Here is a 230686-nt window from a genome sequence, read left to right as displayed (position 1 = left end):
CCAGCGTGGGGCTGTCGCAGCCGTGGGACTTCGTCCTCGTGCGCGACGAGTCGACGCGCCGCGCCTTCCGCGAGCACGTGCTCGCCGAGCGCAGCGTCTTCGCGGCCCAGCTCAGGGGTGAGCGGGCGCAGACCTTCTCCAAGATCAAGGTGGAGGGCATCGTCGAGTCGTCGATGGGCGTGGTCGTCACCTACGATCCCGACCGCGGCTCACCCGAGGTGCTCGGCAGGCACGCCATCGCCGACGCCGGGCTGTACTCGGTGTGCCTGGCGATCCAGAACCTGTGGCTGTCCGCGACCGCCGAGGGCCTCGGCGTGGGCTGGGTCAGCTTCTACCGCGAGGAGTTCCTGCGCAGGCTGCTCGACATTCCCACGGGCGTGCGCCCGGTGGCATGGTTGTGCGTGGGGCCTGTTCGTGCCCTGGCCGACACGCCGGACCTCGAACGCCACGGCTGGCGCCGCCGGCTACCGCTGGAGAAGGTAGTGCACTACGAGAAGTACCGGCACGGGCTGGCGAGGTAGCCTGGCCGATCGGCCAGCTGACGACAGGTAGGCAGACGACTACCCGAGGAGTGACTGCGGGGGACGCAGTGCGGCAGGACTTTCCACTGATGGCGGGCCAGCTGCCCGCGCAGGACCGCGAGATCCGGTCCCTGCTGGACTCCGGGCGCTTCGACGAGGCCGACATCGCCTTCGACGAGCTCACCGCCATCCGCCCCAACCTCGTCGGCGACCAGTGGAACCGGGCGACCGTGCTGGTGCACCGGGCCTCGCTGGCCTGGCGGCTGGACCGCATCCCGCTCGCGCTGGAGCTGGCCGCCGAGGGCTGGACCGAGCTCGACGTCGACCACCCCAGCGGCGTGTCGGCGGCCCACACCATCAGCATGCTCGGCTACCTGCTGGAGACGATCGGGCACCGCGCTCCGGCGCTTGAGCTGATGGCGCTCTCGGTGCAGGTCGCGCGCAAGTCCGGGGAGAAGTCGACGCTCGCGCACTGCCTGACCAGGGAGGCCAACTCGCTGGTGTTCCGGGCGGTCGGCAGGCGCAACGAGTCGGCGGCCGAGCAGTTCGAGCAGGCCCGCGCCCTGTTCGAGGAGGCGCGCACGCTGGCGAGTCCGGGGCAGGTGCAGCGCTCGGCGCTGGCCGGCGGCTCGCGCGCGCACGCCGGGGTCGGCGACCTCGAAGCCGCCGAGCGGCTGGCCCACGAGGCTCTGCGGCTGAGCGGACCGGTGCGCGACCTGTTCAGCTCCTCGGTCGCGAACTGGACGCTGGCCGTGGTGCGGCGCGATCAGGACAGCCTCACCGACGCCAGGACGTTCGCCAGCCGGGCACTCGACGGCGCCGAGTCGATCCGCGACACGATGCTGATGATGCGGTTCTCGCTCGACCTGGCGTCGATCTGCGGACAGCTCTCCGACCCCGTCGGCGAGTCGGAGGCCCTGCGTCGCACGGTCGACGCCTCCAGCCTGGCCGTCGAGACGCTGCAGGAAGGACTCGGCCAGGCCCTCGAGCAGCGCCGGGTCGCCGTCCAGGCGCAGCGGATGGCCATGGCCGCCCAGGAGGCGGCGCTGCGCGACCCGCTGACCGGCCTGACCAACCGTCTCGGCCTGGAGCGGCGCGCGCCCGTGCTGCTGGAGCAGACGGCGGCGAAGGGGCGCGTCCCCTGGCTGATGCTGGTCGACGTCGACTGGTTCAAGGACGTCAACGACGACGCGGGGCACGCGGCGGGCGACGCCGCGCTCCAGGAGGTCGCGCACCTGCTGCGCCGCGAGTGCCGGGTGGACGACCTGATCTGCCGCTGGGCGGGCGACGAGTTCGTGGTGCTGCTCGTCGACGCGTCCGAGGAGACCGGCCCGGCGGTGGCCGAGCGGATCCGGGCGGCCGTCGACGCCCACGACTGGCGGCTGGTCGTGGGGCGGATGAAGCAGCCCCCGACCGTCAGCATCGGCGTGGCGGCGGGCCCCGCGGAGCTCGAACACCTCTTCGCCGCGGCCGACATCGCCCTGTACCGCGCCAAGCGCGCCGGCCGCAACCGCGTGGAGATCGACGACGAGAGCAGCACCCAGGACGAATCCGAGATGCCGACCATCAGCCCGACGGACTCGCGGTGACCCAAAGCCGTCCCAGGCCGCTTTCGGCAGCGGTGCCGTTGCGCGTCTCGATCGACCCGTCTGCGGCAGCGCGTTGGGCTGAGATCCACCGTTCCCCGGGAACCGGGAACCGGGAACCGGGAACCGGGAACCGGGAACCGGGAACCGGGAACCGGGAACCGGGAACCGCTGGCGCGCTGCTCCGCGGCTTCCCGCCCGGGCCGCCGGGCCGCCCCATCCGCTGAAGCCGTAGGCGACCGCCAGCTCCGCCCCACCGACCACACCGAGACCGCCGTCCCCGCTGGTCACACAAGCCCCTGGGACACCGTCTCCGTCCAGCGCCGCATCCTCGCCGTCGTGCGGACCTTCACCGCCCTGGACCGCCTGCACGACGTGTTCCCGGTGCTGGCCGACGACCTCCGGCTCGAGATCCGCTTCGCCGTCGCCGCCGGTTCGCGGTTCGCCGGCGAGCTCGCCGACCACCTGCGCCGCTCGCACATGCGCGTCGTCGACTGGTCCGCGATCTCCGCCGGCGCCTTCGACCTCGCGATCTCCCCGAGCAGCAACGGCGCCCTGCACGAGTTGCCGATGCCCGTCATGACGCTGCCGCACGGCGCGGGCTACCACAAGAAGCGCGCCACGGACGCCGGCTTCACCGACGACGTCTCGGGTCTCTCGCGGGAGCAGCTCGTCCACGACGACCGGGTCGTCCCGTCGGTCATCGGCCTCTCGCACCACAAGCAGCTCACCGAGCTCGCGGCGAGTTGCCCGGAGGCGCTGGAGCGCGCCAGGGTCATCGGCGACCCGTGCTTCGACCATCTGCGCGCCAGCCTGCCCATGCGCGAGCACTACCGCACCGCTCTCGGCACCGGCGAGCGCAAACTCGTCGTCGTCTGCTCGACGTGGGGAACGCGGTCGGCGTTCGGCCGCCAGGGCGAGCTGGCCGGTCGGCTGGCGGCCGTCCTCCCGCCGGAGGAATACCAGGTCGCGCTGGTCCTGCACCCCAACATCGCGGCGCACCACAGCGGCTTCATGGTCGACCTGTGGACGCGTGGCGCCCGTGCCCAGGGAGTCGTCCGCGTGCCCCCGGACCGGGGCTGGCGCGCCACGCTGGTCGCCGCCGACGTGGTGATCTCCGACCACGGCTCGCTCGCCCTCTACGCGGCAGCGCTGGGGATTCCGCTACTGCTCGCCGAGTTCGGCGAGAGCGAGCTCGTCCCCGGCACCCCGATCACGGCGCTCGGCGACCTGGCGCCCCGGCTGTCCCGCGACGGCGACCTCCGAGCGCAGATCGACAACGCCAGGCCCCTGCCGTCGCAGGAGGTTCCCGACGCCTTCGACTTCGTCGGCCGATCACCCGGGAAGCTGCGGGAGGTCATCTACGACGCCCTCGACCTCGCGCTGCCGCCCTGGCCGGTCCACCCGGAACCGGCCGACGTCTTCACTCCCTGACCAGCCGCTCCCGTACGCGTTCGGCCGCCGGGTGGTGGGATCGCTCGTAGATGGCCAGTGCCTCCCGGCGGTGCCCCTCGGCCGCCTCCGCGTCACCGTGCGATTCCTCGGAGTCGGCGAGCAGTTCGAGCGGCTGGGCGAGATCGAACGAGACCTCCCGGGCGCGCATGTCTTCGATCACCGCCCGCAGCAGTCCTCTGGCCGCCTCTTGACGGCCGAGGGCCCGCTGAACCTTGGCGATACTGACGCGAATCCGCGTGGGAGTGCGGCGGTCGTCGGGGAAGTCGGCGAAGCGCTCCAAGGCCGTGTGCAGGTACCGCAACGCCTGCTCGTGGTCACCGAGACCGGCGTACGCCTGCCCGATGAAGTGCTCCTGGAGCGCCATTCCGCGTGCCTTGCCGAGTTCCTCGTTGATCAACCGAGCCCGTTCGCACAGCTCAATAGCCTCGCGCCACTCCTGCTGCTCCAGGAAGATCCGCCCGCGGAACTCCAACGCAGAGGCCAGAATCCGGCGGTGCCCCGACCGCTCCGCGAGCGCGATGGCGGTCACCGCATCCGCATGGGCGTCGTCGAACTCCGCCAGCTCCATCCGCAACCGGGCGCGAATGCTGCGCATCCTGGCTTCGGCAACCGCGTCACCCAGCACGTTCGCCGCCCGCACCGCGTGCTCCAGCGAGTCGAGCATGTCGGCGTAGTTCTTGTGCTGGTTGTGCAGTGCCCACAGTGGACCATCACAGAGCGCGATAGCCGCCTGGTGCCAGTCCCTTTCGACGCAGAGCCCGACCAGCGCCACGATGTTGGGCCGCTCCCGCTCCAGCCACTCCAGTGCGTCGCGGCCGTCGAACGGGTTGCGACCCTCAACGAGGTGCTCGTCGCCGCCGACCCGGAGCCGGCTCGGCTCCATCACCTTCCGGTCCGCGAATGCGCCCATCGTCCGGTACCACTCGACGAACCGCAGCAGGGCCGCTTCTTCGTCCGGGACGTCCAGCGTGCGGGCGTGGGCGCGCACAAGGTCGTGGAAGCGGAAATGGCCGTGGTCGTCGACCTCGAGCAGGTTGCTCGATTGCAGCTCCTGCAACAGCTCCTCGGCCTCGTAGTCGTCGACACCGGCCAACGCCGCCACAGCCTCTACCGAGAACGACGGTCCGGGGATGCGGCCAAGCAGCCCGTAGAGGCTCGCCTCCGAGCTCGGCAACTCGCCGACTGCGAATGCCAACACCTTGTCCGCCAGCCGATCGACCCGCACATCGTCGTTTGCGAGTCGCCCGACCAACCGTGATGGCCGCATACCGCGCCCCTTCGCGAGCAGTGCCCCGGCGACGCGAAGCGCGGCGGGGAGGCGCCCGCACAGCTCGACCAATTTGTCCGCAGCCTCCGGCTCCGACTCGATCCGCGCGGCACCGCACGCCTTGGCCAGCAACTCCAGCGCATGCCCGTGCTCCAGCGCCGACAGCGCGACCGGCGCGACGCCGTCGAACTCCAGGTGGCTCACGTCGCGGTGGGTGGTGAACAACATCAGCATGCCCGGCGCGGCGAGCCGCAGCCGGACCAGCTCGTCCGGGTCGGCGACGTTGTCGATCAGCACGGCCAGCCGCCGACCGTGCGCCTTGGTGCGCAACATGGAGATCGCAGAGCCCTCGTCCGCGGGGATCCGCTCCTCCGGCACCCCCAGCGCGCGCAGGCAGTGCCGGACCACGTCCACGACCGTCACCCGCCGCCCCTGCGCGTGGAGGTCGTAGTAGATCTGCCCGTCGGCGAACCGCGAGGACACCCCGCGCACCCAGTAGATCGCCAGCGCGCTCTTACCCACCCCGCTGAGCCCGCTGATCCCCACGCACAGCGCCCGCTCGTCCTCGCCCCAGCCGCCCAGCAGGCGGTCCAGCAACGCCTTCTCGATCAACCGATCGACCAGCTCATCCGGGTGGGCCGGCACCTCCCTCGGCCGCGACCACCCGTCCGACCCGCCGTCACCGTGGTAGTGCACCTCGTGAACCACCCCGGCCTGCACCAGGTTCCGCACCTCACCGCGGTTCTCGTTGCGGTGACCCTCGTTGCCCATGCCGCCCCCAGGACGCGGTCCGTAACGATCACCCGACCCTACGCGAGCCCACCCGGCCGCCGCCGCCCATCGGCCCCGGACCACGTCTCGGCACCACGTGTCGGCCCAGCCGCCGGCACCCGGTACCCTCCAGGATGGGTCGCACACGACCCAAGCCCTCGTAGCTCAGGGGATAGAGCACCGCTCTCCTAAAGCGGGTGTCGCAGGTTCGAATCCTGCCGGGGGCGCACAGGCTGAACTGGCCCGATCACCCCCTGACCTGCATGAAGAGACCGGGAAGGGATCGGGCCAGTGTCCGAGTCAGTCCGGCTGGAATCCCCGTTGTCCGGGTGTCCGTGCCAAATACGTGCCCAAGTTTTTCGGGCACTGCCCCCGCGTCGGCGGCTGTCTCCGAGTGCGCGCTGCACTCTCCCCGCCGCCCGGCCGTCGTCATCAAGCACCGGCCGTAGAGCTGGAGCAGCACCGCGAGCGACGGCAGCCCCGGCGCCGTGAACGTGCTGCAACTCTGGCAGCGCTGCGCAAGCAGCCTCCCTGGCATTCGGCCGTCGGTGCCGGCCGCGGCTGCAATCCGCCGAGCGCAGAGTCGCCACCAGGTCTTGTTACGTCCGGCCACCACACGCCGATAATGATCAGGCGAAGACAGCTTTGGGCGGCGCGAGACAGCGCCCCCTGCACAGAAGCGGTGGTCGAATGTCCCAGCCGGAAGACACGATCTGTTTTGTAACGTACAGCGCAGCGAACCGCACCGTGAGTTACACATATCGCGTATGGGCGCGCGGCACGTCGTTCTACTTGAAGGTCCGCAACCTTCCCGGAGGACTCAAGATCAGCGCACACGGGCCAGATCTGCGCTATGCGAGGCCAGGTTTCAAGCTCGGAATCGACGGCTCCACGCTCGACCAAGCCCATGAGAACACCCTGTGGCGTTTCGAAGGAGAGACACTCGGATGGTTCTCTGGGGCCCCTGCGGGACGACACTCGCGCCACTTGGTGAGAGTACGCGTACCGTGGAGTGTTATGCAGCGCGGCGCTAAGAGCGGCCCTTTGCCCACGCTTGCAAAGAAGGCTCGACACGCCAAGCTCGAAGCTCCCAGAATTATGTCCGCGTGCGACGTGGACATTTACCTTTCCGACAATGGCCAGCCGTACTGGCCCGACCAGCATGCGGTTGAACGGGACAACTCTGGCATGGGCCCACTCTTTAACACGGCAGGCCAGGCACTAACGGCAGTTTGTACTCACCGCAGCATGTGGCGAGACCCTATGACGGCAGAGCTAGAAGAGCGCACGAAGGGCTATACCGGCAGTCTCGGTAGGACTCTTGCCGTGCAAAAAGATCCGACCGGATTCATCTGGATCTGCGAGCGACTTTTGCCGCAGTCATTCCTGCGCCTGCATAGCGCCGAAGAGATCCGCGCACTCAACAACGGGGGCGCCACGTCCGCGCAATAAGTACCGCGACGGACGCCCCCCAGAACGGGCGGACTCATAAGCCCGCTGCGGCTTTGCAGATGAATCAGAAATCCTCCATCCCATCGCCAGGGCGATGGGATGGAGGCAGGCAGATACGTGATCGAATTCTGGCACTACCGCGTTGGCGGCTTGTGGCCGAGTGCTCGCTGCACCTTTTCCCGCGCGCCCTGATCGTGCCCGTCGAGGCACCTGGCGTACACCTGGAGCAGCACCTCGACCGAGTGGGCGGCCCACTCAGCGACCTGAGTCGCCTCAACGCCGCCGTTAAGCCACGTTGACACTGCGGCGTGCCGCAGGTCGTATGGTCGCTTGGCAAGCGGGGTGCCGAGAACTTCGTTCGTGAACGTCGCCTCGCGAGACCGGGTCCACACGCGGTGCCAGGTGATGGAGGGGACCTCGCGTTCGTCCTCACCGCGGAACAGCCGGCCGTCGCTCGCCGTACCGCCGCTCTAGGGCATACAACCCGGCCAGGCGCACTGCGGAATTATGAGAACCCAGCTGCTCGGCGGCGGCAGCTCGTCAGGCCGCCGTCGCCAGGGTGGCTACTCCCGGCCCGTCGAGTTCGTCCAGCGCCACCCGTCGCCCGGAAGCGGCCAGGAGCAGTGAAAGTGCGGTGCCGCTCACTTCCGGACCCTCTCCGATCGACAGGTCGACGTCCGATGCCGTTAGTTTGATACAAGCCACCCGTTCCTTCGCCGAACGACGCTCGGGTACGAGCCTGCAAGCGGAGCGATCTGACTACGGACTCCTGCGGGTAGGGGTGGGTGACCCCAAGGGCCGACGGATGTCCTCGCCGTGGACCACCTCCTCGACGAGCCGACTGTCGAGGGGCGCCGGAGGGGTTGACCTCCGCGACGCCACCTGACGAAGCCGCTTCAACGTCGGAGAGGTACCACGCTCGCGCTCCACACCGCGTGCGTTCTGCCGGTCGAAGTCGAACCACGCCCGGATGAGACCAGCCACGAAACCGAGGCGTGTCGTCCGAGCTGTATCGACCAGATGGGCAGCCACGTCGTGCACGGTCCATCCTTCACAAAGTGACGGCTTCCCCCATTGCTCGTCATCCAGGTGCGCGAGGTCATCGATCAGCGCTGCACGCTCCAGATGCACCATCGACCAGACATCATCCGTCACGGCTTCTCCTCCGCTCGACCGATAGCCCTGACCACGAACGATGGTGACAGCCGGCACAGACAAGCACCCATCAACGGCGCCCGTCAGCAAGACCTCTGCGAGCGAAAAGCCCCGCACGACTCGGAGGGTGCGAGGCTTTCCGGGTAGGGCAACTGGTTAGAAGCCGCTGTTGCCGAAGCAATTCACCACTGCGTACGGTCCAGTGGACTGGTTTTCCGCGAGCACCTCGCCCCCCACAGTGATGCGGCAGCTGATCGGCTCGTTGCTGTTCCCGTTCTGCGCCACCAGCGAGTAGAACGCGACACCGCCGGCGGCAGGAACCTCACGCGCCCAAGGCAGTGTGGGATTGGTGTCCTGCGAGGTCGATGCCGATTCACCGAAGGTGACGTTCAACGCTGACTTGGCCGTCACCTCATACCGCACGATTGCTGGAGCCTGCGGTGTGGGTTCGGTCGCCTGCGAAGCCGGAGGCTCGCCTGGCATGATCGGCTGATTGCCGTTTGGCTTGTTGACCTGCTGCGAATAGCTCATCGCACCGTTGGCGATCGCAGCCACGTAGATGATGCAGAACACCAACCCGAGTACCGCCAACACGGTCCCGGTCACGGCTTGCCCCTTATTCGTAGCCTGGCCTTTGGAAGCGCGGACGATACCCAGCACGCCAAAAATCAGTCCGAGGATCGACAGCGGCCACGCCACAATGCCGATCAGGGGTATCCATCCCGTGGCCGCGGCGCAGATGCCGAGGATCAGTGCCGTAGTGCCGAACCCGTTGCGCGGGGCCGCAGGGCTCGGGGTCTGCATAGGGGTCGGGTACACAGTGCTCCTTCCGTGCTGATCGTAGCGAGCGGAAGAGTAGCGAGCTCCGCCTTCCTGTAAGGGTTTTTCGCGCAACGGCCATCCTGTTGGATCAAGAGAGCGCGACGCTCTTCACGCGCCGAGAACGCCTCTGCGCCGTAAGAGCCTGTTCCTGAACTTAGGTCAGGCGTCGGCTGATGGTGTGGATCATGGCCCAGCGGACGATGGCTTCGTGGTGAGATCCTCGCGGGCCGCCAGGCGCCGGTAGGCCGAGAAGTAACCGGCCTGCCAGTTGGAACAGGAGACAACGCCCATTCTCAGCCGCGTCACCGACGTGCCCGCCGCAGCCGTGGTGCGCGTCCTCCCCGCAGGCGAGGTCGAACCAAGCGACTTGAACCGGTACCAGTACCAGGTGGAGGGAGCCAGGCCCTGGACGTCCGCTTTCGCCGTGTGATCTCGCCAGGCTCCGGTTGTGACGGTCCCTCGGGCCACCACCTGCTGGAACAGCTCGTCGCTGGCGACCTCCCATTGCACCGAGCAGTCCGGCCCCTTCGCCGAGCGGGGGAACCGCCTCCGGTGCCGGGGTCACCCGGGTTCAGAGCAGCACACTCCCCTCGGTTGGGTCGCCGGAGGCGACGCCGTGGGAGAAGACCTCCCCGGTCCCCAGGGGAGAGGCATCAACGGCCTGAGCACCACCGACCACCACAGCGAGCGCCCCACCGGCTTTGAACAGCGTTCGACGGCTTACGAAGTTCATGGGACGCACCGTCCCGGACACACGAGTTCGTACACGGGTACAAGGAGGCGTTGCCCCAGAGTTCACCAGGCCGATGCCCCGTAAAACCAGCTGTTCGCGTCCCGCTGGAGGTTCGACACGGTGGCGAGCAGCTAACGATCATTCAGAACGATCTCAGCTCGGCGGACACCGAACCCTCTACAGCACGGATCAAACCGCCGCTTTGAGAGTCGCGATGACGTGGTCGGCGGCGCCCCGGGAGAGGTGGGGGCCGATGGGGAGGCTGAGGACCTCTCCCGCCAGGGACTCCGCGCGGGGGAAGGTGCCCGGGGGCAGGCCGAGGTCGGTATAGGCGGGTGAGAGGTGGACCGGCGTCGGGTAGTGGATGAGGGTCTGGACGCCCGCGTCGCTGAGCTGGCCTTGGAGGCGGTCGCGGTTCTGGCAGCGCAGGACGAAGAGGTGCCAGGCTGAGTCGGCCCAGGGGTGGGCTTCCGGGAGCGTGATGCCGGGGAGGTCCTTCAGTTCCGTCTGGTAGTGCTGTGCCAGCGTTGTGCGGCGGGCGTTCCAGTCGTCGAGGTGGCGGAGCTTGACGCGCAGGACCGCCGCCTGGAGTTCGTCCAGGCGGGCGTTGGTGCCGCGGACCTCGTGCACGTACTTCTGCTTCGAGCCGTAGTTGCGCAGCAGGCGGATGCGCTCCGCCAGGGTCGGGTCCGTGGTGACGACCGCTCCGCCGTCGCCCAGTGCTCCGAGGTTCTTGCCCGGGTAGAAGCTGAAGGCCGCGGCCGTCGAGCCGGCGCCGATGCGGTGGCCGCGTTGGCGGGCGCCGACCGCTTGGGCGACGTCCTCCACCAGGGCGAGGCCGTGGCGGTCGGCGATCGCGCGCAGCGCGTCGAGGTCTGCCGGGTGGCCGTACAGGTGCACCGGCAGAATGGCGGCGGTCCGCGGTGTGATTGCCTGTTCCACCAGCTCGGGGTCGAGCGTGTGGCTCACGCCTTCCGGTTCGACGGGGACCGGCACCGCACCCACGCGGGACACCGCGAGCCAGGTCGCGATGAAGGTGTGGGACGGCACGATCACCTCGTCGCCCTGACCGACGCCCAGCGCCAGCAGGCTCAGCTCCAGCGCGTCGCAGCCGCTGCCGACCGTCACGCAGTGCGCGTTCTCGCAGTAGGCGGCGAACTCCGCCTCGAACGCCTCGTTCTCGGGCCCGTGCAGGTACCAGCCCGAGCCGAGCACGCGCCGGCACGCCTGGTCGATGTCGGACCGGAGTTCGAGGTACGCGGCTTGCAGGTCCAGGAAGGGGACGTCCATGCGAGTGTCCGTTCGAGTGGCGGCTTGCACCCGATGCTAGTCGCGGTTGATCACCGGCCGCAGGTGCACGCGGGCGATCTTGACGACGGGCGAGCCGTGCGGGGATGATCTGCTCGACGCGGTCCACACGTGGCACCGCGATGCTGTCGTGGGCTGCGCAACGGCGCCGGTTGGTAGGATCCAGCGGTGAGCAGTTCGGACGAGCAGCCGCGCCCGCGTCGCCGCAACCAGGATCACCAGCACCCCAACCAGAACCGGCCGGTGCTGGGCCGTACCGAGCGGGACCGCAACCGGCGCCAGTTCGGGCAGAACTTCCTCCGCGACCGCAAGACCCTCGCGCGCATCGCCGAGACCGCCGAGCTGCGGCCCGACCTGCCGGTGCTGGAAGCCGGGCCCGGCGAAGGGCTGCTCACCAGGGAACTCGCCGACCGCGCGCGTCAGGTGACGTCGTACGAGATCGACCCGCGGCTGGCGAAGTCGTTGCGGGAGAAGCTTTCCGGCCACCCGAACATCGAGATCGTCAACGCCGACTTCCTCACCGCCGAACCGCCTGCCGAGCCGTTCGCCTTCGTCGGCGCGATCCCCTACGGCATCACCTCGGCGATCGTGGACTGGTGCCTGGAGGCGCCGACGATCGAGACGGCGACGATGGTCACGCAGCTTGAGTTCGCCCGGAAGCGGACCGGCGATTACGGCCGCTGGAGCCGCCTTACGGTGATGACCTGGCCCCTGTTCGAGTGGGAGTTCGTCGAGAAGGTCGACCGCAGGCTGTTCAAGCCGGTGCCCAAGGTCGACTCGGCGATCATGCGGCTGCGCAGGCGGAGCGAGCCGCTGCTGGACCGCGCGGCGCTCGAACGCTACGAGGCGATGGTCGAGCTGTGCTTCACCGGCGTCGGCGGCAACATCCAGGCGTCGCTGCTGCGCAAGTACCCGAGGCGCCGCGTCGAGGCGGCGCTCGACCACGCGGGAGTCGGAGGCGGCGCGGTGGTCGCCTACGTCCGGCCCGAGCAGTGGCTTCGGCTGTTCGAGCGGCTGGATCGGAAGAACGAGGGAACTCGTTCCGGGCGCGGGAGCGGACCTTCCGGCGGACGGAGCCGTCGGGACGGGTCCACGGGTGGCCGGGACCGTCACGGCGGACGAAGCGGCGGCCGAGACAGCGGGGACCCGCGCGGCAGCGGACGCGACCGGCACGACGGACGAAGCGGCGGACGCGACCGGCACAACGGGCGAACCGACGGCCGAGACCGCCAAGACCGGCGCAGCAGCGACCGGAACCAGAACGCGGAGCGCAGCGGCGGCCGGAACGAGAATGCAGGGCGCGGCGGAGGAAGCAAGCCGCGAGCCGGCGGACGCGACCGCGGGGAACAGCGGTCCGGCGGGCGGGACCAACGGGAACGGCGCGGGCAGTCCGGGGGTGGCCGTCCCCGTCGGCGCGATGGGCCTGCTGACCGGTAGCGCGGGCCGCTGAGGCCGTCCGACACGCAAGAAACGGGGCAGGCCCACCGAAGGGCCTGCCCCGTTCTGTCGAGAAGAATCAGAGGGTGATGTCGGTCCGGAGATCGATGTCGCGGGACGACGGGCCGATCTCCACCGCTCGCTCGCCGCCGCCGAGCTTCCAGCCGCCCGCGGCGTCGTCCCAGTGCTGGAGCGCCCGCTCCGCGACGTGCACCCGGACGCGCTTGGTCTCGCCCGGTGCGAGTTCGACCTTCTGGTATCCGGCGAGCTGCCGCGGTGCCTGTTCCAGGGGCACCTGCGGGCTGGGCCCGAGGTAGACCTGCACGACGTCGCTGCCGCGCCGCTCGCCGGTGTTGCGCACGGTCACCGTCACGTCGAGCCCGTCGCGGGTGCGCTCGACGACCGGGTCGGCGCGCTCGAACGTGGTGTAGGAAAGCCCGTGCCCGAACGGGAAAAGCGGGTCCACGCCCTCCCGGTCGTACCAGCGGTAGCCCGAGAAGATGCCCTCCGAGTAGTGCACTTTCCCGTCCACGCCGGGGAAACGCGCCGGGTCGCCGCCGACCGGCGTCCGCTCCTGCGACACCGGGAAGGTCTGGGTCAACCGTCCGCCGGGCTCTGCGTCGCCGAACAGCAGCGCCGTGGTGGCTTCCGCTCCCGCCTGTCCCGGGTACCACATGTCGAGCACCGCGCGGGTCTTGTCCAGCCACGGCATCGTGACCGACGAGCCGGTGTTGAGCACCACGACGGTGTTCGGGTTGACCGATGCCACGGCGTCGATGAGCTTGTCCTGGGTGCCGGGCAGGCTCAGCGACGTCCGGTCGGCCGTCTCCGCTCCGTCGTCGTAGGCGAACACCACCGCGACGTCGGAGTCGCGCGCCCGCTCCACCGCCGCGTCGAACTCGCGCTGGGCGTGCTCGGGCGTGACCCAGGTCAGGTCGACGTCGAGCGAACCGCCGCCCACCGGCGTCGCACCGGTCATCTGGATGGTGTGCTCGCCCTTGGTGAGCCAGACCGGCACGCTGGTGAGCGGGCCGAAGACGTCGCCGACGCCGATCGGGGGGCCGCCGTCGATCTGCAGGCTGCCGTTGCCGCCGTCGATCCTGGCCGCGATGCGGTAGAGCCCGTCGGCGTCCACCTTCAGCCTGCCGTCGTAGATCACGCCGCCGGACGAGGGCGGGGTGACCTCGCCGGGCACGAACGCCGGTTGCAGCGCGGTTTCCGGGATCGGCGCGCCCCTCAGCTCCTCGCCGACGGAGTACCCGACGCGCCCGCCGCTGCCGACGCGCTGCGTGATGGTGTCCAGCGGCGCGTTGGCGAAGTCCGGCTCGACGTAGGAGCTGCCCAGCCCGGTGACCTTCGGCTGCTCGGCCGACGGCCCGATGACCGCGATGTCCTGGCCCGCCGCGGGATCCAGCGGCAGCACGCCGCCCTCGTTGCGCAGCAGCACCGCGCCCGACTCGGCGACCTCCTGGGCGATCCGGGTGCCTCCCGCGACGTCGCGTTCCGGCCGGGGCGGCTTGGTCTCGTCGAGCAGCCCGAACCGCTCGAACTGGGTGAGGATGCGGCGCACCGACTCGTCGAGCGCGGACTCGGGGATGCGGCCCTCCTGGATGGCCTTCTTCAGCGCCTCGCCCAGGTACTTGCCCTTGAACAGGCTGCCGTCCTCGCGGACCTCGACGCCCATCTCCTGGTCCAGCCCGGCGACGAGGTCCTCGGTGGCGTGGGTGGCGGTCCAGTCCGACATCACCCAGCCCTGGAAACCCCACTGCTCCTTGAGGATCTCGGTGAGCAGCTGCCGGTGGCCGCAGGCGTGCGTGCCGTTGACCTTGGGGTAGGCGCACATCACCGATGTCGCGCCGGCTGCGACCGCGGCCTCGAAGCCGGGCAGCTCCAGCTCCCGCAGGGTGCGCTGGTCCACGCCGACGTCGATGGTGAACCTGTCGGTCTCCTGGGTGTTGGCCGCGTAGTGCTTGGCGCTGGTCATCAGTCCCTGGCTGTGGATGCCGCGGATCTCCGCGGCCGCGGTGCGGGCTGTGACCAGCGGGTCCTCGCTGAAGGTCTCGAAGTTGCGTCCCGCCTGCGGGACGCGGATGTTGTTGACCATCGGGCCCAGGATGATGTCCTGGTCGAACGCGCGGCCTTCCCTGCCGAGCACCGTGCCGAACTCGTGCGCCAGCCGGTCGTCGAAAGCCGACGCCAGCGCGACCGGCGCGGGCATCGCGATCGCCGGCTGGTGGATGGTGACGCCGGCCGGGCCGTCGGTGCCGCGGATCTGCGGGATGCCCAGCCTCGGCACGCCAGGCAGCCAGAGCTTCGCCAGCGGGTCCTTCTCGTTGTAGTCCCAGTAGACGAAGGAGAGCTTCTCGTCCAGGGTCAGCTGTCCGATCAGCTCATCGACCCGCTGCGAATGGCGTACCGGTGATGCGGCCGCGACGAGCAGCGGAACGATCAGAATCAACGGCGCGATGCGGATGACCAGCCGTTTCACGCGCCCACCCCCTGACAGGCAAATGATTTTCAGCTTGATCAACGTAGCACCGGCGAGCATCGCCGACACGGACTTTTCGGACTTCGCTCCCGCACCGGACCATGCGGCGAAAGTAGATGTCCACAATGGACGAAATATCTCGGATGTGTGATCCAGGACACAAAGCTCGACGGGTTGGACACGGCGCCGCGCTCGTTATGATCTTCCTTGTGGGACTAGGCAAATGCCGCATATGCGGAAACCATGACCTCGAGTCCGTGCTTCACCTGGGAGATCAGGCCCTCACCGGAGTTTTCCCCCGGAACCGCGACGAAATCGTGCCCTCGGTCCCGCTCGAACTGGTCAAGTGCGCGCCGCCCGGCTGCGGACTGGTCCAGCTGCGCGAGAGCGCCGACTTCGGGCTGATGTACAACGAGGGATACGGCTACCGGTCCGGCATCCGCCCGTTCATGATCAACCACCTGCACGGCAAGGTGGCCAAGCTGCGGGGCATGATGCCGGTGGGCCAGGACGACCTGGTGGTCGACATCGGCAGCAACGACTCCACGCTGCTGCGCGGATACCTGCCCGACGCCCCGAAGCTGGTCGGCTTCGACCTGGTGGGCGAGAAGTTCCGCGACCTCTACCCGCCGGAGGCCGACCTGGTCACCGGGTTCTTCTCCGCCGACGCCTTCGAGGAGCGCTACGGCGAGCGCCGCGCCAAGGTCGTCACCTCCATCGCGATGTTCTACGACCTGCCCGAGCCGATGCGGTTCATGCGGGACGTGCACGACATCCTGGCCGACGACGGGCTCTGGCTGATGGAGCAGAGCTACCTGCCCTCCATGCTCGACGCGGGCGCCTACGACGTCGTGTGCCACGAGCACCTCGAGTACTACGCGCTCGCGCAGATCGAGTGGATGGCACAGCGCACCGGGCTGAAGGTCGTCGATGCCGAGATCACCGACGTCTACGGCGGCAGCCTGTGCGCCGTGCTGGCCAAGGAAGGCAGCGGCCATCCGGTCGACGAGGCGGGCCTGGAGCGCATCCGCGCCCGCGAGTCCGCCGCGAAGCTCGACACCATGGCCCCCTACGAGGCGTTCGCGCGCGACACCGAGCGCCAGCGCGACCAGCTGCTCGAGTTCCTGGCCAAGTCGCGCGCCGAGGGCAGGCTGACGCTCGGCTACGGTGCCTCGACCAAGGGCAACGTCATCCTCCAGTACTGCGGGCTCACCGAGGAGGACCTGCCCTGCATCGGCGAGGTCAGCCCGGAGAAGTCCGGGTGCTACACCCCGGGCACCGGTATCCCGATCGTGTCGGAGGAAGAGGCCAGGTCGCGCCGCCCCGACCAGCTGCTCGTGCTGCCCTGGATCTACCGCGACGGATTCGTCGAACGCGAGCAGGAGTTCCTCGCGGGCGGCGGAAAGCTGATCTTTCCCCTACCCCGACTGGAAGTCGTATGACGACCGTTCCCGACCTCGAAAGCGACGCGTTCCACGTCGACTGGTACCGCACCTACGCCGAGCTGCGCGAGACCGCGCCGGTGACGCCGGTGCGCTTCCTCGGCCAGGACGCGTGGCTGATCACCGGCTACGACGAGGCGAAAGCCGCGCTGAGCGACCTGCGCCTGAGCAGCGACCCGAAGAAGAAGTACCCGGGCGTGGAGGTCGAGTTCCCGGCCTACATCGGTTTTCCCGAGGACGTGCGGGACTACTTCGCCAACAACATGGGCACCAGCGACCCGCCGACGCACACCCGGCTGCGCAAGATGGTGTCGCAGGCGTTCACCGTCCGCCGCGTGGAGGCCATGCGGCCCCGCGTCGAGCAGATCACCGCGGAGCTGCTCGACGAGCTGGGCGACTCCGGCGTGGTGGACGTCGTCGACCGCTTCGCCCACCCGCTGCCCATCAAGGTCATCTGCGAGCTGCTCGGCGTCGACGAGAAGTACCGCGGGGAGTTCGGCCGGTGGAGCTCGGAGATCCTGGTCATGGACCCGCAGCGGGCCGAACAGCGCGGGCAGGCGGCCAGCGAGGTCGTCAACTTCATCCTCGAGCTGGTCGAGCGGCGCCGCACCGAGCCCGGGGACGACCTGCTCTCGGCGCTGATCCGGGTCCAGGACGACGATGACGGCCGGCTCAGCGCCCACGAGCTGACCTCCATCGCGCTGGTGCTGCTGCTGGCCGGTTTCGAGGCGTCGGTGAGCCTCATCGGGATCGGCACCTACCTGCTGCTCACCCACCCGGACCAGCTCGCGCTGGTGCGGCGGGACCCGTCGGCGCTGCCCAACGCCGTCGAGGAGATCCTGCGCCACATCGCTCCGCCGGAGACCACCACGCGCTTCGCCGTGGAGGAGGTCGAGATCGGCGGTGTCGCGATTCCCCAGTACAGCACGGTGCTCGTCGCGAACGGCGCGGCCAACCGCGACCCCAGGCAGTTCCCGGACCCCGACAGCTTCGACGTCACCCGCGACACCCGCGGTCACCTGACGTTCGGGCAGGGCATCCACTACTGCATGGGCAGACCGCTGGCCAAGCTGGAGGGCGAGGTGGCGCTGCGGGCGCTGTTCGACCGCTTCCCGGACCTGTCGCTGGGAATCGACGCGGACGACGTGGTGTGGCGGCGGTCGTTGCTGCTGCGGGGCATCGACCACCTGCCCTTGCGGCTGGACGGATGAGGCGCCGATGAGCACCTGGCTGCGGCGGTTCGGTCCTCCCGTCGAGCACCGGGCGCGGCTGGTGTGCTTCCCGCACGCGGGAGCCGCCGCCGACTCCTACCTCGACCTCGCGCGCGTCCTGGCGCCCGAGATCGACGTGCACGCCGTGCAGTACCCGGGGCGCCAGGACCGCCGCGACGAGGAGCCCCTGGGCACCGCCGGTGAGATCGCCGACGAGGTGGCCGCCGTGTTGCGCTCGTCCGGTGACGACGGCCCGTTCGCGCTGTTCGGGCACAGCATGGGCGCGTTGATCGCCTACGAGACGGCGCGCAGGCTCGAACGCGAGCCCGGCGTCGGGCCGGTGCGGCTGTTCGTGTCGGGGCAGACCGCGCCCCGCGTGCACGAGCGCCGCACCGACCTGCCCGACGACGACGGCCTGGTCGACGAGCTGCGCAGGCTCGGCACCAGCGAGGCGGCGCTGGCCGACGAGGCTCTGCTCGCCATGTCGTTGCCGGTGCTGCGCGCCGACTACCGCGTGCTGCGCTCGTACGCGTGGGCGGACGGACCGCCGCTGCGGGCCGGAATCACCGCGCTGTGCGGCGACGCCGACCCGCTGACCGCGACCGGGGACGCCGAGCGCTGGTTGCAGCACTCGGTCATCCCCGGCCGGACCAGGACCTTCCCCGGCGGGCACTTCTACCTCGGCGAACAGGTCGCCGAGGTGGCCGGTGCCGTGCGCCGCGACCTGCTACGCGCCGGGCTTGCGGGCTGAGGCGATCACGAAGTCCAGCGCGGGCAGCTCGCCCTTCATGCCGGAGTCGCTGGTCAGCGACCGCTTGACCTGGCTGTAGAAGAGCCTGCTCACGCTCTTGCGGAACGAGTCGTCCTGGAGCTTGCGCAGCCAGTAGTCCAGCCAGGGGTCCATCACGTTGTCGCGGACCGACTTCACCTCGACATCGACGAAGCCCGCTTCGGAGAGCTGTTTGGCGTAGGTCTCGCGCGGCACCCAGTTCTCCACGGGCATGCCGCCGGACAGCGATCCCGACCGCTGCGGCGCCAGCTTCGGCGGTCCGTCGGAACCGGGCTCGCGCAGGTCGAGCGGGATGATGTCGCCGATGGCCAGCACGCCGCCGGGCTTGAGCACCTCGAACGCGCCCTTGAAGAAGTCGGTCCTCGGCTCGTAGTGCAGGGCCGACTCCAGGGAGGTGACGCGGTCGAAGGTCTCCGCGCCGAAGGGCAGGTCGGTCGCGGAGCCCTCCTTGAACTGCAGGCGGTCCTGCACGTTCTCGCTCTCCGCGCGCTCGGAGGCGATGCGGACGTGGCTCGGGGTCAGGTCGATGCCGACGATCCGGGCCGGCTTGCGCGTCTCGAGCCAGCGGAAGTCCTGCGCGCCGAGGCCGAACCCGACATCGAGCACCTCGTCGCCCTCGCTGATCCCCGCAGCTTCGGCGAGCTGGTCGGCCAGCTCCTGGTTGGCCTCCTCCAGGCTGGCGCAGCCGGGCTTCCAGTAGCCGAGGTTGATGTAGGCGCCCTCGGTCGTGGCCTCGTGGTCGTCGGCGAACAGCTCGTAGGCCAGACGCGCACGGCTGGACGGCCGCACCCTGGTCCACACGTGCCACTTGGCGAAGTCGACCAGGTCCTGAAACGCTGACTTCTGCTTCACGCTCACCAGCCGTATCCTTTCTCGGTTCCTGTTGTGCTCACTGCAACCAGGCTTCCGGCGCCGCGCCGCCGGAGGCCACCGCGGGGAAGATCTCGTCCAGTTCGGACAGCGCCTGCTCGTCCAGGGTGATCGCGGACGCCTTCAGCGCGGAGTCGAGCTGCTCGGGGGTGCGCGGGCCGATGACGGCGCCCGCGACGCCGGGCCGGGACAGCACCCACGCGAGCCCCACCTCGGCGGGGTCCTCGCCGAGGTTGCGGCAGAACTTCTCGTAGGCCTCGATCGCCGGGCGCATGGCGGGCAGCAGCACCTGCGCACGGCCCTGCGCCGACTTCACCGCGGTGCCGGCGGCCAGCTTGCCCAGCGCGCCGCTGAGCAGGCCGCCGTGCAGCGGCGACCAGGCGAAGACGCCGAGCCCGTATGCCTGTGCGGCGGGCAGCACCTCCAGCTCGGCGTGCCGGACCGCCAGGTTGTAGAGGCACTGGTGGGAGACCATGCCCAGGGAGTGGCGGCGGGCGGCGTTCTCCTGCGCGGCGGCGATGTGCCAGCCCGCGAAGTTCGACGAGCCGACGTAGGAGACCTTGCCGCCGGCGACGAGGCTGTCCATCGCCTGCCACACCTCGTCCCACGGCGCGGACCGGTCGATGTGGTGCATCTGGTAGACGTCGATGTGGTCGACGCCCAGCCTGCGCAGCGATCCCTCGCAGGAGGCGATGATGTGCCGCGCGGACAGCCCGCTGTCGTTGACGCGCTCGCTCATCTCACCGCCGACCTTGGTCGCCAGCACGGTGTCCTCGCGCCGTCCGCCGCCCTGGGCCAGCCACCTGCCCACCAGCTCCTCGGTGTGGCCCTTGTAGAGCCGCCAGCCGTACATGTCGGCGGTGTCGAGGCAGTTGATGCCGCGGTCGCGGGCGTGGTCCATCAGGCGCAGCGCGTCGTCGTCCTCGACGCGTCCGCTGAAGTTCACCGTGCCGAGCCAGAGCCTGCTGGTGAGCAGCGCGGAACGCCCGAGCCGCACGTGCGTCGCGGCGTCGGTGGTCATCGTGGATCTCTCCTTCCTGCGGCCAGTTCCTCGCAGATGCCGACGACCTCGGCCGGTGACGGCTCGGCGAGCATGTCCTCGCGCATCCGCGCCGCGGCGGCGCGGTGGGCGGGGTCGTCGAGGACCCGCTTCACCGACTCCCGGAGCTGGTCGGGAGTCAGTTCGGGCACGGGCAGCGCGATCCCCGCCCCGAAGTCCTGCGTGCGCTGCGCGCGCACGCCGGTGTCCCAGCCGTCGGGCAGGATCACCTGCGGCACGCCGTGGATCGCCGCGGTGTGCCAGCTCCCGGGACCGCCGTGGTGCACCGTCGCCGAGCAGGTCGGCAGCAGCGCGTGCATCGGGACGAAGCCGACGGTGCGGACGTTGTCCGGGATGCTCGCGACGCCTTCGAGCTGCTGCGCGTCGAAGGTCGCGATGATCTCGGCGTCGATGTCGCCGACGGCGCCCAGCAGCTCGTCGATGGAGACCTGCCCGATGCTGTTCTCGCGGCTGGAGATCCCGAGCGTGAGGCACACGCGGCGGCGCTCGGGCTCGTCGTGCAGCCATTCCGGCACCACGGACGGCCCGTTGTAGTCGACGTAGCGCATCCCGACGGTCTTCAGGCCGGTGTCGAGCCTGATCCCGGCCGGGGCGGGGTCGATCGTCCACTGCCCGACGACCACCTCCTCGTCGAAGGCCGGTCCGCCGAACTTCTCCAGGGTCCAGGTGAGCCACTCGGCGAGCGGGTCCTCCCGGTGCTCCTCCGGCTGTTCGGACAGCAGGCCGAGGAAGTTCTGCCGCGCCCGGGTGGTGATGTCGGGTCCCCACAGCAGCCGCGCGTGCGGCGTGCCGGTCACCGCCGCCGCGATGGGCGCGGCGAAGGTGAGCGGTTCCCAGATGACCAGGTCGGGCTGCCACTTGCGGCAGAACGAGACCATGCCTTCGACCAGCGTGTCCGGGCTCATCAGGGCGTAGAAGGTCGGAGTGAGCACGGTCTGCATGCCCAGCAGGTGTTCCCAGGTCAGCGTGGCGGGGTCCCGCTCGCTGAAGTCCAGGCTCCGGACGTAGTCGATGATGTCGTGGCCGGCGTGGGTCATGAAGTCGACGAGGTCGACGTCGGTGCCGACCGGGACGGCGGTCAGCCCGGCGGCGGTGATGTCCTCGGTGAGCGCCGGGGAGGCGACGACGCGGACCTCGTGGCCAGCAGCGCGGAACGCCCAGGCAAGGGGGACGAGGCCGAAGAGGTGGCTCTTGCTGGCCATGGAGGAGAAGACGACGCGCATCGCGGTTACCTCAGAGCTCGACGGGGCAGCGGTTGGCTCCCCGCAGGACGGGTGAGCGGCGGCGCCGGACGACCGGGCCGCTGGGCGTGAGTCCGGGCAGCGCCTTGGCGGCGGCCCGCAGTGCGGCGGTGGCGAGCGCGGTGACCAGTTCGTCGAGCATGCCGGGGTGGCCGCGATGCGCCGACAGCGCGTGGTCGGCGTCAGGGCGGTCGACGTCGAGGCGGTCGGGCTCGGCGAAGGCCTCCGGGTCGCGGTTGGCCGCCCCGACGACGACCACGACCTCGTCGCCTTCGCCGATCTCATGCTCGCCCAGCCGCAGTTCGGTGGTGGCCGTGCGCCGCTCCAGGTGCAGCGCCGGGTGCAGGCGCAGCACCTCGGCGACGGTGCGCTGCGCGACGGCGGGGTCGTCGGCGATCCGTTCGGCCAGCCGCGGTTCGGCGGCGACCGCCAGTACCACGTTGACCACGGTGTTGGCGGTCATCTCGGCCCCGGCGAACAGGGCGCGCAGCGCGGGGTCGGCGGGCAGTGCCGCGACCGCTGCTTCGGTCACCGCGAGCTGCTGCGGGCTGAGCTGGGCGTCCAGGCTGACGCGCGCGTCCCACGCGGCGCCGCGCAGCGCATCGGCTGCGCCGAGCACCCCGTTCATGCCCTGCACCGGTACCTGCCAGGCGAAGTCGCGGACCAGGTCCAGCCGCGCACCCGCGCCGGGGAGCAGACCGGCGAAGCTCTCCGCCAGCTCGTCGGCGTCGGGAACCTCGCCCTCCCAGGACGCGGCGTGCACGTCCCGGAACGGCTGGGCCCATTCGGCGGGCGGAGCACCCGCCGCTCGCAGCCATTCCGGTGTGCGTCCGGTGGCGCGGGTGAAGGCGGGGTCGTCGAGCACCTGCCGCGCGGTGGCGTGGTCGGCCACCACCCACGTCTCGGTGCGGCTTCGCCGCACGCCGGACTCGCGCATCGAGCGGTACCAGCGCTGCGGGTCGTCGTCGTGTCCGCACAGCAGCATCGGGTACGGGTCGCCGTTGCTGCCGTAGCCCCAGTGCAGGCCGCGAACCATCTGGAGCTTCCTGCCCAGCGCGGCGCGATCGGTCGTGGTCATGTGTTTCCTCCGCCCAGCCAGGCGTCGATGTGCCGCGCGATCGCGTCGGCGTGCTCCTGGACCATCGTGAAGTGGTCGCCGGGGACGGCGACGGTGTCGTGCTCGAAGGGCCACGCCGGCTTCCAGCCGTCGTCGGGCCACGGACCCATCGGCTCGCTGGCGCTGACCAGCAGCGTCGGCAGCCCGGTTTCCCGGGGTCGCCACTGGCCGGTGAGGCGGTCGTAGGCGCCCAGCGCGGTGAGCCTGGTGTCGTCCATCCGCACCGTCTCGCGGTCGAACAGCGTGGCGGTCAGCTCCTCCAGCCAGGCGTTCATCGCGTCCTGGTGCCCTGGCGGGTAGACGTCGATCAGCACGACACCGCGCGGCGGGTGCCCGCGATCGAGCAGTTCGGTCGCGAGCGCGTAGGCCATCAGCGCCCCCGCGGAGTGACCGGCCACCACGAACGGTTTGCCCTCCTGGGCCCTGATGACCGCATCGGCCTGCACGGCCGCCACCGCCGCCATCGACGACGGCAGTGGCTGGCCCTCCTCATAGCCGGGTTGGGGCACGGCCCGAACCGGAGCGATTCCGCGCAGGGCCCCGGCGAGCCTGGTGAACTCGTGCGGACCGGAGATCGCCGCCGTTCCCGCGCAGCAGATCACCGTGACCTCTCCTGGACCGTCGGCCATGTCGACGAGATCGAGGGAGAACCCGTCGGAGCCGTCGAAGTGCTCGCGGAAGTCCGACAGCCCGGCCAGCAGGTCGAGGTAGGGCCGGACCCTCCCCGACACGCCCGCCTGCCGGTAGCCGTCGCGGAGAGCGCTGCTCGTTTCCCGCGCGGTAGTCCCACTGGCGAGCTGCTGTCCTATGTGGTCGGCAAGTCTGCGGACGGTGGGGTGCTCGAACACCAGCGTCGCGGGCAGCGCGAGCCCGGTGGCCCGCTGGAGCTGGTTGCGCAGCCCGACCGCGGTCAGCGAGTCGAATCCGAGCTCGGTGAACGGCTGGTCCTGCCCGACCGCGTCCGGGCTGGAGTGGCCGAGGATCGCCGCGACGTGCGAGTGCGTGAACTCCAGCAGCTCCTCGGTGGTCATCTCCCGCGCCGGGGCCGCCTGCACCGCCGGGACGGCCGCCACCGCGGACGTGACCAGCTCGTCGAGCAGCGGCCTGGGCCGGGCGGCGGTGAAGCCGACCGCGAAGCGCTCCCAGTCGATGTCGGCGATCGACACGCACGTGTCGCCGTTGTCCAGGGCCTGGTGCAGCGCGCGGATCGCGCGCTCGGGCGCCATCGGGCGCAGGCCGCGCCGGAGGAGCCCGTCGAGGTCGCCGGTGGCCATGCCCTCGCCCGCCCAGGCGCCCCACGCGACGGACGTCGCCGCGCGCCCTTCGGCGCGGCGGCGGTGGGCCAGCGCGTCGAGGTAGGCGTTGGCCGCGGAGTAGGCGCCGAGGTTCGCGCTGCCCCAGACCCCCGCTCCGGAGGAGAACAGGACGAAGGTGCCGGCGTCCGGGCACAGCTCGTCGAGCAGCCCGGCCCCGGTCACCTTCGCCGCGCAGACCGACTCCAGCTCGTCGATCTCGTGCAGCGGACGCGACTCGGGCACCCCGGCGGTGTGCACGACGGTCCGCACCGGACGTCCCTGCCCGCGCAGGTCTTCCAGCAGCTCGGCGAGCTGCTCGCGGTCGGCCACGTCGCAGGCGGTGATGGTCGTCTTCGCACCGAGGGCGACCAGTTCGGCTTCCAGCTCGGCCGCGCCGGGAGCGTCGACGCCGCGCCTGCTGACCAGAACCAGGTCCTCCACCCCGCACCTGGCGAGGTGGCGGGCGACGTGGCCGCCGAGAGCACCGGTGCCGCCGGTGACCAGCGCCGTGCCCGCCGGTTCCCAGCTCGACTCGCGGGTGCCGAGCGGAGCGCGGACGAGGCGGCGGCCGTAGCGGGCGTGGTCGCGGACCGCGACCTGGTCCTCGTGGCCGTCCGCGCCGAGGCAGGCGACGAACGCCTCGACGTCCTCCCGCGCGGGTTCGGCAGGCAGGTCCACCAGCCCGCCCCACCGCTCCGGCGTCTCCAGGCCCATGACGCGCCCGAGACCCCACACCATCGCCTGCTCGGGATCGACCGGCTCGTGCTCTCCGAACGCGACCGCTCCGCTGGTGACCAGCCAGAGCGGGGCCCGTACGCCGGCTTCACCCAGCGACTGGTGCAGGGCGAGGTGCGTTGCGGCGTCGGTGTCGACCGAGAGCACTCCGGCGACCTCGCCCGGCGCCTCCCGCAGGGCCGCCGCGAGCGCTTCGCGGTCGGCCGAGGCTACCGGCACGACGCGGCCTCCGGCCTTCTCGACGGCGCTGGTCAGCGACTCCGGGGCGGGACCGTGGACGAGGTAGTCCCCGTCCAGGTTCACCGGCGTGGTGGCCAGCGGTCGCCAGTCGACGCGGTAGCGGGCGTCGGCGAGCTGGTCGGACACCTCGGGCGCGAGCCAGTACCGCTGGGGCTCGAACGGGTAGTTCGGCAGCGCCACCGGGGGTGCCGCCGGGAAGACGACCCGCCAGTCCACGGCCACGCCGTGCACGTGGGCGCGGGCGAGCTCGGCGATCAGGTGCTCCTCCGCGGTGTCGCGGTGCAGCGACCCGATGGCCACGGCGTCCGCGGCGATCTCCTGCACCGCCGCGGTGAGCACCGGGTGCGGGCTCATCTCCACGAAGGTGGCGTGGCCGTCGGCGACGGCGGCCGAGACCGCCTCGTCGAAGCGCACCTGGGAGCGCAGGTTGTCGTACCAGTACCGCGAACCCAGGTCGGTGCCGTCGCGGCGTTCGCCGTGCAGCGTGGAGTAGAGCGGGATTCCGGCGCGCCGCCCGGCGATGCCGTCGAGGTCGGCGAGGATCGTCTCGCGGATGCCCTCGACGTGGCGGGAGTGCGAGGCGTAGTCCACCGGGAGTGTCTTGGCGCGCACGCCTTCGTCGTCGCAACGGGCAACGAGTTCGGCCAGGGCCTCCGGGTCGCCGGAGACCACGACCGAGGACGGGGAGTTGACCGCCGCGACGGAGATCCGGTCCTCCCAGGGTGCGATCAGCGCGCGGGCACGTTCGCCGGGAGCCGCCAGCGAGACCATGCCGCCCTTGCCCGCCAGCGCGCGCAACGCCTTCGCACGCAGGGCCACGACGCGCACGCCGTCCTCCAGCGACAACGCTCCGGCCACCACCGCGGCCGCGATCTCGCCCTGGGAGTGGCCGATGACGGCCGAAGGGCTGACGCCGCAGGCGCCCCACAACCGCGCCAGCGACACCATCACCGCGAACAGCACCGGCTGCACGACATCCACGCGGTCGAGCGACGGCGCGTCCGCACGCTGCTCCAGCACCTCGGACGCGGAGAACCCGGCGACCTCGGTCAGCACCGCATCGCACTCGGCTACCGACTCGGCGAAGACGGGGACCGAGAGCAGCCCCCGCGCCATGCCCTGCCACTGGGCGCCCTGACCGGGGAAGACGAACACCACGCCACCACCGGAAGCGGCGCCGGTGGTGACTCCGGGGGCCGCCAAGCCCTCGGCCACGGCCCGCAGCTGTTCCCGGAGCTGTTCGTGGTCGCGTGCCAGCAACGCCGCGCGACGCGGCAGGTGCGCGCGTCCGGTCGCCAACGCGGAAGCCAATGCCTCCAACGGAACCGATTCGTCCACTGCGGACTCCAGGAGCCGCGCCTGGGCCGCGAGCGCCGTCTCGGTCCTGGCCGACAGCACCACCGGCACCGAGCTCGCAGCGGCCAGCACGCCCACCGGTTCGGGTTCCGGCAGCGGCTCGGGCTCCGGCGGCTCGGCGATGATCACGTGCGCGTTCGTCCCGCTCACCCCGAACGCCGACACGCCGGCACGGCGCACCCCGTCGGCGGCGCGCGGCCACGGGCTCACCGAATCTGCCAGTTCCACACCGCCCGAGGACCATTCGATCAGTGGCGACCGCTCACCGCGGCACAGCATCGGCGGCACCAGGCCGCGGTTCAACCCGAGAACCACCTTGATCACGCCCGCGACACCCGCGGCCGCCTGCGCGTGACCGATGTTCGACTTCACCGAACCCAGCAGGAGAGGTGCCGACGACCCGCGCGACTTGCCGTAGGTCGCCAGCAACGCCGACGCCTCCACCGGATCACCCAGCCGCGTACCGGTCCCATGCGCTTCCACCACGGCCACGTCCGCACCCGTGATCCCCGCACGCGCCCACGCCTTGCGGATCACCCGCTGCTGGGCGACGCCGCTCGGCGCCGCGAGACCGTTGCTCGCGCCGTCCTGGTTGATCGCCGAGCCTGCTACCACGCCCAGCACCTGGCGACCTGCCCTGCGGGCGTCGGACAACCGCTGGAGCAGGACCACCGCGACGCCCTCCGCGAAGCCGAAGCCGTCGGCCTCGGCGGAGAACGCCTTGCAGCGCCCGTCCACGGCCAGGCCGCCCTGGCGGGAGAACTCGGTGAACACCTCCGGGCCCGCCATCACCGACACACCACCGGCAACCGCAAGACCGCAGTCCCCGTCACGCAACGAACCACACGCCGAATGCAACGCCACCAGCGACGACGAACACGCCGTGTCCACCGTGACCGCGGGACCTTCCAGCCCCAGCACGTAGGCGACGCGGCCGGACACCACGGCGGAGGAGTTGCCGGTGAGCAGGTAGCCCTCGCTGTCCTCGGGCACCACCGCGTCCTGGCCGTAGCCCTGGTACGCGGCGCCGAGGAAGATGCCGGTGTCGCTGCCCCGCAGCGAGTGCGGGTCGATGCCGGCGTTCTCGAACAGCTCCCACGTCGTCTCGAGCACCTGGCGCTGCTGCGGGTCCATCGCCAGCGCCTCGCGCGGCGAGATCCCGAAGAACGCCGCGTCGAAGTCACCGGCCCGGTCGAGGAACGCGCCGTGGCGGGAGTAGCTGGTGCCGTGGCGCTGCGGGTCCGGGTCGAACAGCGCGTCGAGGTCCCAGCCCCGGTCGGTGGGCATCTCGGTCACGGCGTCTCCGCCGCCGACGATGAACTCCCACAGCTCGCCGGGGTTGTGCACGCCCCCGGCGAAGCGGCAGGCCATTCCGACGATCGCGATCGGGTCGTCGGCATCCTGCGGCGCCTCGCGCACGAGCGCCGGGGCGTGCTCCGCCTCGGCTTCGCCGACGAGCCGCTCCAGGTAGTGCTCGGCGAGCCGGGTGATGGTCGGGTGGTCGAATACCACCGTCGCGGCTTCCCGCACTCCGGTCACCGCGGTGAGCCGGTTGCGCAGGTCGACGGCGGTCATGGAATCGAACCCGAGGTCGCGGAAGGCGCGGTCGCGGTCGATCGCCGCGTCCTCGCCGTGGCCGAGCACCGCGGTGACCTCGGCGTGGACCAGGCGCGCGAGGTGCTCACGCCGTTCGGCCGCCGACAGCGGCGCGAGCCGCTGCGCCAGCGCCGGGCCTTCCTCGCTCTGCCGGGCTTCCGCCCCGGTACCGGCGATCTCGTCGAACAGCGGCCGGTGCCGGGCCGCGGTGAACAGCTCGACGAAGCGCCTGCGGTCCATGTCCACGACGGACACGCACGTCTGGCCGTGGTCGAGGGTGATGTGCAGTTCCTCGACGGCCCGCTCCGAATCCATGGCCCGCAGTCCCTGGCCGCGCAGGTACTCGCCGCCCTCGTCCCCGGCCATGTTCTGCCCGGCCCAGAGGCCCCAGGCGATGGACGTCACCGGCGCGCCCTCGCTCCGGCGCCGCCGCGCGAAGCCGTCGAGGAAGGCGTTGGCCGCCGCGTAGGAGGCGAGCCCGGGGCTGCCCCACACGCCCGCGTTCGAGGAGAACAGCACGAAGGCGTCGAGGTCCGGGCAGAGTTCGTCCAGGTTGGCGGTGCCGCGCACCTTCGCGTCGGTGATCTCGGTGAACTCGGCCTCGGTGAGGTCCTCGACGGGGGTGGACCGGGAGATCCCCGCCGCGTGCAGCACGGCGCTGACCGTGCGCCCCTCGGCACGCTCCGCGGCGAGCACCGCCTCCAGCCTGGCCCGATCGGCGACGTCGCAGGCAGCGATGGTCACGCCCGCGCCGAGCGCGGCCAGCTCCTCCCGCAGCTCGGCCGCACCGGGCGCGTCGGCGCCGCGCCTGCCCAGCAGCACCAGGTGCTCGGCGCCCGAGCGGGCCAGCCAGCGGGCGACGTGCGCGCCGATCCCTCCGGTGCCACCGGTGACCAGCACGGTGCCGCGCGGGCTCCAGCGGGTGCGAGCGGCGCGGGCGGGGGCCGGCACGAACCGCGCCACCTTGATCCCGTCCGGCCGGATCGCGACCTGCTCCTCACCGCGCGGGTCCGCCAGCACCGCGGCCAGCGCCCGGATCGACGCGGCGTCGGCGTCGACCAGGTCCACCAGGCCGCCCCAGCGGCCCGGCTGCTCGATGCCGACCACGCGGCCGAGACCGCCCACCATCGCCTGCGCCGGATCGACCGGATCGCCGTCGGCCACCTGCACGGCGTTGCGCGTCAGCACCCACAGCGGCGCTTCGACCCCGGCCGCGCCGAGCGCCTGGACCAGGGCGAGCGCGTCCAGCGACGGATCGACGGCCTCGCCGCGGGCCGTCAACGACACCACCGTGGACAGAGCGTCGGTGTCGGCGGCCTCCAGGGCGGTGCCGATGGCCGAGCGGGATTCCACGTCGCAGGTCAGGACCGTCGCACCACTCTGCTCCAGTCCACTTCGGACGTCGTCCGACAACTCGGGCGGCACGCCCGGTCCGGACACCAGCAGCACGCGCCCGGCCGGCGAAGCGCTCTCCCACTCGGCGTCCCGCCATACGACCTGGTAGCGCCAGTCGTCCTCGTCCCGCGCGCGCCCGCCGGTGGGGATCGGCAGCCAGTACCGCTGCCGCTGGAAGGGGTAGACGGGCAGCTCGACCGGCCGCGCGTCGGGGAAGGCGGTGCTCCAGTCGACCTCCACGCCCTGCGCGTACGCCTCTCCGAGCGCGGTGTGGAAGTCGGCCAGGCCGCCGCGGTCCCGCCGCAGCGTGCCCACGACGCAGGAACCGGAGGCGGCCGGGAGCGCGGAGTCCAGCGTGGCCTCGATGCCGACCGTCAGCACCGGGTGCGGGCTGACCTCGACGAACGCGTCGAACCCCGCCTCGGCGAGCTGCCGCGTCGCGTCCTGGAAGCGGACCTGCTCGCGCAGGTTCGCGTACCAGTAGGCCGTGTCCATCGTGGCGGTGTCGATGGGCTGGCCGGTCGTGGTCGAGTAGAGCGCTACGTCGGCCGACACCGGGGAGATGCCCGCCAGCTCGGTCAGCAGCTCCTCGCGCAGCGACTCCACCTGCGGTGAGTGGGAGGCGTAGTCGACGGGGATGCGGCGCGCCGTGATGCCTTCGGCCTCGCACTCGGCGATCAGCTCGTCCAGCGGCCCGCTCTCCCCGGCGACGACGACCGACCGGGGGCCGTTGACCGAGGCGATGGAGAGCGCGCCCGCGAAGCGCCCGATCCGTTCGGCCGCCTGCTCGGTGCCCAGCCCGAACGACGCCATACCGCCCTGGCCGCCGAGGCGGCGCAGGACCCGGCTCCGGACCGCGACGAGCTTGGCGGCGTCCTCCAGCGTGAGCGCGCCGGCGACGTGCGCGGCGGCGATCTCGCCCTGCGAGTGGCCGACGACCGCCGCGGGCTCGACACCGTACGAGCGCCACAGCGCCGCCAACGACACCATCACCGCGAAAAGCGCGGGCTGGACGACGTCGACCCGGTCCAGCGGGCGCGCTCCGCCGAGCAGTTCGGTCAAAGACCAGTCGACGTGCGGGGCCAGCGCCCGCTCGCAGTCGCGGATCGAGTCGGCGAACACCTGGGACTCCCGCAGCAGGTCGCGGGCCATTCCCTGCCACTGCGCTCCCTGGCCGGGGAACACCATCACGACGCCGCGGCGAGTTCGGGCCTGGCCGGTGGCCGTCCGGTCGGCGATGCGGCCGTCGGCCACCGCGCGCAGCCCGTCGAGCGCGTCGTCGCGGTCGCCGACCACCACCGCGCGGTGCTCCCACGCGCTGCGGCGGGTGGCCAGCGTGAAACCGATGTCGCGCAACGAGTTCCGCGGCTCGCGGGCGAGGTGGCCGGCCAGCCGTCCCGCCTGCGCCCGCATCGCCTGCTCGTCGCGGCCGGACAGCACCAGCGGGACCGGCCCCGAGTCCAGTGCCGGCTCGGCCTCGTCGGCCTTCGGGGCCTCCTCGACGATGACGTGCGCGTTGGTGCCGCTGATGCCGAACGACGAGACGCCCGCCCTGCGCGGTCGCTCGCCGGCGGGCCACGACCGTGGCTCCGACACCACCGACACCGCGCCCAGGTCCCACTCGATCTGCGGCGAGGGCTCGTCGAAGTGCAGCGTGCGCGGCATCTCGCCGTGCCGCAGCGCCAGCACCGCCTTCATCACCCCGGCCACGCCGGCGGCGGCCTGGGTGTGGCCGATGTTGGACTTGACCGAACCGATCCACAGTGGATCGTCCGACTCGCGTTCCGCGCCGTAGGTCGAAAGCAGCGCGTGCGCCTCGATGGGATCGCCCAGCCGGGTGCCGGTGCCGTGGGCCTCCACGTAGTCCACGTCGCCCGCCCGGACACCGGCGTTTTCCAGCGCCCTGCGGATGACCCGCTGCTGGGCGGGCCCGCTCGGCGCGGTCAGCCCGTTGCTGGCGCCGTCCTGGTTGACCGCCGATCCGCGCAGCACGGCCAGCACCGGCCTGCCCTCCCTCTGCGCGGCCGAAAGCCGTTGCAACACCAGGACTCCGGCGCCCTCGGCCAGCCCGAACCCGTCGGCGGACTTCGAGAACGGCTTGCACCGGCCGTCGGCGGCGAGCCCGCCCTGGCTGCGGAACTCGGTGAACGCCCCGGGACTGCTCATCACGGTCACGCCGCCGGCCAGCGCCAGGCCGCATTCGTCCCGGCGCAGCGACTCCATCGCCAGGTGCAGGGCGGTGAGCCCGGAGGAGCAGGCGGTGTCGACCGTGATAGCCGGGCCCTCCAGGCCCAGGCAGTAGGCGACCCGGCCGGAGGCGACGCTGGAGGCGGTGCCGGTGCCGACGTAGCCGAGGACCTCGTCCGGCGCCTCGTCGGGTCGCGGGCCGTAGTCCACGGCCCCGACACCGGTGAACACCCCGGTCGCGCTGCCGCGCAAGGACACCGGGTCGTGGCCCGCGCGCTCCAGTGCCTCCCACGAGATCTCCAGCATGATGCGCTGCTGCGGGTCCATCGCCAGCGCCTCGCGCGGCGAGATCCCGAAGAAGCCCGCGTCGAAGTCGCCCGCGGCCGCGAGCATCCCGCCCAGCCGGGCGTCGGGGTCCGGCTCCCAGCCGCGGTCGGCGGGGGCCTCCGCGATGGCGTCCCCGCCGCCGGACACGAACTCCCAGAACGACTCCGGCGAGTCCACGTCTCCGGGGAACCGGCAGGCCATGCCGACGATCGCGATCGGCTCACCGGCCCGCTGCTCGACCTCGCGCAGTCGCGCGGTCACCGAGTCGAGCTCGGTGACGGTGCGCTTGAGGTAGCGCCGGAGCTTTTCCTCGGTCATGCCGTTGTCACCGCTCATCTAGAAGTCCTCTTCCCCGCCGAACCGCTGGTCGAGCATCGAGAACAGCTCGTCGTCAGTGGCGTCCTCGCTGATCGCGGACGTGCTCGGGGCGTCCGCCCGCCTGCTGTTCCACCGGCGCAGCAGCGACTCGAGGCGGTTGCCGACGTCGTCGTGCCCGTCCTCCGCGGACAGGGCTTCTAGCGCCTTCTCCAGCTCGTCCAGCCGGTCGCCGATGTCCACCGCTGGCGATGAGCCCGCGAACAGCCTGTCCCGCAGGTGTTCGGCCACCGCCAGTGGAGTCGGGTGGTCGAACACCAGCGTGCTGGGCAGCCGCACGCCGGTCGCGGTGCCGAGGCGGTTGCGCAGCTCCACCGCGGCCAGCGAGTCGAAACCGAGGTCCTTGAACGCCTTGCGCTCGGGAAGCTGGTCGACCGAGCCGTACCCGGAGACCGCCGCCGCGTGCGAGCGCACCAGCTCGGCCAGCCCCGCGACCTGGTCGGGCTCGGACCGACCGGCGAGCCGGTCGACCAGGTCCGGGCCCGCCGCCTCCGCCTGCCCGGCGGCGCGCAGCCTCGCCCTGACCATCCCGCGCAGGACCTCCGGCACGAACTCGGCCCTGCGCAGGGCGGAGCGGTTGACGGAGAGCGGGAACACGACCTCACCGCCGCGGCGCAGGGCGCTGTCGAACAGCGCGAGCGCCCTTTCGGTCGGCAGCGCTGCGACCCCGGTCCGGGCGATGCGGTCGCCGAGTCCGCTGGTCAGCTCGCTGGCCTGCGCCCACAGGCCCCATCCGAGCGCCTTCGCGGGCAGGCCGCGCGTTCTCCGCAGCGCGGCCAGCGCGTTGAGCGCCTCGTTCGCCGCCGCGTACACGCCCTGCCCCGGCCCGGCTAGCACCGAAGCCGCGGATGAGAACAGCGCGAAGAAGGCCAGATCCGTGTTCGCGGTCAGCTCGTGCAGGTTCCACGCCGCGTCGACCTTGGCGCGCAGCACCTGCTCCACCGCCGGCTCGTCGATGGAGGTGACCAGCCCGTCGGCCAGCACACCCGCCGCGTGCACGACACCGGTCAGCGGCCGGGGCAACTCCTCCAGCAGCGCCGAAAGCGCGTCGCGGTCGGCGGTGTCGCAGGCCGCGATCTCCGCGGACGCGCCGAGGCCCTCGATCTCCTCGCGCAGCTCGGCGGCGCCCGGTGCGTCCGCACCGCGCCTGCTGACCAGCAGCAGGTGCCGCACGCCGTGCTCGGTGACGAGGTGGCGCGCGAGCAGACGTCCGAGCGTGCCGGTGCCACCCGTGATCAGCACCGTGCCGTCCGGGTCCACCGGCGCGGGCTGGGTCAGCACGAGCTTGCCGACGTGCTTGCCCCGGCTCATGTGCTGCAACGCCGCGGGCGCGGCTTCCAGCTCCCACGCCGAAACCGGGAGCCGGTCGAGCTCCCCGGTGCCCAGCAGGCCGACGACCTCGCGCAGGATCGCCCCGAGCCGGTCGTCACCCGCCTCGCCCAGGTCGAACGGGGCGTAGCGGCCCCGGAAGTCGCCGGCGTCCCGCAGGTCGGTCTTGCCCATCTCGACGAAGACGCCGTCTTCGGCGAGCAGCGCCGCGGACTCGTCGAGCAGTTCGCCGGTGAGCGAGTTCAGCACCACGTCCACACCGCGGCCCCCGGTGCGCTCCCGGAACTTCCCGGCGAAACCGGTCTCCCGCGAGGAGGCGATGTGCTCGTCGTCGAGACCGAGCCCGCGCAGCGTCCCGTGCTTGGCCGGGCTGGCGGTGGCGAACACCTCCGCCCCCGCCCGGCGGGCCAGCGCGACGGCAGCCATGCCGACACCGCCCGCCGCGGCGTGGATGAGCACCGACTGACCCGCGCGCAGCCCCGCGAGATCGTGCAGCGCGTAATGGGCCGTGGTGTAGGCGATCGGCACGGCGGCGGCGTCGGCGTTGCTCCAGCCGTCCGGGACGCGCGCGAGGAGCCGGTGGTCGGTGACCGCGACCGGCGCGAAGGCGCCCTGGAACAGGCCGAGCACCCGGTCTCCCGGCGCGAAGGCGGCCACGTCCGGCCCGACCGCCGTGACGACACCGGCGGCCTCGGTGCCCATGTCCGCCTTCTGCGGGTACATGCCGAGCGCGAGGAGGACGTCGCGGAAGTTGACGCCGGTGGCGCGCACCGCCACCCGGACCTCTCCCGCCTGGAGCGGCTTTCCGGCGTCGGATGCGGGCTCGAACGCCACGGAGTCGATCGAGCCGTCGCCCGGTACGAGCCGGTGCGCGCCTTCCGGAAGCGTCAGCGCGGAGGTCGCGAGCGGCGCGAGGCGCGGCACGAAGACGTCGTCGGAGCGCAACGCGAGCTGGGGGTTGTCCGGGACCGCGGGCACCGTCCCGGGTTCCGCGTCGGTGTCGAGGAGCACGAACCGATCCGGCGACTCGGCCTGCGCGCAGCGGATGACGCCCCACACGGCGGCGGCGCCGGGATCGGGGACGGCGTCGTCGTCGGACACCGCGACCGCGCCGGACGTGGCGATCACCAGCGCCGCGCCCGGAAGCTCCTCCTGTTCGAGCCAGCGGCGCACGACCGCGGCGGCCCAGAGGACGCCGTGGCGGGCCATGGCCCGGGGGTCGTCGCCTTCGGATTCGTAGCGGATCAGGACCGCGTCGGGTTCGGGTTCACCGGACCGCAGGACGGCGTCGAGGTCCGAAGCGCCGGCCGCGACCACGCGACCGGCCGCGCCGGGCTCGGCGAGCCGCACCCAGTCCAGACCGTGCAGCTCACCATCGCCGCCGCGCGGTTCGGGCTGCTCCCACTCGTCCCCGGTGCTGCGGATGACCAGCGAGTCGACCGTGGCGACCAGGTGGCCTGCCGGGTCGGTGACCCGCAGGGCCATCGCGTCCGGCCCGGCGGGTGTCGCCACGACCCGCACCGACGTCGCCCCGGCGGCGTGCAGGGTCACGCCGTTCCACGCGAACGGCAGCTTCCCGCCGCCCGACTCGCCGAGGGTGCCCAGGCTGAGCGTCTGGGCGACGGCGTCCAGCAGCACCGGGTGGAACGCGTAACCGTCCTCGTCCGTCTCGATGGACACCTCGGCGTGGACCGCGTCGTCCTTGCGCCACGCGGCCCGCAGGGCCTGGAACGACGGTCCGTACTCGTAGCCCTGCTCGGCGAGGCCGTCGTAGTGGTCGTCGAGCGGGATGCGGACGGCGTCGTCCGGCGGCCACTGCCCGGTCTCCCGCGCGCCCGCTGCGACGCCCTGTGCGAGTGTCCCGGTGGCGTGCTGCGACCAGTGCGCGTCGGCGAGGTCGGCCACGTCGTCGGCGGCGTGGACGTCGATCGTGCGCCGCCCCGACTCGTCGGCCGCGCCGACCGACAGGCGCAGCAGCGCCCCCGCCCCGGCCAGCACCAGCGGCCGTTGCAGCACCAGTTCCTCCAGAACCGGCAGCCCGACGTCCTCACCCGCGGCAAGCGCGAGGTCGACCAGGACGCTGCCCGGCACCAGCGTCCGGCCGCCCACGACGTGTTCGGCCAGCCACGGCTGCTCGTCGGTGGAAAGCCGCCCGGTGAACACCGCACCGCCGTGGCCCGGCACGTCGACCGCGGCGAGCAGCAGCGGGTGCTCCGCGCCGCGCACGCCCAGCGCGGAGACGTCGGCGGGCCGGTGCGGCCGCGGCCAGAAGCGCTGGTGCTCGAACGGGTAGGTGGGCAGCTCGGCCGGCCGTCCCCCGGCCACCGCCGGACGCAGGTCGGCCCCGACGCCGTGCACGTGCGCCCGCAGCAGGTTGCGCAGGAACTCGTGCGGCCCGCTCTGCTCGCGGCGCAGCGTCGGCACGCAGGTGACTTCGGCTCCCGCGTCCTCGGCGGTCTCCTCGACCGCCATCAGCAGCACCGGATGCGGGCTCACCTCGACGAAGGTGTCGAAGCCCCGCTCGACCAGACCGCGGACCGCCTGCTCGAAGAGCACGGGCCGGCGCAGGTTGCGGTACCAGTAGGAGGCGTCCATCGCGGAGGTGTCGATGACCTCGCCGGTCACCGTGGAGTGCAGCGGCACCGAGCCCCGCACGGCGGTGATGGTGCCCAGCTCGGCGGCGAGCCGGTCCTCGATGCGCGCCACCTCCGGGGAGTGGGAGGCGTAGCGCACGGCGATCCGGCGCGGCTTCATCTCCCGCGCCTCGGCCTCGGCGAAGAACTCGTCCAGCTCCGCGGTCGGCCCGGCCACGACGCTGGTGCCCGGCCCGTTCACGGCGGCAACCGAGACCCGGCCGTCCCAGCGCACGAGCACGGCTTCCAGCTCGTCGCGGGACGCGCCGACCGACACCATGCCGCCCTGGTCGTCGAGTTCGCGCAAAACCTGGCTGCGCAGCGCCACCACCTTCGCGGCGGCCTCCAGCGACAGCGCGCCCGCCACGTGCGCCGCGGCGATCTCGCCCTGCGAGTGGCCGACGACGGCGGCCGGGGTGACGCCGTGCGCGCGCCACAGCTCGGCGAGCGAGACCATGATCGAGAACAGCACCGGCTGGAGCACGTCGACGCGCTGGTGCGGGTCGGGACCGCCGTCGCCGCGGACGACGTCGAGCAGCTTCCAGTGGGTGTGCGGGGAGAGCGCCTCGGCGCAGCGGCTCATCGACTCTGCGAACACCTCGGAGGATTCCAGCAGGTCGCGGGCCATGCCGACCCACTGCGCACCCTGGCCGGGGAAGACCAGGACCGGCTTGCGCGGTGCCGAGGTCACCGGGGCGACGGCGTCCGCCGACGGGCGGCCCTCGGCCAGCGCGTCCAGCTCCGCGCACACGCCCGCGCGGTCGTCGCCGAGCACGGCGGCTCGCACGTCGAACCGCGCCCTGCCGGTCGCGAGCGTCCACGCCGTGTCGGCCAGGCCGAGCTCCGGTGTGGCGCGCAGGTGCTCGGCGAGCGCGCGGGCCTGGGCCGCGACCACGGCTTCGCTGCGGCCGGACAGCACGAACGGTAGCGGCCTCCGCTCGAGGCCAGTGGTTTCCTGCTCGGCTGGTGCCTCTTCGACGATCACGTGCGCGTTGGTGCCGCTGACGCCGAACGACGACACCCCGGCCCGCCGGAGCCGCTCGCCCGCAGGCCACGGCACCTCCTCGCGCAGCACCTCCACGGCCCCCGACTCCCAGTCGATGTGCGGGGACAGCTCGTCGGCGTGCAGCGACCGGGGCAGCATCCCGTGCCGCAGCGCCAGCACGACCTTGATCACGCCCGCGGCGCCCGCCGCTGCCTGGGTGTGGCCGATGTTGGTCTTCACCGATCCCAGCCGCAGCGGCCGGTCGCGGTCCTGGCCGTAGGTCGCGATGAGCGCGCCGGCCTCGATCGGGTCGCCGAGCTCGGTGCCCGTCCCGTGCGCTTCCACGACGTCGACGTCCGCGGCCGGCACGCCCGAAGCGGCGAGCGCCTGCCGGATCACCCGCTCCTGCGACGGGCCGTTGGGGGCGGCCAGGCCGTTGCTGGCACCGTCCTGGTTGACCGCGCTGCCGCGCAGCACGGCCAGCACCTGGTGCCCGTTGGCGCGCGCCTGGGAAAGCGGTTCCAGCACCAGCGCGGCGACGCCTTCCGACAGCGCGAAGCCGTCCGCCTGAGCGGAGAACGCCTTGCAGCGCCCGTCGAAGGCGAGCCCTCGCTGCGTGCTGAAGTCGACGAAGGTGTACGGGTCGGACATGACGGTGACACCGCCCGCCAGCGCCAGGGAGCACTCCCCGCGCCGCAGTGCCTGCATCGCGAGGTGGATGCCGACCAGCGAGGACGAGCACGCGGTGTCCACCGTCAGCGCCGGGCCCTCCCAGCCGAAGGTGTAGGCGATGCGCCCGGAGAGCACGCTCGCGGAGTTGCCGAGGCCCTGGTAGCCGTCGACGCGTTCGGCCTCGCCGGCCAGCAGTTGCATGTAGGACTGGCCGTTCATGCCGACGAAGACACCCGTGTCGCTTCCACGCAGGGCGTCGGGGTCGATGCCCGCGCGTTCCACCGCCTCCCACGCCGTCTCCAGCATGAGCCGCTGCTGCGGGTCCATCGCCAGCGCCTCGCGGGGCGTGATGCCGAAGAAACCGGGGTCGAAATCCGCCGCGTCGTCCAGGAAACCGCCCTTGTCGACGTAGCTCGTGCCGGGGTTGTCCGGGTCCGGGTGGTAGAGCCGCCCGATGTCCCAGCCCCGGTCGGCCGGGAAGCCGGTGGTGAGGTTCGCGCCCTCGGCCAGCACCCGCCACAGCTCCTCGGGCGAGCCGATGCCGCCGGGGAACCGGCAGCCGATGCCGACGATGGCGATGGGCTCGGACTCGCCGGCCGCGGCGGCCACGCGCACCGCTGCCCGGTCGGTGTCACCGACGAGCCGGCCGCGCAGGTGCTGCGCGAGCGCGGTGACGGTGGGGTGGTCGAACACCAGGGACGCGGGCAGCCGCAGGCCGCAGATCGCCGACAGGCGCTTGCGCAGGGCCATCGCGTTGAGCGAGTCGAGTCCGAGCTCGCTGAACGCGCGGCGCACGTTGATCTCGGCGGCGGACTCGTGGCCCAGCACCTCGGCGACCGTGTGCGCGACGAGTTCCAGCAGGGTTTCCTGCTGCTCGTCCGGGGAGAGCGCCGCGATCCGTCGCGCCAGCTCGCCGTCCGGTCCGCCGTCCGCCTCGGCCTCCGCCCGCCCGCCGCGGTCGGCGAGTTCGGAGAACAGCGCGGTCGGCCGGGTGGCGGCGAAGCCTTCGCTGAGCACCGGCCAGTCCACGTCGGCCACCGCGACCGACACCGGCCCGGCGGCGAGCACCCGCTCCCAGGTGCGCATCGCCCTGTCGGCGGAGAGGCTGCGCAGTCCGCGTTCCCGCAGGTAGCCGTCGTCCACCGCCCCGCCCGGCAGCGCCCACGGGGTCCAGGCGACCGACGTGCACGAGCGGCCCCGCGCGCGGCGGTGCTCGGCGAGCGCGTCGAGGTAGGCGCTGCCGGCCGCGTAGGCGGCCATCCCGGCGCCGCCCCAGATCCCGGCGACCGACGAGCAGTAGACCTCGCGCTCGACGGCCCGGTCGCCGAGGACCTCGTCCAGCACGGCGAGCAACGCGGTCTTGGCCGCGACCGTCTCGGCGAACTCCTCGGGTGCGACTTCGGTGATGCGGCCGAAGTTCGTCAGGGTCTCGGCGTGCACGACCGCAGTCACCGGCGCGTCGCCGAGGGCCTCGTGCAGCGCCGCCGCGTCCTGGGCGCACACGACCGCCGCCGCACCGGCTTCCTCGACCGCCACAAGCAGGTCGTCGCCCGGCTGCGCGCCGGCCAGCACCAGCCGCTCGGCTCCCCGGTCGGCGAGCCACCGCGCCAACTGGTCGCCGACCGGACTCGCCGCGCCGGTGACCAGCACGGTCCCGTGCGGGGTCCAGGTCTGCGAACCCGACTGCGGCAGGCTCGCGCGGACGACGCGGCGGCCGTGGAGACGGCCGTCCCGGACCGCGAGGTGGTCCTCGGCGCGGTCGCCGCCGCGCAGGACGGCCACGAGCAGGCGCAGCGCGGCGTCGTCGACCGATTCGGGCAGGTCGACCACACCGCCCCAGCGGCCCGGCAGCTCCAGCCTTGCGACCTGCGCGAAGCCGTGCGCGGTGTTCTGCGCCGGCCGGGCGAGGCCGTCGTCGGCGGGAGTGCGGACAGCACCCTGGGTCAGGCACCACACCGGGGCGTCGATCCCGGCATCGCCCAGCGCCTGGACCAGGGTGAGCAGGCCGACCGCACCGGCGGGAACCCCGGGACGGCAGGCGGATTCGTCGGACGACAGCAACGAGAGGACGCCGCGGAATCCCCTTCCGGCATGTGCGACGGCCTGGGCCATCTCCGAGCGGGAAACCGAGGTGTCCACCTCGCGGCACACCGCCCTGCCGCCGTTGGCGTTGATGGCCTGGCACAGCACATCCGTCCACTGCGGACATTTCGTTGGCGCGACCACCAACCAGTCGCCGTCCAGGTTTCCCGGCTCCGGCTCGTCGATCGGAGTCCAGGAGACGCGGTAGGCCAGGTCGTCGGTCGGGGCGGCGACAGCAGGCTGGAGCCAGTACCGCTTGCGCTGGAACGGATACGTCGGCAGCGCTACGGTCTCGACGCCCCGAAGACCGACATCCCACCTGATGTCCACACCGGACACGTGCGCGGTGGCCATCGACCGCAGGAAGGCCGAGAGGTCGCCGCCGTCGCGTTGCAGCGAGCCGACCACGACGGCGTCTTCGGCACCGTCAGCCTCCTCGACCGCCTCCTCGACGGCCTGGACCACCACGGGATGCGGGCTGACCTCGATGAACGCGTCGTACCCCGACTCCGCCAGCCGCGTCACCGCGTCGGCGAAGCGGACCGTCTCGCGCAGGTTCCGGTACCAGTACCGGGCGTCCAGCTCGGTGCCGTCCATCGCCCGCGAATCCACAGTGGAGTGAAACGTCACCTGCGCCGGGCGCGGCGCGATGTCCCCGGTCCTCTCCAGGAGTTCATCGCGGACTCGCTCGATCTGCGGCGAGTGCGAGGCATAGTCCACGTCGATCTCGCGGACGCGGATGTCCTCGGCCGCGCACGCCTCGGAAAACTCCCGCAGCGCGCCGGGCTCGCCGGAGACCACGACCGACCGGGGCCCGTTGACCGCCGCCACCGAGATCCGGTCCCGCCACGGCCGCAGGCGCTCACGCACCGCGGCCTCGCCCAGCGCGACGGCGGCCATTCCGCCCTCCCCGGACAGCGACCGAATCAGGCGGCTGCGGCCCACGACGAGCTTCGCCGCGTCCTCCAGCGTGAGCGCGCCGGCGACGTGCGCGGCGGCGATCTCGCCCTGCGAGTGGCCGACGACCGCCGCGGGCTCGACACCGTACGAGCGCCACAGCGCCGCCAGCGACACCATCACGGCGAACAGCACCGGCTGGACCACGTCGACCCGGTCCAGGCCCGGAGCCCCCGGCGCCTGCCGCAGCACGTCGGAGACCTTCCAGTCCTGCATCGGGGCCATCGCCTCGTCGCAGGCCCGGATCTTCTCGGCGAACACCGGGGACGACGACAGCAGCTCGGCACCCATGCCGACCCACTGCGAACCCTGCCCCGGGAACAGGAAGACGACGTTGCGCCCGTCCACCTCGGTGACGCCCTCGACCACGGCGTCGGCCGTCGCGGTACCCGCGGCGATCTCCCGCAGTCCGCGCACCGCTTGCTCGCGGGTCGATGCCACCACGGCGGCGCGGTGCTCGTGGCGGGCGCGGGTCGTGGCCAGGCCCAGCCCGACCCCGGCGAGATCGGCGTCCGGCCGTTCGAGCAGCTCGGCGATCTGGGCGGCCTGCGCCCGCAACGCCGCCGCGCCGCGCGCGGACACCACCAGCGGAACCGGCCGACCGTCGTGCGCGGCGGTCTCCCGGGGTTCGCGCTCGGGGGCTTCCTCGACGATGACGTGCGCGTTGGTCCCGCTGATGCCGAACGCCGACACAGCGGCCCGCCGGGTCCGCTCACCGCGCCGCCACGGCTGGTTGCCCGCCAGCAGCGCGACGCCGCCGGACGACCAGTCGACGTGCGGCGTGGGCTCGTCGACGTGCAGGGTCGCGGGCAGTTCCTCGTTGCGCAGCGACAGGACGACCTTCAGCAGCCCGGTGACGCCCGCCGCCGCCTGGGTGTGGCCGATGTTGGACTTCACCGATCCCAGCCAGAGCGGCCGGCCGGCGTCGCGGTCGCGGCCGTAGGTGTCCAGCAGCGCGTTCGCCTCGATCGGGTCGCCGAGCGCGGTACCGGTGCCGTGCGCCTCTACCGCGTCGACGTCACCGGGTTCCAGGCCGCAGCTCTCGAGGGCCCGCCGGATGACCCTGCGCTGGGCGGGCCCGCTCGGCGCGGAGAGTCCGTTGCTGGCCCCGTCCTGGTTGAGCGCCGACCCGCGGACCACCGCCAGCACCTCGTGCCCGTTGCGCTGCGCCTCCGACAGCCGCTCGAGCAGGACCAGGGTGACGCCTTCGGAGAAGCCGAACCCGTCGGCGCCGGCACCGAACGCCTTGGACCGCCCGTCGGCGGCGAGCGCCCGCTGCCTGCTGAAGTCGACGAACACGCCCGGGGTCGCCATCACCGCGGCACCGCCGACGACCGCCATGGCCGACTCGCCCTTGCGCAGCGACTCGACCGCAAGGTGCAGCGCCACCAGCGACGACGAGCACGCGGTGTCGACGCTGATCGACGGCCCCTCCAGGCCCATGGTGTAGGAGATCCGCCCGGAGGCGACCGCGGGCGCCACACCGGTGACCGAGTAGCCCTCGACGTCCTCCGCCGCGGCGGTGTCCTCGCCGTAGCCGAACTTCGCCACCCCGAGGAAGACACCCGTCGCGGTACCGCGCAGCGAGTGCGGGTCGATGCCGGCGTTCTCCACCAGCTCCCAGCTCGTCTCCAGCAGCAACCGCTGCTGCGGGTCCATGGCCGCGGCCTCGCGCGGCGCGACGCCGAAGAACTCCGCGTCGAAACCCGCCGCGTCGTCGAGGAACCCGCCCTTGTCGACGTAGCTGGTGCCGGGGTTGTCCGGGTCGGGGTGGTGCAACCCCGCCAGGTCCCAGCCCCGGTCGGCGGGGAAGCCCGACAGCGTCTCACCACCGTCGCGCAGCAGCTCCCACAGCCGCTGCGGGGTGTTCACACCGCCCGGCAGGCGGCAGGCCATGCTGACGATGGCGATCGGGTCGGACTCCAGCTCGCGGATGCGCTGCCGGGCGGCACGCAGGTCGAGCGTCGCCCGACGGAGGTATTCCGCCACCTTCTCGTTGTCAGTCACAATTCCTCGGTCTCTTCGGCGGCTGCGGGGTAGGCCGTACTCAATCGCCGTCGAGCTCCCGGCCGAGTGCTTCGAGCAGTTCGTCCACGCCCGCCTCGCCCAGGTCGTCGCCGGACGAGTGGACGCCGGTTCCGGAGGAGGCGGCGGGCTGGGCGACCGGGCGCAGCGCGGCCAGCATGCGTTCCAAGCGCTGCGCCAGCTCTTGCCGTTCGGTTGCGGGCACCTCGGGCAGGGCCGCCTCCACCGCGTCCAGTCCGGCGAGAGCCGACGGCGCCTCCCGGACTTCGGTGCCGAGCTCGGCATCGAGGAAACCGGCGACCGCGGAGGCGTTCGGGTGGTCGAAGACCAGCGTCGACGGCAGGCGGAGTCCGGTGGCCGCGTTGAGCAGGTTGCGCAGCCGGACGGCCGCCAGCGAGTCGAACCCGAGCTCCTTGAACGGCGTGGTCGCTCGCACCGCCTTCGGGTCGTCGTGGCCCAGCACGGTCGCGGTGTTGGTGCGAACCAGGCGCACCAGTTCCGCTGTCCGCTCGGCACGCGGCAGACCTGCCAGCCGGTCGCGCAGGCTCTCGGTCTCCGGTTCTCCGGCCCGCTCGCTCGGCGCGGTCGTGACGATGCGGTCGAGCAGCGGCCGGGGCCGGGCGGCGGTGTAGGACTCGGCGAAGACGGGCCAGTCCACGTCCGTCACGACCACCGCCGTCTCACCGGCCGCCAGCACCCGGTCCAGCGCGGCGAGAGCGCGCGGCACGGGCATCGCCCGCACACCGCGCTCGCGCAGGAACGACACGGCCTCCTCGTCGCCGGTCATGCCGCCCGCCGCCCACAGCCCCCACGCCACCGACGTGGCGGGCAGGCCCCGGCCGCGGCGGTGCTGGGCGAAGGCGTCCAGGAACGCGTTGCCCGCGGCGTAGGCGCCCTGGCGGGTGCTGCCCCACACCCCGGCCCCGGAGGAGAACAGCAGGAACAGCTCGGCGTCCGGGCACAGCTCGTCCAGGTGCACCGCGCCCCCGGCCTTGACCGCGACCACGTCGTTGAAGGCGGCCTCGTCCATGTCGTTGAGCGCGACCTGCTGCGGCAGGCCCGCCGCGTGCACCACACCGCGCACGACGTCGCCCTGCTCGATCAGGCCGTGCACGAGCTCCCGCACCGGCTCGCGGCTGCTGACGTCACACGAATGCACCGACACCCGCGCGCCGAGCCGGGTCAGCTCGGCGGTCAGGGCGTCGACGCCCTCGGTGTCGGGGCCTCGCCTGCTGACCAGCGCGAGGTGTTCGGCGCCGCGACCGGCGAGCCAACGGGCCACCTCGGCGCCGAGACCGGCGGTGCCACCGGTGACCAGAATCGTGCCGCCCGGCACCGCGTACTCCGAGGTGGCGGTCACGTGGGCGGGGGAAAGCCGCCGGGCGCGCACGGCGTCGGCCCGCACCGCGACCTGGTCCTCCGAGCCGGCCAGCACCGCGGTCAGCCTGCCCCGCAGTGCCGGGTCCGGCGTCTGCGGCAGGTCGACGACGCCTGTCCAGCGCGGCCCGCGTTCCAGGGACGCGACCTGGCCCAGCCCCCACAGCTTCGCCTGGTCCGGCCGGTTCACCGGCCCGCCCGCGTCGACCGCGTCGAAGGTGACCGTCCACAGTGGTGCTTCGATTCCCGCCGCGTCGAGCGCCTGCACCAGCGCGAGGGTTCGCGCCGCACCATCGTCTTCGAGGGCGAGCAACGACACCACACCGGCGCAGTCACCGACCAGCCCGGCAACGCCGCGCGTGACCTCCGGTTCGGCGCCGGCCTCGGCGAGCGCCGCCCGCACCTCGGCGGTCCAGCCGTTCTCCTCGTACCCCTCGGGCACCACCACGAGCCAACGGTCGCCCAGCGCGGCGGACTCGGAGCGCGGCACCTCGGTCCAGTCGACCCGGTAGAACCAGTCGTCGAGCTCGTCGCGCGGGGCGGTGCGGTCCGGCAGCAGCCAGAACCGCTTGCCCTGGAAGGGATAGCCCGGCAGGTCGACCAGTCCGGCCCGGCCCAGCACCGCTTCCCAGTCGACCGCGACGCCGCGCGTGTGCGCGTCGGCGAGCGCCGCGAGGAAGCGGTCGGCGTCGCCCGCGTCGCGTTCCAGCGTCCCGAGCACCGCCGCGTCCGACTCGGCGTCGTCGAGGGTCTCCTGGATGCTCGCCGCCAGCACCGGGTGCGGGCTGACCTCGATGAAGGTCGCGTACCCCTGGTCGGTCAGCGCTTGCACGGCGGAGTGGAACTCCACCGGGTGCCGCAGGTTGCGGTACCAGTAGCCGGCGTCCAGCTCGGTACCGTCCACGAAGTCGCCGGTCAGCGTCGAGAAGAACGGCACCTCGGCCGGTCGCGGGGTGATCCCGGCCAGCGCCTGGACCAGTTCGTCGCGCACGGGTTCGACGTGCGCGGTGTGCGAGGCGTAGTCCACCGGGATCGCGCGGGCGCGGATGCCCACGCCCTCGCAGTACTCCAGGAACTCGCGCGCCGCCGGGGCGTCACCGGCCACCACCACGGCGTCGGGTCCGTTGACCGCGGCGACCTCCAGCCTGCCGGTCCAGCTGTCGTCGGCGAGGAGCTTCTCGACGTCGGAGCGGCCGCCGCGCACCGAGAGCATGCTCCCCCGGCCCGCGACCGCGCGCACCGCCTTCGACCGGAGGGCGACGACGCGCACGCCGTCCTCCAGCGACAACGCCCCAGCCACCACCGCGGCGGCGATCTCACCCTGCGAGTGCCCGATGACGGCCGACGGAACGGCGCCGCAGGCACGCCACAACCGCGCCAGCGACACCATCACCGCGAACAGCACCGGCTGGACGACGTCGACCCGCTCCAGCGACGGCGCGTCCGGACGCTGCTCCAGCACCTCGGACACCGAGAACCCGGCCACCTCCGACAACACCGCATCGCACTCGGCGATCGACTCCGCGAAAACGGGCACCGGGAGCAAGCCCCGCGCCATGCCCTCCCACTGAGCACCCTGACCCGGAAAGACGAACACCGAACCACCGTCGGAGGCACTGCCGGTGACAACGCCGGGGACCACGGCACCGTCGGCCACCGCCCGCAACCGGTGCACGGCCTCGGCGGTGTCGGCGGCGAGCACCGCGGCCCGCTCCTCGAAGTGCTGGCGGGCCCGCGCCATCGTCCAGCTCACGTCCGCCGGTGCGATCCCGGGATGCGCGGCGAGGTGGTCGGCGAGCCTGCGGGCCTGTGCCCGCACCGCCGTTCCGGTCCTGGCCGACAGCACCACCGGCACCACTCCGGTCCCGGGCAGGATGCGGCGCGGTTGCGGCACGGACTCCGGTTCCGGCGGCTCGGCGATGATCACGTGCGCGTTCGTCCCGCTCACCCCGAACGCCGACACGCCGGCACGGCGCACCCCGTCCGCGGCGGGCGCCCACTCCCGCACGCCGTCGGCGAGCTCGATCTCGCCGGAGGACCAGTCGATGAGGCCCGAGCGCTCACCCCGGCACAGCATCGGCGGCACCACGCCGCGTTCCAGGCCGAGCAGCACCTTGATCACGCCCGCGACACCCGCGGCCGCCTGCGCGTGACCGATGTTCGACTTCACCGAACCCAGCAGCACCGGACCCGCCGAACAGCGCGACCGGCCGTAGGTCGCCAGCAACGCCGACGCCTCCACCGGATCACCCAGCCGCGTACCGGTTCCATGCGCCTCGACAACACCGATGTCGGCGCCCGTGATGCCCGCACGCGCCCACGCCCGGCGGATGACCCGCTGCTGCGCGACTCCGCTCGGCGCCGACAGCCCGTTGCTCGCGCCGTCCTGGTTCACCGCCGAACCGGCCACCACGCCCAGCACGCGGCGCCCCTCCCGCCGGGCTTCGGACAACCGCTGGAGCACGACGAACGCCGAACCCTCCCCCAGCCCGAAACCGTCGGCCTGGTCCGAGAAGGGCTTGCACCGGCCGTCCGGCGACAGCGCGCCTTGGCGCGAAAACTCGGTGAACACCTCCGGGCCCGCCATCACCGACACACCACCAGCGACCGCGAGACCGCAGTCCCCGTCCCGCAACGAACCACACGCCGTGTGCACCGCCACCAGCGACGACGAACACGCCGTATCAACCGTCAGCGCCGGGCCCTCCAGTCCCAGCACGTATGCGATGCGCCCAGAAGCGACGCTCGCGGTGTTGCCGGTGAGCAGGTATCCGTCGACACCGTCCTCCGGGCGCGGACGCCCGGTCGCGTAGCCCTGGTGGGACATGCCGACGAACACGCCGGTGTCGCTGCCGCGCAACGTCTCCGGCGGGATGCCCGCGCTTTCCAGCGCCTCCCACGTCGTCTCCAGCGCCTGGCGCTGCTGCGGGTCCATCGCCAGTGCCTCGCGCGGCGAGATCCCGAAGAACGCCGCGTCGAAGTCACCGGCGTCCGCCATGAAGTTGCCGTGGGCGCGGCGGGTTCCCGCGGCGTCGGAGGCCATCAGCTCGTCGGGGACCCAGCCCCGGTCACCGGGGACCTCGGCGGCGGAGTCGCGCCCCGAGGTGATCAGCTCCCACAGCCGCTCCGGGGAGTCGACTTCGCCGGGAAGCCGGCAGGCCATGCCGACGATCGCGATCGGCTCGTCGACAGGGGCCGTGGTCGCCGGTGCGGCCTGCTCTTCCCCTGCTCCACCACCGAGTTCGGCGGTCAGGTGCGCCGCCAAAGTCCGCACGTCCGGGTAGTCGAACACGGTCGTCGTAGGCAGGCGGACACCGGTCGCGGCGCCGAGCCGGTTGCGCAGCTCCAGCGCCGACAGCGAGTCCACGCCGAGCTCCGCGAACGCCTGGTCGGCGGGCACCCGCTCGGCCGATGCGTGGCCGAGGACCGCGGCCGCGTGCGAGCGCACGAGCTCGAACACCGCCTTCTCGCGCTCCGGCGCTGGCAGCGCCGCCAAAGCGCCCACCTCCGGTTCGGCGGCGGTCTGCGGCGTCGCCCGGCGCGCGTCCTCGATCTCGTCGAACAGCCTGGTCGGCCGCTGCGCGGTGTAGGCGAGCAGGAACCGGTCCCACCTGACGTCGATGACGATCGGGCAGATCTCGGCGCGGTCCAGCGCGCTCTGCAAAGCCCGGCAGGCCGTCTCGGGAGGCATCTCGATGACGCCGTGCCTGCGGAAGCGGTCGGCCACGGGGCCTTCGGCCATCCCGCTGCCCGCCCACGTCCCCCACGCCACGGCGGTCGCGGGCAGTCCGTCGCTGCGCCGCTGCTGGGCGAGGCCGTCGAGGTAGGCGTTGCCCGGCGCGTAGCCGCCGAGCCCGGGGGCGCCGAAGGCCGAGGCGAAGGACGAGAACAGGACGAAGGCTGTCAGGTCCAGCTCGCGCGTCAGCTCGTGCAGGTTGCGCGCGCCGAGCACCTTGGCGCGGTTGGCCCGCTCGATGCGCTCGCCGGTGAGGGTGTCCACGGTGCCGTCGTCGAGCGTGGCGGCGGCGTGGAACACCGCAGAGAGGGGGACGTCGCCGCCGATGCCGCCCAGCAGCTCGCGGACCGACTCGCGGTCGGTCACGTCGCAGGCCGCGACGGTCGTCCGGGCGCCCAGCTCTTCCAGCTCGGCGACCAGTTCGCCGACGCCGTCCGTGTCCGGCCCGCTGCGGCTCACCAGCAGCAGGTGCGGCGCGCCCCGCCGGGCGAGCCAGCGCGCGACCTGCCTGCCGACGCCGCCCGTACCACCGGTGACCAGCACGGTTCCGGTCGGCTTCCACTCGCCGTCGGCCGCCGTGGCCGCCCCCCGCACCCACCGGCGTCCGTACACGCCGTCGGCGCGCAGCGCGAGCTGGTCCTCACCGGTGCTGCCGGACACGACCGCCGCGATGTGCCGGGACAGCTCGGCGACGGACCCCGCGGGCACGTCGACCAAGCCACCCCACACGGCGGGATTCTCCAGCGCGATGACCCGCCCTACGCCCCACAGGGCGCCGTGCGCGGCGTTGCGGACGCGCTCGAACGGCCCGGTCGCGACGGCGCTTTCCGTCACCGTCCACAACGGACACTCAAGTTCCACGGACGCCATCGCCTGCACAAGGCTGAGCGTGTCCGCGAGCGAAGCCAACGCCAGCGGCGCTTCCTCCAGCTCCGGTTCGTCCACCGCCAGCAGCGACACCACCCCGGCCACCTCGCCGGCCGAACGCAACCGCTCCGCGAGTTCGTCGCGCCCGCAGCGGGCGTCCACGACCAGTTCGCGGACCCGTGCCCCGGCCGACTCCAGGGCCTCCCGTGCCGCAGCGCTCACCTCGTCCGCGGTTCCGGCGTACTTCGCCACCAGCCACGTGCCGTCGAGCCGGGCGGATTCGCCCGCACCGGTGGGCCGCCACTCGATGCGGTAGCGCAGCGTGGAAACCTCGTCGGCCTCGGCGCATCGGCGCGCCACCGGATTCGGTTCCAGCCAGACGCGCTCGCGCTGGAATGGGTAGGTCGGCAACGGCACCCGGCGCGCTCCGGTGCCCAGGTGCACCGACTCCCAGTCCACCGCGACACCGGCGGCGAACGCGCGGGAGAGCGCTTCGCCGAAGTCGGCGAGGGTGCCGTCACCGCGGCGCAGCGAGTGGACGGCGGTGATGCCTGCGCCCGGTCCGTCGCCGATCTCCTCGATCGCGGCGGTGAGGATCGGGTGCGCGCTGACCTCCAGGAACGTCCGGTACCCCTGCTCGGCGAGGGCGCGGACGGCGTCCTCGAACCGCACGGTCCGGCGCAGGTTGCGGTACCAGTACCCGGCGTCGAGCTCGTCCGGCAGCGTCCAGCGCCCGGTGACGGTGGAGAAGAACGGCACGAAACCCGGCAGCGGGCGGAAGTCCTCACCCAACTCGGCGTGCAACGCGTCGCGGATCGCCTCGACGTGCGAGGAGTGCGACGCGTAGTCCACGGCCAGGCGCTTGGCACGGATGCCCTCGGCGGTGCAGGAAGCGACCAACCGGTCCAGCTCGTCGCTGTCACCGGCGACCACCACCGAGCGCGGACCGTTGACAGCCGCGATCTCGACGCCTTCGCCGATCCGCGCGCTGACCTCGTCGGCCGGGGCGCCGATCGAAGCCATGCCCCCGTTTCCGGGCATGGTGGCGATGACCCGGCTGCGCAGTGCGACCACACGCGCGGCGTCGTCCAGGGAGAGCGCGCCCGCGACGCACGCGGCGGCGATCTCGCCCTGGGAGTGCCCGATGACCGCGGCCGGCTCGACGCCGTGGGCGCGCCACATCGACGCCAGCGAGACCATGACCGCGAACATCACCGGCTGCACCACGTCCACGCGGTCGGTCGACAGCGCGGCGTCCTGCTCCCGCCGCGCGGCTTCCGCGCGCAGGAACGGGATCACCTCGAAGTCCAGGTGCGGTTCGAGCGCGTCGGCGCACTCGCGCAGCGCCGCGGCGAAGACCGGGGCGGTGTCGAGCAGGTCGACGGCCATGCCCGCCCACTGCCAGCCCTGACCGGGGAAGACGAAGACGGCGCGCTGCTGCGACCGGCCCGTGCCCACGGCGGCACCGTCGGCATTTCCTGTCGCGAGACCGTCGAGCACGCGCAGCGCCGCGGACTCGTCGACAGGAGCGAAGGCGGCGCGGTGGGGCAGCGCGGCCCTGCCCGTCGCGAGCGAGTACGCGATGTCGCGCGTGTCCTGACCTGGGTGCTCGCGCACGTGCGCGGCCAGCCGCGCCGCCTGTGCGCGCAGACCGTCCGCGCTGCTCGCCGAAAGCACCCAGGGCGCCACGACGTCGCCGACCGCCACCCGCTCGCCTTCGACGACCTGCGGGGCTTCCTCGATGATCGCGTGCGCGTTGGTGCCGCTGATCCCGAACGACGAGACCCCCGCCCGCCGCGGCCGCCCACCCGCGGGCCACGACTCCGGCTCGTCCAGCAGGCTGATCGCACCGGAGGACCAGTCGATCTCCTCGGACCGCTCCGATGCGTGCAGGGTGCGGGGAAGGGTGCCCGCGCGCATCGCCAGCACCATCTTGATCACGCCTGCCACCCCGGCGGCTGCCTGGGTGTGGCCGAGGTTCGACTTGACCGAGCCCAGGCGCAGCGGCCGCTCCCGGTCACGGCCATACGCCTCGAACAGCGCCCGCGCCTCGACCGGGTCGCCGAGCCGGGTTCCCGTGCCGTGCGCCTCGACGGCGTCGACGTCGCCGGGTCCGAGACCGGACTCGGCCAGCGCCTGCTGGATCACCCGCACCTGCGCCCGCCCGTTGGGCGCCGACAGCCCGTTGCTCGCGCCGTCGGAGTTGACCGCAGTCCCCCTGAGCACGGCGAGCACCGGGTGGCCGTTGCGGCGGGCGTCCGACAGCCGCTCCAGCAGTAGCATCCCGGCGCCCTCGGCCATGCCGAAACCGTTGGCGCCCGCGGAGAACGCCTTGCACCGGCCGTCCGGCGCCAGCGAGTTCATCCGGCTGAAGTCCACCAGCATGCCCGGCGTCGGCATCACCGTGACCCCGCCCGCCATCGCCAGCGACGACTCGCCGCGCCGCAGCGACTGGCACGCCAGGTGCACCGCGACCAGCGAGGACGAGCACGCGGTGTCCACGCTGATCGCCGGGCCCTCCAGGCCGAGCGTGTAGGCGATGCGGCCGGAGGCGACGCTCGTGGTCGTACCGGTCATCAGGTAGCCCTCGACGCCTTCGCCGCCCTCGGCCAGCCGCGGGCCGTACTCCTGCGGGATCAGGCCGACGAACACGCCCGTGGGCGACGCCTGCAACGAGGACGGCGGGATTCCCGCCCGTTCCAGCACTTCCCAGGAGAGCTCGAGCATGAGCCGCTGCTGCGGGTCGACGGCCAGCGCCTCGCGCGGGGACATGCCGAAGAAGGCCGGGTCGAACGCGGTCGCCTCGGTCAGGAAACCGCCGCCGCGCTGATGCGCGGTGCCCGACCGGGAGGGGTCGGGGTGGAACAGCGAGTCCAGGTCCCAGCCGCGGTCGGTCGGCAGTCCTCCCACCGCGTCGCGGCCCTGCGACAGCAGCTCCCAGAACTCCTCGGGGGTGCTCACACCACCGGGCAGCCGGCAGGCCATCGCGACCACCGCGACCGGTTCGTCCGGCGCCGCATCATTCGTCCGCGCGGGAATTTCCCGTTGTGCGACCTCGGTTCCCGCCGCGAGCGCCTCGGCGAGCGCACGCGGAGTCGGGTGGTCGTAGAGGAGCGCGATGTTGACCTCGCGCCCGATCGCGGCGCTCACCCTGGCGCGCAACTGCGCGGCCAGCACCGAGTCCAGACCCAGCTCGCGGAAGGTGGCCTCGGCGTCGGCCTCACGGCCCGCCAACGCGGCGGTCTCGCCGTTCACGACCGCGAGCAGCCGTTCGCGCAGCACGTGCGGGGGCGCGTTCCAGTCGACGCCGACCTCGGCCGGTTCGTCGTCCTCCTCGGCTGGCGCGAACTCCGGTAGTACCCCAGGTTCGGCCGCCACGTCGCCGTAGGCGGCGGTCCAGTCGACCGACACGCCGCCGGTGAACGCCTGGGCCGCGGCCAGCAGGAACCGCCGCATGCCGCCCTGACCGCGTTGCAGCGTCGGGACCACCGCGGCCGAGGAGCCCTCGGCGTCGAGCGTCTGCTGGAGCGCGGCGGCCAGCACCGGGTGCGGGCTCGCTTCGACGAACGTGCCGGGACCGGCCTCGAGGGCGGACCGGATCGCCTCGTCGAAGCGCACCGGCAACCGGAAGCTGCGGCGCCAGTAGTCGGCCACCAGCTCCCGGGTGTCCAGCGCGCCTCCGGTGAGGCTGGCGTAGAAGGGCACCTCCGAGGCACCGGGCGCGAACCACGCCAGGGCCGAGCGCATGCCCTCGGCGATGTCGTCGACCTGCGCCGAGTGCGCCGCCATCGACACGTTGATGACCTGGGCGCGAACCCCTTCGGCCGAAAGCTCCTGGACCCGGCGCGCGATCGGTTCCGGCGACCCGGTCAGCAGCACCGAGCGCGGACCGTTGACCCCGGCGAGCACCACGTCGTCGTCCCACCGCGCGATGCGCGGCGCGATCTCGTCGGCGGAGAGCGCGACGGCGGCCATGTCTCCGTTGCCCACCAACGGAATCATCTCGCGGCTCCACAGCGCGGCTGCCCGCGCGGCGTCGGCGGCGCCCGCGGCACCGCACACGTGCGCGGCGGCCAGTTCGCCGATGCTGTGGCCCACCACGGCGTCGGGCGTCACGCCGAAGGAACGCCAGAGCGCGGCAAGCGAGGTCTGCACCGCGAACAGGGCGGGCTGGACGACCTCGACGCGGCGCAACTGCTCGGGAGAATCCAGGACCTGTGCCAGCGACCAGTCGGTGACGGGCTCGAACGCCCGCGCGCACGCGTCCATCGCGTCGGCGAAAACCGTTGACTCGCCGAGGAGTTCGCCCGCCATCCCGGCCCATTGCGCGCCCTGGCCGGGGAAAACCAGCACCACCGGAGCGGACGGCCGGGCCACGCCGCGGACCACCGAGGCGTGCGGCCTGCCGTCGGCGACGGCGGCCAGGCCGTCGAGCAGCTCGGAGGTCGAGGAGGCGACGACGACCGCGCGGTGCGGACCGGTGTCCGCCCGCTCGTCGCGGGCGAGCGCGGCCCCGGCACCTTCGACACCCGCGCCGGAAAATTGATCGAGATGTGCACGCAATTGGCGCGCACGGGTCCGCAAGGCGGATTCATTGCGCCCCGACAGGGGCCACGGACGAACGGTCCTCCCAGGCTGTGCAGTCCGGCTGTCGGAGAGCTTTGACAGGTCCGCCACGCGTCCCCCTACTCGACGACCACGCAATGGGCGAACAATATAGGAAGGATCAAGAGGTTGACATCGTCTAGTCGCGCCAACGAACCTGTGAACATCTGCATGTTGACAAGATCAACGGCGGCTACCTACTGTGGTGGCCCAGTGAGGGGTTGCCGCACATCGCGCTGGGGAGAATCTTTGAATTCCACCCGTAGCACCGACCTGGAAAGCGAGCAAATGCTCCGGTGAATGGGATCAGTGATTCCCCGCGTCAATTGATCACCCTTCTGGGCGCTTCCGGCTTCGTCGGGAGCGCGGTTCTGCGGGAGCTGCGCGACCACCCGGTCCGGCTGCGCGCCGTGTCCCGCGGCGGAGCGCCCGCGGTGCCGGCCGGCGCGGCCGAGGTCGAGGAACTGCGGGCCGACCTGCTCGAACCGGGCCACGCCGCCGCCGCGATCGAGGGCGCCGACGTGATCGTGCACCTGGTGGCGCACGCAGCGGGCGGCTCCACCTGGCGCAGCGCCACCTCCGACCCCGAAGCCGAGCGGGTCAACGTCGGCCTGATGCACGACCTCGTCGCCGCGCTGCACGATCACCGCAGGTCGGCGCCCCCCGTGCTGATCTACGCGAGCACCGCGCAGGCCGCGAACCCGTCGGCGGCCAGCAGGTACGCGCAGCAGAAGACCGAGGCCGAGCGCATCCTGCGCAAGGCCACCGACGAGGGCCTGGTGCGCGGCGTGATCCTGCGGCTGCCGGCCATCTACGGCCAGAGCGGCCCGTCCGGTCCCATGGGGCGGGGTGTGGTCGCCGCGATGATCCGGCGTGCCATCGCAGGCGAGCCGCTCACCATGTGGCACGACGGCAGCGTGCGCCGCGACCTGCTGCACGTCGAGGACGTGGCCACCGCGTTCGCCGCCGCGCTGGAGCACCAGGACGCGCTGGCAGGCGGCACGTGGGCGCTGGGCGCCGACCGCTCCGAACCGCTCGGCGACATCTTCCGGGCCGTCTCCGGCAGCGTCGCCCGGCACACCGGCGGCCCCGCCGTCGACGTGGTCTCCGTGCCCGCGCCCGAGCACGCCGAGGCCAACGACTTCCGCAGCGACGACATCGACTCCACCGAGTTCCGCGCACGGACCGGCTGGCACCCCCGGGTGTCCCTGGCCGACGGCATCGACCGGACGGTGGCAGCCCTGATCCCTGCCGAGGAGCACTAGTGCGAGTACTGCTGACGTCCTTCGCGCACCGGACGCACTTCCAGGGACTGGTCCCGCTGGCATGGGCCCTGCGCACCGCGGGTCACGACGTGCGCGTGGCCAGCCAGCCCGCGCTCACCGACGCGATCGTCGGCGCCGGCCTCACCGCGGTGCCCGTGGGTTCCGACCACAAGCTCTACGAGCTCGTCCCGGAAATGGCCGCTCAGGTCCACCGCTACTCCACCTACCTGGACTTCTACCACCGCGAGCGGGAACTGCATTCCTGGGACTTCCTGCTCGGCATGGAGCAGGCCACCGCCGAGCACGTCTACCCGGTGCTCAACAACGAGTCCTTCGTCGACGAGCTGGTCGACTTCGCCCGGGACTGGCGCCCTGACCTGGTGCTCTGGGAGCCGTTCACCTTCGCGGGCGCCGTCGCGGCCCGGGCCTGCGGCGCCGCGCACGCCCGGCTGCTGTGGGGCAGCGACCTCAACGGCTACTTCCGCGGCCGGTTCCAGGCCCAGCGCCTGCAACGGCCGCCGGAGGACCGGCCGGACCCGCTGGGCTCGTGGCTCACCGAGGTCGCGGGGCGGTTCGGCGTCGAGTTCGGCGAGGACCTCGCGGTCGGGCAGTGGTCGGTCGACCAGTTGCCGCCGAGCTTCCGGCTGGACACCAAATTGGAAACCGTTGTCACGCGGCACCTGCCCTACAACGGCGCGTCGGTGGTTCCGGACTGGCTCAGGAGGAACGACGCGACTCGACGGATTTGCTTTACCGGAGGTTTCTCCGGGCTCGGACTCGCGGCCGACGCCGATCAGTTCGCGTCGACGCTCGCGAAGCTCGCGCGATTCGATGGTGAAATCGTCGTTACAGGTTCCGGTCTGGATACCTCCGCGGTACCGGAGAACATTCGTTTGGTGGATTTCGTTCCGATGAACGTTCTGCTCCAGAACTGCGCGGCGATCATCCACCACGGCGGGGCCGGAACCTGGGCGACGGCACTGCACCACGGAATTCCGCAAATATCAGTTGCACATGAATGGGATTGCATGCTACGCGGCCAGCAGACCGCGGAACTGGGCGCTGGAATATACCTCCGGCCGGACGAGGTCGACGCCGACGCGCTGGCGAGCGCCCTCACCCAGGTGGTCGAGGACCCCGCCTACGCCGAGAACGCGGTGAAGCTGCGCGAGGAGGCGCTGTCCGACCCGGTGCCGCAGGAGATCGTCCCGCGGCTGGAGGAACTCACCCGCCGCCACGCCGGCTAGCGGTTCCCACCGACACGTCCGTCCAACAGCACACCGCCAGAGGGAGCAGGGATGTACGAGGGCGGGTTCGCCGAGCTCTACGATCGGTTCTACCGCGGCCGGGGCAAGGACTACGCGGCCGAGGCCGCGCAGGTCGCGCGGCTGGTCAGGGACCGCCTGCCCGCGGCTACCTCGCTCCTCGACGTGGCCTGCGGGACCGGCACCCACCTGCGCCGGTTCGCCGACCTCTTCGACGACGTGACCGGCCTGGAGCTGTCGGCGGCGATGATCGAGGTCGCCCGGCCGCAGCTCGGCGGCATCCCGGTGCTGCAGGGCGACATGCGCGACTTCGCGCTGGATCGCGAGTTCGACGCCGTCACCTGCATGTTCAGCTCCATCGGCCACATGCGCGACAGCGCCGAGCTGGACCAGGCGCTGGCGTCCTTCGCCCGCCACCTCGCCCCCGGCGGCGTCGTGGTGGTGGAACCGTGGTGGTTCCCGGAGGACTTCCTCGACGGCTACGTGGCGGGCGACGTGGTCCGCGACGGCGACCTGACGATCTCGCGCGTGTCGCACTCCGTGCGCGCCGACGGCGCGACCCGGATGGAGATCCACTGGGTCGTCGCCGACGCCGTGAACGGGCCGCGGCACCACGTGGAGCACTACGAGATCACGCTCTTCGAGCGGCAGCAGTACGAGAAGGCGTTCACCGCGGCCGGTTGCGCCGTGGAGTACCTGGAGGGCGGCCCCTCCGGGCGCGGGCTGTTCGTCGGTGTGCGCCGATGACCCGTGCGGTGGAGTTTTCCGTTCCTGGCACTGGTGATCCGCGCCGTGGCCCCTTTCCCCGCCGTGACCGGACCCCTACAGTGAGTGCGGGTCTTGATCGACAACACCCGGCGGCAGCAAGCGGAGCCGTCGACGACACCGCAGGGAGAGTCGATGGGTGATCGGGCCGACCGGATGACTCCGGAATCCTCGCATACCGCAACGCGTTTCCTGCTCGGCGACGGCGGAGTCCCCACCGCCACGGCGGAAACTCACGACTGGCTCACCCGCAACGGCGCCGAGCAGCGGCTCGAGGTGACGCGCGTGCCGTTCAGCGCCATGGACCGCTGGTCGTTCCAGCCCGAGGACGGCAGGCTGGCCCACGAGTCCGGGCGGTTCTTCTCCATCGAGGGCCTGCACGTGCGGACGAACTTCGGGTGGCGGCGGGACTGGATCCAGCCCATCATCGTGCAGCCCGAGATCGGTTTCCTCGGCCTCGTCGTCAAGGAGTTCGACGGCGTGCTGCACGTGCTGGTGCAGGCCAAGGCCGAGCCGGGCAACATCAACGCCGTCCAGCTCTCCCCGACCCTGCAGGCGACGCGCAGCAACTACACCGGCGTCCACCGCGGCTCGAAGGTCCGGTTCATCGAGTACTTCAACGGCACCCGCCCGAGCCGGATCCTCGTCGACGTGCTGCAGTCCGAGCAGGGCGCGTGGTTCCTGCGCAAGCGCAACCGGAACATGGTCGTCGAGGTGTTCGACGACCTGCCCGAGCACCCGAACTTCCGGTGGCTGACCGTCGCGCAGCTGCGGGCGATGCTGCACCACGACAACGTGGTGAACATGGACCTGCGCACCGTGCTGGCCTGCGTCCCGACCGCCGTGGAGCGGGGCAGGGCCGACGACGTGCTCGCACGCCTGCCCGAGGGATCGTTCGAGGCCCGGCTGCTGCACTCGTTCATCGGCGCGGGCACCCCGGCCCACAACATGAACAGCCTGCTGAGCTGGGTCTCCGACGTGCGCACCCGGCGCGAGTTCGTGCAGCGCAGCCGTCCGCTGCCCGACATCGAGCGCAGCGGGTGGATCCGCCGCGACGACGGCATCGAGCACGAGGAGAAGAAGTACTTCGACGTCTTCGGCGTCACGGTGGCGACCAGCGACCGCGAGGTCAACTCGTGGATGCAGCCGCTGCTCTCCCCCGCCAACAACGGGCTGCTCGCACTGCTGGTCAAGGACATCGGCGGCACCTTGCACGCGCTCGTGCAGCTGCGCACCGAGGCGGGCGGGATGGATGTCGCGGAGCTGGCGCCGACGGTGCACTGCCAGCCCGACAACTACGCCGACGCACCCGAGGAGTTCCGTCCGTCCTATGTGGACTACGTGCTCAACGTGCCGCGCTCGCAGGTCCGCTACGACGCCTGGCACTCCGAGGAGGGCGGCCGGTTCTACCGCAACGAGAACCGGTACATGCTGATCGAGGTGCCCGGCGACTTCGACGCCAGTGCCGCTCCCGACCACCGGTGGATGACCTTCGACCAGATCACCTACCTGCTCGGGCACAGCCACTACGTCAACATCCAGCTGCGCAGCATCATCGCGTGCGCGTCGGCCGTGTACACCAGGACCGCCGGATGAAGCGCGCGCTGACCGACCTGGCGATCTTCGGCGGCCCCGAGGCGTTCCTCAACACGCTCTACGTGGGCAGGCCGACCGTCGGGGACCGGGAGCGGTTCTTCGCCCGCCTGGAGTGGGCGCTGAACAACAACTGGCTGACCAACGGCGGACCGCTGGTGCGCGAGTTCGAGGACCGGGTCGCCGACCTGGCGGGCGTGCGCCACTGCGTAGCCACCTGCAACGCGACGGTCGCGCTGCAGCTCGTGCTGCGCGCGAGCGACGTGTCCGGCGAGGTCGTCATGCCTTCGATGACGTTCGCGGCCACCGCGCACGCGGCGAGCTGGCTGGGGCTGGAACCGGTCTTCTGCGACGTGGACCCCGAGACCGGCCTGGCCGATCCCGAGCACCTCGCATCGCTGGTGACGCCGCGGACGGGCGCGATCATCGGCGTGCACCTGTGGGGCAGGCCCGCTCCGGTCGAGGCGCTGGAGAAGATCGCCGCCGAAAACCAGGTCAAGCTGTTCTTCGACGCCGCGCACGCGCTGGGCTGCACGGCGGGCGGACGGCCGGTCGGCGGCTTCGGCAACGCCGAGGTGTTCAGCTTCCACGCCACGAAGGCGGTCACCTCGTTCGAGGGCGGCGCCATCGTCACCGACGACGGGCTGCTCGCCGACCGCGTCCGCGCGATGCACAACTTCGGGATCGCACCGGACAAGCTGGTGTCGGATGTCGGGACCAACGGCAAGATGAGCGAGTGCGCCGCGGCGATGGGCCTCACCTCGCTCGACGCGTTCGCCGAGACCAGGGTGCACAACCGCCTCAACCACGCGCTCTACTCCGACGAGCTCCGCGACGTGCGCGGCGTGTCCGTGCACGCGTTCGATCCGGGCGAGCAGAACAACTACCAGTACGTGATCATCTCGGTGGACTCCGCGGCCACCGGCATCGACCGCGACCAGTTGCAGGCGGTGCTGCGAGCGGAGAAGGTTGTCGCACAGCCCTACTTCTCCCCAGGGTGCCACCAGATGCAGCCGTACCGGACCGAGCCGCCGCTGCGGCTGGAGAACACCGAACAGCTTTCCGACCGGGTGCTCGCGCTGCCCACCGGGCCCGCGGTGTCCAGCGAGGACATCCGGCGGGTGTGCGACATCATCCGGCTCGCCGCCACCAGCGGCGAGCTGATCAACGCGCAATGGGACCAGAGGACGCGCAACGGTTCGTGACGACCTGCGCCACAAGTGCCAGGAGGTTCGCTCCCCAATGAACACCACTCGTACGGCAACCGCCCAGGAAGCGGGGGTCGCCGACGCGGCGCGCCCGGACGTCGACCGGCGGGCGGTCGTGCGGGCGCTGAGCTCGGAGGTCTCCCGCGTCACCGGCGCCGGCGCCGACACCGCCGACGTGCAGGCCGCCCGGCTCGCCGACCTCGCAGCGCACTACGGGGCGCACCCGTTCACGCCTCTGGAGCAGAGCCGTGCGCGGCTGGGTCTGGACCGCGCGGAGTTCGCCCACCTGCTCGACATGTTCGGCCGCATCCCGGATCTGGGCACCGCGGTGGAGCACGGCCCGGCGGGCAAGTACTGGTCCAACACGATCAAGCCGCTGGACGCCGCCGGCGCCCTGGACGCGGCGGTCTACCGCAAGCCGGCCTTCCCCTACAGCGTGGGCCTGTACCCCGGTCCGACGTGCATGTTCCGCTGCCACTTCTGCGTTCGGGTGACCGGTGCCCGCTACGAGGCGGCCTCGGTGCCGACGGGCAACGAGACGCTGGCCGCGATCATCGACGAGGTGCCGACGGACAACCCGAAGGCGATGTACATGTCCGGCGGGCTCGAACCGCTGACCAACCCCGGCCTCGGCGAGCTGGTGTCGCACGCCGCCGGGCGCGGATTCGACCTCACCGTCTACACCAACGCCTTCGCCCTCACCGAGCAGACGCTGAACCGCCAGCCCGGGCTGTGGGAGCTGGGCGCGATCCGCACGTCCCTCTACGGGCTGAACAACGACGAGTACGAGACGACCACCGGCAAGCGCGGCGCGTTCGAACGCGTCAAGAAGAACCTGCAGGGCTTCCTGCGGATGCGCGCCGAGCGGCAGGCGCCGATCCGGCTCGGCTTCAACCACATCATCCTGCCGGGCCGCGCCGACCGGCTCACCGACCTCGTGGACTTCATCGCCGAGCTCAACGAGTCCAGCCCGCAACGGCCGCTGGACTTCGTGACGGTGCGCGAGGACTACAGCGGCCGCGACGACGGCCGGCTGTCGGAGTCCGAGCGCACCGAGCTGCGCGAGGGCCTGGTGCGGTTCGTCGACTACGCCGCCGAGCGGACCCCGGGCATGCACATCGACCTGGGCTACGCCCTGGAGAGCCTGCGGCGGGGCGTGGACGCCGAGCTGCTGCGCATCCGGCCGGAGACGATGAGACCCACCGCGCACCCCCAGGTCGCGGTGCAGATCGACCTGCTCGGCGACGTCTACCTCTACCGCGAGGCGGGCTTCCCCGAGCTGGAGGGCGCCACCCGCTACATCGCGGGCCGGGTCACCCCGTCGACCAGTCTGCGCGAGGTGGTGGAGAACTTCGTGCTGGAGAACGAGGGCGTGCAGCCCCGTCCGGGCGACGAGTACTTCCTCGACGGCTTCGACCAGTCGGTGACCGCACGGCTCAACCAGCTCGAACGAGACATCGCCGACGGGTGGGAGGACCACCGCGGCTTCCTGCGCGGAAGGTGAACCGGAGTTGCGAGTACGTGAGCTGGCGGTGTCGGGCGGTTTCGAGTTCACCCCCGACCCGAAGCAGGACCGGCGGGGGCTGTTCGTGTCACCGCTGCAGGACGAGGCGTTCGTGGGAGCGGTTGGCCACCGGTTCCCCGTCGCCCAGATGAACCACATCATCTCCGCCCGGGGCGTGCTGCGCGGGCTGCACTTCACGACCACGCCGCCGGGGCAGTGCAAGTACGTCTACTGCGCGCGCGGCCGGGCGCTCGACGTCATCGTCGACATCCGGGTGGGCTCGCCGACGTTCGGGAAGTGGGACGCGGTGGAGATGAACACCGAGCACTACCGGGCGGTCTACTTCCCCAGGGGCACCGCGCACGCCTTCCTCGCGCTGGAGGACGACACCCTGATGTCGTACCTGGTCAGCACGCCGTACGTGGCCGAGTACGAGCAGGCGCTCGACCCGTTCGACCCCGCGCTGGGGCTGCCGTGGCCGAAGGACCTGGAAGTCGTGCTCTCCGACCGCGACACCGTGGCCGTGGACCTGGAGACCGCCCGGCAGCGCGGGATGCTGCCCGACTACGCCGACTGCCTCGACGAGGAGGCCGCCAGCACCGGCAGGTGACGGGTCCCGAGCACGATCTGGTCGAAGTGGCGCAGGCGCTCGTCGTCGAGGTCGACCGCGAGCCTGCCGAACCGGGCGATGATCTCCTCCAGCGCCACGCGGTTCTCCAGCCGGGCCAGGGGTGCGCCGAGGCAGAAGTGCACGCCGTGGCCGAAGGAGAGCTGTGCGGCGCCGCCGGACTTGCGCGACGGGTCGAACCGGTCGGGGTCGGCGTGGGCGTCGGAGTCGCGGTTGGCCGAGAGCACCCAGGTGTTGACCATGACGTCGGCCGGGATGGGCACGCCCGCGACCTCGGTGGCCTTGGTCGTCGTGCGCTGCATCTGCGGGAACGGCGGCCGGTAGCGCAGGACCTCCTCGACGATCGCCGGGATCCGGCCGGGGTCCTCGGCGGCGGCGTCCCAGTGGGCCGGGTGCTCGTCGAGGGTGCGCACGATGTTGCCGAGTAGGACGGTCGTGGTGATGTGGCCGGCCAGCAGCAGCGCGGTGGAGAAGTTGGCCGCCTCCTCGTCGTCGAGCGCGCGCCCGTCGACCTCGGCCAGCACCAGGCGGGAGATCAGGTCGTCGCCGGGATCGGCGCGGCGCTCGGCGCAGCGGTCCTTCAGGTACGCGGTGAGCGGGTTGAGGACGTCCGCGATCCGCTCGGCCAGCGCCGGGTCCGTCGGGTCGTCCATCTGGATGTCCACCAGGGCGCCCGACCAGTCACCGAACTGCTCGTGGTCCATCTGCGGCAGCCCCAGCAACTCCGCGACGATCGTGACCGGCAGCGGGAACGCGAGCACGTCGACGAGGTCGAAGCTCTCGCCGGCATCGGCCAGCAGCGAGCGGGTGACCTCGCGGATGCGGGGTTCGAGGTCGGAGATGGTGCGCGGGGTGAAGGCGCTGCTGACGACCTTGCGCAGGGCGCGGTGCTCCGGCGGGTCGATCTCGTGGATCATGCCCGGCGTCGGGCTCGCGCCCTCGATGACGCGGTTCGGGTCGGAGGAGAACGTGGCGGTGTCGCGCAGCACCGTCTGGACGTCGGCGTGGCGGAAGACGTGCCACACGCCGTACTGGTCCTGCCACACCGGCTGCTTCTCGCGCATCGCGCCCAGCCAGTCGAGGAGTGCGGTTTCGTCGGCCATGCCGGGAACTTCGTCGATGGTGGTCAACGTTCTCCTCGCGCAGCAGGTCGTTTCCACGTCGGCGAACACGCGTCGCGATCTTGAGCTTAGTCGCGCGCCGGACGGGGTGTCGAGACTTCCGCGGTGGCGGTGGGAACGGTGAGCACGGCGTCGAAGGCGTCGCGCAGCGGCGTCCGCATCCAGGTGCTCTGGGAGCGGATCCGGTCCAGGCCCGGGGTTTTCGCGCGCAGGTCGATGAAGCCGGTGCCGATGCCCGCCGCGACGGCCGCGGCCTCGATGCTGCCGTCCTCCGGTGCGGCCAGGTCCACCTCCCGGACGGCGAAGCCGGTGTCGCTGCTGTCGTCCAGCTCTATCTCAGGAGTGCGGCTGCCCGTGTGCGTGGCGGCGATGGCGACGTAGTCGCCGCCGAGGGCTCGGTGCAGGTACTGCCCCATCGGCAGCAGTGTCAGCTCACCGTCGAAGACCACCGGTGTCTTCTGGATGTGATTGTTGTGCGCCGCCAGCGCGATGCGGCCACCGCTGCCGGCGCGTTCGAGGTGCCAGCGGACCGACTCGGCCAGGAAGTCGTCGTTGAGCGAGAGGTCGCCTGGCAGCCCGGTGCCTGCGAAGAGTCCCGCGTTGGCCCGGAAGACGTAGTCGATGTGCAGGGCCGCTTCCAGCCGCCGGACCGCCGGCTCGTAGCTCTGCCGGTCGGCGCGTTCGAGGTAGAGCGGCTCCAGCGCACGGACCCGCAAGCGCAGCCTGGAGAGGGCGGCGGACAGGGCGTCGCTGTCCGGGGTTCCCATGCGCGTCCACGATGCGGCGGCCGAGGCGGGGGACGCCGTCGCGATGCGCTCGGCCAGTCCGATCGCGGATTCCGCCATCGGCACCAGTTCCGGATCGACCTCGCGCAGGTACTCCGCGACCGCGGTGAGCGGAGGCAGCAGCGACGCACCGCCCCACCCGCCCGGCGTCGGGTGCGCACCTGGTTCGAGGAGCACGCCTTCAGGGGCGTCGGGTTCGAACGACAGCACCCGGAAGCCGCAGCGTTCGGAGAGGAAACGGAGTACGCGGCGTTGCGCCTGGGCGAACTCCCGGACGAAGTGGGCGCTTTCCCCGATCGACACGACGCGGGCGTCGCCGACCAGGTCGCGCAGCGGTTCCAGGTCGTCGAGCGGCCCCTCGGGGTCGAGGGTCGAGATTTCGCTGGTGTGCGCCAGAATCCGTTGGGCTGTCGGGTCGGCACTCGAACGGCCGTATGCCATGGACTCTCGATTCGAATCGGCGATACTCTCCGGAAAATCGCTGTGCGATCGAATTTTTGCACGAGATCCACGTTGTCGTCTGCACGCTTTTCCTGGGGGAGTTTGTCATGGACACCACGGACGTAACCGCACTCGTGACCGGCGGGGCCTCGGGCCTCGGTCTCGCCACAGCCCGAGCCCTCGCGTCGGCGAAGGTCGACGTCGTGTCGGTCGACCTGCCACACGCCGTCGAAGCAGCCGAGGACTTCTCCGGCATCCGGCACTTCGCCGCCGACGTGACCGACGCCGAGGCGGTGCGGGCGGCAGTGGAGGCCGCCACCGACCCCGGCTCGCCGCTGCGGATCGTCGTCAACTGCGCCGCCGTCGGCGCCGCGGGTGGCGTGCTCACCGATGACGGTCTACCGCACGACTGGAACGAGTTCCTGCGGGTCATCACGGTCAACCTCGCGGGCACCTTCAACGTCATGCGGCTGGCCTCGGCCGCCATGGCCAGGACCGAACCGCTCGATAACGGCACCCGCGGCGTCGTCATCAACACCGCATCGATCACCGCGCTGGAGGGGCAGGCCGGCCAGATCGCCTACTCGGCTTCCAAGGGCGGCATCGTGGGCATGACCCTGCCCGCCGCGCGCGACCTCGCCGAGCACGGGATCCGTGTGCTGACGATCTCGCCGGGGGTCATGGACACGCCCATGATCGGCCTGGCCGACGGCGACCTGCGAAGGATGCTGGCCGACATGGTCCCGCTGCCCCGGCGCATCGGCGTGCCGGAGGACTTCGCCAAGCTCGTGCTGGCCATCGTCGACCAGGACTACCTCAACGGCGACGTCATCCGGCTGGACGGGGCGCTGCGCCTGAGCTGAACGACCGAGCGGGCACCGGACTGACGGATCGCGGTGCCCACCCGGAGCTTTCGCCGAGCTGACAGGCCGAGCCGAGCGCGCCACGGTCAGCGGCGAACCTTCACGTTCCGGATCTCCACGGGCAGCTTCGGTTCCCCGTCCTGCTCGCCGCCCTCGCCGGGGATGATGCCGCCCGCGACGATCGCGTCGAGCACCTCCATGCCCTCCACGACCCGGCCGAGCACGGTGTAGGCGGGCTTGATGTTGGCGTGCGAGTGCACGACGAAGAACTGGCTGCCGTTGGTGTCCGGCCCCTGGTTGCCCATGGCGATGGTCCCGCGCGGGTAGGTCTCGGCGCCGGTGACCTCGTCGGCGAAGCGGTAGCCGGGACCGCCCTTCTCCACCGAGAAGATGTCGCCGCACTGCAGCACGCCGAGCCGCTCCGAGTTGGTCAGCCGCCAGCAGCGGGACGAGTCGTAGAAGTCGCGGCGGGCCAGGTGCACCAGGTTGTGCACCGCGCAGGGCGCGTTCGCGCGGTCGAGCTCGGCCACGACGTCACCGTGGTTGGTGCGGATGGTCACCTCGACCGTGCCGCGGGCCTTGGCCCTCGGGCGCGGCGGGTCGACCGGCCGAGCGGCCGGGTTCTCCGGCGTCGGGATGAACTCGCACGTCACGTGCCGGGGCGGGTCCTGCGGCTCCGGCTGCCGCGTCGGCTGCGAGTGAGCGACGCCCACCGTCGTGGCGGTGAGCAGGGCGGTGAGGAAAGCGACGGGCCAGCGCGGTCTCATCGGGTCAACCTAGCCGCCCGCACGCCCGCGCCACACCGGCGAACGCATCAGACAGCGCCCGCGGACGGCGCAAACCGCCGCAGCACCGCGAACGACTCGCGGCTGTCCGGCCAGTGGCGCTCGACGGCGTCGAACCCGACCCGGCGCAGCGTCGCGCTCATCGCGACCGCCACGATCACCGCGTCGTCGGCGAGACCGAGCGCGGGGGCGAAGTCCGGCCCCAGGTCGAAGGGCATCGCCAGGTACGCCAGCAGCAGCCAGAGCCGCAGCCGGACCAGCCGCGGCACACCGCTGTCCCGCGCGAGCCCGGTCAGCAGGCCCGCGACGCCCGGCGCCAGGCGCGCTGCCTCGCGCAACAGCAGCCCTTCCGGGCGCACCAACAGCAGCGTGGCGACCGGCGCCAGCCCCAGGACGAGCAGGCCGGCCCCGAAGCCGGCGAACACCTCCGCCACCTTTTTCCGACCTTTCGTCCCTGACGGATCGGCTGGACGCCGATCGCACGCCGCTGCTCCCGTGATGCGTCAGCCCGCGGGCGGGCCGGACCGGCCGGCCCGCCCGCGGCCCCCGATCAGAAGTCGAAGACGACTCCCAGCTGGGAACGCATCACGCAGTCGTTGGCGAAGGTCTTCGCGTAGTCGATCGGCTTGCCGTTCCACAGCCCGGTGGCGGTGACGCCGACGGGACGCCAGATCAGCGGGCACAGTGCGTGCGGGTTCTGGGCGGGCATCTCCTCGATCAGGCCGCCGGTGGCCGACATGGCGGCGCACGCGTCCTCGGCACGCGGGTGCGTACCGCCGCTGGGCTCGCAGGTGAGCACGGCGACGCTGAGCGGGGCGCCGAGCTGCTGGGCGGTGAGGGTCACCTTCGTCGGGCCGGTCTCGGCGTTCGCGCCGAGCGGGATCAGCGCCGCGACGGCGAACACGATGCTTGCGACGGCCAGGCGGCCGGTGAGCCGGATTGCAGCCCTCAACGTACTTCCTCCTCTTGTCAGGAAAACGGGCCCTCTTCAGGGGTGGGAACGAGGACCCGAACGACAGATCGCCGGGAAGTGCGCCGGTGTTGCGGCCGGGGCGGGGAATCACCGTAATGACTCGCAGCCATCCCGGTGTGCCCGCGTTCACATGAGATGTGCACAACTTCGTTGCACACTAAGGAAAATCGGCAAAGATGGCAACATCAATCTACTTTGGACGTTTGGTTAATCGTTAATATTCCGTCGAATTCGTCTCGCGGCGAGACATCCGCGCGTCGCGCACCATCGCCTCGAACTCCTCGTAACCTGCCACGGCACCCTGCGGTGCCCGCCCGCCGAGGATCCCGCGCGCGGTGTTCACCGCGATGTGCACGGCAGTCCGGTAAAGGAGTGAACCCGTGCTGATCCGGCGCACGCCGAGATCGGCGAGGTTCCCGATGCCCGCCGGCGGGCACAGGACGTTGACGGGCAGCGCCACCGATGCCACCAGCGTCCGGATGTCGTCGGGATCGGTGAGCCCGGGCACGAAGACGCCGTCGGCTCCGGCGTCCTCGTAACGCCGGGCGCGGTCCAGCATCCCGGGCACGTCCGGCTCGCGCAGCCAGTGCGTGTCGATCCGGGCGTTGAGGAACAGCTCCGGGGTGTGGCGCTTCACCTCGCGCAGCAGTGCGGCCTGCTCAGCGGGGTCGGCCAGGCCGCCCGACCGGCCGTCCTCCAGGTTGATGCCCGCCACACCCGCCTCCGCCAGCTCGACCGCGACCGCCACCGGGTCGTCGAAGCCCGCTTCGGCGTCCACCGTGACCGGGCACGGCAGCCGGACCAGGCGGCGAGCGAGCGCGAGAGTCTCGGACTTCGCCGCGCCCTCGGCGTCGGGCAGCCCGTGGGCCGCGGCGACCCCCAGGCTCGTCGTCGCGACGGCGGGGAAGCCCGCGGCGGCCAGCGCGGCGGCGGAGGCGAAGTCCCAGGCGTTGGGCAGCAGCAGCGGGTCGCCGGCGCGATGCAGCGCCCGGAAACGTTCGGCGGCGGTACTCATGCCCCGACCGTAGGCCCGCGTCGCTTCGGTGCACGCCGAAGCATCGCCGAAAGCTGGAGCGGAAGCCGAACGGCCTCCGCTCCAGCTCAGGAATCGTCGATCAGCCCTTGACGAACTTCTCCAGCTCGGCGGCACCGCCGTTGAAGCGGTTGACGTCGACGGGACCGTCGACCCCGTTCACCTTGCCGGAGTCGCTGTACTGCCAGAAGGTGTGCGCCGGCCAGCCGCCGATCTTGCTCGGCTTGTCCACGCCCCACTCGGCGATCCACAGCGGGTTGTTCTTGAACGCCTCGCTGTTGCCGGTGCACTCCTGCCAGAAGCCCGGGCTGGTGTAGATGATGGCCTCGCGCCCGGTCTGCTCCTTGACCCGGCCGACGAAGGTCTTGATCCACTCCTTCATCTGCGCGGCGTCGAGGCCGTAGCAGGTGGCGCCGTTGGGGTTGGCCTCCATGTCCAGCACCGGAGGCATCGACTTGCCGTCGTTGGTGTAGCCGACGGTCTTGAGGAAGCGGTCCGCCTGCTTGCCCGCCGACCCGTCCGGCCGCGCGAAGTGGTACCCGGCGCGGTAGACGCCCGCCTTGCCCGCACCGCCGTACTGGCTGTCGAACTGGTCGCTGGTGAAGGACTCACCGTCGGTGGCCAGCACGAACGCGAAGTCGCGCCCGTCGGCCTTCACCTTGCCGAAGTCGACCTTGCCGTTGTGGTTGGAGACGTCGATGCCGAGCGAGTCGGCGGCCGCGGAGCCGGCGTTCGCGGCACCCGGGACGGAGGCGAGCAGCGCGGCGGAGGAGGCGAGGACGACCAGCAGTTTTTTGCGGAGGTTCATGTCGGCCCTTTCCGGGTCAGGAGTTCCAGGCGCAGTGGACGTGGGTGTCGTGTCCGGCGTCGCCGGGCCCGAGGATCTCGACCGCACCGGCCGACTTGCACGCGGACTTGATCTTCGCCACCTTCGGGTTGCTCGCGTTGACGGCCTGGCCGTCGATCTGGTCGACGTCGAACGCGGTGCCCTTGTAGTGGTAGGAGGTCGAGCTGTGGTCGCCGCCCGCGACGGTGGTGACCCGGTATCCGTGGTCCTTGCCGATGGAGACCATTCCCTGCAGCATCGCCGTGGACAGCTGGACCTTGGTGACCCCGACGTCGCTCCACGGGCTGGTGCGCGCGGCGTTGCCCTGCGAGGTGTCCTTGATGTTGCGCTGCGCGGTGGACTCCGGGTCGTTCTGGCCACCGACGTGGCTGTCGAGCAACGTGATGCCGTTGTCGGCCAGGACCTGCTTGGCCAGCTCGGCCCTGGAGGGTGCCGCTGCCGCCGTGCTCCCGGAGGCCACGGCGGGAGTCGCCGCGAAGGCGGACGCGGTGACCGCGAGCGCCACCGCCCATGCCGTCGACTTGCGGTTCATGCCTGCTCTCCTGTCATGTGGTTGCGGATAGCGGCCGGTGAACGGGAGTTGAAACCTGCGTCCGGGATCGACCCCCGACGGCCTCGGCATCCGAAGTCCTAAGAGGACGCCCGGTGCAGGTGAGCGCCGCTCTCGCCGCGTTCGGAGGCCGACGGTGCCGGTCGACGTGCCCGGCGATACCGCCCCCAGCCGGTGATCAGCAGTCTTTCCAGCCCTGGGCGGTCCCGCTAGCCTGGGCGGCGCATCGGGCACACATCGGGAACACAGACGGCCGTTGTCCTGCGGAGACACGTGTTCCCGGGAACACGGCAGGGGACGGTGCGGTGGCAGTCGATCCACGCTTGGAACAGCGGCACCCCGACATCGGGCGGTGGTCGGGGCGGCTCCAGGAACTCGCCGAGGCGACCGGGCTGTCGCTGCGCCAGCTTTCCGAGCACGTGCCGTGGTCGCCGTCGACGCTGTCGCGCTACCTCAGCGGCGAGCGCGTCGTGGACGAGGCGTGGCTGCTGGCGTCCAAGCTCATCGACCTGGCGAACCGGCGCGGGACGCCCGTCGACGTCCGGTCGGACGAACTGCACCTGCTCTACCAGCAGGCGCGCAAGGCCTACCAGCAGCAGCGGCGACCAGCCCGCAGCCAAGCCGACCAGTTGGACGAATCCACTGCGACCGCACCAACATCTTCCGGCACCAGTTCACCGGAGCGATCCGCCGAACAGCCCGTCGTAGCCTCCTCCGGGCAGCCCAACGCAACTGACCCTGCCACGGCCTCCACCGAACAGCCCAACGCGGCTCCACCCGAGCCATCCTCCGATGAGCGCGTCGCTGCCCTCACCGAGCAGCCCGACGCAGCCGCACCCGAGCCATCCCCCGACCAGCAGGACGTCTCCGACGCGCGCCCGGCGCGCAGGTTCCGCCGCCCGATCGTGCTGGTCCTCGCGACCGCGGTCGGCGTTGCCGCCGTCGCCGCGGCGGTGTGGGCCTCGCTGCTGTGGTTGCGGCCGCAGACCGTGGTCTGGCGCGCCAACATCGTCGGGACGTGGTCGGCCCAGCACCAGCAGCACCTCGGCGTGTTCCGCTTCCGGACCCCCGACGTCCCCGGCGACACCGACAAGGCCACGTACCACGAGGGCACCGCTGTCTCCATCGTCTGCCAGGCCCGGCACCGGCGCGTGGTCTCGGACCCGACCTCCGGGCAGTCCTCGCCGGTCTGGAACAGGCTCAGCGACGGCTACTGGATCCCGGACCTCTACACCGACCTGCCGAAGGTGACCGGCGAGGCACCGCCGCTGGGCATCCCCCTGTGCTGACCTGCTCGCAGGCTTGCGGCCTCGCACCGATGCTTCGGCGGCCACCGAAGCGTCGCGGGCGCAGAATGGGCCCATGCCATCCACCGCCCAGCGGGTCGCCGACCTCGCGGGCCTGCTCGCCGACAGCACGCGCGCCGCGTTCTGCCTCGCGCTGCTCGACGGCAGGGCGTGGACCGCGAGCGAGCTCGCCGCGCACGCCCGCGTGGCGCTCTCCACCACCAGCGAGCACCTGAGCCGCCTGGTCGAGTCCGGGCTGCTCGTCGAGCGGCGGCAGGGCCGCCACCGCTACGTCCAGCTCGCCGACGCGCAGGCCGCCGAGCTGGTGGAAGGCTTCGTCGCATACCTGAGCCCGGTCCGCGAGGAGCCCCGCAGCCTGCGGGCCGCGACGACCTCGGCCGCGCTGGCCCGTGGTCGGACCTGCTACGACCACCTCGCGGGACGCCTCGGCGTGCGGATCACCGACGCGATGGCGGAGTCCGGGCGGCTGGACACCTCCGGCGGGTTCGCCCTGACCGGGGCCGGCATCGCCTGGTTCGCCTCGATCGGCGTGGAGGAGTCCGAGCTGCGCCGCACCCGGCGCCCCCTCGCGCGCAGTTGCCTCGACTGGACCGAGCGGCGCTCGCACCTCGGCGGCGCGGCGGGCGCCCGGCTCTGCGAGCGGTTCATTTCCAACGGCTGGGTCAAGCGCATCGGCTCCAACCGAGCGGTGCGCGTGACCCCCGGCGGTGAGGACGCGCTGCGCGAACTGCTCGGGATCACCGACCTGTAGACGGGAGGCTCAGCGGGGCATGCGGCGCCAGATCGGCTGCGGCAGCAGGCGCATCACCGCGAACACCAGCCGCAGCACCGGCGGCACCCACACCACCCGGCGGCGCCGTGCCAGCGCCTTGACGGTCGCGTCGGCGACCTGGTCCGGCGTGCTCGACCACGGCGCCGGGCTCATGCCGGTCGTCATCCGCCCGATGACGAACCCGGGCCGCACCACCAGCAGGTGCGCCCCGCTGCCGTGCAGCGCGTCTGCCAGCCCGCTGGCGAACCCGTCGAGCCCGGCCTTGGCCGAGCCGTAGACGTAGTTGGCGCGGCGCACCCGCACGCCGGCCACCGAGGAGTAGACCACCACGCTGCCGCCGCCCTGCTCCCGCAGCAGGTTCGCGATGTGGGTCAGCACGCTGACGTGCGCCACGTAGTCGGTGTGCACGACCTGGACGGAGTGCGCGGCGTCGCGCTCGGCGCGCTCCTGGTCGCCGAGGATGCCGAACGCCGTGACCACCACGTCGATGCGGCCGTGCTCGGCCGCCACCGCTTCCAGCAGCGGCCCGTGGCCCTCGACGTCGTCGGCGTCGAACTCGACTCGTGCGACGGTCGTGGCACCGGCCTGCCGCAGGCGCTCCTCCTCCTCGGCCAGCTCACCGCTGCGCCGCGCCGCCAGCACGACCGTGTCGTTGCCCCGCTTCACCAGGCGTTCGGCGACGGCGAGGCCGATCTCACTGCGGCCGCCCAGGACCAGAACCGTTCCGCTCACGCCGCCGAGTGTGCCTGCCGGGCACTCAGCGGGGTCGCCCGGCCCCCGCCACCGCCTCGGCCGCGGAGTGCTCCAGCAGCCGGATGTCGGTGGCCACGGCGAGCAGCCGGAACCCCATGTCACGCCACCGCCGGGCCCCTCGCGGGTCGGCGCAGTGGATACCTGGGATGACGTCGTGCTCCTGGCAGGCCGCCAGCACCCGCTCGACGGCCGCCAGGTGCTCGGGCTCGACGACGTCGAGCGTCGGCGCCACCCCGAGCGAGATGCCGAGGTCGGCCGGGCCGACGTAGGCGACGTCCACTCCGGGCACCGACAGGACCGAGTCCAGCTCGTCCAGTGTGGACCTCGTCTCGATCTGCACCGCGCACAGCACTTCGTCGTTCGCCTTGGCGGTGCTGAACTCGCGGTCGCGCATCAGCGGTGCCATCGGCCCGAAGCTGCGCTCGCCCTGCGGCGGGTAGCGGCAGGCGCGGACGGCCTGCTCGGCCTCCCGCGCCGACTGCACCATCGGCACGATCACGCCGGAGGCCCCGGCGTCGAGGGCGCGCATGATGTCGGCGGGCTGGTTCCACGGCACGCGCACCAGCGCAGGCGTGCCGGTGAGCGCCAGCGCCTGCAACATCGACGGGAGGACGTCGTAGCCGATCAGCCCGTGCTGGGTGTCCACGCACACCCAGTCGAAGCCCGCCCGGCCCATCACCTCGGCCGTGATCGGTCCGGGCAGGCAGCACCAGCCGCCGTGCGTGGTCCGGCCGGATTCCAGCAGTTCGCGCCGCATCGTGGCCTCCCGTGGTGACGCCGGCCATGACTGCATACCACGCCGGCGGGCGGTCAGCTCCGAGCCGCGCGGCGGATCCGGTCGAGCTCGCGGTGCCGGTGCACGGCGTGGGTGAAGTCGGGCGCGGTGTTCGTGCCGTTCTCGATGTCATCGCGGATCTGCACGTACGCGTGCGCGACCGCGTGAGCCGTCTCGGTGCGCGCGACACCGGGCACGAGGTCGTACTCAGCCGGAACCGCCAGTTCGGCAAGTCCCTCGTCGCCGCCCCGCGCGCCGCGCAGCGTCACCTGACCGAACTGGAGGTGACCGTTCTCGCCGGTGACCACCAGGTCGCCTTCGGTCCCGTTGATCTCCCAGTGGAAGCCGGTGCCGCGCGGCATGCCGCCGCGGTAGTGGACCGACGCGACCGCCCCGCCTTCCAGCGCTCCCGAGACGACGAGCTGGTCCTCGGCCGTCATCGGGGCGAGCCGCCCGGTCCCCTCCTCGCGCACCTGCGCCCTGCGCGTCGCGATGGTCGAGCTGACCTCGGTGAACTCCCCCAGCACCATCGCGAGGGCGTCGACGGTGTGGCCGAACGGGATGGTGAGCATCGTGGCGCCGTTGCCGGGGTCGAGCAGGTACTCGCCGCGCGGCTCGAAGGTGGCGCCCCAGCGACCGCCCGACGCGATCATGCTGGTGGACAGCACCTCGCCCACGTAGCCGTCGGCGATCAGGTCACGCAGGTAGCGGACGGGTGCCGCCGAACGCGCCTGGAGCCCGACGAACCCGCGCAGTCCCCGGGACTCGGCGGCGGCGGCCATCTCCTCGGCCTCGGCGAGCCCGTTGCCCAGCGGCCATTCGCTGAGCACCGACTTGCCCGCCTCCAGCGCGGCCATCACCAGCTCGCGGTGATGCGGCACCTTGACCGTCACCACCACGAGGTCGACGTCGTCGCGGGCGACGAGGTCGTCGACGCTGCCGTGCGCCACGCCGAAGTGCTCACCGGCGGCCCTGGCCGACTCCGGGCCGCTCGCCGCCAGTGCGCGGAGCTCGTAGCCGTCGAGCGCGGCCAGCGCGGGGACGTGCGCGCGGGCCGCCCAACCGCCGTTGACGCTGAGCCCGACGATGCCGACACCGATCTTCGACGTCATGGGAAGTCCTTCCACGGGATGACCAGTGCCGTCAACCTATGCCATGTTCGCGCCTCCGCGAACATGTCTTTGTTCACATTGATGCGAACATGGCGGTGCCGCATACTGTGCGCGTGGCCAGCCGCACCGCCTCCCCGCTGCTCCATCCGGATGAGTCCGAGATCGACTTCTTCGCGGTGCTGAGCGCCCTGTGCGACCCGGTGCGGCTGAGCATCGTGCGCACCCTGGACCGGCGGACCGAGGTGGCGTGCGGCACCTTCGACCTCCCGGTCGCGAAGTCGGCGCTGAGCAGGCATTTCCGGGTGCTGCGGGAGTCCGGGCTGATCCGCCAGCGAGACGACGGCACCCGCAGGCTCAACACCCTGCGGCGCGACGAGCTGGACCGCCGGTTCCCCGGTTTCCTCGACCTCGTGCTGCGCGAGGCCGCGCGCTGAGCACCGGCGGCTGACGGGCCGGATCCGTAACCTTGGTCCATGGCAGTCGACGTTCTCTCGGCACGCGACCTCAACCGGGCCACGCTGCACCGGCAACTCCTGCTCGAACGCTCGACGCGCACACCTGTCGAAGCCGTCGAGCACCTGGTCGGCATGCAGGCGCAGATGCCCATGCCGCCGTACTACGGGCTCTGGACGCGGCTCGACGGTTTCGTCCCCGACGACCTCGCGCAACGCCTGCTCGACCGCAGCCTCGTGCGCATCGTGCTGATGCGCAGCACGGTGCACCTGGTCACCGCCGAAGACTGCCTCACCCTGCGTCCGCTCATGCAGCCGCCGATCGACCGCGACCTCGCGCGCAACCACCCGGTCGGAGTGGAGCACCGCGAGATCGCGGCCTACGGGCGCAAGCTGCTCGACGAGAAGCCGCGCACCATCGCGCAGCTCCGGCCGCTGCTGACCGAGAGGTGGCCGCAGGAGGACCCCGCGCGCCTCGGCTACGCGGTGCGCAGCCTGCTACCGCTGGTGCAGATCCCGCCGAGGGCGATCTGGGGCAAGACCGGGCAGCCGACCTACGCCACCGCCGAGAACTGGCTCGGCAGGCAGCTCGACCCGGTGCCGTCGCTGGAGGACGTCGTCCGCCGCTACCTGGCCGCTTTCGGGCCCGCGACCGTCGCCGACGTGCAGACGTGGTCCGGTCTGATCGGGCTGCGGGAGCTCGTGCGCGGTCTGGGCCTGCGGGTGTTCCGCGACGAGCACGGGCGCGAGCTGTTCGACCTGCCCGACGCGCCCCGGCCCGAACCGGACGTACCTGCGCCGCCGCGCTTCCTGCCGCCCTTCGACAACGTGCTGCTTTCCCACGCCGACCGAACCCGGATCATGACCGAGCGGCACCGCAAGCTGCTGTTCGGCACGAACGGCGCGGCGTTCCCGGGCACCGTGCTCCTCGACGGCTTCGTGCGCGGAACCTGGGAGATCAGCAGGCAGGGCAGTACCGCGATCCTGCACGTCCGGCCCCTGGTGCGGTTGTCCAGGAGGGACTCAGCCGCACTGGAGGAGGAGGGGCGTGCGCTGCTCGGCTTCGCCGAGGAGACCGCTGAACAGCGCGAGGTGCGCTTCGGCGCGGCCGATTGACCGTGCGGCCGATTGACCGTTTACGCCCCGAACACGGCCGCATACGCTGGGGCGGAGATCAACCGCCTAGCGAATCCGAGTGGGCCCGATGCCGAACACCGACGAGACCTCCATCCCGCACGTCGACACCAGCCAACCCAGCATCGCCAGGGTGTACGACGCGTTCGTGGGGGGCAAGGACAACTTCGAGGTGGACCGGGTGGTCTACCGGAAGATCCTGGAGATCGCCCCGGAGGCCGCCGAGGTCGGCAAGCAGTGCCGGGCCTGGCTGATCCGCGTCGTGCGCTTCCTGTCCGGGCAGGCCGGCATCGACCAGTTCCTCGACCTGGGCTCGGGACTGCCGACCGCGGAGAACACCCACCAGGCCGCGCAACGGCTCAACCCGGAAGCGCGTGTGGTCTACATCGACAACGACCCGTCGGTCGCCGCGCACGGGCGGGCGCTGCTGGAGGAGAACGACCGCACCCACTTCGCGGTCGCCGACCTCCGCAAGCCGGCCGAGCTGCTGGCGGACCCGATCGTGACCGGGAACCTCGACCTCACCCGGCCGGTCGCGCTGATCCAGTGCAACACCCTGCACCACGTCACCGACGAGGAGCGGCCCGCCGACATCATGCGGGCCTACGTCGACGCGCTCGCCCCCGGCTCCTACGTCGCCATCTCGCACCTGTTCAACCCCGCCGACGGCAGCGACCGCGCCCAACTGGCGGAGGACTCGCAGAAGCGCTTCAACGCCCTGATGGGCAGCTGCTACTACCGGCGCCGGGAGGAGATCGAGGAACTCTTCTGCGGCCTGGAGATGGTCGAGCCCGGCCTCAGCTACCTCTTCGACTGGTGGCCCGACGGCCCGCGCCTCACCCCGCCTGCCCCCGGCGCGCACAACCTGCTCGGCGGCGTGGCGCGGAAGAACTGAGCGGACGGCGGGTGCGGGGCGCGGCCCCCTTGGGCGCCGGGCCCCGCCACCCACGCCGTCAGCCGTCGAACCGACCGGCCTTGACCCCGGCGACGAACCGGCCCCAGTGCTGCGCGGGGACGGCTAAGTACCCAGCGGCGCGGTCCTTCGTGTCACGCACCGCTGCTCCACCGGCGACGCAGCCGACCTCGACGCAGTTGGTGGTGTTCTGGGAACGCGTGGACTTCCGCCAGTTCACGGGCGCTTGCTTCACAGCTCTGCCTCCATCTCGTCGATGACATCGGCTATCAGTTGCAGGGATTCCTCCGGGTCATGGGAAACATTTCGCAGCCACGACACGGCGTCCTGATACGCCTTGACGTCGTCCTGCTCGTGGAAGAACTGTCCCGACCTGCGATTCTCGACATGGACGACCCGGGCCCGGTTGTTCGACTCGAACAGGTCGAAAGGGCCTTCCAACGCCGGGTGCCACCCCGCCGAGAGCGGGATGATCCGAACCTCGACGTTCGGCCGCTGCATCACCTCGCAGATCGCGCGCAGTTGCTCGGCAAGCACGTCGACAGCACCGATCACACGTCGTAGAACCGTCTCGTCGATGAGCGCGAGCAGTTGTGCCGGGTCACTTCTCATGATGGAGTCGCGTCGGCCGAGCCTGACCGCTACCCGGGTCTCCACTTCATCCGCTGGCACCCCACCTGCACCAATGATCGCCCTGGCGTATCGGCTCGTTTGCAGAAGCCCAGGCACCAGCAACGGCGAAGCGCTGACTACGAGGGTGGCATCCCGCTCGATCTCCAACAGTGCCGCCAACTGCCGTTGCTGCTCGGGAAGACTCGAAGCCACCCAGTGCCGACCGTTGCTGTTGCGAGCGAGTTCGATCAGTTCCTCACGCAGGTGGTTGTCCGCGCCGAGCGCGGACAAGACTGTCGCGACATCCACCGGCCGCGGTGACCGTTCCCCCGACTCCCACCGACCGACGGTGGTGTGCGACTTGCCGATCTTCTCGGCGAGTTGGCGTGCGCTCAGCCCCGCGTCCTCACGCGCACGGCGGAGTTCCACGCCGATGGCGCGTGCTTTCGGAGTGGTGCCAGGCATGTGCCACAGAATAGCCAGCCACACCAACACCTTCCGAATAACTCGATCAGGGAATCGTGCCAAGTGGCACCACCTCCGATGGATCTAATGGTTCCAATTGGCACCACCCCTCGATCACCCCTGGAGGCCGCGGTGTGGCACTTCGAACGTGATGCGGCCGCGCTGGCCGCGATGCGGGAGGACGTCGTCTTCTGGATCGTCCCGGCGCTGTCCCGCGTCCGGCACGGCATCACCGACAAGCCCGGCCGGTGGCCCGCGGGTACGCCGATCACCGCGCTCTGCGGCGAGACCGTCAAAGTGCCGTTCCCGACGCCGCACGGCGGCACACCGAGGAGCCAGAGCATCACCGAGCAATGCACCGCGTGCGCCGACGAGTACCAGCGGCGCGGATGCCCCTCCACCGTCTGGGACTTCTGAGATCGAGCCCTCGGCCGTACCGGACGGCCGAGCCGCTTCGCTGAACCGACTTCCCCGACTCGGTGCGGCGAGGCACTGCCCGGCCGGGGTTGCGCGTTCCCGCCCGCGCGCCCCGGCCGGGCTTCCCAAACCACCGCGACAAAACCCCACCACACCAAGGAATTTCGCGCCTAGGCTCACGACCCGACCGACAACCCGAGGAGCCGCCGCCCTGAACGCGAACCTGCACGGTCCCGACCACCTCGACACCGCCGAACTCCTGCGGAAGCTCGACCGCGACCGCCGGGCCGCGGGCGAACCCGGCCCACGCGGCGGGGTCGTCCGCGAGTACTCCCCCGACGGCTCGGAATGCCGGATCGTGCACTCACAGCTCGGCGAGGCCGGGACCGACACCGACGCCGTCATCCGCGACGAGACGACACGCGCCGACGCACACGGCTACGCGCTGGAATGGAAGCTGTACGGCCACGACGAACCGGCAGACCTGGCCGACCGCCTGCTCGCTGCCGGTTTCCGCCCCGACGCGGCGGAAACGGTCCTGGCCTTGCCCCTGACCGATGCGTCGGCGTCGGCCTTCACCGCGCCCGCCTACGACATCAGGCGCGTCCACGACGCCGACGGTCTGGACGCGGTCGTCGAGATCTCCCGCGAAATCGGCCGGACGGGGGCCGAGGAGGAGAAGCACCGGCTGGCGGCGGTTCTTCGCGAGACGCCCCGCGAGATGAGCGTCCACGTCGCCTACGTCGACGGCGAGCCGGTCGCGTGCGGGCGCACCCACTTCGCCCCCGGCAGCGGCCTCTCCGAACTCGCGGGTGGCCGCACCAAGACCACGCACCGGCGACGCGGCCTGTTCACGGCGCTGGTCGCCGCCCGCCTGCACGAAGCGCTGGCGAGGGGCCGCACGCACCTGGTCGTCGACGCGCTGCCGACGTCAGAGCCGATCCTGCGCAAGCGCGGCTTCCATGCCCTCACGCGGACGCGCCCGTACCTGTACGAGCCGGCGCGCTAGCACCTCGCCGGACAGAACACGCCGCAGCGCGGTCGAGCGCGTGCCTCCCCATCGGTAGACACGCGATCTCGAACTCCCCGGGAAGACCAAACCCAGCCAGGAAAATTTCGCCCAGCAGACCGCTCTCCCCGGCACAACGGCACCGGGACACAGGGGCACGGGGACACAACGGGACGCGAGCGCGCTCGCACCGTCGCGCGCTCACCGCCTCCCGCGGTCGTCCCCGTGCCCTCAGCGCATGGGCGGCTGCTGCGGCGAACCCGGGGGCTGCTGCTGCGAGCCGGGCGGCATCTGCTTCGCCGTCCACCACCGCATGGCGTGCTGGACCAGGCCGATCAGCGTCTGCTTGGTCGACTCCTTGTCCCGCGCGTCGCACGGCCCGATCGGCACGTCCGGCCCGATGGCCATGGCCTCCCGGATCTGCTCGATCGAGTGCATGAGCTGCCCGTCGAAGCAGTTCACGCCGATCAGGTACGGCAGTCCGCGGTCCTCGAAGAAGTCGACCGCGGAGAAGGAGTCCGCGAGCCGCCGGGTGTCGACGAGCACGACCGCACCGATCGCACCGCGCACCAGGTCGTCCCACATGAACCAGAACCGCTGCTGCCCGGGCGTGCCGAACAGGTACAGGATCAGGTCCGAGTCCAGCGAGATGCGGCCGAAGTCCATGGCCACCGTGGTGCTGGTCTTGTTCGGCGTGGCCGCCAGGTCGTCGACCCCCCGGCTGGCCTCCGTCATGACCGCCTCGGTGGTAAGCGGCACGATCTCGGAGACCGACCCGACGAAGGTCGTCTTGCCGACGCCGAAGCCGCCGGCGACGACGATCTTCGCCGAGGTCGTGCCCCGGGACGACTGCGGTTGCGGCGGCGTCGCACCGGCCTGCTGCGCTCTATAGCCGACGGAGTCCACTCAATACCCTTTCCATCAACATCAAGTGTGGTGCGCTGCCGCTCTCGGACACCGTCTGGTGAACGGTGATCAGCCCCAGGTCGGCCATGTCGGCCAGCAGCACCCTGGCCACCCCGATCGGGATGGACAGCAGCGCGCCGACCTCCGCGACGGAACGGGGATGCCTGCACAGCTCCGCGATCGACTGGTGCTCCAGCCGCAGCACCGAGTCCGGTTGGTAGGCGTCTCCGGTGGAGACGAGTGTTTCGAGTTCGAGCTGGTGGTTCGACCTGGTACGCCCGCCGGTCCAGGTGTAGGACCGGATGCTGGACGCGGCGGGAGCCTCAGGTTCGACCGGTGGGGGTGCGGGTGCCGGTTCCGGTTCGGGGGCCGGTCGCGGCACCTCCTGCTCCTGTGCCGGTTCCGGCTGGCGCCGGTCCGCGCGCCGGTCGCGGCGCTTCTTGCGGCCACCCCCGAAGGTGAAGCCGTCCAGCACATCGGCGAAGGAATCCTCCTCCGGTCTTCGATCATCGGGGAAGTCGTCGGGGCCTCTGCTCATCTGGTCCTCACACCAGCTGACCGGTGGGTGCGCCTGGTGAGCCCTGCAGTTGCGAACGGATCTCCGGGGTGAGCATCTGGCCGACGCGCTCGACGAGCATGGTCATCTCGTATGCGATCAGACCCATGTCGCACTGCGGCGCCGCGAGCACGGTCAGGCACGAACCATCGCTGATGCCCATCTGCAGCAGTGTGCCGCGCTGCATCTCCACGACGGTCTGGATGACCTCTCCGGCCTCGAAGCACTTCGCCGAGCCCTGCGTCAGGCTCAGCAGGCCCGACGCGACGGCGGCGAGCTGGTCGGCGCGGTCCCGCGGCAGCTTCGCCGACGCGGTGAGCAGCAGGCCGTCGGCCGACACGACGATCGCGTGGGCCACACCGGCCACGCGCTCGGTGAAGTCCGTGACCAGCCAGCCGAACCTGCGCGAAATCGTCTCCTGGGCAGTCATGCAACCTCCTGTTTTTCGCCGAGGTGATCACGGTGCGCGGTAGGGATCGATGTAGTGGACTGCACTCTCGTATTGACCCCCTTCATCCCTCGTCGGGTGCGCGGTGCCTGCCACGCTGGGCACCGCTCTGGAAGCTGGCCAGGCGACTGCGCAGGTGCTCGGCGTCGCGCTCGAAGCGCACGCCGTCGTCGCCAGGAGGCGCGTTCACGCTGCCGGGCGCGAGGTGCGCCTTCGGGGTGCGCCGCGGCAGTCCGGCCTCGGTGAACGACGTGGGCTGCGGGTTCACCGCGGCCTCGGCCGCCCGCCGGGCGTCGTCGGCTGCGAAGTTCCAGGCGTCGTCGGCCGCGGTGCCTGCCTCGGCGGGCGCGGCAGGCTCGGACTGGCCGAAGTGGACGCCGTTGTACTTCTCGGAGAACTCCCTGCTCACGTCGCTGGCGCTGCGGGAGTTGCCCGCGACCTCGGCCTGTGCCGCGCCGCGCGGTGTGCGGCGGGGCAGGCCCGACGTGGTCAGTGGTGCTGGTTCCTGGCTCATGCCGACCTCCGCGGGCTCGCCCGCCTCCGCCCGGCTGGCGGCTGCGGCCAGCCCCCAGGCGTCGGAGGATCGGGACTCGTCCGACCGGCTCCAGTCTTCGGGGTCGCGCGACTCGCCCCAACCGCCGGACGAGCGGGGCTCGTCCGCGTCGTCCCCGGACGAACGCGCCCGGTCCGCATCGTCCCAGCCGCTCGGCGAGTGGTGCTCACCCACCTCGGCAGAACCACCGGGCTTGCGCGGCTGACCTGCGCCTTCCAGGGCAGCCGGGGTGTGCGCCGGTTCCGCGTCGTCCCAGCGGCCCGGATAGCCCGGCTGGTCCGAGCGGCTCCAGTTGTCCGCGGCTCCCGGACCGACCGGCAGCCCCAGCTCGTCGACCTCCACCTCGGGACGCTCCCGCCCGCCCGGCTCCGGCCACGCGAACTCGTGCTCCGCGGTTCCGGACATGGCCTGGGCCTGCGCGTCATCGCTGGTGGGCTGGAACCACTGGGTGGAGACCTCTTCGAAGATCGGCGACTCACGGGTCTCCGAGCCCCGGTCGCCCGAGGGCTCCTCGGACCCCGCGGGCCACGCAGGCGCGAAGTCCTGCCCGACCGTGCGCGGCTGGTGCGGAATGTCCAGCGACGGGTCGCCGGGCTCAGGGGTGAACAGGTTCACCGTCTGCTCCGCGGGCTGTTCCGGCGGAGTCGGCTGCGCGGTCCCGTAGGACTCCGAGTGCTCCTCGGGGGCCTCGGAGGGCTGCGACGGCTCGAACAGCGGCGCCGGCCCCGACATGTCGCCCTGCGTTGCCGGGGCGCCGTAGTCCTGCTGGACCGAAGGCTCGCGCGGCTCCCTCTTCGGCAGCGGCGAACCGGAGTCCAGCGCGTTCAGCCCGCCCGACGGTTCCCGGCGCGGCAACGGTGCGCTCTGGTCGACCTCGCCGCGCGCGGTCGGTTCGGAGGCCCCGCGCCGCGGCAGCGACGGGCTCGGGTCGAAGTCCGCCGCCGGGAAGCCCTGGTCGGCGCCCGCCGGCTGCGCGGGGATCGACGCCGCGTTCGGCACGTCCTGCTGGGTCGAGCCGTTGCGGTGGACGCCTTGGCCGGGAGGCGGCGGAGCCGTGCGGCTCGCCTCACCCGCCAGCACGTGCTCGGCCGGGATCGTCACGGTGGCGCGCACGCCCTCGACGTCGGGGCCGCCGTGCAGCTCGACGCCGATGTCGTGGCGGACGGCCAGGCGGCCCGCCACGAACAGGCCCATGCGCCGCGACGTCGCAAGGTCGTCCTCGTCGACCCGGGCCAGCCGCTCGTTGGCCGAAGCCAGCTCCGCGTGGCCCATGCCGATGCCCTCGTCGAGCACGTCGAGCACGACCGAACCGTCACCGGGCTGGTAGCTCGACACCGTCACCGAGGTGTCCGGCGACGAGAAGTTCGCCGCGTTGTCCAGCAGCTCGGCGACCAGCCGCACCATGTCGCTGGCGGCGTGGCCGACCAGCTTGACCGAGGGCGGCGGCTGCACGATGACGCGCGGGTACTGCTCGATCTCCGAAACCGCCGCGCGCAGCACGTCGGCCAGCTCCGTCGGCTGGTAGAAGCGCCGCGCCAGGTCGCTGCCGGAGAGCACCATCAGGTTCTCGTTGTTCCGGCGCATCCGGGTGGCGAGGTGGTCCAGCTGGAACAGGCGGGAGAGCTGGTCGGGGTCCTCCTCGTCCTTCTCCAGCTCCTCGAACAGCCGGAGCTGGCGTTCCAGCAGGGCCTGGCTTCGCCGGGAGACCGAGACGAACGCCTCGCTGTAGCCGCGCCGCAGCGAGGCCTGCTCGACCGCCAGACGCAGCGCCTGCCGGTTGACCTCGTCGAAAGCCCGGGCCACCTGCCCGACCTCCTCGTCGGTGTCCACACCGACGGGCTCGAGCTCGGAGTCGACCTTGCGCCCCGCGCGGATGTGGGTCACGGCCTCGGGCAGGCCCTTGTTGGCCGACTTGAGCGCGCCGCGCCGCAGGTCGCGCAGCGAGCCGAGCAGCTGGCGGGCGATGGTGATGATGATCGCCGCGGCCAGGATCAGCGCCGACAGCAGCATGACCGAGTCCCAGCCCGCCGAGTTGCTCGCGTCGTCCTCGAGGTCGAAGGCGATCTGCCGCACCTCGTTGCCGAGGTCGTCGTGGCCGTCGTCGACGAGCTGGATGACCTCGTCGGACCGCTGGTTCCACAGGTCGCGCGGGACCGTGTAGCCACCGGAGAACTTGCCGTCGGTGGTCTCCAGCATGATCGCGGTGAGCAGCTTGTTGCGATCGATGATCGCGGGGCCGGTCATCGTCTGGTCGAGGCGGTGCTGCCAGTGCGTGGCCACGGTGGCCCGCGCCTCGCTGATCTTACCGATCAGCCGGGCGCGCGAGCCGAGCACCTGGTCCAGTGCCTGGGGGCTGATGCTGCCGTCGACCAGGCCGGTCAGCACCCACGCCTGCTGGAGCCGCACCTCCTCCATCATGGACACCATGTCCTGCATGGCCGAGGCGGTACTGGAGAGGTTGCGGTCGGCGACCGTGCTGGTCAGCGCGCGGTCCAGGGACAGGATCGAGTTCACCAGCCGGCTGTAGCGCTCGATCACCGCGGGTGCGGGGGCCCGGCGGTCCCGGACGAGCGCACGGGTCTCGTCGAGCTTGCCCAGCTCGGTGTTGAGCTCGCCGAAGCGCTGCCGGACCACGTCGCTGTAGTCCTCCGGGGAGGCCATGACCTGGCGGGTGCCCTTCACCGCGGCGTCGACCACGACGGCCTGCTCGTCGATCTTGCCCGCGTCGATCGAGCCGGTGAGGAAGTCCACCGCCCTGGTGCGCTCCTCCTGGACGCTGACCACCAGCGGCTCGATCTGGTCCACCGCGTCGACCACCTTGGCCACGCGGTCGTACTCGTCGGCCTTCTCGACCTGCCAGCGGATCTGGCCGACACCGAGGGTGATCGCGAAGATCACCGGCACGAGCACGACGGCGGCGAGCTTGGTCGTCAGCGACCAGTTGCGCCACCCGGTGACCGCCGCCCTTCTGCCGGTGTCACCGGTCGCCATCACGACCGTCCTCCCATCGACGAACGGCGGTTCCTGTGCTGCTCAGGCAGGCTGTGAAGCCGCGGGTGCGGACAAAGCGTTGGAGAACGGCGCATGCGTGCGATCCCGCAATCGTCGTCTTGGGCTGTCTGGGGGCGCGAAAACCAGTCCCTTCCGACCTCAAGCCCTTGCGGTACCGCACCGTACCGGTGCAAGTTTCAATCAGCACTCTGAGTTACCGGACCGCCGCGCACAGCAGTTTCCGGTCACGGTGCCGAACCGAGGAGCCTCACGCCGGGGTGACTGGCTTTCAGTGCCCAAGCACTATAAGCCCCTGATCGAGCGAAAGCATCGGGGGCGTTTTCACGATTAGGCCGCGCGAAACGTTCCAACCGCCCACAGCGGGACCCACCAGCACTTGACCGCTAAGGCGCTTTCACTCGTTCAGCCCAACACCAGGGCTTTTCTTACAGGTCTACAACGGCACCGTACCCCCGGATTTCGGGTGTACCACATCCGTTCACAGTCCCCTGAACTGGGAAAACTGGTGAAGACCGGGGACGTCCGCCCCGACGCGACCGCCCCGGAGGTCACGGTTTCGTCAAGCGCCCCGCAGGGCAAAACTCCTAGTCAGTGGTGATCCCCACACTGTCGGTCCGGCGCCGGAAGTGGTTAGATTTCCCCGCCGCACAGGCCCCCCACCCCCCAGCCGCCCTTCGCGGTACAGCGCACCTGTAGGAAGGACGCATGACCAACGCAACGCAATCCGCGCTGCGCGGGCAGCCCCGTGACCAGGCAGGAAAAGGGCGCACGGCGTTCGGCGGAATCGACAAGAGCTCCGTGCGCCCCACCCACCAGGGTCCCGATTTCGCCGCGATCCACGACAGCGCGGAATTCAGGCATCTGCGCAGCCGCGTGAAATGGTTCGTTTTCCCGATGACCGCGTTTTTCATCGTCTGGTACCTCGGGTATGTGGTCCTGGCCGCCTACCTGCCGGAGTTCATGGCGACGCGGCTGTGGGGCGAGGTCAACGTCGGACTGGTCATGGGCGTCGGCCAGTTCGCGACCACCCTGATCATCACGGGCATGTACGTCCGTTTCGCCCGCAAGCACATGGACCCCGAGGTCGAGGAGATCCGCCGCGAGGCGATCGGTGACGAGCGATGAACCCCCCTGAACTCATCCCCTCCGAAGGTGCCATCTTCAACACCAGCATCTTCGCCGTCTTCGTGCTCATCACGCTCTTCGTCGTCTACCGAGCGAGCAGCCAGAGCACCTCCAGCGACTACTTCGCCGCGGGCGGCTCGTTCAGCGGAGCCCAGAACGGCATCGCTCTCTCCGGCGACTTCCTGTCGGCCGCCTCGTTCCTCGGCATCGCCGGCGCGATCGCGGTGCACGGCTACGACGGCTTCCTGTACTCCATCGGCTTCCTCGTCGCGTGGCTGATCAACCTGCTGCTGCTCGCCGAGCGCACCCGGAACACCGGCCGCTTCACGATGGGCGACGTGATCGCCTTCCGGATGCGGGCGCGCCCGGTGCGGGCTGCCGCCGCGGCCTCGACGCTGGCGATCACGTTCGTCTACCTGATCGCGCAGATGGCCGGCGCCGGTGGTCTGGTGGCGCTGCTGCTCGACGTCAAGAGCACCGGCGGACAGGCGCTGGTCATCGCCGTCGTGGGCCTGGTCATGATGCTCTACGTGCTGGTCGGCGGCATGAAGGGCACCACGTGGGTGCAGATCATCAAGGCCACCATGCTGCTGCTGTGCGCGGCGCTGATCACGATCTTCCTGCTGGGCAAGTTCGGCTACAGCATGACGCACCTGCTGCAGGAGGCCGCCCAGAACAACCCCAAGGGCGACGCGATCTTCGCGCCGGGTGTGCAGTACGGCAAGAGCGAGCTGACCAAGATCGACTTCGTGTCGCTGTCGCTGGCCCTGGTGCTCGGCGTGGGCGGTCTGCCGCACGTGCTGATGCGCTTCTACACCGTGCCCAACGCCCGCGAGGCCCGGCGCTCCTCGGTGTGGGCGATCTGGGCGATGACGGCGTTCTACCTGTGCACGCTGATCATCGGCTACGGCGCGGCCGCGCTGGTCGGCACCGACGCCATCCTCGACGCGCCGGGCGCGGAGAACTCCGCGGCGCCGCTGCTGGCCTACCGCATCGGCGGCACGGTGCTGCTGGGCATCGTCTCGGCGGTGGCGTTCGCGACGATTCTGGCGGTCGTGGCCGGTCTGACCCTGACCGCGTCCGCGTCGTTCGCGCACGACATCTACGCCAACGCGATGCGGCGGGGCAGGACCGACTCCGACTCGGTGGTGCGGGTCGCCCGGATCACGGCGCTGGTCATCGGCGCGGCGTCGATCCTCGGCGGCATCCTGGTCAACGGCCAGAACATCGCGTTCCTGGTCGGTCTGGCCTTCGCGTTCGCGGCGTCGGCGAACCTGTCGACGATTCTCTACTCGCTGTTCTGGAAACGGTTCAACACCACCGGGACGCTGTGGGGCATCTACAGCGGCCTGATCTCCTGCCTGCTGCTGGTGATCTTCTCGCCGGTGGTCTCCGGCGCGTCGGACTCGATCTTCCCGAGCGTGGACTTCGCGTTCTTCCCGCTGAAGAACCCGGGCATCGTGTCGATCCCGATCTCGTTCATCTGCGGCTTCATCGGCACCTTGGCCGCCCGCGAGGAGGTCGACGAGGACCGGCTCGCCGAGATGGAGGTCCGCCAGCTCACCGGCATCGGAGGCGTCCGGGGCTGATCCGGCCACAGCCGACGCGAGAAGGGCGCCCCGCGGTTCGCGGGGCGCCCTTCTCGCGTTCGCAGGCACGTTCGGCGCTTTCAGCGGCGTTCAGCGCTGTTCGAGCCGGGTTCTGGGTGTCTTGTATTGGCTTCCCGACTCCGCTCCCCCTTCCCCCGATCCCTGTCGCTACGCGCCCCACACCTCCCGGACGTAGTCGGCAAAGGGCCGCGGCGGCCGTCCCAGCGCCCGCCGCACACCGTCGGACAGGTGCGCGTTCTCCCCTCGCCGGATGGCGTCGAGCAGGTCGGTGACCATCCTCGCGACGTCCTCGGGAAGCCCGTTGCCCAGCAACGATTCCATGAACTCCGCCGCCGTGACCGCCTTGAACGCGACGTCACGCCCGGAGGCCGCGGCGATCATCTTCACCGCCTCCGGGAACGACAGCAGGTCCGGACCCGACAGCTCGTAGACCTGCTGGTCGTGCCCCTCCTCGGTCAACGCCGCCACCGCGACGTCGGCGATGTCCTCGGCGTCGATGAACGGCTCCTCGCCGTCGCCGGTCGGCAACGCGACCAGCCCGGCGTTGATGAGCGGCAGGAACATGTCCTCGCTGAAGTTCTGGGCGAACCACGACGGCCGCAGGATGGTCCACCGCGCGTCCGAGCGCCGGACCGCGGCCTCCGCGGCCTTCAGCCCGGTCCCCATCGACGTCTCGACCTCCCGCGCCGACAGCAGCACGAGCCTGCCCGCACCCGCTGCGGTCGCGGCGGGGATGAACTCCGAGATCGTCTCGCCGTCGTCCGTCTCCGAGGGAGCGACGACGTAGGCGGCGTCGACGCCCTCCAGCGCCGGAGCCCAGGTCGAGCGGTCGTCCCAGTCGAAGCGGACGGCACCGCGCCGGGATGCGACGCGCACGCCGAACCCGCGGGCGGCCAGCTTCGCCGCCACCCTGCGTCCGGTCTTGCCGGTACCGCCGAGAACCAAGATCGTGGAATTCGTCATGGCCAAAAGTCAAGCAGCGCGAACTGAGACGATCCATGGCTGATCGGCTAAGAAGCATGTCCGTTGCTCTAAGCTGGCCAGGTGGATCCGCTCGCCGACCTGCTGCACGGCGTCCGAGCCCAGGGCGCCCAGTTCTGCCAGTCCATCCTGTCGCCGCCCTGGTCTCTGCGGTTCGAGAGCTCGGCGAGCCTGGAACTGCACACCATGCTGCACGAGGACGCCTGGATCATTCCCGACGACGGCCCAGCGCTGCGGCTGCGGCCGGGTGACATCGCGGTCGTGCGAGGACCGGGCCGCTACGTCATCGCCGACGAGCCCAGCACCCCGCCCGGGCTCCTCGTACGGGACGACCGCTGCTTCAGCATCGCCGACGGCTCCGACGTCTGCGAGGCCCTCGCGCTGGGGCCGCGCACGTTCGGCAGCTCCGCTGACGGCTCCGCGACCCTCGTCAGTGGCACCTACCAGCTCCCGGACAGCCTCGGCGAGCGCTTGCTGTGCGCCCTGCCGCCGGTGCTGGTCGTGCCGGCCGTGGACGACTCCTGCCTGGAGCTGCTGGAGCTCGTCACGGCGGAGCTGGTTCGCGAAACGCCTGGGCAGCAGATAGCACTCGACAGGATGCTCGACGTGCTGCTGGTCTTCACCCTCCGGGACTGGTTCACCCGCCCGGAGGCCGACGCGCCGAGCTGGTACCAGGCCCTCGCCGATCCCGTCGTCGGCGGCGCGCTGCGCGCGATGCACAACGCCCCGTCGGCACCCTGGACGGTCCGCTCGCTGGCCGCCCACGTCGGCGTTTCCCGCGCGGGACTGGCCAGGCGCTTCACCGAACTGGTCGGCGAGCCGCCGCTGACGTACCTCACCTGCTGGCGCATGGACCTGGCGGCCGAACTCCTGCGCCGCCCCGGCGCCACGGTGACCTCGGTGGCCGCCCAGGTCGGCTACGCCGACGGCTTCGCCTTCAGCTCGGCCTTCAAGCGCGTCCGAGGCATCAGCCCCCGCGACCACCGCCGCCGCGCCCAGGCCGTTCCCGCGAGCCCCGGCGCGCAGGCTTCCCTCGCCGTCCCCACCGGCTCCCTGCCGACGATCCCTTCACCCGCGCACTGAGCCACAGTCGGGCCCGGGTTCCCGACCGAAGGCGCCTTCAGTCCCGCACTGAGCCACGCTTGCGCGGTCCTGGCCCCCAGCCGAAGGCGCCGTCACCCGCGCACCGAGCCTCGCTCGCGCCCCTGGCTCCCAGCCGAAGGTCCCTTCACCCACGCACTGAGTCGCAGCCGGGCTTCCCGACTCCCGAAGCCAGGCGGCTCCCGCCGGGGATCCCGCTTCCGTCGCCGAATCCCCCAGGTCAGCGTCTCCCGACCGGCCAGTTCGGACAGCCGCGGCGTCCATTTCGGCCACTCACCGCTTCTGGATCGTTGCGGGGAATATGCCGGGAAAAACACCCGGTCGGGGTGAATCCACCCAATTCCCTGGCACCCGGTCGCCGCGTTCGGGAATCTGGATTTCGTCGCCCGGATGACGAAATCCGGCATTCCTGTTGCTGTGAAAGGGGTTTCCCATGTCCGCGCACGCCACTGCGCCCGACCTGCACACCACCCGGCAGGGCTCGACCCGTCAGCGGTCCTCGCACCTCGCCGCGGTACCCGCGGCACCGCCCCAGGGCACCAACCCGCTCGCCCCCCGAACCCTCACCTCACCGCCTCCGGACATCCCGGTGCTGCGTGCGTCCGAACGGATTCCCCTCGCGCTGCGACTCGTCGGCGGCCGAGGCCCCACCCGCACATCCCGGCCCGAACCAGCCCACCCGGGCACGCTCCACGCACGCCGGTACGGTCCCGGCCGACTGTCCTCACTGCTCCGACCGCCAAGCCGGCGAGGGTCGTCCTCCCGGCTCCGGTCCGTCCTGCTGAACCTGGCGACCACGGTTCTCCTCGTCGTCGGAGTGGCGCTGGCCTCGGCCACGGCCGCACATGCCACCTCCACCGCCGGCCCCGCCACCATCGAGCCCCATGCCTGCCCGGCGGACAGCTTCTGCGCGTGGCCGAGCAGTGACTTCCAGGGGGCTGCTCACCAGACCGAGGTGTCCGCAGTCCCGCTCGGTCGCTGCGTTGCGCTACCGCAGGACTTCGAGGCGACCTCGTTCGCCAACAACACCGGCCGGCCCGTCACGGTCTACCAGGACGGGTTCTGCTCCACCGAAGCCGACTTCCGCACCTACCCCACCGGATCATTCGTGCCGCGTTCGCCATACGTGGCCCGCGCGATCCAGGTGTGGTCGCACTGACCAATCTCGGCACCCAACGACCTGCTTCGCACCGAACTCACAGCATACACATAATGTCCAAACAGGACAACAAGTGGCGCAAACGATTCGCACGCGAAGCAAGGACGTTTCTCTCACCGACGAACCAGGAACGCACCCCCGTCCCGACCATCCCCGAAATTACCCCCGACTTGGACAAAGGTATTGCGCAAGGTCGGCCAGATCGAGAATCACGCACTGGAATTCCTTACCCCGAACCGGAATTCCGCCCGGTTCGACGCACTGGCGAACGAGTCCCTCCCAGGCAAGAACTCCCGCTGCGTCAACCGGCCCCGAATCCGCTACCGGACGACCGAGTGCATCACTTCGAGCAACCGCTCCGCAGAGGAGGTCCACGTGAATTGTTTGGCTTGAACCCGGGCTGATTCCACCAGCTCCGCACGCACTGCATCGTCTTCCAAGCCGTTGACCGCAGCGGCAAAGCCGTCCGGCGAGTCGGACTGGAAGAACCGGGCGTGTCCACCGGTGACCTCGCGGAAGATCGTCAGGTCGCTGCACACGACCGGAGTGCCCGCGTTCATCGCCTCGATGATCGGGAGCCCGAAACCCTCGTCCTTCGACGCGGTGACCAGCGCGAACGCCCTCGACAGCAGTTCGTGGTAATCCCCGTCGCTGATTCCGCGCCAGAAGACGACGTCCGCGCCGGACGGGATCCGTTCCGCCAGCTCGGCTTCCCGTGCCGGCGCGACCCGGCTCACCAGGTGCAACCGATACCCAGAAAGGAGAGCCATGCCATCGACCAGTGTTTCCACGTTCTTGTACGGCATGAACGAACCCATGTACACGAGCTCGCGGGGGCCACCGGCACCGTTCCGGGCATCCTCGCCCGCAGCAGCAGTCAGCGCACCTTCGCAGCGCTCTGGGTCGACCAAGTCCTTCGCACTGACCAATGAGTCCAGTTCGGACGGTGCATTGTGGACGACGGTAATGGGCCTGCGGGTGAGCCGATGGTGCCTCATCAGCGTGCGGGTCGTCTCGCTTACCGTCACGACGGCGTCGGCCCGGTTGAGCAGAACCCGCTGCGGCCAGTACGCCTTGTGGTAGAGGCGCCACACGCCCTGGACCGGCAACGGCAGGAATCCCGGTGGCTGCGGGTGCCGGTAGTAGATCAGGTCGTGCAGGGTGAGAATCAGCTTGTACCGCCGCGAGAAACCGCCGATCACCTGCATCGGGCTGAAAACCACCTCCGCACCCAGCTTGTTCAGCGTGCGCGAGACCCACAGCTCGCGCGGCGAGAGCGGGCTGTTGATCTTCACGTGCGGCACCCCGTCCGGCAGCAGGTCGAGCTGCCGGTCGTCATGGATCAACATCGTCACGGGATGGAGTTGGTGCAATGCCTCGATGAGGTTCGCCCCGTAGCGACTGATGCCGTCGTGGGTGTCGGTCCGCGTCCAACGCGCGTCGATGAAGACGTTCATCCGACGCCCCTCGGGCGCACCCCCGATGCTCTCCGCTGCCTGTGCGTTGGCAGAGCCCGCCGTGGCCGCCGAAACCCCGGTGGCCGTGGAGCCCGCGGCGTTGGCGGCCCCTGCGGTGTTGTCGTTGTCCACAGGATGGTCGGCGTCCGCCGGGTGGCCGACTCCCGCAGGGTTGTCGCGGCCATCGGTGTCCCCGGAGGTCGCAGCACGGCCGGTGCCGGTCGCTGGTGCGTCACCAGCGACCTCGGCACGTCCGGGTTCTGAAGACCGCACGCTGCCCGCAGTGTCCGGCGCACCGCCCAGGGCGTCGCCGTCGTCCGATCGCTGGGTACGGGCACCGGCCTCGGCCTCCGCGTTCTTGGCGTCCACGGGATCTCTCGTCTCTCGGTCGCTCATGATGCTGCGAGGAAACGCTTGATCTCGTGCGCGGCGGCCACGGGCGTCTCGTAGTGCACGAGGTGACCGACGTCGGGGAGGACCACCAGCTCGGCGTCGTCGAGACGCTTGGCGAGGACGCGCTGGCCGGGCAGCGGTGCGATCTCGTCGGACTCGCCCGCGATGAGCAGGGTCGGCATGGTCAGCGCGTCCACGTACTCCATGACCGTGTTGTTCACCGAGGCGAGGAAGGTCTCGTTGAGCAGCGCGGGGCTGTGGAAGCGGCTGAAGTGCCGCAGGTGGTTCTGATCTATGAACCGGCGGAGCTGCCGGTCCTTGGTGCGGGTCATGGTCCGGCTCGCGGCGAGGACGATCCACTTGTTGGACAGCAGCGAGTTGCCCATGCGCAGCGGGAGCGCCTTGCCCAGGGAGTAGTAGGCGGACGTGAGCCCGGACAGCACCACCCTCGGACCGTTCAGGGCCAGGCTCGAGATCGGGTTGACCAGCACCAGCCGCCGCACCAGCTCAGGAGCGGAGGAGGCGACATGCGCGGCGACGATGGAACCGAAGGAGTGACCGAGCAGGACCACCGGGCGGTCGCCGAGCAGCTTGATCAGCTGGATCATCGCGCTCGCGTAGCCCTCGACGTCGTGCCGGTGGCCGGACATCGGCCCCGAGGCGCCGAACCCCGGAAGGTCCGGGACGACGACGCGGTGCTCGCCGAGTCCGTCGGCGATCAGTTCGAGGCCGTGATGCGTGCCGCGCAGGCCGTGCACCATCAGCACGGTCTCCACGGCATCGCCGCCTCCGTCGGCGTCGGCCGTGGCAGCCCCATCGATGGCAGCGCCACCACGGGCATCGACGGCGGCATTGGCATCGGCGCCGCCAGTGGCAACGGCACAAGCGTCGGCGGCCGCATCGGTGCCCCCGTCTGCGGCGGCATTCGCATCAGGGCCGCTGACGGCCTCGGCGGTGACATCGGCACCGCGGCCGGCGTCAGCGCGACCATCGGCCTCAGTGACACCGGCGTTCCCACTGCCACCGGCTTCGGCGGCGCCGGGGCGGCCACCGTCCTCGGCGACTCGCACATCGCCGAGGACGTCGCGGTGGATCCAGTAGTGCAGGTCGGATCCGTTGATCTCCGCTACTCGCTCCACCGGTTCGGTTCGGGTGCTGGGCATGGCGGTGGCTCAGCTCGCCAGCTCGGCGTGGAGCTCTTCGAGTTCCAGGACCTCGTCGGGGTTGGTGACGTGCCGGTAGATCGACTCGAACCGGCCGAGCACGGCGTTGATGTCGTGCTTGGACACCAGCCGCTCGCTGGCCGCGCCCATCCGGTCGATGGTCGCGCGGTCGCTGATGATCTCGTCGATCGCCGCGGCCAGGGCGTGCACGTCGTGCGGCGGGAACAGCCGGCCGTTCTTGCCGGACTCGACCAGGTGCGGCAGGGCCATGGCATCGGCCAGCACGACCGGGGTGGCCGCCGACATCGCCTCCATCGTCGCCAGGCTCTGCAGCTCGGCGATGCTGGGCATGCAGAACACGTCGGCGCGGGCGTAGGCGTCGAGCAGCTCGTCATCGCTGACGAACCCGGCGAAGTGCACCCGGTCGCCGATGCCGAGCTCGTGGGCGAGCTGCTCGTAGGCGGCGCGCTTGCTGCCGTCGCCGACGATCTCCAGCCGCGTGGCGGCCTCGGTGCGCAGCACCGACATCGCCCGCAGCAGATCGTCGATGTGCTTCTCCTCGTCGAGCCTGCCGACGAACAGCACGGTCCGGGTCTTGGGGTCGGGGTTGTTCTTGCGGAACAACCGTGCCCGGCGGCGGTAGCGCTCCACGTCCATGCCGCACGACACCGGGATGGCCCGGTGGTCGAAGCCGTTGTCCTGCAGCAGCTGCACCGCGCGCGGCGTCGGTGCGGTCACCATCTGGGCCTTGCTGTAGTGCTTGATCAGGTTGCGCCACAGGATGCGGGAGGCGACCGGCTGCAGCAGCGCGGGGATCCTGAGGTAGCCGAAGATGTTCTCCGGCATGAAGTGGTTGGTCGCCACCAGGCCGATGCCGCGCTTGCGGGCGGCGTTGATCAGGGCGCGGCAGATGTAGAAGTGCGACTGGACGTGGACGACGTCGGGCTGGATCTCGGCCAGCAGCTCGTCGGCGGCCGCGAACGCCTGCCACGGGGTGTTGATGCGGAACGTCGGGTGCACGGGCGTGGCGTAGGAACCGACGCGGTGCACGGTGACGCCGTCCTCGACACGCGTGCTGGACTGGCGGCCCATCGCGTGGCAGATCACGTGCACGTCGTGTCCGAGGCGCGCCAGGCCGGTCGCGAGCCGGTGGCCGAAGTTGGCCGCCCCGTTCACGTCGGGTGGGTACAGAACCGCGCCGATCACGATCCGGAGCGGACGCCTGCTGGACGGTTGCGAAGTCAAGGAGTACTCCCGTCAGGACGATCTGTCGAACTCGGTCCGGCAAGATCACTGCTGCCGGTCACAGGTGTGGGTACGCGCCGCTCGCGGTTCTCCGGGTGGAAGCGGGCCAGCGCGAAAACCCCGGCGCAGGCCACGGCGGCGCAGACGCCCTCGCCGACGGCCGTCCACGTGTCCACCCGGTCGGCCTCCCCGAGGAGCCCGATGCCCAGCCCGACGGCCACGATCGGGTCGATCACCGTGAGGCAGGCCACGATCAGGTCGGGAGGGCCGCTGGCATAGCCGTGCTGCAGCAGCCAGGCACCGACGATCATCGCGATGCCGATCCCGAACAGCGGCCACAGGTTGAGCGACAGCAGGTCGGTGGTGCCGAGCTGCTGCACCACCGCACGCGTGAGCAGCGAGACGTACCCGTACGCGACCGCGCATCCCGCGGCGAACAGCACGCACCGGAGCTTCGACCTGCTCATCATCGCGAAGACGCCGAGGGCGAGGACCCCGCCGCCGACGAGCTGGGTGGCGAGCACCTGGTCGTCGGGCGCGACCGGCGTCGGGGTCGCGCTACCGGCCGCGAGCACCACGAAGGCACCTACGCCGACGGTGCTCGCGACGACCGCGAACACCATGGCCGGCTTGAGGTCGCGGACGCGGATGCCGCGCTCGCGGACGTTGAGCAGCACCGTGATCGGCAGCGCGATGACTCCGATCGGCTGCACCACGGTCAACGGCGCCAGTCCGAGCGCGCACGCGTGCAGCACCGCACCGGCGCCCAGGGCGAGCAGCCCGAGCAGCCAGCGGATGTTCTTCAGCAGCCGCAGCTGGCTGCGCAGGCCCAGACCGCTGTCGCCGATCGTGTCGTGCACCGCCCCGTGCTGCGTGCGCGCGCCCACCGCATAGCCGACAGCCCCCAGCGCGGCGAGCAGCACCGCCAACGTGGTCATCGCGGACCACGCCCCACGAGGTCGGTCGAATGCTCGAGCAAAGCGGCGTCAGTCCTCTTCCCCAGACAACAGATCGGTTCGCCGATCGCCCACACTAGTGCGAGTACCACGACACGCCCCCCATCCGAACACTTCCGCGACTCCCGACGCACGGGCCGATCGGCCCCACTCGGCAGGACCGGTGTCCTTGACCGGTGCCGTCCCTGCACGCCGCTCAATCTCGCGTCTCATCGGATCGCCCACATCCGGGGTACTACCCCAGTTTCTCCCTGAGACTCCCCAGGCTCGCACCCCCGCGCCCCCGAACGGCCTCAGGGTTGCCGGAGAACACCCCGTTCCGGCCGGCAGATCATCCGGCCTGGCTGTTACCCATCGTGCACACCTCGTCATGGTCATTCCACCCATACGGGTAACCCGCACCGCGTCCCTGACACCTCCCCGGCGGCGGACGCGGGACAAGCGCGGAGCGCAATCTCGTGCGCAGCGGAAAACACCGTGCCGGGAATGGTCCGACGAATAAGCACACCTCGAACCGGTGAACGATTGTCGACCACACGTCGAATCACCGGGAAAGAACAGATCCCGAAACCGATTGGAAATCGTTACTCCGGCAGGCGTCCGGGGCACGGCGCCCACACCTCCCGCGCATCGTCGCGCGCCGTCCGCCGGATCCACGCGGTCGACTGTAGAACAACGGCGCTGAGGAGATTGCCAGCCACACTTCCCCGCTGGGCCGCGGCCGGCCGGACAACCATGATCGACGTCTCCGCAATCCCCCCGACGGCTCGAAAAAACGGCATCCCACCACGTTAATCAACGCAATGAAGATCAACTGCGCGGATCGGCGCAACGGTGATCCAACCGACATCTTCGAAAGGTCACATCGGTGAGATCCCTCGCTCGCCGAACCAACAACATCACGTCGTGTGATCACCCGGATCGGCAGCGCGATCAACCTGGGTGAACCGCGGTCAGCACGGCGTCGGGCGTGATCGGCGGCGTGTGCGACCTTCCGGATGTTCCCGCCATCCGGATCAGCCCTCCGTCCCACCCGACCGGGTGAGACGATGAGGCGATGGCCGTGGATCCCGATGCCGCCACCTCGTCCGGCTCACCGTCGGAGGCCGGTAAGTCGCGCGCGGTCAAGAACGCGGTCGTGGCGGTTGCCTTGGCCGTGGCGGTGCTCACCGCGCTGGTGGCCACCGCCTACGTCGACGCCGGAGCGATCCCCGGCCTGCCGCTGCCCGAACCCGCCGTCCGGTACGGGCTGCCCGCGCTGCGGGTGCTGCTTGACCTGGCCGCGGTCGGCACCATCGGCCTGAGCATGCTGCCCAAGCTGCTCGGTGCGGCGCGGCCGAAGCAGGTGGAGCCGGTCCTGAGCCGCGCGCGCCGCGTCTCGGTCATCACGGCACTGGCGTGGATGTGCTTCGCACTGGCGTCGTTGCTGCTGCAGGTGCGCGAACTCGACCCGGGCAGCGCGCTGACCACCACCGCCGTCACCGACTACGTCGTCAGCGTCCCGGCCGGACTGGGCCTGGTGGTCAGCGCCGGAGCCGCGCTGGTTTCGGCGGCGCTGGGACTCGCCGCGCTGAACCACGGCGAGACGATCCCCGCCGAGTTGCGCACGGTCGTGGCGCTGCTCGGCCTGCTGCCGATGCCGCTGACCGGGCACGCGACGGACTGGGAGTACCACCAGTTCAGCATGCTCTCGATCGAGCTGCACGTGGTCGCGGCCGCGCTGTGGACGGGCGGGCTCGCCGCCCTGCTGTTCTTCGTCGCGCCGCGGCGCGGGCTGCTCGCGGTCGCCCTACCGCGCTTCTCGAAGCTGGCGACGGCCGCGCTCGCCACGGTCGCGATCACCGGAGCGTTCAACGGGCTGATGCAGCTGGCCATCACTCCCGGCGTCGGACTCGCGGGGCTGCTGACCACCGGATACGGCGGGCTCGTGCTGCTGAAGACGGCCTGCCTCGTCGCCGTGGCGCTGATCGGGGCGCGGGTCCGGTTCCGCCTGCTGCCCCGCGTCGAGCGGCACCAGAACAGCGCCCTGCTCACCTGGGCGGCGGCGGAGATCGTCGTCATGGCCGTTGCCTACGGCCTCGGCGCCGTCCTCGCCCGCTCCCCAGTCGCCTGACGGCCCGGAGCCCGGGGACTGGCGAAGCCGGAGACCGGTCACCTGGCGAGGGGATGAGACCCGCAGCGTTCTGGCCGCTCAGGGCGTGCTCACTGTTCCGCCCGTGCGCGAGAGCCGTGGCCCGGCTCGCCTCACCCCCGCGCCCGCAGGTGCCGGCGCCGCACCGTCGTCCGCTGGTGGGCGCCGGCGCGGCGCCGCCACCCCGCCCGTCGCCGGCTGCGCCGCGGCTCCGTACCGGAGTCGGCAGGCGCCCGGCGCGGGCGCTGCGCTGGTGGTCGGGCACGGCCCCTGACCCGACCGGGTCAGCGCGGGATGCGCAGGACCTGTCCCACGTAGATGAGGTTCGGGTCCGCGATGCCGTTGACCCTGGCGATCTCCCGCCAGTCGACGCCGAGGCGGGCGCCGATCCCCGAGAGGGTGTCTCCGGGCTGCACGACGTAGGTCTCGGCCGGCGGCGGACCCGGCGGGGGCGGCGGCGGAGCACCCGCTCCGGTGAGCACCGGCAGGTCGACCATCGAGACGTTGAGGTCGGTGTTGCCCGCGATGCCGGGGACCTGGCCGTCCGACGCGTGCTGGTGCATCACCACGCGGTCGGTGAGGTAGCCGGGCTCACCCGGCGGCCGGCCGTAGTGCGCCACCCACAGGAACACGCCGGGGTCCACCCACGAGTCGGTGCCGAGCTTGCCGGCGAACCACGACGTCGAGGCGTAGACGACGACCTCGTGCCTGCCGGTGTGGCCGCGGATCGCGTCGATGAAGCCCTTCACCCACGCCGCCAGGTCCGGCCCGTCGGTCTCGATGTCCAGACAGGGCGGCAGGTTGCCCGCCGCGCTGGAGTTGAGCCGCCCGAGCTGCGCGGCGAAGTCCGCGGCGTCCTGCTGCGGGGAGTTCGTGTCGGGCCGCGCGAAGTGGTACAGCCCGGTGACCATACCGGCGCCGCGTGCCCCTGCGAGCTGGGCGTCCAGCGTCGGGCTGACGTAGCCGATGCCTTCCGTCGCCTTGATGTAGCTGAACGCGTACCCGGCGCCGCGGACCGCGCCCCAGTTCGGCTCACCCTGGTATTTCGCAACATCGATGCCCGGAATGCGCAGCGCCATGCCAACCCCCTGAATTGCTTGCCTTCCCCTGGTCAACCTATCGGAGATCCGCCATCCGGTCGGCCCGCCGTCCGGGTCAAGATCCCCACCCGATTGGTCGACACCGACCCGAAATTGGAGTCGAATGGAACCGTGAGCGTTCACCGACGGGGAGCACCGCGGCCCGATTGGTGACCCCGTTCGGCCCTTGCGTGCGTGAAATGGGTGATCTTCGAATTCGGCGGGAAAAGCACGGACGCGTATGCAACCCGCACCCGGGTCGAACGTCTCCATAAACAGGAGAGCGAACATGACGCGCCCGCCGCGGCGGCGGGGTTTGGGAGGTGGTCATCGTGGCTCTGCGACCTGTGAACAGCGGACGACCCGGCGGCACGGCACGGCTGGGGAAGGCGGGCCTCCGGGCGGTCCAGGCGACCGGAGCGGTGTTAGCGGCGGTGCTGCTGAGCAGTTGTGGGCAGCAGAGCGGCGGCACGAGCGTCCCAGCGCTGCAGAACGCCCAGTCGCCAACGCCACCGGCATCCGCGCCCGCGTCAACACCGTCGAGTGCCACTGCTCCGGCGGCGTCAGCCAGCGGCAAGACCGAGCCACAGGCTCCACAGCCGAAGCCGCAGAACGCGAGCTCGCAGCGCTGCCACACCTCGATGCTGTCCGGCAGCCTCCAGCCCGGCGAGCCGGGAGCCGGGCAGCGCTACGCCGAGCTGGTGCTGACCAACACCAGCGGCGAGACGTGCAACCTCTACGGCTACGGGGGCCTGCAGCTCATCGGCGCCGACGGCCGTCCGCTGCCCACGGACCTCAAGCGCACGCCGGACCCCGGTCCGACGCTGATCCGGCTCGCGCCTGGCAAGTCCGCCAGCGCGACGCTGCACTGGACCGCCGTGCCGCACGAGGGCGAGCCGACCGACGGGCAATGCCAGCCGACCCCGGTGCGTGCCGAGGTGATCCCGCCCGACGAGACCGACCCGCTGAGCGTGACGTGGGACCTGGGCGAGGTCTGCGGCTTCGGCTCCATCGACGGCACGGCATACCACTCCTGACCAGCTAAGACGAAGCTGCTCAGGGGCCGGGGCGACGACCGCGCGCCCGGCTGCGGTGCCAAGGCGGCGCAGCCGGGCAGCCGGGCAGCCGGGCAGCCGGGCAGCCGGGCAGCCGGGCAGCCGGGCAGCCGGGCAGCCGGGCAGCCGGGACGAGGGTGCTCGTCGCGGCCGGGGGATCGGTGGGGGGGGCACTGGGCGGACCGGCCCGCAGCGACCGCCGCCGCCCGCTCCCCCTTCATCCCGGCGTCCACCTGCGACTACGACCCGCGGACCTGGGTGTCCGGTGAAATGCTGGCCGCGAGCCCCCGGTCTGTGCTGGGGTGTGGCCATGGTCGAGCCGACAGCACGAGAAGTCACGGTCCCCAGCGGCAGCCTCGCGGTCCGGACCTGGTCCGCGGCCGCCCCGAGGTGGGTCGCGCTGCTCGCCCACGGATACGGCGAGCATTCCGGGCGCTACCAGTGGGTCGCGCAGCAGTTGGTGGGCGCCGGGGCCTTCGTCTGCGCTCCCGACCACGTGGGCCACGGCAACTCGCCCGGCGAACGCGTCCTGTTCTCCGACGCCGACGACGTCGTGGCCGACCTCGAGGCGGTGCGGCAGGAGATCTCCGCCGAGCACCCCGAGCTGCCCGTCGTCCTCATCGGACACTCGCTCGGCGGGATGTTCGCCGCCCGCTACGCGCAACTGCACCAGGACGAGCTGGCCGCGGTGGTCCTCTGCGCCCCGGTGCTGGGCACCTGGCACGCACTGGATCTGCTTGAGGCCGAGGAGATCCCCGAGACGCCGATCGACCCGGCGACGCTCTCCCGCGACCCGCAGGTCGGCCGCGACTACGCCGACGACCCGCTGGTCTGGCACGGGGCGTTCAAGCGGACGACGCTCGCCGCGATCGACGAGTGCCTGACCCGGATCAACGAGGGTGTCACGCTGCGGGTGCCCGCGCTGTGGATCCACGGCGAGGACGACGAGCTGGTCCCCGAGGCCGACACCCGCACCGGGATCGACCGGATCCGGGGCTACGAGTTCCACGAGCACATCTACCCGGGCGGCCGCCACGAGCTCTTCAACGAGACGAACAAGGCCGAGGTGATGGGCGACGTGCTCACCTTCGTCGGTCGCGAGCTGAACACCTGATCAGCCGAACCCCCTCACTGTTATCACTGGATTCGATCAACGATCAGTGATGTCGGATGCGATCCGTCAGCAGAACCAGCGATCACTTGCGTCACCCGCGCGGGTGGTGATTGCCGCGTACCCGGTTGCAGGCCACTGACCTCGGATGCAGCGTGAGATCAGCGGCGCACGGCGTGTCGGGGGGCGCACCGGAGCGGTTCCCGGCGACGCGTGCGCGCGAGATTCCGAGGGGGTTGGCGATGGACGTCGAACGCGCGCAGGACCTGATCGGCACGGCGGTCTACGACCGCAGCGGCGTGAAGATCGGCCGGGTCGGCAACGTGTACGTGCACGACTCCACCCACCAGCCCGAGTGGGTGACCGTCCGATGTGGCTTCCTGGGCAGCCGGGAGACCTTCGTGCCGCTGAACGGGGCCTCGACCGAGGAGGACAGGATCGACGTCAGCGTGTCCAAGGACATGGTGAAGTTCGCTCCTCGCGTCGCGGCCGAACACGGCCACCTCTCCGACGAGGAGGGGCGCGACCTCTACAGCCACTACGGCATCAGCGAGCTGCCCGGGGCGGAGACCACGGGCGCGCCCGGCGCTGGCCAGACCAGCGGAGACGCGAAGACGACGACCGGACGCCACCGCAGGCACGACGGCTAGAGGGCCGGGCAGCCCCTTCCGGCCCGCGCGGGCGCATGAGTGGGGCGGGAGCACGCGGGCGGACGGAGCGGGCGCGGGCGGGCGTGAGCGGAGCGGGGGCTCTCGCTGTTCGCGGAGCGGAGCGAGGGCTCGCTTCGCGGAGCGGAGCGGGGCGCTCGTCGTCCGCGAGCGGAGCGGGGCGCTCGTCGTTCCCGGAGGGGCGGCGGGCGCACTTCGCCGTGATCGAGTGTCGCGCATTCGAGGTCGCCCGATGAGCGCGGCCAATTGCCGCATGACTCCTCGCGGTACTGGAAAGTCGGTGCCGATTTCCGGCACCGTTCAGCAGCGGACCCGTGTCGGTCTCGCAACACTCCCGGGGGCCGGCGCCGCATTGATCCCATGTCGAATATGTGCAGTGCGCGGGAAATTCAGACGTGCGAAATGGCGGATGGTCGTTGACCTGCCTTTCAAACGACGCTCGATGAAGCGGGGACGCACTCGCGGAGTGTCACGGGGACAAGTGCTCACCTCTCCCGCGGGAGAGCGGCCCGAACACAGCAGACGGCGGTCCGGCCCGCCAACGCCGTCGGCGCGGCCGCCTGGCTGGTCCAGCCACACGTGCGCGGACCACTGCCCGAGCGCTCACCACGCGGACCGGCACCATCCGGCTCGTGGACCTGTGCTCCCGGCCCCGCCCGTTGCGTTCCAGGCTCTCGGACCCGCCCGGCCGCGCCGGCGAGGCCGGGCGGCGCCCACCGCCGCTGCCGCGTGGACGCGGCCAGAGTGATGTTCACCTGTTCAACTGTTCGCATCCGCGCTGGCATGGGGAACAATGCGTCCCGCGATGTCTGAAAACACCGAGCTGGAGCTCCTCATCACCGTCGTGGTCAGCGCCGAGGACGAGCGCGCCGCGCGCGACGCCTGCCGCGGGCTCGTGCGGCGCCTCGACGGCCGGATCGTGGAGTCCGGCGACTGCTCCGACGAGGAACCCGGCTGCTGGTCGGTGACCATCAGCCGGCCCGGCGACGCTTCCGGCACCGGGCCGGGCGCGCTGTCGCGCGCGGTCCGGACGTTCCTGCGCGAACTCGGTCCGGACTACGGCCGCCACCGGGTCTCCTGCGAGCCGCCGACCGCCTGGACCGTGGTCGACAACCCCGAGCTCGTCGGCGACCTCGTCACCGGCGGCGAGCGGATGCTGGTCGAGGCTTGGACGGGCGGTTTCGCCGCGTTCGACTCCTTCGACCCGCTCGACGACCCCGACGAGCCGATGCCGGAACCGGACCCGGGGCCGAGCGAGCTGGACGAGCACGGCAGGCGGCGGCCCCGGCTCGCGCTGCTGGTAGACGTCGTCACCGAACGCCGGGCGGGCGCGGAGTGGCCCGCCCGGGCGCTGGCGAGCAGGCTCTCGCGCAACGCGGTCATCGTCGACTGGGCCGAACGCCCGCCGATGGTGCGCGTCGAGCTCGACCTCGGCCCCGCGATCGGAGAGCCGCCGGAGATCGTGACCAACGCGATCGCCCAGCTCGGCGGCAGCGGCTGGTCGCGGCTGCGGGTGGACGGCCCCCGCGCGATGGCCCGTTGGTCGGCCGCCCCCACTCCGCCATCCGGTATAGCCGCGATCGAGCTGTCGGCCGCCGCGGACACCGCGAATGCGGACTGACTCCACAGTGGACATGTAGAAACATGCTCATATATCTGGGAAGTCGCTGACCTCGGTTGCGACTTCCCGGCGACCTGCCTGCGCATCTCTGCGGCCAGGGCGCTAACTTGTGCAACGGTAAACGAGTTCTTCTCCCCATCCCATTGCACCGGAGGATCGCGAAAAACATGGCAGGCGTGGAAGAGGTTCGCGCGGGTATCGCCCTGGCCAGCCAGAAGGCGTCGGAGAGCATCGCCGCCCTGCAACAGGCGACCCTCGCCCTCGAGGAGGCGCAGCAGGCACTGGCGAACGCGACCCAGGGCAGCAGCCAGGAGGAGATCCAGCACGCGACCGGCATGCTGGCCGAAGCCGCACACAGCCTGACCGGGGTGCAGGGAACGATCAACGCGAGCATCTCCTCCGCCGAGGGCTACGCGGGGCGGCTGTAGCTCATGTCCGTGGCTGAACTCATCGCGGCGCTGAACGAGGTCGAGGACCGCCTGGAGCTGGCGCAGGGCCAGCTCGCCCGCGGCAGGCGGTCGCTGGGCGAAGCCCAGGACGCGCTGGCCCGGCTCGATCCGGAGCACCCGGAGACGGTGGTCCCGCCCGGGCTGGGCCGGGCCGACGACCAGATCGAGCGGACGCAGGGCCTTGTCGAGCACACACTCGACGCGCTGCGCGGCTTCGTCACCCGGCTCTAGACACGGACCGCGGCGGCCTGCGGGTGCCGTCGACACCGCGGCGGCAAGACTCCGGCGGAGCACTGGACACCGCATTCGGCCGGCATGGCGGACGTGATCGTGCCTGGTGGCGGGCGCACCGACGCCGACTGCGGCGCCGTCCGGAAGCCGAAAGCCGCCCGGCGGGCGGGAAATCCGCCGTCCCGCACTGCGGAAGCCGGGCGTCCGCACCGCGGACACGACTGCTGCTCGCCCAACCGACGGGTGGTACTTTGCTCACGGTCGGTAACCCATGTTCCGAGGTGGGGAGTGCGTAAACGCAGCGAGCGCCGAAGCCGCATCGAAGCGGCCTTCGCGCGCCTGAGGTCGAGCGTCGCCACCGCACTCGGAGCCGCCGAGAACGAACGCCGCCGCATCCACGCCGACTGCGCGCAGCGCGAGTTCGCCCTGCGGATCGCCCAGATCGGCGTCGCCGAAGCCGCCCGCGACCCGTCGCGGGTCGAGGGCGCGCCGAGCCCCGCGTTCGACGCCGCGATGACCGAGGCGACGCTGGAGCGCGACGAGATCTACGCCGAGTGGACCGCCAGCGGTCCGGCGGAGCTGACCGCGCTCGCCGAAGCCGCCGCTCCCGGCTCCGCCGGGCGGCCGTGGGAGGAGTGGCTCGGCTGGGTCGGCACCGCCGACCTGTCCTCCCCCGCCCCGGAGCTGTGGCACATCGGCACCGCCCAGGTGCCGGATTCCCCCGCGCCGCAACCGTTCCCGGCCGCGGTACCGCTGCTCGACGAGTCGCACCTGCGGATCACCACGCGGCCGGGCACCCGCGAGACCGCCGAGGCGCTGGTGCAGAACCTGCTGCTGCGGGTGCTCGGGCACTTCCAGCCCGGCCTGGTCCGGGTGCACGTCTGGGACGTCGCCCAGCTCACCGGCACGCTGCCCGGCCTGTACCCGCTGACCCGGGCCGGAGTGCTCACCGCGCACGACCCGACGCGGCTGGACGAGATGCTCGATGCGCTGTCGGACCACATTCGCCGCATCCACACAAGCGCGCTGCTCGGCGGTCACACCTCGCTGCGGGCGCTGGCCGCCGAGACCGGGCACCGCAGCGAACCCTGGCGGATCGCGGTGCTCCTCGGCGACGGCCAGCCGCTGCGCGAGGAACAGCAACAGCAGTTGCAGCGGATCGCCCGCAACGGCCTGGCCTGCGGGATCCAGCTCGTCATCGTCGACCTGCCGCTGACGGTCAACAGCGCGATCGAGTCGGTCACGCTGATCGACCCCGACCACGCGCGGTGCAGCATGACCGGGCCCGAGGCGGTGATCCGGCTGGAGGAGTCGCCGCCGGGCAACACCGTCACCAAGGCGTGTTCGTCGATCGCGGAGGCGTTCCTGGCCCGCCGGGCGCGGGTGCGGACGTTCGAGGACCTGGTGCCCGAGCAGTTGTGGACCCAGCGCTCGACGTCCGGCCTGCACGCCCCGGTCGGCTTCTCCGAGGGCGAGCCGGTGTGCGTGACGCTCGGCGACGCGAGCCCGCACACGCTGATCGGCGGCCCGAGCGGTTCGGGCAAGACGAACTTCCTCTACGGGATGCTCGGCGGGATGGCGGCCCGCTACTCCCCCGACGAGCTCGAGCTCTACCTGCTCGACTTCAAGGAAGGCGTGTCGTTCGCCCAGTTCACGCCAGGCAAGCGGGACCCGAGCTGGCTGCCGCACGCGCAGCTCGTCGGGGTCAACGTCAACGCGGACCGCGAGTTCGGGCTGGCGCTGCTGCGGTTCCTGTCGGCGGAGATGCGGCGCCGCGCCGACGCGGCGAAGGAGCACGAGGTCACCAAGCTGGAAGAGCTGCGCGCCGAGGACCCGGACGGCCGCTGGCCACGGATCGTGGCGGTGATCGACGAGTTCCAGTACCTGTTCGCCGAGCGCGACACGGTGTCCAGCCAGGCCACGACGCTGCTGGAGGACGTCGCGCGACGCGGCCGGTCGCAGGGCATCCACCTGGTGCTGGCCAGTCAGGACGTCTCCGGCATCGAGGCGTTCTGGGGCAAGCCGGCGATCTTCGAGCAGTTCATCCTGCGCATCGCGCTGCCGAAGGCGCGGCGGGTGCTCACCGAGCAGAACACCGCCGCGATCGAGCTGCCGCGCTGGCACGCGGTGGTCAACCACGAGTCGGGCGTCAAGCACGGCAACGAGATCGCCCGGATTCCCGACGCCACCGCCAAGCACACCTTCGACGACCTGCAGCTCAAGCTCTGGGAGCAGCGTGATCCCGCCGCCGCGCCGCCCCGGTTGTTCGACGGCTCGCACCTTCCCTCGCTGGCCGGGCTCGGCGACTACCGCGGGCTGCATCCGACCGGTGCCGCGCCGAAGGCGCTGCTCGGGCAGGTCATCGACGTCGACGGCACGGCGGCCGCGGTCGAGCTGGCCCGCTCGCCCGGACGCAACATCGCGGTGATCGGCTCGGTCCGGGTCGACGCCGCCAGCGTGCTGGGCGCGGCGGCGCTGTCGCTCGCGCGCCAGCACGAGCCCGGCGGAATCCGCTTCACCGTCGCGGAACTGGTCGACGAGGCGCACGAGGACGTCCGCGCACTGGTCGGGGCGCTGCGCGACGAGGGCCACGAGGTGGAGGTGATCGGGCTGGACGGCATCGAGGCGGCGGTGACCTCGCTGGCCGACACCGTCGACCAGCGCAGCGCATCGTCGGAGGCCGTCCCGGTGCCGCACTGCCTGCTCCTCTACGCCGCCGACGCCGCGCAGACCGTCCTGGAGCGCAAGGACCCGCAGACCCGCGCCAGCGCGCTCGACCACCTGCGCAAGGTGCTCAAGCAGGGCCCGGAGCTGCGCATCCACGTGATCGGCTGGTGGCGCAGCGCGCAGCGGGTGAAGAACACCCTCGGCATGGGGCCGGTCGACGACATCGGCGCCTGGGTCGCCTTCGACGTGCACGGCCAGGAGTTGCAGGCATTCGCGGCGGGACAGGTCGTCAACTGGTCGCCGCGCGCCCGCCGCGGGCTTTTCTTCGACCGCTCGAAGCACTCGCGCCCCGAGGTGGTCCTGCCGTTCGACCTCGCAGGCACCGCCGTGCCCGAGGTCCCCGCGCAGCGGTCGACCGACGAGAGCAGGGAGGAAGCCGGTGACTGAGCAGGTGCCCGCCTCGGTGCGGTACAAGGAGCTCTCCGCCGCGGCCACAACCGCCGCGCAGCGGATGCGCAGGCACGAGCAGGACAAGGCCGCCGAGCTGGAGGAGTCGGTGACCCGCGGCAACAGCCGCAAGGAGGAGGCCGACCAGCAGCGCGAGCAGGTTGAGAAGGACGTGCGGACCCGCTGGACCCTGGCGCTGGAGGCGCTGTGGGACGAGCGGTGGCTGAAGGTCAGCAGCCTCCCGGACCCGGACCTGTCCGCACCGCCGGCCACCCCCGAGGAGTCGCGCCGCGCGGTCCAGGACGCCTTCCTCGAACTGCACGACGCGCTGGACAAGCCGCGCTGGTCGGCCGGTTCCCTGCTGCGCCGCAAGAGCGGCTGACCTGCTGCGCGGGAGCGACCCGCCGGGTGTGACGAGCTCAGATCATTGAAGCGGCACGGCCGCTTGGCCCACCCCCGCCACCGGACGGCACGCGAGGTGAGTCCAAGGACAGCGTCAGACCGACGCCATCTGCGTCGTCGTGATCGCGCCGTCCATCTCCTCCCGGATGATGTCGGCGTGCCCGCTGTGGTGCGCGGTCTCCCGGATCAGGTGCAGCATGATGCGGCGCGGCGACCAGAAGACCGGATCCGGCGCCCACGGGGCGGGCGGGAGCTGGATCCGGCGGCTGAGGTCCGGCGTCGCCATCAGCGCCTGCTCGGTCTCGCGGGCAGCCGCGGCGTAGTCGTCGAGGATTCCGGCCAGCGTTTCTCCCTCGACCACCCGGTACTGGTCGGTGTCCATCACGAGCTCGGGTTCCTGCCCGGTCATGATCTGCATCCAGTACCGCTCGACCCGCGTGACGTGCTTGATGATCCCGCCGAGGGTCAGCTCGCTGGCCGTGGTGCGGGTACCCGCCTGCTCGTCGGTGATCCCGCGCAGGGGGATCAGCAGGAAACCGCGCTGCTCTCCGAGCGTGGCGAGGATGTCGTCGCGCTCGTCGGCAGGGGCGTTGTTCGAGGTCGTCATGGGTGTTTCGCCTTCCGTTCGGTCGTTCTGGAGCGACCATATGAACGATGTAGGCCCAATCGTGTCCTAGATCAGAACCAATGCCGCGCGAAAGGTGCGAGCCGCTGGGCCACCGGCCGGGGTACTAGCCTGGACACGCTGTCCGAGGCCGGTGGGACGGCTGGTGAGCGGCCTTTCCGGCGGGCCCGGCAACGCCCGCTCGCCGGACTCGGAACCCAGGAGGCGCGATGGCCGGGGCTCGCCCCACGATCGCCGACGTGGCGCGCGAAGCAGGCGTGTCCAGGACGACCGTCTCGCACGCGCTCAACGGCATCGGCAAGGTCGACCCGAGGACCCGCGAGCGGGTGCAGCGGGTCGCCGCCGAGCTCGGGTACCGGCCGAGCCTGCGGGCCCAGCGGTTGCGCCGGGGCGAGTCGCGCACGATCGGGCTCGTCTCGTCGATGCCGTTCGCCGTCGCCGGTGGCCCGTCGCGGCTCGGGTTCTTCATGGAGGTCGCCGCCGCCGCGGCGGAGTCGGCTCTGATGCACGGTTTCGCGCTGGTGCTGGTGCCACCGGTGGAGGCCGATCCGCCGCTCGACTCGCTCGACATCGACGGGGCGATCGTGGTCGAGCCCGACGCCGACGACAGCGCCACCAAGCGGCTGCGCGACCGCGGGCTACCGATCGTCGCGGTGGGCAGGCAGCCGGGCACCGACCTGCCGCACGTCGACCTGCACGCGGCCGCGGTGGTCCGGCTGCTGCTGGAGCACCTGCGAGAGCAGGGCGGGCGGCGAATCGCGCTACTGGTCGGCAGCGCCCGCCGCCACTCCTACGTGGACGCCGCGAAGGAGTACCGGAGCTTCGCCCGCGAGCACGGGATGCCGGAGCTGGTCGTGCTCGCCGAGGAGTCCGGCGGCGCGGAGGCCGGCTACGCGGCCTGCGCCGACCTCCTCGACCGCCACCCCGGCGTCGACGCCGTCTGCGCCACCGTCGACGCCTTCGCGGTCGGGGCCGTCCGCGCGCTGGCCGACCGGGGGCTGCGCGTCCCGGACGACGTCATGGTCGCCACCCGCTACGACGGCCTGCGCGCCCGCACGTGCGACCCGCCGCTGACCGCCGTCGACCTGCACCTCGGTCAGGCCGCGGAGGGTGCGGTGTCTGTGCTGCTGGCCGAGTTGCGACGCGGGCCGGCGCGCGGCGAGGCGGCACCGGAAGTCTCGGTGCCGCCTCCGGTGCTCGTACCGCGGGCCTCCTCCCTGCGGCGCTGAGGCGGTCCCGCTCAGGCGAAGAGCAGCACCACGCCGGAGACGATCGCGAAGACCTGCACGAGCAGGCGCATCAGCCTGCCGTCGAGCCGGTGGTGCACGAACCGGCTGAGCAGCGCGCCGAGCGCCACCGCGGGCAGGAGCAACAGCGCCAGCCACAGTTGCTCGGCCCGGATGCGCCCGGTGGCCAGCAGCACGGCGACCGAGATCAGCTCGCCCGCCAGGAAGCAGACCGCGACCGTCGAGCGCAGCACCGGCGCCGGGCTGTGCTGGTAGACCAGCGCGAGCGGCGGCCCGCCCACCCCGGTCGCGGTCTCGGTGACCCCGGTGACCGCCCCCGCCGTCAGGAACGCCGCACGCCCCGGGCTGAAGCTCGGCGCCAGCAGCGTGACCACGGCGGCCAGCACGGTCGAGGCGCCGACGAGCAGGTTGAGCTGCGCGAGCGGGATGGCCGCCAGCACCCACAGCCCGCCGAACGTGCCCGCGAAGCGCCCGGCGGTGATCCAGCCCGCGCCGGTGCGGTCCAGGCTGCCGCGCTCGCGCCCCGCGACGTAGAGGTTGAGCGGAATCATCAGCACCAGCAGCAGGACCGGCAGCAGCGACGGCTCGACCAGCCCGACGACCGGCGCGACGATCAGGGCGAACCCGACTCCGGTGGCACCCTGCACGAAAGCGGCCGCGGTGACGGCGACCGCGACGAGCACCAGGAAACCGATGCTCACGCGTCCTCCTCCCGGCACCCGGTGGAAAGCGGGTGGATCTTGCGCAACGGGGCTCGCGCCACGACCTCCCGGCCGGTCTTCGCGGCCTCCTCGATCAGTTCGCGGCCGTCCCAGTCAACCGGCCAGCCCCGCCACAGCCGTAGCCGCCCCGCGACCACCACGGCGGTGATCTGGTCGCGGTTGGCCAGCCGGACCAGCTCCCACGGCAGGTCCCACGACGGGCACAGCTCCGGCACCCGCAGGTCGACCAGCAGGAAGTCGGCGGCCCGGCCCGCCTCGACGGTGCCGGTCACCGACCCGAGCCCGACCGCGTCGGCGCCACCGGCGGTCGCGTGCCGCAACCATGTCAGCCCGCCACCGCACGACGAGTCCCCGTTGTGCAGGCCGAAGGCGAACCGCTGCGCGAGCTCGGCGGCGTCGGTGAGGCGGAAGCCGTCGCCGCGGGTGCCGTCGGTGCCCAGCCCGAAGCGGACGCCCGACTCCGCCATCAGCGCGGCCGGGGCGACCGCGTTGCCCTTCCAGCCGCTGGCCACCGGGTTGTAGCTGACGGCGGCGCCGCTGTCGGCGAGCAGCCGCAGCTCGCCGGGGGTCAGCATGGTCGCGTGCGCGGCGAGCGTCTGCGGACCGAGCGCCCGGACGTCGTACAGGTGCTCCAGCGGACGCCTGCCGTGCCGCTCCAGGGACCGCTCGACGGAGGCCAGGTGCTCGTTGACGTGGATCTGGAACACCGCACCGGCCTCGGCGCACAACCGGGAGACCGCGTGCAGCACCTCGTCCTCGGCGGCCTCCGCGATCGGGATCGCCAGCGACGGGTGGACCAGGTCGGCGGACTCCCAGCGGGAGAGGTGGCGTTCACCGTCGGCGGGTTCGAAGCACACCTCCCCCAGCACGCAGCGGATTCCCGCGTCGGCCGCGGCGTCGGCCACCACGCCGACGTCCACGCGCGCCCTCGTGCCCGCCTCTGCGACGGTGGTGAAGCCGCCGCGCAGGGCTTCGAGGGCCGCCAGCTTGGCCGCGACGTAGGCGGACTCCGGGTCGAGCTCCTGCTCCAGCGGCACCCAGATCCGCCGGAAGATCTCCGACGGCTCGCCGAACGCCAGGGCCTTGCCGAAGCTCTGCGTCAAGTGGTGGTGGGCGTCCACGAAACCCGGCATGAGCAGGTGGCCGTCGAGGCGCACCGGGTCGAGCTCCGCGTACGCCTCGACCAGCTCGGCGGCCGGGCCGACCGCGCGGAACACGCCGTCGGCGACGACCACCGCGTGGTCGCGCACCGGGCCGTCAGGCAGCAGCACCACCTCGGGCAGCAGCAGGAGGTCGCGTGCTTGCAGCAGATCACGTTGCGGCGCGGTCATTTTCCCGTTTCTCGGTAGCGGCCCCGAAGCGGGGCAGGTGGTGGAACAACAGGTTGAGCCCGGCGGCGACGAACGCGCCGACCGCGACCCCGCTCTCCAGCAGCATCGCGAGGTTCGACGGAAGTGCCTGGTAGAGGCCGGAAAGGAGGCTCGGCAGCAGCCCGGCCGACAGCGCCACGGCGACGATCACCACGTTGGCGTGGTCGGCGAAGTCGGCCTTGGCCAGCATCTGCACTCCGAGCACGGCGATGATGGCGAACACGACGATCGCGGTCCCGCCGACCACGGCCGGGGGCACGGCGTTGACCAGGTGCGCGATCGGCGTGAACACGCCGATGAGCACCAGCAGCACGCCCGCGATGACGGTGACGAACCGGCTGCGGACCCCGGTCACCCGCACGATGCCGACGTTCTCGCCGCTGGTGACCATCAGCGAGGTGCCGAACAGGCCGCCGAGCAGCGAGACCAGCGCGTCGCCCCGGATCGTCCTCGGCACGTCGCGGCGGACGTCGATCTCCTTGCCGACGATCTCGCCGTTGAGCACGGTCTGGCCGGTCGCCTCGGCCATCGAGGCCAGCGCGAAGATCATCAGCGGCAGCGCGGCGACCAGGTCGAACTCCGGCGGGCCGAAGGGCAGCGGGCTCGGCAGGCTCACCACGGCGGTCCGGTCGAGCCCTTCGACGTGCACGGCGCCGAGCAAGGCGGCCAGCGCGGTGCCTGCCAGCAGGCCGAACACGACAGCGAGCTGGCGCAGCACCCCGCCGAGGAAGCGGAAGCACAGGACGGTGAACGCGACGGTGGCGAACCCGAGCAGGAGGTTGCGCGGGTCGCCGAAGCCCGGAGTTCCCGGCTTGCCGACGACCAGCACGCCACCGGCCTTCACCAGCGTCACGCCGATGATCACGATCATCGTGCCGATCACGATCGACGGGAAGAAGCGCAGCAGGCGGGCGAACAGCGGCAGCGCGACGAAGTAGCACAGGCCGGTCAGGATCACCGCGCCGGACGCCGTGGGCAGGCCGTGCTCCTCGGCGATCGCGATGAACAGCACGACCGGCGCGCCGCCGGGCAGCATCACGAACGGCAGCCGGGCGCCGAACTTCCACGGTCCCAGCGACTGCACCAGGGTGCCGACGCCGGAGAGCACGAACGTCGCCGACAGGAGCCGGACCGTGAGGTCGGGGTCGAGCCCGAGGGTCTTGCTGACCAGGAAGACGCTGGAGATGGGGCTCGCGGCCATCACCAGGACGTGCTGCAGGCCGAACGGGATCAGCCTGGACAGCGGGCGGAACTCATCGACGGGGTGTGTTGCGGGCACAGGGGCCTCCCTGCGGGAAGGGCTGACGGAGCAACGCAGCGCGGACCGCGGGTGTCGGCCCCCGTGAGGTCATCACCAGGGCCAAATCGATTTGGCCATCGATGCAGCGGAAGTATTGTGAGTCGTCCCGGCCCTGTCAAGGGGTCGGGCTTTGCCGGGCCGGTGGCGGGTGATTGTCGGACGGGTCCGTGGACGCCAGTGGTGGGGGTTGCGCGGGCATCGGGGCGGGCGCCGCGAGAGCGCGGTGGCGGCCCGGCAGCGGTGGGACGGCGCGCCGGGAGCGCGAACGGCACGGACCCGGCACGCCGGGCGCGGGTCAAGCCCGACGACGAGTGCGGCGGGGCCGGTCAGGCCGGTTCGCGGCCCGGGATCAGCTTGCCCGGGTTGAGGATTCCGGTCGGGTCGATCGCCCGCTTGGCCGCCGCGAGCACGTCCACCCCGATGGTGCCGATCTCCCCGCCGAGCCAGGGCATGTGGTCGGCGCCGACGGCGTGGTGGTGGGTGATGGTGCCGCGCTCGGCGATCACCTCGCTGGCGGCCACCTTCGCCCGCTGCCACTGGGCGATCGGGTCGTCGGAGTCCCTGGCCGCGAGCACGGTGAAGTACAGCGACGCCCCGGTTTCGTAGGCGTGGGAGATGTGGCACATGACGATCGGCGCCTTGCGGTCGACTCCGATCGCGCGCACCACGGCCGAGCGCACGGCGCTGCGCAGGTCCGAGACCGCCGACCAGCGCGTCGCGGTCTCCAGGGTCTCCACGCACACGCCGAGGTCGAGCAGCGCGTCGCGCTGGCGCGGTCCCGCGAAGCGGTTCGCCCGCCACGCCTCGCCCGCCTTGCGCCCCAGCCGCACCGAGCGGAATCCGCGCAACGCCTGCAACGTCGCCGCGCGGCGCTGCTTCAGCTCCGCGCGGGACGCGGCCTCCCAGCCCAGCACGAGCATGCACGGCTCGACGACGCCCCTGCCCCGCAGCATGGTGTGCAGCGCGCGGGCCTTGATGCCGCCCGCCAGCTCGAGCTGCACCTCGGTCTCGTCCACATCGGACAGCCGGGTCACGTCGGCCAGCGCGTGCGCCTGCGCCAGCGCGCGGACCGCGTCCGCGCCCGCCTGCCAGCCGTCGAGCACCCACGCCTCGTACTGGCGCTCGGTGGCGGCCGGGCGCACGCGCAGCGCGACCTCGGTGATCACGCCGAGCGCGCCCTCGCTGCCGACCGCGAGCTGACGCAGGTCGGGTCCGGCGGCCGACGCGGGCGCCGCGCCGAGGCGCCAGTCACCCACCGGGGTGGCCAGCCGGACACCCTCGACCATGCTCTCGAAGCGCCCGTAGCCCGCCGAAGCCTGCCCGGCGGAACGGGTCGCGGCGAAACCGCCGATGGTCGCGCGCTCGTAGGACTGCGGGAAGTGCCCCAGCGTGAAGCCGTGGGAAGCCAGCACCGCCTCGGCCTCGGGCGCGCGGACACCCGCCTGGAACACGGCGATCCGCGACACCGGGTCGACCGAGACGAGCTGGTCGAGTCTGGTCACGTCGAGCGCGATCACCGCCGACTTCCCGCCGCGCAGCGCGCTGACCCCGCCGACGACCGACGTGCCGCCGCCGAAGGGCACCACCGCCACGTCGTGGCGGACGCAGACGTCGACGACCCGCTGCACCTGCTCGGGATCGGCGGGCAGCACCACGCCGTCGGGCACCGCGAGCTCCGAACCGGTCCGGCGGCGCATGAGGTCGGTGTAGGACATGCCGCCCGCGCGACCGAGACGCGGTGCGACTTCGGTGAGCACGTGCTGCTCGCCGACCACATCGGCCAGCTCCGCGCGGACCGCCTCGCCGAGCGCGCTCTCCGGCACGTCGAGCAGCGACGCCGGTACGGCCGGGGTGCTCTCCTCGACGAGGCCGATGCGGTCGCGCAACCAGCGCAGCGCGTGTGCCGACAACGGCGCGGCGGCGGCACCCGAAGAGGTCCAGCTCCCTCGCAGGGTGTGGTCGATCAACTCGCTCACCAGTACAGTGTTACATATGGCGTCCGAGCGTCACAGGTCAACATCGGCTCGCCGGGCGGACCTCGTCCGGTCCGCGCCGATCGCGTCGACGCGGGTTCCCGAGGCGGACGAGCCCGGCGCCGACCGGCAGCGCGCCCGGAGCGCCGAGCACCTGCGCCGCGCGCCGAACCGCGTCGGGGACGCCGAGCTGCTGACCGCCGCCCGCGAGTGCGTGCTCGACCTCGGGGTGCGGCGCAGCACGCTCGCCGAGATCGCCCGCCGGGCCCGGGTCAGCCGGATGACCCTCTACCGCCGCTTCCCCGACGTCGACAGCCTGGTGACGGCGTTGATGACCACCGAGTTCGCCGAGATCCTGCACCACGCCCGGGCCGCGGAGGGCACCGGCAGCGCGCGAAACCGGCTGGTCAACGCGATGCTCCGCTGCGTGCGGCTGCTGCGTTCGGCGCCGCTGCTGCGCAGGGTCCTGGAGACCGACGCCGAGCTGCTGCTGCCCTACCTCGTCGAGCAGCTGGGGAGCACCCAGCTCGCCGCGGAGCGCTTCCTGCGGGACTACCTCGTGCAGGGCCACCTCGACGGCTCGATCCGGCGCGCGGACCCCGCCGCCCAGAGCCGGGCGCTGCTGATGACGTTGCAGTCGTTCGTCGTCTCGACCGGACCGGCGGAGGCGGGGGTCGACCCGGGCGCCCTGGTCGACGAGCTGGCGCACCTGCTCGACGCCGCGCTGCGGCCCGAAGCTCCGGAAGCGCCGTGACTGTCCGGGGCGGGGTGGCGGGGCGCAGCGCGGACGGCGGGGCGCTGAGGCACGTCGCGGACGGCAGAGCTTCGGGGCACGTCGCGGACGTCGGGCCGGCGGAGCGGGTCGCGCACGTCGGAACTCCGGGTACTCCGCCAAGCACTCACCGCCGACCAGAGGAGGCGTTTTGATCACCACGCCGCTGCCCGCCGGATCGTTGCGCGCCACCTCCCTCAACGCCTCGCGGCGCGCCGAGGAGCTGTCGGCGGTGGCTGACGACGAACTGGACGTTCTGGTGGTCGGCGGCGGCGTCACCGGCACCGGTGTCGCGCTCGACGCCGCGGCGCGCGGGCTGTCGGTGGCGCTGGTGGAGGCCGAGGACCTGGCCTGGGGGAACTCGCGCTGGTCCAGCAAGCTGGTCGACGGCGACCTGACGAGCCTGACCGCCGGCGACGTGCTGACCGCGCGGGAGAGCGCGGTCGAGCGCGGCGTGCTGATGACCCGCACCGCCCCGCACCTGGTCCGGACGATGCCGCAGCTGATCCCCCTGCACGAGTCGGCGTCCCGGCGGGCTGAGCTGCTGCTGACCGCCGGTCTGCGCGCCGGTGACGCATTGCGCCGCGCGGCGCGGACACCGTCGTCCGCGCTGCCTGCCCCTCGCCGCATCTCGGCCCCAGAGGCGCTGGCGCTCGTACCCGGGCTGCGCGCGGCCGGCCTTCGGGGCGGCCTGCTCGGTTTCGACGGCCAGCTCGTCGACGATGCCAGGCTGGTGATCGCGCTGGCCCGCACCGCCGCCGGGTTCGGCGCCCGCGTGCTCACCCGGGTCCGGGTGACCGCCTTGCACCGCGACGGCGCGGACGCGGTCGACGAGCGCTCCGGCGAGTCGCTGCGCATCCGGGCCCGTTCGGTGGTCAACGCGACCGGGGTATGGGCAGGCGTGCTCGCGCCGGAGGTGCAGTTGCGCGCCGAGCGCAGCGCGCACCTGGTGGTGGACGCCGACGCGGCCGGACTGGCCGGGACGTCGCTGATCGCGCCCTTGCCGAACGGCGGCTTCCTGCGGTTCCTGCCGCAGCCCGACGGCCGGGCCTACCTGGGCACCACCGGGGGCGAGACGCTCGATGTGCCTGCGGACCTGAGCGTGCCGGGGGCACACGAGTCCGATGTGGACATGCTGCTCTCCGCTGTCCGCGACCTCCTCGGCACACCGCTGGAACGCACGCACGTCATCGGCTCGTTCGCCGCGTTGCGCGCCGTGGCGGAGGGCTCCGGCGGATCGCGGCTGCGGCGGCGTATGGAACCGCTCGCTCGCAGGCACAGCGTGCTGACCTCGCCGGATGGAGTGGTGACCGTCGCAGGGGGCAGGCTCACGACCTACCGCAGAGCCGCCGCCGACGCCGTGGACACCGCCATCGAGGCCGCCGGCATGCCCGCCGGGCCCTCGCGGACCACGGCGGTGGCGTTGGTCGGGGCGGCCGGACGCCACCAGCTCTGCGACATCGAGGCCGACGCGCGGCTGGTCGGCAAGTACGGAACGGAAGCGGTCCGGGTGGCGGCGCTGTCGGAACTCGACCCCGACCTCGCCGACACCGTCGCACCCGGCCTGACCGCGGCGGAAGTGCTCTGGGCGGTCCGCCACGAAGGCGCCCTGGACGTCGACGACGTCCTCGACCGGCGAACCCGCATCGGCCTGGACCCGCAAGCACGCGCAGCCGCCCGGCCGTCGGTGGCGGAACTGGTCAACCGCGCGTTGGAAGGGGTTTGGGCGTAGGGGCTTGACGGCGGTGCGCCTTTGGGGCGGGGGCGCGGGCTTCGGGGTGGTCGCCTTGACATCGCGTCTCACTTTGAGAGCGGGGGCGCGGGAGTTTTCGACGCATCCAGCAGGGCTGGCGGGTCACCTTCAGAGGGGTTTCTGGGGCGCTCGCCGCCCCCAGGCCCCGGCAGGTCTCCGGGATGAGTGGGTTTTCGGGGGATGCTGCACCGCCGCTGTGTTGGAAGGCGGGATGCGAGGGGTACGACGCCCTATAGGGTGAGGTCCGCCGGTACGTGTGCGACAGGGGAGCGAAGGTGCTGGAGGTCGACAGCGTCTCCAAGCGCTACGGGGACGTCGTGGCGCTGGAGGGGATGACGTTCTCCGTGCACGCGGGCGAGATGTTCGGGTTCGTCGGCAGCAACGGGGCGGGCAAGACGACCACCATGCGGATCGCGCTCGGGGTGCTGGCCGCCGACTCCGGTGAGGTGCGGTGGAACGGGATGCCGCTGGACCTGGATGCGCGCCGCCGGATCGGCTACATGCCCGAGGAGCGGGGTCTTTACCCGAAGATGCGTGTCGCCGACCAGCTCGCCTATCTCGGTGAGCTGCACGGCATGTCCCGCGCGCGTGCCGCCGAGGCTGCCGAGTTGTGGACCGGGCGTCTCGGTCTGTCCGAGCGCCGCGACGAAGAGGTGCAGAAGCTCAGCCTCGGCAACCAGCAGCGGGTGCAGCTCGCGGCGGCGCTGGTGCACGACCCCGAGGTCCTGGTCCTCGACGAGCCGTTCTCCGGGCTCGACCCGGTGGCCGTGGAGGTGATGAGCGAGGTGCTGCGGGAGCGCTGCGCGGCCGGTGTGCCGGTGGTCTTCTCCAGTCACCAGCTCGACCTGGTCCAGCGGTTGTGCGACCGCGTCGGGATCGTCCGCGACGGCCGGATGGTCGCCTGCGGCACCGTCGCCGAGCTGCGCGATGCGGGTCCGCCGCGGCTGGTCGTCGACGGCCCGGACGGTGGTGGCGCGTGGGCGCGGGACCTGCTGGGCGTGCGGGTCGTGGGCGTCGACCACGACCGCACGACCCTGGAGCTGACCGACGGCACCGACGACCAGGACGTGCTCCGCGCCGCGGTGGCGTCCGGGCCGGTGCGGGAGTTCCGGCGGCTGCGGCCCACGCTGACCGAGCTGTTCCACAACGTCGTCACCGAGGAGACCCGATGAGCGCGGTGTGGCTGGTCGCCCGGCGCGAGGTCGTCACGCGGGTCCGGACGCGCTCCTTCGTCGTGGGCACGCTGGTCACGATCGCCATCCTCGGCCTCTACGTCGCGGTGACGATGTTCGTCGGCGCCAACCAGACGACCAAGGTCGGCGTGGCCGGGCAGGCCACCGCCGTCGCCGAGCAGCTGCGGGTGGTCTCCGACGAGCGCGGCAGGGCCGTGGAGGTCCTCGACGTCGACGACGAGTCCGCCGGCCTGGAGCGGCTGCGTGACGGTGAGCTGGACGCGCTGGTCACCGGTGCCCCCGACGCGCTGCGGCTGGTCGTCGAACAGCAGGCCGACCCGGAGCTGGCGGGCGCGCTGGACACCATCGCCAAGCAGCAGGCGCTGGATGCCGAGCTCGCCAAGTCCGGACTCGACCCGGCAGCGGTGCGCTCCACCATGGACAGTGCGCAGGTGCTGGTCACCAGCCTCGAACAGCCCGACCCGCAGCGGGGTGAGCGCCTCGGCGTCGCCGTGGCGGCCGGGCTGATGCTCTACATGTTCCTGATCATGGCCGGGCAGACGGTCGCGCAGGGCGTGGTCGAGGAGAAGTCCAGCCGGGTCGTGGAGATCCTGCTGTCCACCATCCGCCCTGGGCAGTTGCTGACCGGCAAGGTGATCGGCATCGGGCTGGTCGGCCTCCTGCAGTTCGGCATCATCTCCGGCACCGGCCTGGCCGCGGCGGCGGGCGCCGGGGCGGTCACGCTGCCGAGCGGCGCGCTGGCCGGTTCGCTGGCGCTGACGCTGGCGTGGTTCGTGCTCGGGTACTTCTTCTTCGCCACGATCCTGGCCGCGGCCGCATCGCTGGTGTCGCGCCAGGAGGAGTTGCAGAGCGTCGTGAGCCCGGTGAGCGTGCTGCTCGTGCTGCCGTTCGTCGTCGCGGTCTCGGTGCTGCCGGGCGACCCCGACAGCACCACAGGCGCTGTGCTGTCGCTGGTTCCCGGCTTCTCCCCGGTGCTCATGCCGATGCGCGCGGCGCTGGGCGTCGCCGCGCCGTGGGAGCTCGTCGTGTCGGTCGTGCTGACGCTGGTCACGACGGCCGCGCTGCTGCGGCTCGGCGGCCGGGTGTACGCCGGCGCCGTGCTGCGGACCGGCGCCCGGGTCCGCCTCGGAGACGCACTCCGGCGTTCCTGACGACCGCGGCGAACCGGTCGAAATTCGGCAATCGCGGCGATCACCCGTTCGCATCGCCACACCCGTGCGCAGAATAACTAGTTTGTGTGAAGAACGCGGGCAGACCTGGGCTGCCCGCGCCGATCATGCTCCAATCCTGCGGGTGATCTGGCGGCCCGACGCGGGGAATGATTGCAGTGGCGCACCTGTTCCGGTCCAGCCGAAATGGCACTTCTCCCGCGCACGACCAGGTCGGTGAACACATCCGAATTCGGGAGTCAGACTTGCACGACCAGGACCACACGGATATCGCCGAGCACATCATTCTCGCCACCCGCGGACGGGAGCGGGAACTCCGCCGCACCACGGCCGAAATCGGTTTCCACGAGGTGTGCCGGGTACTTCTGGACGAAGTGCTTTTCCGGTGCGACGTCTCCAATTCCGAGCCCGTGGTGGTGGAGCTGGAAATCACCGACGGAGCCACGCTGGTGCGGTATCCGATCGCGCTGGTGCGGGGTCGCCGCCCGACGGTGGCCGACGACCCCGACCACCAGCCCGACGCGCGGTTCAGCTTCGACGTCGTCGACCTGGCGAACGAACTGTTCGGCCCGCGGCGCCCGCGCGGTGCAGCGGCCCGCCGCAGCGAGCTCACCTACTCCTCCCCGTTCTCCGACGGCAGGCTCGACATCGACTCGGCACGCCGGATGGCTTCGGTGCACCGCGCCATCAGCGCACTCGCCGAAGCCTGCTCCGGCGGCTCGACGAGCCTCAACTCGCTCGCGATCCGCTACGGCACCGACAAGTGGGGCGGCCTGCACTGGTACACCCCGCATTACGAACGGCACTTCGCAGACCTGCGCGACGAACCGGTGCGACTGCTGGAGATCGGGATCGGCGGTTACGACGTCGACGGCTTCGGCGGCGGATCGCTGAAGATGTGGAAGCGCTACTTCCGGCGGGGCCTGGTGCACGGGCTCGACATCTACGACAAGTCCTTTCTCGACAGCGCCCGCATCCGCACCCTGTGCGGCGACCAGAACGACCCCGCGTACCTGACCGGCATCGCCGAGGAACTGGGGCCGTTCGACATCGTCGTGGACGACGGCAGCCACGTCGGCGAGCACCAGCTCACCTCCTTCCACGCGCTGTTCCCGCACATCCGCCCCGGCGGCTTCTACGTCATAGAAGACCTCTACACCTCGTACTGGCCCGAATACGGCGGAACCGACGCGCCGGTGCGCGGTTCCGGAACCGCGCTCGGTCTGCTGACCCAGTTGCTCGACGGACTGCACTACGAGGAAAGAGGCGATTCCGGCGGGGTGCCGCTGCCCGGTGTGGACGACCGGACGGTGGCGCTGCACATCTACCGGAATCTCGCTTTCATCGAGAAGGGCGTGAACGCCGAAGGCGGGATCCCGCTCTGGACGAAGACGCCGAGCCAGTCCCTCGCCGCCGCCACGACCCGTTGAGCCAGGGAGCTTTCGAATGCGCGTGCTGCTGAGCAGCCTGCCCGCCGCGGGTCACCTGTACCCGCTCGTCCCGTTCGCGTGGGCGCTGCGCTGCGCCGGTCACGACGTGCTCGTCGCCGCACCGAGCGACCTCGTGCCGGAGGCGACCGCCACGGGTCTGCCGGTGGCGGCGGTGTCCGACGGGCCCATCGGCCTGGCGGACCTCCTGGAGCGGATGAAGCGGGTGCCGTGGTTCGGCGGCGACCACGCCATCCTCGGCTCGTTGCACGACTTCGCCACCGGCGCCGACGAGCGGTCCCCGCTCACCGACCTCGTCGAGCGGACCCTGCCCGGCACCGAGGCTCTGGTCCGCGACTGGCGCCCGGACGTGGTCCTGCGCGACATGGCCGACCTCACCGGCGTGCTCGCCTGCGCCCGCACCGGTGTGCCGTTCGCCGAGCACTGGTGGGGCCTGGCCGCGCCCGCCTCGGCGAGGCACGAGCTGCGCAGGATCTTCGGCGACCTCTTCGCCCGCTTCGAAGCCCGCGCGCGCCCCAGTCGCGTGCTCACGATCGACCCGGTACCGCCCAGCTTCCAGAACGCGGACGCGCCGCCCGTCCACCGCTCCCGCTACGTGCCCTACAACGGCCGCGCGGAGCGGCCCGCGCTGCCGCCGAGGTCGGGGGTTCCGCGGCTCTGCATCACCTTCGGCACGTTGCTGGCCGGGGAGGGCGTGTCCGGGCTGGCCGAGCGGGTCTTGGACGCGGCGCACCGGCTGGGCGCCGAGGTCGTGCTGGCCGCGAACGAACCGCCGGTCGACGCGCACCCGGCGTTGCTGGCCGCCGGGCGGCTGCCGCTCGACCAGGTGCTGGCGAGCTGCGACGCGCTGGTCCACCACGGCGGCTCCGGCACGATGCTCACCGCTCTGTGCCACGGGCTCCCGCAGCTCGTCTTCCCGCACCAGAGCGACCACTTCGTAAACGCCGACCGCCTGCGGTCGCTGCACCTGGCGGCGGTGCTCAACGCCCGGGACGACGCGACCCGCATCGAACGCACGCTGCACGCGGTGCTGACCGACGACGGCATGCGCGCCGGCACCTGCAAGATCGCCGACGAGATCGCCGCGCAGCCCGCTCCGGCCGACCTGGTGCCGCTGTTCGAGGCGACCGTCGAGGACGCGGCGGCATGACCAGCCCCGGCGGAGGACGAGCCGACACCACCAGAAAGGACCCCGCAGTGCAGCCCGACCAGTCCCGGACCACCCCGCCCGAGTCCCGCCACGGCCCCGCGGCTGCCTGCCCGCACGTCGCGGTGCACCGCGACGAACGCCCCGGCGGCCTGGTGACCTGGCAGATCAGCGCGTTCCCCGAGGCGCGGGCCGCACTCGGGGACAGCAGGCTGAGCAAGGACTCCCGGCGGCTGGGCGAGGCGCTGCGCGCGGGCGGCAGGTCGATGTTCGCCGAGTACGGCGACAACCTGCTCGACAACCTCCTCAACTGCGACCCGCCTGACCACACCAGGCTGCGCGGGCTGGTGGGCAAGGCGTTCTCGCCGGCCACCATCGACCGGCTGCGCCCCGCCACCCAGCGGCTCGCCGACGAGCTGGTCGCCTCGATGCTGCCCGCGGGCCAAGCCGACCTGCTCCCGCAGTTCGCCTACCCCTTCACGTTCGGTGTGATCGCGCGCGTCCTCGGCCTCCCGCCCGACTCCTACCGGATCTTCCAGCGCTGGACCGAGTCGATGACCGCGCCGCGCGAGCAGGGCACCGACCGCATGGTCGCCGCGCAGCACCTGGGCGAGCACGTGACCGAGCTGGTGCGGCGCAGCCGGGAGTGGCTGGCCAGCGCACCGGCCGAGACGCTGCTCGACGAGCTGGTCAGCGTCCGCGACGACGGCGACCGGCTGTCGGAGAACGAGCTCGTCGCCACCGTGCTGCTGCTGATCATCGCCGGCCACGAGACCACGGTGAACCTGATCGGCAACGGCGTGCACGCGCTGCTCCAGCACCCCGACCAGCTCGCCCTGCTCCGCGACCGCCCGGAGCTGATCGACGGCGCGGTGGAGGAACTGCTGCGGTTCCAACCGCCGATCAGCAAGACGACGCTGCGCGTCACGACGACCGACATCGAGGTGACGGGCACCGAGATCCCGGCGGGCAGCATCGTCAACGTGCTGGTCCCGGCCGCCAACCGCGACCAGCGGCAGTTCCCCGATGCCGACCGGCTCGACATCACACGGCCCCCGTCGGCGCACCTGTCCTTCGGCCACGGCATCCACTACTGCCTCGGCGCGCCGCTGGCCCGGATGGAGGGCCGCATCGCCATCCGCGCGCTGCTGCGCGGGCTGCCCGGGCTGCGGCTCGCCGAACCCGCGGCGGAGATCCCCTGGCGCGCCAGCAACATCCTGCGCGGACTGCAACGCCTCCCGGTCCGCTTCGACCCGGCGGGCGAAGAGGTGTGCGACCGCAGCCGCGCCGGTGCCGCGCGGGTGCACGCATGAGCGCCGCCGGGCTCTCGCGGCCGGACGCGCGGGAGCGGGCGGGGTCGCCGGACGCCAACGGCGCGCGGTACCTGGAGCTGATGAAGAGGGTCCTCACCAACGTCATCTACGAGGACGTCACCCACCGGCTCGACCACGCCAACGCGGGCGGCAACCCCCGCTTCGACGCGGAACGCCGCCGCAACGGCCTGGACTGGCCGTCGGTCGCCCACACCATGATCGGGCGCAAGCGGCTGGACAACCTGCACGAATGCCTGGAGCGGGTGGTCGCCGACGACGTGCCCGGCGACCTCGCCGAGACCGGGGTTTGGCGGGGCGGCTCGTGCATCTTCATGCGGGCCTTCCTCGCCGCGCACGGCATCACCGGCCGCCAGGTGTGGGTGGCCGACTCCTTCGAGGGGATGCCCGACACCGACGGCAGCGCCAACGAGCTCGACCGGGAGCTCGCGCTGCACCGGATGAACGAGGTGCTCGGAATCCCGCTGGAGGTGGTGCGGGACAACTTCCGGCGCTACGGACTGCTCGACGAGCAGGTGCGGTTCCTGCCCGGCTGGTTCGCCGACACCCTGCCGGACGCCCCGGTCTCCGAGCTCGCGGTCCTCCGGCTCGACGGCGACCTCTACGAGTCGACGATGGACGCCCTGGTGCACCTCTACCCCAGGCTCTCCCGGGGCGGCTTCGTCATCGTCGACGACTACGCCCTGCCGCCGTGCCGCGCCGCGGTGCGCGAGTTCCGCCGGGTCAACGGCATCCACGAACCCGTCGAGTGGATCGACTACATGGGCGTCTACTGGCGTCGCGAGTGCTGAGGGCCCGCCTCCGATCCACAAAAACGGCGAATCCCCCCGGACGCGAAGCGGCCCCGGGTTCCAGGCTGGTAGGCCTGGGCACCGGGGCCGTGATGCGTGGGGGCGGCGGGTGCGCCGCCCCGGAGCGCGAACGGTTACGAGAAGGATTCAGACCGGGTCAGCGCCGGTCGTCACCTCAGCGCTGAGCGATCGGCGTGTAGGCCCGCTCCGCCTCGCCGGTGTAGACCTGGCGCGGCCGGCTGATCTTGCGGGCCGGGTCCTCGAGCATCTCCCGCCAGTGCGCGATCCAGCCGGGCAGGCGGCCGAGCGCGAACAGCACGGTGAAGAACTTCGTCGGGAAGCCCATCGCCTTGTAGATCAGGCCGGTGTAGAAGTCGACGTTCGGGTAGAGCTTGCGCTCGACGAAGTAGTCGTCGGCCAGCGCCTTCTCCTCCAGCTTGAGCGCGATGTCCAGCAGCGGGTCGTTCGCGCTGAGCTTGCCGAGCACCTCGTCGGCGGTCTTCTTGATGATCGCCGCGCGCGGGTCGTAGTTCTTGTAGACCCGATGCCCGAAGCCCATCAGCTTGACGCCGGGCTCCTTGTTCTTGACGCGGTTGACGAACGAGTCGACGTCACCGCCGTTGCGGTGGATGCCCTCCAGCATCTCCAGCACCGCGCTGTTGGCGCCGCCGTGCAGCGGGCCGAACAGGGCGTTGATGCCCGCCGAGATGCTGGCGAACAGGTTGGCCTCCGAGGAGCCGACCATCCGCACGGTCGAGGTCGAGCAGTTCTGCTCGTGGTCGGCGTGCAGGATGAACAGCAGGTCGAGGGCGCGGGTCAGCGTCGGGTCGACCTCGTAGGGCTCGGCCGGGAAGCCGAAGGTCATCCGCAGGAAGTTCTCCACCAGCCCGAGCGAGTTGTCCGGGTAGAGGAACGGCTGGCCCACGGACTTCTTGTAGGCGTAGGCCGCGATGGTCGGCAGCTTGGCCAGCAGCCGGACCGTGGACAGCTCGACCTGGTTGGCGTCGAACGGGTTGAGGCTGTCCTGGTAGAAGGTGGACAGCGCCGAGACCGCCGAGGACAGCACGGGCATCGGGTGCGCGTCGCGCGGGAAGCCGTCGAAGAACTGCTTGAGGTCCTCGTGCAGCAGGGTGTGCCTGCGGATGCGCTCGGCGAAGTCCTCGTACTGCTGCTGGGTCGGCAGCTCGCCGTAGATCAGCAGGTAGGAAACCTCGATGAAGTTCGACTTCGCCGCGAGCTCCTCGATCGGGTAACCGCGGTAGCGCAGGATGCCGGCGTCACCGTCGATGTAGGTGATGTCGGAGGTGCAGGCCGCCGTATTGACGAATCCCGGATCCAACGTCACCAAACCGGTCTGGGCCAGCAGCTTGCCGAGATCCACACCAGGCGCGCCCTCGGTTGGCTGCGTCACCTGCATTTCATGCTCGCCGCCGTCGTAGCGCAGCGCGACGGTACGTTTGGTGGTCGCGTCGTCGGGCATTCGGGAACCTCTCGCGCTCGTCAGGGGCGGCTTGCGTCGCCGACGACCCGCGCCCCGGGCGGCCGTGCTGTCCGGGGGCTGCGTTGTCGATCGCGCACATGCGCCGGCCGGGGTGTCCGAGCCGCCGCAGCACCACCCCGTTGGGGTCCTGTCGGTAGTCACGCTAGACCGCAGGAGGGGCCTCGCGCAGCAATCGGGTTTGCCCTTTTGGGCAGGTGGGACCACGATCACATCGATCGCACGCGTTCGGCATGCCCCGATTTCAACCCTCCGAAACCGGTTCAGACCACCGCTGTGACCAGTGCGCGCCTCCGATAGCGGGTACCCGCACTCGTCCAGGCGCCGGAGCGTGCCCGACACCATAACGGTGGCATCACACACGCACGTACGCCCGAAAGTGTCGTGGTGCGTTCAGCTCAGCCGTGCCTCCGGCGGTCGCAGCGCGCCCGCGGCGAGGGCGGTCGGGTGTGGTCGCTCACCGTGACGTCGTCGGCCCGCAGCGACGGTCACGCCGGGTACCGCTCCGGTCACATCGGACGGCCATCGAGGACCGACGGCACGCAGCGGGCGTCGAACCGCCCGCGGGACGCCGGTCACCGCGGCGCCGCATGGCACCGCGCGGAACGGCCGTCCGTGCGGTGCCGTGCCCTCGTGCGGGGTAAGGGCGGATGGGGCGGGCGCAAACGTGCGGGGACGAGCGCACTCGCCCCGCCGCACGTACGCCCTGAGCTGCGCCCGCCGGGGCCGCGCTCAGTCCACCTCGGAGGCGAACGGCGGCTCCGCGCCCGGTCGCGACACGGTGACGGCGGCGGCGGACGCCGCGAACCGCAGAGCCCGCTCCCAGTCCTCGCGGCCGAGGGCGCGGACGGCGTCGACCGAAAGGGCGTCGTTGCGGTGCAGCCAGCCCAGCAGCGCCGCCTGCACGGTGTCGCCCGCGCCGATCGTGTCGGCGACCTCGGCCCGCACGCCGGGCACCTCGAACACCTCGCCGGAGGCGGTGAGCACCGTCAGCCCCTCCGCGCCCCTGGTCATGACCACGGCCGCCGGACCGGCCTGCTGCCAGCGGCGAAGCGCCGTCGCCAGGTCCTCGTCACCGGCCAGCCACTCGGCGTCCTCCTCGGACACCTTCAGCAGGCTCACGGCGGGCAGCCAGCTCGCGAAGCGCTCCCGGTAGGCGGCGGGGTCCTCGATCAGGTCCGCCCGGATGTTGGGGTCCAGGGCGACGAAGCGGCCGCGCTCGGCCTCGCGGAACAGCACCTTCTCGTACACCGACGCGGCGGGCTCCAGCACCATGGCCAGCGTGCCGAAGGCGACCGCCGACGTCTCGGCGGGCAGCTCCTGATCCTCGACGAACCGCACGGCGGTGTCGGCGGTGTGGAAGCTGTAGCGGGCCGAACCGTCCTCCGCCAGCCCCACCACGGCCAGCGTCGTCGGCTGCGGGCCGCGCTGCACCAGCGAGGTGTCCACATTGGAGTCGTGCAGCCGCTCGACAAGCTTGTCGCCGAACTGGTCGGTGGAGACCCGCGCGAAGAAGCCCACCGGCACACCGAGCCTGCCCAGCGCGATCGCGACGTTGTACGGGCCTCCGCCCAGCCGCGGGTGCAGCGGTCCGAGCTCGCCCTCCGCGGTGGACTGATCAGGGACGAGGTCGACGAGGGCCTCTCCGCCGATGACGATCACTTTTCCTCCGTACTGTGGTCGCGCCCGTTGTCGCCCTGCTCCGCCGACAGCCCGCCGAGCAGGAACTGCGAAAGCGCCGCGAACGCCTCCGCGTCCGACAGCCCGGTGCGCTCACCGATCTCGCCACTCTGGATGCCGCTGATCGTCCGGCCGACCATCTCGGCGACCAGCGCGGCGTGCACCTCGCGGAAGACGCCCTCGCGGACGCCGTCCCGGATGTAGCGGCGGACGCGGTCCGCCGCGGCGTGCGCGTTGGCCTCGTAGGTGGCCCTGGTCGCGGAGTTGGCCGCCATGTCCTCGATGAACTCGCGGGATGCCGGCCGCAGCGCCTCTGCTGCGGCATCAAGGTACACGCGCATGCGGTCGCGGACGTCGGTCACCGTCTCGACGCGGCCCTCGACGAAGGCGGTCGCGGTCTTGAAGTAGTGGCCCACCACGCGCACGGCGAGCTGTTCCTTGCTGCCGGCCAGCGTGTAGAGCGTCGACTTCGAGCAGTGCAGGCGGCCTGCGAGGTCGTCGAGCGTCAGGTGCGCGAAGCCCTCGGCCAGGAACAGGTCGCGCAACCGGTCGAGCAGCTCCGCCCGCCGGGGGCTGACCTGCCGCGACCCCGCCTGCCTGCGGCGGGGCCCGCCTACGAGCGAGCGGTCGGAGGTGGTCATCGCCCGAGACTGCCACAGCCCGGTACCACCACGGTGCGATTCCCCTCCGGGCCGAGTATCAGTACTCTGGAGAGTCCCACAGTACAGTTTCCGGTATCGATGTTGATGCGCCTCCCGGTGTCGACGTCGTTGCCGCACCGGCACCAGGAGCGCGAACCGTGATGCCTGCCGACCGCCTGCTTCCCACCCCCGAAGCAACCGACCTGCTCGCCCTGACCAGGGAGATCGCCCGCGACGAGCTCGCAGGGGCCGCCGCCGGGCACGAGGCCGCGGGTACCTTCCCGCGGGAGGTCTTCGAGCTGCTCGGCAAGTCCGGCCTGCTCGGCCTGCCCTACCCGGAGCAGTACGGCGGCGGCGAGCAGCCGTACGAGGTCTACCTGCAGGCACTGGAGGAGATCAGCAGCGCCTGGATGACGGTGGGCGTCGGCCTGTCGGTGCACACCATGGCGTGCTTCCCGCTGGCCCACTTCGGCACCGATGAACAGCGGGAGAAATGGCTGCCCGACATGATCGGCGGCCGGACGCTCGGCGGGTACGCGCTGTCGGAGTCGCACGCGGGCTCCGACGCGGCGGCGCTGAGCACGCGCGCGGTGCGCGCGGACGACGCGTACGAGGTGACCGGCACCAAGTCGTGGATCACCCACGGCGGCGTCGCCGACTTCTACACCCTGATGGCGCGGACCTCCGACGACGGTCCGCGGGGCATCAGCTGCCTGCTGGTCGACGGCACGACGCCCGGCCTGTCGGCGGGCACGCCCGAGCACAAGATGGGGCTCACCGGTTCACCCACGACCGAGCTGCGCTTCGACGGCGCGCGGGTGCCCGCCGAGCGGCTCGTCGGAGCCGAGGGCGACGGGCTCAAGATCGCGCTCGCCGCGCTCGACTCGGGCCGGCTCGGCATCGCCGCCTGCGCCGTCGGCCTCGCCCAGGCCGCGCTGGACCTCGCCGTCGACTACGCCAGGCAGCGCGAGCAGTTCGGGCGGCCGATCATCGAGTTCCAGGGCCTGGAGTTCCTGCTCGCCGACATGGCCGCGGCCGTCCACTCGGCCCGCGCCACCTACCTCGACGGCGCCCGGCGCCGCGACGCCGGCCTGCCGTTCGGCATGCAGGCGTCGGTGGCCAAGCTGGTCGCCACCGACGCGGCGATGAAGGTGACCACCGACGCGGTGCAGGTCCTCGGCGGTGTCGGCTACACCCGCGACTTCCCCGCCGAGCGCTACATGCGCGAAGCCAAGGTGCTGCAGATCTTCGAAGGCACCAACCAGATCCAGCGCATGCTCATCGGCCGCCACCTGGCGAAGGGCTGAGGGGCGGCGGGGGCGCCCGCCTCACTACCCGCCAGCGCTCGAGCACAACAGGGATCAGGTTCCGTAGCGGTCAGCCTTGAGCGCGTCGACGAACCGCGCCCAGGCGGCCGCGCTCAAGGCAATAGTCCCGCCCTGGCGGTCCTTCGTGTCGCGGACCCCGACAACCCCTGGAGCGAACCCGATCTCGACGCATGCGGTGCTGTCACCGCTACGGCTGCTCTTGCGCCAGCCGGCCAATGCGTGGGTCATGTCTCTCGCCCCTCGAACCGAGCCGCGCATGCGGCGATGAGCTTGGCTGATTCGTCCGGTGGCAGCGCCACCTCTTCGATCCTAGCGATCGTGCGACGGAAAGGTGACTCCTCTTCAGGATCAGTGAGGACCAAGCCCGCGTTCTGCGCTTCCACGTAGATGGCCGTGCCACCTCGCTCGGTTTCAAGCAGCATGAAACCTCCGTCGAGACCCTTGTGCGCCCCGAGCCTCATCGGAACAACTCGCACGACGATGTTCGGGCGTTCGGCCGCCTTGAGAACGTGGCTGAACTGTTCCGCAGCGACGGCGGGACCTCCTACCGGACGATGCAGCACAGCTTCGTCCATGAACACCACCAGGTCAGCCGGGCTGGTCTTGTACAGAACGCCTTGGCGGACCTGCCTGATGTTGACCGCCTCGTCGATCTCCGGGCCCGTCTTGTAGCCGGACTCGAAGATAGCCCGTGAGTAGTCCCGGGTTTGCAGCAAGCCGGGCACGTACGAAGACGTCACCTCCGTGATGCGAGCAGCCCGTTGTTCCGCGTCGATCAGGCCCGTGATCTGGGCGGCCAGACCCTTGTGCAGCTCCCACCACGCCGGTTGGTCCAGCTCCCGCGCCATCTTCAGCAGTTGCTCGCGTTCGTCGCCCTTGATCCGAAGCCCGGCCAACAGGGTTGCTACATCGGCTTCGGTGATGCCTTGCTTCGCGTTCTCGATGCGGCTGACCTTCGCACGCGACAGTCCGACCTCCGCCGCGAGCTGTTCGAGGGTCAGCCCGAGCGCCTTGCGTGCGACGCGAAGCTCCTTCGCCAAGGCATGAGCACGGGGTGTGTTGACCATGCGTGCAGCGTAAGGGTGCGATCACGCGCCGCGATGATCGCCCGATCGCGTAATTGAGAGTTCTCATCTCTACTGAGAATCTTCAGGGCAGCAGAGAGTGAGCAGGACCGAAGCACCGGGGGTAGTGCCGTGTGGCCATTCGAGCGCGATCCGGCGGCGTTGCTGGCGCTGCGGGACGACGTCGTCTACTGGATCGTCCCGGCGCTGTGCCGGGTGCGGCACGGCATCACCGACAAGCCCGGCCGCTGGCCTGCGGGCACCGCCGTCACGGCCCTGTGCGGCCTCGCGGTGAAGATACCGTGTCCGACTCCGCTGAACTCCGAGCCGCGGACGCGCGGGATCACCGAGCAGTGCCCGGAATGCGCTGCCGAGTACGAGCGCAAGGGCTTCCACTCGACCGTTTGGGACTTCTAGAACCCGTGAGTCTTTGGGGGTCGCTATATATAGCGACCCCCAAAGACTCACGGGTCATGACAGGCGAGTTCAGGTCAGAGAGGCCGGAGGCCCCAGGAGGCGATCCAGGTTTCGCCGGGCTGGAGGACGAGCAGGTCCTCGCCGGAGTTGAGGGCGGCCGGGGGGCAGGTCATCGGCTCGATGGCGACCGCCCGTCCCCGCCCGGGGAAGTCGTCGGCGGTGTAGACCTGCACCCACTTGAACACCGGGTCCGCCCACAGCTCCACGCCGTGGCCGGTGGGGTCGGTGAGGGTGTGGCGGATGCGCTCCCGCGGGTCGTCCGGGGCGGGCGCGGCGCCGCCGAAGGCGGTGTCGAGCAGGACGCCCGCGAGCCTGCGCCCGGTGCGGAACTCGATCTCGTCGCCCTGCAGCGCTCTGGGCGGCCGGGTGGGCAGCAGCCGCTCCGGGTCGACCGGCAGCACGCTGGAGGCCGCCAGCCGCAGGACGCAGTCGTCGGTCTCGGCGTGCCCCGCCCGCGGGTAGGGGTGCACGCCGACGCCGAAGGGCGTGGCGCGGGCGCCGAGGTTCTCCACGGTGTGGGTGACGGTGAGCCCGTCGTCGTCGAGGGTGTAGCCGATGGAGGTCAGCAGCGGCACCGGCCAGCCCGGCTGCGACACCACCATCGCGTGCAGCACGACCGTGGACTCGGCGTGCTCGACCAGCCGCCACGGCGCGTGCCGCAGCAGGCCGTGGATGGCGTTGTGCCGCGCAGGCTCGGAGAGCGCGAGCTGCTGCGGCTCGCCGTCCAGCGTCCAGTGCCCGTCGGCGACCCGGTTGGGCCACGGCACCAGCACCGCTCCCGCCGCCGAAGGCGGCTGCTCGTCGGGCCCGTAGGTCTCCGAGTACGGCACCCCGCCGACCTCGAACGCGCGAAGCGCCGCGCCGACCTCGGTGACGACGGCCCGCGCGGCGCCATGGGCGATCTCGAACTGCCGGCCGGTGGCGGGAACTGGATCATTCACGTGACCACTGTATTCCGGCCACCGGCCCGGCGGCCTACTTGCTGAGCTTGGCGGCGTCGAATCGTGTCTTGCCGGTGACGAAGTAGTTAATCACCCAGAAGATCACGCCGATTCCCAGCAGCGCACCCGCGATGAGGTACTCGTCGACCGGCCGCCCCGACAGCGGGCTGGCGAAGAAGGCGCAGCTCAGCGCGCCGAGCACGGGCACCCAGGTGGGGGCCTTGAAGTGATCGTGCTCGACCTTGTCCTTGCGCAGCACCAGGACCGCGACGTTGACGACGGCGAAAACCGCGAGCAGCAGCAGCGAGGTGGTGCTGCCGAGGTCGGAGATGTCCAGCGAGCTGACCAGGACCATCGCGATGATGCTGGTGAACAGGATCGACACCCACGGCGTCTGACGGGTGCGGTGCACCGCGCCGAACTGCTTCGGGATGATCTTCTCCTGGGCCATGCCGTAGACCAGCCTGCTGGCCATCAGCATGTTGATCAGCGCGGTGTTGGTGACCGCGAACAGCGCGATCGCCGAGAACAGGATCGGCGGGAACCACGGCGCGGCGGCCTGCACGACCAGCAGCAGCGGGCCGTCGGACTCGGCGAGCTCGTCGGTGGGCACCAGCGTCGAGGTGATCAGCGCGATGATCAGGTAGATGGCCGCGGTGATGCTCAGACCCATCAGCAGCGCGCGCGGGAAGTTCTTCGCCGGGTCCTTGGTCTCCTCGGCCATGTTGACCGAGTCCTCGAAGCCGACCATCGCGAAGAACGCCAGCGCGGTCGCCGAGGTGACCGCCAGCAGCGGCGAGGTGTCGGCGTTGAACTGGGTGAGCCTGCTCGGGTCGGGCACCAGATCCGGGTTGCTGCTGCCGCCGAAGATCGCAAAGGCGCCGAAGACGATGACGATCAGCAGACCGGTGAGCTCGACGCAGGTGAGCACCACGTTCATCTTCACCGACTCGCCGACGCCGCGGAGGTTGATGCCGGCCAGGATCAGCAGGAAGCCGATCGCCACCGGCCACGCCGGGACGCCCGGGACGATGGCCTCCAGGTAGTCACCGCTGAACGCCTGCGCGGCCGACGACGCCGAGGTGATGCCGGAGCACATCACCGCGAAGGCGATCAGGAACGTCACGAAGTGCACGCCGAAGGCGCGGTGCACGTACAGCGGGGCGCCGCCCGCCTTCGGGTACTTGCCGACCAGTTCCAGGTAGCTGAAGGCGGTCAGGAAGGCCACCAGGAACGCGACCAGGAACGGGATCCACAACGCGCCGCCGACCTTGCCGGCGACCTTGCCGGTCAGGGAGTAGATCGTGGTCCCGAGGATGTCCCCGACCACGAAGAACAGCAGCAGTTTCGGACCCATGACCTTCTTGAGGCCAGGGTTCTGCGCACCGCCGGGCGCGTCGTCGTTCACGGTCGTTTCGTTGGCCATAGCTGAGCAGTGTGCAGGTTGGGGCGGGCGCTTGTCTGCCCACCCCTGAACAAAGTGCACTGGTTGCTGCCGCCCGGCCTCAGCAACACGCCCATCGCCACCGTGACGTATGCCTCCGGTTACTCAGCGTTGGCCTTCTCCGCCGGTTCGTCGTTCTCCTGGGGAGCGCGATAACGCCAGAAGGCGGGTAGGCACAACACCGCCAGGATGGCGAAGAACACGACCAGCGCACCGCCGCCCGCGACCGCCGCGCCGGTGCCGACGACCGCCCCGCCCGCGCCGTGCAGCACGTCGGCCAGCCGCGGGCCGCCCGCGACGACGACGGTGAACACGCCCTGCATCCGGCCGCGCATCTCGTCGGTGGCGGCCGCCTGGAGCATCGCGCTGCGGTAGACCATGCTGACCAGGTCCGCGCCGCCTCCGATGGCGAGGAACAGCACCGCCAGCCACAGGGCGTCGGACATCCCGAAGCCGATCACGGCGACCCCCCAGCCGACGACGCCGAGCGTGACGCCCACGCCGTGGCGCTGCACGCGGTGCAGCCAGCCGGACAGGACGCCGAAGACGAACGAGCCCAGCGGGATCGCCGCGAACAGCAGTCCCAGCGCCACGCCCCCGCCCGGCGGGTCGCCGAAGGTCCGCTCGGCCATCTCCGGGAACAGCGCGCGCGGCATCCCGAACACCATCGCGATGATGTCCATCAGGAACGACGCCAGCAGCACCTTGTGCAGCGTCAGGTAGCGGAAGCCGTCGAGGATCGAGCGCAGGCCGGCGCGGGCAGGCGCGCCCTCGTTGGGCGGCAGCGGCGGCAGGCGCAGCACCGCCCACAGCGCCGCGCACAGGGCGATCGCGTCGACCAGGTACAGCACCGGCAGCCCCAGCAGCGGCAGCAGCATCCCCGCCAGCAGGGGCCCGGTGATCGCGCCGAGCTGGAAGACCGTGGCGCCCAGCGCCTGCGCCGACGGCAGCAGGTGCAGCGGCAGCAGCCGCGCGATGGCGGCACCGCGCGTGGGCATGTTCACGGCGAAGAAGGTCTGCTGCGCGGCGAACAGCACCAGCACCAGCCACACCGACCGGACGCCTCCGGCGGCGACGAGCCACAGCAGCACGGCCGTGACCGCGAGACCGCCGTTGGTGACCAGCAGCAGGCGGCGCCGGTCGACGGTGTCGGCGATCGCGCCGCCCCACAGGCCGAACACCAGCAGCGGCACCAGCCCGAACAGGCCCGCCAGGCCGACGTAGGCCGAGGAACTTGTCAGGTCGTAGACCTGCTTGGGCACCGCGACGGAGCTGACCTGGGCGCCCACCGAGGTGACGATGTTGGAGATCCACAGCCTGCGGTAGGCCGGGTACCGGAGCGGCCGGGTGTCGAGGAAGACCTTTCCGAGCCGGGACCGGAGGGTCCGCCGTTCCGCCACCGCCTCGCCGCTGCGCTCCTGCACAAGTGCAAGACCCTAGCCGTTAGTGCGGCTAACAGCATCGGGGTTTCCGGGGACGTGTGACCGAACTCGCCGCCGAGCACGACCGTCCGGGTGATGGGAGAGCCCCGCGACGGCGGTCGCGGGGCTCTGCCGAGCGAACCAGCGGCTCAGGGGGCGAGGCGCTCCACGACCCAGGCGCCGTCGTTGTTGCGGAAGCGCAGCCGGTCGTGCAGCCGGTCGGGGCGGCCCTGCCAGAACTCGACCGACTCCGGCACGATCCGCCATCCGCCCCAGTGCGGCGGGACCGGGACCTTCTCGGCGTCGGCGAACCGGCGTTCGATGCCGTTGAGCGTCGACTGCAGCGCCGGGCGGCCCGAGACCACCCGCGACTGCGGCGAGGCCCACGCGCCGAGCTGCGAGCCCCGCGGGCGCTCCGCCCAGTACTCGGCGGTCTCCTCCTGGCTCACCTTCTCCACGGTGCCCCGCACGTTGACCTGGCGCTGCATCGCCAGCCACGGGAAGGTGGCCGCCGCGAACCGGGTCACCTTCAGGTCGTGGCTCTTGGCCGAGGTGTAGTTGGTGAAGAACACCACTCCCCGCGCGTCGAAGCCCTTGCACAGCACCGTCCGCGAGGACGGCAGGCCGTCGGCGTCGGCGGTGGCCAGCACCATGGCGTTGGCCTCGTGGATCGAAGGCTCGTGCACGGCCTGCTCGAACCAGAGCCCGAACTGCTCGTGCCAGGTCCCGGCGAGCGAACCTTCGTCCAGCGAACCCGCCTCGTAGGACACTCGCATGGACGGCAACGTGGCCGTGGGGGTGGAGTTCGCCTCCGACATCCGCTCTTCCTCCCTGACTCGTCCGGCATGTCCTGCGGCACGACTCGACTGCGACCGGCGGTTGCCCGCCGGACGGTACGGGTTGAACTGGCGGGCGCGCGTGGTGGGCGCGCCGGACACCGGTACGACGGTAAACGGGATGGGAACTGTTGCCGAATCGCCGATGGTTCACGATCGATTCCGCAAACGATGCAGTGAGGCGACCCACACCCGTTCGGCCGCGGACGAAACGGACGAGTCGGACGCGCTGCGCGGCGCCCCGCCCGGACGGATGCTGAGCACTCCGGGCGGCGGGTCCGACATCTGGGGGTTGCCGATGGACGAGGAGTCGGGCGGCCGGGTCCTGGCGCTCTCCGACGGCGTGTTCGCGATCGCCGCGACGTTGCTCGCGCTCGATCTGCGGGTGCCCGAGGGGCTGCCGTCCGGCGAGTTGCACGCCGCCCTCCACCGGATGGTGTCCCCGTTGGAGGGCTATGCCATCGCCTTCCTGGTGATCGGCGTGCTGTGGCTGGGACACCACCAGCTCTTCGCGCTGATGCGCCGGATCGGCCCGCGCGTCGCCGCCCTGAACGTGCTGCTGCTCCTGTTGGTCGCGCTGCTGCCGTTCCCGTCGTCGGTGGTCAACGACTACGACGACGAGCCCGTCGTGGTGATCTCCTACGCGCTGAACGTGTGTTTGATCGCGCTGGTCCAGGTGGCGATCGTGGCCGTGGCACTGCACGAGGACGACTTCGTGCCGGGGGTCACCAGGGCACGTGCGTACGTGCCCTCGGCGATCACCGCCGGGGTGTTTCTGCTCTCGATGCCGATCGCGCTGGTCAGCACGCGGTGGGCGATGCTGAGCTGGTTGCTGCTGATACCGGGCCAATTCGTCGAAGCCCGCGTCAACCGCGCACCGGGTAGCGGCGGTTGAGCAGGCACGGCGTCCGATTCCCGCCGGACACGGCCGTTCGCGATGCCCACACTGCCTACTGTGGACTTCCTCGAAGATGTGATCGATCTTTTCACCGTGGCCTGCGCAGGGTTCGAGCGGATGCTGCGCGAAGTGCGGCCGGACCAGTGGACTTCGCCGACGCCCTGCGCGGAGTGGGACGTGCGCCAACTCGTCAACCACGTGGCCAGGGGCAACCTCAACTACGTGGCGCTGCTGGACGGCTGCACCGCGGCGGGTTTCCTGCGGATGCGCGACGCCGACGCGTTGGGCGCGGATCCGGTCGGCGCCTACACGCGGTCCGCGCGGGAGTGCACCGCCGCGTTCACGCGCCCCGGCGCGCTGCGGCAGGTCCTCGACTACCCCTTGGGACCGATCCAGGGTCGGCAGGCGCTCGCCGTGAGGACGGTGGACACCGCTGTCCACACATGGGACCTCGCACGTGCCATCGGGGCATCCGAAGAGCTCGACACCGGCCTGATCGCGTGGATCGACGGCCACCTGGACGGGATCTACGCGGGCCTGGCCGAAACCCCCACCTCGGCAAGCACGACCCACCGTTTCTTCGCAGCTCCCGGCGGAGCGCCCGAACCCGGCGCGTCGCAGCAGGACCGGTTGCTGCACCGGATGGGCAGACGTCCCGTTCGCGTCGATGAAGTCCAAGTGCCCGACCACACCTGACCACCGCGCCCGGAATCCCGCTGATACCGGGCGGGCGGCACTCACCACACCTCGCGGGTGAGCACCTCGGCGTCCGGGTGGTGGCCGAGCGCCTCGGCGAGCCCGCGCTGGGCGGTGACCGCGTCGGCGGCCACCGACGTCGCCAGCGCTCCCCCGCGGGCCAACGGTGCCAGCGACCACCACTCGCCCCCGGCCGGGGCCGCCGGGTCGTGGTCCCACACCACCGTCTCGGTCGCCAGCACCCGCGCGCCCGCGAGGTAGCCAGCGCTGCCCGCCAGCCGGTGCTCGCCGATGTCCAGCCGCTGCCGGAGCAGCGGCGTGCCCGCGCGCACGACGTGCGTGCTGGTGGTCAGCACCCCCGGATTCTCCCCGTACCTGCCCAGCACCAGGACCTCGCGGCAGCGGGCGCGGGCGTGCTCGGCCAGCTCGACGCGCATGTCCGCCCGGTGGTCGGCGCGGGCGCTGACCACCGTCGCCTCCGGCAGGTACTCGACGGTCTCGCCCGCCTCGACCTCGATGCGGACGGTCGCGTGGCTGTGCCCGGCGCGCTGGCCGGGCAGGGCGACCGTCGCCGCCGTGCCGCTCAGCCGCAGCGCGGCCCCGGCACCGACGTGGACGCGCAGGTCGACGCGGTCACCGCCCATCGGGGAGGTGGCCGACCCGACCAGGTGCACCACGGCGGGACCTCCCGCGGCCGACACGACGCCACGGCGCGGGATGAGCGTGATCGGCGGCTGAGACCGCAGTTCGCGGACGACGTTGCGGCCGTCGGCGGCCAGCTCGACGCGCAGCGCCGCGGTGGCCCTCACGACTCACGCACCGACGACGACCCCGGCGGCGAGCTGCTGCCGCACCCACGCCGAGACGTCGGGGGCGTTGGGCGTGCGGGTCAGCGACTGCGTGACCACCGGCAGATCGCCGCGCATCCGGTGCGCGTCGGAGACCATGACCGCCATGTCCGCGCCGACCTGCTCGGCGAGGTCCACCTTGTTGATGACCAGCAGGTCGGCGGTGGTGACGCCCGGGCCGCCCTTGCGCGGCACCTTGTCGCCGCCCGCCACGTCGACGACGAAGATCTGGCTGTCGGCCAGGCCCCGGCTGAACACCGCCGTGAGGTTGTCCCCACCGCTCTCCACGATGACCAGCTCCAGCCCGGGGTGGCGCTCCTCCAGCTTCTCGACGGCGTCGAGGTTGGCGGTGATGTCGTCGCGGATCGCGGTGTGCGGGCAGGCGCCGGTCTGCACGGCCTCGATGCGGTCGGTGTCGAGCACACCCGCCCTGCGCAGGAAGTCGGCGTCCTCGGTGGTGTAGATGTCGTTGGTCACCACCGCGAGATTGGTCTCCGAGCCCAGCGCCCGGCAGAGCGCGGCGGTCAGCGCGGTCTTGCCGCTGCCGACGGGACCGCCGATGCCCAGCCGGAAGGCCCGGCCGCCGCGCGGCTCGGCGCCGTAGGGGTCGGGCTCGGCGGCCGTCGGGTCGAAGCTGACCTGGTGCCGGTGGCCGTGGCCGTGCCCGTTGCCGACGTGCTCGTGGCCGTGGTCGTGGTGTTCAGGAAGCAAAGAGACGCACCTCTTCCCGGTGATGTCGATCGTGCGACTCGGCGAGCAGGTCCAGGGCCGGGGCGCCGGGCGCGGGCAGGTCCGCCGGGTCCAGCCCGGCGGCCGACGCGGCGGCGTCGGCGATGCCGTCGAGGTCGCGGGCCAGCTCGGCCACCACCGCGTTGACCGCGAAGGGGTCGAGCCCGAGCAGCCGGACTCCCGCCGACGACGGTCCGCTGACGGCGAGGTAGCCCGCGGTCAGCGCCGCCTCCCTGGGACCGGAACCGGCCGTCGCGGCCAGCACCCCGAGCACGATCGGGTGGTGTGGCCGCGGGGTCGCGGCCACCAGTTCGGAGAGCACCGGCGAGGGCCACGCGGCCCGGCCGGCGCGGATCGTTCCCCTGCCCTGCGCGCGGGACGCCTCCCGCTGCGCGGGCGAGGGGGTGCGGGCGTCCAGCTCGGCGTCCAGCCGCAGCCAATGCCCCTGCCGGACGCCGCGAGCTGCGGCATGCGCGGCGGCAGCGGCGAACACGGCCTGCAGCGCACCCGCCCCGTGCAACCGCCCGTAGAGGAACTCGCGCAGGTCGGCGATGCCGGTGACCAGACCGCGAGCGGCGGCCTCCTCCACACCGCCGGAGTGCACGTGGCCACCGCCGGGGAACCGTGAGTCGGCCAGCGCGAGCACCGCGAGGCCGGAGCGCGGGCCGGGCATCAGAACAGGAAGTAGCGCTGGGTCATCGGAAGCTCCGAGACCGGGTCCTGCTCGACCAGGTCGCCGTCGATGCGCACCGCGAAGCTGTCCGGGTCGACCTCGATGTCCGGAGTCGCCGAGTTGTGCGGCAGATCGTGCTTGGTGACCCCGCGAGTGCTGTCGATGGGCACCAGTTCCGTCGACAGACCGAGCTGGTCCGGCAGGCCCGCCTCCAGCGCGTCCGGTGCGACGAAGAACATGCTGCTCGCGGCGGCGGCGCGAGGTTGTGCACCGAACATCGGGCGGCCGACGTAGGGCTGCGGCGTCGGGATGGAGGCGTTGGCGTCACCCATCGCCGCCCATGCGGGGAAGCCGCCCTTGAGCACCACGTCGGGGCGCACGCCGAAGAACTTCGGCTCCCACAGCACCAGGTCGGCAACCTTTCCGGCCTCCACCGAACCGACGTGCCCGCTGATGCCGTGCGCGATGGCCGGGTTGATCGTGTACTTGGCGACGTAGCGCTGCGCCCGGGCATTGTCGGCCCGCCCGTCACCGGGCAGGGCACCGCGCTTGCGCTTCATCACGTGCGCGGTCTGCCAGGTGCGGATGATGACCTCGCCGATGCGCCCCATGGCCTGCGCGTCCGAGCTCATGATCGAGATCGCGCCCATGTCCTGCAGCACGTCCTCGGCCGCGATCGTCGACGGCCGGATGCGGCTCTCGGCGAAGGCGAGGTCCTCGGGCACCGACGGGTTGAGGTGGTGGCAGACCATCACCATGTCGAGGTGCTCGTCGATGGTGTTGACGGTGTGCGGGCGGGTCGGGTTGGTCGAGGACGGCAGCGCGTTGGGCTCCGAGGCGATCCGGATGATGTCGGGCGCGTGCCCGCCACCGGCGCCCTCGGCGTGGAAGACCGAGATCGAGCGGCCGTTGACCGCCGCCAGCGTCGACTCGTAGAAGCCCGCCTCGTTGAGCGTGTCGGCGTGCAGCGCGACCTGGACGCCGGACTCCTCGGCGACCCGCAGCGCGCTGTCGATCACCGCCGGGGTCGCGCCCCAGTCCTCGTGGATCTTGAAGCCGCCCGCGCCCGCGCGCAGCTGCTCGCGCAGCGCCTCGGCGCGCATCGTGCTGCCCTTGCCGAGCAGCAGCACGTTCACCGGCATGAAGTCCATCGAGCGCATGACGCGGCCGAGGTTCCACGCGCCCGGGGTGACGGTCGTGGCCTTGCTGCCCTCGGCCGGTCCGGTGCCGCCGCCGATGAGCGTGGTGAGCCCGGCCGACATCGCGACCTCCACCGCCTGCGGGCAGATGAAGTGCACGTGGCAGTCGATGCCCCCGGCCGTCAGGATCTTGCCGTTGCCCGCGATGACCTCGGTGGACGGGCCGATGACCAGCGCGTCGTCGACGTCGTCGCCCGCCTCGGGGTTGCCCGCCTTGCCGATGCCGGCGATGCGGCCGTTCCGGATGCCGACGTCGGCCTTGACCACGCCCCAGTGGTCGAGGACGACCGCCCCGGTGATGATCACGTCCGGGGTGCCCTCGGCGCGGGTGGCCGCCGACTGCCCCATCGACTCGCGGACGACCTTGCCGCCGCCGAAGACCACCTCGTCGCCGGAGCCGCGCGGGCCCTGGCTGCGGTCCTCGGTGACCTCGATGAACAGGTCGGTGTCGGCGAGGCGGATCCGGTCGCCGGTGGTCGGGCCGAACAGCTCGGCGTAGCGGTCCCGGTCGATCGACGGTGTGCTCACTCGAAGTGCCCCTGGCCTTTCTCCCCGTAGTTCGGCGCGGTGGGTTCGTGGCCGCGGCCGTCGAGCTCGCCCGCGTACTCGGGCCGCAGACCCGGCACCCGCCGCGATCCGCCGACCGGCACCAGGGAGACCTCCCGCTCCACCCCCGGCTCGAAGCGCACGGCGGTGCCCGCGGCGACGTCGAGGCGGTGGCCCCACGCCGCGGCGCGGTCGAACTCCAGGCCCTCGTTGACCGCGGCGAAGTGGTAGTGCGAACCGACCTGCACGGCGCGGTCGGCGCGGTTGACCACGGTGATCCGGACCCGCGGGCGGCCCGGGTTCAGCGGGACCGGCCCGTCACCGGTGATGATCTCTCCGGGGCGCATCGGCAACGCTCCTCCTCGCCGGGCGGCAGAACCGCGGTCGCGCGGTCAGTTGATCGGGTCGTGGACGGTGACGAGCTTGGTTCCGTCCGGGAAGGTCGCCTCGACCTGGACCTCGTGCACCATGTCGGCCACCCCGTCGAGCACCTGCTCGGCGGTCAGGACCTCGCGGCCGGACCTCATCAGCTCGGAGACGCTGCGCCCGTCCCGCGCGCCCTCCACGACGTGGTCGGTGATGAGCGCCACGGCCTCCGGGTGGTTCAGCCTCAGACCGCGGTCCATCCGCTCGCGGGCGAGCCGGGCCGCGACGTGGACGAGAAGCTTGTCGCGCTCGTGGGGAGCAAGGTGCATGTTGCTTCTTTAGCACATCGCCACCAGCGCCAAATCGACGTGACCTGGCGTTTTACCTCCACATGATTGTTCATTTACAACCTTTTTTCACGCGTTTGTGCTCGCAGGAGTTGATTCGGGGAGCACGCTGTGATCTTTGTCATCAGTTCGGTCAGGGCATTCGATCCGATTGCGTGAGCGCCACCCCGCGGTGCACTGTTGCACGACAACCACGGCCGCTTCCGCGTTCCGAACCCCCGCCACGTCGAACCGCGCGCGCCCGCGCGCGGCACCACCGAGCGTGAGAGACGAGGCATCATGAGCAACGCAGGCGAGTCCGGTTTCCGCCCCGGCCTGGAGGGCGTGGTCGCCTTCCAGACCGAGATCGCCGAGCCCGACCGCGACGGCGGCGCGCTGCGCTACCGCGGCGTGGACATCGAGGACCTGGTCGGCACGGTCTCCTTCGGGGACGTCTGGTCGCTGCTGGTGGACGGCCGCTTCGGCGACGGCCTGCCGACCACCCCCGACCTCACGCTCCCGGTGCGCACCGGTGACGTGCGGGTCGACGCGCAGGCCGGGCTGGCGATGCTGGCGCCGTCGCAGGGTTTCGCGCCGCTGCTGGACATCACCGACGAGCAAGCGCGCGAACAGCTCGCCCAGGCGTCGGTGCTCGGGCTCTCCTACGTGGCGCAGTCGGCGCGCGGCGACCTCCCGCCGGTATCGCAGCAGCGGGTCGAGGAGGCGGCGACCACGACCGAGCAGTTCCTCACCCTCTGGCGCGGCGAGCCCGACCCCCGCCACGTGCGGGCGCTGGACGCCTACTGGGTCTCGGCCGCCGAGCACGGGCTGAACGCCTCGACGTTCACCGCCCGCGTGATCGCCTCCACCGGGGCCGATGTCGCGGCGGCGCTCTCCGGCGCGGTCGGCGCGATGTCGGGACCGCTGCACGGCGGCGCCCCGGCCCGGGTGCTGCCGATGATCGCCGAGGCCGAGCGGACCGGTGACGCCCGCCGGGTCGTGGAGTCCATCCTGGACCGCGGCGAGCGGCTGATGGGCTTCGGCCACCGCGTCTACCGGGCGGAGGACCCGCGTGCGCGGGTGCTGCGCACCACCTGCGAGCAGCTCTCGGCGCCGCGCTTCGAGGTGGCCGCGGAGCTGGAGCGGGCGGCGCTGTCGGTGCTGCGGGAACGCCGTCCGGACCGGCAGATCGAGACCAACGTGGAGTTCTGGGCCGCGGTGGTCCTGGACTTCGCCGAGGTGCCGACCGCGATGATGCCCGCGATGTTCACGTGCGCCCGCACCGCGGGCTGGTGCGCGCACGTGCTGGAGCAGAAGCGCACCGGTCGGCTGGTCCGCCCGTCGGCGCAGTACGTCGGCCCGGCTCCCCGCGCGCCCCAGGACGTCGAGGGCTGGGGCTCGATCAACCCGCTGGTCGCCGCCGCGGGCTGACCGCACCGCCGGTCTCCACGGGCACGTGACGGCCGCCGCACGTCAGGACGTGCGGCGGCGCGGCCGTCGGAGGCCGGCGCGTGCCGGTGCTCAAGGCGGCGCGCGGCCGGTGCCGGAAGTGCGTGTGAGGGCGGCGTGCCCGCCTCCGGCGGCGGTAACCTGGAGTGGTGGCGGTCACACCACTGCCGAATGCCCGGCGGCGGCTGATCGACATCTCGTTCGCCGAAGCGCTGGAGGACGACGCCGAGTCCGGCGGCCAGCGCAGCGACGAACTCGTCGAAGCCGCGACGTACTGGCGACGGGCGGGCGACCACGAGCGCGCCCGTCGCGCACTGCTGGGCGCCGTGGACGCCGACGACGGCACCGGCTTCTTCGACGCGAAGGCCGCCTACGCCGCCTACCTGATGCTGCGCGGTCTGCGCGAGCACGCCGACGAACTCTTCGCGGGGCTGCTGCACTCCCACTCCACCCGCGAGGAGACCTACCTGTCGGCCGCCTGCGCCTACGCCCACGACGGACGCCCGCGCATGGCGATGCGCTGGGCCAACGTCGGGCTCCAGCGGCTCGTGCCCCACGGTTTCCCCCGCGACTTCGCCGGCGGCGACCCCGGCTACGAGCTGCTGCGCTTCCGCCGGTCCCTGCGGCAGCGCCTCGGCGAGCCGGCCGACGCCCTCGACGAGGTCTTCGACCAGGCCCTGCACCGCGGACACGAGCTGAGCGAGCACATCCGCGCCGTCCGGCGGCAGGCCGGTGCACCCGCCGCGGACACCCCGGACACCGCATGAGCTGGGCGGCGTTGGCCAAAGCGAGGGCAGAGCAGTAAGTTGCGGTGCGGCGACTGCGGCGGCGGTGCCGGCCGAGCACCCGCCGAGCCGCGGCCAAGCGCGAGGAGCCGGCAACGGCGCCGGTCATCCGGCCACGCATGAATGGACAAACTCACAACGCCCGGAGGCGCCGGCATGACGCAGGCCGAGACCAAGACCGACCCGACGACCCTGCAACTGCCCAGCGAGCTCAAGCCCGCCGACGGCCGCTTCGGCTGCGGACCGTCCAAGGTCCGCCCCGAGCAGCTGTCCCGGCTCGCCGACGAGGGTGCCGCGGTCATGGGCACCTCGCACCGCCAGAAGCCGGTGAAGTCGCTCGTCGGCCGGGTCCGGGAGGGCCTGCGGGAGCTGTTCTCGCTGCCCGAGGGCTACGAGGTCGTCCTCGGCGTCGGAGGCACCACCGCGTTCTGGGACGCCGCCTCGTTCGGCCTGGTACGCGAGCGCGCACTGCACCTGACCTACGGCGAGTTCTCCTCGAAGTTCGCCAAGGCCACCAAGGGCGCCCCGTTCCTGGCCGACCCGGTGGTCGTCTCCGCAGAGCCCGGTGACGCGCCGGACCCGGTGTCGGACCCGAGCGTCGACCTGATCGGCTGGGCCCACAACGAGACCTCCACCGGCGTGATGCTCGCGCCGTCCCGGCCCGAGGGCTCGGAGAACGCGCTGATCGCCGTGGACGCCACCTCCGGCGCGGGCGGGCTGGCCTTCGACGCCCGCGACGTCGACGTCTACTACTTCGCCCCGCAGAAGTGCTTCGCCGCCGACGGCGGGCTGTGGCTGGCCGCGATGAGCCCGGCCGCGATCGAGCGGATCGGCGAGATCGGCTCCACCGACCGCTGGGTGCCGGAATTCCTGTCGCTGCCGACCGCGCTGGACAACTCGCGCAAGGACCAGACCTACAACACCCCGGCGGTCGCGACGCTGTTCATGCTGGCCGACCAGATCGAGTGGATGAACGGCCAGGGCGGGCTGGACTGGTGCGTCTCGCGCACCCGCGAGTCCTCGCAGCGGCTCTACCAGTGGGCCGAGGCCTCGGACTACGCGACGCCGTTCGTCACCGACCCGGCCAAGCGCTCGCAGGTCGTCGGCACGGTCGACTTCGCCGACTCGGTCGACGCCGCGGCGGTGGCCAAGGCGCTGCGCGCCAACGGCGTCGTCGACACCGAGCCCTACCGCAAGCTGGGCCGCAACCAGCTGCGCATCGGCATGTTCCCGGCGATCGACCCGGACGACGTCTCGGCGCTGTGCAAGTCCATCGACTGGGTGGTTTCCCAGCTGCACTGAGCCGGTCCGGCGGCATCGCCGGCCCGAGCGGGTCCGGACCGCGGTTCGCTGACTCGCACAACTGATCTTCACTCGATGTGCGGCATCCGGCCACTAAGGGTGATCACCGAGTGAAGATAAGTGGTTCTACCTGTTCGCATGGTGACCACCGATCGGGCAAGATCGGATGCTGAGAGGGTGGTCATCGAGACGACGAACCCGGCGTGCCTCCTGCGTCAAGGGGGCGCGCCGGGTTACTGTCACAGCTTGGTGACATGTAGTCGGCGGGAGGCTGGCGTTATGCGAGCGCTGCGGGTGGTCGGGCTGGACGAGGACGGTGAGACCGTCATCTGCGAGGACCCCGAGAACGGGGACCGCTTTACCGTGCCCGCCGACGAACGCCTGCGCGCGGCGGCCCGCGGGGATCTGACCAGGCTTGGCCAGGCGCAGATCGAGATGGAGGCGCAGATGCGGCCGCGCGAGATCCAGGCGCGGATCCGCGGCGGCGCGTCCGTCGAGCAGGTCGCCGAGGCCGCGGGCATCCCCGAGCAGCGCGTCGAGCGCTACGCCTATCCGGTGTTGCTCGAACGCGCCCAGGTCGCCGAGATGGCCCAGCGCGCTCACCCGGTCCGCGAGGACGGGCCGGACGTGCAGACGCTCGGTGAGGTCGTCGCGCACACCTTCGGCATGCGCGGCCACGACTACAACGAGACCTCCTGGGACGCCTGGCGCGGCGAGGACGGCAAGTGGGTCGTCGAGCTCCAGTGGAACGCAGGTCGTTCCGAGAACGCCGCGCACTGGGTCTTCCACCCCGGGGCGCACGGCGGCACGGTCGCCGCGCTCGACGACCACGCGGCGGATCTGCTCGACCCGTCGCCGAACCGCCCGCTGCGCACCGTCCGGCCGGTGACCGAGCTGGCCAGGGAGGCCCTGGAGCTCGACCAGCAGTCCGGCGCCGAACGCGCCGAGCCCGTGCCCCCGCAACGCGCGGAGCCTTCCGCTTCGGTGCCGCCGCTCGACCTCGACGGCGGCGCGCCCGCGGCGAAGGCGCCGGAGGCGCCGGCCGCGGAGCCCGAAGAGGAGCCGGAGGCTCCGGCCGACGACGCCGAGCCGGGCGCAGCCCCGGCGGAGGCGGCGACCGCGGAGGACGAGGACGGGCAGCGCAAGGCGGAGCCGCAGCGGCGCGGCCGCAAGAACCACCCGATCGTCCCGTCGTGGGAGGACGTCCTGCTGGGAGTCCGTTCGCACCGCTGAGCGGCCAGGCACAGCTGAACCGGAGGGCCGGTGATCCGCGGATCACCGGCCCTCCGGTTTTCCGGCGCGATTCGGGTGTCGCACGACACCGTGCTGGGCGTGGCTTCGGCGCGCGATGCCCTCACAGCCTTTCTTGGATCTTTGAAGCGGCGAGCCGCTTGGCCCACCCCCGCAACCGGCACCGCCGCGGGGTTCTCAGGCGTCCTCTGGCGAGGACAGCTTTTTCGCCGCGTATGGGCGATACGTCAGAAAAAGATCCCGGAGGGCGCCTGAGGTTCCGCCACCGGAACCGCAAAGCAAGGTGAGTCCGAAGACAGCCGCTTACAGCTCCGCCAGGTGCACCGCCGACGAGGCGGTCGTGCGCAGCGCCTCGGCCATGCGCTTGCGGTGGCGGTCGACGGCCTCCGCGCTGACGCCTTCGGCGGTGGCCCAGGCGAAGTCGTCGGCCGTCACGCGCAGCGCCGCGTTCAGGGTCGCGGCGCGGACGCGGATCTCGGGGGCGTCGGCGGGAAGTCCCGTGTGCAGGCTCAGCACCTCGGCGAAGGTGGGTTCGGCGCGCTCCTGGAGCACGAGCCAGGCCGCGCGCAGAGCGGGTTCGTCCCGGGTCATGCGGATCACGGCAAGCACCGCGTCCGTGTCCGCGCGGGACGACTCCGGCATGAACGTGTACTCACCGCGAAGGTGCTCGGCCAGGTCGACCTCCGGCGGCCAGCTCCGCAGGATGGCCTGGAGGCCCTCGACGGCCTTGGTCAGCAGCGGTTCCACGCAGCTCTCCTTGGCCCGGAACAGCCGCCACAGCGTCCGCTCGGAGACCCCGGCGGCGCGGGCGATCTGCTGGCCGGAGGTCGCTGCCACGCCCTGCTCCCCGAACAGCCGCACGGCCTGGCGGGAGATGTCGAGCCGCTGCTGCCTGCGCGCCTGGTCGCTCACCGGCGGTCGTCCGCGGCGGCTGCCGCCGTCCTGCTCGTGCGCCACGGCCACCTCCGCTCGAGTCGTGCTTCGCGAACCGGACACACCCTATACCAGCGCACATTTTATTGGCACTGACTGCCAGAAAAGAGTACGGTCGGCAGCGGCTCCAGACACCAGGGAGGAGAGCCATGACCGTCGCTCCCGAACACCACCAGTTGCCGTTCACCAGGCCGAACCTGCTCGATCTCGCGCCGCTGTACGAGGTGTTGCGCCGCGAGGCCCCGATCACCGCCGTGACCACTCCCGCGGGCGACCCGGCCTGGCTGGCGACCCGCTACGACGAGGTGCGGGAGCTGCTCGCCGACTCCAGGTTCGGCCGCTCCCATCCCGAACCCGAGCGCGCCGCGCGGATCTCGACCGCCGCGGTGCAGGACGGCCCGTCCGGGAACTACGAGACCGAAGAGGCCGACCACACCCGGATGCGGCGGCTGCTGACCCCGGCGTTCTCGGCCAAGCGGATGCGGGCGCTCTCCGACCACGTGCAGACCCTCGTCGACGGCTACCTCGACGACCTGGCCGCCGAGCACGAGGCGTCGGCCGACGGCGTCGTCGACCTGCACGCCGGGCTGGCCTTCCCGTTGCCGGTCACGGTCATCTGCCGGCTGCTGGGGGTGCCGGAGAGCGACCGCGAGCACTTCCGGTCACTGTCGGACCGGATGGCCAGCTACTCCGCCGACGGCGACGCCCACCGGGCGCGCGCGGAGTTCAGCCGCTACATGGCCGGGCTCGCCGAAGCCAAACGCGCCGAGCCGGGGGAAGACGTCATCTCCGACCTAGTCCGGGCCCAGGACGCCGACGAGGAGTTCGACTACGCCGAGATGGTCCGCCTCGCCGTCGGGCTGCTGTTCGCCGGGCACGAGACCACCGTCAACCGCATCGGGCTGGGCACGCTGTTCCTGCTCACCCGGCCCGAGCAGTGGGCCGCACTGGTCGCCGACCCGGACGGCCGGGTCGACGCCACCGTCGAGGAGATCATGCGCCTGGGCGCCCCTGGCGACCTGGGACTGCTGCGCTACGCCCACACCGACGTCGACATCGCCGGGGTCACCATCCAGCGCGGCGACGCCGTCATCCTCTCGATCAACGCCGCCAACCGCGACCCCTCCACCTACGCCGACGCGGAGACCTTCAACCCCGACCGCGAGGAGCGCACCCACCTCGGCTTCGGGCACGGCAGGCACTTCTGCATCGGCGCCAGCCTCGCCCGCATCGAGCTGCGGATCGTCTTCGCCACCCTCGCCCGCCGCCTGCCCGGCCTGCGGCTGACCGTCGGGCTCGACGATCTCGACGTGCGCACCGACCACATCACCGGCGGCGTCCGGAGCCTGCCCGTCACCTGGTGAGCACCAGTACACGGCTGGCGAGGACGGCCACGACCGCGTCCTCGCCGGCCCGCTGGGCGAATATCACAACGTCGGCGATCGGCAGCAAAGGCTTCTGAGGTTCCGCCACCCGCGCCGCCACGCAAACCCCGTCCGAAGCTCCTAATGCACGCCGGGGGTGCTCGGTCCGAGGGCACTCAGCAGCAGTGCGATCCAGGCCAGCGCGACGCCCGCCGCGGTCCCGAAGGCGACCCACCGCCACACCGGGATGCGCCTGCCGAGCCAGATCGACGGCGCGAAGCCCGCCGCCACGACGACGTTGACGCCGATCGCGAGCGCGGGGCTGACCTCGGCGAGGCCCTGGGTCACCACTACCAACGTGACCACCACGATCGCCGCGATGATCGCGGTGATGGTGAGCCCGGTGGCCCACGGCGTCGGCGGCACCGGGCCGTTGTGCGCTCCCCTGGCGTACCGGCCGGCGTAGCCGCCTCCCGCCTGCCGGGAGGTGCGCCTGCGACCGACGCGGTCGACCTCGCCGGTCACCGGGTCGGCGTAGCCGATCTCGCCGCCGGTCTCCACCGCCAGCCGCAGGGCGAGCTGACGTCCGCGCCGGGAGACCTGGGTGGCCACCTCGCCGGACACCGCACCGGGCTCGTCCGCCTGCTCACCGGCCGGCGCCTCGCTTATGGCGTCCACCACGTGCGCCCACTCGTGCAGGGCGTCGACCAGCCCCTCCGGCAGCGGCAGGCGCGCCGGGTCGACCTCGCGCTCGGCGCCGTTGACCAGCACCGCCCGTCCGGAGCGGGCGCGCAGTTCCCACGTCGTCGACTTCATCGGCTCAGATCCCGCTCATCGCGTGGAAGGCGATCGCGCCCGCGGTGGCCACGTTCAGCGAGTCGACCCCGCCCGCCATCGGGATGCGGACCGCGACGTCGGCCGCGGCGATGGCCTGCTCGGTCAGGCCCGGCCCTTCCGAACCCAGCACGACCGCTACCGGTCCGCTGTCCAGCGCCGCCTCGCGCAGCGACACCGCGTCCGGGCGCGGCGTCAGCGCCGCCACCCGGAAACCGCCGTCGCGCAACAGGTCCAGGTCGTCGGGCCAGGACTTCAGCCGGGCGAAAGGCACCCGCAGCACGTGCCCCATCGAGACCCGGACGCTGCGCCGGTACAGCGGGTCGGAGCAGCCTTCGCCGAGCAGCACGCCGTCGACGCCGAGCGCCGCGGCGTTGCGGAACAGCGCGCCGAGGTTCTCGTGGTCGCCGACGCCTTCGAGCACCGCGAGCCTGCGGGAGCTCGCGACCAGGTGCTCGGTCGTCACCTCGGGTGCGCGGTCGGCGACCGCCAGCACGCCCCGGTTCAGGTGGAAGCCGACGACGGAGGCCATCACGTCGGCCTCGGCGACGTAGGCGGGCACGTCCAGCGGCGCCAGCAGGTCGGCGAGGGCCTCGATGCGGCGCCGGACGCCGAGCAGCGCCCGCACCGGGTACGGCGAGGCGACCAGCCGCTCGACGACGACCACGCCCTCCGCGATCACCAGGCCGCGGCCGCCGGGGCGGTCCGGACGCCGGTCCGCGGTCGACAGGTCGCGGAAGTCGTCGACCCTGGGGTCCTCGACATCGGTCACCTCGACGATCTGCGCCACGTACCGCATTTTCGCATTGCCCGGAATCCGCTGTCCGGGGCCGATGATGATCCAGCTCACAGGGATCAATTCGGGCTTCGGCGGCATAACTCGGGCGATCTCGGCGTTGTTGCTTGCCGAAAGCAACGATTTCGAGGGAGCGAGGAGCACCCATGCCCCGGGCCGAGGAGGAAGCAGTCGAGGCCGAGAACTCCAGCTCATCCAGAAAAGCCCGTTTTGCCCTGATCCTGGGCGGGTTGACGGCGTTCGGGCCGCTGTCGATCGACATGTACCTGCCCGCCCTGCCCGACCTCACCCGCGAGCTGGGCGCCACCGAGGCGCAGGCGCAGCTCACGCTCACCGCCGTTCTGCTCGGCCTGGCCTTCGGCCAGCTCTTCGCCGGGCCGATCAGCGACGCCGTCGGCAGGCGCAAGCCACTGCTGGCCGGCCTGGCCGTCTACATCGCCGCGACCGTCCTCTGTGCACTGACCGAGTCGGTGCACACCCTGGCGCTGCTGCGCGCGCTGCAGGGGTTCGGCGCGGCGGCGGGCATGGTGATCGCCCGCGCGTCGGTGCGCGACCTGTACTCGGGCGCCGAGGCGGCGAGGTTCTTCTCCTCGCTGATGCTCGTGGTCGGCCTGGCGCCGATCCTGGCGCCGGTGATCGGCGGGCAGGTGCTCGCCCACACCACCTGGCGCGGGGTCTTCGTCGTGCTGACCGCCTTCGGCGTGGTGCTGATGGCCGTCGCGGCGTTCGCGCTGCCCGAGACCAAGCCGAAGCAGTGGCGCCAGCCGGCGCGGATCGGCCCGACGTTCCGGACCTTCGGCATGCTGCTGGCCAAGCCGTCGTTCCTGGGCTGCGCTCTCGCGGCGGGACTGGCGATGGCCGCGATGTTCGCCTACGTCTCCGGTTCGTCGTTCGTGATGCAGAACGTCTACGGCATGTCGCCGCAGACCTACGCGATCGTCTTCGGCGCGAACGCGATCGGACTGGTGGCCGCGGGCCAGGTCAACGCCAGGCTCGTCGGCCGGGTGGCCACCGAGGCGCAGCTGCTGACCACCGCGCTGCTCACGGCCTCGGTGGCCGGTGCCGTGCTGGTGACCGCGGCGCTGCTCGGCCTGCCGCTGCCGGTGCTGCTGGGCGCGCTGTTCGTGATGATCGCCTCACTGGGCTTCGTGATGCCCAACACCACGACGCTGGCGCTGGCCGAGCACCGCGAGGTCTCCGGCAGCGCCTCGGCGCTGCTGGGCGTCAGCCAGTTCGTCGTGGGCGCGCTGGCGGCTCCACTGGTGGGAATGGGCGGCGTGGGATCGGCGTTGCCGATGGTGTCGGTGATGTTCGGTGTGGTCCTCGCGTCGGCGGTGGTGTTCCTCACGCTGGGGCGCCGCGGCGGGCCGGCCCAGCGGATCGTGGCCACGCGGACCAGCGGCTCGGCGCGGGTCGAGGTCTCGGCCACCGAACGCTGACAAGCCCCGGGCTGGGGCCCGCGGGCCCCAGCCCCTGCCACGCGGAGAGGAAGTTTCTTTCACCATGGCCCGACTCGGCGACAGCGACCTCGACGTCTTCCCCATCTGCCTCGGCGGCAACGTGTTCGGCTGGACCGCCGACCGCGACCAGTCCTTCGACGTCCTCGACGCCTACGCGGCGGCGGGGGGCAACTTCGTCGACACCGCCGACGTCTACTCCGCCTTCGCCGAGGGCAACGCGGGCGGCGAGTCCGAGGCGGTGCTGGGCGAATGGCTGCGCGCCCGCGGCAACCGCGACCGGATCGTGATCGCCACGAAGGTCGGGGCGTGGGGCCGGCGGCCGGGCCTGGGGGCCGAGAACATCCGCGCGGCGGCGGAGGATTCGCTGCGCAGGCTGGGCACCGACCACATCGACCTCTACTACGCGCACCGCGACGACGAGCGGACGCCGCTGGAGGAGACGCTGGCAGCCTTCGACGAGCTGGTGCGCGCGGGCAAGGTCCGCCACATCGCCGCGTCGAACTACACCGCGCCGCGCCTCGCCGAGGCGCTCGAGGTGTCCAGGCGTGAAGGATTCGCGTGTTTCACGGCGCTGCAGCCGCACTACAACCTCGTCGAGCGCGCGGAGTTCGAGGGCGAGCTGGCCGGGCTGGCCGAGCGTGAGAACCTGGCGGTCCTGCCGTACTTCGCGCTCGCCAAGGGCTTCCTCACCGGCAAGTACCGTCCGGGGGACGCCAGCTCCGAGAGCCCCCGCGCCGACCGCGCTCGCGCCTACCTCGACGAGCGAGGGGTGAAGGTGCTCGCCGCACTGGACGAAATCGCGACTCTGCGTGACATCCCGGTTGCCTCGGTCGCGTTGGCGTGGCTGCTCGGAAAGCGGAACGTGACTGCACCGATCGCCAGTGCCCGCAACACCGAACAGCTCTCGGCCCTGCTCCCGGCAGCCGAGAGCGCGCTCACCGACGCCGAGGTGCAGCGGCTCGACGAGGCGTCCGCCTGACCCCCTGCCGCACCCCGCCCGGGTGAGGGTGTCGTCCACCGTTTTGGCCGCTGTACCAGTGGGTATCGATGTGTCACGGTGGGTCTCCCATTGATGGAGCGCTGGCGTGCGCGCACACGGCGCTGACGTGCTTGGCCGACCGAGCGGGGAGACGGCATGGGAAGGCACGTGGACAACCGGGTGTTCAGGCCGGTGGATCGGCAACGCTATCGGGAAAAGATGCAACGGGGGCTCGACGCGCTCGCCCGGATGCTCGCCGAGGGCAACTTCTCCTTCCCGCACCAGCAGATGGGGCTGGAGATGGAGCTGCACCTCGTCGACGAGCACATGGAGCCGTCGATGTCCAACACCATCGTGTTGGAGAAGATCAGCGATCCGGCGTTCACCACCGAGCTCGGGCAGAACAACGTCGAGTTCAACGTGGAGCCCCGGGTGCTGGCGGGCGACGGCGCGCTGCGCCTGGAGGAGGAGCTGCGCACGGCGCTGGCGCGCGCCGACGGCAAGGCGCACGACGCGGGCGCCAAGCTGGTGATGATCGGGACGCTGCCCACCGTGCGCAGGGCGCACGTCGAGCCGCACTGGCTGACCAAGCTGCCGCGCTACCAGCTGCTCAACGAGCAGATCTTCAGCGCGCGGGGCGAGGAGACGCTGCTGGACATGGAGGGCGTGCCGCTCCCCGACGGCAGCAGCGACAAGCTGCGCTCCTACGCCGACTCCATCCAGCCGGAGTCGGCCTCCACCTCGGTGCAGCTGCACCTCCAGGTCGCGCCCGAGGACTTCGCCGCGCACTGGAACGCCGCCCAGTGCCTGGCGGGAATCCAGCTCGCGATCGGCTCGAACTCGCCGTTCCTGCTCGGCAAGGCGCTGTGGCACGAGACGCGGATACCGCTGTTCCAGCAGGCCACCGACACCCGCTCGCAGGAGCTGAAGAACCAGGGCGTGCGGCCGAGGGTGTGGTTCGGGGAGCGCTGGATCACCTCGATCTTCGACCTGTTCGAGGAGAACGTGCGCTACTTCCCCGCACTGCTGCCGGAACCGGAGGACGAGGATCCGGTCGCGGCCCTGGACGCGGGGCGGGCGCCGGTGCTGGCCGAGCTGCGGCTGCACAACGGCACGATCTGGCGGTGGAACCGCCCGGTCTACGACCTCGTCGACGGGGTGCCGCACCTGCGGGTGGAGAACCGGGTGCTGCCGTCGGGGCCGACGGTGGCCGACGTGCTGGCCAACGCGGCGTTCTTCTACGGAGCGCAGCGCGCGCTCACTGAACAAGATCGTCCTTTGTGGACGAGGATGTCGTTCGAGGCGGCGGAGGAGAACTTCTTCGCCGGCGCCCGCAACGGCCCCGACGCGCACCTGTACTGGCCCGGCGCGGGCTGGGTGGCTCCGGACGAGCTGGTGCTGCGCAGGCTGCTGCCGATGGCCCACGACGGGCTGCGCGCGTGCGGTGTCTCCGACGCCGCACGGGAGCGCTACCTCGGGATCATCGAGCAGCGCTGCCTGAAGCGGCAGACCGGTGCCGCCTGGCAGCGGGACACCGTGGTGGCGTTGGAGCGGCGCGGCATGGACCGGCAGGAGGCGCTGGCGGCGATGCTGCGCCGCTACATCGAACTGGCCGAGAACGGCGACCCGGTCCACTCCTGGCCCGTCCCGCCGCGGTGACGAGAACGCTACTGCGCTGCCCGAGAACCTGTCTTGGGTCTTTGAAACGGCGCAGCCGCTTGGCCCACTCCCGCCACCGGCACCGGCACCGCCACGCAGGGTGAGTCCGAAGACCGCCTCCAATGCGGGTGACGACTATGGCGCGGTCGGTCCGGTCGCGACCGCGCCGTAGATCTCCAGCACCGGACGGCCCTCGACCACGTGCGCACGGCCCCGCACGCCGAAGACGCCGGCGAGCAGGTCCGCGGTGAGCACTTCGGCTGGTGCTCCGGTGGCCACGACGCGGCCCTCGTCGAGCACGGCGACGCGGTGGCAGTACTCGACCGCCTGCCGCAGGTCGTGCAGCGTCAGCAACACCGCCAGCCCGTCCGATGCCAGCCCGGCGAGCAGGTCGAGCACGCCGAACTGGTGCCGCAGGTCGAGGTGGTTTGTCGGCTCGTCGAGCACGAGCACGCGCGGCCGCTGCGCCAGCGCGCGGGCGATCGCGACCCGCTGCCGCTCGCCGCCGGAGAGGGTGCGCACGTCGCGGTCGGCGGCGCCGGCCAGCGCCGTCGCGGCCAGCGCCTCCCCGACGATGCGCCGGTCCTCGGCCCGCATCGGCTCCAGCAGCCCCAGATGCGGCACACGGCCCTGCGCCACGACCTCGCCGACGGTCAGCGCCGCCCGGTGCTCGGCCTCCTGCGTGGTCGCCGCCAGCGTCCGCGCCAGCCGCCTGCGCCCGGTGGCCGCGACCGGCAGCCCGGCCACCTCCACCGCCCCGGCCTCCGGGCGGACCGCGCGGTAGAGCGTGCGCAGGAAGGTCGTCTTGCCGCTGCCGTTCGGGCCGACGAGGCCGAACACCTCGCCCTCCCGCACCGACACGTCCACATCGGACAGCACGGCCGTGCCGTCCAGGACCACGCGGACACCACGCGCACCGATCACGCCGTCCGCCTCCGCCGCCGCAACATCACCAGGAACAGCGGTCCGCCGACGATCGCGGTGAGCACCCCGACGGGCAGCTCCGATGGCGCGACCACCAGCCGCGCGGCCAGGTCGGCCAGCACCAGGAACAGTGCGCCGAGCACCGCCGAGACCGACAGCATCCGCCGCGCCTCCGCGCCCACCAGGAACGCGGCGGCGTGCGGCACCAGCAGGCCGACGAACACGATCCCGCCCGCGACCGCCACCGCGGTGCCCGCCAGCAGCGACACCGCGACCAGCGACAGCAGCCGGAAGCGGCGCGCGTGCAGGCCCATCGCCGCGGCCGCGTCGTCCCCGGCGTGCAGCAGGTTCATCCACCGGCCGGCCGCGACCGCGGCGACGATCCCGGCGCCCAGCACCGCCGCGGGCACCGGCAGCAGCTCCCAGCGCGCCCCGCCGAGCCCGCCGGTGATCCAGAACAGCACCTGCTTGGCCTGGTCGCCGGTGGCGAAGGCGTGCAGCACCAGCGACGTCAGCGCGTAGGCGACCTCCCCGACGGCCAGCCCGCCGAGCACGAGCGTGGTCACCGACCCCGACCTTCCCGCCACGGCCAGCACGAACAGCAGCGCGAGCAGCCCGCCGGCGAACGCCGCGACCGGCAGCGTCGCCATGCCGACCACCCCCGCGCCGAAGCCGAGCACGGTCACCAGCGAGACGGCCAGCCCCGCACCCTGCGAGACGCCGAGCAGGTAGGGGTCGGCCATCGGGTTCGAGGTGACGATCTGGGCGATCCCGCCCGCCAGCGCGAGCGCGGCGCCGACGACGACCGCGGTGGCCACCCGGGGCAACCGCGAGTCCCACACGATCGAGGCCCGCACCGGCGTCCAGTCCTGCTCCACCGGCAGCAGCGGGGCGGCGAGGATCCGCCAGACCTGGCCGGGCGGCAGGTGCACCGAGCCCAGCGACACCGCGACCAGCCCCGCCAGGACGAGCGCTACGAGCAGGACGACTTGGACGGCCGCGACCTTCATGCGCCGTGCAGGTCCCGCGCCAGCCGCTCGACGGCGTCCGGGAACCGGATGCCCTCGGTCAGCTCGACCAGCGGGACCGTGCTGTAGCGCCCGGCCCGCACCGCCGGGGTGCCCGAAGCCAGCGGGTGGGCTTCGAGGTAGGCGCGCTTGTCGTGGACCGGCTTGGCCAGGTAGTCCACCAGCACGATCGCCCGCGGGGCGCGGGCGGCGACCTGCTCCCAGCTCACGTCGGCGAAGCCCTCCGGGACGTCGGCGAAGACGTTGCGGGCCCCGGCCCGGGTGAGGGCGTCGTTGCCGACGCCGTGGCCGCCGAGGGTGAAGGCCGCCTGCTCACCGGAGTCGTAGACGAAGACGTCCACCGGCGGCACGCCCGCCAGCCGCCGCTCGACCGCGCGGACGCGGCCCTCGATGTCGGCGGCCAGCGCCGACGCCCGCTCCCGCAGGCCCAGCACGCGGCCGAACATGTCGATGTCGGCCAGCAGCGCGGGCATTCCGGTCGGCCCGGTGGCGCACGACTCCGAGAGCAGCAGCGTCGCGATGCCCTTGCTCTCCAGCGCCTCCCGGCCGCGACCTTCGCCCTCGTCGAAGGCGCTGCTGTACCCGCCGACCACTAGGTCGGGCTCGGCTTCGAGGATGCGCTCGGCCGACGGGTACTCCTCGGCCAGCAACGGCACACGCGCGTAGTCGGCGGCCACCGACGCCGGAGGTGTGCGGTCGTCCGGGTAGGCGGCGCCGACGAGGCGGTCGCCGAGGCCGAGCGCCAGCAGGATCTCGGTCGCGTGCTGGTTCAGGCTGACCACGCGCCGCGGCGGCTCGGCGATGACCTGAGTCCGCCCGCAGTTCTCGACGCGCATCCCCTCCCGGGCGGGCCCGTTCGAGGCCGCGGTACCGCAACCGGCCAGCAGGAAGGTGGTGGCCAGCACCACGAGCAGGCGTCGCATCGGGCCTTCCGGGGGTCAGGGCCCGCGGCACGCCCCGGACCCGCGCTCCGGCGACGTCCTGAGCCCCCACCGCGGACCTCGGCGGTCGTCGGAGCATCCGCCGCGAGCGGGTGATCGGGCTCGCCGCGCGCGTCGCGCGGCCTACCGTTGCGGGTCAGCGCCGGACTTCGACCGGACTTCCCCCGCTCACGCGGTGTCGTGGTGGATGTTGCCCGAACCGCCCGAAGCGGTCAACTGAGCCAGGATCGCCACTACCGCGCGTCATCGCAGGCCATCGGGCGAGGACCGTCCATCCACTGAGATCAACACCTCCCCGAACTGCGAACACGGAAGTGTTGCCAGTATCTTGCAATTGCTAGAGACTGCCCTTAGCCACAGACGCAGTAGGGAGAACGCTCAATGGCTCAGTACGTGCTGCCCGAGTTGGATTACGACTACGCGGCGCTGGAGCCCGCGATCTCGGGGGAGATCAACGAGCTGCACCACAGCAAGCACCACGCGACCTACGTCAAGGGCGCCAACGACACGATCGACAAGATCGCCGAGGCCCGGGACAAGGGCGACTTCGGCTCGATCGTCGGGCTGGAGACCACGCTGGCGTTCAACCTGGCGGGCCACTCGCTGCACCTGGTGTGGTGGAAGATCCTCAGCCCCAACGGCGGGGACAAGCCCACCGGGGAGCTGGCGGCGGCCATCGACCAGGACTTCGGGTCGTTCGACAAGTTCCGCGCCCAGATGGAGGCGGTGTCGACCACGATCCAGGGCAACGGCTGGGGCGTGCTGGCCTGGGACCCGGTCGGTCAGCGGCTGATCACCCAGCAGCTGCGCGACCACCACTCCAACCTGTCGATCGCCACCACGCCGCTGCTGGTGTTCGACATCTGGGAGCACGCCTACTACCTGCAGTACCGCAACGTGAAGGCCGACTACGTCAAGCAGCTGTGGAACGTGGTCAACTGGGACGAGGTCGCCAAGCGGTTCCAGGACGCCCGCGCCGGCTACAACGGACTCCGCCTGCCCGCCGCGTGAGACCGCCCCGCGTCCTCGCGCCGACGACTGGAGGACGCGCGGGCAAGACTCGGCGGTGAATGCTCCGACAAGCTGAGCTGCCGAAGCCTTCGGGGCCCTCCACTTCCCGCCGGAGGGCCCCGAAGTGCTGTTCAGGGGCTATTCGCGGTCAGCGGACTCCCGGCCGGCCTTGCGCTTGACGTGCCGGATGCGCCAGAGGACGGCCGCGAGCGCGACGACCGCCAGCACGAGCAGGACCTGGGCGTCGGTGACCCCGGCGATGGCACGGCGCAGCCACACCTGCACCGCGAACTGACCGTCCACATCGGCCAGGCCACCGAGGTTGGCGGTCCCGTCGGTCACCACGAACAGCACGCCGACGGCGACGAAGACCAAGCCGGAAACCAGGTTCGCGGTGTGCACCCGGAAGCGGCCGACGCCGACCTCCCGCCCGCGCAGCCACTTCCGGTTGCGGATGTCGAAGCGGTCCCACAGCACGGCGAGCACGAACAGCGGAAAAGCCATGCCCAGCGCGAAAACCGCGAGAAGCACGGCACCGTAGAGCGGGTCGCCACCGGTCGCCGACACCGTGAGCACGCTGCCCAGCAGTGGCCCGGCGCAGAATCCCGCCAGGCCGTAGACGGCGCCGAGCGCGAAGACCGACAGGTTCGACGAAACCCTGATCCGGCCGGTGAGCTGTTGCGCCGCGCTGATTCCGAAGCCCCGTCCCGAGATCTGGAGCAGTCCGAGTCCTATGAGGACCAGACCGCCGGCCAGCGTGACGGTGTCGCGGTAGGACGTCAGCAGCGCGCCGAAGAGTCCTGCCGCCGCGCCCAGCGGCACCAGCGTCACGCAAAGACCGGCGTAGAAGACCGACGTGCGGGCGACCAGCCTGCCGATGCCGTTGAAAGCGTAGGCGAAGAACGAGGGCAGCAGCAGCGCCGAGCACGGGCTGAGCAGCGACAGCAGACCGCCGAGGAACGCGCCGAGGATGCCGATCTCGGTCATCGCGCCCGCGCCTGCTCGATGACCTCGGTGAACACCTCCAGCGGCTGGGCGCCGAACACCGGCTGCCCGTTGATCACGAAGGTGGGCGTGCTGGACACCCCGAGCTGCGCCCCCTCCATGGCGTCGGCCTGGACGCCCGCGTAGACCCCGGGGTCGCCCATGTCGGCCTCGAACCGCTGGATGTCGGGCACGCCGGCCTGGCGGGCCAGTTCCACCAGCCGCTCCCGCGGCATCGGCGGGTGGCCGGTGGGCGGCGCCTGGGCGAAGACGGTGTCGTGGAACTCCCAGAACCTGCCCTGCCGGGCCGCCGCGCGCCCGGCCTGGGACGCCGACAGCGACTCCTCGCCGAAGATCGGGAAGTCGCGCCACTCGATGCGCAGGACGCCGGTGTCGACGTAGCGGCGCTGGAGCTCCGGTTCGATGTCGCGGCCGAACTTGGCGCAGAACGGGCACCGGAAGTCGGTGTAGTTGACCAGCACCACCGGTGCGTCCGGACGTCCCTTGGCCAGCGGGTCGCCGGGGTCGCGCCGGGCAAGCGACTCCAGCGGGTTCTGCCGCGTCGGCGGCGCAGGTGCAGCAGGCGCAGGCGGCGTCTCGCCGCGGTTCTGCGTCGCGAGCACGTAGCCGACCAGGAACACCACCGCCACGGCCAGCACACCCGCCAGCACGTTGAGCCGACGGACCTTCGCCTTGCCCACCAGAGCCTCCGTTCGTCAACTACTACGGAGGATAGTAGATGCTCAGAGCCGGCCGTCGGACAGGCAGTAGAGCAGCACCAGACCGGCGACGACGCCGACCGCGGCCATCGCGGGTGCGGCCGCGGCGAACACCGCCGCGAGGTAGCCGGTGCGCCCGCGCAGGGAACCACGCTCGGCGCCCAGCCAGCGCAGCCGCAGCTCCACCGCCTCCCGCGACATCGCCAGCGAACCGGCGGGCACCCCCGTCCCGCTCACGGCGCGCAGGGCGGCCCGCACCGGACCCGGCCCGCAGCGCGTCGCGGCGGCGGCATCGGCGGCGAGCTCCACCAGCACCCGCACCACCGGCGGCGCGGCCCGGAACAGCGGGACGAACGGCAACGCCCGCGCGAGGACGTCGGCCATCAGCACGAGGCGGTGGTGGTTGCCGGACAGGTGCGCGCGCTCGTGCGCGAGGATCGCGTCGCGCTCGGCGGCGCCGAGCCGGGAGACGCCGGTGGTCGCCACGATCGCGCCGCGCCGGCCGCCGAGGCTGTAGGCGACCGGGGCCGCCTGCTCCAGCCACATCACGGCCGAATCCGGTTCGGTGGTCGACAGGACCCGCAGCAACCGGAGGTGGCGCCGACGCCTTCCGGCTTCACGCCTGGTCAGGCGGTACGCGACGAACAGCGTCCGGACCGCCGCCGCGAACACCGGCAGCGCCGCGCCCAGGCGCAGGACGTGCTCCCACACCGGTTCCCCACCGGCGTGGACGGCGTTGGCGCAGCTCCAGGCCATGCCGATCAGGTGGTCGGCCGCGCCGCGGTGCGGCAGCACCAGCAGGACCGCACCGGCCACCGCTCCGGCGACGACGACCGCCGCGGAGGCCACCCAGACCGTCAGCGCGACGCCAGGTCGCACCCGCGGGCTCACCACGGCGCGCAGGTAGAGCGGTCCGGACAGGGCGATGAACACCGCGCCCGCGAGCAGCCCGATGGCCAGTGTCACGACTCGCGCCCCCTGTCCAGAGCGCGGCGCAGCACCTCGGACTCGCGGTCGGACACCGAACGCGCGAAGTGCAGCAGCACCGACTCGGCGTCACCGGAGGAGTCGAGCACCTCGCGCAGCAGGTTCGCGCCCGCCTCCTCGCGGGTGCGGGCCGGGCGGTAGCTGTAGGCGCGGCCGGTCATGGTCCGGTGCACCCAGCCCTTGCCGTGCAGGTGGTCGAGCACGGTCATCACGGTGGTGTAGGCGAGCCTGCGTTCGCCGGCGAGACGATCGAGCACGTCGCGGACCCGCATCGGCTCACCGGACGACCACAGGACGTCCATCACCTTCAGCTCCAGCTCACCCAGACCGAGCATGGCACCTCCCGCGCCGAGTCTATGCAGGCGCGCTGCGGCGCAGCAGATGCGCCGCGAGTGCGGCAACCCACGCCCAGCCCACGACGATCGTGAGCCGTTGCAGCAGCCCGGCGAACGGCATCAGCGCGGCGTTCTGGGCGAAGCCCACGCCGGCGAGTACGAACCCGGCCAGGAAAACCACCGCGGTCGCGGCCGAGTACCAGGCCCAGCCGGTGCGGCCGGACTTGAAGCAGCGGTGGGCGAGGACCCCGCACGCCAGCGGCAGCGCGGCGAAGACGAGCGCGGAGAAGGTGTCGTGCAGCGAGCCGGTGAGCGTGCTCTGCCCCAGCATCGGGGTGCCTGCCGGGTATCCGCTGATCGGGTCGGTCCGGAAGAACCCCGCTCCGATCAGGCCGATCGCGTAGACGCCGAGCAGCCGCGACAGCCAGAGGCCGCCTGCGGTGCGCCGCACCCCGACCGCGAACGCGAACATCAGCACGCCGGTGACCACGAAGCTGGTGCTCTGCACCCAGCCGGACTCCCCGAGCGCGAGCGAACTCACCGGGTGGCGCAGCGCGCTGTAGCCGGGCCGCAGCGCACCGGCGACGAGGAACACGACGACGAACAGCACGGCGCCGGCCAACCCGCACGCGAAGTACGCGCGCGGCGCGCGCGAGGCGTTTCCCATGCGCCGCACCCTACTTCGGCGATCGGGACCCGATGGCCGCTTCGCCTGCACCTGGTCCACGCTGCGGGGTGGTTGAGGTGCCCGCCGCCCGGCGTCGGATCCGCGGGGACGCCGTATCTCAACGCGGTGCCCACGCGAACGGGCCCCGGCTTCCGGAGAAGCCGGGGCCCGATCTGTTCCCGAACTGACTGCCGCTCCCACCACGAAGCGGACGGGTATTAGGTTAGCCTAACCTGCCAGCACGGGCAACCCTTCGATCCACAACGAATCCCGCGCGCCGGAAATCAACGGTCAGACGCCCGGACCGGCCTGAAGACGCAGCCCGACGAGGGCGCTGTCACTGGCGCCAGCGGTTGCGACGGTGACAAGCTGGGCCGCCGCCTCCGAGGACGGAGAACGCCATGCCGCACACGCAGCCCCGCCGGGAGGCCGGTTCATCCGGGTTCCTCCTGCGGGCAGCCACCCCGGCCGATCTGCCCGCCGTGGCCCCGCTCTGGGAGACGGCCTGGCTCGACGGCCACCGCGACCGGGTGCCCGACGAGCTGATGGCTTTGCGCGACTCCGCCCACTTCGCGCACTACGCGGCCAGGTAGGTGTCGGCGACCACGGTCGCGACGGAGAACGCCGGGCATCTCATCGGCCTCGTCATCGTCGGGCCCGACGACGGAGAAGTCGTGCAGCTCGCGGTCGACCGCGACGCCCGGGGACGCGGTGTCGGCACCGCTCTGCTGCAGGCCGCGGAAACCCGGCTCTCCTCGGGACACCGCGAGGCGTGGCTGGCCGTGGTCCCCGGCAACACCACCGCCCGCCGCTTCTACGAGCTGCACGGGTGGCAGGACACCGGGCGGATCGTGCACCACGCGCCGACCCGCACCGGAACGGTCGCCGTCCCGGTCCACCGGTACGTCAAACCCCTCAGCGCCTCGTAGCGCTGACATGTTTCGGATGTGGCTTGCGTAGTGGGTCGCCTGGCGGAACCTCAGCCGCCTTCTCGCTCCGGGATCTCCGACTGACGTATGTCCGATACGCGGCGTCGAAGCTGTCCTCGCGAGAAGACAGCTGAGAACCCGCGGGTGGTCCAGCTGAGTCCCACACCGCAAGCGGCTCCGCCGCTTGTGGCACAGAGCTAGGAATCGCCTTCCAGGCGGCTTCCGACACGTCCACCGCGCGCTCTGCGGCGGGCGAGCACACCCGCCGCGACGAGTGCGGCCGCCAGCGACAGCAGGCCGCCGATCATCAGCGGCGACCGCGGGCCGAGCACCGCAGCCAGCCAGCCCGACGCGAGCCCGCCCAGCGGCTTGCCGCCCAGGAAGACCAGCATGTACAGCCCCATGACCCGGCCGCGCACGGTGGGCTCGACCGAGAGCTGCACCGTCGCGTTCGCGCTGGTGGTGAAGGTCATCACCGCGATGCCGACCGGGATCAGCGCCACCGCGAACGTCCAGTAGCCCGGCATCATCGACGCCACGACCTCCAGCGCGCCGAACGCCGCCGCACCGATCAGCACCAGCCGCATGCGCGGCCCTCCGCGGGCGCTGCGGCGGGCGGCCAGCGACGCGCCGGACAGCGTCCCGACGGCGAGCATCGTGATCAGCAGGCCGTAGCCGTCGGCCTCCCGCTCGAAGGTGTTGCGCGCCAGCACCGCCAGCGTGTTCTCGAAGTTCATCCCGAAGGTGCCGATGCAGAGCACCAGGGCCATGAGCGTGATCAGGTCGGGGCGCCCGCGCACGTAGCGCAGGCCCGCCACGAGCTGCCCGCGCTTCTCCCGCGGCGGCGCGGACCGGTGCAGCCTGGCCGGGTCCATGAGCGCCAGCCCGGTGACCACCGCGACCGAGCTGAGGCCGTTGGCCAGGAACACCCAGCCGGTGCCGGCCGCGGTGATCATCAGGCCGGCCACCGCTGGTCCGACGATGCGGGCCAGGTTGAACGTCATCGAGTTCAGCGCCACCGCGTTGGTGACCTGCGCGGGCCCGACCATCTCGGTGACGAACGACTGGCGCACCGGCGCGTCGACCGCGGCGAAGCAGCCCAGCACCAGGCACAGCGCGTATACGTGCCACAGCACCACCACGCCGGTGACGTCGAGCAGCCCCAGCACGAACCCGCACGCCCCGAGCGCGCTCTGCACGCCGATGAGCAGCCTGCGCTTGTCGAAGCGGTCGGCGGCCACCCCGGCCCACAGCGTCAGCAGCAGGGTGGGCATGAACTGCAGCGCGACCGCGACACCCAGCGCCGCCGCGTTGCCGCCGGAGAGCTCCAGGACGAGCCAGTCCTGCGCCGCCCGCTGCATCCAGGTGCCGGTGAGCGACACGACCTGCCCGGACGCGTAGTAGCGGTAGTTGCGCTCGCGCAGCGAGCGGAACATGCCACCGCCACCGGATGCGTCCGATGTGGACGACCGCGTGAGGTTGTCCGGGACCTCGCCGGGTGCCTTCGCTCCCGGCCGGAACGAGGTCTCTTCGGACACTGTTACGCGGTCAGCTCCTCGGGGTCAGCGGCTCGCCAGCCGGTCGATGATCTCCGCGGCGCGGCACAGGGTGGTGCGCTCCTCCTCGGTGAGGTCGGCGAGCTGGAGGTCCAGCCAGCGCTCGCGCGCCGACACCTCCTCGTCGATGCGGGCCTTGCCCGCGTCGGTCAGCTCGACGATGGCCTGCCTGCCGTCGGTGGGGTGGGCCCGCCGGACCACCAGCCCGGAGTCCTCCAGGGCGGCGATCACCCTGGTCATCGACGGCGGCTGCACGCCCTCCTTGGCCGCGAGCTCGCCCGGTGTCATCGGGCCGACCTTGTTGAGGCAGAACAGCGCCGACAGCTGGGAGAGCGTGATCGCAGAACCGGTGCTCTGCGCCCGGAGCCTGCGGTTCAGGCGGACGACCGCGACCCGCAGCCTGCTGGCCAGGGTGCGCTCGCGCTCGGCAATCTCGGACACGTCGTTAGTCTACCAAACTATCTAGGCGATTCGGACAGAAACCGTGCAGAACGGTCACGATTTCGCAAGAGCCTAGCGGCAGCGGGCCTCCAGGTCAGGCACCGAACGCATCACTGACCGGCCCGGCGACGAAATACAGCACGAACGCCGCGGACACGACCCACATCAGCGGGTGCACCTTCCGCCCCCGCCCGGTGGCGAGCTGCATCACCACGTAGCTGATGAAGCCCGCGCCGATGCCGTTGGCGATCGAGTAGGTGAACGGCATGACCACGATCGTCAGGAACGCGGGCAGCGCGATCGTGAAGTCCGACAGGTCGATCTGGCGGATCTGGCTCATCATCATCGCGCCGACCACCACCAGCGCCGGGGCGGCCGCCTCGACCGGGATCACCTGGTACAGCGGGGTGAAGAACATCGCGGCGAGGAACAGCAGCCCGGTGACCACGTTGGCCAGGCCGGTCCGCGCCCCCTCGGCGATGCCGGAGGCCGACTCCACGAACACCGTGTTCGAGCTGGCCGAGCCCAGGCCGCCGGCGACCGCGCCCGCGCCCTCGACCGCCAGCGCCTTGCCGATGCCGGGCAGGTTGCCCTGCGAGTCGGCGAGGTTGCCCTCCTTGCCCAGGCCGGTCATGGTGCCCATCGCGTCGAAGAAGTTCGCCAGCACCAGCGTGAACACCAGCATCGCCACGGCCAGCGCGGGCAGCCGCGTCAGGGCGCCGAAGGAGACGTCGCCGACCAGCGACAGGTCGGGCAGGTCGATCACCTTCTCCGGCAGCGCCGGGTAGCCGAGGTTCCAGCCGTGGAGGTTGACGCCCTTGGACGGTCCGGCCTGCACGATCGTCTCGATCACGATGGACAGCACGGTGCTGACCGCGACGCTGATCATGATCGCGCCGCGCACCTTGCGCGCCACCAGCACCGCGGTGAGCACGAGCCCGAACACGAACACCGCCGTCGGCCACGACGCGATGGAGCCGTTGATGCCGAGACCGACCGGCACCGTGGTGTTGGCCTCGTCCGGCAGCCGCCGCACGAAACCGGCGTCGACCAGGCCGACGAAGCTGATGAACACGCCGATGCCGACCGCGATGGCCGCCTTCAGCTCCGGCGGCACCGCGTTGAACACCGCCGTGCGGAACCCGGTGGCGACCAGGACCAGGATGATGATGCCGTCGATCACCACCAGGCCCATCGCCTCCGGCCAGGTGACCTGCGGGGCGATGGTGACCGCCAGCAGGGTGTTGATGCCCAGCCCGGCGGCGATGGCGAACGGGTAGTTCGCGATGAGGCCGAACAGGACGGTCATCACACCCGCGACCAGCGCGGTCACCGCGGCGACCTGCGGCACCGGCAGGATGTTGCCGAGCACGTCGCGCTTGGCGGTGGCGTCCTCGGCCGAGTAGCTGCCGAGGATCAGCGGGTTCAGGACGATGATGTAGGCGACCGTCACGAACGTGACCACTCCGCCGCGCACCTCGCGGGCGATGCTGGAACCACGCTCGGTGATCTTGAAGTAACGGTCCAGTACCGGCTGTCTGGTGGTGCTGCTCATCTACCCGCTTCCCCGGCGTTCTTGCTGGTGACCCAGGTAGCCTGCCTGACGTGGTAGACGACAGCGAATCCGCCCCCACCGCGTTCGGGCACCGGCACGTGCCCGCCCTGCCGCCCAGGCTCGCCGAGCCGACGCCGGTGGTGCTGGCAGGCACCGTGCTCTGGTGCGCGGGAGCGGTCGTGTTCGCCGTCATGGCCCCCGGCGGCATCCAGTTCTGGACCAGCGCCGTCGGCTGCGGGCTGGGCGTCGTCGGCTACGGGGTCTTCCGATGGCAGCGCTCGGCGTCCCGCCGCGGGGCACGCGGGGCGTGGAAGGGGCTGTCGGGACTCGACGGCTGAGCGGCGGCCCGCCCCGGCCCCGTCCGCGTCTCAGAGCAGCCGGTACCGGTAGGAGTGCCGGTTCAGGTGCATCACCATGCACGAGAGCAGCGCCCCGCTCTTGTGGTACTCGCTCAGGTTGACCAGCGCGATCTCGAAGCCCAGCCGGGTGGCGACGTCCTCCAGCTCGCGGTTCTTCGCGATCTCCTGCCGGTACTCCTCGCTGCCCGCCGACAGCTCGTGGACGTGCGAGGCGTTGAGGATCAGGTTGTTGAGCCGGACCGAGTTGCACAGCCCGGTGTAGGCCGCGTCCACCGAGACGTCGACGACCTCGGTGTGCTTCTCCAGCAGGCGCAGCTCCTCCTGCTCCAGCACGCCGGTGCACACCAGCGTCTGCTCGCGCGTGATCGGGAATACCGCGCAGTCCAGGTGGTAGAGGTGGGGGTCGCGCTGCGCCAGCGGCACCACGGTCATGTCGAAGGTGCGTTCCATCCACTCGTAGGTCTCGCGCTGCGAGCGGATCCCGTACCCGCCGACGTAGACGTCGTCGTGGAGGTGCTTGAGCTCGGCCTCCCCCTCGAACTTCGTCTCGGGTACCACGACGCGGTAACCCATGGACTCGAAGAAGCGCACCCCCACCCCGGTCTCACCGGCGCGCGGCGGCGAGGTGAAGTTGGAGACGACCACGGTGTCGCGCGCGGGCAGGTGCTCCAGCACGATGCCGAGGTTCGCGGTGAACACGAGGTCCTGGAGGCCGTCCGGCCGCGGCGTGGGCAGCAGGTAGACCATGCCCTCGGCCGCCAGGAACCGGTACAGCGTGAGGAACTGCGCCATCGCCCTGCGGTAGTCGGGCCGGCGCTCCTCCTCGTCGATCTCCTCCATCCAGATGTTGTTGGCGACCTCGGTGGAGAACGAGAAGGGCGCGTTCAGCAGGAACGCGGGCCCCTCGAACTGCGTCGGGTTGCGCGGGCGCTGCACGGCGGTGCTCATGGTCATCGCGACTGTTCCTTTCCGGGTTGCTTCGGGGCGATCCGCACGAGCGCGTCGACTCCTGCCTCGACGTGCCCGCCCGGCAGGCACAGCGGGACGAGGTCGTGCGTGCCGGAGAGCGGGATGATCAGGTCGACCTGCGAGCCGAACCGGATCTGGGAGAACCGGGTGCCCTGCTGCACCGCCTGCTGCTGGCCGAGCACGAACGGGGTGATGCGGTTGACGTCGTAGTCGGCGATCTGCAGGACGTAGTACGACAGGTGCAGCGCACCGACGTCGATGCGGTTCACCACGCGCTGGTTGTGCCGCAGGTACTCCGAACCGCCCGCCGGGATACGCAGCTCGTCGAGCAGCTCGTGCTCCACGTCGAGCATCGGCAGGTTGAAGGTGTCGATGGGGGCCAGCTCGCGGTAGGACAGGCGGCCGGAGTAGGGCACCCGGTTGACGTGCACGTCGTAGAAGGACATGAAGATGCCGATCACCAGGCTGCGCTCGGCGTAGGAGTCGTCGCGCAGGGCTTCGCGGATCGTGTGCGGGCAGCCCTTGATGTCGACGACCGGCTCGTCCGGGTCGAGGACGTCCTGGTAGAGGATCACCCCGTCGGCGGGTGAGAGGAACAGGTCCGGGTCGGCGTGGACCGGGCGCAGCGGGTCGCGGAAGAAGTACTGCTCCGACAGCCACCTGACCGGTTCGTCGCGGAACGGTTTGACGTCCTCGTCGATCCAGCGGCGCAGGGACTTCACCATGTCGGTCGTCCAATCGGGTCGGTTCGGGTGGGTTCGGCGTCCGCCGGTGGTCAGCCCGGGGTGTCGCGACGCCGGGCGAGGACGACGGTGCTGTTGTTGCTCCCGAAGCCGAAGCTGGTCACGGCCGCGGTGGCCGGCTCGTCGACCGGGATGCGGCCGGGCGCGAGCCGCAGCCGCTTGGTGGGTTCGGGGTCGGTCAGCCCCGCGGTGGGGGGCGTCTCCCCGGTGCGCAACGCCTTGACGGCCGCGACGACGGCAGGCAGGCACGAGACGTGCAGCAGGTGGCCGATCGCGCCCTTGTGCGAGCTGACCGGCAGGTCGTCGCGGCCGAGCGCGGCGGCGACGGCTTCCAGCGCGGCCAGCTCGGCCTGGTCGCCCTGCGGTGTCCCGGTCGCGTGCGCGTGCACGTGGTCGAGCCGGTCCATCCCGGCGTCGGCGAGGGCCTCGCGGACGCACTCCTCGATCAGGCCGGTGTCCGAGGCCGCCGACTTGCCCGCACCGACCCGCCGGCACGCTCCGGCGACCAGCACGTCCGTCGCGGCTCCCCGCGACGCCGCGCGGCTCGCGTCCTCGAGAACGACGGCTCCGCCGCCTTCGCCGATGCTGATGCCCGACCGCTCGCGGTCGAACGGGCGCGCGGCCGACCGGCTGATCGCGCGGACCGCCTGCAGGCTGGCGTACTCGTAGCGGTTGAGCGCGGAGCCGCCCGCGACGACGGCGGTTCCGGTGAGTCCCGCCCGGATGGCGTCCCGGGCGAAGGCGATGCCGAACGCGGCTGAAGCGCACGCGTGCGTCAAGTACGCCGTGCGCGTCGCGCGCGGTTGCGCCGGACCCACGAACTCGTGCCAGTCCGGGTCATCGCCCGGCTCCCACGGGGCCTGGCCGACCAGCACGAGCAGCGCGTCGTCGGGCAGCCCCGCCAATCCCGCCGACTCAAGCGCCTCCGACAGCGCGGCGGTGAGGTACGCCTGCTTGCGCGGCACGCCGGTGACCGCGTCCGGCGGTACTTCGCCGACCGGTTCGCCGTGCTCGGACGGCGGGTCGAAGCGCGCGGGCGGAGCGAGTGCGCAGCGGCCGGCGCGCAGGGCGTCCCAGAACGCGTCCGCGCCCGGGCCGAACGGCGTGACCAGGCCGAGCCCGGTGATCACCGCGTCCGTCATCCCCGACCACCCACCGAGCCGGCGGCGGCCAGGAGTGCGCCGGGTGGCGCGTGCGGGATGTCGGGCACCGAGTCCGCATCGGTCAGCACCATCGCGGTGACCGTGCAACCCGGGTCGTCGAGGGCGTCGGTGTCCAGCGGCGCCACTTCGCACAGCACCACCGGACCGGTCGCGGCGAACGCGCGGCCCGTTTCCAGGACCTCCGCCGCGTCCGAACCCGCCAGCAGGTAGCAGGGACCGCGCCAGCCGCTGGCGATGGCGAACTTCCTGAGCAACTCGGAGGTTTCCAGGCCCGTCGAGTCCGACGGGCGCAACCGCCGCGCGGGGTCGGCGCAGCGGCGGGCGAAGCGCCGGGCAGCCCACCGGCTGTAGGTGTCGGCAAGCACCAGCACCGGAACGGACGCGCCGACGTCGTCGGGCAGCGTGCCGATCGCGGCCTCCAGCGTCGCGGTGACCGCCGCCGTGGTCGACTCCCAACCGCCGACGACCCGCGCGTCCGCGCTTCGCACCGGTGCGGTCGTGCCGACCAGGACCGTGTCAGATCTCGTTGGCATGGCCGGGGAAATCTCCGTCGAGTCCGGTGATGCCGGGCGGGGTGTCGGTGAGCTGGACGTCGATGTGGACGATCGCCGGCCCGCCGCCGTGCTCGCAGGTCGCCAGTGCGTCCCGCAGCGCGTCCTCGAGCTGCGACTTCTCCCGGACGACCGCGCCTTCCGGCTGCTCCTCCTCGTCGGCGGCGAAGGGGTGCAGCCGGTGGTCCAGGCCCCGGCTGGTGACCTGCGCGTGCAGCCAGCCGTAGCCGCCGTTGCGCAACACCACGTAGACCACGCCGACGCCCTCGCGGCGCAGGGCTGACAGCTCGGAGCGGACGGTGGCGAACGCGCCGTCGCCGACGAAGGCGATGACCGGGCGGTCCGGCGCGGCGAGCCTGGCTCCCGCGGCGGCGGCCGCGCCGAAGCCGAGCGTCGTCTGCTCCGAGGGGACCAGGCTGCCGCCACGCGTGCGGCACACGTGGTACGGGTAGAAGTACGACCACATGTCCTGGAGGCCGTTCTCCTGCACCAGGATCCGGGACGGCGGCGCCACCGCGTCGATAGCCGCCAGCACCTCGGCCACGTGCAGGCCGTCGCCCGCCGTCATCCGCGCCAGCCGGTCCTCGGCCTGCGCCCGCACGTCGGCGCGGCACCGCTCGATAGCGGCCGGCCACGACTCGTCCCGCGGCTTCGAAGCGAGCGCACGGGTCCATGCGCGCAGCACGTCGGCGCCGTCGCCCACCACTCGGAGGCCGCCGTACTCGGTGGACAGGCCGCCCGGGTCGGAGTTCACCTGCACGACAGGGGTTTCGGCGCCGATGGCCCCGTCCCAGCCGTAGGTGGCGGTCTCCTCCAGCGCGGTGCCCACCGCGACCACCAGGTCCGTGGTGCGCCACAGCTCGGCGGCGGCCTCCGGGCAGTAGAGCCCGGCGAGCCCGCAGAACAGCGGGTGGTCCTCCGACGCGGTGCCGCGACCGGACGCGGTGCTGAACACGGCCGCACCGGCGGTGTCGGCGAAGGACTCCAGCACCCCGTCTCCGTTGCGGTGCCGCATTCCGCCGCCCACCAGCAGGATCGGACGCCGGCTCGCCTCCAGCGCGGCGACGGCCGGCCCGGTGCCGGACACCGCGGTCGCTCCGACCAGAGCAGGCGGCGACCAAGCCCGGAACCGGCTGACCGGCACGTGTGCCAGGTGGTCCGGGATCTCCAGGTACACCGGGCCCGGGGCACCGGACCCCGCGAGCAGGAACGCCTTCTCCACCGCGGGCACCACCCGGTCGGCGTGGTCGATCCGGTGCGCCCACTTCACGACCGGCGTCACCAGCGGGATCTGCTCCAGCTCCTGGAACGCTCCGCTACCCCGGCGGTCGGCCGCCGTGCCTCCGGCCAGCACCACCACCGGCGCGCCGGCGCTGCGCGCCTCGAGCAGTCCGCCGACCGCGTTCGCCGTCGCCGGTCCCTTGCCCACCACGCACACCCCGGGCCGCCCGGACTGGATCGCGTAGCCGGCGGCCATGCACACCGCGTTGCGCTGGTCCCGGCACAGCACCATGCGCATGCCTGCCTTCTCCAGCGCGCAAAGCGCTTCGAGGTCGTCGCCGGGCAGTCCGAACAGGACGGAGACACCGGCGTCGCGCAGGTGGTCCACGACGGCGTGCCAGGCGTTGGGGAAGCTCTCCACGGTCACCGGCCACCGATCACGTCGGAGGGGGCGGACAGGTGATCGGCGACGGCCTTGGAGACCAGCAGCGGTTCGGCGACCCGCCTTCCGCCGTGGGCCGCGTAGTTCGCCACGATCCCGTGCCCGCCGAACGGGCGGTTGCCGTTCTCGGCGTCGAGGATGGTGCGGCCGAGGCAGACCTGGTGCCGCCTGGCCAGCAGCTCGACCGTCTCCGGGTCGTCGCCGTAGACCATCGCCGCCATCGCACGATCGGTGACGAACGGCGTGCGCAGCACCGCCCGCAGCTGCTCGCGGTCGTGGTGCACGACGACGTTGAAGATCGGCGAGAACAGCTCCTCGACCACCAGCTCGTCGCCGGCCGGACGCACGAGCACGGTCGGGTGCAGGTGCCGGTCGCGCAGGTCCACCCGGCCGCCGAACACGATCCGCTCGTGGTCGCGCCGCAGGTACTCGGTGGCCTTCTGCAGCGCGCTGTCGTAGAACAGCGGCCCGTAGTCGGCGTCGGGGTCGCGGTAGTCGCCGTAGCGCAGCTCGCCCAGCCGCTTCACCAGCAGCTCGACGAAGCGGTCCGCCTCCGCCGCGTCGACCAGGAACACGTCCGGCCCGAAGCAGTCCTGCCCGGAGTTGAGCATCCGGATGCGGACCGCGTCGGCCACCGCGAGGTCGAGGTCCGCGCCGGCAGCGACGACGAACGGGTTGACGCCCTGTCCGAAGAACAGCATGAGCTGCTCGGGGCGCAGGCGGGACCGGATCTGCTCGGCGTTGTCGTAGGCGCCGGTGAACACCACGACGTCGGCCCGCGACACCGACTCGTCGACGAAGCGCCGCTGGCTCACCTGGTGCGAGTCGACCGGCAGGCCGTGCACCGGGGCGAGCAGCTCGTGCAGCCGCCGCGCGGGGGCCGCGACCTGCGCGGAGGCCCGGAAGTCGATCCGCTCCGCGTAGAGCGCGGGCACCAGCAGGTACAGCACGTAGGAGTAGCAGAGCACGTTGGAGGGCATGAAGACCGCGAGCCGGGACAGCCGCCGCGGCCCGTGGCCCTCGACCTCGGCGCGGGCACCGGCCAGGGTGGCCAGCGCGCTGGCCAGCTCGCTCTCGGCGGCCTTGTGCGGGGAGATCTCGGTGAGGACGTCGAGCACCGCGCCGCGCTCGTCGCGCAGGAAGTCCTCCACCGCCCGCAGCGCGTCCAGGCGCTCGGCGAACGGGATGCGAGCGGTGCGCGGGGCCGGGGCGCGACGGGTCTGGGCGGGGACCGACGGGCTGGAGGGCGCACCGGACGCGGTGTCGCGCACGAGCCTGTCGAGCTGTCCGCTGTCGGGCTTCCCATTGCTGTTCAACGGCATTTCCTCCACGACGACAACGCGGTTGGGATGCTCGTAGGAAGGCAGCACGTCCTGGATCCGCCTGCGCCAGTACCCGCCGGCGCGCAGCCTCGGGTCGGCGACGACGAAGACGAGCTGGCACCCGGTGCGCTCGTCCTCGGTGGCCAGCACGTGCACCGGCGCCCCGCACGCGGCGGCCTTGTGGGCGAGCACCTCCGGGTAGAGCGTGTGCCCCATCCGGTGGACCGCTCCGCGACGGCCGAGCACGAAGACGTGGCCGTCCTCGTCGACGAACCCGACGTCCCCGGTCCGGTGCGGCCCGGGCGGGAGCGGGCGGAGGCCACCGTCGGGCTCGAGGTATCCGCTGGTCAGGTCCGGCGAGCGCACGACGATCTCGCCCAGCGATCCGGGTGCCGCCGCGGCGCCCGCGGTGTCGAGCACCTCGACCTCGACCCCGTCCAGCGGGTGCCCGCACCCGGTCTCGTCGCCGGGCGCGGCCAGGGCGATGTTGCCGGTCTCGGTGCTGCCGTAGCCGTCCAGCAGCGGCCGTCCCGTCGCGGCGCGGAAGCGGTCGGCCAGCGCGGGGCTGAGCGGAGAACCGCCGACGCACCACATCCGCACGGTGCGCAGCGCTCCCAGCAGCCCAGGGCGACCGGCGCCGAGGTTGAGCACGCTGTGGTAGGTCATCGGCGTCGCGTCGAGCACCGTCGCCCCCCAGCGGCTGCCCAGCTCCAGCGCGTGGTCGAGCCGCCGGTAGGGCGCCACCAGCAGCGAGCACCGGACCTGCCACCACAGCAGCACCATCGACAACCCGTACTGGTGGGAGAACGGCAGCAACGGCATCAGCACGTCGTCGGGGCGGTATCCCATCCGCCGCCGCGACCGCTCGACGTTGTCCAGGAAGGACTTGCCGGAGCGCACGACACCCTTGGCCGGACCCCGGGTGCCCGAAGACCACGTGACGAGCCCGTCAGGACGGGAGTACCAGTCTCGGAGCGACAGCTCCCCGGCACCCGCGTCCGGCCGGTCCGCGACGAGCTCGGCGATCTCCAGCCGTCGGCCTACGGCGGTAGCGACACCGGCATCGGCGACGGTCCACCGAACCTGGGCCAGGTCCGCGGCGCGGCGCGCTTCCTGCGGCGTCTGCCGGTGGTCGGTCAGCACGATCGAGGCCCCGAGCCGCATCAGCGCCAGCAGGACGAGCACGTACTCCGCCGAGTTGTCACCGCAGAGCAGGACGCGGTCCGCCGTCCGGACCCCGCGCTCGCGCAGCCCCTCCGCGATTCCGCATGCGGCGCGCTCCACCTCGGACCAGGGACGGACCGAGTTCGCCGCCAGCAGGCCGCCGGTCATCGGGACTCCAGCGGCGGCTCGGTCATCCCCGGGGCGGTCGTGTCGCCGGGCAGTTCCCCGCTGTAGCAGACCCAGCGGTCGACCTCGTCGCGCTCCGGATCCCACAGGCCGATGTGCTCGAACCGGTCCAGGGCTTTCGTCGGGTTCGACTCGTCGGCGCTGAAACACAGTGCGGTGTAGCCGAGCTCCCGTGCTCGCCCGCGGTGTTCGGCGAGCAGGGCGCGGCAAAGGCCCCGCCCCCGCGTCTCGGGCGGAGTACCGATGTAGCCGAGGTAGCACGCCGGCTCGCCGTCACCGTCGTCGAGCGAGAAGGACAGCAGGTAGGACACCACTGCCTGCCGGTCGTCGAGCACGACGAACGAGAGCTCGGGCAGGAAGCCGGACTTGCCGGTGACCTCGCGACGCCACCGGTCCGCGTCGAAGCAGCCGTCCTCCTGGCCCGCGAAAGCCCGGTTGTGGACCTCGCGCACCTTCGCGTCGAACCCGGGCTCGAACACCCGCACACGGAATCCTTCCGGCAGTTCCGGCGCTTCGATGTGCGGCGCCTGGTCGAGCTGGGAGAAGACATCGAGATGCCATTGCGTCGGCCGCAGGCCGATCCGCTCGGCGAGCGACTTCTGGGCCGCGTTGTGCTCCGGGCACCACACGCGCAACTCGCCGGCTGTTCCCGCCGCGGCACAGCGCCGCGCGGCCCGGGTGCGTCCCCAGCCGAGCAGCCTGGTTCCGAGGCCGCGGCCCCGGTGCTCGCCGTGCACGCACCCCTGGATCTCGTACCACCCGCTGCCACGCCCCGACCGCACCAGCGAGTAGCCCACGAGCGCCTCGCCGCGGAAGACGCCGAGGCTGTCGCTCGCCAGGTCGATCTCGCCGAGGACTTCGGCGAACTCGGCGGCCGTGCTCTCCAGCGTCGGGCGGTCCCACGCGGCCACCCCGCGAATCATCGACTCCCAGCGCTGCGCGTCGTCGGCTCGCAGCGGTCGCCACGTGTAGTCCTCAGGCACCGGGCTCACCCCGCCCGTCCTCCCCCGACGCGGTCAGCTGCTCCGCCAGTTCGGGGGAACCGGCGGACGGCGACGCGATCAACTGCCGGTAGTGCGGGTCCGACAGCAGGTCGTCGTGCGTACCGCGGGCGTGGACCGAGCCGTGGCGCAGCATGATCACCTGGTCGGCCTGGTAGGCCATCGGCATCCGGTGCGTGACCGCGATGACGACCCGGTCGCGGAAGTCGCGCGTCAGCGACCGCACGAGGTTCTGCTCGTTGAGCGGGTCGAGCTGCGAGGTCGCCTCGTCGAGCAGCAGGACCTCGCTGTCGCGCGCCAGCGCCCGCGCCACGGCCAGCCGCTGGCGCTGGCCGCCGGAGATCTGCACGCCGCGCTCGCCGACCTCGGTGTCGAGCCCGAGCGGCAGTCCCTCGATCCACGTCTGGAGCCCGACCGACTCCAGGATTCGCCGCAACCGCTGCTCGTCGACGCCGTCGACGCCGTAGGTGGCGGCCTCCCTGATGGTCTCCCCGAGCAGCGGGGCTTCCTGCTGCACGTAGGCGACGCGGCCGCGCAGCTCCGCCAGCGGCAGTTCGCGGACGTCGGTCCCGTCGAGCAGGACCGCGCCCCGCTCGGGTTCCACGAACCGCTCCGCCAGGCTGAGCAGTGTGGTCTTCCCGGCGCCGGACGAACCGACCAGGACCGTCAGCCCCGGCACCGCCTCGATGGACACGTCGCGCAGCACCGGCTGGTCGCCGTAGCCGAACCACACCTGGTCGAACCGCACCGTCCGCCGGGGCGCCGGCGCCTTGGAACCGTTGGACACCGCCGGGACCTCGGTCCGGGCCGGAGTGGCCGCGGTGTCGGTCTCCTGCGGCGCGTCGAGGAGCTCGGTGATGCGCCGCAGGGCGGCCAGGCCCTCGGAGAGCTTGCCCGCCGAGTTCGTCAGCGCCTCCACCGGTTCCTGGATGTAGACGACGTAGAGCAGGATGGCCACCAGGTCGCCGACGCCGACGCTGCCGGTGCTCACGCGCACCACGCCGACCGCGAGCGTCACCAGGAAGGTGAAGTCGACGGCCGCGTAGGCCACCGTGTCGGCCAGCGCCCCCGTCCGGACGGCCTTCACGCTCGCCCGGTAGGCCGAGTCGGCGTTGTGGTCGAAGGACTCGGCCTCCCGCCCTTCGCTGCGCGACGCCTTGACCGTGCGGAACGCCAGCAGCACCCGCTGCACCACACCGGTCAGCGCTGCCACGTGCTCCTGAGCGCGTTCGGTGTCGACGACGACCCGCCGGAACACCCCGGCCTCGGCCAGCCCGGCCACCGAGAGCAGGACGATCACCACCACCGCGAGGAACACGTCGATGGTCAGCATCAGCACGATGCCCGCCACGACGGTGAGCGGCACGACCACCAGGTCCACCAACGCCTTGACGGTCGTCTGCTGGATCAGGGTGCTGTCGGCGCCGACGCGGGAGATCAGGTCCGCGGTGGACCGGGACTCGACGTAGGACACGGGGGCGCCGACGATCCGCCTGGCCATCGACTTGCGCAGGCCCAGGACGAAGCGCTCGCTCAGCTTTCCGCGCTGGTGGAAGCCCGCGTAGTTGAGGCAGAGGCCGACGATCGCGACCGCACCCAGCACCGCGATCGGCCACATCAGGTCGGCGCGCGCCGCGACGCCGTCCACGACGGCGCGCGCGGCCAGCGGCTGGACCAGCGCCGCGGCGCGGGTACCCAGTTCGAGGAGGAGGACCACGGTCAGCGCGCCCCGGAAGGGTGCGAGCCTGCTGATGAGGGTCGTCAGGGACGACGTCGGTCGCGACGCCGCGTCCGGCTCCATTTGTTCTCCTGTGATCTGCGCGAAAAGCGGTCGGGGTTCGCGGGAGGTGCCTGCCGTGTCGAACGCGTGCTCGGGATCCGGCGGATCACCGGACGCGTTGTCGTGACGGCACCGCCTTCCGGACGAGTCGGGGGGTTCGGGGAGCGCGCGGGAGCATGCGAACCCGCGCCGCCATTGCCCGAAATTACGGCAGTAGCGGTGTCCGCGCACTTCCCATTACTCAATCCGGTGATCCGGACCCGATTCGCTTACCGCCCTTTCCGGAAGGGAAATTCGCAATCGAAACGACTTCCCTCCGGACGCCGTGCGCGCTGGTCACCCGCTTGGCCGAGCGCGGATTTCGGCGTGACATCGGCCGATGAGTAGAGCGGCGATCACTCGAACGCCATTCGGCATCGCGATGCGCGGCGCGATTCGGCAGGGTCGCGGCATTCGCCCGAACGTTGCGGTCGAGCACCAGACGGAAATGCCGAGGTAGAAGCCGACGACGCACCCGAATCGGGCTTTTGGCAATAGCGCCACCACACCCGGCGGATGCGTTCGACACGACCGCCGGCCCAGCATTCACGAAATTCGGGCGAACGCGTCACGGTGAATTTGCGCGTGTTCCGCCCTCCGTGGGGTGAACTCGGTTCCCCGCACGGGAAAACCTGCGCAGTGCGAGAAGGCTCCGATCGCCGACCCCGCGGGCGGCGGTCAGACCTTGATGCCGAGCCAGGCGGTGAAGTGCGCGATGCTGTCGGACTTGCGGCGCTCGGCGAGGGCGATCAGCCGGGCCGTCTCGTGCACCTGCGGGTGGTAGCGCGTCTGCTGCGGCGCGATGGCCCGGGCCTTGTTCAACGCCCCGAGCGCCTTGCCGTGCTCGCCGGACAGCACCCAGGCGCGGGCGACGTCCTGCCAGTGGTGTCCCGCCCGCGTGGGCGTCACGTCGGCGGGGATGTCCAGCGCCGATCCGTCGCGCGCCGCCCGCCACGGGTCGCCGACCTCCAGGGAGACCGCGGTGTCGTGGATCTCCACGTTGCCGGGCCCGAAACTGGTGTCGTAGGCGCTGGACTGGCGCCCGATCCGCGCGCCGTACCGGCGGGCGTGGGCGATGTGCTCCCTGGCCCGGGTCTCGTCGTGCTTGCGGGCGCAGATGATCGCGCCCCGCAGGTGCGCCGAACCGCGCAACGCCAGGACGCCCTCGCTCTCCTCCTCGCGCTCCAGCAGCCCGAGCGAGCGCTCGACCAGCCGCTCGCCGACGTCGTAGGACGCGTGCGACATCAGCAGCAGCGCCCGCTGCTGGGTGGCGTGGGCGAGCAGGTGCGGCCCGCCCGAGCGCTCGGCGGCCAGCTCCATCCGGTCCAGCGCCTGGGTCGCCAGCGCCAGCCAGCCGAAGCGGTAGAGCATCTGCGCCGTGTTCGCATAACCCTGCGCCAGCAGCCGGTACGCGCGTTCGCGGTCCTCGTCGGCGGACGCCTCGCGCACCGCGCCGTAGATCTGGCGCAGCAGCACGGGCATCGTCTCGATCGCCTGCCGGGCGCGGTCGGTGTGGCGCATCTGGCGCAGCCGCCGCATCTCGGCGTCGAGCTCGTCGAGCGGAGCCGGGACCAGCGGCTCGACGTAGCAGCCCTCGGCGAACAGGGTCCGGAGCTCGAACAGCCCGTCCACTCCCCCGTCGTCGCCCAGCAGCTCGCGGTAGGGCTGCCCGTACAGCTCCTCGGCCTCGATGCCCAGTGCGCGGGCCGCCGCCGCGACGAACGCGGGGGACGCGGGCTCCCTGCCCTGCTCCACCGCCCGCACCATGCTCACGCTGTACGCGGCACGGGTGGCGAGGGCGTGCTGGCTGAGTCCCGCGACCTTGCGGGCCATCGCCAATCGCTCACCGATGGTCAGCCCGGAACCGGTGGACGGCATGTTGGCCTCCTACGCGAAGGTCGACGAGGGCACTCGACAGGCTACGTGCATACCGCGCCCCATGACACGATCCGTGACTTCCCAGGCGAGGACTGTCACTTCGCTGTCACTCCATGTGATGGCGCACTTCTAAATTCGTAGTTGTACCAGCACAGCCTGTAACAGAAGAGGGGATGTGATGGCCATGTGCCGGTGCCCGGGGAACGGACCACTCGCGAACGCGCCGTCCGGAGCAGTCCGCCGGCCCGCGTGCGACCGGCGGCGGCAGGTGGCCTCATGATCTTCGGTCCGACTCACACCACGTCCGACGGGATAGTGCACATCAGGCGGGAGAACGAGGACCAGACGGTGTGCGGGGTCCCGATAGCCGAACCGTCCTGCCGCCACCGGCGCAGCGGCTGCGACAAGTGCGTCCGGCTGGACGCATCCGCCTCCGTCTCGAGCAGGTGAGGCCGCGGCGGCGCCCGCGGGTCGGGCGCGCACCCCGGGCGCGGGGTGCGCGCCGACGACCGCTCACGGCCGCCGGACATACATCAGCCGGAGATCCCGGAGCGAGAAGGCGGCTGAGGTTCCGCCAGGCGACCCACTACGCAAGCCACATCCGAAACGCGTCCTAGGGCGTGTTTCAAAGTCGGAGCCATTCGTTGATGGCTGCGATCTGGACGGTGGCTTCGTAGCGGACGGCGAGCTTGTCGTATCTGGTGGCCACGGCGCGGTGGCGCTTGAGCCGGTTGATGGCGCATTCCACGGCGTGGCGCTGCTGGTAGACCTGTTCGTCGAAGGCCGGTGGTCGTCCACCCGCACGCCCTTTGGCTTTGCGGTGACGTTCCTGGTCGGCTTTCTGCGGGATCGTGCATCGAACACCGCGTCGGCGCAGGTAGGCCCGGTTGTCCCGGGAGCCGTAGGCCTTGTCGGCCAGCACCCGATCCGGGCGGGTCCGGGGCCGACCACGCCCCGGCCGGGCCACTCGAATACGGCCCAGCACGACCCGAAACTGCGGCGAATCACCCCGCTGCCCGGCGGTGATGACCAGCGACAGCGGTTTCTGCCCCTGCTCGGCGGCCAGATGCAGCTTGGTGGTCCACCCGCCCCGCGACCGCCCGAGCGCGTGATCATCGGGCTCCGGTTCGCCGACCCCGCCCGGAGGCTCGCGCTGATCAGCCCCCTTTTCCGCGCGCCGGCGGCGTGCTGGTGCGCGCGGGCGATGGTCGAGTCGACGCTGACATCCCAGGTGATCAACCCCGCGGCGTCGGCACGGGTCTGCAGCGCGGCCACGATCTGTGCCCAGACCCCGGCGCGCTGCCAGCGACGAAACAGCCCATAGACCGCCTGCCACGACCCATAAGCCGGGGGCACGTCCCGCCAGGGTGTCCCGGCCCGCACCCGCCAGCGAATCCCGTCGATGAGCTGGCGTCTGGTCCATGTCGGCGGGCGGCCCGGCTTCGTCCCGACAGGCAGCAGAGGTTCCAGCACACTCCACTGCGCGTCGGTCAGATCCGCCCGTCCCGTCACCGCTACGCTGGTCACGAGGTCTCCGGTATTCTTGATCTTCTTGGTCGATGATCGATCTACCGGAGACCTCACCTATTTGATCAACGACACGCCGACACAGACCCCACCCAGCCCACCACTTCGAGACACGCCCTAGCGCGGCAGCGCCCGTCCGCCGGCTACTAGCGCAGCAGCGTCGTCGCTTCCGGGTCGGCGAGCAGTGCCCCGAGGGCGAACCGCTCGCCCCAGCTCCCCGCCGCCCACGCCAGGGCGCGGCCGAGACCGTCCGGCGTGCGCTCGGCGTGCACAGCGCCGCCGGTGTCCACCCACCAGTGCACCCGGTGGCCGGCGGTCGCGGACTCGACGACCAGCGTGTCGTGCAGTGTGACCTCGCCGGTCGGCACCGCGATGCCCAGCAGCTCGCACGACGTGGCGACGCGCGCGACGTCGCACCACCGCTGGGCGCGTCCCGGCCCCTGGACCCGCATGGCGTTCTCCTCCGACGCCAGCGGCAGGTCGAACAGCTCCGCCAGCGCCTCGGCGTCGAACTGGTCCGGGCTGCCGCCGGAGACCAGCAGCGGCGCGTCGAGCACGCCCAGCATCCACGGCTCGTCGAGCACCGCCGCGCGCTCCGCGCTGACCACGGCGCCGGACAGCGAGCGCACCGAGTGCGGCGGCTCGACCTCCGAGGGGTCGATGACCCCGCACGCGACCGCGTCGGCCAGCGCCCGGTGCGCCCGCAGCGCGGTACCCGCCCGCAACGCGCGGTCCACGTCGCCGAGGCGCTCGATCAGGTCAGCGGCGTCGCCCGCGTCGTCGACACGCATCGCGTCGCGGACGCCTGCCAGGCGGAGCTGCTCGGTGTCCAGGCCGACGTCGGGAACCGGGTCGTAGAGCCCCGCGATCTCCTCGGCCGCCGCCAGCCGCCAGTGGCGCGGCGGATGCCCGGCCAGCGACGCGTGGCGGGCGATCCACCAGGCCGGGTAGCCGGCGGGGTCGCGCAGCGCGCGCAGGGTCTCGGGGTCCTCGGCCAGCAGCCGGATCGCGGCGGGCCAGGCGTCCTCTGCGACCAGGTCGAGGTCCCGGATGCCGACGAAGCGGTCGGGCGGCCACTGGTCGTGCTGCTCGGCCTCGTTGTCGAGCCACCACCGCTCGGCGCCGGCGAAACCGGTGTCGGGCTCGGCGGGCTCCTCCTCGACGTGCACGACGAACGAGTCGACGACGCCGATGGAGCGCAGCAGGCCGGCGGGCCAGCGCGCGGCGAACTCGGCGTCCACGACGCCGAGCGGGGCGTCCGGAGCCAGCACCTCGCGCAGGGCGGCCTCGGGCAGCAGCAGTTCGTCGGCGCGGCGGAAGCCGCCCTCGGAGTCGGGCAGCGCCAACGCGCCGAGCCAGTCGCGGGGACGGGACCGCTCGACCAGGCCGAGCACGGCGTCGGCCAGCGCCCTGGCGTCGACGCTGGTGTGGGCGTCGGTGACGCTGCCGCGCACCGCTTCGGTCAGCGACGGCGAGTCGAGCAGCTCGTCAGGGCCCGCCGGGCGCGCGCCGAGCTCCTCCAGCATCGGGTGCGCCGCTTCGGGGTGCACGATCCGCAGCCCCGAGATGTCCAGTGTGGACAGCACGCCCGCCGGGTCGGCGTCGGAGCCGAGCAGCACGTCGCGCACGCCGGTGACGGTGCGTCCGTCGGCCAGCGGGACCGGCAGCGCGGCGAACTCCTCGCGCGCCTGGCTGTCGGCGCTCGCGATCGGCCGCAGCGCCTCGTACAGGCGGTTCCACCACGCGGCAGGACGTTCCAGGCCGGTGACGGCCTGCACGATCTCGGCCGGGCCGAGCCGCCGGATCTCCAGCGCGCCCAGCGCCCTGCGGTGCCGCAGCTCGGACATCTCGGCGGTCAGCAGCCCCGGCACGGCGTCGCGCAGCAGCTCGACCAGTTCCGGCAGCGCCTGGTCCAGCACCCGCGCCTCCAGGGGCGCGACCAGCCCGCCGCCGGCGCGCGGCAGCCACTCGGCGACCCGCAGCCGGTCGGTCACCGCCTGCCGCAGCTTGTCGTCCACATCGGACATCGGGAAGCCCGGTAACGGCACCAGCGCGGGCCGGTGCTCGGGGGCGATTCCGGCGACCAGCTCCGGGTAGCGCTCGGCGGCGCGGACCAGCACCTGGTCGGTGGCGGGCGATGCCGCCGCGCGGCGCCGGTCGGCCTCCATCGGCACGCTCGCGAGCAGCCGCGCGGGCAGCGACAGCCGCTCGTCGGTCGGGGTCGGGGCGTGCAGCACGTCCTGCTCGAGCGGCACCGGCACGCCGTCGGCGTCGAGCGGAGCGGCCCAGCAGACCCACCACCCGGTCTCCCGCCTGGCCTCCACCCCGAGTCCGGCCAGCGCGGTCTCACCGACCTGCCCGGCGCCCCGGTGGACCTGCCAGCGCTCGGCGCCCCGCGGGCCGTGGACCACGACGCGGTCCCGGCCCTCGTCGGTGCGGTACCAGGTCTGCTCGCCGATGTGGATCTCGGTGAGCGCGGGCAGCGCGAGCAGCAGGCCGGACGCCTGCTCGGCGAAGGACGCCAGCAGCGCGTCCGCGTCGACGTCCGGACGCAGCGGCAGCCGGACCTCGGTGGCGAAACCCTCCGGCGGCGCCGCGTCCTCCAGCGGCCACACCAGCCGCAGCACCGGCACCTCGCCTGCGCGGGCGGACAGCTCCTCGGCCGGGCCGGGCAGCCGCGCGGCCTCCTGCCTGGTGCGTTCCGCGGAGAACGCCACCGAACCGGACGCCGACACCACGCGCGGTTCCTCCGACACAGCGAGCACCGCGGCGAAACCCACGCCGTAGCGGCCGACCGTCGAACCCTCGCGCTTGGCCGACGCGCGCAGCGAGGCCAGGCCCGCCACGCCCTCGGCCGTCAGCGGCTCACCGGTGTTGGCCACCCGCAGCTCGCCGTCGGCCAGCCGCACGCGCAGCACGCCCTTGGACCCGGCGGCGTCGGCGGCGTTCTGGGCCAGCTCGACCAGCAGCCGGTCGCGGTAACCGCCCAGCCGCAGGTCCTCTTCGGCGTTGGCGTCCTCGCGGAACCGCGTGGGCGAGGACTGCCAGGACTGGAGCACCGCCTGCCGCAGCTCGGCAGTGCCGAAGACGTCGGTGCCGTTCACCCTCGCGGCTCGAAGTCCAGGGTGGCGTCGTCGTAGACCACCTCGGCCACCGGCACCGTCGAGGACGTGTCGACCTCGGCCTCCGAGTGCGCGCCGCAGCCGAACTCGGCGTGCACGACGCGGCCGTCGGCAGGGGCGATCTCGTTGGCGCACACCCCGAAGGCCGCGCCCATCGAACCCGCGAGCTGCATGAAGAACCCGCAGGTCCCGCACGCGCCGGGGGCGAGCCTGGCGATCTCGGAGCGCGGGCCGAACTCGCCGTTGTGCCAGCGCTCGGCGGCCTCCAGCCGCCCTTCCCGGCTCATGACCCGCTTGCGGCCGAGCCCGACCTCCCTGGCCAGCGACTCCACCGCGGGATCGTCGTTGGCGAGGTAGCCCGGCGCGAGCCGGTGGTCCTCGGGGCCGCTGGGCAGCAGGTCGCCCGCGCCCAGGTCGCCCGGCCGGACGCGCCGGCTCCACGGCACCCACTCCGGCGCGGTCAGCGCACTCGGACCGGGCAGCAGCACGACCTCGCTGACGGTGACCGGCTCGCCCGGCACCGCCGCGACCGTGACCGCCCAGCGCCAGCCCACGTAGCCGGGGTAGTTCGACTCGAAGTAGTGGGTGAGCGCGTGCTCGCCCTCGGTCTCGAACCCGACGTGCTCGCCGACCGGGTCACCGCCCTCGGCGTCCACCGTCAGCACCGGCGAGCCGACCGGGTCGTCACCCGGCGCGGCCTCGTCCTCCGCCGCCTCGCGGGCGATGCCGACGGCCTCGACGAGCATCGGGTCCGGGCGCGCGGGCGCGCCGACGGGCTCCACAGGTTCGTCGAACGACGCGCCTGGGCTGGTCATCGGAGCAGGCAAAGGCGTCACGTGCTCGATTGTGCCGTACGGCATCGGGGACGCCTGCGGCCGTGTCAGGCTTTCGGGGTGCGCTTGTTCAACACGGGACGTGTGCTGGCCGGCGGGATGCTCGTCTGCTGCCTGGGGCTGGTGGCGTGCGCGCCGCCAGAACCAGCGGAGCGCGACGGCGAGCAGCACCGCGAGCAGTCCGATGAGGGCATTGGGCACGCGGGAAGCCTGCCACACCTTCGTGTCGAGGTGATCAACGTGCTCCCGCACGACCGCTCCTCATTCACCCAGGGCTTGGAACTGGCCGACGGCACCCTCTACGAAGGCACCGGCACCTACGGCGGCTCCCGGATGCGGGCCACCGACCCGGCCACCGGAGCCGTGCACCGGGAGGACCGGCTGCCACCGGAGCTCTTCGGCGAGGGCATCACCGTCGAGGGTGACCGTATATGGCAGTTGACGTGGCAGGAAGGGGTCGCGATCGAGCGCGACCGGGCGAGCCTGCGCGAGCTGCGCCGAGTGGGCTACTCCGGCGAGGGCTGGGGGCTGTGCCACGACGGCGCCCGGCTGGTCATGAGCGACGGCAGCTCCCGGCTGACCTTCCGCGACCCCGCCACCTTCGCCCCGGCGGGCGAGGTGGCGGTCCGTGCCGGCGGCGAGGAGGTCGGCGACCTCAACGAGCTGGAGTGCGCGGGCGGCCACGTCTGGGCGAACGTCTGGCACACCGACCAGATCCTGCGCATCGATCCGGCGACCGGGCAGGTCACCGCGGTCGTGGACGCGTCGGGCCTGCTGACCCCGCAGGAGCGCGCGAGCGCCGACGTCCTCAACGGCATCGCGGCCGTGCCCGGCACCGACGAGTTCCTGATCACCGGCAAGTACTGGCCGCACCTCTACCGCGTCCGCTTCGCCCCCGCGTGAGCGGGCGGGCGGATGCCGCGACGCGGCGAAGGTTCGGGCCGCCGGGCGTGTCGGGGTCTCGGCGTGTCGGCCGATATCGGTTACCGGCCCGGGGTGGGGCAGGATGGCGGTATGGGCGGGCGGCGTGATCAGCAGCCGCGCGGCCGCGCGGGTTGGGGCGCCGGCCAGCGCGGCAAGCGCGGTGACTACGACGGGCTGAGTGCGCGTGAAGGCGACGCGATCTCCGCCTCCTACGCGCGCGCACGCGGGGAAGAACCGCGCGACGGCCGCACTCGCGAAGACGATCCGCCCGGCAAGTCCACCCGCGAAACCGACTCCCACGGCAAGTCCACCCGCGAGACCGACCCCGACGGCAAGTCCACCCGCGGAAACGGCCAGCGCCGCAAGTGGACCCGCCGGCGCGAACAGCACGGCAGCGCCGACCAGGCGCAGCGCAGCGAGCAGCGCTTCGAGGCGCCGCCGCGCCGCTACCCCTGGGACGACGACGAGCACCGACCCCGCTACCGCACTTCCCGGCTGCCCCCGCTGCCCCGCGACCACCACTCGTTCCGCGACGAGCCCGGCGAGCGCGCGGACCCCGGCGACTTCGACGAGACGGATGGTGCGCGCGGAACCGCGCCGCCGCGCAAGCTGACCGTCACCCGCGTCGCCGCGTGGCGCAGCCGCGACCTCACCCAGCGCGCGATGCGCCTGTTCTTCTCCGCAGCGCACGCCGACGGCGCCGACCGCTCCGGGCTGGCGCGCTTCACCTACGCCGTCATGGGCAACTACGCCGTCGACGCGGCGATGGCCGTCGCCCTGGCCAACACCCTGTTCTTCTCCGCCGCGACCGGCGAGAGCAAGGACAAGGTCGCGCTGTACCTGCTGATCACGGTCGCGCCGTTCGCGGTGATCGCACCGGTCATCGGGCCCGCCCTCGACAGGTTGCAGAGGGGCAGGCGGCTGGCGCTCGCGGCGTCGTTCGGCATCCGGGTGCTGCTGGCGGCGGTGATGGCGCTGAACTTCAACAGCTGGCTGCTGTACCCGGCGGCGCTCGGCTGCATGGTGCTGTCGAAGTCCTTCGGTGTGCTCAAGGCGGCGATGACGCCCCGCGTACTGCCTCAGGCGATCACGCTGACCACCGCGAACTCCAGGCTCACCACCTTCGGCATGGCCGCGGGCGGCGTGTTCGGCGCGGTGGCGTCGGGTTTCGCGTGGCTGCTGGGGTCGGAGGGCGCGCTGTGGTTCATGGCCGCGATGGCGGCCTGCGGGGTGTGGCTCTGCCTGCGCATCCCCGCCTGGGTGGAGAGCACCGAGGGCGAGGTGCCCGCCTCGATCAGCTCGCACCCGCGCCGCGCGGAACGCACCCCGCTGACCGGTCACGTCGTGGTCGCGCTGTGGGGCAACGGCGGCATCCGGCTGCTCACCGGGTTCCTGACGCTGTTCGCCGCGTTCGTGATCAAGCAGGGCACCCAGACCGATCCGTTCATGCAGCTCGTGCTGCTGGGCATGGTCGGCTGCGCGGCGGGGCTGGGCAGCTTCCTCGGCAACGGTGTCGGCGCCCGGATGTCGTTCGGCAAGCCCGACCGGCTGATCGTGGCCTGCCTCGGCAGCGCGCTGGCCGTCACGGTGTGCGCGGCGGTGCTGGCGGGTCTGCCGATGGCGGTGGTCGTGGGCCTGGTCGGCGCGACCTGCAGCGCGCTGGCGAAGGTCTGCCTGGACGCGGTGGTCCAGCGGGACATGCCCGAGGCGTCTCGCGCCTCGGCCTTCGGCCGCTCGGAGACGGTGTTGCAGCTGAGCTGGGTCTTCGGCGGAGCGCTCGGGGTACTGCTGCCGCCGGTGTACTGGATCGGCTTCACGGTCGTGGCGGTGCTGCTCGCGCTCGTGCTGGCCCAGACCGTGCTGGCCGGGCGAGGCGGCTCGCTGCTGGCGAGGACGTTCTGGCGGCGGGGCTCCTCGGCGGCAACCCGCACCGCGACCTGATCGCGGTGACCTCCGCCACCTGAAACCGGGCCCACCGTGTGACGCAGGTCGCCCCTCGTGATCCGCGCCGACTTCTCGCGAGGACGCGTCGTAGGCTCGGCTCGTGTTCCGAGGACTGAAACCGCTACTGCTGGCAGGCACCGCCGTGGCGCTCGCGGGTTGCTCCGCACCCGCCGATCCGCAGGTCACCTTCTACTCGCACGGGCAGGCGGTGGAGGTCGCACCCGCGCAGTACTGCGACGCGCTGGGCGAGAAGTGTTCGCCGCCGCCCGCCGAACCGATCGGCAAGCTGCGGGTCCCCGGGCGCGAGCCGCTGCAGATCTCGGTGCCCAGCGACGTGGCCGAGGCCCCGTGGCAGGTGGCCTTCATCTACCGGACGACCTCCGGCGAGGAGGTCGGCGGCAAGACCGAGGTGTTCACCGGCGGCGACCGCCACGCCTACACCCTCCAGCTCCCCGGCGACGGCGTGCAGTTCGAGCACGTCGAGGTCCAGCGGTTCTCCGCACTGCTCAGCCCGGGCACCGAGGGCGGCGTGGACTTCGTGATCGGCGGTAGCTGGATCCTCGACGTCAACCCGTGATCCCGGCGGCTGCCGCAAGCGGCGGCGACGGGAACCCGTCGGCACGGGGAAAGCCGATGACGGCGGCACGGGGCAACCACGGCCCCGCGGCGACGGGAACCGGCCGGCACGGGGAACACGGCGGCGGCGCAGCGCAGCGCCGGAGCGCGGCCCTCGGGCTCAGGCGCCCGGGTCGAGCTCCCTGGCGACGGCGCGCACGACCTCGCCGATGCGCTTGGAGACCTTGCGGTCGGGGTAGCGCCCGCGGCGCAGGTCGGGCAGCACCTTGAGCTCGAGCAGCTTGATCATGTCGTCGACCATGCCGTGCAGCTCGTCGGCCGGCCTGCGGCGCGCTTCCACCACCGACGGCGGCGGGTCGAGCAGCTGCACCTTGAGCGCCTGCGGACCGCGGCGGCCCTGGGCCATGTCGAAGTCGACCCGCTGTCCGGTCTTGAGCGACTCGACGCCGGACGGCAGCGCGGAGGCCCGCACGTACACGTCCTCCCCACCGTCCTGGGTCACGAAGCCGAAGCCCTTCTCCGCGTCGAACCACTTGACCCTGCCGGTCGGCACTGTCCTCACCGTTCCCTGTCGTTTGCGATCATGTCGGCCCCTCCGGGCCGAACCACCGGCGGCCCCGGCCGCCGGCGCTGGAGTTTCGCCGATGCTCGTCTTCGCCGGCCGGGACCTGGGCCCAGCACGACGAAAGCGCCCCGCATACGCCACGCAGTCGAGCGTGCCCGGGGCGCGTCACTCTAGGGTACCCGTAACCTCGCGGTCATCGTCCAGCCTTCGCGACGCCGCCTTCCGGGTGGGAGCGGGTGCCGGAATACGCTTGCGGGCATGGCCAGTTCGAGTTCCAGGTCCGCCGTGATGCCCGTGGCGATGGGCATGTTCGGGCTCGGCCTGATCGCCGTCGTCGCCGTGTTCGCCCTCTACGCGGCCGGAAGCACCGACCTGCCGCTGTGGCTGAACCTGGCGACGCTGCTCGCCCCGGCCGGGCTGGTCACCGGTGTTGTCGCGATCGTCGTTCGTAGCCGGCGAGCCAGTCGGGGAACTCGGTGAGGTCGGCCAGCACGACGTCGGCGCCCGCCGCCGCGAGCGCGTCGGTGTCGTAGGGCCCGGTGGCCACCGCCACCGCGACCGCCCCGGCGGTCCGCGCGCCCGCGATGTCGGCCACGTGGTCGCCGACGTAGACCTGCGCGCCCTGCGCCAGCAGCACCTCGCCCTTGGCCTCGGCGAACACGTCGCCGCTGAGGTGGTCGACCTCCCACTCGAAGGCCGAGACGTGCAGCGCGGCGTTGGGCTCGAACTTGCCGGTGACGACCAGGCTTCGACCACCGTCCGAGCGGGCCGCGGCCAGCGCGTCGGACGCCCCGGGCATCGCCGCCGTGGCCGGGATGACGACGCTCGGATACAGCTCCCGGAACCGGGCGACGAGGCGTTCGACCAGCGGCTCGTCGAATCCGTAGCCGCGCAGGACCGACGGCAGCGGCGGCCCGAGGTTGGCCGCGATGTGCTCGCCGTCGAGGTCGAGGGCGAACTCCGCGCCGAGCGCGGCGAACACCTCGACCACCCCGGCGCGGGGGTCGATGAGGGTCAGGTCCAGGTCGAAGCCGACTGTGGTCACCCGCCCAGCCTAGGAGGGCGCTCACCCGGTCCGGTGAACGACCGAGCCTTGACGCGGAACTGCGCCGTATCGAAAATCAACCAGTAACTTTCCTCACATCCCGGCGAGCTGGAGCGGCCCGATGACGAGCACCGCGACCTTCCGCGAAGACTTCCACTCCCTGCGGGCAGGCGGCCTGAACTGGGACTCGCTGCCGCTGCGGCTGTTCACCAAGGGCAACGCGAAGTTCTGGAACCCGGCCGACATCGACTTCAGCCAGGACGCCGAGGACTGGCAGAACCTCTCCGAGGAGGAGCAGCGCAGCGTGGCGATGCTGTGCTCGCAGTTCATCGCCGGCGAGGAGGCGGTCACCGAGGACATCCAGCCGTTCATGGCGGCGATGGCGGCCGAGGGCCGCTTCGGCGACGAGATGTACCTGTCGCAGTTCTGCTTCGAGGAGGCCAAGCACACCCAGGTCTTCCGGCTGTGGATGGACGCGGTCGGACTCACCGAGGACCTGCACTCCCACGTCGCCGAGAACCCCGGCTACCGCGCGATCTTCTACCAGGAGCTGCCGAAGTCGCTCAACGCGCTGCACGACGATCCGAGTCCGGCCAACCAGGTACGCGCGTCGGTCACCTACAACCACGTCGTGGAGGGCACGCTCGCGCTGACCGGCTACTTCGCGTGGCAGAAGATCTGCCGCAGCCGGGGCATCCTGCCGGGCATGCAGGAGGTCGTGCGCCGCATCGGCGACGACGAACGGCGCCACATGGCGTGGGGCACCTTCACCTGCCGGCGGCACGTGGCGGCCGACGAGTCCAACTGGGACGTCGTGCAGGAGCAGATGCAGCACCTTCTCCCGCTGGCGGTGTCGCAGATCCAGTGGCGACCGGAGGACGCGCCGGAGGAGACGCCGTTCCGGCTGGACATCGACGAGCTCGCCGCCTACGCCTCGGACCGGGCCGGACGCCGGCTCGGCGCGATCTCGGCCGCGCGCGGGGTGCCCGTGGAGCAGATCGACGTGGACGCCTCACCGGAACATCTCGAGGACCAGTTCGGCGCCGAGGACGCCGCCGCGCTGGAGAAGGCTTAGCGACGGCGCACCCGCTCTCTCCGAAAAGGACCCGGCGGCCCGCGATCCGCACCCGCGAATCGCGGGCCGCGTCATATAACGGCGTTGTCATATACCGGCGTTCTCCCCAGCCACCCCGGTCATCCCCTGAGCACGCTCCCGACCCAGGCGATCCGCCTCCGCCGCTGATCAACATCCGCGGGCGGCTCCGCAGCTCCGTGATCAGCGCGATTCCGGGACGGCAGCGTCCATTTGGAACCGGTGTTGTCCGGAAGGTTGTCCGAGGCCACTTCCGCATTGATCGTGCGTCACCGGTTTGAGTAACCTGCTGCCGGTTGTTCCCGGGCCAGGGGGAATTCGATCTTGAATGGGGCCGGATTCACCGGGAACCGAACTGGGGTGTGCCGCGTCCGATCTGGTCGAGGGGCATTCCCGGCAGTACGACCATCGGGTTGGAGGGTGTGGCGTGAAGTTCGACATGGGGTCGTCGACGCTGTCGTCGTTGACCAAGCAGACCCAGGGTTCCAGCGACGACCTGGGCGCGCTGATCCGGCAGTTGATCGCCGCGGCGGAGCCGCTGCAGGGCAAGTTCAACGGTGCCGGCCGCGCGGCCTTCGACGGCTTCAAGGCCCGAGCCGACGAGATCACCGCCGAGCTCAACAGCTCGCTGGGGGCGATCCTGGGCGGCCAGTCCGGGATGGACTCCTCGTTCGGCCAGGGCGACACCGAGATGGCCGACAACGCCGCATCGGCGCAGGGATCGGCCAACTTCGACGCGGCCCGCTTCGGTGCCCGCTGACCTGGGGAGGTAAGCAGTCATGACGATGGACCGGCGCAGCTTCGACACCGGCGTCTCGCAGTCGGTGCAGGGCGACCTGCAGGGCATCATCGGGCGGCTGGAGTCGGTGATCGGCCAGCGCGACCAGGCGGTCGCCGCGGCGATGGCCGACTTCCAGGCCGACGGGGTCTCCGACGACTACCACCACGTCGAGCAGCGGTGGAAGTCCGCGGCCACCGAGGTGCGGCAGATCATCAACCTGGTCAAGCAGACCATGACCCAGAACGACGACTCCGCGAACACGGCGCTGTCGCGTGCGCGTTCGGCGGTGCAGGGCATCGGCTGACGCCGGCGGGGAGGATTCGTCGTGGGCCGCTGGGACATCCAGCCCGCAGGTGTGCAGGGCGTTTTGCAGCAGGTCGAAGGCGTGGCCGATGACTTCGAGGGCCACCTGCGATCGATCAACAGCGCGATGGAGGGGGCCGGGACGCAGGCGTCGTCCGGGATCATCGGGCAGGCGCTGACGGGGTTCGCGGACTCCCAGCGGTCCAGCATCGAGTTCGTGTTCACCCGCACCGGCGCGGCGATGAACGGCGCGGTCAACGCCACCCAGGCGTACGTGCGCGGTGACCTGGAGATGGCCGCGAACGCGCAGTCCAACGCCACCGCCGCCCCCGACCCGCGCGGCACCATGCCGAACGGGGGCGCCCGGTGATCAACCCGGCCGAGATCCCGCAGATCCCCGGCGACATGGACGCGCTGGCCGGGCACGCCTCGACGCTGAGGACCGCCGGTGCGGCCTTCGCCTCCACCGGCGCCGACGTGCACGCGAAGTGGCAGGGCCTGTCGGCGGTCTACGACGCGCCGGAGGCCGGTCAGCTGCTCAACGCCACGCAACCGGTGTCGGCGGTCAGCGACACCGTCGGCGGCAACGTCGAGACCGTCGCCGGGGCGCTCTCGGCCTACGCGACGACGGTCAAGCCGATCAAGGCGAGGCTGGAGTCACTGCGGGCGCAGGCGCAGACCTTCGTGGCCTCGGTCGAGGGCGACGACGACTGGCGCGAGGACGAGGGCAAGGTCAACCAGCACAACCAGTTGCTCTCGCAGGTCAACGAGGCCGTCGCCGAGTGGATGGAGGCCCAGCGGACCTGCGCCAACGCGATCAACGCGGTCTACGGCGGGACCCAGTACGTCGCCGACAACGGCGACGGCAGGCGCGACCCCAACGAGTTCGGCTACACCGAGGACCAGCTCAACTCGGCCCTCGGCGAGGGCCTGCCGTGGGGCAAGGCGGAGGAGCACGACGGCGGTTTCTGGGGCGACGTCGGCGACTTCTTCGTCGGCATCAAGGACGGCGCCGTGCAGATGGTCACCGACCTCGGCGCGCTGATCGGCTACGCCAACGGCGAGTGGAGCTGGTCCACCGCGGGCGCGGCGTGGAAGGGGCTCGGCACGTTCGCGCTGGCGCTCGGCACCTACGCCAACCCCCTCACGATCGTGGCGGACCAGACGATCGGCCTGCCAGGTTTCAAGCGCGGCGAGATGGGCGGCACGCTGCTCAACGCGGGCAAGTCGATCATCGCCTACGACCAGTGGGGCAAGGGCCACAACGGACGCGCGGCCGGGCAGGCGACGTTCAACATCGTCTCCGCCGTGGTCGGCACCAAGGGCGCCGGCGCCGGCCTGAAGGGCGCCGGCGCGGCGATCCAGGGCGGCAAGGTCGCCGGGATGGCCGCCAAGGTCGGCGGCGGACTGGTGCGGGCAGGCGACTTCGTGGCGAAGATGCCCACCGTCGGTGAGCTGGGCATCAAGCTGGCCAACAAGCTCGACATCAACATCCCCCACCTCGGCCCCACCCCGGCCCTGGCGGGCGACGGCCCGTCGCTGGGGCACCGCGTCGACACCGACATCCCGGACACCCGCGGCCCCGACGTCGCACGCATGGACAACGGCGGACCCCGCGGCGGCGGCCCCAGCGTCGGCGACGGCCTGCACCACACCCCGGACGGCCACCACGGCGGTGGGACACACCAGGGCGGGCACACCGCAACGGACGGCCCGCGTGACAACGGTGTCCCGGACAGCCGGCAACCGTCCGACGGTCCTGTCGGCGGATCGCACCACGGCAACGGCCACGTCTCCGGCGATGGCCCGACCCGGCCCGACGGTGACAGCCCGGTTGATGGCCGCACACCAGCCGACGCGCACACCCCGGTCGACGGCCACACGCCGAGCGACGGCAACGCTCCGAGCGACGGCCACACGCCGGACGGGGACCGCCCGGATGGCGACCACACCAGCTCGCCGGACAGCGGCGACCCGTCGAACGTCAGCCCTGCTCCGGGAGCCGACACTCCTTCGCTGCCCGAGCGACTCGGCAACCAGCCCGACGGGTCGTGGGTCAACGTCGAGCACGGCACCCGGTACGACCTGTCACCAGAGATGAACGCGGCGGCGGACCGCTACCTCGGTGGCGCCGGTGTCACCGAAGGACACGTGACCCCGCACGTCCGGTCGATCGCGGAGGGCATCGACGGGGCCAGGCTCCAGGGGTATCCGGACTTCGTGCTCAAGAGCGAAGACTCGTTCAAGCGCAAGTTCGCGCAGGACCTGGCGAAGTACCCCGATCTCAGCCCGGACGAGATCCTCACCAACGTCAAGGACTCGGTCCGCTACACGATCGAGATGCCGGCGCGCAACTACACCGACGGCGTCCTGAGCGCGGTCGACGACCTTCGCGCCCGGGGTTACGAGAACGTCACCTTCAAGCCCACCTGGGAGAACCCCGACACTTACAAGGGCGTCAACTCCACCTGGCGCGATCCCGCGACGGGGCGCATCTTCGAGCTCCAGTTCCACACGCCCGACAGCTTCAAGGCCAAGATGGACACCCACGGCCTCTACGAAGCCGAACGGGTCGCCACGAACGAAGCGGACCGGTTGCGGGCGGCCGAGGCCCAGGCGGAGATCTTCCGTCAGGTCGACGTTCCCGATCACGCGGTCGACCGCCTGCACGAGCTCAAGCAGACGCTGGAGGCCGAACGCGCGGCGGTGGATCCCGCCGACCACGCCCCGCCCCAGCACCCGGACGCCGACGGGCATGGCCCTCACGACGGGGATCCTGATCACGCCCCGGCGGATCCGGGCGATCCCGCGGAGCACGGCGACGGTGCCGACAACGCCGATCCCGACTGGTCCGCGGTGTCCGGGACGACCGACGTCAACAGCAAGCCCGCGCTGCATTCCGGTACCGCGACTCCCGAGCAGGCGCAGCGCTACGTCGCCGAGCACCACCCGTACGTGGTCGACGTCAACGTCGACCGCTTCCAGCGGGGTGTTCCCGGCAGCGATCAGAACTGCAGCCGTTGCGTTCGCGCCGTCGACCTCGGTTTCACCGGAACGCCCTCATCGGCCCTGCCGTGGCCCGAAGGGCCCGGCTGGGGGCTGAGCAGCAACACCTTCGCCGACTACGCGCGGTCCCTCGGAGCCGACCCGGCCGCTTTCCGCCAGGTGTCGTCCTACGATGACATCATCGGCGACATAACGGCGCGGGGCGAAGGCGCTCGCGGCATGGTCTACATCGGTCGCCCCGGTTCCGCGCACGTCTTCAACGTGGTCCACGATCAGAACGGCGTTGTCTTCCTGGACGGGCAGACCGGCGGTCTGGCACTCCTGGAGAAGAACGTCAACATCATGTACTTGCCGATCGGGAGATGATTGACGATGTCGCAGGCACCGCACAGCGGTAGCCCGGAGGCCCGGCGCAGGTTGCACGAGTTCCTCGCGCGCCACTTCGGGGAGGAGATCAGCCACCCGAAGCTGGGACGGATCGCGGTCCGGGACGAGGTCACGCGGGACTTCGACATCGCCGAGACCTTCGCCGTGGACACGGTGCGAGCCATCGATAGCGGGAACCCCGCCGACGGGCTGATGAGCGGCGGGATCGTCGTTCCCAAGGACGGCTCGCCGGTCCACTGGGCACCGACCACGCCCGCCGTCGAGGACTACGTGAAGGCGGTCGCCGACGGTGAGCGCTGGTGGTCGTCCGGCGGCGCGGAACCGGTCACGGAGGTCATCTACTACGGATTGCTCACGCCTGGTCGCACCCGCAGCAATCCCAGCGGAATCCTGCGCCGTCGCACCGCGGCGGGCAGGACCACCGACGAGGTTTTCACCCGGAACCTGCGGTGGGAGCCCACTGACTACTTCCGCAAGTACGAACTCGGGCACAACGAGGACGAGCACGTGGAGATCACTCCTGGGGAGGCGGCCGAGTTCGTCAGAAGGATCCGCTCGAAGCTGGCCCAGTCGTAGACGTGAGGTAAGCAGTGGGGCTGATGAACCTCGCCGAAGTCGAGGCGATCGCCCGGCGGGCGCACGCGTCGCAGGTCGACAAGGCCGGGCGGCCCTATGCCGAGCACCTGGCGGCGGTCGCGGCCGGGGTGCGGGCGCGCGGCGGGTCGGAGGAGCAGATCGCGGCGGCGTGGCTGCACGACGCAGTGGAGGACGACGCTCTCAGCGAGCAGTGGCTGCGCGAGGCGCCGCTCGCGCCGCAGACGGTCGACATCGTCCTCGCCCTGACCAAGCGCGCCGGCGAATCCCCGGAGGACTACGCCGCCCGCATCCTGGCGACGCCGGGCGCCCGGCTGGTCAAGGAAGCCGACCTCGCGCACAACGCCGACCCGGCCCGCCTGGCGGCGCTCGACGCCGAAACGCAGGCACGGCTCACCCGCAAGTACGCGCACATGCGAGCGCTTCTCGGGATCTAGTCCCCCGAAGTCGGCAGGCCGAAGTGGTGCAGGACGTCGGTGAGCAGTTCGTACGGTGCCTTCTGCCCGCCGTCGAGGCGGCACCAGCAGGCGCGCCTGCGGTCGATGCCGAGGATGCGGACGCGCGCGGCCGGGGCGGACTGGGCGTGCTCGACACCGCGCTGCTGCACCACCTGGTGGCCGACCAGGATGCCGTAGGGCAGCGCGGGCATGGTCGGTGTGTGCCAGCGGAGTCCGTCGAGGCGCCCGGGGTGCGACGACACCAGCACCGACCGCGCCTTGCCCGCGACCGCCGCTGCCAGGTCCTCGATGGCGTCCTGGCCGACGGCGGTGCTCGCCGGTCCCGCCAGTCGCAGCCGTTCCCGCACGCCGGTGTCGACCCGCGTCACCTCCAACGACCCGACCGCCGCCAGCTCATCCTCGCCGCCCACCACGACCACGTTGGTGGGTGCGGGCGAGCGGCCGTGGCAGTGGCGGGTCAGCTCGCGCGGCGACCATCGCTCCGACGCCGGCTCGGCGACTCCCCAGCCCGCGGGCGCGGCGCCCACGAGTGCGTGCATCGCGGCCTCTGTGCTGAGCCCGAGCTGGAGGGCGTTGTCGGCCGCGTGCAGGGTGGTGATCTGCACCTCCAGGCTCCCCGACCGGGTCGGCACCGGCGGGGCGGTGGGCCCGTCGGCGGCGGTGAAGCGGGCGCCGTTCCAGCGCAGCGGTTCGCCGGTGATGCCGTCGCGGAAGCGCTCGACACCGTCGCGCACCACCCACTGCGCGTGGCCGTCGGTGATCAGCAGTTCCAGCGGGTAGGTGATGCGGCTGCGGGCCGGGGTGAGCACGTGCAGGACCCGTCCGCCCGCGGCAGCGGTCACCGCCGCGTCGGCGAGCCAGCTCGACAGCGGCACGACGCGGCGGTCCTGCTCGACGACGATCGCCTCGGCGGTTTCCCGGTCGGCGGCGGGATGCCCGGTCAGCGCGTCGACCACGACACACCTCCCGACGTGGTGACCAGGGCCTGGGTGAAGCGCCGGGCCGCGGCCTCGGCTTCCGGGTCGCCGCCGGGCGCCCGGGTTTCCACCCACCACACCGGGTGCGGCACGTCCTCGTCGAAGCCGAGCAACCGCCGCACCTCGCCGCGCACCTGCACCAGCCGGGCCCCTTCGGTGGTCATCATCAGCCGCCCGTCCTCGTGGTAGAGCTGGATGAGCTGCGCCTCGTCGATGGTGTTGACGCGCAGTTCCGGACCTGCCGCCCGCATCGCCGCGAGCATCGCGCCCGGACCCGGTTGTTCGCGGCACAGGGCCACGATGTCGAAGGTCACGACGCCTCCGGCCAGTTCGGCGGCGCCTCCGCGACAGCTCGCATCACGAGTCCTCCAGGTCGTCCACGAACGCGGTCTGCACGGTGCGGGTCCGGTCGCCGGGCCGGACGAGCAGAGCCCGCCCCGGCGGCAGCGTCGTCGGGCGCACTCCCGGGAAGAGCTGTCCCTCCGAGCGGTCGCCCGACATCAGCAGGCTCAGGCAGCCCGATTCCCGCACTCCCATGGTGAACGGCTCGAACAGGCCGCGCGCGGCGCCCATGACGCGACGGGTCATGACGACGTGCAGCCCGAGGTCCCGGCCCGACGCCAGGAAGGGTGCGAACGGCGCGAGGGGCTGGCTGCCGGAGGCGGCCAGGACGTCGTAGTCGTCGATGACGAGCACGATCCTGGGCCGCGCCGGGTGGTCCGGTGACCCGCGCTTGACCAGTTCCTGCGACACCGCCTGCGCGAGCTGGTTGGCCAGCGCGTGGTTGCTCGCGTAGCCGCCGAGGTGGTCCTCGGGCACCAGGCCTTCCAGCCCGTGCCGGGGGTCGAACACCGCGAAGACGATCTCCTCCGCCGAGTACTGCCCCACCAGCGTCGAGGTGACCAGCTTCAGCAGGTTCGTCTTGCCGGTTCCGGTGTCGCCGAGGACCAGCAGGTGCTGGTCGCGCCCGAAGAGGTCGAGGTTCGCCGCGTCGAAGTCGTTCTCGAAGCGTCCCAGGGCGACCGTGCCGCGGTCGGTGGCGGGCAGCTCCCGCGGGTCGAGCACCGCGGGCAGCACCCGGATCGGCGGCGGCACCGGTCCGGTCCAGGTGCTGCGCACCAGGGCGGCGGCCTCCGGCAGCCCGGAGCCCGCCGGGTCCGGGACGGAGTCCAGCCGGGGCAGCGCGACCTGGGCGAACAGCCGGTCGGTGGTCAGTGCCCTGCCGAGCTGCTTGGCGCCGACCGCGCGGGCGAGCTTGCCGTCGATGCTCGACTCCGCCGGGTCGGTCAGCCGCAGCTCGATGCGGTTGCCGAAGCCGACCTGCTGGGCACCGCGCACCTCGTTCCACCGGCGCGCGGTGGCGACGACGTGGATGCCGTAGCGGCCGCCGCGGGCCAGCAGGTCGTGCACCCGCTCCTCGATCGCCTCGAACTCGCCCGCGAGCTGGCCGTAGCCGTCGATCAGCAGCACGACCTCGGTGCAGGGCAGCTCGGCCGGTTTCCCGCGCAGTTGCGCGATGTCGTCGACCTGCCTGCGCTGGAACAGCCGCTCGCGCTCGGCCAGCATGCCGTGCAGCTCGTCGACGGTGCGGCGGATGCGCTCCCGGTCGTCGCGGCCCGCGACACCGCCGACGTGCGGCAGGTCGGCCAGGGCGCGCATGCCGCTGCCGAGCAGGTCGATGCCGTAGATGCCGACGTCGGTGGGGCGGTGCGCGCAGGCCAGGCCCAGCGCCAGCGTCCGCAGCGCGGTGGTCTTGCCCGCGCCCGGACCGCCGAGGACCAGCAGGTTGCCGCCCGCCACCGACAGGTCCAGCGTCCAGGTGCCCTGCCACTGCCGGGCCGGGTCGTCCAGCCGTCCCATCGGCACCGGCAGGCCCACCGCGCCGGTTTCCCGCAGGCGCAGGCCGTCCACCGTGACGTCGAAGCCGCCCGCGGCCTGGTCGAGGGTGACCGCCGAGGGCAGCGGCTCCAGCCATACCGGTGCGACCGGTTCGGCCGCGCCCTCCAGTTGCTCGACGATGGTCGACAGCAGCGTTGGTCCGGTGGTGCGCCGGGTCGCCTTCGGCTGGTCGGTCTGCTCCTGCTCGTCCGGCGAGCCGTAGCGGGGCATGGCCAGGACCGGCGGCGTCCCGGTTTCGACGGGACGAGCCTCCTCCGGCTCGGCGACCGGACCCGACACGTATGCGGACTTGAACTGGTCGTACACGCTGGTGTCGACCTTGAGGTAGCCGGCGCCGGGCAGCGGCGGCAGGTGGAAGGCGTCCGGGGTGTCCAGCACCGTCCGGCTCTCCATCTCCGACAGCGTCCGCAGCCCGAGCCGGTAGGACAGGTAGGTGTCCAGCCCGCGCAGCTTGCCGCCCTCGATGCGCTGGCTCGACAGCAGCAGGTGCACGCCGATGGACCGGCCGATGCGGCCGATGCGCAGGAACAGCTCGATGAACTCCGGCTTCGCCGTCATCAGCTCGCCGAACTCGTCGATCACCACGAACAGGTGCTGCAACGGCGGCAGTTCTTCCGGCTCGCCCAGGGCGGCGCGGCGCATCGCGTACTGGGTGATGTCCACGCTCTTGTCTGCGTCGGCCAGCAGCTGCTGCCTGCGCTGGACCTCCCCGTCGAGGCTGGCGTACATCCGCTCGACCAGCGAGGAGTCCGACTCCAGGTTCGTGATCAGGCCCGCGGTGTGCGGCAGCCTCTCGAACGGCGCGAACGTCGCGCCGCCCTTGTAGTCGACCAGCACCAGGCTGAGCTGCCGCGGTGAGTGGGTGGCCACCAGAGCGAGCACCAGCGTGCGCAGCAGCTCGCTCTTGCCCGACCCGGTCGCGCCGACGCACAGCCCGTGCGGACCCATCCCGAGCTGCGCGGACTCCTTCAGGTCGAGCAGCGTCGCGTTGCCCAGCCCGGTGACGCCGATCGGCACCCGCAGGAAGTCGCGCTCGCCGCGCCGCGCCCACATCCGCTCGACGTCGAGCTTCGCCGGGTCGTCGATGCCCAGGAGCTGGAGGAAGTCCGCGGGCGGCGTGCCCGAACCGTCGTCGTAGGAGTCGGCCGACAGGCGCAGCGGGGCGAGCTCGCGGGCCAGCCCGGTGGCGAAGGCGTGCGAGGCCGGCTCGAGAGTGCCCGCGCGCAGCGCCCGCGGCTCGGTCTGCTCGACGGTGACCTGCTCGCCGACGGTCACCCGGCTGGAGATCTCACTCGGCTCGTGCAGCCGGTTGGACAGCAGGTGCAGCACCGTGACGCCGAGCCGGTCCAGCCCGACCCCCTTGTCCGGCGTCGGCAGCTTCCGCGCCACGTCTCCGAAGGCGTCGTCGATCACCAGCAGGCGCGAGCGCGTCACCGCCTCGCCCGCACCCGAGCCGTGGCGGAACGCCTGCGCCGCGCGCGTCGCGCGGTCGGTGAGGTCGTCGGCCAGCAGCGCGGCCAGCGCCGGGGCGTCCGGGGCGAACAGCGGCTGCGGTCCGCCGGGACCGATGTGCGCGCGGTCCATCGCGTGCGGCAGCCACCGCACCCACGCCCAGTCCGCCTCCCGCTCCGGCGGGGTGATCACGGCGATCATCACGTCGTCGGGCGCGTGCATGGCCGCGACCTGCGCGATCAGGGTGCGGGCGGCACCGAGGACCTCGTCGCGGCCCTCGCCGATCAGCGACACGTCGCCCGCGCGGTCCAGGTTCACGCGCAGCGGCAGGTGCGGGACCGTGCCGAACCGGCGGCGCAGCGCGTTGGCCTCGGCGAGCATGAACGGGTCCGGCGGGTTGACCGGCGTGCCCTCCACGCGCATCCGCAGCTCCCGCACCGGCTGGTGCCCGGTGCCGACGCGCACCAGCAGGAAGTCGGTGTCGCCGCGGCGCCGCTCCCACAGCCTGGCCGGATCGTGCACCAGGTCGAGCAGCCTGCCGACCGGCGGGTCCGGGACCGAGGCGCGGCGCTGGAAGTCCTGCTCCCAGTCCCGCAGGTCGTCCCGGAGCTGTTCCAGGTGGTCGAGGTAGCGCTCGCGCTGCTGGCGGCGCTTGCGGGTGGCCTGCCCGCGCTGGGTGAAGTAGAACAGCGCGGCCGCGCAGACCGAGACCAGCATGACGACCGCGCCGAGCGCGGCGAAGCCGCTGCCGCGGAAGAACATCATCATCGTCATCGACGCCGCGGCACCGGCCATCGGCAGCAGCCCCTGCACGCCCGCTGCCGTCTTGCCCTCCGGCAGCAGCGGCGGCGGGTCGATGTCCAGCGGGTCCTCGCCGCCGAGCGGACGCACAGTGCGCGCAGGCCGGTGGACCAGGCGGGTCGTCACTGCGCCTCCTTCGGACGTGCGGGTCGTGCGGTGGTCACGGCGGCCACTACAGCGGCCGGGCCCGGCGCAGTGACCACGCCGCGAGCCGGGAAACCTCGGTGACGGTCGGTTCGGCCAGCCTGCCGGGGTCGATCGGGCCGCCCGCACCGGCGTGGCGGTCGTGGGGCAGCACCACCGCGGGCAGCCCGAGCTGGGAGAACAGCGACAACGCCTGCTCGGTCCGCAGCGCCGCAGCGCCGGTGCGGTCCACCGCGTTGAGCGCGACGACGACGTGCTGCAGCGCGGCCGGGCCGATGCGCGTCAGCGCCTCGGCGGTGGTGCGCACACCGTCCGGGCTCGCGGGCGCGACCACGACCACGGCGTGCGCGTCGGACAGCACCGCGCCGGCCGCGGGGTTGTTCATGCCGGTCGCGCAGTCCAGCACGGCGACCGCGAACAGGCGCGACAGCGCACGCGTGACATCGCGCGCGAGCTGCGGCTGCGCGGCTCCTCCGCCGGGCACCACCCACAGACCGCGGGAGGTGCGCGGCAGCAGCCGGTCGACGCTGGAGAGGTCCTGACCGCTGGCGGTCTGGAGGGCGGGTGCCAGGCCCGGCAGGGTCATCGCCGACTCGACGCCGAGCCTCCAGGCCAGCGAACCGGCATCCGGGTCGGCGTCCACGGCGAGCACCGGTTCGGCCCGCCGGCCTGCGAACACCGAACCGAGCATCGCGGCCACCGCGGTCTTGCCCGCGCCGCCGCGCACCGAGGTCACCGCGATCCGGCGGCCGGTGGTGATCGGCGCCTGGACCGCGGTGAGGATCTCCTCCAGCTCGCGCGGCTGCTTGGTGCTGGAGAACGCGCGCACGACCGCGCGGCCGATGCGGCGGGCGGCGGAGTCGCCGTGCGGCACGCGACCGACCAGCTCGTTCGACTTGCCCGGCGACGACGGCAGCCGGGGCGGCGGCTGCTCGTGCTGGGGCGACGCGAAGGCCCCTGGCCTGACTGGGTGTTTGACCGTGGGTTGCTGCGACGGCGCGTGCCGGACGGTCGGCTGCTGGGACGGCGGCGGAACGGCACCGCGGTGCGGCGGCGCGGCCGGGCCGGGCGGGACGACCGGGCCCGGCGCCGAGGGCCCCGGGCGTCCTGACGTCGCGTTCGGAGGAGTCGCCGGCTGTTGGCCCGGCGGTGGCTGCTGCTGCCCCGGCGCCATGCCCTGCTGCTCCGTCGCCGGGCTCTGTTGCCCCGTCCCAGGCTGCCCCGGCGCAGCGCTCTGCGGGCGCGCTCCGGTGTTCTGCTGCCCCGCGGGTGTGTCCTGGACCGGCGGAATGCGCTGCGTGGTGTCGGCGTCGGCGTCCTTCTCCCACGGCGGGCGTTCGGTCGCGCCACCGCGCCACGGCCGTCCGGCCGGCGGCCCCGGCTGCCCGCCGGGCGTGTGGTCCGAAGTGGACACTGGTGAGCCCTTCCGTGATCAGAAACTTTGCAGCAGGCGTTCGTAGACACCGAAGACGCCGACGGCGACCGGGACCATCGCCACCACCGCGATGCCCTCGACGCGGTCCGCGAGCTGCCGGGCGCGGGCCCGCACGTGCGCGGGCGGCCGGTAGGCCAGCGCCGCGAAGCCGATGCCCAGCACCGCGACCGCCACCAGCACGCCGCCCCACCACTGCGCCGGCGCGACGAGCAGCCAGTTGCTCACCAGTCCGACGACGACCACCAGCGTCGCGGCGGTCAGGCTCACCACCTCGGCGGTGAGCGGGCAGGCACGGGCGCGCAGGCACGTGGTGACGCCCAGCAGGCAGGCCAGCGCGACCGCCCAGCCGTTGGCGGCGTGCGCGAGCGTCCAGCCCGCGAGCGCGGCCGAGGCGGCCGCGAACACCACGGCCAGCGCGAGGCCCCGGTGCGCGGAGTCGACCGCGGCGCGGACCGAGCCGCGGGTCGTCGGCCGCTCGCCGAGCTGCTGGTCGTCGAGCCGGGTCAGCCCGGAGGTCACCAGTGCGAGCCTGGGCAGCAGACCGAGCGTGACGGTCGAGATGATCGCGAGCAGCGTCGCGGTCCGTTCCGGGGGAAGGTGCAACGCGCTGGGCACCGCCCAGAGCACGAGGAGGCCGAGGAGCGTGCCCGCGCCGGTCGCACCCGCCCGCAACCGGCCGTTGGCGGCGCCGGCCGCCAGCACCGTCAACCCGACCAGCACAGCCCAGGCCAGCGAGCGCAGCGGCCACTCGGCCAGCCAGTGCGGAACCGCGGTAGCGGTGGTCGCGGCACCCGCGACCAGCACCGCCGTGCCGACCACGCGGGCGCCGGGCAGCGCGAGCGCGGTGCCGCCGACGAGCGCGACCAGCCCGGCGGCCACCAGCACGAGCGGGGGTGCGGTCGGCGCCGCGAGCAGCGTGGCCCAGACCGCCGCGCCGGAGACGACCGCGGTCGCCAGCCAGCGCCGGGCGTCGTCACCCCAGCGGCCGGGCCGGCGGTCCAGGTCGTCGGCGACCTCGTCGGTCACGTCGTGGACCACCGCGGGCATCGGCGCCTCGCTGATCCGGTCGACGCGCAGCAGCGCACCGTCGGGCACAGCGGCCGAGCGCAGGCTCTGGTCGAGCTCGACGACCCGGCCGTCGAACAGCGACAGGCGATACGCCTCGGGCGACTCGGCCGTCTGGTAGCCGAGCAGCCGCACGATCTCGGGCAGCAGTTCGCCCAGCGGGGTCTCGGAGGGCAGGACGAGGTCGACCCGGCGCCACGGGGCCGCGAGGGTCAGGCGGGTGAGCGTTCCGGTCGCCTGCGGCGGGGTCATCGCACCACCTGGCTGCTCGTGGTCTGCTGGCGCTTCTGCTGCGCCAGCGCGTTCTCCAGGAACGACCAGCCGACGCAGCCCGCGCAGCACACGGCGGCGACCACGACGCTGATCGCGAAGCGCTTGAGGTTGTCGACGGTCGCCATCTGGCGGCGAGCCCGGCCCCACAGCAGCGATTCGCGCAACCTCCCGCGCCGGACGGCCACCGACTCGAGGAGCTGCGCGTCGTACTCTCGTGCCACCCGCGGAATGGTACTAGCGGCCTTCCGCTGGAAGGGACGATCCGCGGGAACCACCGGCGAGGATCACCGACCGCCTCGCGCGGTGGTCCACTGAGGTCGGAGCAGGTCGGCCGACGCCCGCCGCGACCTGCGTCGGCCCCCGCTCCCGGACCGGTCAGCGCTCGTCTCAGGCGCACGGCGCCGCCGCCCGAGCCACCTCAGGTGTCGAGGCCGAGCAGGCGCTTGGCCTCCTCCCGCATCTCGATCTTGCGGACCTTGCCCGTGACGGTCATCGGGAACTCCTCGACCACGTGCACGTAGCGCGGGATCTTGTAGTGCGCGAGCTTGCCGGTGCAGAACTCGCGCAGCGCTTCGGCGGTCAGCTCCGCCGCGCCCTCCCGCAGCCGCACCCAGGCCATCAGCTCCTCGCCGTAGCGCGGGTCCGGGACCCCGATGACCTGCGCGTCGAGGATGTCCGGGTGGGTGTAGAGGAACTCCTCGATCTCCCGCGGGTAGACGTTCTCCCCGCCCCGGATCACCATGTCCTTGATCCGGCCGGTGATGCCCACGTAGTCGTCGGCGTCCATCACGGCCAGGTCGCCGGTGTGCATCCAGCGCGCGGCGTCGATGACCTCGGCCGTCTTGTCGGCCTGCTCCCAGTAGCCCAGCATCACCGAGTACCCGCGCGTGCACAGCTCGCCGGGCACGCCGCGCGGCACGGTCAGTCCGGTCGCCGGGTCGACGATCTTGACCTCCAGGTGCGGCCCGACCCGGCCCACGGTGGACACCCGCCGCTCCAGCGAGTCGTCGGCGCGGGTCTGGGTCGACACCGGCGAGGTCTCGGTCATGCCGTAGCAGATCGCCACCTCCGCCATGCCCATCCGGTCTATGACCTGCTTCATCACCTCGACCGGGCAGGGCGACCCGGCCATGATCCCGGTGCGCAGCGACGACAGGTCGAACTCGGCGAACTCCGGGTGGTCGAGCTCGGCGATGAACATCGTCGGCACGCCGTAGAGCGAGGTGCAGCGCTCCTCGGCGGCCGCGGCCAGCGCGGTGCGCGGGTCGAAGCCCTCCGACGGGATGACCATCGCCGCGCCGTGGCTGGTGCAGGCCAGGTTGCCCATGACCATGCCGAAGCAGTGGTAGAAGGGCACCGGGATGCACACCCGGTCGGCCTCGGTGTAGCGGCACAGCTCGCCGACGAAGAAGCCGTTGTTGAGGATGTTGTGGTGCGACAGCGTCGCGCCCTTGGGGAAGCCGGTCGTGCCCGAGGTGTACTGGATGTTGATCGGGTCGTCGGCCGAGAGCTCGATCGCGGCCAGCCGCGCCGGGTCGCCGTCGCGGTCGAACAGCGCGTCCCACTCGCCGCCGTCGAGGAACACGACCTGCTCCAGCGCCGCGCACTTCGCCCGCACCTGCTCGACCATCGACACGTAGTCGGAGGTCTTGAACGCCCGCGCGGAGACCAGCATCCGGATCCCGGCCTGGTTGAGCACGTACTCCAGCTCGTGAACCCGGTACGACGGGTTGATGTTGACCAGGATCGCGCCGATCTTCGCCGTCGCGTACTGCACGAGCGTCCACTCGGCCCGGTTCGGCGACCAGATGCCCACCCGGTCGCCCTTGGTGACGCCCGCGCCGAGGAGGCCGAGCGCGAGGGCGTCCACATCGGCCACGAACTCGCGGTAGCTCCAGCGGCGTCCGGTCGCGTGCTCGATGAGCGCGTCGCGCTCCGGGAACCTGGCGGCCGTCCGGTCGAGGTTCCCGCCGATGGTGTCGCCGAGCAGCGGCACGTCGGAGGTCCCCGAGGCATAGCTGAGTTCGGCAGGCATACCGCCTCCTCGTTCTCGTGACGTGGACCACGGCATCTTCGCCCAGGCGTCCGCGCCGAGTCGAGCCGCCGGTTCACATAGAGTGTGCCCCCGTGCGCGCCTACGTCGTCGACTCCTTCACGGACCGAGCCTTCAGCGGCAACCCGGCCGGGGTGGTGCTGCTCGACGCGCCGGCCGACGCGGCGTGGATGCAGTCGGTCGCGGCGGAGCTGAAGCACTCCGAGACCGCGTTCGTCGTGGTGGGCGGCGACGCGCCCGCCAAACCGCTGCGCTGGTTCACCCCGGACACCGAGGTGCCCCTGTGCGGGCACGCGACCCTGGCCACCGCGCACGTCCTCGGCGGCGACCAGCTGTTCGACACCGCCAGCGGGGAGCTGCGCTGCACCGCGGGCGAGGACGGCTGGATCGAGATGGACTTCCCCGCCGACGTGGCCGAACCGGTCGAGCCGCCGGAGGAGCTGACCGCGGGACTGCCCGGCATCACCATCGAGGAGGTCGCAGAGGGCGCCACGAAGCTGCTGGTGCGGGCGGCGTCGGCGGCGGAGGTGCGGGCGTTGCACCCCGACTTCGACGCGCTGGTGCAGGTGCCCAAGCCGGGCGTGGTCGTGACCGCCCCCGGCGACCACGACGGCGTCGACTTCGTCAGCCGGGTCTTCGCGCCCCGGGTCGGCATCCCGGAGGACCCGGTCACCGGCTCCGCGCACTGCACGCTGGCCGCGTGGTGGTCGGTCCGCCTCGACCGCACCGGCCACGGCGCCGAGTTCGTCGGCGAGCAGGCTTCGGCACGCGGCGGCACGGTGCGGATGAGCCTGCGCGGCGACCGCGTCGGCCTGCGCGGCCGAGCCGTCACGGTCCTCGAGGGCGAACTGCTGGCGTGATCACCCTCTCAGGGGCCGGAGCCCGATCTCGGGGTCGAACCTGAGGGCACTGGGGCCGATCAGTGTCAGGCTGGTGGCATGAGGTTGTTGCTCAACATCGTCTGGCTCATCTTCGGCGGCCTGCTGATGGCGCTGGGCTACGTGGTGGCCGGTGCCGTGCTGGCCATCACGGTCGTGGGAATCCCGTTCGCGATCGCCTCGTTCCGGATGGCCAACTTCGCGCTGTGGCCGTTCGGCAGGCGACTGGTCGACGAGCCCGACGCGGGCGCGTTCTCGACGGTCGGCAACGTCCTGTGGGTGGTGCTGGCGGGATGGTGGCTGGCGCTCGGGCACATCGTCACCGGCCTGGCGCAGTGCGTGACGATCATCGGCATCCCGCTCGGCATCGCGAACTTCAAGCTGGTGCCGGTGTCGCTGTTCCCGCTGGGCAAGCGCATCGTCGACGCCGACGCGCAGCGGCTCTACCACGTGCACTGACCCTTGACGTGAGTTGCGTCACAGTTCCGTGTGTCGCGGGTCGTGTGCCCCTCCCATCTGGTGTCCGGCATTTCACCAGACCAGGGGGGCACATGATCACGGACCTCGAACTGGAGCGGGTGGCGGCGGTCATCGAACGGGTGCTGCGGCGCCGCGACGGCACCGCGACCTGGGAACAGGTCGAACGGCTGCGGTTGCAGTCGGACCTGCTCGACCGGCTCGCCGCCGCTCAGCGGCACTGGGACGGCTCGATCGGCGGCCGCGCCGAGCTGGTGCGCGACGCCGCCGAGCAGCTCGCCGACGAGCTCAACCGGGCACCGGGCGCGAAGACCGAGCACGAGTGCCCCTGCCGCGCCGAACCCGCCGCGCGGGCCACCGCTGACCGGCCGGGCGGTGACGGCCTCCGCGCCGCGAGGACGTCACCCCCGGCCTGACGCGCCGCCTCAGGCCCAGAAGGGGTCCTTGACGTGGTCGATCAGGTCGGCGATGGAACGCACGACCTTGGTCGGCCGGTACGGGAACAGCTCCGCGGTGTGCTCGTCGGAGATGCCCGAGAGGACCAGGATCGTCTGGAGCCCGGACTCCAGCCCCGAACGGACGTCGGTGTCCATCCGGTCGCCGATCATCAGCGTGTTCTCCGAGTGCACCCCGAGCTGACGCAGCGCCGACCGCATCATCAGCGGGTTCGGCTTGCCGACGTAGTACGGCGCCCGCCCGGTGACCCGCTCGATCAGCGCGGCGACCGCGCCGGTGGCGGGCAGCGTGCCCTCCCGGCTCGGGCCCTTCTCGTCGGGGTTGGTGGCGATGAACCTGGCGCCCCCCTCGACCAGCCGGATCGCCTTGGTGATCGCCTCGAAGCTGTAGGTCCTGGTCTCGCCGAGGATGACGTAGTCGGGCTCGCGGTCGGTGAGGACGTAACCGATGTTGTGCAGCGCGGTGGTCAGCCCGGACTCGCCGACGACGAAGGCCGAGCCCCCGGGCCGCTGCTTCTCCAGGAACTGGGCGGTGGCCAGCGCTGAGGTCCAGATCGCCTCCTCCGGCACGTCGAGGCCGGTGCGGTGCAGCCTGGCACGCAGGTCGCGCGGGGTGTAGATCGAGTTGTTGGTGAACACCATGAACGGGATGCCGTGCTCGCCCAGTGCGTTGAGGAAGGTGTCCGCGCCGGGCACCATGTGCTCCTCGTGCACGAGCACGCCGTCCATGTCCATCAGGTAGGTCCAGGGGGCTGGTTCAGTCACGACCCAGATGATCCTCCGGAGACGGGGTGGATTGCCACCTCTGCGGCCTTGACCACGAACCAGACCTCGTCACCCGGGACGAGCGACAGGTCGGCGACGGCGGCGGGTGTGACGTCGGCGGCCAGCGGGCAGTCCCGCACCGCGCCTCGCACCCGCACCACGTCACCGCGCGGTTCGAGGCCGGTGAGGCGGACCGGGATCGTGTTGCGCGGGCTGCCGTACGGGCGGTCGCGGTGCACGGCGACCGCCGACGGCGCGAACACCGCCGCCGCGGGCTCGCCTGCCTCCAGCGGCTCGGCGACCCGGCCGTGCAGCGCGACGGTGGCGCCGCCCTGGCCGGCTGCTCCGGGAGCCTCCGGCCCCCCGGCGCCGGCGTCGCCGGGTTCCACGGCCACGCTCGCCGTCGTGCCGCCCACCAGTTCGAGCCCGCCGTCCGCGGCGACGCCGGGCAGGAGGTTGAGCCCGGCGATGCGCGCGGTGAACGCCTCCTTGGGCCGGGACAGCACCTGCCTGGTCGGCCCCGCCTCGACGATCCGTCCGTCGAGCAGCACGACCAGTTCGTCGGCCAGCACCACGGCGTCGAGGACGTCGTGGGTGACCAGCACGGTCGGGCGCTGCTGGCGGCGCAGCACGCGGTGCAGCAGCCCGCGCATCGCGGGTGCGGCGTCGATGTCGAGCGCGGCCAGCGGCTCGTCGAGCAGCAGCAGCTTCGGGTCCGCCGCCAGCGCCCGCGCCAGCGCGACCCGCTGCGCCTGACCTCCCGAGAGCTGCCCTGGCTTGCGGTCGGCGAGCTCCGCGGCGTCCACTTCGGACAGCCAGTGCGCGGCCGTCCGCCGGGCCTCGGCCTTGCCCACTCCGGACGCACGGGGTCCGAAAGCGACGTTCTCCAGGGCCGTCAGGTACGGGAAGAGCAGCGCGTTCTGCGCGAGGAGCCCGACGCCGCGGCGGTGCGTCGGCACCCGGACGCGGCGCTCGGTGTCGAGCCACAAGTGCCCGCCCAGCTCGATGCGTCCCCGGTCGGGTGTGAGCAGGCCGGACAGCGCCGACAGCAGCGTCGACTTGCCAGCCCCGTTTGGTCCGAGCACCGCCAGGACCCTGCCCGGCGCGACGGCCAGCTCAGCGGTGAGCGCGAACTCGTCGCGCCGCACCTCGATGTCGGCCCGCAGGCTCATGACCGCACCTCCGGCCGGACCGCTCCCGTCACGACTGCCCCTCCACGGCCTTCGGCCGCGCGACCACGATGACCAGCAGCGCGACCGCCACCAGCAGCAACGACATCGCCACCGCGGCATCCACATCGGACTGCGCCGTGGTGTAGATGGCCAGCGGCAGCGTGCGGGTGGTGCCCTGGAGGCTGCCCGCGAACGTGATCGTCGCACCGAACTCGCCGAGCGCCCTGGCGAAGGTGAGCACGAGGCTCGACCCGAGCGCGGGCAGCATCAACGGCACCGTCACCCGCCGGAACGCCAGCCACGGCCCCGCGCCCAGGGTCGCCGCGATCTGCTCGTAGCGGGCGCCGGCCGTGCGCAGCGCACCCTCCAGCCCCACCACCAGGAACGGCATCGCGACGAACGTCTGGGCCAGCACCACCGCCGCCGTCGTGTAGGGCAGCCGGACGCCGACGACCTCCAGCGCCTGACCCGCCAGGCCCGTCCGGCCCAGCAGGTACAGCAGCGCCAGGCCGCCGACCACCGGCGGCAGCACGAGCGGCAGCAGCACGAGCCCGCGCACGACCCGCAGTCCGCGCATCCCCGACCTGGCCAGCACCACGGCCAGCGGACCGCCGAGCACCAGCGCCAGCGCGGTCGAGACCAGTCCGGTGCGCACCGACAGCTCCAGCGCGCTCAACGCGGCTTCGCTGCTCAGCAGCGCAGGCAACCGCACCGGGTCGACCCGCAGGAACAGCCCCGCCACCGGCAGCACGATCAGCGCCAGACCGAGCAGCGCGGGCACCCACAGCACACCGGGCACCGCGACCTGGTGCCGGTGGGAGGGCCGCGACCGCTTCCGGCCCGCCTCGACCCCGGCTGCCGACGTCACGGCGTCGCGAACCCGTGCGCGGTGAGCACCTCGCGGCCGGCGGGTCCGCGCACGTACGCGAGGAACTGCTTGGCCAGCTCGGCTTGCGGAGCGTTCTTCAGCGCCGCGATCGGATAGGTGTTGACCGCCTTGCCCGACTCGGGGAACTCCACGGAGTCGACCTCGCCCGCCGCGGACCGGGCGTCGGTGACGTAGACGAGCCCGGCATCGGCCTCGCCAGCGGAGACCTTCTGAAGCACCGCCTTCACGTCGTCCTCCTCGCTGGAGGGCTGCAACCGCACGCCCGCGGCCTGTTCCACCTTCTCCGTCGCCGAACCGCACGGCACCTGCGGCGCGCACACCACGACGACCCGGCCGGGCGCCGCCAGGTCGGCCAGCGAGGCGACCCGGGCGGGGTTGCCCTTCGGCACGGCGATGGCCAGCCGGTTGGTCGCGAACGTCTCCGCCGGGGCCGCGAGGTTCGCGGCGGCCTTGTCCATGTTCCTGGTGTCGGCGGAGGCGAACACGTCGGCGCCGCGCCCCTGGTTGACCTGCTCGGCCAGCGTCGACGAGCCCTGGTAGTCGAACTGGACCCGCACGCCCGGGTGCTCGGCGCTGAAGCGCCTGCCGATCTCGTCGAACGACTCGGTCAGCGATGCCGCGGCCAGCACCGTCAACGTCCGCTCCTGCTGCTGTTGCTGCTGCGGGGCCGCCTGCCCGCAGCCGCCGAGCAGCAGGACCGCCACCAGCCCCGCCACCGCCGGCCTGATCCGCGACATCATCACTCTCCTGGTGTCTCCACTACGACGGTCGTCGACTTGACCACCGCCACCGCCAGCACTCCCGGCTCCAGCCCCAGCTCCCGCACCGCCTCGGTGCTCATCAGCGACACCACGCGGTGCGGCCCGCACTGCATCTCCACCTGGGACATGACGCGGTCCGAGACCACCTCGGTCACCAGCCCGACGAGCCGGTTGCGCGCCGAGCGCCCGACCCCGGACGGGTCCGGGGTGGACTTGGCCTGGTCCCGCGCGAAGCGGGCGAGCGCGGCGCCGTCCACGACGATGCGCCCGCTTGCGTCCCGACCAGTGGGAAGGGCACCGCCGTCGACCCAGCGGCGCACAGTGTCGTCGCTGACACCCAGCAGGCCGGCGACCTCAGAAATCCGATAGTGCGGCACGGCAGAGACGATACTTCCGCATCCACGGCGGCAACCAGGCCCGGAGCCCCGCAAATGCGTCACGGTGATCGGTTTCGTAGCTTCCTCCGATGCCACTACCTGCGCAGATGCCGGTTTGGGAGAAGCAGTACAAATGCCTCCGCGCCGATCGAAATCAGCGCCGCAGCGCGTTAGGGTCGACAGGTGACCGCGGTGGACCTGGGAATCCCGGTCGTGCGCCCCACGACCGACATGTCGACGCGACCCGACACCCCGCAACTGGTGGACCGCTTCGGCCGCATCGCCACGGACCTGCGGGTGTCGCTGATCGACAAGTGCAACCTTCGCTGCACCTACTGCATGCCCGCCGAAGGGCTGCCGTGGCTCAAGCGTTCCGAACTGCTCGACACCGGCGAGATGATCCGGCTGATCCGGATCGCGGTGGAGGAGCTCGGCGTGACCAACGTCCGCTTCACCGGCGGAGAACCGCTGCTGCGGCAGGACCTCGTCGACATCATCAGCGCGACCGCCGAGCTGCCCTCCAGCCCGAAGACGTCGTTGACCACCAACGGCATCAACCTCGGCCGCTACGCCGACGCGCTCAAGCGCGGTGGCCTGAACCGGGTCAACGTCTCGCTCGACACGCTGGACCGCGACACGTTCCGCGAGCTGACCCGCCGCGACCGGTTCTCCGACGTCCTCGAAGGACTGGAGGCGGCCAAGGCCGCCGGGCTGGAGCCGGTGAAGGTCAACGCGGTGCTGATGCGCGGGCTCAACGAGCACGAGGCGTGCGACCTGCTGCGCTACTGCGTCGAGCACGACTACCAACTGCGGTTCATCGAGCAGATGCCGCTGGACCCGCAGCACGGCTGGGACCGCACGCAGATGATCACCGCCGAGGAGATCCTGGAGATGCTCGGCACGGAGTTCGACCTGACCCCGCACGCCGCCGAACGCGGCTCGGCACCGGCCGAGCGCTGGCTGGTCGACGGCGGCCCCGCGACGGTGGGCGTCATCGGCTCGGTGACCCGGCCGTTCTGCTCGACCTGCGACCGGACGCGGCTGACCGCCGACGGGCAGCTGCGGTCGTGCCTGTTCTCGGCCACCGAGACCGACCTGCGCGGGCCGATGCGGGCGGGAGCGGGCGACGAGGAGATCATGAGGCTGTGGCAGGAGACGATGTGGGCGAAGAAGGCCGGGCACGGCATGGACACCGAGGGCTTCGCCCAGCCGTCGCGACCGATGAGCGCGATCGGGGGCTGAGCCGATGACGGCGGTGTCGGAGCACCTGGCGGTCAAGGTGCGCTACTTCGCCGGGGCGCGCGCCGCCGCCGGCGTCGCGGAGGAGGTCGTGCGCCTCGCCAGGCCCACCGACGGGCGGCCGCTGCGCGCGTCGGACCTCATCGAGGCGGTCCTCAGCAGCCGCGGCGAGCGACTCGCCGAGGTCGTGCCCGCCTGCAGCTTCCTCCTGGACGGCGTAGCCGTCCGGGACCGCGCCGTCGAGATCTCCGACGGCGCGGAGTTCGACATCCTGCCGCCTTTCGCCGGCGGCTGAGCCGCCGGTAGGCGGTCGGGAGACACCAGGCACCACCACACCGCCTGGACCCCCGCACTGCCACGCACGACTACGACCAGGCGCCACCACACCGCCTGGTCCCCCGGCACTGCCACTCACGATTACGGCCAGGGCTCCACCACACCCACACGATCTGACGGCGCCACCAGCGGCCACTGCGGTCAGGCACCGGACAACCACCGCACGGCCATGCAGCCGCCGCTGTCGCGTCTCCCGCCGCCGCACGGTCAGGGCCCCGCCATGGCCGCCGCGGAACTGGTCAGCGTCTCCGCCGCCGAGCCGAAGTGAGCCGACCGCAGATCCGATCACGGGCCCCGTGCTGTTCGTCCACTCGTCACGGTCCGCATCGCCTAGATCGCGCCATACCCGCTCCGCAGGTCGCCTCGCGGGCGGAGCCTCCCGTCCGCCCGCGGCGAACACGAGTCCCGCCGTCGACGCCCGCGACCATTCCTTATCTATCTGTCCGCGCGCCCGCGCCCGCGCGCATGCGCGTATACAACACGACGTCGGCGTGTCGGGATAACCCGCTCGTGTGATGTCGGTATGTGTTCGGCTGCTCTGCGCACACACCCCGAATACGTCCGATGTCTCGCGTCCGGCGCGCTGATCGTCTCCGGCGCGGTCGCGCGAGCCCGACGGGGACGAGCGCGGGACCATGCACTTTGATCACGCCTCGCGTCCACGTGAACTCGATCAGTGAAGTTGATCAGAGGTCCGAATCCCGCCCTGGAAGCCCGAATTCAGGGTTACGGCGGCCTGACACCGACGTTGCAACGGCGAAAAAAGGGTGACCCACGCCTCACTGACGGTGATCGATCTCGGGCCGGACACGACTTGATAACGACGCTCTGATCAGCACGGATACCTCGGATCGGATCACCCAACCGCAGCGTTACTGTGACCACCGTCACATAAGCAGAGATTTCCGATCGGCTCGTTGATTACGTAGTGTCGCTCCTCGGTCGGCCCCGAACCGGCCAAGCGAGAACCCGGAAGCCCGCAGCGCCGAGCCCTGTCCGGCGGGCCTCCGGATCCCCGAAACAGGAGAAACCGGACAGGGGCGGGGGAACCACCACTGGGCGCCCCGAACGCCCTAGGGGTGAAGCCGGTCCGAGGACCGGCCGGGCTGCCTCTCAGCCCGAACCCGACAGCTCACTTCGCAGGCGCGGCAGGAGAGAGGAACATGGCTCGTTACCACGGCAAGCACCGCAAACCCTCCAATGCCGCTCGTGCCGCGGCTCGCGTCGCCGTCGCCGGTGCCGTGATCGCCACCCCGCTCGCGATCGCAGCACCCGCCAACGCCGCCAACTGGGACGCCCTCGCGCAGTGCGAGAGCAGCGGCAACTGGAGCGCCAACACCGGCAACGGCTTCTCCGGCGGTCTCCAGTTCACCCCCTCGACCTGGGCTGCCTACGGCGGTACCCAGTACGCGAGCAACGCCAAGGACGCCACCCGCGAGGAGCAGATCGCCGTCGCGGAGAAGGTCCTCGCGTCGCAGGGCAAGAACGCGTGGCCGGGTTGCAGCGCCAAGCTGAACTGGACCAGCGGTAGCACCAAGACCACCAAGAAGGTCACCAAGACCGAGACCAAGACCCAGCCCCGCACCCAGACCAAGACGACCAGCCCGGTGCAGACCGGTGGCGGCGACTACACGGTGCAGCTCGGCGACACGCTCGGCAAGATCGGTGAGAAGTTCGGCGTCGACTACAAGAAGATCGCTGAGCGCAACAGCGACATCATCAAGGACCCGAACCTGATCTTCCCGGGCCAGAAGCTCGACATCAAGTGAGCTGGGCCGGCCTGACGGCCGGACGGCCCCCAGGAGCGCGGGTCGCGTCAGTGCCCCGAATGCTGACGCGGCCCGCCCCCTGAAAACTCGGGACCCCACCGCCTTCCCCCAGCGGTGGGGTTCCGTCATTTCCGGACCGGGAACCCCTCCGACGACCAAGCGGCGGACACTCCCGCACCGCTGAAACGGACCTCCGCGCCGAGCCACCAGTGGCCAGTCATCCGGCAAGGACACGACACGCCGTGGGCGAGTCGGGGCCGATGCGTGGAAGGCGGCGAGTCGTGCCAGCTAGCCCAAGTCGCGCCGCATAGGGCCGAACCGGGCCGTGGAGACAGGGCTCTGGCCAGAAGCAGGTCGCGCCGCGCCAGATCAGGCCGCGCCGCGCCAGACCGGGCAAGCCGGGCCGGGCAAGCCGGGCCGGCCAAACGACCGGCTCACGCCGACGCGAGCCGATCAGCCGGAACCGAGCCGGGTGCGGCCGAGCCAAACCAGACAGAGCCGAGCCGGGTCAGCCGGGCCCGAGCCAGACAGAGCCGAGCCGGGTCAGCCGAGCCCGAACAGAGCAGAGCGAGCGCGGGCGGAGAAACGCAGCGTCTCGCAGGCCCGCAGCGGTGCTCCTGCGCTCAGGGGCAGTTGACCCATTCCTCGGAGCCGTCGTCGAAGACCTGGCGCTTCCAGATCGGGAGGCGGCGCTTGACCTCGTCGACGAGTTCCGAGCAGGCGTCGAAGGCCTGCTTGCGGTGTTCGGCGGCGACCGCGCAGCCGAGGGCCACGTCGCCGATGGCGAGCAGGCCGATGCGGTGGGCGACGGCGATGCTGCGCACGCCCTCGAAGCGGGCGGCGATCTCGCGCGCGACCTCGGCGACCACGTCGCCCGCGCTGGGGTGGCCGGTGTACTCCAGCTCCCGGACACCGCGGCCTCCGTCGTGGTCGCGGACCACGCCACCGAAGGTCACGACGGCGCCCGCCGCGCGGTGCTCGACGAGCCGCGCGAGCTCGTCGACGTCGATCGCCTCGTCGACGACGTCCGCGCGGAGGACGGACGCCTGGGTGCGAGCGGGCGCCGCGTGCCCGAGGTCGTGGCCGGCGGCGACCGCGCCGCCGGAGGAGCCCTCAGCCGCGACAGCGCCGCCGTGCGGCCCACCGACGCCGTGCGAAGCGACGGTGCCGTGGGAGGCGCCTGCCCCGCCGTGGGGCTTGTGGTCGCCGCCGTGGATCTGGTCCACCGCGTGGTCGAGCACGCCCTCCAGGACACCGAGCCCGTCGCTGACGCCGCCGCGCGAGCCGGGCAGGTTCACGATCAGCGTGCGACCGCCGACCCCGGCGAGACCCCGCGACAGCACCGCCGTGGGCACCTGCGGCAGCCCCGCCGAGCGCAGCGCCTCGGCCAGGCCCGGGATGGGGTAGTCGAGCACCTCGGCGGTGACCTCCGGCGTCCGGTCGGTCGGGCTGATGCCGGTGCCGCCGGTGGTGATGACGACGTCCACGCCGTCGGTGACCGCGCGGCGCAGCTCCGCGCCCACCGGCTCGCCGTCCGGGACGACCACGGGGTCGGGTGACTCGTAGCCGCGCGCCCGCAGCCATTCCACGATCACGGGCCCGGTCCGGTCCTCGTAGACACCGGCGGCGGCCCGGTTCGACGCCGCGACCACGCGAGCTGTGCGCGTCATGGACTTCTCCTGTCTCGGAGTGGGGACCTGCGGGGACCGGCAGCCCGGTCGGCGCGCGGACCCGGGAGCCGGCTCCGCGGGCCGGCCACGCCCGACCGGCGGGACCGTCCCAGCACTGCTTCAGCCTTCGCGTACCCAGGTGCCGGTCTTGCCGCCCTCCTTGCGCTCGACGCGCACGGCGTCGAGCACGGCGGCGGGGTCCACGGCCTTGATCATGTCGTGCAGCGCGAGGCCGGCGCCGGTCACGGCGGTGAGCGCCTCCATCTCGACGCCGGTGCGGTCGGTGGTGCGCACGGTCGCGGTGATCCGCACCTCCGCGTCACCGACCTCCAGGTCGACCTTGACGCCCGACAGCGCGATCGGATGGCACAGCGGGACCAGGTCGGGGGTGCGCTTGGCGGCCATGATGCCGGCGAGCCTGCCGGTCGCCAGCGCGTCGCCCTTGGGCAGTCCGTCGCGCCGCAGCAGGCCGATGACCTCGGCGGTGGTCCGCAGCACTCCGCTCGCCACCGCCGTCCGGGCGGTCACCTGCTTGCCGGACACGTCGACCATGCGGGCCGCGCCCGCCTCGTCGACGTGCGTGAGATCGCTCTGCGCCATACGACGAGCGTAGTCCGCGGTTCAGTACTCCAGGTCCTCGGCCATGGACCACGGCAGCGCCGAACCGCCGACCGGCGCGGGCCGGGCCGTCCGGCCCGCCGTCGCCGCCTTGCGCACGGCGTCGGCCACCGCCGGGGCGACCGCCGAGTCGAACACGCTGGGGACGATGAACGAGGCGTTGAGCCGCTCGCCGTCGACGACGTCGGCGACCGCGTTGGCCGCGGCGATCATCATGTCGTCGGTGATCTCGTGGGCGTGAGCGTCGAGCAGACCGCGGAACACGCCGGGGAAGGCCAGCACGTTGTTGATCTGGTTCGGGTAGTCGCTGCGGCCGGTGGCCACCACCTTGGCGTGGCGCTGCGCCTCCAGCGGGTCGATCTCCGGGTCCGGGTTGGCCAGCGCGAAGACGATCGCGTCGGAGTTCATGGTCGCCACGTCGTCCGCGCTGAGCAGGTTCGGGGCCGAGACGCCGATGAACACGTCTGCCCCGGCGACGGCGTCGGAGAGGGAGCCGGTGCGGCCTTCGGCGTTGGTGCCCGCCGCGATCGACTGGAGGTTCGGGTCGGTGTCGCCGCGCCCGGAGTGCACGATGCCGTCGATGTCGACGGCGACGATGTCGCGCGGGTCCTTGCGCTGGAGCAGCCGGATGATCGCCGAGCCCGCGGCGCCGACACCGCAGACCACGATCCGGCAGTCGGTGATGTCCTTGCCCACCACGCGCAGCGCGTTGCGCAGCGCGCCGACCACGACGATCGCGGTGCCGTGCTGGTCGTCGTGGAACACCGGGATGTCGAGCTTCTCGCGCAGCCTGCGCTCGATCTCGAAGCAGCGCGGCGCGGCGATGTCCTCGAGGTTGATGCCGCCGTAGACGGGGGCGATGAGCTCGACCGCGCGGATGATCTCCTCGGTGTCCTGGGTGTCCAGGCACACCGGCCAGGCGTTGACCCCGGCGAACTTCTTGAACAGCGCCGCCTTGCCCTCCATCACCGGCAGCGCGGCCTCCGGGCCGATGTTGCCGAGGCCGAGCACGGCCGAGCCGTCGGTGACGACCGCGACCGAGTTGCGTTTGATCGTCAGGCGGCGGGCGTCCTCGGGGTTCTCGGCGATCGCCGTGCACACGCGGGCGACGCCGGGCGTGTAGGCGCGGGAGAGGTCGTCGCGGTTGGTCAGCGCGACGCGGGAGTTGACCTCGATCTTGCCGCCGAGGTGCACCAGGAACGTCCGGTCGGAGACCTTGCGGACCGTGACGCCGGGCAGCTCCCGCAGGCCGTCGGTGATGTCGCTGGCGTGGTCGGCCGACAACGCGTTGCACGTGATGTCGACGACGATCCGGTCGGCGTGGGACTCGACGACGTCGAAGGCGGTGATGACACCGCCCGCGCGGCCGACTGAACCGGTCAGGTCACCGGCGGCGCTCGCGGACGGCGGAGCCTCGACGCGGACGGTGATCGAATAACCCGGACCTGGAACCGGCATGGCACACCCCTGTCGCAAGAGTCTGTGGACTTGGCCGGGCGACGCGCTCCGGACGACCGCGGTGGCCGCCGGAGCAGGTCACTCATCCGGGGTGAAGCCCCTGCGGGCCTCTAAAGCGACCGAAGTTCACCCGGCACGAAAAATCCTAGAACTTTCACGAATGTGAGGGATATCCGGGCCGGTTTCCGGCCGGAGGTGTTGACAGCCCGGCGGATTTACTTGTTGATCTTGGTGACCGGGTGGGTGTAGGGGACGGTCTCGGTCGACAGCGGGAAGCTGGTGTCGCCGAACGGGGACAGCGCGCCCTGCTTGTCGGCGAGGAACTCGCTCACGGGGTGCTCCCCGTCACCGACCTTCGGCCACGACGGGTCGATGCGGTCCTTCTTGCTCTTTCCGGCCACTTCATTCCTCCTGACCACTCAGGCTGTTGCGAGTTCCAGTTTGCCGGATACCCGGCGCGGACTCACCCACGGGTTGCCGGGGACACACCGGCTGACCGTGCCGTCCGCGGGGGTTTGAGGGTCGGAGCCCGGGGACCATGTGGGCGCATGCCGGGGCTGCGCGAGCCACGGCGGCGACCGGACGGGCACCGGGGCGCGAGAGGTCGTCCGGGGCGGGCCTCGCGGGTCGCGCCACGGCGGCGGACCGCCCGTCGCAGGCGCTGCGCCCACGTCCCGGCGGCCCGTAAGTCTTGCCGGGCTGCCGTAGCGACCCGACGACTCACGGTCGTCGGGCTCCGGCCCTGACGCCGCGCCGTGCTGCGCTCGACCCAACGACTCGGCTTCCGTGCCTGTCGGGCGTCACAGCGAGGGGCGTTTCCGGGCCGGCGCTCGGTATCGTGGAACGGATGCCTGCACTCGCCGACTGGCTGCGCGAACGCGGCGACGACGACCTCGTCGCGCTGCTGCGCATGCGGCCCGACCTGGCCACGCCCCCGCCCGCGGACAGCAGCGTGCTGGCCACCCGCGCCGGGGTCCGGTCCTCGGTGGCCCGGGCCTGCGAGGACCTCGACGCGTTCACCCTCTCGACGCTGGAAGCGCTCGTCCTGCTCGACGCCGACGTGGAGGCGGCATCCCTGGGCGCCGCCTCCGAACTGCTCGGCAGCGACGTGACCCCGCAGCGCACCCGCCGCGCGCTCGACGACCTCCGCGCCCGCGCTCTGGTCTGGGGCGACGACGACGCGCTGTCGATCTCCCCCGCGGTGCGCGAGGCGCTGCCGACGTTCCCCGCCGGGCTCGGCCGTCCCGCCGAGAACCTCACCGAGGCGCAGGCCAAGGCCGCGATCGCCGAGCTCGACGAGGACGAGCGCGGGCTGATCGGCAAGCTCGCCGACGGCTCCCCCATCGGCCGCACCCGGGACGCCGCCGCGCAGACACCGCTGGAACGGGCGGTCAATCCGGTGCAGCGGCTGCTGGCCAAGGGCCTGCTGCTGCGCCGCGACGCCGAGACCGTCGAGCTGCCGCGCCAGCTCGCGTTCGCCGTGCGCGGCGACCACCCGATGGGCCGGGTGGAACCGGAGGAACCGCTGCTGGACCTGACCGACGCCGGGGTCTCCGCGGTGGACTCCACGGCGGCGGGCGAGGTGCTGGAACTGCTGCGCGACATCGAGCTGCTCCTCGACATCTGGGGCCAGGACCCGCCCGACGTGCTGAAGTCAGGTGGTGTCGGGGTCCGCGACCTGCGTCGCGCGGGCAAGGCGATGGAGGTCGACGAGACCCGGCTCGGGCTGATCGTCGAGCTCGTCGTCGCGGCCGGGCTGGTCGCCAACAGCGAGGAGGCCGAGCCGCGCTGGATCCCGACCTACCAGTCCGACAGCTGGCTCGCCTCGATGCCCGAGACGCGCTGGGCGGCGCTCGCCCAGGCCTGGCTCGACCTGCCACGGCTACCCGGCCTGATCGGTGCCCGCGACGAGAAGGACCGGCTGCTCGGTCCGCTGTCGGAGGACCTGCGCAGGCCGCTGGCCCCGAAGGACCGGCGCCGCATCCTCGACGTCCTCGACGAGCTGCCGTCCGGACACGGTGTGCGCGGCGCCGGCGACCTCGCCGCGGTTCTCGCGTGGCGCGCGCCGCGCAAGGGCGGACGGCTGCGCGACGACCTGGTGCGCTGGACGCTGGCGGAGGCGGCGGTGCTCGGCGTCACCGCCATGGGCGCGCTCTCCACCGCGGGCCGGGTCCTGCTGACCGACGGCGGCGCGGAGGCCGCCAGGCACGTGGCGCTGCCGGAGGCGCTCGACCACGTCCTGGTCCAGGCCGACCTGACCGTGGTCGCTCCCGGAAGGCTCGAACCGGACCTGGCCGCCGAGATGAAGCTGGTCGCCGACGTCGAGTCGGCGGGCAGCGCCACCGTCTACCGGGTGGGCGAGAGCAGCGTCCGGCGTGCCCTGGACGCCGGCCGGACGGCCGACGACCTCCACGCGCTCTTCCGGAACCGCTCGCGCACGCCGATTCCGCAGTCGCTCACGTACCTGGTCGACGACGTCGCGCGCCGGCACGGACAGCTGCGCGCCGGAACCGCGTCGGCCTTCCTGCGCTGCGACGACCCGGTGCTGCTGGCGGAGGTCCTGGCGAACCCGGGCGTGCATGAGCTGGAGCTGCGCAAGATCGCCCCGACCGTGCTGGTCAGCCCGCTGCCGCTGGCCGACGTCGTCGACGGGCTGCGCGGCGCGGGGTTCTCCCCGGCGGCCGAAGGGCCGGACGGGCAGGTCCTCGACCTGCGGGCGAGCGGAGAACGCGTGCGCGGGCGCAACCGCCCGAACCCGCCCGCGGCGATGTCGGTGCCCAGCGACGCGCAGCTGAACGAGCTGGTCTGCCAGGTGCGGGCGGGCGACCGCGCGGGGGCGGCGCGGCGCGGCAGCGCCGTGAGCCCCGAGCGCGGGAGGCCCAGCGCCGAGGCGACGCTGCAGCTGCTGCGCGACGCGGCGCGGGAGCGCCGCAGCGTGTGGCTCGGCTTCGTCGACTCGCACGGCGTGGCGACGCAGCGGATCGTGCGGCCGGTGCGGGTCGGCGGCGGCGTGCTCCAGGGCCTGGACCAGAGCGGCGAAACGACGGGCAACTTCCCCCTGCACCGCATCACGTCGGTGGCCCTGGTCGAGGAGTGATCCCCGCGGCGCGCAGCGTCGCGGGGCGCGAAAGCGCCATCCGCGCGACGACCGTCCTGCGGCTGTCAGACGCGCTGGCGCGCCGCGCAGGGCGATGTGTGTGATCGACGATCAGGTGGGTACCCGAAGGTCATGGGAGCCATCGCGGTTCGGTCCGGTGAATCCCCCCTCCGCCGGACCGACGAAGGTGACCGGGCACGGCTCCCCGACGCAAAGCCCGGTCACCGCCCGCAAAAGCCATGTTGTGCACGGCTTTCCAGGACTCGGTCAGCACCCGCGCAGAAAGCCGCACGACAGCCGCCCACACGCACCGGATAGCGGTAACCGCCCGCAAGACGTCCGGGCAACTACCCGCAAACGCGGACAACGATGCGGCGACTGCGAAAGCCGCACGACAGCCATCCACACGCAGCGCGGATTGCGCTGGCGCGCAACGCTGCGCGTTGCGGCTATGTGCGCGCGGCGGCCATGCGCTGGCGCATGGCGTGCTCGACGAGCTTGATCAGCGCCTGCTTGGTCGACTCGCGGTTGCGGGCGTCGACGGTGATCATCGGCACCGAGTCGGCGATGGTCAGCGCCTCCCGCACATCCTCCATGCGGTGGTGCAGCACGCCGTCGAAGGTGTTCACCGCGACCACGTAGGGCAGGCCCCGGTCGTCGAAGAAGTCGATCGAGGCGAAGGCGTCGGCCAGCCTGCGGGTGTCGACGAGCACCACCGCGCCGATGGCGCCGCGCACCAGGTCGTCCCACATGAACCAGAACCGGTGCTGGCCGGGCGTGCCGAACAGGTACAGGATCAGGTCCGAGTCCAGCGACACCCGGCCGAAGTCCATGGCCACCGTGGTGGTGACCTTGCCCGGCGTCGCCGTGAGGTCGTCGACCCCGACGCTCGCCTCGGTCATCACCGCCTCGGTGGTGAGCGGCACGATCTCGGAGACCGAGCCGACGAAGGTCGTCTTGCCAACCCCGAAACCACCGGCGACCACGATCTTGGTCGAGGTCTTGTTGCCGCCGTGGTTGTTCACCTGCGAGCGGGGATCAGAGCCTGCGAAGCCCACTGAGCACCCTTTCCAAGAACTCCATGGACGGCCGATCCCCCACGACCATGCCACTTTCGTGAATCAGAACCAGGCCGAGACCGGCCATGTCACCGATCAGCACCCGCACCACGCCGAGGGGCAGGCGCAGGTGTGCGGCCACCTCTGCCACCGAGCGGGCCTCCATGCACAGCTCGGAGATGGAGCGGTGCTCCGGCGAGGACGCAGCGGGTTGCGCGCGGCCGCGCTCGCTGGTGGAGACCAGCGTCTCAATAGCAAGATCATAATCGGTGCGGGTGCGCCCGCGAGTGCGGGCGTAGGGACGCACCAGCGACCCGGTCTCGCCCGCGCCCTCGTCGGAGACCGGCGCGTCGCCGCCGCGGATCGCGGGCATCGAGCCGGAGATCGACGGCATGGACTGCGAGATCGGCGACATCGGCTGCGAGATCGACGGCATCGACACCGAGGGCATCGACGTCGAGGAGATCGAGGGCATCGACATCGACGACGGACCGCTGTCGTAGCGGCGGTCGTCCCCGCCCTCTGCCGACGCCGCGGAGTAACCCGAACCCGAGTAGCCCGAGTTCGAGTAGCCCGAACCGGAGTAGCCCGAACCGAACAGGTCCGCGCCCGGCCCGCCGAACAGCGCCCTGCTGTAGTCGCTCACGCCGTCGCCCGCGGATTCCTGCTGGTCGTCGGCGAAGTCTGCCTGCCAGGAGTCGGCGCTCAGCCTCTTGTTGTAGAGGCGGAACAGGTCACCGTCCCAGCTGGGATCGGACCCGGCGTTCATGGCGAGCTCCCCTCAGCCTGCTCGGCGTAAGTCACCGTCGGACCATGCCCTGGAGCTGGGCGCGCAGCTCCGGGGTGAGCTGCCGGCCGACCCGCTCCACGAGCAGCGTCATCTCGTAGGCCACGAGACCGATGTCGGCGTTCGGCGCGGCCAGGACCGCCAGGCACGAGCCGTCGCTGATCGACATCAGGAACAGGTAGCCCTGCTCCATCTCCACGACGGTCTGGGTGACATCACCGGCCTCGAAGCAGCGCGCCGCGCCCTGGGTGAGGCTGACCAGCCCCGAGGCGACGGCGGACAGCTGCTCGGCGCGGTCGCGCGGCAGTCCCTGGGAGCCTGCCAGCAACAGGCCGTCCGCGGAGACCACCACGGAGTGCGCGACGCCCGGGACGCGGCGCACGAAATCGGTGATCAGCCAACTGAAGCTGTTGCTGCTCATGGGTTGCTGGACGGACCCGTTCACTCCTGCTCCTCATGACGGCTCGGAATCGAGCGGGGCGGTTCTGTCGAGACCGGGTCGGCCTTGGCGTGCCTACCTCGGCGGATGCCCTGCTGGAAGTTCGACATGCGACCACGCACGGCATCCGGCGACCGTGTCGTGGCCGGCTTTGCCGGCGCGGGGGACTGCGGGCGCGGTGCGGCCGATCCCGGCACCAGGTTCGACTTCGGCACCCGCTTGGGCAGGCCGGCCGAGGTCGTCTCCTGGACGTGCTGGCTCTGCTGTACGAGGGCCTCGGCCGCCTGCCAGCCGACGTCGGCCGAACCCCACCCCGGATCGCGCGGGCCGGTCGGCGCGAGCAGTTCCTCGGGGAACTCGCCGGTCTCCCCGCCGGGCTTGGACGCACCGGTGACGCGGAGCTCACCGGTCTCGGACTCGGGCTCCGCGGCGCGGCGCGCCTGCAGAGCCTGCTCCCCGTCGGCCACCGACGGCGGCTCGGCGGGGGTCTCCTGCCGGGCCGGGCGGGGCGGCTGCCCGCCGCCGGCGTTCAGCGAGTCGGCGAGCGCCGTGCCGCTCTCGTCCCCTTCGGACTCGCGGAACCACTGCGACAGCACCGCTTCGTAGATGGGCAGACGTTGCGTCGGCGCGTCGTCCATGTCCCAGGAGGCCCCTTTCGGCTGCGTGTCGACCGCCGGCGGTTGGCCTTCCGTCTCGTAGTCGGATGCTGTCGCAGCGCGGAGGCCCCCCGGATCGTCTTGCACGTCCTGGGTGGCTCCCGCTGCCAGCGGGGCGTCCGGCGCCGGTCGTGTTCCGTTCTGGTCGGCGCCATCGGAGTCCGGGTACGGCCGGGTGGGCTCGAACTGCGCGGTCTTCTCGGCCTCGAAGGGGCTGTGGAACAGGCTGCGAGATTCCTCTTCCTCCTGCGCGGGAACACCGCACTGGCCGTCGAACGCCGCCGGGATCTCGCTTTCCTGGGCGGCGGCAGCGCTTTCCACGCTGGGCCACTGCTCGGCACGCACCTCGTCGTCCGTGGACGCCTCGGCGTCATCCTCCCACTTCGGGATGTCGGTCGCGCCGAAAGAACCACCGGATGAGACCTGGAAGGAGTAGTTGCCGGGCAGGTCCTCGACGGGTTCCTGCGGGGTCTCCTGCTCCTCGTCCTCCTGCGCGGCCCGGATTTCCTTCCTGCGCTGCGGAAGCGGTCCGCCGCTGGGGTCGAAGCCGTTGCTGCTCGGGGCGGGAGCGCTCGGCGCCGGGGCACTGGGCGCCGGGGCGCTGGGCGAGTCGTAGTTGAGCGGTGGCAGCGGAGCGCGCTCGGTCGGCGCGTCGACACCGCGGTCGGCCGGGCCGCCGCGACCGCCGAAGGCCGCGGCCAGGCCGAGGTGGGTGCCGGTCTCGCTGAGCGGGTCGCGCCTGGGCTCGTCGCCGCCGACCGGGCGGCCGATGTCGGGCATCGGGCGCGGGCCGTCGCTGGTGAGCTGCACGACGTACTCGCCGGACAGGTGCACCGTCGCGGTGACACCGCCTTCGAGGTCGCCGTTGTTCTGCAGCTGGACGCCGATGTTGTGCCTGCGCGCGAGCTGGCCGACGACGAACAGACCCATCCGCCGCGACACCGCGACGTCGACCTCCGGCGGCCGGGTGAGCCGGTCGTTGATCTCGTCGATCTCCTCGTCGTCGATGCCGACGCCGCGGTCGCGGATCTCGATGACCAGTTCCTGCCTGCGGTAGGCGGTGCGGACGGTGACCTCGGTGTCGGGGTTGGAGAACACCGTGGCGTTCTCCAGCAGCTCGGCGATCAGGTGCACGAAGTCGTTGACCACGCGGCCCTGGATCGCCAGCTCGGGCGACTCGGCGATGGCGATCCGCGCGTACTGCTCGACCTCCGACACCGCGGCGCCGACGACCTCCGACAGCGGCACCGGGCGCATCATCCGCCGGGTGAGGTCGGTACCGCCGAGGATCAGCAGGTTCTCGTTGTTCCGCCGCATGCGGGTGGCCAGGTGGTCCAGCTCGAACAGGCTGCTGAGCTGGTCCGGGTCCTGCTCGTCCTGCTCCAGCCGGTCGATCAGGGAGAGCTGGCGCTGCACCAGCGTCTGGCTGCGGCGGGCCAGGTTGACGAACAGGTCGTTGACGTTGGTCCGCAGCAGCGCCTGCTCGGATGCCAGTCGCAGCGCCTGCTGGTGGACCGCGTCGAAGGACCGGGCGACCTGGCCGATCTCCTCGCGGGTGTGCACCTGCACCGGCGGCACCGTGACCGAGCTCGCGCCGCCGGGGTTCTCGTTGACCTGCTTGATCGCCTGCGGAAGGCTCTGCTCGGCGATCTCCAGCGCGCCGTAGCGCAGGGTGCGAAGCGGCCGCAGCATCGAGCGGGCGATGAACGAGGCGACCGCGAAGGCGACCAGCAGCAGCAGGACGATCAGCGCGCCGTCGCGCAGCATCGCCCACCACGCGGCGTCCGCGTACTCCTTGGCGGAGTCGTGGAACTCGCCGAGGACCTCTTCCTCGACGCCGCGCAGCAGGTCACCGCGGGCGCCCGAGGCCGCGCCCCACTCGCCCGGGTTCATGTTCAGCGCGCGGTCGTTCTCGGCGTTGATGAGCGCGTACTGCTTGATCTGCTCGGAGTCGTCGACCGCGGCACCGGCCACGCGCGCGGCGTAGAGCTCGCGCTGGGCGGGCGACGCGACGTTCTCGAACTCGGTGAACGCGGCCTCGAACCGGGCGTCGGCCTCGCGCATCTGGTCGACCTGGCCGGTGAGGAACTCGTTGCGGATACCGGCCGACAGCAGGATGGAACGCTGCTGGGCCAGGTACTCCTTGGCGCGGCTGGTCGACTCGGCGGCCCACGCGCTCTGGGTGAGCTGGGTGTTGGCCGCACCCGAGGAGACCGCGCGGTGGATGTTCAGCACGCTCTCGACGACCGAGTTGTAGGCGACCAGCGTCTGGGAGTCGGTGAAGCCGCGGTTGACGATGGCGCGCAGCGAGCTGAGGCTGCTCAACCGGTTGACCGAGCTCTCGTATGCCTCGCGCACCTTCGGCGTGAAGTCCTCCAGCTCCGACTCGGGCAGCCGGAACCGGGCGATGGCGTCGTCGACGCGGCGCGCCTGGTCGTCGTAGGGGACGCGGTCCGCGCCGCCGCTGGCGGTCTGCACCACGGCGTGGTCGCGCTCGCGTTGGAGCTCGTGGGTGACGTCGGCGGTGCGCTGGGCCAGCTCCACCTGCTCGACGATGGTGTTGAGGCGGGAGGCGGTGGACATGCCGTCGTAGACGCGGACGCCGCCGACGCCGAGTGCGGCCAAGGTCGGGACCAGCAGCACGGCCGCCATCTTGGTGCGCAGACGCCAGTTTCGCAGCCACCAGCGCTTGCTGTGCGGGTCCTGCGCCTCCGCGCGGCGGTCCTGTCTGCCTCCGGTGCCGGGGTCGTTGTTGAGCATCCCTTTTTCCTGCGCTGCGGCGGACGTCTGCCTGCCCACCACGGCTAGTGGCCTAAACGTGGGTGGCAGGTGCGGATGGTCGTGGTCAGAGCCGGTCCCCGACGGCGGCTCCCGGGTCGACGTGCGGACCAGTGGGCCGTCGGAGCTCCGACAGTGCCCGCCGGGCCACGGACGACCCTGACGCTCCTAGCCGGGCTTGCCATCACGCTCCCTGATCACAACCTGATACTTCCCCCGAAGCAGAGGCAGGTTCACCTCGACGGGCGAGACTATACTTAACTGGCCGTCACAAGTCAGGCCCCTAGAGCGAGTCTGCCTCACACGGATGAGTGGCATAAGCCTCACCTCGTGCCTATGTGACAAGGTCCTGGTGACTGCTGGTTGTCGCAAGTGGTCCAACCTTCTACAGTTGCCCTGCACCCCGCCCCGCCAGGCCCGTTGGAGAAGCGATGGTCCGCCGCCCCGCAGCGGCACCGCTCCGCACGCGCCGGCTGACGACCGCCGGCAGCAGTCCGGTCGCCCGCCGGCTCCTGGCCCATCCCCGCGCGGCACGAGTGCCGTCGCGTCGCCCGCGCGCATGAGGTGCATCTGGACGCAGGCCGTCCCGCCGTTCCCGCGAACCGTCGGCGGCCGGCCCGAGAACCCCCACGCCGCACCCGATGCAAGGAGGACTTCATGAGCCCGTTCCCCGGTGGAGGGATCCCACGCAGAAACCTACTGAAGCTGGCAGGCGGCGTGGTGACGGCCGGTGCACTGATGGGCACCAGCGGTTGCGGGCTCCTCGGCGGCTCCGAGAACGCCCAGCAGGGCGGTCCCGGCGGGCTGGAGAAGGCCAACCTCAAGGTCGGCGCGCTGGCGACGAGCGAGATCGCTCCCCTGCACCTGGCCGTGAAGAACGGCCACTTCCAGCGCGAGGGCCTCACCGTCGAGATCGTCACCGCGAAGGACGGCGCCTCCGCGCTCAACGCCGCCATCGGCGGTGACTACGACATCACCTTCAGCTCCTACGTGCCGATCTTCGCCGCCCAGGCCAGCGGGGTCTCCCAGCTCAAGATCGTCGCCGACTGCGCGTCGGCCACCCCCAACACGATCATGATCATGACAGCTCCGGGTTCCCCGGTGCGCACCGCCGCCGACCTCGCGGGCAAGAAGATCGCCATCAGCGGCATGGGCACCATCTCCCAGCTGATGGTGCAGGCCACGATGCGCGCGCACGGCGTGGACTTCAGCCGGGTCGAGTGGGCCCCGATCGGCTTCCCCAACATGCCCGAGCAGCTGCGCCAGGGCCACGTCGACGCGGCCTTCCTCGTCGAGCCGTTCCTCACCCTCGCCGCGCGCGACACCAAGGCCGTGCCGGTCGTCGACGCCGCCACCGGTCCGCTGCAGGACATCCCGCTCGGCGGCTACGTCTCCACCGCGAACTTCGCCGACCAGAACCCCAACACCGTCGCGGCCTTCCACCGCGCCATGCAGGCGGCCACCGACGAGGCACAGGACCGCAGCAAGATCGAGCCGCTGCTGCCGCAGTTCGCCAAGGTCGACGCCGAGACCGCCGCGGTGATGGGCCTGCTCAACATGCACACCCGCGTCGACGCGACCCGCCTGGAGCGCGTGCCGCGGCTGATGCGCGAGTTCGGCTACATCCAGAAGGACGTCGACGTCAAGGCCATGATCGCCACCCCTCCGCAGAACTGACATGGCACGAGTGATTCGCGGGCTCGCGGGCCTGCTCGGCTTCTTCGCGGTGTGGGAGGCGTTCAGCCGCCTCGGCCCGGTCCCCCAGCAGTACCTGCCGCCGCCGTCGTTGGTGCTGGTGCGCTTCGGCGAACTGCTCGGCGATCAGATGTTCCTGCTCGACGTGATCGCCAGCGTGCTGGCGTGGGCCATCGCACTGGGCATCTCGATCGCCATCGCGGTGCCCGCCGGCCTGTTGCTCGGCAGCGTCCCGGCGGTGCGGGTGGCTACCAGGGCGATCATCGAGTTCCTGCGCCCCATCCCGTCGGTGGCGCTGATCCCGCTGGCGCTGGTGCTGATCGGCAGCGGCCCCGACACCAAGATCGCGCTCGCCGTCTACGCGTCGGTGTGGCCGATCCTGTTCAACACCATCTACGCGCTCGACGAGATCGACCCCGTCATGGTGGAGACGGCCCGCTCGTTCGGCCTGGGCCGGGCACGGGTGCTGTTCACCGTGGCGCTGCCGAACTCGGCGCCGTTCGTGCTCACCGGTGTGCGGATG

Annotated in this window: 183 protein-coding genes, 1 tRNA gene, 3 pseudogenes and 1 riboswitch (2 of these 188 only partly in view); of the genes and pseudogenes, 82 read left to right on the top strand and 105 right to left on the bottom strand. The window is 71.8% G+C overall.

Features of this window, described 5'->3' with window-relative positions:
- The 3 genes from bluB to HUO13_RS03895 all read left to right on the top strand — a co-directional run.
- Positions 1-521, top strand: partial view of a 5,6-dimethylbenzimidazole synthase gene (gene bluB / locus HUO13_RS03905; RefSeq protein ID WP_211900131.1) — the 3' portion only. The gene continues 160 nt to the left of window position 1, outside the view; the window shows 521 of its 681 coding nt (coding positions 161-681); its start codon lies beyond the left edge, outside the window; its stop codon occupies positions 519-521.
- An 89-nt stretch (positions 522-610) separates the two neighbouring features.
- Positions 611-2110, top strand: a complete 1500-nt coding sequence (locus HUO13_RS03900; protein ID WP_211900130.1) for a tetratricopeptide repeat-containing diguanylate cyclase — start codon at positions 611-613, stop codon at positions 2108-2110.
- A 336-nt stretch (positions 2111-2446) separates the two neighbouring features.
- Complete coding sequence (locus HUO13_RS03895; RefSeq protein WP_211900129.1) at positions 2447-3541, top strand: hypothetical protein; 1095 nt, start codon at positions 2447-2449, stop codon at positions 3539-3541.
- Here the strand turns inward: HUO13_RS03895 and HUO13_RS03890 are convergent.
- On the bottom strand, positions 3531-5600 hold the full coding sequence (locus HUO13_RS03890) for an NB-ARC domain-containing protein (protein WP_211900128.1): 2070 nt from the start codon (positions 5598-5600) through the stop codon (positions 3531-3533). The genes HUO13_RS03895 and HUO13_RS03890 overlap by 11 nt on opposite strands.
- Before the next feature lie 154 nt (positions 5601-5754).
- Between HUO13_RS03890 and HUO13_RS03885 the strand changes: the two genes are divergently transcribed.
- Positions 5755-5827 (top strand) — tRNA-Arg (locus HUO13_RS03885).
- Positions 5828-6290: 463 nt separating this feature from the next.
- Complete coding sequence (locus HUO13_RS03880) at positions 6291-7052, top strand: hypothetical protein (RefSeq protein ID WP_211900127.1); 762 nt, start codon at positions 6291-6293, stop codon at positions 7050-7052.
- A 759-nt stretch (positions 7053-7811) separates the two neighbouring features.
- On the opposite strand, the gene HUO13_RS03875 is transcribed toward HUO13_RS03880, so the two are convergent.
- The 4 genes from HUO13_RS03875 to HUO13_RS03860 all read right to left on the bottom strand — a co-directional run bounded on the left by HUO13_RS03875 (position 7812) and on the right by HUO13_RS03860 (position 11052).
- Entirely contained in the window at positions 7812-8207 is a 396-nt protein-coding gene (locus HUO13_RS03875) for a maleylpyruvate isomerase family mycothiol-dependent enzyme (protein WP_211900126.1), read from the bottom strand.
- A gap of 156 nt (positions 8208-8363) precedes the next feature.
- A complete protein-coding gene (locus tag HUO13_RS03870; RefSeq protein WP_211900125.1) occupies positions 8364-9011 on the bottom strand; it encodes an MmpS family transport accessory protein in 648 nt (215 codons plus the stop codon).
- Between the two features lie 201 nt (positions 9012-9212).
- Entirely contained in the window at positions 9213-9497 is a 285-nt protein-coding gene (locus HUO13_RS37275) for a PhoD-like phosphatase N-terminal domain-containing protein (RefSeq protein WP_249125027.1), read from the bottom strand.
- Positions 9498-9951: 454 nt separating this feature from the next.
- Positions 9952-11052: a DegT/DnrJ/EryC1/StrS family aminotransferase gene (locus HUO13_RS03860; protein WP_211900124.1), complete on the bottom strand. Its 1101-nt coding sequence runs from the start codon at positions 11050-11052 to the stop codon at positions 9952-9954.
- A gap of 186 nt (positions 11053-11238) precedes the next feature.
- Here HUO13_RS03860 and erm point away from each other — a divergent pair, with 186 nt between their 5' ends.
- A complete protein-coding gene (gene erm / locus HUO13_RS03855) occupies positions 11239-12507 on the top strand; it encodes an ErmE/ErmH/ErmO/ErmR family 23S rRNA (adenine(2058)-N(6))-methyltransferase (protein WP_211900123.1) in 1269 nt (422 codons plus the stop codon).
- A gap of 79 nt (positions 12508-12586) precedes the next feature.
- Here the strand turns inward: erm and HUO13_RS03850 are convergent, their stop codons facing one another.
- Complete coding sequence (locus tag HUO13_RS03850) at positions 12587-14995, bottom strand: beta-glucosidase family protein (RefSeq protein ID WP_211900122.1); 2409 nt, start codon at positions 14993-14995, stop codon at positions 12587-12589.
- 197 nt (positions 14996-15192) lie between these two features.
- Here HUO13_RS03850 and HUO13_RS03845 point away from each other — a divergent pair, with 197 nt between their 5' ends.
- Genes HUO13_RS03845 through HUO13_RS03835 form a run of 3 tightly spaced genes read left to right on the top strand, consistent with a single transcriptional unit; the run spans position 15193 to position 18399 of the window.
- Entirely contained in the window at positions 15193-16437 is a 1245-nt protein-coding gene (locus HUO13_RS03845) for a class I SAM-dependent methyltransferase (protein WP_211900121.1), read from the top strand.
- Positions 16434-17648 carry a 6-deoxyerythronolide B hydroxylase gene (eryF, locus tag HUO13_RS03840; protein WP_211900120.1) on the top strand — a complete coding sequence of 405 codons (1215 nt, stop codon included), beginning with the start codon at positions 16434-16436 and terminating at the stop codon, positions 17646-17648. Before HUO13_RS03845 ends, eryF begins: the two co-directional genes overlap by 4 nt.
- A gap of 7 nt (positions 17649-17655) precedes the next feature.
- Entirely contained in the window at positions 17656-18399 is a 744-nt protein-coding gene (locus HUO13_RS03835) for a thioesterase II family protein (RefSeq protein WP_211900119.1), read from the top strand.
- Here HUO13_RS03835 and HUO13_RS03830 read toward each other — a convergent pair.
- The 7 genes and pseudogenes from HUO13_RS03830 to HUO13_RS03800 all read right to left on the bottom strand — a co-directional run bounded on the left by HUO13_RS03830 (position 18376) and on the right by HUO13_RS03800 (position 53458).
- Positions 18376-19296: an SAM-dependent methyltransferase gene (locus HUO13_RS03830; protein ID WP_211900118.1), complete on the bottom strand. Its 921-nt coding sequence runs from the start codon at positions 19294-19296 to the stop codon at positions 18376-18378. The genes HUO13_RS03835 and HUO13_RS03830 overlap by 24 nt on opposite strands.
- A 31-nt stretch (positions 19297-19327) precedes the next feature.
- Entirely contained in the window at positions 19328-20329 is a 1002-nt protein-coding gene (locus tag HUO13_RS03825) for an aldo/keto reductase (protein WP_211900117.1), read from the bottom strand.
- On the bottom strand, positions 20326-21591 hold the full coding sequence (gene eryCIII / locus HUO13_RS03820; RefSeq protein ID WP_211900116.1) for a 3-alpha-mycarosylerythronolide B desosaminyl transferase: 1266 nt from the start codon (positions 21589-21591) through the stop codon (positions 20326-20328). The genes HUO13_RS03825 and eryCIII overlap by 4 nt, the downstream gene beginning before the upstream one ends.
- 10 nt (positions 21592-21601) lie before the next feature.
- Positions 21602-22687: a cytochrome P450 family protein gene (locus tag HUO13_RS03815; protein ID WP_211900115.1), complete on the bottom strand. Its 1086-nt coding sequence runs from the start codon at positions 22685-22687 to the stop codon at positions 21602-21604.
- Positions 22684-32172, bottom strand: a pseudogene (locus HUO13_RS03810) (SDR family NAD(P)-dependent oxidoreductase); the annotation flags it as partial. The gene HUO13_RS03815 and the pseudogene HUO13_RS03810, both read right to left, overlap by 4 nt.
- 21 nt (positions 32173-32193) lie before the next feature.
- Positions 32194-42897, bottom strand: a pseudogene (locus HUO13_RS03805) (SDR family NAD(P)-dependent oxidoreductase); the annotation flags it as partial.
- A 40-nt stretch (positions 42898-42937) separates the two neighbouring features.
- The gene (locus HUO13_RS03800) at positions 42938-53458 is read right to left on the bottom strand and encodes a type I polyketide synthase (protein WP_211900112.1); all 10521 of its coding nucleotides are present in this window, start codon (positions 53456-53458) and stop codon (positions 42938-42940) included.
- Positions 53459-53826: 368 nt separating this feature from the next.
- Here HUO13_RS03800 and HUO13_RS03795 point away from each other — a divergent pair, with 368 nt between their 5' ends.
- From HUO13_RS03795 to HUO13_RS03765, 7 genes are all read left to right on the top strand, one after another.
- Positions 53827-54765: an NAD-dependent epimerase/dehydratase family protein gene (locus HUO13_RS03795; protein WP_249124433.1), complete on the top strand. Its 939-nt coding sequence runs from the start codon at positions 53827-53829 to the stop codon at positions 54763-54765.
- Positions 54765-56012: an activator-dependent family glycosyltransferase gene (locus HUO13_RS03790; RefSeq protein WP_211900110.1), complete on the top strand. Its 1248-nt coding sequence runs from the start codon at positions 54765-54767 to the stop codon at positions 56010-56012. Before HUO13_RS03795 ends, HUO13_RS03790 begins: the two co-directional genes overlap by 1 nt.
- Before the next feature lie 51 nt (positions 56013-56063).
- Positions 56064-56777 carry a class I SAM-dependent methyltransferase gene (locus HUO13_RS03785; RefSeq protein WP_211900109.1) on the top strand — a complete coding sequence of 238 codons (714 nt, stop codon included), beginning with the start codon at positions 56064-56066 and terminating at the stop codon, positions 56775-56777.
- 153 nt (positions 56778-56930) lie between these two features.
- Positions 56931-58391, top strand: coding sequence for an NDP-hexose 2,3-dehydratase family protein (locus HUO13_RS03780; protein WP_211900108.1), 1461 nt, complete (start codon positions 56931-56933; stop codon positions 58389-58391).
- Positions 58388-59593, top strand: a complete 1206-nt coding sequence (locus HUO13_RS03775; RefSeq protein WP_211900107.1) for a dTDP-4-dehydro-6-deoxyglucose aminotransferase — start codon at positions 58388-58390, stop codon at positions 59591-59593. The genes HUO13_RS03780 and HUO13_RS03775 overlap by 4 nt, the downstream gene beginning before the upstream one ends.
- A 37-nt stretch (positions 59594-59630) precedes the next feature.
- The gene (gene desII / locus HUO13_RS03770) at positions 59631-61100 is read left to right on the top strand and encodes a dTDP-4-amino-4,6-dideoxy-D-glucose ammonia-lyase (RefSeq protein ID WP_211900106.1); all 1470 of its coding nucleotides are present in this window, start codon (positions 59631-59633) and stop codon (positions 61098-61100) included.
- A 7-nt stretch (positions 61101-61107) separates the two neighbouring features.
- Positions 61108-61710 (top strand): dTDP-4-dehydrorhamnose 3,5-epimerase family protein, encoded by a 603-nt coding sequence (locus tag HUO13_RS03765; protein WP_211900105.1) that lies wholly within the window; start codon positions 61108-61110, stop codon positions 61708-61710.
- Here the strand turns inward: HUO13_RS03765 and HUO13_RS03760 are convergent.
- A complete protein-coding gene (locus HUO13_RS03760) occupies positions 61665-62858 on the bottom strand; it encodes a cytochrome P450 (protein ID WP_211900104.1) in 1194 nt (397 codons plus the stop codon). The genes HUO13_RS03765 and HUO13_RS03760 overlap by 46 nt on opposite strands.
- Before the next feature lie 59 nt (positions 62859-62917).
- Positions 62918-64075, bottom strand: a complete 1158-nt coding sequence (locus HUO13_RS03755; RefSeq protein WP_249124432.1) for an erythromycin esterase family protein — start codon at positions 64073-64075, stop codon at positions 62918-62920.
- A gap of 107 nt (positions 64076-64182) precedes the next feature.
- Between HUO13_RS03755 and HUO13_RS03750 the strand changes: the two genes are divergently transcribed.
- Complete coding sequence (locus tag HUO13_RS03750) at positions 64183-64938, top strand: SDR family NAD(P)-dependent oxidoreductase (RefSeq protein WP_211900103.1); 756 nt, start codon at positions 64183-64185, stop codon at positions 64936-64938.
- An 86-nt stretch (positions 64939-65024) separates the two neighbouring features.
- Here the strand turns inward: HUO13_RS03750 and HUO13_RS03745 are convergent, their stop codons facing one another.
- The 6 genes from HUO13_RS03745 to HUO13_RS03720 form a co-directional block, all read right to left on the bottom strand.
- Positions 65025-65705, bottom strand: coding sequence for a peptidylprolyl isomerase (locus HUO13_RS03745; RefSeq protein ID WP_211900102.1), 681 nt, complete (start codon positions 65703-65705; stop codon positions 65025-65027).
- A 47-nt stretch (positions 65706-65752) separates the two neighbouring features.
- Positions 65753-66157, bottom strand: coding sequence for a YkvA family protein (locus HUO13_RS03740; RefSeq protein ID WP_211900101.1), 405 nt, complete (start codon positions 66155-66157; stop codon positions 65753-65755).
- Positions 66158-66273: 116 nt separating this feature from the next.
- Positions 66274-66675, bottom strand: coding sequence for a subtilase-type protease inhibitor (locus HUO13_RS03735; RefSeq protein WP_211900100.1), 402 nt, complete (start codon positions 66673-66675; stop codon positions 66274-66276).
- Between the two features lie 235 nt (positions 66676-66910).
- Entirely contained in the window at positions 66911-67711 is an 801-nt protein-coding gene (locus HUO13_RS03730) for an isocitrate lyase/PEP mutase family protein (RefSeq protein ID WP_211900099.1), read from the bottom strand.
- Positions 67712-67811: 100 nt separating this feature from the next.
- Positions 67812-68537 carry a lysozyme gene (locus tag HUO13_RS03725; RefSeq protein WP_211900098.1) on the bottom strand — a complete coding sequence of 242 codons (726 nt, stop codon included), beginning with the start codon at positions 68535-68537 and terminating at the stop codon, positions 67812-67814.
- A 16-nt stretch (positions 68538-68553) separates the two neighbouring features.
- On the bottom strand, positions 68554-69108 hold the full coding sequence (locus HUO13_RS03720; protein ID WP_211900097.1) for a carboxypeptidase: 555 nt from the start codon (positions 69106-69108) through the stop codon (positions 68554-68556).
- 323 nt (positions 69109-69431) lie between these two features.
- On the opposite strand from HUO13_RS03720, the gene HUO13_RS03715 reads away from it, so the two are divergent.
- Entirely contained in the window at positions 69432-70415 is a 984-nt protein-coding gene (locus HUO13_RS03715; protein WP_249124431.1) for a helix-turn-helix domain-containing protein, read from the top strand.
- Positions 70416-70488: 73 nt separating this feature from the next.
- A complete protein-coding gene (locus HUO13_RS03710) occupies positions 70489-71184 on the top strand; it encodes an ArsR/SmtB family transcription factor (RefSeq protein WP_211900096.1) in 696 nt (231 codons plus the stop codon).
- A 9-nt stretch (positions 71185-71193) separates the two neighbouring features.
- Here the strand turns inward: HUO13_RS03710 and HUO13_RS03705 are convergent, their stop codons facing one another.
- Genes HUO13_RS03705 through HUO13_RS03695 form a run of 3 tightly spaced genes read right to left on the bottom strand, consistent with a single transcriptional unit; the run spans position 71194 to position 73845 of the window.
- On the bottom strand, positions 71194-71937 hold the full coding sequence (locus HUO13_RS03705; RefSeq protein ID WP_211900095.1) for a decaprenylphospho-beta-D-erythro-pentofuranosid-2-ulose 2-reductase: 744 nt from the start codon (positions 71935-71937) through the stop codon (positions 71194-71196).
- Between the two features lie 25 nt (positions 71938-71962).
- A complete protein-coding gene (locus HUO13_RS03700) occupies positions 71963-72715 on the bottom strand; it encodes an HpcH/HpaI aldolase family protein (protein ID WP_211900094.1) in 753 nt (250 codons plus the stop codon).
- Between the two features lie 53 nt (positions 72716-72768).
- Complete coding sequence (locus HUO13_RS03695) at positions 72769-73845, bottom strand: Gfo/Idh/MocA family protein (RefSeq protein ID WP_211900093.1); 1077 nt, start codon at positions 73843-73845, stop codon at positions 72769-72771.
- A gap of 113 nt (positions 73846-73958) precedes the next feature.
- Between HUO13_RS03695 and HUO13_RS03690 the strand changes: the two genes are divergently transcribed.
- The 3 genes from HUO13_RS03690 (at position 73959) to HUO13_RS03680 (ending at position 76326) form a co-directional block, all read left to right on the top strand.
- On the top strand, positions 73959-74279 hold the full coding sequence (locus HUO13_RS03690) for an ArsR/SmtB family transcription factor (protein WP_211900092.1): 321 nt from the start codon (positions 73959-73961) through the stop codon (positions 74277-74279).
- Between the two features lie 39 nt (positions 74280-74318).
- Positions 74319-75413: a winged helix DNA-binding domain-containing protein gene (locus HUO13_RS03685; RefSeq protein WP_211900091.1), complete on the top strand. Its 1095-nt coding sequence runs from the start codon at positions 74319-74321 to the stop codon at positions 75411-75413.
- A gap of 88 nt (positions 75414-75501) precedes the next feature.
- Positions 75502-76326: an SAM-dependent methyltransferase gene (locus HUO13_RS03680; protein ID WP_211900090.1), complete on the top strand. Its 825-nt coding sequence runs from the start codon at positions 75502-75504 to the stop codon at positions 76324-76326.
- Positions 76327-76384: 58 nt separating this feature from the next.
- Here HUO13_RS03680 and HUO13_RS03675 read toward each other — a convergent pair whose 3' ends face one another.
- Complete coding sequence (locus HUO13_RS03675) at positions 76385-76564, bottom strand: DUF397 domain-containing protein (RefSeq protein ID WP_432757846.1); 180 nt, start codon at positions 76562-76564, stop codon at positions 76385-76387.
- Positions 76565-76575: 11 nt separating this feature from the next.
- Complete coding sequence (locus HUO13_RS03670) at positions 76576-77421, bottom strand: helix-turn-helix domain-containing protein (RefSeq protein ID WP_211900088.1); 846 nt, start codon at positions 77419-77421, stop codon at positions 76576-76578.
- Positions 77422-77553: 132 nt separating this feature from the next.
- Here HUO13_RS03670 and HUO13_RS03665 point away from each other — a divergent pair, with 132 nt between their 5' ends.
- Entirely contained in the window at positions 77554-77838 is a 285-nt protein-coding gene (locus HUO13_RS03665; RefSeq protein WP_249124430.1) for a hypothetical protein, read from the top strand.
- 358 nt (positions 77839-78196) lie between these two features.
- On the top strand, positions 78197-78847 hold the full coding sequence (locus tag HUO13_RS03660; protein WP_211900087.1) for a GNAT family N-acetyltransferase: 651 nt from the start codon (positions 78197-78199) through the stop codon (positions 78845-78847).
- 231 nt (positions 78848-79078) lie between these two features.
- Here the strand turns inward: HUO13_RS03660 and HUO13_RS03655 are convergent, their stop codons facing one another.
- The 4 genes from HUO13_RS03655 to HUO13_RS03640 all read right to left on the bottom strand — a co-directional run bounded on the left by HUO13_RS03655 (position 79079) and on the right by HUO13_RS03640 (position 84301).
- A complete protein-coding gene (locus HUO13_RS03655) occupies positions 79079-79753 on the bottom strand; it encodes a GTP-binding protein (protein WP_211900086.1) in 675 nt (224 codons plus the stop codon).
- Positions 79734-80228 carry a DUF742 domain-containing protein gene (locus HUO13_RS03650; protein WP_211902630.1) on the bottom strand — a complete coding sequence of 165 codons (495 nt, stop codon included), beginning with the start codon at positions 80226-80228 and terminating at the stop codon, positions 79734-79736. Before HUO13_RS03650 ends, HUO13_RS03655 begins: the two co-directional genes overlap by 20 nt.
- A 70-nt stretch (positions 80229-80298) precedes the next feature.
- A complete protein-coding gene (locus tag HUO13_RS03645) occupies positions 80299-80739 on the bottom strand; it encodes a roadblock/LC7 domain-containing protein (protein WP_211900085.1) in 441 nt (146 codons plus the stop codon).
- Positions 80740-80821: 82 nt separating this feature from the next.
- Entirely contained in the window at positions 80822-84301 is a 3480-nt protein-coding gene (locus HUO13_RS03640; RefSeq protein ID WP_211900084.1) for a nitrate- and nitrite sensing domain-containing protein, read from the bottom strand.
- Between the two features lie 726 nt (positions 84302-85027).
- Here HUO13_RS03640 and HUO13_RS03635 point away from each other — a divergent pair.
- Positions 85028-85447, top strand: a complete 420-nt coding sequence (locus HUO13_RS03635; RefSeq protein ID WP_211900083.1) for a DUF485 domain-containing protein — start codon at positions 85028-85030, stop codon at positions 85445-85447.
- Positions 85444-87036: a solute symporter family protein gene (locus HUO13_RS03630; protein ID WP_211900082.1), complete on the top strand. Its 1593-nt coding sequence runs from the start codon at positions 85444-85446 to the stop codon at positions 87034-87036. The genes HUO13_RS03635 and HUO13_RS03630 overlap by 4 nt, the downstream gene beginning before the upstream one ends.
- Positions 87037-87204: 168 nt before the next feature.
- Here HUO13_RS03630 and HUO13_RS03625 read toward each other — a convergent pair whose 3' ends face one another.
- Positions 87205-88020, bottom strand: coding sequence for an NAD(P)H-binding protein (locus HUO13_RS03625; protein WP_249124429.1), 816 nt, complete (start codon positions 88018-88020; stop codon positions 87205-87207).
- 81 nt (positions 88021-88101) lie between these two features.
- Here HUO13_RS03625 and HUO13_RS03620 point away from each other — a divergent pair, with 81 nt between their 5' ends.
- A complete protein-coding gene (locus HUO13_RS03620) occupies positions 88102-89121 on the top strand; it encodes an AraC family transcriptional regulator (protein WP_211900081.1) in 1020 nt (339 codons plus the stop codon).
- Positions 89122-89956: 835 nt separating this feature from the next.
- Positions 89957-90298, top strand: coding sequence for a peptidase inhibitor family I36 protein (locus HUO13_RS37270; protein ID WP_249124428.1), 342 nt, complete (start codon positions 89957-89959; stop codon positions 90296-90298).
- Positions 90299-90618: 320 nt separating this feature from the next.
- Here the strand turns inward: HUO13_RS37270 and HUO13_RS03610 are convergent, their stop codons facing one another.
- Genes HUO13_RS03610 through HUO13_RS03595 form a run of 4 tightly spaced genes read right to left on the bottom strand, consistent with a single transcriptional unit; the run spans position 90619 to position 95494 of the window.
- Positions 90619-92124 (bottom strand): glycosyltransferase family 4 protein, encoded by a 1506-nt coding sequence (locus tag HUO13_RS03610; protein WP_249124427.1) that lies wholly within the window; start codon positions 92122-92124, stop codon positions 90619-90621.
- Positions 92125-92147: 23 nt separating this feature from the next.
- Positions 92148-93311, bottom strand: coding sequence for an alpha/beta fold hydrolase (locus tag HUO13_RS03605; protein WP_249124426.1), 1164 nt, complete (start codon positions 93309-93311; stop codon positions 92148-92150).
- A gap of 9 nt (positions 93312-93320) precedes the next feature.
- Entirely contained in the window at positions 93321-94556 is a 1236-nt protein-coding gene (locus HUO13_RS03600; protein WP_249124425.1) for a glycosyltransferase, read from the bottom strand.
- Entirely contained in the window at positions 94553-95494 is a 942-nt protein-coding gene (locus HUO13_RS03595) for a hypothetical protein (protein ID WP_211900079.1), read from the bottom strand. Before HUO13_RS03595 ends, HUO13_RS03600 begins: the two co-directional genes overlap by 4 nt.
- Before the next feature lie 1075 nt (positions 95495-96569).
- On the opposite strand from HUO13_RS03595, the gene HUO13_RS03590 reads away from it, so the two are divergent.
- On the top strand, positions 96570-97625 hold the full coding sequence (locus HUO13_RS03590) for a copper resistance D family protein (protein WP_211900078.1): 1056 nt from the start codon (positions 96570-96572) through the stop codon (positions 97623-97625).
- Positions 97626-97927: 302 nt separating this feature from the next.
- Here the strand turns inward: HUO13_RS03590 and HUO13_RS03585 are convergent, their stop codons facing one another.
- Positions 97928-98722, bottom strand: a complete 795-nt coding sequence (locus HUO13_RS03585; RefSeq protein WP_211900077.1) for a GH25 family lysozyme — start codon at positions 98720-98722, stop codon at positions 97928-97930.
- Between the two features lie 641 nt (positions 98723-99363).
- Between HUO13_RS03585 and HUO13_RS37265 the strand changes: the two genes are divergently transcribed.
- From HUO13_RS37265 to HUO13_RS03545, 8 genes are all read left to right on the top strand, one after another.
- Entirely contained in the window at positions 99364-99759 is a 396-nt protein-coding gene (locus HUO13_RS37265; protein ID WP_249124424.1) for a DUF4232 domain-containing protein, read from the top strand.
- Positions 99760-100087: 328 nt separating this feature from the next.
- Complete coding sequence (locus tag HUO13_RS03575; RefSeq protein WP_211900076.1) at positions 100088-100891, top strand: alpha/beta hydrolase; 804 nt, start codon at positions 100088-100090, stop codon at positions 100889-100891.
- Positions 100892-101130: 239 nt separating this feature from the next.
- Positions 101131-101538, top strand: a complete 408-nt coding sequence (locus HUO13_RS03570) for a PRC-barrel domain-containing protein (RefSeq protein WP_211900075.1) — start codon at positions 101131-101133, stop codon at positions 101536-101538.
- 823 nt (positions 101539-102361) lie between these two features.
- Positions 102362-103177, top strand: coding sequence for a hypothetical protein (locus tag HUO13_RS03565; protein ID WP_211900074.1), 816 nt, complete (start codon positions 102362-102364; stop codon positions 103175-103177).
- A 167-nt stretch (positions 103178-103344) separates the two neighbouring features.
- Entirely contained in the window at positions 103345-103605 is a 261-nt protein-coding gene (locus HUO13_RS03560; protein ID WP_011873122.1) for a hypothetical protein, read from the top strand.
- A gap of 3 nt (positions 103606-103608) precedes the next feature.
- Positions 103609-103857 (top strand): hypothetical protein, encoded by a 249-nt coding sequence (locus HUO13_RS03555; RefSeq protein WP_211900073.1) that lies wholly within the window; start codon positions 103609-103611, stop codon positions 103855-103857.
- A gap of 288 nt (positions 103858-104145) precedes the next feature.
- Positions 104146-106971: an FtsK/SpoIIIE domain-containing protein gene (locus tag HUO13_RS03550; protein ID WP_211900072.1), complete on the top strand. Its 2826-nt coding sequence runs from the start codon at positions 104146-104148 to the stop codon at positions 106969-106971.
- Positions 106964-107353, top strand: a complete 390-nt coding sequence (locus HUO13_RS03545) for a hypothetical protein (RefSeq protein ID WP_211900071.1) — start codon at positions 106964-106966, stop codon at positions 107351-107353. Before HUO13_RS03550 ends, HUO13_RS03545 begins: the two co-directional genes overlap by 8 nt.
- A gap of 114 nt (positions 107354-107467) precedes the next feature.
- Here HUO13_RS03545 and HUO13_RS03540 read toward each other — a convergent pair whose 3' ends face one another.
- Complete coding sequence (locus HUO13_RS03540) at positions 107468-107980, bottom strand: DinB family protein (RefSeq protein WP_211900070.1); 513 nt, start codon at positions 107978-107980, stop codon at positions 107468-107470.
- Positions 107981-108207: 227 nt separating this feature from the next.
- On the opposite strand from HUO13_RS03540, the gene HUO13_RS03535 reads away from it, so the two are divergent.
- Positions 108208-109227, top strand: a complete 1020-nt coding sequence (locus HUO13_RS03535; RefSeq protein WP_211900069.1) for a LacI family DNA-binding transcriptional regulator — start codon at positions 108208-108210, stop codon at positions 109225-109227.
- Between the two features lie 11 nt (positions 109228-109238).
- On the opposite strand, the gene HUO13_RS03530 is transcribed toward HUO13_RS03535, so the two are convergent.
- The 4 genes from HUO13_RS03530 to HUO13_RS03515 all read right to left on the bottom strand — a co-directional run bounded on the left by HUO13_RS03530 (position 109239) and on the right by HUO13_RS03515 (position 114613).
- Positions 109239-109946, bottom strand: coding sequence for a sulfite exporter TauE/SafE family protein (locus HUO13_RS03530; RefSeq protein ID WP_211900068.1), 708 nt, complete (start codon positions 109944-109946; stop codon positions 109239-109241).
- The gene (locus HUO13_RS03525; RefSeq protein WP_211900067.1) at positions 109943-111298 is read right to left on the bottom strand and encodes an amidohydrolase family protein; all 1356 of its coding nucleotides are present in this window, start codon (positions 111296-111298) and stop codon (positions 109943-109945) included. The genes HUO13_RS03530 and HUO13_RS03525 overlap by 4 nt, the downstream gene beginning before the upstream one ends.
- Complete coding sequence (locus HUO13_RS03520) at positions 111279-112616, bottom strand: uracil-xanthine permease family protein (RefSeq protein ID WP_211900066.1); 1338 nt, start codon at positions 112614-112616, stop codon at positions 111279-111281. The genes HUO13_RS03525 and HUO13_RS03520 overlap by 20 nt, the downstream gene beginning before the upstream one ends.
- Positions 112617-112963: 347 nt before the next feature.
- Positions 112964-114613, bottom strand: coding sequence for an FAD-binding oxidoreductase (locus HUO13_RS03515; RefSeq protein WP_211900065.1), 1650 nt, complete (start codon positions 114611-114613; stop codon positions 112964-112966).
- Positions 114614-114629: 16 nt separating this feature from the next.
- Here HUO13_RS03515 and HUO13_RS03510 point away from each other — a divergent pair, with 16 nt between their 5' ends.
- The 8 genes from HUO13_RS03510 to HUO13_RS03475 all read left to right on the top strand — a co-directional run bounded on the left by HUO13_RS03510 (position 114630) and on the right by HUO13_RS03475 (position 124214).
- Entirely contained in the window at positions 114630-115364 is a 735-nt protein-coding gene (locus tag HUO13_RS03510) for a TetR/AcrR family transcriptional regulator (protein WP_211900064.1), read from the top strand.
- A 169-nt stretch (positions 115365-115533) separates the two neighbouring features.
- Positions 115534-117114, top strand: a complete 1581-nt coding sequence (locus tag HUO13_RS03505) for a glycerol-3-phosphate dehydrogenase/oxidase (RefSeq protein ID WP_211900063.1) — start codon at positions 115534-115536, stop codon at positions 117112-117114.
- A gap of 296 nt (positions 117115-117410) precedes the next feature.
- The gene (locus tag HUO13_RS03500) at positions 117411-118307 is read left to right on the top strand and encodes an ABC transporter ATP-binding protein (protein WP_211900062.1); all 897 of its coding nucleotides are present in this window, start codon (positions 117411-117413) and stop codon (positions 118305-118307) included.
- The gene (locus tag HUO13_RS03495; RefSeq protein ID WP_211900061.1) at positions 118304-119479 is read left to right on the top strand and encodes an ABC transporter permease; all 1176 of its coding nucleotides are present in this window, start codon (positions 118304-118306) and stop codon (positions 119477-119479) included. The genes HUO13_RS03500 and HUO13_RS03495 overlap by 4 nt, the downstream gene beginning before the upstream one ends.
- 263 nt (positions 119480-119742) lie before the next feature.
- Positions 119743-120927, top strand: a complete 1185-nt coding sequence (locus tag HUO13_RS03490; RefSeq protein ID WP_211900060.1) for a class I SAM-dependent methyltransferase — start codon at positions 119743-119745, stop codon at positions 120925-120927.
- 16 nt (positions 120928-120943) lie between these two features.
- Positions 120944-122095 carry a nucleotide disphospho-sugar-binding domain-containing protein gene (locus HUO13_RS03485; RefSeq protein ID WP_211900059.1) on the top strand — a complete coding sequence of 384 codons (1152 nt, stop codon included), beginning with the start codon at positions 120944-120946 and terminating at the stop codon, positions 122093-122095.
- Positions 122092-123405 (top strand): cytochrome P450 family protein, encoded by a 1314-nt coding sequence (locus tag HUO13_RS03480; protein WP_249124423.1) that lies wholly within the window; start codon positions 122092-122094, stop codon positions 123403-123405. Before HUO13_RS03485 ends, HUO13_RS03480 begins: the two co-directional genes overlap by 4 nt.
- Positions 123402-124214, top strand: a complete 813-nt coding sequence (locus tag HUO13_RS03475) for a TylF/MycF family methyltransferase (protein WP_211900058.1) — start codon at positions 123402-123404, stop codon at positions 124212-124214. The genes HUO13_RS03480 and HUO13_RS03475 overlap by 4 nt, the downstream gene beginning before the upstream one ends.
- 175 nt (positions 124215-124389) lie before the next feature.
- Here the strand turns inward: HUO13_RS03475 and HUO13_RS03470 are convergent, their stop codons facing one another.
- From HUO13_RS03470 to HUO13_RS03460, 3 genes are all read right to left on the bottom strand, one after another.
- The gene (locus tag HUO13_RS03470; protein ID WP_211900057.1) at positions 124390-125694 is read right to left on the bottom strand and encodes a citrate synthase; all 1305 of its coding nucleotides are present in this window, start codon (positions 125692-125694) and stop codon (positions 124390-124392) included.
- 750 nt (positions 125695-126444) lie between these two features.
- Positions 126445-127374, bottom strand: a complete 930-nt coding sequence (locus tag HUO13_RS03465; RefSeq protein ID WP_211900056.1) for a carbohydrate kinase family protein — start codon at positions 127372-127374, stop codon at positions 126445-126447.
- The gene (locus HUO13_RS03460) at positions 127371-128033 is read right to left on the bottom strand and encodes a TetR/AcrR family transcriptional regulator (protein ID WP_211900055.1); all 663 of its coding nucleotides are present in this window, start codon (positions 128031-128033) and stop codon (positions 127371-127373) included. The genes HUO13_RS03465 and HUO13_RS03460 overlap by 4 nt, the downstream gene beginning before the upstream one ends.
- A gap of 161 nt (positions 128034-128194) precedes the next feature.
- Here HUO13_RS03460 and HUO13_RS03455 point away from each other — a divergent pair, with 161 nt between their 5' ends.
- Positions 128195-129340, top strand: a complete 1146-nt coding sequence (locus HUO13_RS03455) for an acyl-CoA dehydrogenase family protein (RefSeq protein ID WP_211900054.1) — start codon at positions 128195-128197, stop codon at positions 129338-129340.
- 54 nt (positions 129341-129394) lie between these two features.
- Here HUO13_RS03455 and HUO13_RS03450 read toward each other — a convergent pair whose 3' ends face one another.
- Together HUO13_RS03450 and HUO13_RS03445 are read right to left on the bottom strand one after the other, a co-directional pair.
- The gene (locus tag HUO13_RS03450) at positions 129395-129589 is read right to left on the bottom strand and encodes a DUF397 domain-containing protein (RefSeq protein ID WP_211900053.1); all 195 of its coding nucleotides are present in this window, start codon (positions 129587-129589) and stop codon (positions 129395-129397) included.
- Positions 129586-130428, bottom strand: a complete 843-nt coding sequence (locus tag HUO13_RS03445) for a helix-turn-helix domain-containing protein (RefSeq protein ID WP_211900052.1) — start codon at positions 130426-130428, stop codon at positions 129586-129588. Before HUO13_RS03445 ends, HUO13_RS03450 begins: the two co-directional genes overlap by 4 nt.
- 129 nt (positions 130429-130557) lie before the next feature.
- Here HUO13_RS03445 and HUO13_RS03440 point away from each other — a divergent pair, with 129 nt between their 5' ends.
- The gene (locus tag HUO13_RS03440) at positions 130558-130842 is read left to right on the top strand and encodes a hypothetical protein (protein ID WP_211900051.1); all 285 of its coding nucleotides are present in this window, start codon (positions 130558-130560) and stop codon (positions 130840-130842) included.
- A gap of 74 nt (positions 130843-130916) precedes the next feature.
- On the opposite strand, the gene HUO13_RS03435 is transcribed toward HUO13_RS03440, so the two are convergent.
- From HUO13_RS03435 to pdxH, 4 genes are all read right to left on the bottom strand, one after another.
- Positions 130917-131843, bottom strand: coding sequence for an aldose 1-epimerase family protein (locus tag HUO13_RS03435; RefSeq protein WP_211900050.1), 927 nt, complete (start codon positions 131841-131843; stop codon positions 130917-130919).
- A gap of 34 nt (positions 131844-131877) precedes the next feature.
- Complete coding sequence (locus tag HUO13_RS03430) at positions 131878-133269, bottom strand: APC family permease (RefSeq protein ID WP_211900049.1); 1392 nt, start codon at positions 133267-133269, stop codon at positions 131878-131880.
- Positions 133270-133388: 119 nt separating this feature from the next.
- Positions 133389-134711 carry an MFS transporter gene (locus HUO13_RS03425; protein ID WP_211900048.1) on the bottom strand — a complete coding sequence of 441 codons (1323 nt, stop codon included), beginning with the start codon at positions 134709-134711 and terminating at the stop codon, positions 133389-133391.
- A gap of 146 nt (positions 134712-134857) precedes the next feature.
- On the bottom strand, positions 134858-135526 hold the full coding sequence (gene pdxH, locus HUO13_RS03420) for a pyridoxamine 5'-phosphate oxidase (protein ID WP_211900047.1): 669 nt from the start codon (positions 135524-135526) through the stop codon (positions 134858-134860).
- 271 nt (positions 135527-135797) lie between these two features.
- Between pdxH and HUO13_RS03415 the strand changes: the two genes are divergently transcribed.
- The gene (locus HUO13_RS03415; protein ID WP_249124422.1) at positions 135798-136439 is read left to right on the top strand and encodes a TMEM175 family protein; all 642 of its coding nucleotides are present in this window, start codon (positions 135798-135800) and stop codon (positions 136437-136439) included.
- Between the two features lie 60 nt (positions 136440-136499).
- Positions 136500-137138, top strand: a complete 639-nt coding sequence (locus HUO13_RS03410) for a TIGR03086 family metal-binding protein (RefSeq protein WP_249124421.1) — start codon at positions 136500-136502, stop codon at positions 137136-137138.
- Positions 137139-137179: 41 nt separating this feature from the next.
- Here the strand turns inward: HUO13_RS03410 and HUO13_RS03405 are convergent, their stop codons facing one another.
- Genes HUO13_RS03405 through HUO13_RS03380 form a run of 6 tightly spaced genes read right to left on the bottom strand, consistent with a single transcriptional unit; the run spans position 137180 to position 141828 of the window.
- The gene (locus HUO13_RS03405) at positions 137180-137947 is read right to left on the bottom strand and encodes an urease accessory protein UreD (RefSeq protein WP_211900045.1); all 768 of its coding nucleotides are present in this window, start codon (positions 137945-137947) and stop codon (positions 137180-137182) included.
- 3 nt (positions 137948-137950) lie between these two features.
- Positions 137951-138697 carry an urease accessory protein UreG gene (ureG, locus tag HUO13_RS03400; RefSeq protein ID WP_211900044.1) on the bottom strand — a complete coding sequence of 249 codons (747 nt, stop codon included), beginning with the start codon at positions 138695-138697 and terminating at the stop codon, positions 137951-137953.
- The gene (locus HUO13_RS03395; RefSeq protein WP_211900043.1) at positions 138687-139388 is read right to left on the bottom strand and encodes an urease accessory protein UreF; all 702 of its coding nucleotides are present in this window, start codon (positions 139386-139388) and stop codon (positions 138687-138689) included. The genes ureG and HUO13_RS03395 overlap by 11 nt, the downstream gene beginning before the upstream one ends.
- On the bottom strand, positions 139388-141115 hold the full coding sequence (locus HUO13_RS03390) for an urease subunit alpha (protein WP_211900042.1): 1728 nt from the start codon (positions 141113-141115) through the stop codon (positions 139388-139390). Before HUO13_RS03390 ends, HUO13_RS03395 begins: the two co-directional genes overlap by 1 nt.
- Positions 141112-141480: an urease subunit beta gene (locus tag HUO13_RS03385; protein ID WP_211900041.1), complete on the bottom strand. Its 369-nt coding sequence runs from the start codon at positions 141478-141480 to the stop codon at positions 141112-141114. Before HUO13_RS03385 ends, HUO13_RS03390 begins: the two co-directional genes overlap by 4 nt.
- Before the next feature lie 45 nt (positions 141481-141525).
- Positions 141526-141828 carry an urease subunit gamma gene (locus tag HUO13_RS03380; protein WP_211900040.1) on the bottom strand — a complete coding sequence of 101 codons (303 nt, stop codon included), beginning with the start codon at positions 141826-141828 and terminating at the stop codon, positions 141526-141528.
- Between the two features lie 297 nt (positions 141829-142125).
- On the opposite strand from HUO13_RS03380, the gene HUO13_RS03375 reads away from it, so the two are divergent.
- The 4 genes from HUO13_RS03375 to sepH all read left to right on the top strand — a co-directional run bounded on the left by HUO13_RS03375 (position 142126) and on the right by sepH (position 146594).
- Positions 142126-143256 (top strand): citrate synthase 2, encoded by a 1131-nt coding sequence (locus tag HUO13_RS03375; protein WP_211900039.1) that lies wholly within the window; start codon positions 142126-142128, stop codon positions 143254-143256.
- A 167-nt stretch (positions 143257-143423) separates the two neighbouring features.
- Positions 143424-144041 (top strand): hypothetical protein, encoded by a 618-nt coding sequence (locus HUO13_RS03370; protein WP_249124420.1) that lies wholly within the window; start codon positions 143424-143426, stop codon positions 144039-144041.
- Between the two features lie 174 nt (positions 144042-144215).
- Positions 144216-145361, top strand: coding sequence for a phosphoserine transaminase (serC, locus tag HUO13_RS03365; RefSeq protein ID WP_211900037.1), 1146 nt, complete (start codon positions 144216-144218; stop codon positions 145359-145361).
- 279 nt (positions 145362-145640) lie between these two features.
- A complete protein-coding gene (sepH, locus tag HUO13_RS03360) occupies positions 145641-146594 on the top strand; it encodes a septation protein SepH (protein ID WP_211900036.1) in 954 nt (317 codons plus the stop codon).
- 321 nt (positions 146595-146915) lie between these two features.
- Here the strand turns inward: sepH and HUO13_RS03355 are convergent, their stop codons facing one another.
- Positions 146916-147569, bottom strand: a complete 654-nt coding sequence (locus HUO13_RS03355; RefSeq protein WP_249124419.1) for a TetR/AcrR family transcriptional regulator — start codon at positions 147567-147569, stop codon at positions 146916-146918.
- A 125-nt stretch (positions 147570-147694) separates the two neighbouring features.
- Here HUO13_RS03355 and HUO13_RS03350 point away from each other — a divergent pair, with 125 nt between their 5' ends.
- Positions 147695-148909, top strand: coding sequence for a cytochrome P450 (locus HUO13_RS03350; RefSeq protein WP_211900035.1), 1215 nt, complete (start codon positions 147695-147697; stop codon positions 148907-148909).
- A gap of 141 nt (positions 148910-149050) precedes the next feature.
- Here HUO13_RS03350 and HUO13_RS03345 read toward each other — a convergent pair whose 3' ends face one another.
- Positions 149051-149725, bottom strand: coding sequence for a DUF2537 domain-containing protein (locus HUO13_RS03345; RefSeq protein WP_211900034.1), 675 nt, complete (start codon positions 149723-149725; stop codon positions 149051-149053).
- Between the two features lie 4 nt (positions 149726-149729).
- Entirely contained in the window at positions 149730-150542 is an 813-nt protein-coding gene (locus HUO13_RS03340) for a TrmH family RNA methyltransferase (protein WP_432757821.1), read from the bottom strand.
- Between the two features lie 143 nt (positions 150543-150685).
- Here HUO13_RS03340 and HUO13_RS03335 point away from each other — a divergent pair, with 143 nt between their 5' ends.
- The 3 genes from HUO13_RS03335 (at position 150686) to HUO13_RS03325 (ending at position 154637) form a co-directional block, all read left to right on the top strand.
- A complete protein-coding gene (locus HUO13_RS03335) occupies positions 150686-151978 on the top strand; it encodes a multidrug effflux MFS transporter (protein WP_211900032.1) in 1293 nt (430 codons plus the stop codon).
- 64 nt (positions 151979-152042) lie between these two features.
- Complete coding sequence (locus tag HUO13_RS03330; RefSeq protein WP_211900031.1) at positions 152043-152978, top strand: aldo/keto reductase; 936 nt, start codon at positions 152043-152045, stop codon at positions 152976-152978.
- Positions 152979-153134: 156 nt separating this feature from the next.
- The gene (locus HUO13_RS03325; protein ID WP_211900030.1) at positions 153135-154637 is read left to right on the top strand and encodes a glutamate-cysteine ligase family protein; all 1503 of its coding nucleotides are present in this window, start codon (positions 153135-153137) and stop codon (positions 154635-154637) included.
- Between the two features lie 135 nt (positions 154638-154772).
- On the opposite strand, the gene HUO13_RS03320 is transcribed toward HUO13_RS03325, so the two are convergent.
- From HUO13_RS03320 to HUO13_RS03310, 3 genes are read right to left on the bottom strand one after another with little or no spacing between them, the layout of a single operon-like run.
- The gene (locus HUO13_RS03320) at positions 154773-155561 is read right to left on the bottom strand and encodes an ABC transporter ATP-binding protein (RefSeq protein WP_211900029.1); all 789 of its coding nucleotides are present in this window, start codon (positions 155559-155561) and stop codon (positions 154773-154775) included.
- Entirely contained in the window at positions 155558-156571 is a 1014-nt protein-coding gene (locus tag HUO13_RS03315; protein ID WP_211900028.1) for a FecCD family ABC transporter permease, read from the bottom strand. Before HUO13_RS03315 ends, HUO13_RS03320 begins: the two co-directional genes overlap by 4 nt.
- Positions 156568-157512 carry an ABC transporter substrate-binding protein gene (locus HUO13_RS03310; RefSeq protein ID WP_211900027.1) on the bottom strand — a complete coding sequence of 315 codons (945 nt, stop codon included), beginning with the start codon at positions 157510-157512 and terminating at the stop codon, positions 156568-156570. The genes HUO13_RS03315 and HUO13_RS03310 overlap by 4 nt, the downstream gene beginning before the upstream one ends.
- A gap of 399 nt (positions 157513-157911) precedes the next feature.
- Here HUO13_RS03310 and HUO13_RS03305 point away from each other — a divergent pair, with 399 nt between their 5' ends.
- Positions 157912-158541, top strand: a complete 630-nt coding sequence (locus HUO13_RS03305) for a superoxide dismutase (protein WP_211900026.1) — start codon at positions 157912-157914, stop codon at positions 158539-158541.
- A gap of 138 nt (positions 158542-158679) precedes the next feature.
- Here HUO13_RS03305 and HUO13_RS03300 read toward each other — a convergent pair whose 3' ends face one another.
- From HUO13_RS03300 to HUO13_RS03280, 5 genes are read right to left on the bottom strand one after another with little or no spacing between them, the layout of a single operon-like run.
- Complete coding sequence (locus HUO13_RS03300) at positions 158680-159528, bottom strand: cytochrome c biogenesis CcdA family protein (protein ID WP_211900025.1); 849 nt, start codon at positions 159526-159528, stop codon at positions 158680-158682.
- Positions 159525-160226, bottom strand: coding sequence for a DsbA family protein (locus HUO13_RS03295; RefSeq protein WP_211900024.1), 702 nt, complete (start codon positions 160224-160226; stop codon positions 159525-159527). Before HUO13_RS03295 ends, HUO13_RS03300 begins: the two co-directional genes overlap by 4 nt.
- A 42-nt stretch (positions 160227-160268) precedes the next feature.
- Positions 160269-161210: a M56 family metallopeptidase gene (locus HUO13_RS03290; protein ID WP_211900023.1), complete on the bottom strand. Its 942-nt coding sequence runs from the start codon at positions 161208-161210 to the stop codon at positions 160269-160271.
- Positions 161207-161566: a BlaI/MecI/CopY family transcriptional regulator gene (locus tag HUO13_RS03285; protein WP_211900022.1), complete on the bottom strand. Its 360-nt coding sequence runs from the start codon at positions 161564-161566 to the stop codon at positions 161207-161209. Before HUO13_RS03285 ends, HUO13_RS03290 begins: the two co-directional genes overlap by 4 nt.
- Positions 161567-161585: 19 nt before the next feature.
- Complete coding sequence (locus HUO13_RS03280) at positions 161586-162233, bottom strand: DUF998 domain-containing protein (RefSeq protein ID WP_211900021.1); 648 nt, start codon at positions 162231-162233, stop codon at positions 161586-161588.
- Positions 162234-162634: 401 nt separating this feature from the next.
- On the opposite strand from HUO13_RS03280, the gene HUO13_RS37260 reads away from it, so the two are divergent.
- On the top strand, positions 162635-162826 hold the full coding sequence (locus tag HUO13_RS37260; protein WP_249124418.1) for a hypothetical protein: 192 nt from the start codon (positions 162635-162637) through the stop codon (positions 162824-162826).
- Positions 162827-163162: a GNAT family N-acetyltransferase gene (locus tag HUO13_RS37255; RefSeq protein ID WP_249124417.1), complete on the top strand. Its 336-nt coding sequence runs from the start codon at positions 162827-162829 to the stop codon at positions 163160-163162. It begins immediately after the preceding gene.
- A 197-nt stretch (positions 163163-163359) separates the two neighbouring features.
- On the opposite strand, the gene HUO13_RS03270 is transcribed toward HUO13_RS37255, so the two are convergent.
- From HUO13_RS03270 to HUO13_RS03260, 3 genes are all read right to left on the bottom strand, one after another.
- Positions 163360-164700 (bottom strand): MFS transporter, encoded by a 1341-nt coding sequence (locus HUO13_RS03270; protein ID WP_211900020.1) that lies wholly within the window; start codon positions 164698-164700, stop codon positions 163360-163362.
- 24 nt (positions 164701-164724) lie between these two features.
- Entirely contained in the window at positions 164725-165159 is a 435-nt protein-coding gene (locus HUO13_RS03265) for a MarR family winged helix-turn-helix transcriptional regulator (RefSeq protein ID WP_009945148.1), read from the bottom strand.
- A 94-nt stretch (positions 165160-165253) separates the two neighbouring features.
- Positions 165254-166714: an NCS2 family permease gene (locus HUO13_RS03260; protein WP_211900019.1), complete on the bottom strand. Its 1461-nt coding sequence runs from the start codon at positions 166712-166714 to the stop codon at positions 165254-165256.
- A gap of 50 nt (positions 166715-166764) precedes the next feature.
- On the opposite strand from HUO13_RS03260, the gene HUO13_RS03255 reads away from it, so the two are divergent.
- Entirely contained in the window at positions 166765-167052 is a 288-nt protein-coding gene (locus tag HUO13_RS03255) for a DUF2530 domain-containing protein (RefSeq protein ID WP_211900018.1), read from the top strand.
- A 30-nt stretch (positions 167053-167082) separates the two neighbouring features.
- On the opposite strand, the gene HUO13_RS03250 is transcribed toward HUO13_RS03255, so the two are convergent.
- From HUO13_RS03250 to HUO13_RS03195, 13 genes and pseudogenes are all read right to left on the bottom strand, one after another.
- On the bottom strand, positions 167083-168027 hold the full coding sequence (locus HUO13_RS03250) for a dimethylarginine dimethylaminohydrolase family protein (protein WP_211900017.1): 945 nt from the start codon (positions 168025-168027) through the stop codon (positions 167083-167085).
- Positions 168024-168767 (bottom strand): phosphatidylserine decarboxylase, encoded by a 744-nt coding sequence (locus HUO13_RS03245; protein ID WP_211900016.1) that lies wholly within the window; start codon positions 168765-168767, stop codon positions 168024-168026. Before HUO13_RS03245 ends, HUO13_RS03250 begins: the two co-directional genes overlap by 4 nt.
- A gap of 50 nt (positions 168768-168817) precedes the next feature.
- Positions 168818-169927 carry a beta-ketoacyl synthase N-terminal-like domain-containing protein gene (locus tag HUO13_RS03240; protein WP_211900015.1) on the bottom strand — a complete coding sequence of 370 codons (1110 nt, stop codon included), beginning with the start codon at positions 169925-169927 and terminating at the stop codon, positions 168818-168820.
- Positions 169924-170481, bottom strand: coding sequence for a hypothetical protein (locus HUO13_RS03235; RefSeq protein ID WP_211900014.1), 558 nt, complete (start codon positions 170479-170481; stop codon positions 169924-169926). The genes HUO13_RS03240 and HUO13_RS03235 overlap by 4 nt, the downstream gene beginning before the upstream one ends.
- Complete coding sequence (locus tag HUO13_RS03230; protein WP_211900013.1) at positions 170465-172147, bottom strand: thiamine pyrophosphate-binding protein; 1683 nt, start codon at positions 172145-172147, stop codon at positions 170465-170467. Before HUO13_RS03230 ends, HUO13_RS03235 begins: the two co-directional genes overlap by 17 nt.
- The gene (locus HUO13_RS03225; protein WP_211900012.1) at positions 172144-174816 is read right to left on the bottom strand and encodes an aldehyde dehydrogenase family protein; all 2673 of its coding nucleotides are present in this window, start codon (positions 174814-174816) and stop codon (positions 172144-172146) included. Before HUO13_RS03225 ends, HUO13_RS03230 begins: the two co-directional genes overlap by 4 nt.
- The gene (locus HUO13_RS37250; protein ID WP_249124416.1) at positions 174813-175817 is read right to left on the bottom strand and encodes a GNAT family N-acetyltransferase; all 1005 of its coding nucleotides are present in this window, start codon (positions 175815-175817) and stop codon (positions 174813-174815) included. The genes HUO13_RS03225 and HUO13_RS37250 overlap by 4 nt, the downstream gene beginning before the upstream one ends.
- Positions 175810-177636 (bottom strand): ABC transporter ATP-binding protein, encoded by a 1827-nt coding sequence (locus tag HUO13_RS03215; protein ID WP_211900011.1) that lies wholly within the window; start codon positions 177634-177636, stop codon positions 175810-175812. Before HUO13_RS03215 ends, HUO13_RS37250 begins: the two co-directional genes overlap by 8 nt.
- A gap of 696 nt (positions 177637-178332) precedes the next feature.
- The gene (locus HUO13_RS03210; protein ID WP_211900010.1) at positions 178333-179532 is read right to left on the bottom strand and encodes a helix-turn-helix domain-containing protein; all 1200 of its coding nucleotides are present in this window, start codon (positions 179530-179532) and stop codon (positions 178333-178335) included.
- A 625-nt stretch (positions 179533-180157) separates the two neighbouring features.
- Positions 180158-180868 (bottom strand): IS5 family transposase, encoded by a 711-nt coding sequence (locus HUO13_RS03205; RefSeq protein ID WP_282975808.1) that lies wholly within the window; start codon positions 180866-180868, stop codon positions 180158-180160.
- A pseudogene (locus HUO13_RS38010) lies at positions 180790-181005 on the bottom strand (transposase); the annotation flags it as partial. The gene HUO13_RS03205 and the pseudogene HUO13_RS38010, both read right to left, overlap by 79 nt.
- Before the next feature lie 200 nt (positions 181006-181205).
- Positions 181206-184163, bottom strand: coding sequence for a sacsin N-terminal ATP-binding-like domain-containing protein (locus tag HUO13_RS03200; protein WP_211900009.1), 2958 nt, complete (start codon positions 184161-184163; stop codon positions 181206-181208).
- Positions 184160-184996: a DUF3027 domain-containing protein gene (locus tag HUO13_RS03195; protein WP_249124415.1), complete on the bottom strand. Its 837-nt coding sequence runs from the start codon at positions 184994-184996 to the stop codon at positions 184160-184162. The genes HUO13_RS03200 and HUO13_RS03195 overlap by 4 nt, the downstream gene beginning before the upstream one ends.
- Before the next feature lie 117 nt (positions 184997-185113).
- On the opposite strand from HUO13_RS03195, the gene HUO13_RS03190 reads away from it, so the two are divergent.
- From HUO13_RS03190 to HUO13_RS03180, 3 genes are all read left to right on the top strand, one after another.
- Positions 185114-185917, top strand: a complete 804-nt coding sequence (locus HUO13_RS03190; RefSeq protein ID WP_432757845.1) for a glutaminyl-peptide cyclotransferase — start codon at positions 185114-185116, stop codon at positions 185915-185917.
- Between the two features lie 111 nt (positions 185918-186028).
- Entirely contained in the window at positions 186029-187879 is a 1851-nt protein-coding gene (locus HUO13_RS03185; protein WP_211900007.1) for an MFS transporter, read from the top strand.
- Between the two features lie 103 nt (positions 187880-187982).
- Positions 187983-188459, top strand: a complete 477-nt coding sequence (locus HUO13_RS03180) for a DUF2771 family protein (RefSeq protein WP_211900006.1) — start codon at positions 187983-187985, stop codon at positions 188457-188459.
- A 159-nt stretch (positions 188460-188618) separates the two neighbouring features.
- Here HUO13_RS03180 and HUO13_RS38005 read toward each other — a convergent pair whose 3' ends face one another.
- Entirely contained in the window at positions 188619-189011 is a 393-nt protein-coding gene (locus HUO13_RS38005) for a cold-shock protein (RefSeq protein ID WP_009945171.1), read from the bottom strand.
- Between the two features lie 270 nt (positions 189012-189281).
- On the opposite strand from HUO13_RS38005, the gene HUO13_RS03170 reads away from it, so the two are divergent.
- A complete protein-coding gene (locus HUO13_RS03170) occupies positions 189282-189503 on the top strand; it encodes a hypothetical protein (RefSeq protein WP_211900005.1) in 222 nt (73 codons plus the stop codon).
- Here the strand turns inward: HUO13_RS03170 and HUO13_RS03165 are convergent.
- On the bottom strand, positions 189445-190068 hold the full coding sequence (locus HUO13_RS03165; protein ID WP_211900004.1) for an HAD family hydrolase: 624 nt from the start codon (positions 190066-190068) through the stop codon (positions 189445-189447). The two genes, HUO13_RS03170 and HUO13_RS03165, sit on opposite strands and share 59 nt — an antisense overlap.
- Positions 190069-190189: 121 nt before the next feature.
- On the opposite strand from HUO13_RS03165, the gene HUO13_RS03160 reads away from it, so the two are divergent.
- The 7 genes from HUO13_RS03160 (at position 190190) to HUO13_RS03130 (ending at position 196669) form a co-directional block, all read left to right on the top strand.
- Positions 190190-191143 (top strand): R2-like ligand-binding oxidase, encoded by a 954-nt coding sequence (locus tag HUO13_RS03160; protein ID WP_211900003.1) that lies wholly within the window; start codon positions 190190-190192, stop codon positions 191141-191143.
- A gap of 445 nt (positions 191144-191588) precedes the next feature.
- The gene (locus tag HUO13_RS03155; protein ID WP_211900002.1) at positions 191589-191921 is read left to right on the top strand and encodes a hypothetical protein; all 333 of its coding nucleotides are present in this window, start codon (positions 191589-191591) and stop codon (positions 191919-191921) included.
- A 19-nt stretch (positions 191922-191940) separates the two neighbouring features.
- The gene (locus HUO13_RS03150; RefSeq protein ID WP_009945176.1) at positions 191941-192246 is read left to right on the top strand and encodes a pore-forming ESAT-6 family protein; all 306 of its coding nucleotides are present in this window, start codon (positions 191941-191943) and stop codon (positions 192244-192246) included.
- A gap of 21 nt (positions 192247-192267) precedes the next feature.
- Positions 192268-192615, top strand: coding sequence for a DUF6507 family protein (locus HUO13_RS03145; RefSeq protein WP_211900001.1), 348 nt, complete (start codon positions 192268-192270; stop codon positions 192613-192615).
- The gene (locus HUO13_RS03140; protein WP_211900000.1) at positions 192612-195617 is read left to right on the top strand and encodes a toxin glutamine deamidase domain-containing protein; all 3006 of its coding nucleotides are present in this window, start codon (positions 192612-192614) and stop codon (positions 195615-195617) included. The genes HUO13_RS03145 and HUO13_RS03140 overlap by 4 nt, the downstream gene beginning before the upstream one ends.
- Positions 195618-195623: 6 nt before the next feature.
- Positions 195624-196214 carry a hypothetical protein gene (locus HUO13_RS03135; RefSeq protein ID WP_211899999.1) on the top strand — a complete coding sequence of 197 codons (591 nt, stop codon included), beginning with the start codon at positions 195624-195626 and terminating at the stop codon, positions 196212-196214.
- Positions 196215-196237: 23 nt separating this feature from the next.
- On the top strand, positions 196238-196669 hold the full coding sequence (locus HUO13_RS03130; RefSeq protein WP_249124414.1) for an HD domain-containing protein: 432 nt from the start codon (positions 196238-196240) through the stop codon (positions 196667-196669).
- Here the strand turns inward: HUO13_RS03130 and HUO13_RS03125 are convergent.
- From HUO13_RS03125 to HUO13_RS03095, 7 genes are all read right to left on the bottom strand, one after another.
- Positions 196666-197646, bottom strand: coding sequence for a DUF6177 family protein (locus HUO13_RS03125; RefSeq protein WP_211899997.1), 981 nt, complete (start codon positions 197644-197646; stop codon positions 196666-196668). The two genes, HUO13_RS03130 and HUO13_RS03125, sit on opposite strands and share 4 nt — an antisense overlap.
- Positions 197631-197981: a hypothetical protein gene (locus HUO13_RS03120; protein ID WP_211899996.1), complete on the bottom strand. Its 351-nt coding sequence runs from the start codon at positions 197979-197981 to the stop codon at positions 197631-197633. The genes HUO13_RS03125 and HUO13_RS03120 overlap by 16 nt, the downstream gene beginning before the upstream one ends.
- 43 nt (positions 197982-198024) lie before the next feature.
- A complete protein-coding gene (gene eccCa / locus HUO13_RS03115; RefSeq protein ID WP_211899995.1) occupies positions 198025-201945 on the bottom strand; it encodes a type VII secretion protein EccCa in 3921 nt (1306 codons plus the stop codon).
- A 46-nt stretch (positions 201946-201991) separates the two neighbouring features.
- Positions 201992-203377: a MinD/ParA family ATP-binding protein gene (locus HUO13_RS37240; protein ID WP_249124413.1), complete on the bottom strand. Its 1386-nt coding sequence runs from the start codon at positions 203375-203377 to the stop codon at positions 201992-201994.
- 18 nt (positions 203378-203395) lie between these two features.
- A complete protein-coding gene (locus HUO13_RS03105; RefSeq protein WP_211899994.1) occupies positions 203396-204715 on the bottom strand; it encodes an EsaB/YukD family protein in 1320 nt (439 codons plus the stop codon).
- A complete protein-coding gene (locus HUO13_RS03100; protein ID WP_211899993.1) occupies positions 204712-204957 on the bottom strand; it encodes a hypothetical protein in 246 nt (81 codons plus the stop codon). Before HUO13_RS03100 ends, HUO13_RS03105 begins: the two co-directional genes overlap by 4 nt.
- Before the next feature lie 197 nt (positions 204958-205154).
- Positions 205155-206771: an AMP-binding protein gene (locus HUO13_RS03095; RefSeq protein ID WP_211899992.1), complete on the bottom strand. Its 1617-nt coding sequence runs from the start codon at positions 206769-206771 to the stop codon at positions 205155-205157.
- A 92-nt stretch (positions 206772-206863) separates the two neighbouring features.
- Between HUO13_RS03095 and HUO13_RS03090 the strand changes: the two genes are divergently transcribed.
- The 3 genes from HUO13_RS03090 (at position 206864) to HUO13_RS03080 (ending at position 208560) form a co-directional block, all read left to right on the top strand.
- The gene (locus tag HUO13_RS03090) at positions 206864-207649 is read left to right on the top strand and encodes a PhzF family phenazine biosynthesis protein (protein WP_211899991.1); all 786 of its coding nucleotides are present in this window, start codon (positions 206864-206866) and stop codon (positions 207647-207649) included.
- A 78-nt stretch (positions 207650-207727) separates the two neighbouring features.
- Positions 207728-208126 (top strand): YccF domain-containing protein, encoded by a 399-nt coding sequence (locus HUO13_RS03085; protein WP_211899990.1) that lies wholly within the window; start codon positions 207728-207730, stop codon positions 208124-208126.
- Positions 208127-208218: 92 nt separating this feature from the next.
- Positions 208219-208560: a hypothetical protein gene (locus tag HUO13_RS03080; protein ID WP_211899989.1), complete on the top strand. Its 342-nt coding sequence runs from the start codon at positions 208219-208221 to the stop codon at positions 208558-208560.
- A gap of 9 nt (positions 208561-208569) precedes the next feature.
- Here the strand turns inward: HUO13_RS03080 and HUO13_RS03075 are convergent, their stop codons facing one another.
- From HUO13_RS03075 to HUO13_RS03055, 5 genes are all read right to left on the bottom strand, one after another.
- Complete coding sequence (locus HUO13_RS03075) at positions 208570-209334, bottom strand: HAD-IIA family hydrolase (protein ID WP_211902618.1); 765 nt, start codon at positions 209332-209334, stop codon at positions 208570-208572.
- A gap of 26 nt (positions 209335-209360) precedes the next feature.
- The gene (locus HUO13_RS03070; RefSeq protein WP_211899988.1) at positions 209361-210536 is read right to left on the bottom strand and encodes a sulfate/molybdate ABC transporter ATP-binding protein; all 1176 of its coding nucleotides are present in this window, start codon (positions 210534-210536) and stop codon (positions 209361-209363) included.
- 28 nt (positions 210537-210564) lie between these two features.
- The gene (locus HUO13_RS03065) at positions 210565-211335 is read right to left on the bottom strand and encodes an ABC transporter permease (protein WP_211902617.1); all 771 of its coding nucleotides are present in this window, start codon (positions 211333-211335) and stop codon (positions 210565-210567) included.
- A 65-nt stretch (positions 211336-211400) separates the two neighbouring features.
- Positions 211401-212162 carry a molybdate ABC transporter substrate-binding protein gene (gene modA / locus HUO13_RS03060; RefSeq protein ID WP_432757844.1) on the bottom strand — a complete coding sequence of 254 codons (762 nt, stop codon included), beginning with the start codon at positions 212160-212162 and terminating at the stop codon, positions 211401-211403.
- A 2-nt stretch (positions 212163-212164) separates the two neighbouring features.
- Positions 212165-212563, bottom strand: a complete 399-nt coding sequence (locus tag HUO13_RS03055; protein WP_211899986.1) for a TOBE domain-containing protein — start codon at positions 212561-212563, stop codon at positions 212165-212167.
- A 183-nt stretch (positions 212564-212746) separates the two neighbouring features.
- Here HUO13_RS03055 and moaA point away from each other — a divergent pair, with 183 nt between their 5' ends.
- The 3 genes from moaA (at position 212747) to HUO13_RS03040 (ending at position 215907) form a co-directional block, all read left to right on the top strand.
- On the top strand, positions 212747-213805 hold the full coding sequence (moaA, locus tag HUO13_RS03050; protein WP_432757820.1) for a GTP 3',8-cyclase MoaA: 1059 nt from the start codon (positions 212747-212749) through the stop codon (positions 213803-213805).
- 4 nt (positions 213806-213809) lie between these two features.
- Positions 213810-214097 carry a MoaD/ThiS family protein gene (locus tag HUO13_RS03045; RefSeq protein ID WP_211899985.1) on the top strand — a complete coding sequence of 96 codons (288 nt, stop codon included), beginning with the start codon at positions 213810-213812 and terminating at the stop codon, positions 214095-214097.
- Positions 214098-215164: 1067 nt separating this feature from the next.
- Positions 215165-215280, top strand: a riboswitch (cyclic di-AMP (ydaO/yuaA leader).
- Between the two features lie 21 nt (positions 215281-215301).
- Entirely contained in the window at positions 215302-215907 is a 606-nt protein-coding gene (locus HUO13_RS03040; protein ID WP_211899984.1) for a transglycosylase family protein, read from the top strand.
- A gap of 623 nt (positions 215908-216530) precedes the next feature.
- Here HUO13_RS03040 and HUO13_RS03035 read toward each other — a convergent pair.
- The 4 genes from HUO13_RS03035 to HUO13_RS03020 all read right to left on the bottom strand — a co-directional run bounded on the left by HUO13_RS03035 (position 216531) and on the right by HUO13_RS03020 (position 220054).
- On the bottom strand, positions 216531-217577 hold the full coding sequence (locus HUO13_RS03035; protein ID WP_211899983.1) for a molybdenum cofactor biosynthesis protein MoaE: 1047 nt from the start codon (positions 217575-217577) through the stop codon (positions 216531-216533).
- 120 nt (positions 217578-217697) lie between these two features.
- On the bottom strand, positions 217698-218177 hold the full coding sequence (gene moaC / locus HUO13_RS03030) for a cyclic pyranopterin monophosphate synthase MoaC (RefSeq protein WP_211899982.1): 480 nt from the start codon (positions 218175-218177) through the stop codon (positions 217698-217700).
- Positions 218178-218198: 21 nt separating this feature from the next.
- Positions 218199-219653 (bottom strand): NAD-dependent malic enzyme, encoded by a 1455-nt coding sequence (locus HUO13_RS03025; RefSeq protein ID WP_211899981.1) that lies wholly within the window; start codon positions 219651-219653, stop codon positions 218199-218201.
- Between the two features lie 215 nt (positions 219654-219868).
- Positions 219869-220054, bottom strand: coding sequence for a hypothetical protein (locus HUO13_RS03020; protein ID WP_211899980.1), 186 nt, complete (start codon positions 220052-220054; stop codon positions 219869-219871).
- A gap of 446 nt (positions 220055-220500) precedes the next feature.
- Here HUO13_RS03020 and HUO13_RS03015 point away from each other — a divergent pair, with 446 nt between their 5' ends.
- The gene (locus tag HUO13_RS03015; RefSeq protein WP_211899979.1) at positions 220501-222750 is read left to right on the top strand and encodes a helicase-associated domain-containing protein; all 2250 of its coding nucleotides are present in this window, start codon (positions 220501-220503) and stop codon (positions 222748-222750) included.
- Positions 222751-223199: 449 nt separating this feature from the next.
- Here the strand turns inward: HUO13_RS03015 and HUO13_RS03010 are convergent, their stop codons facing one another.
- The 4 genes from HUO13_RS03010 to HUO13_RS02995 are packed head-to-tail and all read right to left on the bottom strand — an operon-like array spanning position 223200 to position 228450.
- Positions 223200-223808 carry a GTP-binding protein gene (locus HUO13_RS03010; RefSeq protein ID WP_211899978.1) on the bottom strand — a complete coding sequence of 203 codons (609 nt, stop codon included), beginning with the start codon at positions 223806-223808 and terminating at the stop codon, positions 223200-223202.
- Positions 223789-224577 (bottom strand): DUF742 domain-containing protein, encoded by a 789-nt coding sequence (locus HUO13_RS03005; RefSeq protein WP_211899977.1) that lies wholly within the window; start codon positions 224575-224577, stop codon positions 223789-223791. The genes HUO13_RS03010 and HUO13_RS03005 overlap by 20 nt, the downstream gene beginning before the upstream one ends.
- A gap of 31 nt (positions 224578-224608) precedes the next feature.
- Positions 224609-225016: a roadblock/LC7 domain-containing protein gene (locus HUO13_RS03000; RefSeq protein WP_211902615.1), complete on the bottom strand. Its 408-nt coding sequence runs from the start codon at positions 225014-225016 to the stop codon at positions 224609-224611.
- A gap of 20 nt (positions 225017-225036) precedes the next feature.
- Entirely contained in the window at positions 225037-228450 is a 3414-nt protein-coding gene (locus HUO13_RS02995) for a sensor histidine kinase (protein ID WP_211899976.1), read from the bottom strand.
- A gap of 738 nt (positions 228451-229188) precedes the next feature.
- Between HUO13_RS02995 and HUO13_RS02990 the strand changes: the two genes are divergently transcribed.
- On the top strand, positions 229189-230145 hold the full coding sequence (locus HUO13_RS02990; protein WP_249124412.1) for an ABC transporter substrate-binding protein: 957 nt from the start codon (positions 229189-229191) through the stop codon (positions 230143-230145).
- 1 nt (position 230146) lies between these two features.
- On the top strand, positions 230147-230686 hold the 5' portion of the coding sequence (locus tag HUO13_RS02985; RefSeq protein ID WP_211899974.1) for an ABC transporter permease. The gene runs 228 nt beyond the window's last position; 540 of the gene's 768 nt are visible here — the first part of the coding sequence; its start codon is at positions 230147-230149; its stop codon lies beyond the right edge, outside the window.

Origin of the sequence: Saccharopolyspora erythraea, assembly GCF_018141105.1 — a bacterium.
GTDB lineage: Bacteria > Actinomycetota > Actinomycetes > Mycobacteriales > Pseudonocardiaceae > Saccharopolyspora_D > Saccharopolyspora_D erythraea_A.
This window is presented reverse-complemented; position numbering and strand designations above follow the sequence as displayed.

What these genes read in the sequence shown, in the direction of transcription:
- HUO13_RS03900 (WP_211900130.1), top strand. Translation starts at nt 611, where the DNA reads ATGGCGGGCCAGCTGCCCGCGCAGGACCGCGAGATCCGGTCCCTGCTG.
- HUO13_RS03890 (WP_211900128.1), bottom strand. Translation starts at nt 5,600, where the DNA reads ATGGGCAACGAGGGTCACCGCAACGAGAACCGCGGTGAGGTGCGGAAC.
- HUO13_RS03880 (WP_211900127.1), top strand. Translation starts at nt 6,291, where the DNA reads ATGTCCCAGCCGGAAGACACGATCTGTTTTGTAACGTACAGCGCAGCG.
- HUO13_RS03870 (WP_211900125.1), bottom strand. Translation starts at nt 9,011, where the DNA reads ATGCAGACCCCGAGCCCTGCGGCCCCGCGCAACGGGTTCGGCACTACG.
- HUO13_RS03860 (WP_211900124.1), bottom strand. Translation starts at nt 11,052, where the DNA reads ATGGACGTCCCCTTCCTGGACCTGCAAGCCGCGTACCTCGAACTCCGG.
- HUO13_RS03845 (WP_211900121.1), top strand. Translation starts at nt 15,193, where the DNA reads ATGATCTTCCTTGTGGGACTAGGCAAATGCCGCATATGCGGAAACCAT.
- eryF (WP_211900120.1), top strand. Translation starts at nt 16,434, where the DNA reads ATGACGACCGTTCCCGACCTCGAAAGCGACGCGTTCCACGTCGACTGG.
- HUO13_RS03835 (WP_211900119.1), top strand. Translation starts at nt 17,656, where the DNA reads ATGAGCACCTGGCTGCGGCGGTTCGGTCCTCCCGTCGAGCACCGGGCG.
- HUO13_RS03825 (WP_211900117.1), bottom strand. Translation starts at nt 20,329, where the DNA reads ATGACCACCGACGCCGCGACGCACGTGCGGCTCGGGCGTTCCGCGCTG.
- eryCIII (WP_211900116.1), bottom strand. Translation starts at nt 21,591, where the DNA reads ATGCGCGTCGTCTTCTCCTCCATGGCCAGCAAGAGCCACCTCTTCGGC.
- HUO13_RS03815 (WP_211900115.1), bottom strand. Translation starts at nt 22,687, where the DNA reads ATGACCACGACCGATCGCGCCGCGCTGGGCAGGAAGCTCCAGATGGTT.
- HUO13_RS03785 (WP_211900109.1), top strand. Translation starts at nt 56,064, where the DNA reads ATGTACGAGGGCGGGTTCGCCGAGCTCTACGATCGGTTCTACCGCGGC.
- HUO13_RS03780 (WP_211900108.1), top strand. Translation starts at nt 56,931, where the DNA reads ATGGGTGATCGGGCCGACCGGATGACTCCGGAATCCTCGCATACCGCA.
- HUO13_RS03775 (WP_211900107.1), top strand. Translation starts at nt 58,388, where the DNA reads ATGAAGCGCGCGCTGACCGACCTGGCGATCTTCGGCGGCCCCGAGGCG.
- desII (WP_211900106.1), top strand. Translation starts at nt 59,631, where the DNA reads ATGAACACCACTCGTACGGCAACCGCCCAGGAAGCGGGGGTCGCCGAC.
- HUO13_RS03755 (WP_249124432.1), bottom strand. Translation starts at nt 64,075, where the DNA reads ATGGCATACGGCCGTTCGAGTGCCGACCCGACAGCCCAACGGATTCTG.
- HUO13_RS03750 (WP_211900103.1), top strand. Translation starts at nt 64,183, where the DNA reads ATGGACACCACGGACGTAACCGCACTCGTGACCGGCGGGGCCTCGGGC.
- HUO13_RS03745 (WP_211900102.1), bottom strand. Translation starts at nt 65,705, where the DNA reads ATGAGACCGCGCTGGCCCGTCGCTTTCCTCACCGCCCTGCTCACCGCC.
- HUO13_RS03730 (WP_211900099.1), bottom strand. Translation starts at nt 67,711, where the DNA reads ATGAGTACCGCCGCCGAACGTTTCCGGGCGCTGCATCGCGCCGGCGAC.
- HUO13_RS03725 (WP_211900098.1), bottom strand. Translation starts at nt 68,537, where the DNA reads ATGAACCTCCGCAAAAAACTGCTGGTCGTCCTCGCCTCCTCCGCCGCG.
- HUO13_RS03720 (WP_211900097.1), bottom strand. Translation starts at nt 69,108, where the DNA reads ATGAACCGCAAGTCGACGGCATGGGCGGTGGCGCTCGCGGTCACCGCG.
- HUO13_RS03710 (WP_211900096.1), top strand. Translation starts at nt 70,489, where the DNA reads ATGCCATCCACCGCCCAGCGGGTCGCCGACCTCGCGGGCCTGCTCGCC.
- HUO13_RS03700 (WP_211900094.1), bottom strand. Translation starts at nt 72,715, where the DNA reads ATGCGGCGCGAACTGCTGGAATCCGGCCGGACCACGCACGGCGGCTGG.
- HUO13_RS03695 (WP_211900093.1), bottom strand. Translation starts at nt 73,845, where the DNA reads ATGACGTCGAAGATCGGTGTCGGCATCGTCGGGCTCAGCGTCAACGGC.
- HUO13_RS03685 (WP_211900091.1), top strand. Translation starts at nt 74,319, where the DNA reads ATGGCAGTCGACGTTCTCTCGGCACGCGACCTCAACCGGGCCACGCTG.
- HUO13_RS03680 (WP_211900090.1), top strand. Translation starts at nt 75,502, where the DNA reads ATGCCGAACACCGACGAGACCTCCATCCCGCACGTCGACACCAGCCAA.
- HUO13_RS03670 (WP_211900088.1), bottom strand. Translation starts at nt 77,421, where the DNA reads ATGCCTGGCACCACTCCGAAAGCACGCGCCATCGGCGTGGAACTCCGC.
- HUO13_RS03645 (WP_211900085.1), bottom strand. Translation starts at nt 80,739, where the DNA reads ATGACTGCCCAGGAGACGATTTCGCGCAGGTTCGGCTGGCTGGTCACG.
- HUO13_RS03640 (WP_211900084.1), bottom strand. Translation starts at nt 84,301, where the DNA reads ATGGCGACCGGTGACACCGGCAGAAGGGCGGCGGTCACCGGGTGGCGC.
- HUO13_RS03635 (WP_211900083.1), top strand. Translation starts at nt 85,028, where the DNA reads ATGACCAACGCAACGCAATCCGCGCTGCGCGGGCAGCCCCGTGACCAG.
- HUO13_RS03630 (WP_211900082.1), top strand. Translation starts at nt 85,444, where the DNA reads ATGAACCCCCCTGAACTCATCCCCTCCGAAGGTGCCATCTTCAACACC.
- HUO13_RS03625 (WP_249124429.1), bottom strand. Translation starts at nt 88,020, where the DNA reads ATGACGAATTCCACGATCTTGGTTCTCGGCGGTACCGGCAAGACCGGA.
- HUO13_RS03605 (WP_249124426.1), bottom strand. Translation starts at nt 93,311, where the DNA reads ATGCCCAGCACCCGAACCGAACCGGTGGAGCGAGTAGCGGAGATCAAC.
- HUO13_RS03595 (WP_211900079.1), bottom strand. Translation starts at nt 95,494, where the DNA reads ATGACCACGTTGGCGGTGCTGCTCGCCGCGCTGGGGGCTGTCGGCTAT.
- HUO13_RS03590 (WP_211900078.1), top strand. Translation starts at nt 96,570, where the DNA reads ATGGCCGTGGATCCCGATGCCGCCACCTCGTCCGGCTCACCGTCGGAG.
- HUO13_RS03585 (WP_211900077.1), bottom strand. Translation starts at nt 98,722, where the DNA reads ATGGCGCTGCGCATTCCGGGCATCGATGTTGCGAAATACCAGGGTGAG.
- HUO13_RS37265 (WP_249124424.1), top strand. Translation starts at nt 99,364, where the DNA reads ATGCTGTCCGGCAGCCTCCAGCCCGGCGAGCCGGGAGCCGGGCAGCGC.
- HUO13_RS03575 (WP_211900076.1), top strand. Translation starts at nt 100,088, where the DNA reads ATGGTCGAGCCGACAGCACGAGAAGTCACGGTCCCCAGCGGCAGCCTC.
- HUO13_RS03570 (WP_211900075.1), top strand. Translation starts at nt 101,131, where the DNA reads ATGGACGTCGAACGCGCGCAGGACCTGATCGGCACGGCGGTCTACGAC.
- HUO13_RS03565 (WP_211900074.1), top strand. Translation starts at nt 102,362, where the DNA reads ATGTCTGAAAACACCGAGCTGGAGCTCCTCATCACCGTCGTGGTCAGC.
- HUO13_RS03560 (WP_011873122.1), top strand. Translation starts at nt 103,345, where the DNA reads ATGGCAGGCGTGGAAGAGGTTCGCGCGGGTATCGCCCTGGCCAGCCAG.
- HUO13_RS03555 (WP_211900073.1), top strand. Translation starts at nt 103,609, where the DNA reads ATGTCCGTGGCTGAACTCATCGCGGCGCTGAACGAGGTCGAGGACCGC.
- HUO13_RS03540 (WP_211900070.1), bottom strand. Translation starts at nt 107,980, where the DNA reads ATGACGACCTCGAACAACGCCCCTGCCGACGAGCGCGACGACATCCTC.
- HUO13_RS03535 (WP_211900069.1), top strand. Translation starts at nt 108,208, where the DNA reads ATGGCCGGGGCTCGCCCCACGATCGCCGACGTGGCGCGCGAAGCAGGC.
- HUO13_RS03525 (WP_211900067.1), bottom strand. Translation starts at nt 111,298, where the DNA reads ATGACCGCGCCGCAACGTGATCTGCTGCAAGCACGCGACCTCCTGCTG.
- HUO13_RS03510 (WP_211900064.1), top strand. Translation starts at nt 114,630, where the DNA reads ATGGCGTCCGAGCGTCACAGGTCAACATCGGCTCGCCGGGCGGACCTC.
- HUO13_RS03495 (WP_211900061.1), top strand. Translation starts at nt 118,304, where the DNA reads ATGAGCGCGGTGTGGCTGGTCGCCCGGCGCGAGGTCGTCACGCGGGTC.
- HUO13_RS03485 (WP_211900059.1), top strand. Translation starts at nt 120,944, where the DNA reads ATGCGCGTGCTGCTGAGCAGCCTGCCCGCCGCGGGTCACCTGTACCCG.
- HUO13_RS03480 (WP_249124423.1), top strand. Translation starts at nt 122,092, where the DNA reads ATGACCAGCCCCGGCGGAGGACGAGCCGACACCACCAGAAAGGACCCC.
- HUO13_RS03475 (WP_211900058.1), top strand. Translation starts at nt 123,402, where the DNA reads ATGAGCGCCGCCGGGCTCTCGCGGCCGGACGCGCGGGAGCGGGCGGGG.
- HUO13_RS03470 (WP_211900057.1), bottom strand. Translation starts at nt 125,694, where the DNA reads ATGCCCGACGACGCGACCACCAAACGTACCGTCGCGCTGCGCTACGAC.
- HUO13_RS03460 (WP_211900055.1), bottom strand. Translation starts at nt 128,033, where the DNA reads ATGACCACCTCCGACCGCTCGCTCGTAGGCGGGCCCCGCCGCAGGCAG.
- HUO13_RS03455 (WP_211900054.1), top strand. Translation starts at nt 128,195, where the DNA reads ATGCCTGCCGACCGCCTGCTTCCCACCCCCGAAGCAACCGACCTGCTC.
- HUO13_RS03450 (WP_211900053.1), bottom strand. Translation starts at nt 129,589, where the DNA reads ATGACCCACGCATTGGCCGGCTGGCGCAAGAGCAGCCGTAGCGGTGAC.
- HUO13_RS03445 (WP_211900052.1), bottom strand. Translation starts at nt 130,428, where the DNA reads ATGGTCAACACACCCCGTGCTCATGCCTTGGCGAAGGAGCTTCGCGTC.
- HUO13_RS03430 (WP_211900049.1), bottom strand. Translation starts at nt 133,269, where the DNA reads ATGGCCAACGAAACGACCGTGAACGACGACGCGCCCGGCGGTGCGCAG.
- pdxH (WP_211900047.1), bottom strand. Translation starts at nt 135,526, where the DNA reads ATGTCGGAGGCGAACTCCACCCCCACGGCCACGTTGCCGTCCATGCGA.
- HUO13_RS03415 (WP_249124422.1), top strand. Translation starts at nt 135,798, where the DNA reads ATGCTGAGCACTCCGGGCGGCGGGTCCGACATCTGGGGGTTGCCGATG.
- HUO13_RS03395 (WP_211900043.1), bottom strand. Translation starts at nt 139,388, where the DNA reads ATGCCCGGCCCGCGCTCCGGCCTCGCGGTGCTCGCGCTGGCCGACTCA.
- HUO13_RS03385 (WP_211900041.1), bottom strand. Translation starts at nt 141,480, where the DNA reads ATGCGCCCCGGAGAGATCATCACCGGTGACGGGCCGGTCCCGCTGAAC.
- HUO13_RS03380 (WP_211900040.1), bottom strand. Translation starts at nt 141,828, where the DNA reads ATGCACCTTGCTCCCCACGAGCGCGACAAGCTTCTCGTCCACGTCGCG.
- HUO13_RS03375 (WP_211900039.1), top strand. Translation starts at nt 142,126, where the DNA reads ATGAGCAACGCAGGCGAGTCCGGTTTCCGCCCCGGCCTGGAGGGCGTG.
- serC (WP_211900037.1), top strand. Translation starts at nt 144,216, where the DNA reads ATGACGCAGGCCGAGACCAAGACCGACCCGACGACCCTGCAACTGCCC.
- sepH (WP_211900036.1), top strand. Translation starts at nt 145,641, where the DNA reads ATGCGAGCGCTGCGGGTGGTCGGGCTGGACGAGGACGGTGAGACCGTC.
- HUO13_RS03350 (WP_211900035.1), top strand. Translation starts at nt 147,695, where the DNA reads ATGACCGTCGCTCCCGAACACCACCAGTTGCCGTTCACCAGGCCGAAC.
- HUO13_RS03345 (WP_211900034.1), bottom strand. Translation starts at nt 149,725, where the DNA reads ATGAAGTCGACGACGTGGGAACTGCGCGCCCGCTCCGGACGGGCGGTG.
- HUO13_RS03340 (WP_432757821.1), bottom strand. Translation starts at nt 150,542, where the DNA reads ATGCGGTACGTGGCGCAGATCGTCGAGGTGACCGATGTCGAGGACCCC.
- HUO13_RS03335 (WP_211900032.1), top strand. Translation starts at nt 150,686, where the DNA reads ATGCCCCGGGCCGAGGAGGAAGCAGTCGAGGCCGAGAACTCCAGCTCA.
- HUO13_RS03330 (WP_211900031.1), top strand. Translation starts at nt 152,043, where the DNA reads ATGGCCCGACTCGGCGACAGCGACCTCGACGTCTTCCCCATCTGCCTC.
- HUO13_RS03325 (WP_211900030.1), top strand. Translation starts at nt 153,135, where the DNA reads ATGGGAAGGCACGTGGACAACCGGGTGTTCAGGCCGGTGGATCGGCAA.
- HUO13_RS03315 (WP_211900028.1), bottom strand. Translation starts at nt 156,571, where the DNA reads ATGAAGGTCGCGGCCGTCCAAGTCGTCCTGCTCGTAGCGCTCGTCCTG.
- HUO13_RS03310 (WP_211900027.1), bottom strand. Translation starts at nt 157,512, where the DNA reads ATGCGACGCCTGCTCGTGGTGCTGGCCACCACCTTCCTGCTGGCCGGT.
- HUO13_RS03305 (WP_211900026.1), top strand. Translation starts at nt 157,912, where the DNA reads ATGGCTCAGTACGTGCTGCCCGAGTTGGATTACGACTACGCGGCGCTG.
- HUO13_RS03300 (WP_211900025.1), bottom strand. Translation starts at nt 159,528, where the DNA reads ATGACCGAGATCGGCATCCTCGGCGCGTTCCTCGGCGGTCTGCTGTCG.
- HUO13_RS03285 (WP_211900022.1), bottom strand. Translation starts at nt 161,566, where the DNA reads ATGCTCGGTCTGGGTGAGCTGGAGCTGAAGGTGATGGACGTCCTGTGG.
- HUO13_RS03280 (WP_211900021.1), bottom strand. Translation starts at nt 162,233, where the DNA reads ATGGGAAACGCCTCGCGCGCGCCGCGCGCGTACTTCGCGTGCGGGTTG.
- HUO13_RS37260 (WP_249124418.1), top strand. Translation starts at nt 162,635, where the DNA reads ATGCCGCACACGCAGCCCCGCCGGGAGGCCGGTTCATCCGGGTTCCTC.
- HUO13_RS03260 (WP_211900019.1), bottom strand. Translation starts at nt 166,714, where the DNA reads ATGAGCAGCACCACCAGACAGCCGGTACTGGACCGTTACTTCAAGATC.
- HUO13_RS03250 (WP_211900017.1), bottom strand. Translation starts at nt 168,027, where the DNA reads ATGACCATGAGCACCGCCGTGCAGCGCCCGCGCAACCCGACGCAGTTC.
- HUO13_RS03245 (WP_211900016.1), bottom strand. Translation starts at nt 168,767, where the DNA reads ATGGTGAAGTCCCTGCGCCGCTGGATCGACGAGGACGTCAAACCGTTC.
- HUO13_RS03240 (WP_211900015.1), bottom strand. Translation starts at nt 169,927, where the DNA reads ATGACGGACGCGGTGATCACCGGGCTCGGCCTGGTCACGCCGTTCGGC.
- HUO13_RS03235 (WP_211900014.1), bottom strand. Translation starts at nt 170,481, where the DNA reads ATGCCAACGAGATCTGACACGGTCCTGGTCGGCACGACCGCACCGGTG.
- HUO13_RS03225 (WP_211900012.1), bottom strand. Translation starts at nt 174,816, where the DNA reads ATGACCGGCGGCCTGCTGGCGGCGAACTCGGTCCGTCCCTGGTCCGAG.
- HUO13_RS03215 (WP_211900011.1), bottom strand. Translation starts at nt 177,636, where the DNA reads ATGGAGCCGGACGCGGCGTCGCGACCGACGTCGTCCCTGACGACCCTC.
- HUO13_RS03210 (WP_211900010.1), bottom strand. Translation starts at nt 179,532, where the DNA reads ATGCCGTCCACCGGTTCCGGGCTGACCATCGGTGAGCGATTGGCGATG.
- HUO13_RS03195 (WP_249124415.1), bottom strand. Translation starts at nt 184,996, where the DNA reads ATGACCAGCCCAGGCGCGTCGTTCGACGAACCTGTGGAGCCCGTCGGC.
- HUO13_RS03190 (WP_432757845.1), top strand. Translation starts at nt 185,114, where the DNA reads ATGCTCGTCTGCTGCCTGGGGCTGGTGGCGTGCGCGCCGCCAGAACCA.
- HUO13_RS03185 (WP_211900007.1), top strand. Translation starts at nt 186,029, where the DNA reads ATGGGCGGGCGGCGTGATCAGCAGCCGCGCGGCCGCGCGGGTTGGGGC.
- HUO13_RS03170 (WP_211900005.1), top strand. Translation starts at nt 189,282, where the DNA reads ATGGCCAGTTCGAGTTCCAGGTCCGCCGTGATGCCCGTGGCGATGGGC.
- HUO13_RS03160 (WP_211900003.1), top strand. Translation starts at nt 190,190, where the DNA reads ATGACGAGCACCGCGACCTTCCGCGAAGACTTCCACTCCCTGCGGGCA.
- HUO13_RS03150 (WP_009945176.1), top strand. Translation starts at nt 191,941, where the DNA reads ATGACGATGGACCGGCGCAGCTTCGACACCGGCGTCTCGCAGTCGGTG.
- HUO13_RS03135 (WP_211899999.1), top strand. Translation starts at nt 195,624, where the DNA reads ATGTCGCAGGCACCGCACAGCGGTAGCCCGGAGGCCCGGCGCAGGTTG.
- HUO13_RS03130 (WP_249124414.1), top strand. Translation starts at nt 196,238, where the DNA reads ATGAACCTCGCCGAAGTCGAGGCGATCGCCCGGCGGGCGCACGCGTCG.
- HUO13_RS03105 (WP_211899994.1), bottom strand. Translation starts at nt 204,715, where the DNA reads ATGACCCCGCCGCAGGCGACCGGAACGCTCACCCGCCTGACCCTCGCG.
- HUO13_RS03095 (WP_211899992.1), bottom strand. Translation starts at nt 206,771, where the DNA reads ATGCCTGCCGAACTCAGCTATGCCTCGGGGACCTCCGACGTGCCGCTG.
- HUO13_RS03085 (WP_211899990.1), top strand. Translation starts at nt 207,728, where the DNA reads ATGAGGTTGTTGCTCAACATCGTCTGGCTCATCTTCGGCGGCCTGCTG.
- HUO13_RS03080 (WP_211899989.1), top strand. Translation starts at nt 208,219, where the DNA reads ATGATCACGGACCTCGAACTGGAGCGGGTGGCGGCGGTCATCGAACGG.
- HUO13_RS03075 (WP_211902618.1), bottom strand. Translation starts at nt 209,334, where the DNA reads ATGGACATGGACGGCGTGCTCGTGCACGAGGAGCACATGGTGCCCGGC.
- HUO13_RS03070 (WP_211899988.1), bottom strand. Translation starts at nt 210,536, where the DNA reads ATGAGCCTGCGGGCCGACATCGAGGTGCGGCGCGACGAGTTCGCGCTC.
- modA (WP_432757844.1), bottom strand. Translation starts at nt 212,162, where the DNA reads ATGTCGCGGATCAGGCCGGCGGTGGCGGGGCTGGTGGCGGTCCTGCTG.
- HUO13_RS03045 (WP_211899985.1), top strand. Translation starts at nt 213,810, where the DNA reads ATGACGGCGGTGTCGGAGCACCTGGCGGTCAAGGTGCGCTACTTCGCC.
- HUO13_RS03040 (WP_211899984.1), top strand. Translation starts at nt 215,302, where the DNA reads ATGGCTCGTTACCACGGCAAGCACCGCAAACCCTCCAATGCCGCTCGT.
- HUO13_RS03035 (WP_211899983.1), bottom strand. Translation starts at nt 217,577, where the DNA reads ATGACGCGCACAGCTCGCGTGGTCGCGGCGTCGAACCGGGCCGCCGCC.
- moaC (WP_211899982.1), bottom strand. Translation starts at nt 218,177, where the DNA reads ATGGCGCAGAGCGATCTCACGCACGTCGACGAGGCGGGCGCGGCCCGC.
- HUO13_RS03025 (WP_211899981.1), bottom strand. Translation starts at nt 219,653, where the DNA reads ATGCCGGTTCCAGGTCCGGGTTATTCGATCACCGTCCGCGTCGAGGCT.
- HUO13_RS03015 (WP_211899979.1), top strand. Translation starts at nt 220,501, where the DNA reads ATGCCTGCACTCGCCGACTGGCTGCGCGAACGCGGCGACGACGACCTC.
- HUO13_RS03005 (WP_211899977.1), bottom strand. Translation starts at nt 224,577, where the DNA reads ATGAACGCCGGGTCCGATCCCAGCTGGGACGGTGACCTGTTCCGCCTC.
- HUO13_RS03000 (WP_211902615.1), bottom strand. Translation starts at nt 225,016, where the DNA reads ATGAGCAGCAACAGCTTCAGTTGGCTGATCACCGATTTCGTGCGCCGC.
- HUO13_RS02995 (WP_211899976.1), bottom strand. Translation starts at nt 228,450, where the DNA reads ATGCTCAACAACGACCCCGGCACCGGAGGCAGACAGGACCGCCGCGCG.